This is a genomic window from Nocardia sp. CA-129566, from assembly GCF_050956075.1.
Taxonomy (GTDB): domain Bacteria; phylum Actinomycetota; class Actinomycetes; order Mycobacteriales; family Mycobacteriaceae; genus Nocardia.
This window is the reverse complement of sequence record NZ_CP192085.1, coordinates 7,459,326-7,690,011: the sequence shown is the minus strand read 5'-3', so window position 1 is coordinate 7,690,011 and position 230,686 is coordinate 7,459,326. Positions and strand designations below refer to the sequence as shown.

Annotated in this window: 199 protein-coding genes, 6 tRNA genes and 6 pseudogenes (2 of these 211 only partly in view); 127 read left to right on the top strand and 84 right to left on the bottom strand. The window is 66.0% G+C overall.

Annotation, left to right across the window (positions count from 1 at the left end; genetic code table 11):
- Together ACQP0C_RS34065 and ACQP0C_RS34060 are read left to right on the top strand one after the other, a co-directional pair.
- Positions 1 to 639, top strand: the 3' portion of a protein-coding gene (locus ACQP0C_RS34065; RefSeq protein ID WP_433726732.1) for an alpha/beta fold hydrolase. Its footprint begins 240 nt before the window's first position; only the last 639 of its 879 coding nucleotides appear in the window; its start codon lies off the left edge, out of view; it ends in the stop codon at positions 637 to 639.
- Positions 640 to 692: 53 nt separating this feature from the next.
- On the top strand, positions 693 to 1,736 hold the full coding sequence (locus ACQP0C_RS34060) for a GlxA family transcriptional regulator (RefSeq protein WP_433726730.1): 1,044 nt from the start codon (positions 693 to 695) through the stop codon (positions 1,734 to 1,736).
- Here the strand turns inward: ACQP0C_RS34060 and ACQP0C_RS34055 are convergent.
- On the bottom strand, positions 1,690 to 2,970 hold the full coding sequence (locus ACQP0C_RS34055; RefSeq protein ID WP_433726728.1) for a lipase family protein: 1,281 nt from the start codon (positions 2,968 to 2,970) through the stop codon (positions 1,690 to 1,692). The two genes, ACQP0C_RS34060 and ACQP0C_RS34055, sit on opposite strands and share 47 nt — an antisense overlap.
- Before the next feature lie 248 nt (positions 2,971 to 3,218).
- Here ACQP0C_RS34055 and ACQP0C_RS34050 point away from each other — a divergent pair, with 248 nt between their 5' ends.
- The 4 genes from ACQP0C_RS34050 (at position 3,219) to ACQP0C_RS34035 (ending at position 9,356) form a co-directional block, all read left to right on the top strand.
- The gene (locus ACQP0C_RS34050; RefSeq protein WP_433726726.1) at positions 3,219 to 3,689 is read left to right on the top strand and encodes a MerR family transcriptional regulator; all 471 of its coding nucleotides are present in this window, start codon (positions 3,219 to 3,221) and stop codon (positions 3,687 to 3,689) included.
- Positions 3,686 to 4,918, top strand: a complete 1,233-nt coding sequence (locus ACQP0C_RS34045; RefSeq protein WP_433726724.1) for an alpha-hydroxy acid oxidase — start codon at positions 3,686 to 3,688, stop codon at positions 4,916 to 4,918. The genes ACQP0C_RS34050 and ACQP0C_RS34045 overlap by 4 nt, the downstream gene beginning before the upstream one ends.
- Before the next feature lie 141 nt (positions 4,919 to 5,059).
- Entirely contained in the window at positions 5,060 to 6,616 is a 1,557-nt protein-coding gene (locus ACQP0C_RS34040; RefSeq protein ID WP_433726723.1) for an amino acid permease, read from the top strand.
- Positions 6,617 to 6,923: 307 nt separating this feature from the next.
- Positions 6,924 to 9,356 (top strand): hypothetical protein, encoded by a 2,433-nt coding sequence (locus ACQP0C_RS34035; protein ID WP_433726721.1) that lies wholly within the window; start codon positions 6,924 to 6,926, stop codon positions 9,354 to 9,356.
- Positions 9,357 to 9,786: 430 nt separating this feature from the next.
- Here the strand turns inward: ACQP0C_RS34035 and ACQP0C_RS34030 are convergent, their stop codons facing one another.
- Entirely contained in the window at positions 9,787 to 10,131 is a 345-nt protein-coding gene (locus ACQP0C_RS34030) for a hypothetical protein (protein ID WP_433726719.1), read from the bottom strand.
- Between the two features lie 247 nt (positions 10,132 to 10,378).
- Positions 10,379 to 10,720 (bottom strand): hypothetical protein, encoded by a 342-nt coding sequence (locus ACQP0C_RS34025; protein ID WP_433726717.1) that lies wholly within the window; start codon positions 10,718 to 10,720, stop codon positions 10,379 to 10,381.
- 1,220 nt (positions 10,721 to 11,940) lie between these two features.
- Here ACQP0C_RS34025 and ACQP0C_RS34020 point away from each other — a divergent pair.
- The 3 genes from ACQP0C_RS34020 (at position 11,941) to ACQP0C_RS34010 (ending at position 14,797) form a co-directional block, all read left to right on the top strand.
- A complete protein-coding gene (locus tag ACQP0C_RS34020; RefSeq protein ID WP_433726716.1) occupies positions 11,941 to 13,077 on the top strand; it encodes a hypothetical protein in 1,137 nt (378 codons plus the stop codon).
- 316 nt (positions 13,078 to 13,393) lie between these two features.
- Positions 13,394 to 14,077 (top strand): hypothetical protein, encoded by a 684-nt coding sequence (locus ACQP0C_RS34015; RefSeq protein WP_433726714.1) that lies wholly within the window; start codon positions 13,394 to 13,396, stop codon positions 14,075 to 14,077.
- A gap of 159 nt (positions 14,078 to 14,236) precedes the next feature.
- Complete coding sequence (locus ACQP0C_RS34010) at positions 14,237 to 14,797, top strand: SUKH-4 family immunity protein (RefSeq protein ID WP_433726712.1); 561 nt, start codon at positions 14,237 to 14,239, stop codon at positions 14,795 to 14,797.
- Between the two features lie 133 nt (positions 14,798 to 14,930).
- Here ACQP0C_RS34010 and ACQP0C_RS34005 read toward each other — a convergent pair whose 3' ends face one another.
- Positions 14,931 to 15,227: a DUF6968 family protein gene (locus ACQP0C_RS34005; protein WP_433726710.1), complete on the bottom strand. Its 297-nt coding sequence runs from the start codon at positions 15,225 to 15,227 to the stop codon at positions 14,931 to 14,933.
- A 291-nt stretch (positions 15,228 to 15,518) separates the two neighbouring features.
- Here ACQP0C_RS34005 and ACQP0C_RS34000 point away from each other — a divergent pair, with 291 nt between their 5' ends.
- From ACQP0C_RS34000 to ACQP0C_RS33905, 20 genes are all read left to right on the top strand, one after another.
- Positions 15,519 to 16,754 (top strand): glycosyltransferase, encoded by a 1,236-nt coding sequence (locus ACQP0C_RS34000; protein ID WP_433726708.1) that lies wholly within the window; start codon positions 15,519 to 15,521, stop codon positions 16,752 to 16,754.
- Between the two features lie 38 nt (positions 16,755 to 16,792).
- Entirely contained in the window at positions 16,793 to 18,994 is a 2,202-nt protein-coding gene (gene helR / locus ACQP0C_RS33995; RefSeq protein WP_433726706.1) for an RNA polymerase recycling motor ATPase HelR, read from the top strand.
- Between the two features lie 282 nt (positions 18,995 to 19,276).
- Complete coding sequence (locus tag ACQP0C_RS33990; RefSeq protein ID WP_433726704.1) at positions 19,277 to 20,965, top strand: enoyl-CoA hydratase-related protein; 1,689 nt, start codon at positions 19,277 to 19,279, stop codon at positions 20,963 to 20,965.
- 148 nt (positions 20,966 to 21,113) lie between these two features.
- A complete protein-coding gene (locus ACQP0C_RS33985; protein WP_433726702.1) occupies positions 21,114 to 21,488 on the top strand; it encodes a hydrogenase maturation nickel metallochaperone HypA in 375 nt (124 codons plus the stop codon).
- Positions 21,446 to 22,297 carry a hydrogenase nickel incorporation protein HypB gene (gene hypB, locus ACQP0C_RS33980; RefSeq protein WP_433726700.1) on the top strand — a complete coding sequence of 284 codons (852 nt, stop codon included), beginning with the start codon at positions 21,446 to 21,448 and terminating at the stop codon, positions 22,295 to 22,297. The genes ACQP0C_RS33985 and hypB overlap by 43 nt, the downstream gene beginning before the upstream one ends.
- 91 nt (positions 22,298 to 22,388) lie before the next feature.
- A complete protein-coding gene (locus tag ACQP0C_RS33975; protein WP_354956092.1) occupies positions 22,389 to 23,444 on the top strand; it encodes a hydrogenase expression protein HypE in 1,056 nt (351 codons plus the stop codon).
- 12 nt (positions 23,445 to 23,456) lie between these two features.
- On the top strand, positions 23,457 to 25,253 hold the full coding sequence (locus tag ACQP0C_RS33970) for a nickel-dependent hydrogenase large subunit (RefSeq protein ID WP_433726698.1): 1,797 nt from the start codon (positions 23,457 to 23,459) through the stop codon (positions 25,251 to 25,253).
- A gap of 27 nt (positions 25,254 to 25,280) precedes the next feature.
- Complete coding sequence (locus ACQP0C_RS33965; protein WP_433726697.1) at positions 25,281 to 26,198, top strand: NifU family protein; 918 nt, start codon at positions 25,281 to 25,283, stop codon at positions 26,196 to 26,198.
- Complete coding sequence (locus tag ACQP0C_RS33960) at positions 26,195 to 26,830, top strand: DUF5947 family protein (RefSeq protein ID WP_433726695.1); 636 nt, start codon at positions 26,195 to 26,197, stop codon at positions 26,828 to 26,830. The genes ACQP0C_RS33965 and ACQP0C_RS33960 overlap by 4 nt, the downstream gene beginning before the upstream one ends.
- Complete coding sequence (locus tag ACQP0C_RS33955; RefSeq protein WP_433726693.1) at positions 26,827 to 27,477, top strand: DUF6084 family protein; 651 nt, start codon at positions 26,827 to 26,829, stop codon at positions 27,475 to 27,477. The genes ACQP0C_RS33960 and ACQP0C_RS33955 overlap by 4 nt, the downstream gene beginning before the upstream one ends.
- Entirely contained in the window at positions 27,474 to 28,802 is a 1,329-nt protein-coding gene (locus ACQP0C_RS33950; protein ID WP_433726691.1) for a hypothetical protein, read from the top strand. Before ACQP0C_RS33955 ends, ACQP0C_RS33950 begins: the two co-directional genes overlap by 4 nt.
- A gap of 20 nt (positions 28,803 to 28,822) precedes the next feature.
- Entirely contained in the window at positions 28,823 to 28,942 is a 120-nt protein-coding gene (locus tag ACQP0C_RS33945; RefSeq protein ID WP_433726690.1) for a DUF6893 family small protein, read from the top strand.
- Between the two features lie 62 nt (positions 28,943 to 29,004).
- A complete protein-coding gene (locus tag ACQP0C_RS33940; RefSeq protein WP_433726688.1) occupies positions 29,005 to 29,481 on the top strand; it encodes a hydrogenase maturation protease in 477 nt (158 codons plus the stop codon).
- Between the two features lie 3 nt (positions 29,482 to 29,484).
- Positions 29,485 to 29,727 carry a HypC/HybG/HupF family hydrogenase formation chaperone gene (locus ACQP0C_RS33935; protein ID WP_433726686.1) on the top strand — a complete coding sequence of 81 codons (243 nt, stop codon included), beginning with the start codon at positions 29,485 to 29,487 and terminating at the stop codon, positions 29,725 to 29,727.
- Positions 29,724 to 32,048, top strand: coding sequence for a carbamoyltransferase HypF (gene hypF / locus ACQP0C_RS33930; RefSeq protein WP_433726685.1), 2,325 nt, complete (start codon positions 29,724 to 29,726; stop codon positions 32,046 to 32,048). Before ACQP0C_RS33935 ends, hypF begins: the two co-directional genes overlap by 4 nt.
- 18 nt (positions 32,049 to 32,066) lie before the next feature.
- Positions 32,067 to 32,390, top strand: a complete 324-nt coding sequence (locus ACQP0C_RS33925) for a HypC/HybG/HupF family hydrogenase formation chaperone (RefSeq protein WP_433726683.1) — start codon at positions 32,067 to 32,069, stop codon at positions 32,388 to 32,390.
- On the top strand, positions 32,390 to 33,502 hold the full coding sequence (hypD, locus tag ACQP0C_RS33920; RefSeq protein ID WP_433726681.1) for a hydrogenase formation protein HypD: 1,113 nt from the start codon (positions 32,390 to 32,392) through the stop codon (positions 33,500 to 33,502). Before ACQP0C_RS33925 ends, hypD begins: the two co-directional genes overlap by 1 nt.
- Entirely contained in the window at positions 33,495 to 34,580 is a 1,086-nt protein-coding gene (gene hypE / locus ACQP0C_RS33915; RefSeq protein ID WP_433726679.1) for a hydrogenase expression/formation protein HypE, read from the top strand. Before hypD ends, hypE begins: the two co-directional genes overlap by 8 nt.
- A gap of 44 nt (positions 34,581 to 34,624) precedes the next feature.
- Positions 34,625 to 35,362, top strand: coding sequence for a DUF6390 family protein (locus ACQP0C_RS33910; RefSeq protein ID WP_433734728.1), 738 nt, complete (start codon positions 34,625 to 34,627; stop codon positions 35,360 to 35,362).
- Positions 35,363 to 35,521: 159 nt separating this feature from the next.
- Positions 35,522 to 36,637 (top strand): HoxN/HupN/NixA family nickel/cobalt transporter, encoded by a 1,116-nt coding sequence (locus tag ACQP0C_RS33905; RefSeq protein ID WP_433726677.1) that lies wholly within the window; start codon positions 35,522 to 35,524, stop codon positions 36,635 to 36,637.
- Between the two features lie 49 nt (positions 36,638 to 36,686).
- Here ACQP0C_RS33905 and ACQP0C_RS33900 read toward each other — a convergent pair whose 3' ends face one another.
- Together ACQP0C_RS33900 and ACQP0C_RS33895 are read right to left on the bottom strand one after the other, a co-directional pair.
- Positions 36,687 to 38,054, bottom strand: coding sequence for a cryptochrome/photolyase family protein (locus tag ACQP0C_RS33900; RefSeq protein ID WP_433726675.1), 1,368 nt, complete (start codon positions 38,052 to 38,054; stop codon positions 36,687 to 36,689).
- Complete coding sequence (locus tag ACQP0C_RS33895) at positions 38,051 to 38,671, bottom strand: lipocalin family protein (protein WP_433726673.1); 621 nt, start codon at positions 38,669 to 38,671, stop codon at positions 38,051 to 38,053. Before ACQP0C_RS33895 ends, ACQP0C_RS33900 begins: the two co-directional genes overlap by 4 nt.
- A gap of 228 nt (positions 38,672 to 38,899) precedes the next feature.
- Between ACQP0C_RS33895 and ACQP0C_RS33890 the strand changes: the two genes are divergently transcribed.
- The gene (locus ACQP0C_RS33890; protein WP_433726671.1) at positions 38,900 to 39,763 is read left to right on the top strand and encodes a MerR family transcriptional regulator; all 864 of its coding nucleotides are present in this window, start codon (positions 38,900 to 38,902) and stop codon (positions 39,761 to 39,763) included.
- 271 nt (positions 39,764 to 40,034) lie between these two features.
- Complete coding sequence (locus ACQP0C_RS33885; RefSeq protein WP_433726669.1) at positions 40,035 to 40,856, top strand: alpha/beta fold hydrolase; 822 nt, start codon at positions 40,035 to 40,037, stop codon at positions 40,854 to 40,856.
- Between the two features lie 353 nt (positions 40,857 to 41,209).
- Here the strand turns inward: ACQP0C_RS33885 and ACQP0C_RS33880 are convergent, their stop codons facing one another.
- Positions 41,210 to 41,947, bottom strand: coding sequence for an IPT/TIG domain-containing protein (locus ACQP0C_RS33880; protein WP_433726667.1), 738 nt, complete (start codon positions 41,945 to 41,947; stop codon positions 41,210 to 41,212).
- Between the two features lie 1,188 nt (positions 41,948 to 43,135).
- Here ACQP0C_RS33880 and ACQP0C_RS33875 point away from each other — a divergent pair.
- On the top strand, positions 43,136 to 44,119 hold the full coding sequence (locus tag ACQP0C_RS33875) for a hypothetical protein (RefSeq protein WP_433726665.1): 984 nt from the start codon (positions 43,136 to 43,138) through the stop codon (positions 44,117 to 44,119).
- Between the two features lie 333 nt (positions 44,120 to 44,452).
- Here the strand turns inward: ACQP0C_RS33875 and ACQP0C_RS33870 are convergent, their stop codons facing one another.
- From ACQP0C_RS33870 to ACQP0C_RS33820, 11 genes are all read right to left on the bottom strand, one after another.
- Positions 44,453 to 45,760, bottom strand: a complete 1,308-nt coding sequence (locus ACQP0C_RS33870; protein ID WP_433726663.1) for an FAD-binding oxidoreductase — start codon at positions 45,758 to 45,760, stop codon at positions 44,453 to 44,455.
- A gap of 25 nt (positions 45,761 to 45,785) precedes the next feature.
- The gene (locus tag ACQP0C_RS33865; protein ID WP_433726661.1) at positions 45,786 to 47,249 is read right to left on the bottom strand and encodes an amidase family protein; all 1,464 of its coding nucleotides are present in this window, start codon (positions 47,247 to 47,249) and stop codon (positions 45,786 to 45,788) included.
- On the bottom strand, positions 47,246 to 47,698 hold the full coding sequence (locus tag ACQP0C_RS33860) for a DUF2871 domain-containing protein (protein WP_433726659.1): 453 nt from the start codon (positions 47,696 to 47,698) through the stop codon (positions 47,246 to 47,248). The genes ACQP0C_RS33865 and ACQP0C_RS33860 overlap by 4 nt, the downstream gene beginning before the upstream one ends.
- A gap of 7 nt (positions 47,699 to 47,705) precedes the next feature.
- A complete protein-coding gene (locus ACQP0C_RS33855; RefSeq protein ID WP_433726657.1) occupies positions 47,706 to 48,143 on the bottom strand; it encodes a DUF4267 domain-containing protein in 438 nt (145 codons plus the stop codon).
- 73 nt (positions 48,144 to 48,216) lie between these two features.
- Positions 48,217 to 51,480, bottom strand: coding sequence for an AfsR/SARP family transcriptional regulator (locus ACQP0C_RS33850; RefSeq protein WP_433726655.1), 3,264 nt, complete (start codon positions 51,478 to 51,480; stop codon positions 48,217 to 48,219).
- Between the two features lie 177 nt (positions 51,481 to 51,657).
- On the bottom strand, positions 51,658 to 52,107 hold the full coding sequence (locus ACQP0C_RS33845; RefSeq protein ID WP_433726653.1) for a hypothetical protein: 450 nt from the start codon (positions 52,105 to 52,107) through the stop codon (positions 51,658 to 51,660).
- A gap of 105 nt (positions 52,108 to 52,212) precedes the next feature.
- On the bottom strand, positions 52,213 to 52,797 hold the full coding sequence (locus tag ACQP0C_RS33840; protein WP_433726651.1) for a hypothetical protein: 585 nt from the start codon (positions 52,795 to 52,797) through the stop codon (positions 52,213 to 52,215).
- A 6-nt stretch (positions 52,798 to 52,803) separates the two neighbouring features.
- The gene (locus ACQP0C_RS33835; RefSeq protein ID WP_433726649.1) at positions 52,804 to 55,545 is read right to left on the bottom strand and encodes an ATP-binding protein; all 2,742 of its coding nucleotides are present in this window, start codon (positions 55,543 to 55,545) and stop codon (positions 52,804 to 52,806) included.
- Between the two features lie 266 nt (positions 55,546 to 55,811).
- Positions 55,812 to 56,162, bottom strand: a complete 351-nt coding sequence (locus ACQP0C_RS33830) for a hypothetical protein (protein ID WP_433726648.1) — start codon at positions 56,160 to 56,162, stop codon at positions 55,812 to 55,814.
- Positions 56,163 to 57,465: 1,303 nt separating this feature from the next.
- On the bottom strand, positions 57,466 to 58,818 hold the full coding sequence (locus ACQP0C_RS33825) for a cytochrome P450 (protein WP_433726646.1): 1,353 nt from the start codon (positions 58,816 to 58,818) through the stop codon (positions 57,466 to 57,468).
- On the bottom strand, positions 58,809 to 59,192 hold the full coding sequence (locus ACQP0C_RS33820; RefSeq protein ID WP_063045206.1) for a hypothetical protein: 384 nt from the start codon (positions 59,190 to 59,192) through the stop codon (positions 58,809 to 58,811). Before ACQP0C_RS33820 ends, ACQP0C_RS33825 begins: the two co-directional genes overlap by 10 nt.
- 61 nt (positions 59,193 to 59,253) lie before the next feature.
- Here ACQP0C_RS33820 and ACQP0C_RS33815 point away from each other — a divergent pair, with 61 nt between their 5' ends.
- The 3 genes from ACQP0C_RS33815 to ACQP0C_RS33805 all read left to right on the top strand — a co-directional run bounded on the left by ACQP0C_RS33815 (position 59,254) and on the right by ACQP0C_RS33805 (position 61,635).
- Positions 59,254 to 59,847 carry a TetR/AcrR family transcriptional regulator gene (locus ACQP0C_RS33815; RefSeq protein ID WP_063045208.1) on the top strand — a complete coding sequence of 198 codons (594 nt, stop codon included), beginning with the start codon at positions 59,254 to 59,256 and terminating at the stop codon, positions 59,845 to 59,847.
- Between the two features lie 386 nt (positions 59,848 to 60,233).
- Positions 60,234 to 60,662: a MerR family transcriptional regulator gene (locus tag ACQP0C_RS33810; RefSeq protein WP_433726643.1), complete on the top strand. Its 429-nt coding sequence runs from the start codon at positions 60,234 to 60,236 to the stop codon at positions 60,660 to 60,662.
- On the top strand, positions 60,634 to 61,635 hold the full coding sequence (locus ACQP0C_RS33805) for an alkylmercury lyase family protein (protein WP_433726641.1): 1,002 nt from the start codon (positions 60,634 to 60,636) through the stop codon (positions 61,633 to 61,635). The genes ACQP0C_RS33810 and ACQP0C_RS33805 overlap by 29 nt, the downstream gene beginning before the upstream one ends.
- Positions 61,636 to 62,089: 454 nt before the next feature.
- Here ACQP0C_RS33805 and ACQP0C_RS33800 read toward each other — a convergent pair whose 3' ends face one another.
- Complete coding sequence (locus ACQP0C_RS33800) at positions 62,090 to 62,449, bottom strand: Rv2640c family ArsR-like transcriptional regulator (RefSeq protein WP_063045224.1); 360 nt, start codon at positions 62,447 to 62,449, stop codon at positions 62,090 to 62,092.
- Between the two features lie 96 nt (positions 62,450 to 62,545).
- Between ACQP0C_RS33800 and ACQP0C_RS33795 the strand changes: the two genes are divergently transcribed.
- The 6 genes and pseudogenes from ACQP0C_RS33795 to ACQP0C_RS33770 all read left to right on the top strand — a co-directional run bounded on the left by ACQP0C_RS33795 (position 62,546) and on the right by ACQP0C_RS33770 (position 65,608).
- Positions 62,546 to 63,058, top strand: coding sequence for an ArsI/CadI family heavy metal resistance metalloenzyme (locus tag ACQP0C_RS33795; RefSeq protein ID WP_063045226.1), 513 nt, complete (start codon positions 62,546 to 62,548; stop codon positions 63,056 to 63,058).
- 70 nt (positions 63,059 to 63,128) lie between these two features.
- A complete protein-coding gene (locus ACQP0C_RS33790; protein WP_433726638.1) occupies positions 63,129 to 63,509 on the top strand; it encodes an ArsR/SmtB family transcription factor in 381 nt (126 codons plus the stop codon).
- Positions 63,419 to 64,000: pseudogene (locus ACQP0C_RS33785) on the top strand (aquaporin); the annotation flags it as partial. The gene ACQP0C_RS33790 and the pseudogene ACQP0C_RS33785, both read left to right, overlap by 91 nt.
- A 243-nt stretch (positions 64,001 to 64,243) precedes the next feature.
- Positions 64,244 to 64,666 carry an arsenate reductase ArsC gene (locus ACQP0C_RS33780; protein WP_218024974.1) on the top strand — a complete coding sequence of 141 codons (423 nt, stop codon included), beginning with the start codon at positions 64,244 to 64,246 and terminating at the stop codon, positions 64,664 to 64,666.
- A complete protein-coding gene (locus ACQP0C_RS33775; protein WP_063045232.1) occupies positions 64,663 to 65,166 on the top strand; it encodes a GNAT family N-acetyltransferase in 504 nt (167 codons plus the stop codon). Before ACQP0C_RS33780 ends, ACQP0C_RS33775 begins: the two co-directional genes overlap by 4 nt.
- 64 nt (positions 65,167 to 65,230) lie before the next feature.
- Positions 65,231 to 65,608 carry a hypothetical protein gene (locus ACQP0C_RS33770; RefSeq protein ID WP_157124677.1) on the top strand — a complete coding sequence of 126 codons (378 nt, stop codon included), beginning with the start codon at positions 65,231 to 65,233 and terminating at the stop codon, positions 65,606 to 65,608.
- Between the two features lie 26 nt (positions 65,609 to 65,634).
- On the opposite strand, the gene ACQP0C_RS33765 is transcribed toward ACQP0C_RS33770, so the two are convergent.
- A complete protein-coding gene (locus tag ACQP0C_RS33765) occupies positions 65,635 to 66,258 on the bottom strand; it encodes a class I SAM-dependent methyltransferase (protein WP_433726635.1) in 624 nt (207 codons plus the stop codon).
- Between the two features lie 506 nt (positions 66,259 to 66,764).
- Here ACQP0C_RS33765 and ACQP0C_RS33760 point away from each other — a divergent pair.
- Positions 66,765 to 68,489: an aminotransferase class V-fold PLP-dependent enzyme gene (locus ACQP0C_RS33760; protein ID WP_433726633.1), complete on the top strand. Its 1,725-nt coding sequence runs from the start codon at positions 66,765 to 66,767 to the stop codon at positions 68,487 to 68,489.
- A gap of 306 nt (positions 68,490 to 68,795) precedes the next feature.
- Here the strand turns inward: ACQP0C_RS33760 and ACQP0C_RS33755 are convergent, their stop codons facing one another.
- A complete protein-coding gene (locus tag ACQP0C_RS33755; RefSeq protein ID WP_433726631.1) occupies positions 68,796 to 70,109 on the bottom strand; it encodes an MFS transporter in 1,314 nt (437 codons plus the stop codon).
- The gene (locus ACQP0C_RS33750) at positions 70,106 to 71,476 is read right to left on the bottom strand and encodes an MBL fold metallo-hydrolase (protein WP_433726629.1); all 1,371 of its coding nucleotides are present in this window, start codon (positions 71,474 to 71,476) and stop codon (positions 70,106 to 70,108) included. Before ACQP0C_RS33750 ends, ACQP0C_RS33755 begins: the two co-directional genes overlap by 4 nt.
- Positions 71,477 to 71,679: 203 nt before the next feature.
- Here ACQP0C_RS33750 and ACQP0C_RS33745 point away from each other — a divergent pair, with 203 nt between their 5' ends.
- Positions 71,680 to 72,354: an ArsR/SmtB family transcription factor gene (locus ACQP0C_RS33745; RefSeq protein WP_433726627.1), complete on the top strand. Its 675-nt coding sequence runs from the start codon at positions 71,680 to 71,682 to the stop codon at positions 72,352 to 72,354.
- Entirely contained in the window at positions 72,351 to 73,529 is a 1,179-nt protein-coding gene (locus ACQP0C_RS33740; protein WP_433726625.1) for a cysteine desulfurase family protein, read from the top strand. The genes ACQP0C_RS33745 and ACQP0C_RS33740 overlap by 4 nt, the downstream gene beginning before the upstream one ends.
- A gap of 11 nt (positions 73,530 to 73,540) precedes the next feature.
- Here ACQP0C_RS33740 and ACQP0C_RS33735 read toward each other — a convergent pair whose 3' ends face one another.
- The 3 genes from ACQP0C_RS33735 to ACQP0C_RS33725 are packed head-to-tail and all read right to left on the bottom strand — an operon-like array spanning position 73,541 to position 76,457.
- Entirely contained in the window at positions 73,541 to 73,903 is a 363-nt protein-coding gene (locus tag ACQP0C_RS33735; RefSeq protein ID WP_433726623.1) for a PLP-dependent transferase, read from the bottom strand.
- 9 nt (positions 73,904 to 73,912) lie between these two features.
- Positions 73,913 to 76,081 carry a heavy metal translocating P-type ATPase gene (locus tag ACQP0C_RS33730; protein ID WP_433726621.1) on the bottom strand — a complete coding sequence of 723 codons (2,169 nt, stop codon included), beginning with the start codon at positions 76,079 to 76,081 and terminating at the stop codon, positions 73,913 to 73,915.
- Positions 76,074 to 76,457 carry an ArsR/SmtB family transcription factor gene (locus ACQP0C_RS33725; protein WP_063045240.1) on the bottom strand — a complete coding sequence of 128 codons (384 nt, stop codon included), beginning with the start codon at positions 76,455 to 76,457 and terminating at the stop codon, positions 76,074 to 76,076. Before ACQP0C_RS33725 ends, ACQP0C_RS33730 begins: the two co-directional genes overlap by 8 nt.
- 305 nt (positions 76,458 to 76,762) lie before the next feature.
- Between ACQP0C_RS33725 and ACQP0C_RS33720 the strand changes: the two genes are divergently transcribed.
- Complete coding sequence (locus ACQP0C_RS33720; RefSeq protein WP_063045241.1) at positions 76,763 to 77,125, top strand: hypothetical protein; 363 nt, start codon at positions 76,763 to 76,765, stop codon at positions 77,123 to 77,125.
- Between the two features lie 957 nt (positions 77,126 to 78,082).
- Here the strand turns inward: ACQP0C_RS33720 and ACQP0C_RS33715 are convergent.
- The 5 genes from ACQP0C_RS33715 to ACQP0C_RS33695 form a co-directional block, all read right to left on the bottom strand.
- Positions 78,083 to 79,126: a tyrosine-type recombinase/integrase gene (locus tag ACQP0C_RS33715; protein WP_433726618.1), complete on the bottom strand. Its 1,044-nt coding sequence runs from the start codon at positions 79,124 to 79,126 to the stop codon at positions 78,083 to 78,085.
- Positions 79,127 to 79,129: 3 nt separating this feature from the next.
- Positions 79,130 to 79,558 carry a hypothetical protein gene (locus ACQP0C_RS33710; protein WP_433726616.1) on the bottom strand — a complete coding sequence of 143 codons (429 nt, stop codon included), beginning with the start codon at positions 79,556 to 79,558 and terminating at the stop codon, positions 79,130 to 79,132.
- A gap of 709 nt (positions 79,559 to 80,267) precedes the next feature.
- Positions 80,268 to 80,819 (bottom strand): TerD family protein, encoded by a 552-nt coding sequence (locus ACQP0C_RS33705; RefSeq protein WP_433726614.1) that lies wholly within the window; start codon positions 80,817 to 80,819, stop codon positions 80,268 to 80,270.
- A gap of 17 nt (positions 80,820 to 80,836) precedes the next feature.
- Positions 80,837 to 82,126 (bottom strand): SLC13 family permease, encoded by a 1,290-nt coding sequence (locus ACQP0C_RS33700; RefSeq protein WP_433726612.1) that lies wholly within the window; start codon positions 82,124 to 82,126, stop codon positions 80,837 to 80,839.
- A gap of 28 nt (positions 82,127 to 82,154) precedes the next feature.
- A complete protein-coding gene (locus ACQP0C_RS33695; protein ID WP_433726610.1) occupies positions 82,155 to 82,607 on the bottom strand; it encodes a CBS domain-containing protein in 453 nt (150 codons plus the stop codon).
- A 277-nt stretch (positions 82,608 to 82,884) separates the two neighbouring features.
- Here ACQP0C_RS33695 and ACQP0C_RS33690 point away from each other — a divergent pair.
- A pseudogene (locus ACQP0C_RS33690) lies at positions 82,885 to 83,402 on the top strand (FAD-dependent oxidoreductase); the annotation flags it as partial.
- Positions 83,403 to 83,607: 205 nt separating this feature from the next.
- Here ACQP0C_RS33690 and ACQP0C_RS33685 read toward each other — a convergent pair.
- On the bottom strand, positions 83,608 to 84,603 hold the full coding sequence (locus ACQP0C_RS33685) for a YeiH family protein (protein WP_063047526.1): 996 nt from the start codon (positions 84,601 to 84,603) through the stop codon (positions 83,608 to 83,610).
- Positions 84,604 to 84,721: 118 nt separating this feature from the next.
- On the opposite strand from ACQP0C_RS33685, the gene ACQP0C_RS33680 reads away from it, so the two are divergent.
- The 11 genes from ACQP0C_RS33680 (at position 84,722) to ACQP0C_RS33630 (ending at position 95,576) form a co-directional block, all read left to right on the top strand.
- Complete coding sequence (locus ACQP0C_RS33680) at positions 84,722 to 85,651, top strand: LysR family transcriptional regulator (protein WP_063047515.1); 930 nt, start codon at positions 84,722 to 84,724, stop codon at positions 85,649 to 85,651.
- A 122-nt stretch (positions 85,652 to 85,773) separates the two neighbouring features.
- Positions 85,774 to 86,637 carry a GntR family transcriptional regulator gene (locus ACQP0C_RS33675; protein WP_084509655.1) on the top strand — a complete coding sequence of 288 codons (864 nt, stop codon included), beginning with the start codon at positions 85,774 to 85,776 and terminating at the stop codon, positions 86,635 to 86,637.
- A gap of 12 nt (positions 86,638 to 86,649) precedes the next feature.
- Complete coding sequence (locus ACQP0C_RS33670) at positions 86,650 to 88,413, top strand: fumarate reductase/succinate dehydrogenase flavoprotein subunit (protein ID WP_433734727.1); 1,764 nt, start codon at positions 86,650 to 86,652, stop codon at positions 88,411 to 88,413.
- On the top strand, positions 88,410 to 89,315 hold the full coding sequence (locus ACQP0C_RS33665; protein WP_433726607.1) for a HEAT repeat domain-containing protein: 906 nt from the start codon (positions 88,410 to 88,412) through the stop codon (positions 89,313 to 89,315). The genes ACQP0C_RS33670 and ACQP0C_RS33665 overlap by 4 nt, the downstream gene beginning before the upstream one ends.
- On the top strand, positions 89,315 to 89,542 hold the full coding sequence (locus tag ACQP0C_RS33660) for a 4Fe-4S dicluster domain-containing protein (RefSeq protein ID WP_433726605.1): 228 nt from the start codon (positions 89,315 to 89,317) through the stop codon (positions 89,540 to 89,542). The genes ACQP0C_RS33665 and ACQP0C_RS33660 overlap by 1 nt, the downstream gene beginning before the upstream one ends.
- A gap of 21 nt (positions 89,543 to 89,563) precedes the next feature.
- On the top strand, positions 89,564 to 90,994 hold the full coding sequence (locus ACQP0C_RS33655; protein ID WP_433726603.1) for an ABC transporter substrate-binding protein: 1,431 nt from the start codon (positions 89,564 to 89,566) through the stop codon (positions 90,992 to 90,994).
- A gap of 34 nt (positions 90,995 to 91,028) precedes the next feature.
- Entirely contained in the window at positions 91,029 to 91,901 is an 873-nt protein-coding gene (locus tag ACQP0C_RS33650) for an ABC transporter permease (RefSeq protein ID WP_433726601.1), read from the top strand.
- On the top strand, positions 91,898 to 92,665 hold the full coding sequence (locus ACQP0C_RS33645) for an ABC transporter ATP-binding protein (protein WP_433726599.1): 768 nt from the start codon (positions 91,898 to 91,900) through the stop codon (positions 92,663 to 92,665). The genes ACQP0C_RS33650 and ACQP0C_RS33645 overlap by 4 nt, the downstream gene beginning before the upstream one ends.
- A complete protein-coding gene (gene fdxA / locus ACQP0C_RS33640; protein WP_433726597.1) occupies positions 92,662 to 92,997 on the top strand; it encodes a ferredoxin in 336 nt (111 codons plus the stop codon). Before ACQP0C_RS33645 ends, fdxA begins: the two co-directional genes overlap by 4 nt.
- The gene (locus ACQP0C_RS33635; protein ID WP_433726595.1) at positions 92,994 to 94,376 is read left to right on the top strand and encodes an FAD-dependent oxidoreductase; all 1,383 of its coding nucleotides are present in this window, start codon (positions 92,994 to 92,996) and stop codon (positions 94,374 to 94,376) included. Before fdxA ends, ACQP0C_RS33635 begins: the two co-directional genes overlap by 4 nt.
- 63 nt (positions 94,377 to 94,439) lie before the next feature.
- The gene (locus tag ACQP0C_RS33630; RefSeq protein ID WP_433726593.1) at positions 94,440 to 95,576 is read left to right on the top strand and encodes an Mrp/NBP35 family ATP-binding protein; all 1,137 of its coding nucleotides are present in this window, start codon (positions 94,440 to 94,442) and stop codon (positions 95,574 to 95,576) included.
- 112 nt (positions 95,577 to 95,688) lie between these two features.
- On the opposite strand, the gene ACQP0C_RS33625 is transcribed toward ACQP0C_RS33630, so the two are convergent.
- Positions 95,689 to 96,174 carry a MarR family winged helix-turn-helix transcriptional regulator gene (locus ACQP0C_RS33625; RefSeq protein ID WP_433726591.1) on the bottom strand — a complete coding sequence of 162 codons (486 nt, stop codon included), beginning with the start codon at positions 96,172 to 96,174 and terminating at the stop codon, positions 95,689 to 95,691.
- A 183-nt stretch (positions 96,175 to 96,357) separates the two neighbouring features.
- Here ACQP0C_RS33625 and ACQP0C_RS33620 point away from each other — a divergent pair, with 183 nt between their 5' ends.
- The 3 genes from ACQP0C_RS33620 (at position 96,358) to ACQP0C_RS33610 (ending at position 100,457) form a co-directional block, all read left to right on the top strand.
- On the top strand, positions 96,358 to 98,595 hold the full coding sequence (locus tag ACQP0C_RS33620) for a hypothetical protein (RefSeq protein ID WP_433726589.1): 2,238 nt from the start codon (positions 96,358 to 96,360) through the stop codon (positions 98,593 to 98,595).
- An 85-nt stretch (positions 98,596 to 98,680) separates the two neighbouring features.
- Entirely contained in the window at positions 98,681 to 99,799 is a 1,119-nt protein-coding gene (locus tag ACQP0C_RS33615) for a chloride channel protein (protein ID WP_433726587.1), read from the top strand.
- Entirely contained in the window at positions 99,702 to 100,457 is a 756-nt protein-coding gene (locus ACQP0C_RS33610) for a chloride channel protein (protein WP_433726585.1), read from the top strand. The genes ACQP0C_RS33615 and ACQP0C_RS33610 overlap by 98 nt, the downstream gene beginning before the upstream one ends.
- Before the next feature lie 33 nt (positions 100,458 to 100,490).
- On the opposite strand, the gene ACQP0C_RS33605 is transcribed toward ACQP0C_RS33610, so the two are convergent.
- Complete coding sequence (locus tag ACQP0C_RS33605; RefSeq protein WP_433726583.1) at positions 100,491 to 101,636, bottom strand: alpha/beta hydrolase; 1,146 nt, start codon at positions 101,634 to 101,636, stop codon at positions 100,491 to 100,493.
- A 675-nt stretch (positions 101,637 to 102,311) separates the two neighbouring features.
- On the opposite strand from ACQP0C_RS33605, the gene ACQP0C_RS33600 reads away from it, so the two are divergent.
- From ACQP0C_RS33600 to ACQP0C_RS33585, 4 genes are read left to right on the top strand one after another with little or no spacing between them, the layout of a single operon-like run.
- Positions 102,312 to 102,926 (top strand): TetR/AcrR family transcriptional regulator, encoded by a 615-nt coding sequence (locus ACQP0C_RS33600; RefSeq protein WP_433726581.1) that lies wholly within the window; start codon positions 102,312 to 102,314, stop codon positions 102,924 to 102,926.
- On the top strand, positions 102,901 to 103,641 hold the full coding sequence (locus ACQP0C_RS33595) for an ABC transporter ATP-binding protein (RefSeq protein ID WP_433726579.1): 741 nt from the start codon (positions 102,901 to 102,903) through the stop codon (positions 103,639 to 103,641). The genes ACQP0C_RS33600 and ACQP0C_RS33595 overlap by 26 nt, the downstream gene beginning before the upstream one ends.
- A 5-nt stretch (positions 103,642 to 103,646) precedes the next feature.
- Positions 103,647 to 105,998 carry an ABC transporter permease gene (locus ACQP0C_RS33590; protein ID WP_433726577.1) on the top strand — a complete coding sequence of 784 codons (2,352 nt, stop codon included), beginning with the start codon at positions 103,647 to 103,649 and terminating at the stop codon, positions 105,996 to 105,998.
- Between the two features lie 36 nt (positions 105,999 to 106,034).
- On the top strand, positions 106,035 to 106,499 hold the full coding sequence (locus tag ACQP0C_RS33585; RefSeq protein WP_433726575.1) for a nitroreductase family deazaflavin-dependent oxidoreductase: 465 nt from the start codon (positions 106,035 to 106,037) through the stop codon (positions 106,497 to 106,499).
- Positions 106,500 to 107,002: 503 nt separating this feature from the next.
- Here ACQP0C_RS33585 and ACQP0C_RS33580 read toward each other — a convergent pair.
- A complete protein-coding gene (locus ACQP0C_RS33580; protein WP_063047895.1) occupies positions 107,003 to 107,209 on the bottom strand; it encodes a hypothetical protein in 207 nt (68 codons plus the stop codon).
- Between the two features lie 129 nt (positions 107,210 to 107,338).
- On the opposite strand from ACQP0C_RS33580, the gene ACQP0C_RS33575 reads away from it, so the two are divergent.
- Positions 107,339 to 108,772, top strand: coding sequence for an ATP-binding protein (locus tag ACQP0C_RS33575; RefSeq protein WP_433726573.1), 1,434 nt, complete (start codon positions 107,339 to 107,341; stop codon positions 108,770 to 108,772).
- 373 nt (positions 108,773 to 109,145) lie between these two features.
- Here the strand turns inward: ACQP0C_RS33575 and ACQP0C_RS33570 are convergent.
- Positions 109,146 to 109,227 (bottom strand) — tRNA-Leu (locus ACQP0C_RS33570).
- Positions 109,228 to 109,613: 386 nt separating this feature from the next.
- Here ACQP0C_RS33570 and ACQP0C_RS33565 point away from each other — a divergent pair.
- Positions 109,614 to 118,982: a fatty acid synthase subunit beta domain-containing protein gene (locus ACQP0C_RS33565; RefSeq protein WP_433726571.1), complete on the top strand. Its 9,369-nt coding sequence runs from the start codon at positions 109,614 to 109,616 to the stop codon at positions 118,980 to 118,982.
- Between the two features lie 90 nt (positions 118,983 to 119,072).
- Entirely contained in the window at positions 119,073 to 119,507 is a 435-nt protein-coding gene (acpS, locus tag ACQP0C_RS33560; protein ID WP_433680328.1) for a holo-ACP synthase AcpS, read from the top strand.
- A 44-nt stretch (positions 119,508 to 119,551) separates the two neighbouring features.
- On the opposite strand, the gene ACQP0C_RS33555 is transcribed toward acpS, so the two are convergent.
- Positions 119,552 to 120,172, bottom strand: coding sequence for a TetR family transcriptional regulator (locus tag ACQP0C_RS33555; protein ID WP_433685861.1), 621 nt, complete (start codon positions 120,170 to 120,172; stop codon positions 119,552 to 119,554).
- A gap of 313 nt (positions 120,173 to 120,485) precedes the next feature.
- On the opposite strand from ACQP0C_RS33555, the gene ACQP0C_RS33550 reads away from it, so the two are divergent.
- The gene (locus ACQP0C_RS33550; RefSeq protein WP_433726569.1) at positions 120,486 to 121,754 is read left to right on the top strand and encodes a hypothetical protein; all 1,269 of its coding nucleotides are present in this window, start codon (positions 120,486 to 120,488) and stop codon (positions 121,752 to 121,754) included.
- A gap of 119 nt (positions 121,755 to 121,873) precedes the next feature.
- On the opposite strand, the pseudogene ACQP0C_RS33545 reads toward ACQP0C_RS33550, so the two are convergent.
- A pseudogene (locus ACQP0C_RS33545) lies at positions 121,874 to 121,978 on the bottom strand (ABC transporter permease); the annotation flags it as partial.
- Positions 121,979 to 122,220: 242 nt separating this feature from the next.
- Positions 122,221 to 122,694 (bottom strand): thioredoxin-dependent thiol peroxidase, encoded by a 474-nt coding sequence (bcp, locus tag ACQP0C_RS33540; protein ID WP_433726567.1) that lies wholly within the window; start codon positions 122,692 to 122,694, stop codon positions 122,221 to 122,223.
- A gap of 111 nt (positions 122,695 to 122,805) precedes the next feature.
- On the opposite strand from bcp, the gene ACQP0C_RS33535 reads away from it, so the two are divergent.
- Positions 122,806 to 123,027 carry a DUF3618 domain-containing protein gene (locus ACQP0C_RS33535; RefSeq protein WP_433726565.1) on the top strand — a complete coding sequence of 74 codons (222 nt, stop codon included), beginning with the start codon at positions 122,806 to 122,808 and terminating at the stop codon, positions 123,025 to 123,027.
- A gap of 60 nt (positions 123,028 to 123,087) precedes the next feature.
- Here the strand turns inward: ACQP0C_RS33535 and ACQP0C_RS33530 are convergent, their stop codons facing one another.
- Positions 123,088 to 123,384, bottom strand: a complete 297-nt coding sequence (locus ACQP0C_RS33530) for an excalibur calcium-binding domain-containing protein (protein WP_354961387.1) — start codon at positions 123,382 to 123,384, stop codon at positions 123,088 to 123,090.
- A gap of 136 nt (positions 123,385 to 123,520) precedes the next feature.
- Positions 123,521 to 124,498: a pirin family protein gene (locus tag ACQP0C_RS33525; protein WP_433726563.1), complete on the bottom strand. Its 978-nt coding sequence runs from the start codon at positions 124,496 to 124,498 to the stop codon at positions 123,521 to 123,523.
- 59 nt (positions 124,499 to 124,557) lie between these two features.
- On the opposite strand from ACQP0C_RS33525, the gene ACQP0C_RS33520 reads away from it, so the two are divergent.
- Positions 124,558 to 125,022, top strand: a complete 465-nt coding sequence (locus ACQP0C_RS33520; RefSeq protein ID WP_433726561.1) for a MarR family winged helix-turn-helix transcriptional regulator — start codon at positions 124,558 to 124,560, stop codon at positions 125,020 to 125,022.
- 1 nt (position 125,023) lies between these two features.
- On the opposite strand, the gene ACQP0C_RS33515 is transcribed toward ACQP0C_RS33520, so the two are convergent.
- From ACQP0C_RS33515 to ACQP0C_RS33505, 3 genes are all read right to left on the bottom strand, one after another.
- Positions 125,024 to 125,335 (bottom strand): hypothetical protein, encoded by a 312-nt coding sequence (locus tag ACQP0C_RS33515; RefSeq protein ID WP_433726559.1) that lies wholly within the window; start codon positions 125,333 to 125,335, stop codon positions 125,024 to 125,026.
- Positions 125,336 to 125,430: 95 nt separating this feature from the next.
- On the bottom strand, positions 125,431 to 126,057 hold the full coding sequence (locus ACQP0C_RS33510) for a transglycosylase SLT domain-containing protein (RefSeq protein WP_433726557.1): 627 nt from the start codon (positions 126,055 to 126,057) through the stop codon (positions 125,431 to 125,433).
- Positions 126,058 to 126,594: 537 nt separating this feature from the next.
- The gene (locus ACQP0C_RS33505; RefSeq protein ID WP_433726555.1) at positions 126,595 to 127,065 is read right to left on the bottom strand and encodes a MarR family winged helix-turn-helix transcriptional regulator; all 471 of its coding nucleotides are present in this window, start codon (positions 127,063 to 127,065) and stop codon (positions 126,595 to 126,597) included.
- 76 nt (positions 127,066 to 127,141) lie between these two features.
- On the opposite strand from ACQP0C_RS33505, the gene ACQP0C_RS33500 reads away from it, so the two are divergent.
- Positions 127,142 to 127,516: a cupin domain-containing protein gene (locus tag ACQP0C_RS33500; protein WP_433726553.1), complete on the top strand. Its 375-nt coding sequence runs from the start codon at positions 127,142 to 127,144 to the stop codon at positions 127,514 to 127,516.
- Between the two features lie 124 nt (positions 127,517 to 127,640).
- On the opposite strand, the gene ACQP0C_RS33495 is transcribed toward ACQP0C_RS33500, so the two are convergent.
- Positions 127,641 to 127,716 (bottom strand) — tRNA-Lys (locus ACQP0C_RS33495).
- Positions 127,717 to 128,029: 313 nt separating this feature from the next.
- Here ACQP0C_RS33495 and ACQP0C_RS33490 point away from each other — a divergent pair.
- On the top strand, positions 128,030 to 129,244 hold the full coding sequence (locus tag ACQP0C_RS33490; protein ID WP_433726551.1) for a L,D-transpeptidase: 1,215 nt from the start codon (positions 128,030 to 128,032) through the stop codon (positions 129,242 to 129,244).
- 57 nt (positions 129,245 to 129,301) lie between these two features.
- Here ACQP0C_RS33490 and ACQP0C_RS33485 read toward each other — a convergent pair whose 3' ends face one another.
- The 4 genes from ACQP0C_RS33485 to ACQP0C_RS33470 all read right to left on the bottom strand — a co-directional run bounded on the left by ACQP0C_RS33485 (position 129,302) and on the right by ACQP0C_RS33470 (position 132,367).
- On the bottom strand, positions 129,302 to 129,604 hold the full coding sequence (locus tag ACQP0C_RS33485) for a hypothetical protein (protein WP_433726549.1): 303 nt from the start codon (positions 129,602 to 129,604) through the stop codon (positions 129,302 to 129,304).
- A gap of 173 nt (positions 129,605 to 129,777) precedes the next feature.
- Positions 129,778 to 130,785, bottom strand: a complete 1,008-nt coding sequence (locus tag ACQP0C_RS33480; protein ID WP_433726547.1) for a TauD/TfdA dioxygenase family protein — start codon at positions 130,783 to 130,785, stop codon at positions 129,778 to 129,780.
- Positions 130,786 to 131,256: 471 nt separating this feature from the next.
- Positions 131,257 to 131,652 carry a hypothetical protein gene (locus ACQP0C_RS33475; protein WP_433726545.1) on the bottom strand — a complete coding sequence of 132 codons (396 nt, stop codon included), beginning with the start codon at positions 131,650 to 131,652 and terminating at the stop codon, positions 131,257 to 131,259.
- A gap of 100 nt (positions 131,653 to 131,752) precedes the next feature.
- Positions 131,753 to 132,367 carry a TetR/AcrR family transcriptional regulator gene (locus tag ACQP0C_RS33470; protein ID WP_433726544.1) on the bottom strand — a complete coding sequence of 205 codons (615 nt, stop codon included), beginning with the start codon at positions 132,365 to 132,367 and terminating at the stop codon, positions 131,753 to 131,755.
- A gap of 98 nt (positions 132,368 to 132,465) precedes the next feature.
- On the opposite strand from ACQP0C_RS33470, the gene ACQP0C_RS33465 reads away from it, so the two are divergent.
- From ACQP0C_RS33465 to ACQP0C_RS33430, 8 genes are read left to right on the top strand one after another with little or no spacing between them, the layout of a single operon-like run.
- On the top strand, positions 132,466 to 133,359 hold the full coding sequence (locus ACQP0C_RS33465; protein WP_433726542.1) for a metal-dependent hydrolase: 894 nt from the start codon (positions 132,466 to 132,468) through the stop codon (positions 133,357 to 133,359).
- Positions 133,359 to 134,435, top strand: a complete 1,077-nt coding sequence (locus ACQP0C_RS33460; RefSeq protein WP_433726540.1) for a PDR/VanB family oxidoreductase — start codon at positions 133,359 to 133,361, stop codon at positions 134,433 to 134,435. Before ACQP0C_RS33465 ends, ACQP0C_RS33460 begins: the two co-directional genes overlap by 1 nt.
- 29 nt (positions 134,436 to 134,464) lie before the next feature.
- Positions 134,465 to 134,650, top strand: a complete 186-nt coding sequence (locus ACQP0C_RS33455) for a hypothetical protein (RefSeq protein WP_433726538.1) — start codon at positions 134,465 to 134,467, stop codon at positions 134,648 to 134,650.
- Between the two features lie 2 nt (positions 134,651 to 134,652).
- Positions 134,653 to 136,116, top strand: a complete 1,464-nt coding sequence (locus ACQP0C_RS33450) for a flavin-containing monooxygenase (RefSeq protein WP_433726536.1) — start codon at positions 134,653 to 134,655, stop codon at positions 136,114 to 136,116.
- Positions 136,116 to 137,003 carry a short-chain dehydrogenase/reductase gene (locus ACQP0C_RS33445; protein WP_433726534.1) on the top strand — a complete coding sequence of 296 codons (888 nt, stop codon included), beginning with the start codon at positions 136,116 to 136,118 and terminating at the stop codon, positions 137,001 to 137,003. Before ACQP0C_RS33450 ends, ACQP0C_RS33445 begins: the two co-directional genes overlap by 1 nt.
- Before the next feature lie 50 nt (positions 137,004 to 137,053).
- Positions 137,054 to 137,944 (top strand): alpha/beta hydrolase, encoded by an 891-nt coding sequence (locus ACQP0C_RS33440; RefSeq protein ID WP_433726532.1) that lies wholly within the window; start codon positions 137,054 to 137,056, stop codon positions 137,942 to 137,944.
- A 24-nt stretch (positions 137,945 to 137,968) separates the two neighbouring features.
- Complete coding sequence (locus tag ACQP0C_RS33435; RefSeq protein WP_433726530.1) at positions 137,969 to 138,484, top strand: SRPBCC family protein; 516 nt, start codon at positions 137,969 to 137,971, stop codon at positions 138,482 to 138,484.
- Positions 138,485 to 138,493: 9 nt separating this feature from the next.
- Complete coding sequence (locus ACQP0C_RS33430; protein ID WP_433726528.1) at positions 138,494 to 140,038, top strand: acyl-CoA synthetase; 1,545 nt, start codon at positions 138,494 to 138,496, stop codon at positions 140,036 to 140,038.
- Positions 140,039 to 140,122: 84 nt separating this feature from the next.
- Here the strand turns inward: ACQP0C_RS33430 and ACQP0C_RS33425 are convergent, their stop codons facing one another.
- Both ACQP0C_RS33425 and ACQP0C_RS33420 read right to left on the bottom strand, forming a co-directional pair.
- Positions 140,123 to 140,680 (bottom strand): dihydrofolate reductase family protein, encoded by a 558-nt coding sequence (locus ACQP0C_RS33425; RefSeq protein ID WP_433726526.1) that lies wholly within the window; start codon positions 140,678 to 140,680, stop codon positions 140,123 to 140,125.
- Between the two features lie 63 nt (positions 140,681 to 140,743).
- A complete protein-coding gene (locus tag ACQP0C_RS33420; RefSeq protein WP_433726524.1) occupies positions 140,744 to 141,688 on the bottom strand; it encodes a sigma-70 family RNA polymerase sigma factor in 945 nt (314 codons plus the stop codon).
- A 589-nt stretch (positions 141,689 to 142,277) separates the two neighbouring features.
- Between ACQP0C_RS33420 and ACQP0C_RS33415 the strand changes: the two genes are divergently transcribed.
- Positions 142,278 to 143,684, top strand: coding sequence for an alpha/beta fold hydrolase (locus ACQP0C_RS33415; RefSeq protein WP_433726522.1), 1,407 nt, complete (start codon positions 142,278 to 142,280; stop codon positions 143,682 to 143,684).
- A gap of 192 nt (positions 143,685 to 143,876) precedes the next feature.
- Here the strand turns inward: ACQP0C_RS33415 and ACQP0C_RS33410 are convergent, their stop codons facing one another.
- From ACQP0C_RS33410 to ACQP0C_RS33400, 3 genes are all read right to left on the bottom strand, one after another.
- A complete protein-coding gene (locus ACQP0C_RS33410; protein ID WP_433726520.1) occupies positions 143,877 to 145,061 on the bottom strand; it encodes an alanine--tRNA ligase-related protein in 1,185 nt (394 codons plus the stop codon).
- 707 nt (positions 145,062 to 145,768) lie between these two features.
- Complete coding sequence (locus ACQP0C_RS33405; RefSeq protein WP_433726519.1) at positions 145,769 to 146,881, bottom strand: hypothetical protein; 1,113 nt, start codon at positions 146,879 to 146,881, stop codon at positions 145,769 to 145,771.
- Positions 146,878 to 147,030: a hypothetical protein gene (locus ACQP0C_RS33400; RefSeq protein WP_433726517.1), complete on the bottom strand. Its 153-nt coding sequence runs from the start codon at positions 147,028 to 147,030 to the stop codon at positions 146,878 to 146,880. Before ACQP0C_RS33400 ends, ACQP0C_RS33405 begins: the two co-directional genes overlap by 4 nt.
- A 367-nt stretch (positions 147,031 to 147,397) precedes the next feature.
- Between ACQP0C_RS33400 and ACQP0C_RS33395 the strand changes: the two genes are divergently transcribed.
- Complete coding sequence (locus tag ACQP0C_RS33395; protein WP_433726515.1) at positions 147,398 to 149,704, top strand: tetratricopeptide repeat protein; 2,307 nt, start codon at positions 147,398 to 147,400, stop codon at positions 149,702 to 149,704.
- A 9-nt stretch (positions 149,705 to 149,713) separates the two neighbouring features.
- Here the strand turns inward: ACQP0C_RS33395 and ACQP0C_RS33390 are convergent, their stop codons facing one another.
- The 3 genes from ACQP0C_RS33390 to ACQP0C_RS33380 all read right to left on the bottom strand — a co-directional run bounded on the left by ACQP0C_RS33390 (position 149,714) and on the right by ACQP0C_RS33380 (position 153,555).
- On the bottom strand, positions 149,714 to 150,202 hold the full coding sequence (locus tag ACQP0C_RS33390) for a hypothetical protein (RefSeq protein WP_433726513.1): 489 nt from the start codon (positions 150,200 to 150,202) through the stop codon (positions 149,714 to 149,716).
- Positions 150,189 to 152,561: a tetratricopeptide repeat protein gene (locus ACQP0C_RS33385; protein ID WP_433726511.1), complete on the bottom strand. Its 2,373-nt coding sequence runs from the start codon at positions 152,559 to 152,561 to the stop codon at positions 150,189 to 150,191. Before ACQP0C_RS33385 ends, ACQP0C_RS33390 begins: the two co-directional genes overlap by 14 nt.
- 169 nt (positions 152,562 to 152,730) lie before the next feature.
- On the bottom strand, positions 152,731 to 153,555 hold the full coding sequence (locus ACQP0C_RS33380; protein WP_433726509.1) for a helix-turn-helix domain-containing protein: 825 nt from the start codon (positions 153,553 to 153,555) through the stop codon (positions 152,731 to 152,733).
- A gap of 588 nt (positions 153,556 to 154,143) precedes the next feature.
- Between ACQP0C_RS33380 and ACQP0C_RS33375 the strand changes: the two genes are divergently transcribed.
- Genes ACQP0C_RS33375 through ACQP0C_RS33365 form a run of 3 tightly spaced genes read left to right on the top strand, consistent with a single transcriptional unit; the run spans position 154,144 to position 156,910 of the window.
- Complete coding sequence (locus ACQP0C_RS33375) at positions 154,144 to 154,956, top strand: hypothetical protein (RefSeq protein WP_433726507.1); 813 nt, start codon at positions 154,144 to 154,146, stop codon at positions 154,954 to 154,956.
- A 15-nt stretch (positions 154,957 to 154,971) separates the two neighbouring features.
- Positions 154,972 to 156,081, top strand: a complete 1,110-nt coding sequence (locus ACQP0C_RS33370; protein ID WP_433726505.1) for a TauD/TfdA family dioxygenase — start codon at positions 154,972 to 154,974, stop codon at positions 156,079 to 156,081.
- Positions 156,044 to 156,910, top strand: a complete 867-nt coding sequence (locus tag ACQP0C_RS33365) for an alpha/beta hydrolase (RefSeq protein ID WP_433726503.1) — start codon at positions 156,044 to 156,046, stop codon at positions 156,908 to 156,910. The genes ACQP0C_RS33370 and ACQP0C_RS33365 overlap by 38 nt, the downstream gene beginning before the upstream one ends.
- Before the next feature lie 447 nt (positions 156,911 to 157,357).
- Here the strand turns inward: ACQP0C_RS33365 and ACQP0C_RS33360 are convergent.
- Both ACQP0C_RS33360 and orn read right to left on the bottom strand, forming a co-directional pair.
- A tRNA-His gene (locus tag ACQP0C_RS33360) sits at positions 157,358 to 157,430 on the bottom strand.
- Positions 157,431 to 157,484: 54 nt separating this feature from the next.
- A complete protein-coding gene (gene orn, locus ACQP0C_RS33355) occupies positions 157,485 to 158,135 on the bottom strand; it encodes an oligoribonuclease (protein WP_433726501.1) in 651 nt (216 codons plus the stop codon).
- Between the two features lie 244 nt (positions 158,136 to 158,379).
- On the opposite strand from orn, the gene ACQP0C_RS33350 reads away from it, so the two are divergent.
- Both ACQP0C_RS33350 and ACQP0C_RS33345 read left to right on the top strand, forming a co-directional pair.
- Positions 158,380 to 160,227, top strand: coding sequence for a helicase HerA-like domain-containing protein (locus tag ACQP0C_RS33350; RefSeq protein WP_433726499.1), 1,848 nt, complete (start codon positions 158,380 to 158,382; stop codon positions 160,225 to 160,227).
- Between the two features lie 144 nt (positions 160,228 to 160,371).
- The gene (locus tag ACQP0C_RS33345) at positions 160,372 to 162,015 is read left to right on the top strand and encodes a S8 family peptidase (protein ID WP_433726497.1); all 1,644 of its coding nucleotides are present in this window, start codon (positions 160,372 to 160,374) and stop codon (positions 162,013 to 162,015) included.
- A gap of 106 nt (positions 162,016 to 162,121) precedes the next feature.
- On the opposite strand, the gene lysA is transcribed toward ACQP0C_RS33345, so the two are convergent.
- Positions 162,122 to 163,465 carry a diaminopimelate decarboxylase gene (lysA, locus tag ACQP0C_RS33340; RefSeq protein WP_433726495.1) on the bottom strand — a complete coding sequence of 448 codons (1,344 nt, stop codon included), beginning with the start codon at positions 163,463 to 163,465 and terminating at the stop codon, positions 162,122 to 162,124.
- 414 nt (positions 163,466 to 163,879) lie between these two features.
- On the opposite strand from lysA, the gene ACQP0C_RS33335 reads away from it, so the two are divergent.
- Positions 163,880 to 164,152 carry a hypothetical protein gene (locus tag ACQP0C_RS33335; protein ID WP_433726493.1) on the top strand — a complete coding sequence of 91 codons (273 nt, stop codon included), beginning with the start codon at positions 163,880 to 163,882 and terminating at the stop codon, positions 164,150 to 164,152.
- A gap of 31 nt (positions 164,153 to 164,183) precedes the next feature.
- On the opposite strand, the gene cmrA is transcribed toward ACQP0C_RS33335, so the two are convergent.
- The 3 genes from cmrA to ACQP0C_RS33320 all read right to left on the bottom strand — a co-directional run bounded on the left by cmrA (position 164,184) and on the right by ACQP0C_RS33320 (position 167,795).
- A complete protein-coding gene (gene cmrA, locus ACQP0C_RS33330) occupies positions 164,184 to 164,987 on the bottom strand; it encodes a mycolate reductase (RefSeq protein ID WP_433726491.1) in 804 nt (267 codons plus the stop codon).
- A 199-nt stretch (positions 164,988 to 165,186) separates the two neighbouring features.
- Positions 165,187 to 167,217, bottom strand: a complete 2,031-nt coding sequence (locus tag ACQP0C_RS33325; protein WP_433726489.1) for an FAD-dependent oxidoreductase — start codon at positions 167,215 to 167,217, stop codon at positions 165,187 to 165,189.
- The gene (locus ACQP0C_RS33320; protein WP_433726487.1) at positions 167,214 to 167,795 is read right to left on the bottom strand and encodes a PadR family transcriptional regulator; all 582 of its coding nucleotides are present in this window, start codon (positions 167,793 to 167,795) and stop codon (positions 167,214 to 167,216) included. Before ACQP0C_RS33320 ends, ACQP0C_RS33325 begins: the two co-directional genes overlap by 4 nt.
- Positions 167,796 to 167,943: 148 nt before the next feature.
- On the opposite strand from ACQP0C_RS33320, the gene ACQP0C_RS33315 reads away from it, so the two are divergent.
- On the top strand, positions 167,944 to 169,281 hold the full coding sequence (locus ACQP0C_RS33315; protein ID WP_433726485.1) for an MFS transporter: 1,338 nt from the start codon (positions 167,944 to 167,946) through the stop codon (positions 169,279 to 169,281).
- Here the strand turns inward: ACQP0C_RS33315 and ACQP0C_RS33310 are convergent.
- Positions 169,278 to 169,898 carry a TetR family transcriptional regulator gene (locus ACQP0C_RS33310; RefSeq protein WP_433726483.1) on the bottom strand — a complete coding sequence of 207 codons (621 nt, stop codon included), beginning with the start codon at positions 169,896 to 169,898 and terminating at the stop codon, positions 169,278 to 169,280. The two genes, ACQP0C_RS33315 and ACQP0C_RS33310, sit on opposite strands and share 4 nt — an antisense overlap.
- A 264-nt stretch (positions 169,899 to 170,162) precedes the next feature.
- Between ACQP0C_RS33310 and ACQP0C_RS33305 the strand changes: the two genes are divergently transcribed.
- The 3 genes from ACQP0C_RS33305 to ACQP0C_RS33295 are packed head-to-tail and all read left to right on the top strand — an operon-like array spanning position 170,163 to position 172,728.
- Entirely contained in the window at positions 170,163 to 171,221 is a 1,059-nt protein-coding gene (locus ACQP0C_RS33305; protein ID WP_433726481.1) for a ferredoxin reductase, read from the top strand.
- A 22-nt stretch (positions 171,222 to 171,243) separates the two neighbouring features.
- On the top strand, positions 171,244 to 172,392 hold the full coding sequence (locus tag ACQP0C_RS33300; RefSeq protein ID WP_433726479.1) for a fatty acid desaturase family protein: 1,149 nt from the start codon (positions 171,244 to 171,246) through the stop codon (positions 172,390 to 172,392).
- A gap of 42 nt (positions 172,393 to 172,434) precedes the next feature.
- Entirely contained in the window at positions 172,435 to 172,728 is a 294-nt protein-coding gene (locus ACQP0C_RS33295; protein WP_433726478.1) for a hypothetical protein, read from the top strand.
- A 22-nt stretch (positions 172,729 to 172,750) separates the two neighbouring features.
- On the opposite strand, the gene ACQP0C_RS33290 is transcribed toward ACQP0C_RS33295, so the two are convergent.
- Positions 172,751 to 173,281, bottom strand: coding sequence for a DUF4254 domain-containing protein (locus tag ACQP0C_RS33290; protein ID WP_433726476.1), 531 nt, complete (start codon positions 173,279 to 173,281; stop codon positions 172,751 to 172,753).
- A gap of 439 nt (positions 173,282 to 173,720) precedes the next feature.
- Between ACQP0C_RS33290 and ACQP0C_RS33285 the strand changes: the two genes are divergently transcribed.
- From ACQP0C_RS33285 to ACQP0C_RS33275, 3 genes and pseudogenes are all read left to right on the top strand, one after another.
- Complete coding sequence (locus ACQP0C_RS33285; RefSeq protein ID WP_433726474.1) at positions 173,721 to 173,999, top strand: hypothetical protein; 279 nt, start codon at positions 173,721 to 173,723, stop codon at positions 173,997 to 173,999.
- A 200-nt stretch (positions 174,000 to 174,199) separates the two neighbouring features.
- Positions 174,200 to 174,381 (top strand): annotated as a pseudogene (locus ACQP0C_RS33280) (DUF397 domain-containing protein).
- 226 nt (positions 174,382 to 174,607) lie between these two features.
- The gene (locus ACQP0C_RS33275; protein WP_433726472.1) at positions 174,608 to 175,285 is read left to right on the top strand and encodes a DUF4389 domain-containing protein; all 678 of its coding nucleotides are present in this window, start codon (positions 174,608 to 174,610) and stop codon (positions 175,283 to 175,285) included.
- A gap of 37 nt (positions 175,286 to 175,322) precedes the next feature.
- On the opposite strand, the gene ACQP0C_RS33270 is transcribed toward ACQP0C_RS33275, so the two are convergent.
- From ACQP0C_RS33270 to ACQP0C_RS33260, 3 genes are all read right to left on the bottom strand, one after another.
- Entirely contained in the window at positions 175,323 to 176,186 is an 864-nt protein-coding gene (locus tag ACQP0C_RS33270) for an ABC transporter ATP-binding protein (RefSeq protein WP_433734726.1), read from the bottom strand.
- Positions 176,187 to 176,314: 128 nt separating this feature from the next.
- Positions 176,315 to 177,148, bottom strand: coding sequence for an ABC transporter permease (locus tag ACQP0C_RS33265; protein ID WP_433726470.1), 834 nt, complete (start codon positions 177,146 to 177,148; stop codon positions 176,315 to 176,317).
- Entirely contained in the window at positions 177,141 to 177,995 is an 855-nt protein-coding gene (locus ACQP0C_RS33260; RefSeq protein ID WP_433726468.1) for an ABC transporter permease, read from the bottom strand. The genes ACQP0C_RS33265 and ACQP0C_RS33260 overlap by 8 nt, the downstream gene beginning before the upstream one ends.
- Before the next feature lie 165 nt (positions 177,996 to 178,160).
- On the opposite strand from ACQP0C_RS33260, the gene ectB reads away from it, so the two are divergent.
- Positions 178,161 to 179,417: a diaminobutyrate--2-oxoglutarate transaminase gene (gene ectB, locus ACQP0C_RS33255; RefSeq protein ID WP_433726466.1), complete on the top strand. Its 1,257-nt coding sequence runs from the start codon at positions 178,161 to 178,163 to the stop codon at positions 179,415 to 179,417.
- Here ectB and ACQP0C_RS33250 read toward each other — a convergent pair whose 3' ends face one another.
- Positions 179,418 to 180,083 carry a L,D-transpeptidase family protein gene (locus tag ACQP0C_RS33250; RefSeq protein WP_433726464.1) on the bottom strand — a complete coding sequence of 222 codons (666 nt, stop codon included), beginning with the start codon at positions 180,081 to 180,083 and terminating at the stop codon, positions 179,418 to 179,420.
- Positions 180,084 to 180,298: 215 nt separating this feature from the next.
- Here ACQP0C_RS33250 and ACQP0C_RS33245 point away from each other — a divergent pair, with 215 nt between their 5' ends.
- A complete protein-coding gene (locus tag ACQP0C_RS33245) occupies positions 180,299 to 180,907 on the top strand; it encodes an Rv1733c family protein (protein WP_433726462.1) in 609 nt (202 codons plus the stop codon).
- Between the two features lie 12 nt (positions 180,908 to 180,919).
- Here ACQP0C_RS33245 and ACQP0C_RS33240 read toward each other — a convergent pair whose 3' ends face one another.
- Together ACQP0C_RS33240 and ACQP0C_RS33235 are read right to left on the bottom strand one after the other, a co-directional pair.
- Entirely contained in the window at positions 180,920 to 181,774 is an 855-nt protein-coding gene (locus tag ACQP0C_RS33240) for an alpha/beta fold hydrolase (RefSeq protein WP_433726460.1), read from the bottom strand.
- The gene (locus tag ACQP0C_RS33235; protein WP_433726458.1) at positions 181,771 to 183,390 is read right to left on the bottom strand and encodes a bifunctional 3-(3-hydroxy-phenyl)propionate/3-hydroxycinnamic acid hydroxylase; all 1,620 of its coding nucleotides are present in this window, start codon (positions 183,388 to 183,390) and stop codon (positions 181,771 to 181,773) included. Before ACQP0C_RS33235 ends, ACQP0C_RS33240 begins: the two co-directional genes overlap by 4 nt.
- Before the next feature lie 113 nt (positions 183,391 to 183,503).
- On the opposite strand from ACQP0C_RS33235, the pseudogene ACQP0C_RS33230 reads away from it, so the two are divergent.
- The 5 genes and pseudogenes from ACQP0C_RS33230 to ACQP0C_RS33210 all read left to right on the top strand — a co-directional run bounded on the left by ACQP0C_RS33230 (position 183,504) and on the right by ACQP0C_RS33210 (position 189,115).
- Positions 183,504 to 184,113: pseudogene (locus tag ACQP0C_RS33230) on the top strand (TetR/AcrR family transcriptional regulator).
- A 202-nt stretch (positions 184,114 to 184,315) separates the two neighbouring features.
- Positions 184,316 to 185,344, top strand: a complete 1,029-nt coding sequence (locus ACQP0C_RS33225) for a VOC family protein (RefSeq protein ID WP_433726456.1) — start codon at positions 184,316 to 184,318, stop codon at positions 185,342 to 185,344.
- 16 nt (positions 185,345 to 185,360) lie between these two features.
- Positions 185,361 to 185,675, top strand: a pseudogene (locus ACQP0C_RS33220) (fumarylacetoacetate hydrolase family protein); the annotation flags it as partial.
- Positions 185,676 to 185,911: 236 nt separating this feature from the next.
- Positions 185,912 to 187,048, top strand: coding sequence for an amidohydrolase family protein (locus ACQP0C_RS33215; RefSeq protein WP_433726454.1), 1,137 nt, complete (start codon positions 185,912 to 185,914; stop codon positions 187,046 to 187,048).
- A gap of 513 nt (positions 187,049 to 187,561) precedes the next feature.
- Positions 187,562 to 189,115 carry an FAD-dependent monooxygenase gene (locus tag ACQP0C_RS33210; RefSeq protein ID WP_433726452.1) on the top strand — a complete coding sequence of 518 codons (1,554 nt, stop codon included), beginning with the start codon at positions 187,562 to 187,564 and terminating at the stop codon, positions 189,113 to 189,115.
- A gap of 418 nt (positions 189,116 to 189,533) precedes the next feature.
- Here the strand turns inward: ACQP0C_RS33210 and ACQP0C_RS33205 are convergent, their stop codons facing one another.
- Together ACQP0C_RS33205 and ACQP0C_RS33200 are read right to left on the bottom strand one after the other, a co-directional pair.
- The gene (locus ACQP0C_RS33205) at positions 189,534 to 189,875 is read right to left on the bottom strand and encodes a histone-like nucleoid-structuring protein Lsr2 (protein ID WP_433726450.1); all 342 of its coding nucleotides are present in this window, start codon (positions 189,873 to 189,875) and stop codon (positions 189,534 to 189,536) included.
- 401 nt (positions 189,876 to 190,276) lie between these two features.
- Positions 190,277 to 190,744: a MarR family winged helix-turn-helix transcriptional regulator gene (locus ACQP0C_RS33200; protein WP_433726448.1), complete on the bottom strand. Its 468-nt coding sequence runs from the start codon at positions 190,742 to 190,744 to the stop codon at positions 190,277 to 190,279.
- 134 nt (positions 190,745 to 190,878) lie between these two features.
- Here ACQP0C_RS33200 and ACQP0C_RS33195 point away from each other — a divergent pair, with 134 nt between their 5' ends.
- Both ACQP0C_RS33195 and ACQP0C_RS33190 read left to right on the top strand, forming a co-directional pair.
- Positions 190,879 to 191,778 carry an N-acyl homoserine lactonase family protein gene (locus tag ACQP0C_RS33195; protein WP_433726446.1) on the top strand — a complete coding sequence of 300 codons (900 nt, stop codon included), beginning with the start codon at positions 190,879 to 190,881 and terminating at the stop codon, positions 191,776 to 191,778.
- A 20-nt stretch (positions 191,779 to 191,798) separates the two neighbouring features.
- The gene (locus ACQP0C_RS33190; protein ID WP_433726444.1) at positions 191,799 to 192,212 is read left to right on the top strand and encodes an SRPBCC family protein; all 414 of its coding nucleotides are present in this window, start codon (positions 191,799 to 191,801) and stop codon (positions 192,210 to 192,212) included.
- A 324-nt stretch (positions 192,213 to 192,536) separates the two neighbouring features.
- Here ACQP0C_RS33190 and ACQP0C_RS33185 read toward each other — a convergent pair.
- A tRNA-Arg gene (locus tag ACQP0C_RS33185) sits at positions 192,537 to 192,613 on the bottom strand.
- Between the two features lie 222 nt (positions 192,614 to 192,835).
- On the opposite strand from ACQP0C_RS33185, the gene ACQP0C_RS33180 reads away from it, so the two are divergent.
- The 5 genes from ACQP0C_RS33180 to ettA all read left to right on the top strand — a co-directional run bounded on the left by ACQP0C_RS33180 (position 192,836) and on the right by ettA (position 200,342).
- Complete coding sequence (locus ACQP0C_RS33180; protein WP_433726442.1) at positions 192,836 to 194,875, top strand: cytochrome c oxidase assembly protein; 2,040 nt, start codon at positions 192,836 to 192,838, stop codon at positions 194,873 to 194,875.
- Between the two features lie 19 nt (positions 194,876 to 194,894).
- Complete coding sequence (locus tag ACQP0C_RS33175) at positions 194,895 to 195,863, top strand: threonine/serine dehydratase (protein ID WP_433726440.1); 969 nt, start codon at positions 194,895 to 194,897, stop codon at positions 195,861 to 195,863.
- A 262-nt stretch (positions 195,864 to 196,125) separates the two neighbouring features.
- On the top strand, positions 196,126 to 196,650 hold the full coding sequence (locus ACQP0C_RS33170) for a single-stranded DNA-binding protein (RefSeq protein WP_433726438.1): 525 nt from the start codon (positions 196,126 to 196,128) through the stop codon (positions 196,648 to 196,650).
- Positions 196,651 to 197,273: 623 nt separating this feature from the next.
- Positions 197,274 to 198,407 carry a cytochrome P450 gene (locus ACQP0C_RS33165; RefSeq protein WP_433726436.1) on the top strand — a complete coding sequence of 378 codons (1,134 nt, stop codon included), beginning with the start codon at positions 197,274 to 197,276 and terminating at the stop codon, positions 198,405 to 198,407.
- A 258-nt stretch (positions 198,408 to 198,665) separates the two neighbouring features.
- Positions 198,666 to 200,342: an energy-dependent translational throttle protein EttA gene (ettA, locus tag ACQP0C_RS33160; protein ID WP_354957583.1), complete on the top strand. Its 1,677-nt coding sequence runs from the start codon at positions 198,666 to 198,668 to the stop codon at positions 200,340 to 200,342.
- A 324-nt stretch (positions 200,343 to 200,666) separates the two neighbouring features.
- Here ettA and ACQP0C_RS33155 read toward each other — a convergent pair whose 3' ends face one another.
- Positions 200,667 to 200,969: a hypothetical protein gene (locus tag ACQP0C_RS33155; RefSeq protein WP_433726434.1), complete on the bottom strand. Its 303-nt coding sequence runs from the start codon at positions 200,967 to 200,969 to the stop codon at positions 200,667 to 200,669.
- 672 nt (positions 200,970 to 201,641) lie between these two features.
- Here ACQP0C_RS33155 and ACQP0C_RS33150 point away from each other — a divergent pair.
- From ACQP0C_RS33150 to ACQP0C_RS33140, 3 genes are all read left to right on the top strand, one after another.
- Positions 201,642 to 206,579 (top strand): NAD-glutamate dehydrogenase, encoded by a 4,938-nt coding sequence (locus tag ACQP0C_RS33150; protein WP_433726432.1) that lies wholly within the window; start codon positions 201,642 to 201,644, stop codon positions 206,577 to 206,579.
- Between the two features lie 53 nt (positions 206,580 to 206,632).
- Entirely contained in the window at positions 206,633 to 207,043 is a 411-nt protein-coding gene (locus ACQP0C_RS33145; RefSeq protein WP_433734725.1) for an acyl-CoA thioesterase, read from the top strand.
- A 188-nt stretch (positions 207,044 to 207,231) separates the two neighbouring features.
- Positions 207,232 to 207,897 (top strand): hypothetical protein, encoded by a 666-nt coding sequence (locus ACQP0C_RS33140; RefSeq protein ID WP_433726430.1) that lies wholly within the window; start codon positions 207,232 to 207,234, stop codon positions 207,895 to 207,897.
- 264 nt (positions 207,898 to 208,161) lie between these two features.
- Here the strand turns inward: ACQP0C_RS33140 and ACQP0C_RS33135 are convergent, their stop codons facing one another.
- Both ACQP0C_RS33135 and ACQP0C_RS33130 read right to left on the bottom strand, forming a co-directional pair.
- A complete protein-coding gene (locus tag ACQP0C_RS33135; RefSeq protein WP_433726428.1) occupies positions 208,162 to 208,482 on the bottom strand; it encodes an AzlD domain-containing protein in 321 nt (106 codons plus the stop codon).
- Positions 208,483 to 208,531: 49 nt separating this feature from the next.
- Positions 208,532 to 209,230: an AzlC family ABC transporter permease gene (locus ACQP0C_RS33130; protein WP_433726426.1), complete on the bottom strand. Its 699-nt coding sequence runs from the start codon at positions 209,228 to 209,230 to the stop codon at positions 208,532 to 208,534.
- A 123-nt stretch (positions 209,231 to 209,353) separates the two neighbouring features.
- On the opposite strand from ACQP0C_RS33130, the gene ACQP0C_RS33125 reads away from it, so the two are divergent.
- On the top strand, positions 209,354 to 209,914 hold the full coding sequence (locus ACQP0C_RS33125; RefSeq protein ID WP_433726424.1) for a helix-turn-helix domain-containing protein: 561 nt from the start codon (positions 209,354 to 209,356) through the stop codon (positions 209,912 to 209,914).
- A gap of 136 nt (positions 209,915 to 210,050) precedes the next feature.
- On the opposite strand, the gene ACQP0C_RS33120 is transcribed toward ACQP0C_RS33125, so the two are convergent.
- Positions 210,051 to 210,758: an HNH endonuclease gene (locus ACQP0C_RS33120; RefSeq protein WP_433726422.1), complete on the bottom strand. Its 708-nt coding sequence runs from the start codon at positions 210,756 to 210,758 to the stop codon at positions 210,051 to 210,053.
- Between the two features lie 225 nt (positions 210,759 to 210,983).
- On the opposite strand from ACQP0C_RS33120, the gene ACQP0C_RS33115 reads away from it, so the two are divergent.
- The 4 genes from ACQP0C_RS33115 to ACQP0C_RS33100 all read left to right on the top strand — a co-directional run bounded on the left by ACQP0C_RS33115 (position 210,984) and on the right by ACQP0C_RS33100 (position 213,993).
- Complete coding sequence (locus ACQP0C_RS33115; RefSeq protein WP_355181104.1) at positions 210,984 to 211,388, top strand: globin; 405 nt, start codon at positions 210,984 to 210,986, stop codon at positions 211,386 to 211,388.
- 200 nt (positions 211,389 to 211,588) lie between these two features.
- Positions 211,589 to 213,124, top strand: coding sequence for a glycoside hydrolase family 13 protein (locus ACQP0C_RS33110; protein ID WP_433734724.1), 1,536 nt, complete (start codon positions 211,589 to 211,591; stop codon positions 213,122 to 213,124).
- A 139-nt stretch (positions 213,125 to 213,263) separates the two neighbouring features.
- Entirely contained in the window at positions 213,264 to 213,542 is a 279-nt protein-coding gene (ctaJ, locus tag ACQP0C_RS33105; RefSeq protein WP_433726420.1) for an aa3-type cytochrome oxidase subunit CtaJ, read from the top strand.
- Positions 213,529 to 213,993 carry a DUF5130 domain-containing protein gene (locus ACQP0C_RS33100; protein ID WP_433726418.1) on the top strand — a complete coding sequence of 155 codons (465 nt, stop codon included), beginning with the start codon at positions 213,529 to 213,531 and terminating at the stop codon, positions 213,991 to 213,993. Before ctaJ ends, ACQP0C_RS33100 begins: the two co-directional genes overlap by 14 nt.
- Positions 213,994 to 214,167: 174 nt before the next feature.
- Here the strand turns inward: ACQP0C_RS33100 and pepN are convergent, their stop codons facing one another.
- Positions 214,168 to 216,750: an aminopeptidase N gene (gene pepN, locus ACQP0C_RS33095; protein ID WP_433726416.1), complete on the bottom strand. Its 2,583-nt coding sequence runs from the start codon at positions 216,748 to 216,750 to the stop codon at positions 214,168 to 214,170.
- Positions 216,751 to 216,888: 138 nt separating this feature from the next.
- On the opposite strand from pepN, the gene ACQP0C_RS33090 reads away from it, so the two are divergent.
- A complete protein-coding gene (locus tag ACQP0C_RS33090; protein ID WP_433726414.1) occupies positions 216,889 to 217,725 on the top strand; it encodes a phosphoribosylaminoimidazolesuccinocarboxamide synthase in 837 nt (278 codons plus the stop codon).
- A gap of 177 nt (positions 217,726 to 217,902) precedes the next feature.
- Here ACQP0C_RS33090 and ACQP0C_RS33085 read toward each other — a convergent pair whose 3' ends face one another.
- From ACQP0C_RS33085 to ACQP0C_RS33070, 4 genes are all read right to left on the bottom strand, one after another.
- Positions 217,903 to 218,379, bottom strand: a complete 477-nt coding sequence (locus ACQP0C_RS33085; protein ID WP_433726412.1) for an NUDIX domain-containing protein — start codon at positions 218,377 to 218,379, stop codon at positions 217,903 to 217,905.
- A gap of 256 nt (positions 218,380 to 218,635) precedes the next feature.
- A complete protein-coding gene (locus ACQP0C_RS33080) occupies positions 218,636 to 219,862 on the bottom strand; it encodes an RNA polymerase sigma factor (RefSeq protein WP_433726410.1) in 1,227 nt (408 codons plus the stop codon).
- Between the two features lie 6 nt (positions 219,863 to 219,868).
- Positions 219,869 to 220,270, bottom strand: coding sequence for a YciI family protein (locus ACQP0C_RS33075; RefSeq protein ID WP_433726408.1), 402 nt, complete (start codon positions 220,268 to 220,270; stop codon positions 219,869 to 219,871).
- 106 nt (positions 220,271 to 220,376) lie between these two features.
- Positions 220,377 to 221,600, bottom strand: coding sequence for an NAD(P)/FAD-dependent oxidoreductase (locus tag ACQP0C_RS33070; RefSeq protein ID WP_433726406.1), 1,224 nt, complete (start codon positions 221,598 to 221,600; stop codon positions 220,377 to 220,379).
- 178 nt (positions 221,601 to 221,778) lie between these two features.
- Here ACQP0C_RS33070 and ACQP0C_RS33065 point away from each other — a divergent pair, with 178 nt between their 5' ends.
- A complete protein-coding gene (locus ACQP0C_RS33065; protein WP_433726404.1) occupies positions 221,779 to 222,423 on the top strand; it encodes a mycothiol-dependent nitroreductase Rv2466c family protein in 645 nt (214 codons plus the stop codon).
- Positions 222,424 to 222,433: 10 nt separating this feature from the next.
- On the opposite strand, the gene ACQP0C_RS33060 is transcribed toward ACQP0C_RS33065, so the two are convergent.
- Positions 222,434 to 223,486 carry a M48 family metallopeptidase gene (locus ACQP0C_RS33060; RefSeq protein ID WP_433734723.1) on the bottom strand — a complete coding sequence of 351 codons (1,053 nt, stop codon included), beginning with the start codon at positions 223,484 to 223,486 and terminating at the stop codon, positions 222,434 to 222,436.
- A gap of 338 nt (positions 223,487 to 223,824) precedes the next feature.
- Here ACQP0C_RS33060 and ACQP0C_RS33055 point away from each other — a divergent pair, with 338 nt between their 5' ends.
- The gene (locus tag ACQP0C_RS33055; RefSeq protein ID WP_433726402.1) at positions 223,825 to 224,298 is read left to right on the top strand and encodes a ribose-5-phosphate isomerase; all 474 of its coding nucleotides are present in this window, start codon (positions 223,825 to 223,827) and stop codon (positions 224,296 to 224,298) included.
- Positions 224,299 to 224,378: 80 nt separating this feature from the next.
- The gene (locus tag ACQP0C_RS33050; protein ID WP_433726400.1) at positions 224,379 to 225,194 is read left to right on the top strand and encodes an Fpg/Nei family DNA glycosylase; all 816 of its coding nucleotides are present in this window, start codon (positions 224,379 to 224,381) and stop codon (positions 225,192 to 225,194) included.
- Positions 225,195 to 225,266: 72 nt separating this feature from the next.
- Here ACQP0C_RS33050 and ACQP0C_RS33045 read toward each other — a convergent pair whose 3' ends face one another.
- On the bottom strand, positions 225,267 to 226,220 hold the full coding sequence (locus ACQP0C_RS33045) for a GGDEF domain-containing protein (RefSeq protein ID WP_433726398.1): 954 nt from the start codon (positions 226,218 to 226,220) through the stop codon (positions 225,267 to 225,269).
- A gap of 543 nt (positions 226,221 to 226,763) precedes the next feature.
- On the opposite strand from ACQP0C_RS33045, the gene ACQP0C_RS33040 reads away from it, so the two are divergent.
- From ACQP0C_RS33040 to ACQP0C_RS33015, 6 genes are all read left to right on the top strand, one after another.
- Positions 226,764 to 226,837 (top strand) — tRNA-Gly (locus ACQP0C_RS33040).
- Positions 226,838 to 226,881: 44 nt separating this feature from the next.
- Positions 226,882 to 226,955 (top strand) — tRNA-Pro (locus tag ACQP0C_RS33035).
- Positions 226,956 to 227,063: 108 nt separating this feature from the next.
- On the top strand, positions 227,064 to 227,513 hold the full coding sequence (locus ACQP0C_RS33030) for a hypothetical protein (RefSeq protein ID WP_433726396.1): 450 nt from the start codon (positions 227,064 to 227,066) through the stop codon (positions 227,511 to 227,513).
- A 228-nt stretch (positions 227,514 to 227,741) separates the two neighbouring features.
- Positions 227,742 to 228,455, top strand: a complete 714-nt coding sequence (locus ACQP0C_RS33025; protein ID WP_433726394.1) for a response regulator transcription factor — start codon at positions 227,742 to 227,744, stop codon at positions 228,453 to 228,455.
- On the top strand, positions 228,452 to 229,948 hold the full coding sequence (locus ACQP0C_RS33020) for a sensor histidine kinase (protein ID WP_433726392.1): 1,497 nt from the start codon (positions 228,452 to 228,454) through the stop codon (positions 229,946 to 229,948). Before ACQP0C_RS33025 ends, ACQP0C_RS33020 begins: the two co-directional genes overlap by 4 nt.
- A 245-nt stretch (positions 229,949 to 230,193) precedes the next feature.
- Positions 230,194 to 230,686 carry the 5' portion of an FAD-dependent oxidoreductase gene (locus ACQP0C_RS33015; protein WP_433726390.1) on the top strand. Its footprint extends 1,460 nt past the window's final position, so 493 of the gene's 1,953 nt are visible here — the first part of the coding sequence; it begins with the start codon at positions 230,194 to 230,196; the stop codon falls past the right edge of the window.

Below are 230,686 nucleotides of genomic sequence, written 5' to 3'. Positions count from 1 at the left end.
GGTGACCTGCTCAGCGTGATCCGGTACTTCGGCGGACCCGCGGCGATCGTCGGGCACTCGCTGTCCGGCGGCGCGGCGACCATCGCCGCAGCCGAGGCGCCGGAACTGGTCGCGGCCATCATCGAGATCAACCCGTTCACCAAGACCCAGCACCTGGACATGGGTGCCCTGTTCACCGTGCCGCGGTATCGCCGTGGGCTGATGCGATTGATGGGCACGCTGCTGCTCGGGTCGCCGAGACTGTGGCGCAGATACCTCGACTTCGCCTATCCGACCAAGCCGGACGATTTCACCGATTATCTCGATGACCTGATGCGGACCCTGCGCAAACCCGGCCGGTGGGCCGAATTCATGAAGACCGGCAGGACCACTCCGGCCGACGCCGAGGCCGCGCTGTCCGGCGTCCACCGTCCTGCGCTGGTCATCATGGGCGCCGCGGATCCGGATTACCCGGATCCGAAGGCCGAAGGGATGGCGATCGTGTCGGCGATGCCCATGGGTATCGGGAAGGTCGCGGTCGTCGACGGCGGCGGGCACTATCCGCACGCCCAGTTCGGCGACCGAGTCGCTGAACTGATCATTCCGTTCCTGCGCCAGTACGCCGCCGGTCTGCTAGAGCCGGCCTGGCACGCGGGGTGATCGGCTGGCACATTGCCGTGACAGCCATGGGTGCATGCGGTGATGATAGGGAAGTGTCGACGTCGCGAACGGTTGTCCTCGTGGTCTACGACGGGATCCAGCTGATCGAATTGGCCGGTCCCATGGACATTTTCGGTGCCGCGAACGCCGTTACCGGATCGCCGGTCTACCGGTTGGTGACGGCGGCGCCGCGCGCCGGCACCATCGCGGTGGAGGGCGGTGTGACGATGAATGTCGAACATTCCCTGGCGGAGATCGCCGCGGGTGACGACGAGATCGACACGATGATCGTCATCGGGGGCAACGGCGCCTTCGCGCCAACGGTATCGGCCGAGGTCGTGCGCGATCTTCCGGCCATTGCCCGGCGGTCGCGACGGGTCGCAGCGGTGTGCGCCGGTTCGCTGCTGCTGGCCGCGGGCGGGCTGCTCGACGGCTATCACGCGACAACCCATTGGGGTGCCTGCGCCATGATGGCCGAGCGCTATCCTCGGGTGACCGTCGAGCCGGACCGCATCTATGTCAACGACGGCAACCGGTGGACCTCGGCGGGGGTCACCGCCAGCATCGATCTCGCGCTGGCCCTGGTCGAGGCGGATCACGGCACCGAGGTGGCGCAGCTGATCGCCCGGTGGTTCGTCGTCTTCGCCCGGCGGCCGGGCGGCCAAGCGCAATTCAGCGCCCAGCTGCGTGTGCAACCGGCGCGCACCCCGGCCATCCGAGCCGTACAGCAGTGGTTGCCCGACCATTTGGACGAGGACCTGAGCGTGGCCGCGCTGGCATCGCGGGCAGGGCTGAGCGAGCGCGCCTTCGCTCGTGCCTTCCGCACCGAAACCGGAAGCACCCCAGCCGCTTTCGTGGAGAACCTGCGGGTGGAGGCGGCCCGCGGACTACTGGAGACGACCGATCTGACCGTATCCGCCATTGCCAAAGCGGTCGGCTACAAACACGGTGAAACGCTGCACCGGGTCTTCTCCCGGCAGCTGGCCACCACGCCCGATCGCTACCGGCAGCATTTCTCGATCACCCATTCGGTCACGGGCACAAACCATTTCAGCTCCCGGGAAAGCCCGGCGGCAGCGGCTGGAAATCGGCCTTGAACTTCGGTCCCGGCGCCAGGCCGCGCAGCACGGCGCTGGTCCAGGCGACCGCCGGCGGCCAGCCGGTGACCGCGTTGACGATGTGTTCGGGTACGGGAACGGTGTAGAAGCGCAGATCCGCGCCGCGCTCCCAATAGGTTTGGACGGTCGGCAACACCACCGAGGCAGGGATGAGTTCGTCCCACAGGCCGTGCCACCACAGGATCGGCGTATCCGGAATGTATTTGCCGAGGCTGTTGTCCTGCAGGACCTGCAGTACGCCCGGGGCGGACTCGAGTGATCTGCCGGGTTGGAAGTAGGCGCTGATGGGGCGGTAGACACCGGTGAGCGCAATGGTTGCGTAGCAACGACTTTGGATGTCCGCGACGATCTGCTGACCCGCCGCGGTCAGCAGATCGGCCGGATCGAAGATATCCGGATACTCGCGGGCGAGGCTCGCGAAGCCGAGCCACATGGTGAAGTTGCTGGTACCGGTCAGTCCGGGCTCCGGCTCGATCGCATAACGGGCCACCGCCGCCAGGTCGCCGGGTGTGCCGCCGATGGTGGTGCCGAGCAGCCGCACATCGGGTGCGTAGGACGCGCGCAACTCGGCCGCTCGAATGGAACCCGAACCGCCGCCGGAATATCCGTACAGCGCGATACCGGAATCGGCGAGTCCCAGGGCCGGATCGCTCTTCATCGCACGCAGACTGTCGAGGACCATCTTGCCCTCGGCGTAGGTGTTGAAGGTATTGAACTTTCCGTCGAAGTCCGGCACGTTGATCGCGAAACCCTGTGCCAGCCAATAGATCACCAGCGCCGACTCCTTCATGGTGCCGGTCTGCAAGGTGTGCGAGGGATTGCACGCCGAATCGGTGGAGTCGATCGCCTCCTGAAACGAAAGCACCGGCCGCGGGCTGCCCTGCCACGGAATACCCGGCACGACAACGGTTGTCGCGGTCACGATCGGGTTGTCGTGCACATCGTTCGACCGGAACAGCAACTGTTCGGTATAGACCGGGAAGGGGATGCCGAGCACGCGTGTCTGCACTTCCCGACTGCGCACGATCTGTCCGGGCCGATAGGACGCGAGATCCGCGGGATCGTCGTACCACGGGTCCTGATCCGGTGCGGGGATCGGCAATAGGTCGTAGATCTGCGGCTCGGTGGGCAGTTGCGGCAGCTGATTCTGATCCGGTGGGAAATTCGGCGGGAACGCCGGACCGGCCGCCGCGATACCGGTACTCACTGCCATCCACGCCGACACTGCCAGCACCGTGAGTCGCCGCCGAGATCGCCTCATCACATCCTCCGAATCTCCGTTGATCCGCCAGTCGATCATGCGGTTCCGCTTGCTGGATTCAGCTCACCGCAATCGGCGATCCTGGACCATCGGCAGGATGCAGAGTCTGGACCTCGGACTTTGTGCACATGCACAGCAGCAGTGGTCCGGGGCGCGGTGGTAGCGCCGAGCAGGAGCATTTCGACGCTACGCTTTAGAGCGTGCTCGAAGTCGAACCGCAGCCGGTATCCGAGTCCGCACGCTCCGAAGCCGTGGCGGGCGTGACCATCGCCGAAGCCGCTCGGCGCACCGGGGTCAGCGCACACACCCTGCGCTACTACGAACGCGCGGGCTTGGTCATCACCTCCGTCGAGCGCACCAATGGCGGGCGCAGGCGCTATCGGCCGGCGGACCTGACCTGGATCACCGTCTGCACCAGACTGCGAGCCACCGGCATGCCCATCAAAACCATCCGGCGCTATGCCCAACTGGTCTGCGCCGGGCACGGCAACGAGCAGGAACGGCTTGCCCTCATGGTGGCCCACCGCGCCGATGTGGCCGCCAAAATGGCTGAGCTGCAGGACAATCTGGAACTCATCGACCACAAGATCGATGTCTACCGCGGCCGACTCGACGCCGGTGACGCCGACGAATGGTGGGCGCCGCACGGCGTCCATTCCGGCCCGCGATGACCGCGCGCAGGCTGCCGCGCCCGCGCGAGTTCGCGCCGCTGGTGAAGTTCGAGCGACCGTTCGGCGGTAGGGCGCGCAGACTCGAACGTGCCCAGACGATTTGGGATCTGCGTGCGATGGCCCGTAAGCGCACGCCCAAGGTCGCCTTCGACTACACCGATGGTGCGGCCGATGCCGAAATCAGCCTGAACCGAGCCCGAGAAGCGTTCTCCGATATCGAGTTCCGCCCCGCGATCCTGCGCGATGTGGCCGCGACCGACACCACCGCGACCGTGCTCGGCAAGTCCGTCCAACTGCCGTTCGGCATCGCGCCCACCGGATTCACCAGGATGATGCACACCGCGGGGGAGTCGGCCGGAGCCCGCGCGGCCGAACGGGCGGGCATACCGTTCACGCTCTCGACCATGGGCACCACCGCCATCGAAGATGTCGCGGCGGTCACCGGGCCCGATGCGCGCAATTGGTTTCAGCTCTACATGATGACCGATCGCGACCGATCCCTCGCCCTCGTGGAACGCGCCGCGACAGCCGGATTCGACACCCTCGTGGTCACCGTCGACGTCCCCGTCTCCGGCGCCCGGCTGCGCGATATCCGCAATGGCATGACCGTTCCGCCCTCGATCACCTTCGGCGGCGCCATCGACGCCCTGCGCAAACCCGCGTGGTGGTGGGACTTCCTGACCACCGAACCGCTGGCCTTCGCCTCCCTCGACCGCTGGTCCGGCACGGTGGCCGAACTGCTCGATGCCATGTTCGACCCCACCGTCGGATTCGACGATCTGGCCGTGATCCGCCAGCACTGGCCCGGTCGGATGCTGGTGAAGGGAGTGCAGACCGTCGAGGATGCGCGACGGCTGGCCACACTCGGCACCGATGGCATCGTGCTGTCGAATCATGGTGGGCGCCAGCTGGATCGAGCCCCGGTGCCACTGCAGCTGTTGCCCTCGGTCGTGCGCGAAGTCGGCGCGGATATCGAAATCCACCTTGACACCGGCATCATGCACGGCGCCGACATAGTCGCCGCGCTGGCTATCGGCGCGCGTTTCACACTCATCGGCCGCGCCTACCTCTACGGCCTGATGGCCGGTGGCGAACCCGGTGTGGATCGGGCCATCGACATCCTGCGCGCCCAGATCGTTCGAACCATGAAGCTGCTCGGCGTCCGCAGCATCGACGAACTCGAACCGCGGCACGTGCAGCTACTCGGGCGCTATCGACCGATCGACTGAGACTCGTTGGATTCCAACCGATTTCACAGAGGCAGCAGTCTAGAGTACCCAGTGAAACCAGATATGAAACGTTGTTGAATGTGCCGTTAAATAACGGTACATTGCTTCGCGACATGACATCCCGCACTGGAAGGCTGGGTCATGATCGCAGGTCGAGGACCAGTAGAACTCTCGACGTTCGCCGATGCGCTGCATGCCGAAGATGTCGGTTATCGCAGAGCGTTGCGCGCGCGCCAAGTACAGATGATCGCGATCGGTGGGGTTATCGGGACCGGGTTATTTCTCGGGGCAGGCGGGCGCCTGGCCAGTGCCGGTCCCGGATTGTTCCTGGTGTACGCGGTATGCGGGGTATTCGTATTCTTCATCTTGCGCGCGCTCGGCGAACTGGTGCTGCATCGGCCCTCCGCCGGATCGTTCGTGTCCTACGCCCGCGAGTTCTACGGGGAGAAGCTGGCATTCGCCGTCGGGTGGACCTACTTCTTCCACTGGTGCATGACCGGGATCGTCGATATCACCGCCATCGCCACCTATGTCCGCTACTGGGGCGCGTTCGAAGTCGTCCCGCAGTGGGTGATCGCGCTCATCGCCCTGGTCGTGGTCGTCTGTACCAACCTGATCTCGGTGCGCTGGTTCGGTGAACTCGAGTTCTGGGTCGCATTGATCAAAGTCGTTGCGCTGGCGGGGTTTCTGATCGTCGGCACGGTTTTCCTCGCCGGTCGCTTCACGATTCGGGGCGCGCCGACCGGTGTCGGCGTGATCGCGCAGCACGGTGGATTGTTCCCGACCGGCTTGCTGCCGCTGGTCACCGTCACCATCGGCGCCGTATTCGCCTATGCCGCAGTCGAACTGGTCGGCATCGCGGCGGGTGAGGCGGAGCGTCCGGAGACGATCATGCCGCGGGCGATCAACTCCGTCATCTCGCGCATCGCCGTGTTCTACGTCGGCTCGCTGATCCTGCTCGGACTGCTATTGCCCTACACACTATTCCGTGCCGGTGAGAGTCCGTTCGTCACGTTCTTCGCTAGAATCGGTGTGCCGGCGGCCGGTTCGGTCATGAACCTGATCGTGCTCACCGCCGCCTTCTCCAGTCTCAATGCCGGGCTGTACTCGACCGGCCGGATTCTGCGGTCGATGTCGATGAACGGCAGCGCACCCGCCGCGGCCGCGCGAATGTCGCCGACGGGTGTGCCGTATGTCGGCATCCTGGCCACCGGTGCCATCGCATTGGTCGGGGTCGGTCTCGACGCGGTGGTGCCGGAGCGGGCATTCGAGATCGTCTTGAACGTATCGGCGCTGGGCACCATCGTGTCGTGGACCGCGGTACTACTCTGTCATCTGCGCCTGTGGCAGCAGTGGCGCCTCGGACTGGCATGGCGTCCGCACTCCCGGCTGCCCGGCACGCCCTATACGACGGTGGCGACGCTGCTGTTCCTGGCAACCGTGGTCATCCTGATGGCCTGTACCGGCGATATGGTCCAACGCGCCGCGGTGCTCGCCATGCTGGTCGGACTGGCTCCCGCCCTGGTCGGCGGTTGGTTCCTGGCTCGCCGAAAAGTCTTGCGAATAGCAGAGATTCGCCAATATCACAGCGCGCAATTTCCGGTGGTGGCCGAACGTCCGCACCCGGGCCCGCCCACCGAACCGATCGTGATCGTCGAGCAGTCGACGACTCGGTACCCGGACGCTGGGAATTCCTGACACCACCGCGAACTCGAAACGGCCCATTTCCGTGCGGCCGAATTCGCCACACCCGCCGCAGAAGCAGGGACACGCGAACAAACGGTGAACTCCCGTGGTCGCGGTAGAGACGAAAAGTCAACGCGCTCTTAGTATTTCGCAGTGCGTTGTTCACTGACCCGAGGGTGGTCGTTCACACCGCGACGTTAACGTTCATAGGTCGCTTCCGGGGACTGTTGAGCAGCCCTGATGATTGTCCGCTTCGACGCTCATCCTCCCGTTGCCGCGCCCGCGCTTCGGGTGCGCGGAAACGAATCAGGTTGTGGTGGTGAACATCTGGAGTTCGGATCACTTGGATCCGGTGCGCTGGCAGTTGCCTGCGGTGTTACGGCGCTGCCATACCTGGGTCCGCGCGACACGGCGACGGCGCTGGACAGCAACGGTGCTGGTCGGCGTCTTCGTCCTCTTCATCTGCCCGGGTCTGCTCGGCACGGCGGCCGCGGCGGCTGCCGAATCCGGTACCCGCAGCGCCGGATCGTCGGTGGGCAGTGCGCTCGGCTGGACCCATATCACGGATTCGTCGGGGGTCGAGGCCGCCAGCTACGTATTCGCCACCGATCACGGCGGCGTACTGAATCCGGGTGATACCGCGATCTCGCTGGTGCTCGGTCTGGAGTTCGCGGGCTGGAAAATCATTGTGATCACTGCGATCTGGCTCATCGGCTACGCCTTGAGCTTCGAGTGGCTGAATATCTTCGCCAAGGCGCTGCTGGGCGTGGCACACAGCCTGACCGGGCAGATCGCGACGCCGATAATGCTGGTGACCGCGGCGACGATCGGCGCGTTCTGTGTCGCCTGGTTCGTCATCCGCGGGTTCCACGCCAAGGCCACCATGCAAGCGGTGACCATGCTGATGGTCGCGGTGCTCGGGCCGGTATTCCTGGCCGAGCCACTGGCCGATGTGCTGTCGTCGAACGGTTTGCTGGCGCAGGGCCGCGATCTCGGCATTTCGGTCGCGGCCGGGCTGAACGGCGACAACGGCGTCGATCCGGCCAAGACCGTGGCGAGCATGCAGGGCACTCTGACCGACAATTTCGCCCGCCGCCCACTGCAGGTGTGGAACTTCGGGCATGTGATCGACGATCAGGCGGCATGCCGTGCCGCATGGTCCTCGGGTGTCGCCGCCCGCAGCGAGGACCGGGTGAAACGGGGCGTCGGCGGTTGCGGCGACAGCGCGGCCAAGGAGTCGATGGACAGTCCGAATTTCGAGCAGGTCGGGACCGGCCTATTGCTGCTGCTGGCCGGTTCGATCTTGCTCATCTTCGGTGCCGTGCTCGCCATCAAGGTGATGCGGGCCGCACTCGACACGATCTACCACGGATTGATGTCGATCTTCGGCTTCGCCGCCGGCGGATTCGTGTACGGACCGACGCAGACCTTTTTGATCCGCAATATTGTCGACGGCTTCGTGGCCGCCGCGCGAATGACCGCCTACACCATCTTTCTCGGTGTGTACGTGCTGATTCTGCGAGATCTGTTCACGCTCGCTCGCGATCAGGTCATGGTGGTGTTCATCATCGGTGCGCTGGTGGAGATCGTGGCGATCTTCCAGCTCAAACGGCTCAGCGCCGGACTGGACCGTGGCAATGAGTGGATCGCGAATCGGTTCGCGCTGGCTGCTCAGGGCAACACCGCACGCGGTTCGGGCAGTGCGACCGCGCTCGGGATGGGATCGGCCGGGGTGGGTCATTCCATGCCGAAGAAGAGTCTGCTGCCCGCGCTCGCCGCTGTCAGTACGGTCAGCAATTCGCCGGTGACCGAATGGCTGTGGGGTCGGACCCGGTCACCGCTGCGGCCGTTCTCCCGCACGGAGCGTGCGGCCCAGTTGGGGCAGTGGGGATTCTGGGGCGCGCCGGGGGTCGGTGGCGCCGAGGGTTTCTACGCGCAGTCCTATATGAACCGTCGGATGTTCGCGATGGCCGCCACCCGTGCCGCCAATGCGGCCGGTGGTGTCGACACCGTGCGGGGTGCGGCCGCGGCGCTGCAGGGCCTACACGACGTCGGCGGCAAGGTGCCCGATGCGTGGGCGGCCCTCACCGGGGCCGGATTCACCGACGAGGCAATCATGTTCAACGCCATTCGCTCGTGGGGCATTGTCGAGGCGAACGCCTCCGGCTGGACCTTGGCCGATAAGCATCTCGGCCACGTGGTCGCCGCGGTACAGCGCGCCCAGGACTCGTCATTGCGTCTCATCAGCGGTGACAGCGATGCCGAGGAGGTGGCCGCGGATCTGGCCACATTGCAGGCGGCCGCATTCCGGTATCAGCGCACCAACCCCGGTGGCGTCACCCTCGACGGTGGGGCCGACACCGGACCACAGCGCGATTTCGTCACCGATTACATGGCAATGCCGACCGAGGCGAAGATCAAACAGCTGCAACGGTTGACAAACGGCGACCTCACCGCCGCTACCGGCACACTGGCCGGAATCGACCAGGTCGACGCCGCGCGCATGATGCAGTGGATCGGCAACGCGCACGCGCGACGAACCCTGAACGCCGTCAACCATGTGCTTGCCAACCCCGCCGATCCCCAGCAGCTCCGCGATGCCAGGCGGGTCATCTCCGCCGCCACCGATACCGACCAGTGGGCGGCCGGAGCCAAGCGCACACCGTCGAATTCGCTTGCCCCGCCGGGAAATAACCCGGTACGCCCGGACTGGCAGTCGGCTATGGCCGGGGTCGGCGGCCGGTTGAACTAGATCGGCGGCGCGGACGGGCCCGCATGCGGAGGTCGCGTGGATGTAGCGCCGCGCCAATGCCGGGTTCGGTCCGCTGGCCAGCGATATCGTCCAATGGCCAACTGATCGCCCATGGCGACCCTCAGGTTGAAACCGCGCGGACGTGAGTCGGGAAGTCGGCCGCAAACTATGCGCCCTTCCCAATCTCGGGAGTTTTGCGACCTGAGCGAAAATTGAGTATGCCACCGTCCGGCTGCGGTCCAGTGGCAGCGAAACGTGGTTACAGGTCAGCACACCCGCCATCACCTGACCGCGCGATGACGAGCAGGAGAGCGCGGTGAGCCAGCGATCGCGGATCGACCTCAGCGAACTCCGCGCGATGGTCACAAGCCTGGAACACCTCATCACCGAAGCCACCCGCGCCGTCACCGACCTGAAAGCCGCCATCGCATCAGCGGAAGCCGATTCCGCGACCTCCCCGACCCCCGCCCCCACCGATCCGGTCACGGTCGCATCCGATAGCGCCCCCGCACAAGCCGCGCAACGGGCCAAAGTCGAGCAACCCGAGCAAATCCCGCAACCCGCGCAACCCGCGCAACCCGCGCAACCCGCGCAACCCGCGCAACCCGCGCAACCCGCGCAACCCGCGCAACCCGCGCAACCCGCGCAACCCGCGCAACCCGCGCAACCCGCGCAACCCGCGCAACCCGCGCAACCCGCGCAACCCGCGCAACCCGCGCAACCCGCGCAACCCGCGCAACCCGCGCAACCCGCGCAACCTCAGCCCTCTGCCCACGCCCGCAAGCCGCAGCCAACCCCATGGTCTCGTCGAAAAACGGAGACACCATGGACACAACGCACCGTCCGCCTGCGCCCACAACCTGCCACCGCCGCCACCCGAGTGCCCACACCCGTTGCAGCCGAAGCGAATCCACTCGTGGCAGCACGATCGTCGGCAATCCACCAGCCCCCATCACTGCGCCCCACCGTGACCCCCGTGGGGCGCGAAGCTACTGGCCCAGCGGCGGCTTCGGTGGGAGATGTCAGCGGATCAGCGGGTCGCCCGCTGGTCGATGTTGCGGGATCCGCAGCGGCTCGCCCGTCGGGTTCGGGTTCTGCGGGGGTTCTTCCGTCGGGTTCGGGTTCTGCGGAGGTTCTTCCGTCGGGTTCGGGATCCGCAGCGGCTCGCCCGTCGGGTTCGGGTTCTGCGGGGGTTCTTCCGTCGGGTTCGGGATCAGCAGCATCTCCTCCGCCGAGCGCGGGATCAGCAGCGCCTCCTCCGCTGAACTTGGGACGGGCAGCAGCTCATCCGCTGGCTGATGCTCAGGGCCCCTTGGTGAGTCGTCCGATAGACGATATTGCGGCACCAGGATTGGTTCGTCCACAGATCGACGTATCGGGCCCCACCTCGCTCGGTCCGAACTCCGACACCGCACCGCGCGAGGAGCTGCGATCACAGTCTCCGAGTTCCGCTGCCGAACCCACTTCGGTCCCCATGAGTGCCGACGCCACTGAACCGGCAGCGGCTCGTTCGCCGGGTGATGTGACGGAATCAGAGGCGGGTTGTTCGGTGGGTGGTGTGACGGAATCAGAGGCGGGTTGTTCGGTGGGTGGTGTGGCGGTGCCGCTTTCGGCTCGTCCACAGGTTGATGTACCGGGATCCACCGCTGTCCGCGGGGACCCCGAGAGGGCAAGGCGAGAGGCGGTCCAGTCCCCGGCCTCCGCCGCGGAATCCACTGTGATCGGCGCGGGTGACGATGCCACCGGACCGGGAATGGTGCATCCGGGCGGTGTCGCAGGGCCAGAGTCGGTTCGTCCGCAGGCCGATGGACCGAGACCGAACGCGGCCCATCCGGACACTGACAGTGTGCGGCGAGGCGCGCAATCCCTTACCCCCACACCAGAACCCAGCCTGGGTGGGAATGTTGCCGGACCGGCGGGCGATACCGCGGAACCAGAGGCGGCGCGACCGCTGGTTGATGTACCGGAACCAGCGCCGGTAGACCGGGACCCTGACGGTGCAGGGCAGGAGGCGCTGCGGTTGGAGTCCCGCGCTCCCGCCGCGGAATCCACTGTGATCGGCGCAGGTGACGATGCAACCGGGCCAGCGATGGCTCCTGCGCTGGGTGATGTCACCGAGCTGGGATCGGTTCGCCCACAGGCCGATGTACAAGGACCAGAGGCTGTCGTTCCGGGCCCCGACAGCGCGGGACGAATGACGCGGTCACTCGAGTCGGAGCCCAATATGGTCCGAACGGGCGGCGACACCACTGGACCGGCTGTGAGTCGTGCGCTGGGCGCGGGCCCAGGGTTGGTTCGTCCACAGGTTGAAGTGTCGGGACCGGAGCCGGTCGGTCCGGACACGGACTGCGCACCGCGAGAGGCGCTGCGGTCGCAGTCCTTCGAACCCGCTGCGGAAACCAGTGTGACTCGCGCAGGTGGCGACGCTGCTGGACCAGGAGTGGGTCGTCCGCCGGGCGATGTCATGGGATCCGGGGCAGGTCGTCAGCTGGTCGATGTTGGGGGGCCGGGGGAGGGGCGTCCGCTGACCGAGGCGGAGGGAGCAGGGGGAGTCGGTCCGCGGGTTGATGGATCGGGACCAGACATGGTCGGTCGGGACCCCGCCAGCGCACCGTTCGAGGGCTCGCGGTCGCAGTCCCTGCCCGATGCTGCGGAAGCCGGTTCGATCGGCGCGGGTGGCGGCGCTACTGGAGCGGTGGCGGGTCGCCCGCTGGACGATGTCAGCGGGCCAGGGGTGGTTCGTCCACCGGCGCCGATCGAACCGGGATTTGCGGAGGTCGGGCCGGACGCTGACCGTGCGCGGATCGAGGCCCTGCGGTCGCAATCCCTCACCTCCGCTGCGGAATCCAGTGTGATCGGGGCCGCCGACGACGTTGCTGGACCGGCAGGTCGGGATCCTGTCAGCGCGCGGCGGGAGGTGCGTCGGTCGCGGTCCCTCGACTCGGCTGCGGGTGTACCGCGTCCGCAGGTCGATGGTCGCGAGTCCGCGGTGGTGCAGGGACAGCGGCAGGGCGACATGGCCGTCGTCGCGGTCGACGCCGGCGCGGACCCGCCGATCCGCGGGTCGGCGGCCGACATGGTGGTGCGCCCGCGGAATTACGCCGTGACCGAGCCTCCGGTGCACCAGATTGCGGTGGAGATGGCGGCTCGGCATGAGTTGGAGATCAGTGGATTTCATGCGGCGCGGGTCGACATCTATGCGGTACGGGAGATCGCCGCGGCGATCGATGACATGCTCGGGAAGTATCCGATTACGTTGCGGGGCATTGCGATCACCGATCCGGACGATGGTGTGGGTGCGGTGCGTGGGGGCTCGTTGGAGACGCCGCGATCGGCGTCGCGGGCGATCTGGATGGTTCTGCATGGACCCACTTTGGCGACGCTGGTCCCGCCGGCCGGCGGTGCGCCGCCGCGAAGGTGGCTGCGCAGACGGCGTGCCGCCGACCGGCCGGTGTACGCCGCGGTCGTTCGCGAATTCGGTTGTGCCCTCGAAGTCGCCGGCGACTTCCGTGCGCGCCAGGAAGCGCAGCGCAGATTGGTCACCGAGTCTTTGCGCGGCAGTAGTGATCTCGCTTACAGCCCACTGGATCCGGGACCCGCACTGGTCGATGCGTTCACCGAGGTCGCGCTGCACGGCGATCGTGCGGGGAAGTTGGCGAAGGAACTGCACGACATGCTGGTGAAGATGGCGGGAGCCGAGACCACCGATCTTTCGGCATAACCGCGTCGATGTCCCGCCCGCGGACCGGCCGACCTCGCCCGACCGCTACACTCATCGAACTCACACAACACTTGCCGTCGAACCGTGTCCTACAACGCATTTCGCGTGTTGGAGGCGACACTGGATGGTTGCCGCGACCGTTGAGTCCCCCGGAGATCTACAACGACCGGCGCAAGCCCCCAGCGTCACGTGAGATCCTGGTGCAGCGGATTCGGGTGGAAGTCGGCCGAACGCGATCGAGTGGTCGAGGCGGTCGCCGAGATCCTGCCGGACCCCGAATCCCCGTGACAGGTGCACAGCTCCGGGAGCCAACCGCATGTACGACCCCGATGAGGACATCAATCGGTTTCTCGCCCAGCAGGTGGGCTGGTCGTGGTTCGACGACCACCTGCTGTACACGTGCGGGGTAGTGGAGCTGCTGAGAACCGGACGATTGAAGCAATTGCCGCCGCGGCCGACCAGGGTCAGGTTGGAGCGAGGTGAGCTACCGCTGGCCGAAGGACCTGCGGTGTGGTGGGAATGGCGCGCCATCGGCGACGGCAGCTGGGACCACAACCGGATCGCCGCCACCGGGTCACTGGGCTTCGTGGCCGCGGCACATCTCGGCAATGCCGCGCTCAATCACGCACGACGACGCCGAGCCGAGCAGGCCATGCAACCGCGATGGGTCGCGGATCCGCCCGCCACAGCGCTCATTTCGGATCAGCGGATGTATTTCATCAACCCGCGGCAGTCCTGGTCGATGCACTGGTCGGGCTTGGATCAGCTCGATCTGCTCGGACCCGACCGCGTCGGCTTCAAGTATGTCCTCGACGACGGCACCCAGGCCATGGTGCAGGTGCAATGCCCGTGGGCCGCACTGGTATTCACCATTGCGGCACATGGACACTTCCCACACCACCCGACATTGCTGTCGGGCGCCTGGCTGCCCGAGGGCTTCGAGGAGAAATGTCACCTCGCCGGCAAATCATGTCCGAAGGTGCGCCATCCACCGCGATAGCGACCCGCCCCGTCATCCAAATGCGCTAGGTCATGCGCGCTGGAGGCATGTTCAGCTCTCGGTGGTGGTCTGCGATTCTGGTTTTGTAGATGTCGGTCGAAGTAAAGTCGTGCTCGGGAATGGGGGACTGGGAAGTTCACGTGGAGGGAATCGGCGAGGATGACAGGCGACAACGCCCGGGGCTGGGTCGGCAACGTCACTGCGGAGGAGGTCCGTCGCGTCTGGGGAGATCAACTTCAACCGATCCCGTCAGAACTGGTCAGCCCACGGCTGTCGGTGCCGACCCGCGAATTCCTGTCGACCGTCGGCCTGCCCGACGTCGAGACGGTTGAGTCGGCGGGCCTCATTCCCGTCCGGGACCTACGGCTTTCCCGTCAGCTGGAAGACGGCGAGTACGTCGTCGTGGCCGAGGATATCGACCCCGGATGCGGCGTAGCTGTGGAGGCAGCCACCGATCAGGTGCTCTTCCTGTGGGAGGAGGACCCGTATGACCGACGGCTGGTCAATTCCAATATCGCCCTGTTCGTGTTGTTCCTGGGAACTTTCCAGAGCACCGCGCGGGAGTTGGCCGAGGTGGACCCTGGCATCGGTGCGGGCCTCCTGTCGGCCCGTTGGCACCAGTTGACGATCAACGACCCCGTGGCGATGAACGACGACCGCAACTACTGGGTCGGGATGTGGCAAAATCTCGCCGACGATTTCGCGGGTGGAACTCCGTAGCAACGGCTGCCGAGACCTAAGGCTGCTCATCGACAGACAGTCTGGTCAATGCCTGCGGCAGTTCGGCGTATGCGACGGTCCCGACCGCGCGGTGGGGCCCCGGCTCCGCGTCGGGGCCCCGAGGGCACTCGTACTAGGCGTGAAGTGGCGTGAGGTCGCCGCCGATATGGGCATCGGATAGGAAATCGGGGAGGGTGACCGACAGCCTCGAGCTGACTTCGCCCAATCCGGACAGCAATGCTTGCACCGGTTGGTTGCCGGTGGCTCTGATCATCATCGGTCCGGGCTGCAATCCCTCGATACGTAGTCGGCACACGTAGCTGGCATCGGTCGATGAAAATGGCTGTGGCACACCGACAGTAACGAGCACCGATCGGCCGCGGCGCTGAATCTTCCTGGTAACCAGCACTTTCCCAACCCCAGTGGTCATAGCGAAATCGTATGGCCTGTGCTGGGTTTCACCATCGGCGCATCGGCGTGTTCGGAATCCCGGCGTGTCGCAACGGTGCCATCCGCCGCCACCCGGTCGGTGGCGGGTATGCGGCAATGCGCATGCGGCTTTGCGAGGAGGTTGCCCGTGCACGGCGACGATCAAGCGAAAGGAGCGCTCCGCCTCCTTTCCATCTCCAACATATAGCGCACCCGGGGGCTTGCGGCAAGACCCGGGTCATGCCGCAGAATCGCTGGCCGAGTCCAGAACCGGCGGATATGGGAGTACCGAATGCGCGTGTTGTTGTCGACATATGGGTCGCGCGGGGACGTCGAACCGATGGTGGCACTCGCGGTTCGGTTGCGGGCACTCGGCGCGCAGGTGCGGGTGTGCGCGCCGCCGGACTTCGCGGAGCGGCTGGCCGAAGTCGGCGTCCCGATGGTGCCGAGCGGCCCGTCGATGCGCGAGGTAGCGAGCGGGCCGAAGAAATGGAAACCCGCGGATCTGCCGCAGCGGGCGGCCGAGCTGGTCGCCGCGCAGTTCGACGCGCTCGTCGCTGCGGCAGCGGACTGTGACGCGGTGGTGGCGACCGGCCTGTTCCCGGCCGTGGCCGCCGCGCGGGCCGTGGCCGAGAAGTTGGACATCCACTTCCGGTACGTGAGCTTCTTCGCGACCATGCTGCCCTCGCCGCACCACCCACCGCACCAATGGCCGGGTCGGCCATTGCCGTCGGATGTCACCGACAACCGGGTGCTGTGGGATCTGAACGCCGAGCACATGAACGAGCTGTTCGGCCCGGTGGTCAACGCCCACCGCGCGTCGATCGGCCTGCCACCGGTGGACAATGTCCGCGACCATGTCTTCACCGACCGCCCGTGGCTGGCAACCGACCCGGCCCTCGGCCCGTGGCAGCAGACCTCGGACCTCGACGTGGTGCAGACCGGTGCGTGGATCCTGCCGGACGAACGCCCGCTCCCGGTCGAATTGGTGGAGTTCCTGGACGCGGGCACACCACCGGTCTATGTGGGCTTCGGCAGCATGCCCATGCAAGCCGCGAATGACATCGCCCGGGTGGCCATCGAGGCGGTCCGCGCGCGGGGTCGCCGCGTACTCATCTCTCGCGGCTGGGCCGACCTGGCCCTGATCGACGACCAGGACGACTGCTTCGTCGTCGGCGAGGTCAACCAGCAGGCGCTGTTCGGCCGGGTGGCCGCCGTCGTGCACCACGGCGGCGCGGGCACCACGACAACGGCCACCAGGGCGGGCGCACCTCAGGTGGTGGTGCCTCAGCTGGTGGACCAGCCGTACTGGGCTGCCCGGGTAGCCGACCTTGGCATCGGGGTGGCACATGACGGTCCGATTCCGACCACCGAGTCCCTGTCGGCCGCGCTCGCGACGGCCCTCACCACCGAGACCCGCGCACGAGCGGCCACCGTGGCCGACACGATCGGCGCCGACGGCGCGACGATGGCCGCGGAACTGCTGATCGACGTGATCGACCGAGAAAGACCGCCGGTGTCCGCGTGAACCACACGACGTTGTCGAGCCAGGGAAAGGGAGGGCACTTGTCAACTCAGGGATATGAAGACGAATTGCGGTCCGAGCGTAGCTATGTGGGCGAGCTCTACATGCGGCTCGACGCCGAGCGCACGCGGGCGAAGGGCCGGTACGCCGCGGCGTTGCGGAGCAACGGCCGAGCACTGGTGGAACGCGATGCCGAGGTGCGTGCGCTGGCCCGGGAGGTGAAGCGGCTGGACGTGGCGGACAACGGGCTGTGTTTCGGGCGGCTGGACAGCGTGTCGGGCGAACCCTCCTACATCGGCCGGATCGGTCTCTACGACGAGGACAACGAGTACGAACCGTTGCTGCTCGATTGGCGGGCGCCAGCGTCGCGCGCGTTCTACGTCGCCACCGCCGCGAGCCCGGAGAACATGCGTCGGCGCCGCCAGTTCCACACCCGCGGGCGGCGCCTGGTCGATTTCACCGATGAGGTGCTCGGCCGCCCCGGTGTCGACGAGCGCGGGGACGCGGCCCTGCTCGCGGCGGTCAACGCACCGCGCGGTGCGGGGATGCGCGACATCGTGGCGACGATCCAGGCCGAACAGGACCGGATCATCCGGCTCGATCACCCCGGGGTGCTGGTGATCGAGGGTGGCCCGGGCACCGGCAAGACCGTGGTGGCGCTGCACCGCGTCGCGTATCTGCTCTACACCCAGCGCGAGCGGATGGAGCGTCACGGTGTGCTCGTGGTCGGACCCAACCCGGCGTTCCTGACCCACATCGGCCGCGTGCTGCCGTCGCTGGGCGAGTCCAATGTGGTGTTCATGACCACCGGCGACCTCGTGCCCGGTCTGCGCGTCACCGCCGAGGACACACCGGAGGCCGCGCGGCTCAAGGGCTCGCTGAAGATCCTGGACGTGCTCGCGGCGGCGGTCGCCGATCGGCAGCGCCTGCCGGAACATCCGCTGCCGATCGCAATGGCGGACGTCACGATGCGGATCGACGCCGAGACCGCGCAGTGGGCCAGGGAGGAGGCGCGTGCGAGCGGCCTGCCGCACAACGAGGCCCGCGCCGTGTTCCGCGAGATCATCACCTACGTGCTCACCGAACGGGCGATAGCCCGGATCGGCAAGGGCTGGCTGACCCGCTCGGATCGCGAAGCATGGGAGCAGCTACGGACGGACTTGGTCGAGGAGCTCGCCGACAACGCCGAGTTCACCGCCGCGCTCGACCAACTCTGGCCGATACTGACGCCGGAAACCCTATTGGCACAGCTGTTTTCGTCGCCCGAGCGGCTGCGAGCGGCGGGTGCCGACGGGGCGCTGTTGCGTGCCGACGGCACCGCCTGGACGGTGTCGGACGTGCCGCTGCTCGACGAACTGTTCGACCTGCTCGGCCCCGACAAACCGGCCGACCGGACCGCCGAGCGGGAGCAACAGGCCCAGGCCGAGTACGCGGCCGGGGTGCTGGACCTCATGATCAGCCGCGAGGACCACATGGACGACGAGGACCACCTGTTCGCCCAGGACCTGCTCTACGCCGAGGATCTGGCCGATCGCTTCCTCGAACGCGACACCCGTGAACTCGTCGAACGCGCCGCCGCGGACCGGGATTGGACCTACCGGCACATCGTGGTCGACGAGGCCCAGGAACTGTCCGAAATGGATTGGCGAGTGTTGATGCGGCGCTGCCCGAGCCGATCCTGCACGGTGGTCGGCGATCTCGCCCAGCGCCGGTCGGCTGCTGGCGCGACCTCCTGGGACACCATGCTCGAGCCGTATGTACCCGGTCGCTGGGTCTACCGGTCGCTGTCGGTGAACTACCGCACCCCGGCGGAGATCATGACCGTCGCCGCCGCGCTGCTCGCCGAGTTCGCACCCGGGGTCCAGCCACCGGAATCGGTCCGCGCCTGCGGCGTCCAGCCGTGGTCGCGGCGGGTCACCGAGGACGAACTAGCCACTGCAATAGCGGAATTCGTACGAGACGAAGCCGGTCGGGATGGCACCAGCGTTGTGATCGGCCCACCGGGTGTGCCGGGCACGGTGCCGGCGTCGGAGACCAAGGGCCTCGAGTTCGACGCCGTCCTCGTCGTCGAACCGGAACGAATCCTCGCCGACGGCCCACGCGGCGCGGCCGAACTCTACGTCGCCCTCACCCGCGCCACCCAGCGCCTCGGCGTCCTGCACCAGGGCTCACTACCGCAGGCTTTGACGGGACTCGCCGAATACGGAACACCCGCTCCGGCCGTGACCCAACGGTCAGCGTAGCGATTCGGACGCAGCCGCCCCGCTGACCGGAAACGACCGAGAGACAAACAGGACCGCCACCTCGGCGGTCCTGTTCTCGCTGTGCGTTCCGGTGTCCGTGTCCACGAGCGCAGGAGTCGTTTTCATTCCGTTGCGGGCGGCTATCGGATGGACGGTGTGTGCGTGTCGATGCCAGGGAGTCATCGATAGCGAGTACAGTCCCGATCCGCATGGGTTTTGCAAGCCGTCTCGTCACCACTATGGATCGTCGTGTACCGGAGGCTGTGCAGGAGGGCTCACGCAATGTCTCAGCGGATTTTGCTGCTCAGCAGCGCCGAGAACGGGCTTACCCGCCGCGCGGCCGCCGCGCTGCGCAGGGCGGGACGGGTGGTGCGAACCGAAGTTGTCGCCGGTACCGGTGAGATGGATGCCGCGGTCGCTCCCGCGGATTTCGATCTCATCATCTGCCCATATCTCAAATCGGCCGTCCCCGAGCACATCACCCGCCGCTGGACAACTCTGACCATCCATCCCGGTCCGGTCGGCGACCGTGGTCCGCACTCGCTGGATTGGGCGATAACGAATGCCGAACCGAGGTGGGGTGTTACGGCGCTCACCGCCGTTGCCGAGTTGGACGCGGGCCCGGTCTGGGCATTTCGCACTTTCCCGCTGCCCGGCGGCTGTACCAAGAGCGCTATATATAACACTGTCGTCGCCGACGCTGCGGTGGAATGCATTCTCGAAGCCGCCGATAAGGCATCCGATCCCCGCTACGCGCCGGTTGATCAAGCGGACGCGCCGCGCGAAATTCGCGACGCACGCCCAAGACCGGCAATGCGGCAATCCGACCGGGCCATCGACTGGGCCGATGACCCCCATACGATCGCGCGCCGGATCAACGCAGCGGACGGCTTCCCAGGTGTGCGCACCACGCTGCACACTCATCCCGTCTACGTGTACGACGCCCATCCCGGGAAACGTGTCGGCCATATCGGCCAACCCGGAACCATCGTCGGTCGCGCGCACCACCGCATCGAAATAGCCTGCGGTACGGACACACTCTGGATCGGCCACCTGCGCGCGCAATCCGCCTCGGACGGCTGCAAAGGCCCCGCGACCAATGTGCTGCACCGGATCGGCTACCCGATCCTGACGGTTCCGCGAAACACCGCGGCCACGGTCGGTGACATCCACTACCACCGCGAAGGTTGCAGCCCGATCGCGACCATCACCATCGACGCCTACAACGGCGCATTCGACACCGGCTTCTGCCTGCGTCTCGCCGACGCGATCCGGCACGCGGGCCGGGAAGGCACCGACGTGCTCATCGTGCGTGGAACCGACAACCCGCACTGGTGCAACGGGATCCACCTCGGAGCCATCGAACATGCGGTCGACCCGGCCCACGAGGCCTGGGCGAATATCACCGCGATCAATGCCGTGTGCCGTGCGTTGCTGGAGTGCACCTCGCAGGTCACCATTGCCGCACTCACCGGCTCGGCGGGTGCCGGTGGGGTGATGCTCGCCCTGGCCGCCGATGTTGTCGTGGCCCGGCAGCGCGTCTTGCTGAATCCGCACTACGCGACGCTCGGGCTGACGGGTTCCGAGCTGCATACCTTTACCCTGCCCCATCGGGTGGGGCCCGATCGTGCCCGTGAGCTGCTCACCGATTGTCCGAGCCTGGATACCGTCGAGGCGCACCGTTGGAATCTCATCGATCGTGTCGGTCCGGACCACGAATTCGATTGCTGGCTCGACGACCTCGCCCGGGAGTATTGCCGCCCGACCGTGCGGGCTGCCGCCGTGCGGGCCAAATGGGCCAGGCTGAATGTCGATCTGCCTGCTGGCCGAATCGAGGCGATCCTGACCGAGGAACTAGCGCAGATGTCGGCTGATCTGTTCGGCGACCGCTACGGATTCGCCGCGCGCCGCCATGCCTTCCTCCGCAAGATCGCGCAACCCGCCCCGGCCCGGGTGCCCCGCGAGGTCTGATGCCCAGGACCGCCACTGGATGCTGTCGGGTTGCCATTGAACCGGCAATGTCGGCCCGGTCGTCGGCAATTTCGTCGATTTACCCCGCAATATCGATTTGCTTCGGAGTAGCCTCGGAAGAGTTCTTCTCGACGAGAGATGAGCCGCGATGCATGAGATGGCGATAACCCAAAGTGTCATCGATGTGGTGAGTGAGCATGCGGCGGGCCGAATGGTGCACAGTGTCACCGTCGAGGTCGGTGCATTGTGCGCCGTCGTGCCCGACGCGATGCAGTTTTGTTTCGAACTGGCAGCTGAGGGCACCCCCGCCGAGGGGGCGCGCCTCGATATCCGCACCGTCCCGGGCAGTGCGCGTTGCCGGGCCTGCGGTGCCGATTTCACGCTGCCCGATCTCATCTTGTTGTGCGAATGCGGCAGTGCCGATGTCGAGATCAAGTCCGGAATGGAGTTACGAATACGATCCATGGAGGTGAGTGACGCATGTGCGCAACCTGTGGATGCGGCGAACACACAGCCGGCGTGATCACCATCCCGCGCGAGCATCCGCATCAGCATTCGCACGGTGACGAACACGAGCACGAGCATGAGCACGAACACGTGCACGAGCACGACGTTCGACACGGCGGTGATCATGTACATCTCCCGGTCACCGACACGGTGACCCTCGAACAGAAGGTGCTTGCCAAGAACGACCAACTCGCACAGCAGAATCGAATACGCATCCAGGAGCGCGACATCTTGGCGCTCAACATGACCAGCTCGCCAGGGGCTGGAAAGACCACGCTGCTGGTGCGCACGGTCACCGAACTGCGCGAGATGCCGATGGCGGTGATCGAGGGCGATCAGGAGACATTGCTGGATGCCGAACGGATCGCCGCGGCCGGATGCCGCGCCGTGCAGATCAACACCGGCGCCGGTTGTCATCTGGACGCGGAGATGGTGCGGCACGCGCTCGATGTCCTCGACCCGGATCCGGGGAGCGTGTTGTTCGTCGAGAATGTCGGAAACCTGGTCTGTCCGGCCTTGTTCGACCTCGGTGAGCACGGCAAGGTGGTAGTGATCTCGGTGACCGAGGGTTCCGATAAGCCGCTGAAGTATCCGCACATGTTCGCCGCCGCGAACCTGGTGATCGTCAACAAGATAGACCTGCTGCCGTTCGTCGATTTCGATCTCGACCAGTGCCGCGAATATGCGCATCGAGTCAATCCAGGGCTCGAGTTCATAACGCTCTCGGCAGCCACGGGCGAAGGCGTTTCGCGATGGTACGAATGGCTTTCCGAACGCCGCCGGACCGTGTCGAGCCCTATTGAGGGCACTGTGCGTCAAGCCTAGACTGACGTGATCAGAATCACATTGGAGGTCGGTTCTTTGTAGAGCCAAAGGACGCGACCACGTGTTGTTCGCTTCAGAAGGGTGGCTGACAATGCCGACTCAGGAAGCAGTCAAAGCCGAAGATACGTTGATCCATGTTCTCTGGATCAACGCTGGCCTAAGTTGTGACGGTGATTCGGTGGCGCTGACTGCCGCCACCCAACCCAGCGTCGAGGAGATCGCACTCGGAGCGCTTCCGGGCCTGCCGAAAGTTGCCGTCCATTGGCCACTGATCGACTACGAATGCGGCCCGACCGGGGGCGCCGATGACTTCCTCGAATGGTTCTTCAAGGCCGATCGCGGCGAAATAGAACCGTTCGTCCTGGTCGTCGAGGGGTCGATCCCGAATGAGCGACTCCACACCGAGGGTTACTGGTGCGGGTTCGGTAATAACCCCGAGACGAACCAGCCGATGACGACCAGCGAATGGATCGACCGCCTGGCCCCGAAGGCCACCGCTGTCGTAGCCGCAGGGACCTGCGCCACCTACGGTGGCATCCATGCGATGGCGGGCAACCCGACCGGCGCGATGGGTGTGCCGGACTATCTCGGCTGGGAGTGGAAGAGCAAGGCCGGAATCCCGATCGTCTGTGTGCCGGGCTGCCCGATTCAACCGGACAACTTGTCGGAGACGTTGACCTATCTGCTCTATATGGCGACCGGTCAGGCGCCGATGATCCCGCTGGACGAGTCGCTGCGGCCCAAGTGGTTGTTCGGCGCGACCGTCCACGAGGGTTGCGACCGCGCGGGCTATTACGAGCAGGGCGATTTCGCCACCGAGTACGGATCTCCGAAGTGCATCGTGAAATTGGGTTGCTGGGGTCCGGTCGTGAAATGCAATGTGCCCAAGCGCGGTTGGATAAACGGCGTGGGCGGCTGCCCGAATGTGGGCGGTATCTGCATCGGCTGCACAATGCCCGGATTCCCGGACAAATTCATGCCGTTCATGGACGAACCACCCGGTGGCAAATTGTCGTCCGCCGCATCGGGGCTGTACGGCTCCGTCATACGCAGCCTGCGACACATGACCGCTCGCACGGTCGACAAGGAGCCGGGCTGGCGGCACAAGGGCGACAAGCTGGTATCCGGCGCGACTCGGACCTGGTAGGAGGACCTTACGATGACCGAGATCATCCCGCAGCCCTCACATCGCAAGACCGATCCGAACGCCCTCGTCGAGATGGCGTGGGATCCGATCACCCGAATCGTGGGCAGTCTGGGCATCTACACCAAGATCGACTTCGAGAATCGCGAGGTGGTCGAGTGCCACAGCACGTCCTCGATCTTCCGTGGCTATTCGATCTTCATGCGCGGCAAGGACCCTCGCGACGCCCACTTCATCACCAGCCGCATCTGCGGCATCTGCGGTGACAATCACGCCACGTGTTCGTGCTACACGCAGAACATGGCCTACGGCGTCAAGCCGCCCAACCTCGGCGAGTGGATCGTCAACATGGGTGAGGCCGCCGAATATATGTTCGACCACAATATCTTCCAGGAGAACCTGGTCGGTGTGGACTTCTGCGAGAAGATGGTTTCCGAGACCAACCCCGGGGTGTTGACGAAGGCGGAGCGGGCGGAGGCGCCGCACGCGCAGGACCACGGATATCGCACCATCGCCGACATCATGCGGGCGCTCAATCCGTTCACCGGTGAGTTCTATCGGGAGGCCCTGCAGGTCAGCCGCTATACCCGCGAGATGTTCTGCCTGATGGAGGGCAGACATGTGCATCCGTCCACGCTGTACCCCGGCGGGGTCGGGACAACGGCGACGATCCAGTTGATGACCGACTACATGTCCCGGCTGATGCGCTATGTCGAGTTCATGAAGAAGGTCGTGCCGATGCACGACGATCTGTTCGACTTCTTCTACGAGGCGCTACCCGGGTACGACCAGGTGGGGCTGCGCCGCACCCTGCTCGGCTGCTGGGGCTCGTTCCAGGATCCGGAGTTCTGCAACTTCTCCTATAAGGATATGGAGCAGTGGGGCCGGAAGATGTTCGTGAGCCCGGGAGTAGTGGTCGACGGAAAGCTGCTCACCACCTCCCTGCTCGACATCAATCTGGGTCTGCGAATCCTGTTGGGCAGCTCGTATTACGAGGACTGGACCGATCAGGACATGTTCGTCAAGAACGACCCACTGGGTAATCCGGTGGACCGGCGCCATCCGTGGAATCAGCACACCAACCCGAGGCCGCAGAAGCGCGATCTGGAGGACAAGTACAGCTGGGTGATGTCGCCGCGCTGGTTCGACGGCAAGGACCATCTGGCACTCGATACCGGTGGCGGACCGCTGGCCCGGCTGTGGACCACCGCGCTGGCCGGGTTGGTCGATATCGGCTACGTGAAATCCACCGGCCACAGTGTGCAGATCAACCTGCCGAAGACGGCGCTCAAGGGTCCGGTCGAATTGGAGTGGAAGATTCCGACATACGGCAGCAATACGATCGAACGCAACCGGGCGCGCACCTACTTCCAGGCCTATGCCGCGGCGTGCGCGGTGCATTTCGCGGAGCAGGCCCTCGCGGAGATCAGGGCGGGTCGCACCAAGACCTGGGAAACGTTCGAGGTTCCGGACGAGGGCATCGGCTGCGGGTTCACCGAGGCCGTGCGCGGCGTGCTGTCGCACCACATGGTGATCAAGGACGGCAAGATCGCCAATTACCACCCCTATCCGCCGACACCGTGGAATGCCAGCCCGCGCGACAGTTTCGGCACGCCGGGCCCGTACGAGGATGCGGTGCAGGGTCAGCCGATCTTCGAAGAGAACGACCGGGAGAACTTCAAGGGCATCGACATCATGCGCACCGTGCGCAGTTTCGATCCGTGCCTGCCATGCGGCGTGCACATGTATCTGGGCAATGGAAAGACACTGGAAAAGCTGCATTCCCCGACCCAGGCATTCACGCCGGAGTAATTCGAATCGAATCGGGAGGCACGCACTGTGAACGACCGCTCCGAAGTCCGGGACGACCCGGCCGTCGACGAGGATCGCTGGCGCGCCGCAGGCGATCGGATAGACACGTTGCTCGACGCCACCTCGGCCGGTGGCGCCGCGGCCCGGGAACGCGCCGAGCAACTGGTCCGGGAGGTTGTCGACCTGTACGGCGCCGGGCTGCAACGGGTCCTGCGGCTGCTCGACGACGATGCGATCGAACGACTGGTCGGCGACGAGCTGATCGCGAGTCTGCTGCTCGTGCACGGACTTCATCCCCACGATGTCGTCACTCGGGTGCAGGCCGCACTGGACAGTGTGCGGCCCTACCTGGGATCGCATGGTGGCGATGTCACCCTGCTCGGCGTCGCGGACGGCGTGGTCCAGCTGGAGCTCACCGGGAGCTGCCGCACCTGCCCATCCTCGTCGGTGACGCTCGAGCTGGCGGTCGAGGATGCGGTGCGCGCGGCGGCGCCGGAGATCGACTCCATCGAAGTGGTTGCGGCTCAGTCGGATTCGACCCCCGGCGTGTTCCCGGCCGAATCGCTGATGACGCATATACATCCGCGCGGGCAGCACGCCGGCAGCTGGATCGGCGTGCCCGAACTCGCCGCGTTGGGTCCCGGTGAGGTCGGCGGATTCACCCTCGCCGGACTGGCGGTGCTCGCCTGCCGGGTCGGTGACGGGCTGTACGTCTATCGCGATTGCTGTGCGGCGTGCGGGAATTCGCTGGCCGGGGCGGTACTGCACCGCCGGATGGGGTTCGCATCGGATGAAGCCGTGCTGCGCTGCCCGGTATGCCGGTCACACTTCGATGTGGTGCACGCCGGTGTCCGCATCGACGGCGACGGTCATCTCGAGCCGCTTCCGGTACTGGTCCGCGACGGTGAGCCGTCGGTCGCGCTGCCGGCGGAGGTGGTCGGGTGAATCCATCGTTCCCGGTGCTGCGGCGTATCGCGGCGGCGCGACCGGCGACCACGCCGGTCGGGGAGCGGTGCGAAATGTGCGCGGACCCGATCGAAGAAACTCACCAGCACGTGGTGAATGTCGAAGGCAGACAGCTGATGTGCGTATGCCGCGGCTGCTATCTGCTGTTCACCGACAGTTCGGCGTCGCTGCGCTACCGGGCGGTGCCCGATCGGTATCTGGTATTCCCGAATGTCACTGTCGGTCAAGGGGAATGGGATGCGCTGGAGATTCCGGTCGGCTTGGCATTCTTCTTCCGCAACTCCACACTCGGCCGCACCGTCGCGTTCTATCCCGGACCGGCCGGTGCCACCGAATCCGAACTGCCGCTCGACCTGTGGAGCGTCATTCTGGAACGGCATCCGGAGATCGATGTTCTGGCCGACGATACCGAGGCGCTGCTGATTCGGATGCCGGATCGCGGCGCCACGTCGGGCTGCCTATTGCTGCCCATCGACGCCTGCTACGAATTCGTCGGACGCGTGCGAATGCTGTGGCGCGGGTTCGACGGCGGACGGGATGTGCACCGCTACATCGACGAGTTCTTCTCGGAGATGGCGGGACGCGCGCGAGTCGCCGGGGGACCTCGATGAGCCCGGCGTACTCGATCACCTTCGCCGTACTGGATATCCGGCCGGAGTTGTACGCGGCGGCGCCAGCGCTGTCCGCCAGGGTCGGTATCGCGGCGCTGGCCGACGAGCCGGTCCACGCCATCGCGCTACGGGCGCAGGTGCGTATCGAACCGAATCGCCGCTCCTACACCGACGAGGAATCCGCGGGTCTGGTGGATCTGTTCGGTCCCCGCGAACGGTGGCACGACACCCAGCGCTCGTTCCTGTGGATGCACTGCGCCACCATGGTTCCCGGATTCAGCGGCGGCGCCGAGGTGGATATGCCGCTGCCGGTGACCTACGACTTCGAGGTCGCCGGATCGAAGTATCTGCACGCGCTGCGGGCGGGCACGGTGCCGCTGATCTTTCTGTTCAGTGGCACGGTATTCATCAAGGGCGCCAATGGTTTCGCGATCCAGCAGGTGCCATGGGATCGCGACGACAGATTCGATATGCCGGTATCGGTGTGGCATGACCTGATGGGCGCGTACTTCCCGAATTCGGGGTGGCTGCGGCTGTCGCGGGAGACTCTCGACGACCTGTCGGCCTATAAATCCGGCCGTGGCCTGCTCGGCTACGACGATGCGGTCCGTGAACTGCTGGCCGCCGACGCGCGGGAGGCACGATGAAACCGGATGAGGCGGGCGGGTCCGCCCGGGGCCGAGCGCGCGCTGTGGCCGACTCGGTGCTCTACGAGGGGTATCTGCTCTACCCCTATCGGGCGAATGCCCGAAAGAACCAGTCCCGCTGGCAATTCGGCGTGCTCGGGCCGGTGGATGCGGCGGAATCGGGGTTGGGTGAGCAAGCGTGGCTGTCGGCTCAGTGTCCGGTCGACGCCGCCGATGGTGCCACGATCGGCGTCACCGTCCGGTTCCTGCAGTTGCAGCGGCGCATCGTCGAGGATGAACTCGGCGCGTCGGTGCCCGAACTGCGGGTCGGCTCGCGGTCGTGGCTCAGCTGGGACGAGGCCGTCGAACAGGAGCTCGATTTCGGGCCGTTTCCCTTGGCCGACCGCACTTTCCGGCTCGCGGTCGAGGGTGGCACCGACATCGAGGAGATCGACGACGGAGCCGGAAATATCGTCGGCCGATTGGTTCGTACGCGGTGTCCGCTCGTCGGGGAACTGACGGTGACGGTGCACCGTGCGGGCGGGTTACACGAACTGACGATCGCGGTTCGCAATCTGGGTTCGCCCGCCTCCGATAAGGACGACGCCATCGACCGCTCGTTTATCGGCGCGCATGTCCTCGCCGAAATCGAAGGCGGCGATTTCGTCTCGCTGCTGGACCCGCCTGCGGAGGCGGCGGACGCGGTGCGGCGCTGCTCGCACCACCGGTGCTTCCCGGTGCTGGCCGGGCCACCCGAAGATCGGAGCCTGCTGCTGATCTCACCGATCATCCTCTACGACCACCCGCAGGTCGCCGATCAGAGTCCGGGTCCGCTGTTCGACTCCACCGAGATCGACGAGATCCTGGCCCTGCGGGTGATGACCCTGACCGATGAAGAGAAGCAACAGGCTCGCGCCACCGATGCGCGGGCCGCGGAGATCATCGACCGCTGCGACAGCATGACACCGGACCAACTGCAACAGCTGCACGGGATGGTCCGCGACTTGCGACAGCCACGAGTGCTGCCCGCGATCCCCGACGGTGTCGACTGGTGGGATCCCTTGGCGGACAACGCCGTAAGCCCCGAGTCCGATGCCGTCGTCGTGGCCGGAGTGCTGGTGAGCAAGGGCAGCCGGGTGGTGCTGCGTCCGTCGCGCCGCGCCGACGCTCACGACGTGTTCTACGACAGCATGGTCGCGCGAGTCACGTTGGTCCACGAGGACGTGGACGGCGGCGTGCACATCGGGGTTGTCGTCGAAGACGATCCCGCGGCCGAGCTGCACGAGTGGTACGGGCGCTACCTGTACTTCGCTCCCGACGAGATCGAGCCGATCGAGGGCTCATAGAGATGAAAGGAAGGGTCGATATGGAAACGATCGGAGTGATCGCGACCGTCGTCGTCGCTGTGGTCGTGGCTGGATGCGCGGTCGTCGGGCTGCGGTCCATACCGGACCTGCGGCGGTATCTCCGGATTCGCCATATGTGAGGCGGGTGTCGACCGATGTGAAATGCCGGTGACGCACTGTCGCCGGCCGACAGACAGGGGTGATGGGCACGGCACAAGTACTGGTCGCGGGTGTAGGCAATATCTTTCTCGGCGACGACGGGTTCGGGCCCGCCGTGGTTCGACAGCTGTCGTCCGGCGGTGGGAACGGCGTGCATTTCATCGACTACGGCATCCGCGGCGTGCATCTGGCCTATGACCTGCTCAACGGATGGGACGCGTTGGTGCTCGTGGACGCGATTCCGGATCGGGGTGCGCCCGGCCGGATCGAGGTGTTCCACATCGAGCCGGACGAGGGCGCGAGCACGCACTTCGACGGGCACGCGATGAATCCCGAAGCCGTCTTCGAGACGGTCCTGGCGCTGGGCGGCACCATGCCGCCCACCGTCGTGGTGGGCTGTCAGGTCGAATCCGTTGCCGAGGGGATCGGATTGACCGCCGCGGTAGCGGCGGCCGTACCCCACGCGATCATCGCGATCGACACCGTGGTGGCGGACCTGCTCGATCGACAGGAGGTGTGAGCCATGTGCCTCGGGATCCCCGGTCGGGTCATCGAGATCGTCGACGGCTACCACGATCAGATCGCGCTCGTGGATGTGTCGGGTGCGCACAGACAGGTGAATGTCGGGATACTGCAGGACGATCCGGCGCGCCCCGGCGACTGGGTGATCATCCATATGGGCTTCGCGGTGGAGAAGACCGACGAAGCGGGGGCGGCCGCGGCGCTGGACGGGCTGCGGCTGCTCGGGCACGGGGACCTGGCATGAACCGACGTATTCGGTGGCAGGTGGAAGTCCGAGGTGTGGTCCAGGGCGTCGGATTCCGGCCCTTCGTGTACACCACCGCCGCCGAATTGTCCTTGACCGGTCGGGTGTCCAACGACAGCGGCGGGGTGATCATCGAAATCGAAGGCAGGCCGGCGGATCTGGACGAATTCGTGAGCCGGATTCGTCTCCGGCCGCCGCCGCTCGCGGTGATCGAATCCGTCGAGCACACCGAGATCCCGGTGCGCGGCGGGACCGGTTTCCATATCGCCGACACCACAATTCGCGGCGGCAGCCGGACACTGGCCTCGCCCGACGTCGCGATCTGCGCGGACTGTGCGGCCGAGCTGCGCGATCCGGGCAATCGGCGGTACCGCCATCCGTTTGTCAATTGCACCAACTGCGGTCCGCGGTTCACGATTATCGCCAGCCTGCCCTACGACCGCGAGCGAACCTCGATGGCCGAGTTCGCGATGTGCGAGCGCTGTGCCCGCGAATACCGCGATCCCCGTGACCGGCGCTTCCATGCGCAGCCGATCGCCTGTCCGGATTGCGGTCCGACCCTGTCCTATACCGGTCCGGGTGCTGGTGATCCGCTGGTTGCGGCGCGTGATCTGTTGCGCTCCGGCGGAATTCTCGCGGTGAAAGGGATCGGCGGCTACCACCTCGCGTGCGACGCGGGGAACGAGGCCGCCGTCGCCGAGCTGCGTCGCCGGAAGCGGCGCGGCGATAAGCCTTTCGCCGTCATGGTGCCCGATCTGCCGACCGCGCGGTCGATCGTGGAGGTGCGCGAGACGGCCGCCGCGCTGTTGACCAGCCCCGCTCGGCCGATTGTGCTGTTGCCACGCCGCCGTGGTGCGCGGGACGAGATACCTTGTGCGCCTGAATTCGCAACTCCAGCGGAATCGGTGGCACCGCGCAACCCGGACCTCGGTGTCATGCTCGCCTACACACCACTGCATCTGCTGCTGTTCGGATTGCCCGGCGACGCGCCCGGCCCCCAGGTGCTGGTGATGACATCGGGAAATCTGGGTGGTGAACCGATCTGCTACGACGACGGCGACGCGCTGGCGCGGCTCGCGGGTCTGGCCGATGGGTGGCTCTCGCACAACCGTCGCATCCTGGTGCCCTGCGACGATTCGGTGGTGCGGCTGGTCGATGACGGTGAGCTGCCCGTCCGGCGATCCCGCGGCTACGCGCCGCTGCCGCTGGCGTTGCCCATGCCGGTGCCGCCGACACTCGCGGTCGGCGCCGATCTGAAGAACACCTGTGCGGTTGCGGACGGACGTTATGCCTGGTTGAGCCAGCACATCGGCGATATGGACGACCTGGCCACCCTGCGGGCGTTCACCGATGCCGAGCGCCATCTCGAGGAGCTGACCGGAGTGCGTCCCGGCCAATTGGCGGCGGACGCGCACCCGCGCTACCGGTCGACCGCCTGGGCCGAACAGCATGCCGCCGGGCGTCCGGTGCGGACGGTACAGCATCATCACGCCCATATCGCGGCGGTGATGGGCGAGCACGGGCTGGATCCGGCCGCCGCCGTCCTCGGAATAGCCTTCGACGGTACGGGATTCGGGCCGGACGGTGCGATCTGGGGAGGTGAAGTCCTCGCCGCGGGCTACAAGGGCTATCGCCGACTTGCACATCTGCGATATGTGCCGCTGGCGGGTGGGGATATCAGTGTGCGCCGACCGTATCGCATGGCACTTTCGCATCTGCGGGCCGCGGGTATCGAGTGGGCCGAGGACATCCCGGCGGTGCGAGCGTGCCCAGTTGCCGAACGGGGGGTGCTCGCGCATCAGTTCGACACGGGATTCGGCTGTGTGCCGACTTCGAGCATGGGGCGATTGTTCGACGCGGTGTCCTCGCTGGTCGGCGTGCGCCACGAGGTGGACTACGAGGCGCAGGCCGCGATCGAACTGGAGGCGATCGCGCGTGGCGTGGATCCCGGTACGGTCCGGTACCGGTTCGCGATCCCGTCACCCGGTGCCGCGGATTCGACCTCCGATATCGCCTCGATCGATGCGGCATCGGTGATCGCCGCGGTGATCACCGATGTGCGAGAGGGTGTTCCGGCGGGTGTGATCGCAGCGCGCTTTCATGCCGCCGTCGCTCACCTGGTGCTGGAACTGGCCACCGCATTCGCCGCGTCGTCGGTGCCGGTCGCGCTGTCCGGTGGCGTGTTCCAGAACGCCGATTTGCTCTCTCGCACTCGGATACTACTGCGGGACAACGGATTTCATGTCATAAGCCATCGCAGACTGCCACCCAACGACGGCGGTCTCGCGTTCGGTCAGCTACTCGCCATCGGCGCGGGTTGAGCGGAAGGAGAGGCGATCATGTGCTTGGCGGTCCCGGGAAAGGTGCTCAGCCTGCACGAGCGTGATGGCACGTTGATGTCGGTGGTCGACTTCGGCGGTGTCCACAAGGATGTGTGCCTGCAATACATCCCCGACGCGGCGGTGGGTGACTATGTCGTCGTCCACGTCGGCTTCGCGATCCAGCGGCTCGATGAGCAGTCGGCGCTGCAGACCCTGTCCGAATTCGAACGGCTCGGGGTGCTGAAGGAGGAGTTCGGCGATGGATTCGCCATCGCCGCGGCGCAGGCCGGTCTCGAGAATCCGGAAGCCACCGAACAGCAACGCGACCCGGAGGTGACATAGTGAAATACCTTGATGAATTCAGCAATCCAGAACTCGCGAAGGTCCTGCTCGACCGCATCCGGGCGGTGACAACCAGGCGCTGGGCGATTATGGAAGTGTGTGGCGGGCAAACACATTCGATCATTCGCCACGGTATCGACCAGCTTCTGCCCGATCAGATCGAGATGATCCACGGTCCCGGCTGCCCGGTGTGCGTCACACCGCTCGATGTGATCGATAAGGCGCTCGAGATCGCCGCCCGGCCCGGGGTGATCTTCTGCTCCTTCGGCGATATGCTGCGCGTTCCCGGCAGCACGAAGGATCTGTTCCGCGTCAAGAGCGAGGGCGGCGACGTCCGGGTGGTCTATTCACCCCTGGACGCGCTGGAGTTGGCGCGGGCGAATCCCGACCGCCAGGTGGTGTTCTTCGGCATCGGTTTCGAGACCACCGCACCCGCCAATGCGATGACCGTGTACCAGGCGAAACGACTCGGTGTGCAGAATTTTTCGCTGCTGGTCTCCCATGTGCTGGTACCGCCAGCCATCGCCGCGATCATGGAATCGCCGACCTGCCGGGTACAGGCATTCCTCGCCGCGGGGCACGTGTGCACCGTGATGGGAACCGGCGAGTACCCACCGTTGGCCGAGAAGTACCGGGTTCCGGTGGTGGTCACCGGATTCGAGCCGCTCGATATTCTCGAGGGCATCCGGCGCACCGTGATCCAGCTGGAGGCCGGGCGTCACGAGGTGGAGAACGCCTATCCGCGTGCCGTCGCCGCCGCCGGTAACCCGGCGGCCAAGGCGATGCTGGAGGACGTTTTCGAGGTCACCGACCGGGGCTGGCGAGGGATCGGCGTCATCCCGCGCAGCGGCTGGCGGCTCTCGGAGCGTTACCGCGACTACGACGCGGAGCAACGGTTCGCAGTCGGCCACATGAGTACCGCGGAATCCTCGATCTGCCGATCCGGCGAGGTATTGCAGGGCCTCATCAAACCGCACGAATGCGCCGCATTCGGCAAGCAGTGCACGCCGCGAAACCCGCTGGGCGCCACCATGGTGTCCTCGGAGGGCGCCTGCGCGGCCTACTACCTCTACCGGCGGCTGGACCTGCCCGCGGAGGTCGCTCATGCATGAGGAGGCCGAAGTGTCGGCGACACCGCCGGTCATCGACATGGACGGCTGGGTCTGCCCGATGCCGCTGCGGGATTCACCGAATATCGTGATGGGCCACGGCGGCGGTGGGGCGATGTCGGGCGAACTCATCGAGCACCTGTTCCTGCCCGCATTCGGTGCGGCGTCGGAGACCGGGCTCGCAGATTCCGCCGTGATCACCGTCGGCGCAACCAAGTTGGCCTTCACCACCGATTCGTTCGTGGTGAAACCTATGGTATTTCCGGGCGGTTCGATCGGTGAGCTCGCCGTCAACGGCACGGTCAACGATCTGGCCATGGTGGGCGCGCGCCCGGCAGCGCTGTCGACAGCATTCATTCTCGAAGAAGGCACCGCTCTGGTCGATATCGCCCGCATCGCGGCGGCGATGGGCACCGCCGCATTGGGCGCCGATGTGAAACTGGTGACCGGTGACACCAAGGTGGTCGATGCGGGCCACGGTGACGGGGTCTATATCAATACGGCCGGAATCGGCGTGGTCGACGACGGCGTGGATATCCGTCCGGAGCGGGCTCGGCCCGGTGACGTGGTGATCGTCAGCGGAGAGATCGGTCTGCACGGTGTTGCCGTGTTGAGCTGCCGCGAAGGACTCGAATTCGGAACCACTGTGTTCAGCGACACCGCCCCCCTCAATGGACTGGTCGCCGCGATGATCGCCACCGGAGCGGATGTGCACGTGCTGCGCGACCCCACGCGCGGCGGCGTGGCGGCCACCCTGAACGAGATCGCACGAGTCGCGAAAGTCGGTGTCGCACTGGATGAGCGGACGATCCCGGTACCCGCCGAGGTCCGCGACGCCTGCGCACTGCTCGGCCTCGACCCGATGTATGTCGCCAATGAGGGCAAGTTGATCGCGTTCGTGCCGCAACAGGATGCCGATCGGGTGCTCGCCGTGATGCGCGAGCATCCACTCGGTGCCCGCAGCGCCGCGATCGGGGTCTGCGTCGAAGAGCATCCCGGCATGGTCGTCGCCAGGACGGCACTGGGCGGCACGCGCGTGGTCGATCTGCCAGCGGGTGAACAGCTACCGCGAATCTGTTGAAGACGGGCAATTCCCCGTGAGGCGGAGGTACTGGCATCGTTGATATCGAGTCGACGCGTGTCGACGGCACCGATATGTTCGTCCGCTACGCCAACGCGCCCAATGCGCTCGGGTTCTGTGGTCCAGCGGATGCGGAGCTGCGCGGCGGGGCGCGGCAGGCTGTGCGCGCGGCGGCGCAGAAGTTCTCCGGCGCGTGGCCGTATCTGCAGGTGATGTCCAAACTGACCGGAATCGACGATCCATTGGACGGTCGTCTCGTCGAGTCGTATTGGCTGGGCGGCGGTGTCGGCGCCGACTTGGACGCGGCGGAGTTCGCCGCCGAACTCTTGGCCGTCATCGGCCCGGTCGCCGGGCACTATTGGGCGCACCTGACTCCCGACCTGGCCGGCGAGGCGGCGGCCAATCACTGTTTCCACGTCTTCGGTGTCTACCCGTGGAGCCGATTGCTCGGTAAGGGTAACGACGAACACCCCGTGTATGTCCTCGACAGCTGCCGCATCACCTGGGGAAAGGTGCTCGCCGCAGCGGATTCCGAGGTCGTGGTCCGCTGTCGCCATCTCAGCTGGGACGGCACCCGGCTCGCGCTGTCGGCTCCGGCGCCGCGACGGGTCGCCGTGTGGCACAACGGCTATTCGGCGATGCCGGACGTGGCCGTCGGCGACATCGTCGCGCTGCATTGGGATCAGCTGTGCGGCCGCCTGCGCCCGCAACAGGTCCGTCACCTGGCCGCGACCACAATCCGCCAGTTGCGTGTCACAAATGAACGACTGGGCCGACGCTGAGACGCGACAGCGAACGCGCTCGCCCCGGCGGGCCCGACACCTGGTATCGGCGCACGCGATGGCTACGAACTCGATAAATTTCTTGCCTATCGCACCGCATGTGTCGGCCACCGGGCTATCGTCGAATTCGCTGGGTTCGTGTGGGAGAGGACAGAATTCATGGTGATCACTCTCTCCGATCGAGTAGTTTCGCGTTACCGCCTCGTCCGGGACGCGTTGACCCCGCAAGAGTGGTTTCGGGCCGCGGCGATGGTCGGCGTGATCGTTGCTCTGCATCTTGTCGGCTGGATCACCTTGGTCGTCTTCGTCGCCCCACAGCACTTCGGCGTCGGCGGGCAGACACTGGGTATCGGGGTCGGATTGACCGCATACACCCTCGGACTGCGCCATGCCTTCGACGCCGATCATATTTCCGCCATCGACAACACCACCCGCAAATTGATGAGTGACGGGCAGCGGCCGCTGTCGGTGGGCTTCTTCTTCTCCCTCGGCCACTCCACCGTTGTCTTCGGACTCGCGTTGTTGCTATCGATCGGCGTCAAGGCGATCGTGGGGCCGGTCGAAGACGATTCCTCTGCGTTGCACCATTACACCGGACTGATCGGAACATCGGTCTCCGGTACGTTTCTCTATCTCATCGCGTTCATCAACATCGTCGTTCTCGTGGGCATTCTTCGCGTATTCCGGAGTATGCGGACCGGTGAATACGATGAGGCCGCTCTCGAGCACCAACTCGCCAATAGGGGTTTCCTGAACCGCTTCTTCGGCGGTGCGATGAAGTCCATCACCGAGCCGTGGCAGATATATCCGATCGGTGTCCTGTTCGGCCTGGGATTCGATACCGCCACCGAGGTCGCCCTCCTCGTGCTCGCGGGCACCGGTGCGGCCGCGGGGTTGCCGTGGTACGCGATCCTTTGCCTGCCGATCCTGTTCGCCGCCGGAATGAGCCTGCTCGACACTCTCGACGGATCGTTCATGAATTTCGCCTATGGGTGGGCTTTAGCGAAACCGGTTCGCAAGGTCTACTACAACCTCACGGTCACCGCGCTATCGGTGGCGGTGGCAGTGATCGTCGGCACCATCGAACTGCTCGGCCTGCTGGCCGAACAGATGGACTGGAGCGGCGGCATCTGGGATGTCGTCGGCGGCGTGGACCTCAATATCGTCGGCTTCGCGATCGTTGCGCTTTTTGCCCTGACCTGGGCGATCGCATTGCTGGTCTGGCGCTTCGGTCGGATCGAGGAGAAGTGGGTGGCGCCACCGAGCCAGCTCTAGGACCCTCGCTCAACCCGGCGCTTCGTCGGGTGTTGCCGGTTCCTGTGCCTCACATGCCCGCGAATTCGCAGATCGGCGCGGGATATGTTGCGTTGTCGATGTGCTGGCGCCACGGCCGGTGGATCGACGCGCCGGGCAGTGCGGCGAGTTCGGGCACCCAACGACGCACATACTCGCCCTCGGGATCGAATCGGATGGCCTGCCGCAGGGGATTGAGGGTGCGGTTGGGTCGGGTATCGGTGCCGGTCCCCGCGACCCACTGCCAGTTGAGCTGATTGTTGGCGAGGTCGGCGTCGACCAGCCAGCGGAGGAAGTGACGGGCACCCACCCGCCAGTCGATGCCCAATGACTTCGTCAGGAAGCTCGCGGCGATCAGCCGGGCGCGACCGGGCATCCACCCCTGGGCGAGCAGTTGGCGCATTCCGGCGTCGACTACGGGGATTCCGGTGCGACCCTGCTGCCATGCCGTGACCGCATCCGGATCCGCGCGCCAGACCACAGCCCGCGATCGATAGTCGTGCCAGGCGGCGCGCGGCCTGGCCGCCAGTAACTGGTGATGAAAGTCCCGCCACGCCAATTGTCTGGCGAACGCGAGGCCGCCGACCGTCGACAGGTCTGTCGCTTCCAGAACCTGCACCGGCGACAGACAGCCGAAATGCAGATACGGCGACAGGTGGGATGTGGCATCGGCGTCGAGCGCGTCACCGCGGCGGTCGTAGTCGCTGATCGATGTGGAAACCCACTCGCGCAACAGTTTCCGTCCCGTCGTCGCACCACCGACCGAAAGCAGCGGGGACGTGGGCCCGGGGCATAGGTCATCGGCGACGGGCAGCCGATCGCCGGCCACCGGCGGGGTACTGAGCAGCCGGGGTCGGGGCAGCGTATCGCGGCGATATTCGTCGACCCAGCGCCGGAAGTACGGTGTGAAGACCGCGAAGTGGTCACGTTCACCGGCCGGGCGCAGGGCCCCGGGAGCGGCGGCGGTGATCGAGGTGTCGTAGGTATGCACAGCGCAGTCGCGGCGCGCGAGCCGGGTCCGCAATCGCTCGGTGCGGCGGACACTGTAGGCGCTGACGTCTGCGGCCACATGGACGCTGTCCGCGTCTATCTCGTCGGCGACGCGATCGGTTTCGGTCACCGTATCGCCCCGCCTGATCACCAGATGGCCACCGAGAGAGCGTAATTCGGTATCCAGCTCGGATAGCGCCGCGGCCAGGAAGCGCGCGCGGTTCGGGGCGCCGAAGCGCGCAAGGATGTGCTCGTCGACAACGAACAACGGGACCACCGCGGCACCCGCGCGCCGGGCGGCGATCAGGACCGGATTGTCGTCGACCCGCAGGTCACGGGTGAACACCGCGATGGCAGTCCCGGCTCGGGTGGACGAGGTCGCGTCGAAGGTGCCCCGGCGCTGGGTCATCGGGTACACAGTGGCGCGATGTCGCTGAGCCCGCCCGTCGTAGGCGAGGTCAGGTACAGACACGGACTTTGACCCATCGCGGTGATAGCGGCGCGCACGTGATTCCACGTCTCGGGATCGAACGCCACCTCCCGGGACAGCACGAATCCGGACGCCCGGGTCGGGTCGGTCACCAGGGCCCACGAATAGTCGGGACCCAGTGCGGTGACGATGTAATTGGTCGGACCGTACCGCTGGTCCTGACCGGGTACGGCGGGGAAGCCGACATGGAGCTGCGCGCCGGTTTGCCGGTCGTTGACCGTTGCCGTGCCGTGGATTTCATTCAACCCGCCGTTCCAGGTCACGCACGAGTTGTGCACGGCGACGTCCCCGCGTTCGTCCAAGTGATACTCGGCCACGGTGTCGCGCGCACAGGCGAGGTTGAACACCTGCGGAACGGCGGCCAATTGATGCCAGATGCCCAGGTAGCGCCCGAGATCCAGCTGCGGCACCGGAGTCGGGTCGGGACTCGCCGTGGCAACACCCGACGTCGACACCGCTGCCGCCGCGGCGACCAACCCGGCTGCCATGAAGGCGGTGCGCCGGGGCCCTATTGTCCGGGCGGTGCGTGAGGTCATGCCGAAACTCCTCGCATCTCGGCCCCCGAACTTCACCGTACCATCATTCGATGCATAATTGATGCAATCCAGAGCGACTCCTTTCTTGCAATCGGAGAGGACACGTGACACCGAGCGACGCACTACACGCGCACGATGCAGTGATGCGCACCGTTCTTCCGGGGCGCTCGCGAGCATTGGCGGAGGATGTCCCGGGTTCTGGGGTCGCGGACAGGCACAATTAGGCCCATGTCCGCCGGTCCCGTTCCCATGCCCGATGCGGCCGGATATACGGTCCGCACGGTGGCCGACCGCCTTGGGATTCCGACTGCCACGCTGCGCAGCTGGAACCGCCGCTACCAGATCGGCCCGATCCGGCATCAGCCCGGTAGGCATCGCCTCTACCGTGAATCCGATATCGCCGTACTCGAACAGATGCTCGCCCTCATCCGCACCGGCCTGAGCCCGGCCGGCGCGGCCGCCGCGGTGACCGGGCGGCAGCACGCACCCGCGCGCGGCGACTGGGAACCACTGGTCGAGGCCGCATTCACGCTGGATACGCCGACGCTGTCGGCCATGCTCACCGCGCATCTGGACGCCTATGGGGTCATCGACACCTGGGAACTGTTGTGTCGCCCGGCCTTCGCCGCGATCGTCGCCCGCCAACTCGGCGGTGAGGGTTGCGTCGACGTCGAGCATCTGCTGTCCTGGTCGATCACGGCGGTGCTGCACAGACACGCCACGCCCGCCACCCCGGCGAATGCGCGGGCCGTTGTCCTGGCGTGTACGAGCGGCGAGACCCACGCACTTCCTCTCGAAGCCCTCCGCGCGGCGCTGGCCGAACGCGGAGTCACCGCTCGGATGCTCGGCGCCAACGTGCCCGCCGACGCCATCGCCGACACACTCGCCCGCACGGGTCTCCCCGCCGACGTAGTGCTGTGGTCCCAACAGGAATCCACCGCGCTGACTTCCGCGATCCGCGCCTGCGAAGCCGCCGACGCGCGGGTATTCGTCGGCGGCCCCGGCTGGGACGCGGTCATCCTGCCGATCGCCGCCATCCGAATTGCCGGACTCGCCGAAGCCGCTGACCGGATCGCCACGCCACCAGCCTGACGGCTGTATCGCCATCCACGCAGCGATGTCCATCACCACAAACGATGCAGAATCGGTGCATCCATAGTTGGCGTCAATTTTTGAACTCAGGAGCGCCACGCGCGATGTCGCGGGGTGCCGAAGCATGCGTGCAGTGTGTGCTCTGATTGCGGCCGATCAGCGTCCTGCGCTACCGCGAATTACCTCTGAAGTAATCGATTTCGATACCCGGCGGCCATAGCGTGGGCTAACGGAACACACGCTCACGCAGCCAGCAGGAAGTCGGAATACCATGCCGCACATCACCGTCAGCGACAATGTCGATCTGTACTACCGCGATTGGGGTGCGGGCGCGCCGGTACTGTTCACGCACACCTGGGCACTGAGCTCGGCTATGTGGCAATACCAGGCGACGCAGCTGGCCGGACAGGGGCTGCGGTGCATCACCTACGATCGCCGCGGTCACGGTCGCTCTGATCAGCCTTGGGACGGATACGATCTCGATACCCTCGCCGACGATCTCGCCACCGTGATCGAACGCCTCGACCTGCACGAGGTCACCCTCGTCGGGCATTCGACCGGAACCGCGGAGGTCGTGCGTTACCTCGCGCGACACGGTTCGCACCGTGTCGCCAAGATCGCATTGGTCTCCTCGGCGCTGCCGTTCATGCTGCAGACGCCGGACAACCCGGACGGAATTCCCATGGCCGCGTGGGAGGAAATGCGGGCACAGTGGCGCGTCGATTTCCCGGCCTGGGTTCATGAGGTGGCCGACCCGCTGTTCGCGGTCGATTCGCCGGAGAACTCGATCTCCCGGGCACTTGTCGAATGGTCCGTAGCCGACAGCAACGCGGTGTCGGTCAAGGCCATGCTGGACCTCAGCCACGCGGTGGCAGAGACGGACCACCGAGCAGACCTACGCCGCATCGACGTTCCAGCACTGGTGATCCACGGCGGAGCAGACGGATTCAACCCGGTGCAACTGTGCGGAGAGGCCACCGCCGATCTCATCCCCGACAGCCGCTTGAAGGTATACGAAAACGCGCCACACGGTCTGTACCTCACCCACATGGACCAACTCACCGCCGACCTGCTCGAGTTCATCAAGAGCTGAGCCGCACAGCCGATCTCGTGCCAGTGCGAACAACGACACGTTCGAGTGCGAGCCACCGCTCGATGCACTGATCCACTGACGATGCGTTGAGCGCAACCACATCGGTAACCACAGCAAGATCTGAGCGTGATCGGAACCGAACTGCACGAGGTCCAGCTGCCGGGCCTTCGGGCAATCGACTCGATCCGATCGGAGGAGATGACGGCGTACCGGTCTCGACTACGGAGCGAGCGAAAGCATCGAACCTCCTACACCGCAACGCCATCCATGATGGCGGCGGGCTGCGGTTCGATCGCGAGGCGGCTGGGTCGCCGACAGGCAAGGGCCCACCGACGGCCCAGCCGCATTCGCTGTCAGACGTAGGTGTAGGCGACGCCGTTGCTGGTTCCCCCCGAGCCGGTGACGGTCACCTGCACCGTTCCGGCCGAATGGGCCGGGGCGATGGCGGTGATCTGGGTGGCGGAGTTCACGGTGAACGTCGTTGCGGTCGTACCGAACCGGACGGTCAGCGGGCCGGTGAATCCGGTGCCGGTGATCGTCACGTTGTTCCCGCCCGCAGTGGGTCCGGCGGTCGGGGAGATGGAGGTGATGGTCGGAACGACGACATAGGTGTAGGTAACCGGGTTGCTGGTCCCACCCGGTCCGGTGACGGTGACCGACACGATCCCGGTGCCCGCGGGGGCGACGGCAGTGATCTGCGTGTCGGAATCGACCGTGAACGAGGTCGCGGGTGTGCTACCGAAATTCACCGCGGTGACTCCCGTGAGGCCCGACCCGGTGAGCGTCACCGTCGTGCCGCCAGCGGTCGACCCCTGGCTGGGACTGATGCTGCTCAGCGCGGGAACCGCGACATAGGTGTAGGGCACCCCATTGCTGGTGCCCGCCGAGGTGGTAACGGTGACCTGCACCGTACCGACTGAGCCGGCGGGGGCGACGGCCGTGATCTGCGTCGGTGAATCCAGGGTGAAAGTCGTTGCGGTAGTACCGAATCGCACGGTAGTCGGACCGGTGAACCCCGTACCGGTGATCGTGACGTTGGTTCCCCCCGTCGTGGGTCCCGAGGTCGGGGAGAGAGACGTGATGGTAGGCACGAGCTTGCCTCCTTGCTGCTGTGTATTCCTCTGGTGCACCCGGGCGGTTGCCCGAGTTGCTGTGGCGGCCCGCAACTTCCATTAACGTCCCTGAAACTCACCACGGACCGGCCTGACGGGTTCGTTTTCGTCCGTTATCGGATTCCCGCCTCCTGTCGAAGATCTGGAGACTTCCGGTCGGGTCGGCAACCTCTACCGGCCTTGCGTCCGATCGCCGTGATGACGAGCACCATCGCAGCCGTTGGATATAACGCCGTCGGTAACCTCGAGACTTGCGCCGCAACGGGTTTCGTCACCGATGCGACCACTCGCCGGCGGCGCTCTGCTGCGGACATCGTCCTCGACCACGGAGGGGCTGTTCGCTGTCGACATTCGCGGGTGGCACGGTGCTGATGCCTGCGATCGAAGGTTGGACGGGGTATCGAGGGCGTGGGCGATGAGTGACCACGATCGGGCTGGTTCGTCGGCAAGGTCCAAGCGTGAAAACGGACGAAAACGGATCGGAGATCCATTGCTCTGCAACAGGGGCAGGGGGCTTACTGGTAGCAACCACCCGGCGCAGTCGAGGAATCACCATCGCGGCAAAGGAGGCAGTGTCTTGCCTACCATCACCTCCCGCTCCCCGACCTCGTGGCCCACATCGGGAGACGCGAACGTTCTGTGGTGGGTACCGGCTTCGCCGATCCTTTGATCGTGCGACTCGGTACTGCCGCGACCACCTGCACCATCGACTCGGATACGCAGGTCACGGCGTTCGCGCCGGTAGGTCACTGCCACCCCTCGGAGGGACCAAGTAAAAGTGTCTGTTACGTTGCGATACCTGCCTTGAACAGCGCCGGTCCCATCCAAGGACCTGCCGCAGGCGGCGCTACGGACCAGCCTCACCGGGAGGTCGCCCGCCACTGCGATCGCTTTCGTCGGCAGCATTGCGGCTATCTCGTTGACCATCGACCCGGATATGCAGCTTTGCGCTCGCCCCGGCCGGGAGGGGACGGTACAGCTCACCGTGGCCACGGTGGGTGGGACCGGTAACAGAAGTCTCCTACGCCTATATCCGAGCGCTACTGCCTCCGGGCGGTCACCGGACAGCGTTGATGGCCCGTGCGAGCTGCGGTTGTACATCGAGTCGCCGCCATGTGGGCGGTGGTTTTCAGGGGTAAGGGGGTTTTATTGGCTACCGTTCTGAAGATGCTGCTGGCCGAGCAGCATCTCAAGAGCTATTCGGATTTCCTGGCCGCGTACGATAGGTGCGCCGCGCAACTCGATCCTCCTATCCCTCCTGGTTACGGGCCCGCGAAGACGCAGTTCTACCAGTGGCTTTCGGGCAAGATGGTCGGACTTCCCCGCGACTACCATTGCCGGGTGTTGGTCAGGATGTTCCCTGGCTTGACGATCGAGAGATTGTTTCAGATGGCCGATGCCGCACCGGTCGCCGCTCACGCGCACGAGTCGGATCCTCCCGGAACCGATATCGAGCTCGGGGCATTTCTCGGGGCTGAGATGATCACCAGCGGGATCACTCTCGTGTACCCGACCTTCGAGCTACCACTGCGGCCTGTGCAAGCACTCGGTGCGGCCGAGGCCCTGTCTCGGTGCGCATTCGGGAAGGTCCGCGCATTTGCGGCTGATCATCGCGCGGATGTGCTGGCTGCCTTACCGGAGAAGGAAGTTCGCGGACTGCTGTATGTGTTTTCTGCGCTGCAGCGCCACACTGGTCTTTTGACTGACATCCGAAGCGATCGGGACGTCGTTGCGCACAGCGACCGCCCCTATATCAGCTTTGGACTGACTTGCAACGACTGCACACGTATGTACCTCGAAAGCGCCGATCGTCCGCTTTTCACTCTCAATGGCAGTGGTGCTGACGGCGATTCCCGTTTCGAGCAGTTGGAGTTGACGGACGGTAGCCGGTACGGCTCGAGCGCAGATCACAGTATCGGCGTGATCGCGCGGGTGCGACCGAGCCCGGATCTGCACCCCGACCGATTCTGGATATTCTGCGCGGGCTTAGGCCCGCGTGGCACCACCGGGGCGAGCTGGTATCTCGCCAACTCCTGGAGTCCCTTGCAGCGCCGTGCCGGTGATCGCGAGTTCGTCGCAGTCGTCGGTGTCGATAGAGACTCCGACGATACGGCCCGCTTGGAGCATCTGCTGATCGAATCGGCATCATAACAGGCAACCCCCATCGCCGTTGTGCTTCACCCGGTTTCCCGCGACTGCATATCGGCGCAGGTCAGAGCATGGAATCACTGGTCATCCTCCGTGTGCGCGAGTGCACTCGAACGCACGGCACCGAGGAATGACAGATTGTTGCGAATCTGTTCGCGCGAGGGGACTTGAACCTGTTCGGGGATTACCCCCGTCGCCGAGTCGCGAACTGCAGCAACAGGATTCGACCTCGGCGGGGTTGCGATAGCTGATCGCAGGCGCAGCGCTGCCCACCGATTACGATCGGCGGGGCAGCGCTGTGCGGAGGTGTCCGACCTCGGGCTCGAAACCGAAGGTTCAGTGCGCAATCGGGAAGTTGGCGCGGAATACGCCGTGTGGGTCGCGGGCCTGCTTGAGCTTGCGCAGCCGATCCAAGGTGCCGGTGTCGAAAACCTCTGCGACACTGTCGCCGGGGGACAGGACGGTGTACGGTTTGCGGCCGCTGACTCGCGCGCCCAGATCGGCGATGATGCGCTTCTGAGTGGCGTGTACCGCGGCAACAGTGTCGGGGTCCGAGCCGGTGGCCTGCAGATACAGTGCGTAGGGCTCCGCGAACGGCGCAACCGCGCCTCGGGTGGGCTCGGCGAGCGCACCTCCCAACTGCCGGAGCTGGATGCCCATCAGCGGATCGATCGGTGCGCGCAGCAGAATCTCGGCGGCGGTCTCGTCCAGTGCGGTCAGCAGTTCGGTTCGCAGCAGGCCGGGGCCCGGGGCGGTGGGCTCGTTGACGATGGCGCCCAACTCGGCCGGGGACAATTCCCGGCGCGTGTCCGCGAGGATGCCGTCGATCGTGTCCAACCGTCGCAGCAGTTCCCGCCCGCGCGCCGGTTCGCCCAGGTAAGCGGCGGCGATCGCGATCATCGGGGGTGCCTGCGGCAGTTCCAGCCGATTGAGCCAGACCGTGAGCTCGGCCGGTGCGTGATCGGCGATGTCCTGGAAGGCATCACGGACCGCCTCGGTCTGCTCGGCCGGCCAGGCGATCAGGCCGCCGAACAGGGTCGCAGCCGCGAACAGATCGAACTCCACCGCCGTCACCAGTGCGAAATCGCCGCCGCCGCCACGCAATGCCCAGAACAGCTCCGGGTCGGATTCCGCAGTGACCCGGGCCTGATGACCGTCGGCATCGACGATGTCGAAAGTCCGGACGCTGTCGGCCGCCCAACCGTATTTGCGGCCGAACCACGACAATCCGCCACCGAGGGTATAGCCGACAACGCTGACCACCGGGGAGCTTCCCGCCAGCCCGGTCAAGCCGTGCGGGGCGGCCGCCGCAAGCACCTGGCCCCAATTGGTTCCCGCGCCGACGCGGGCACGTCGCCGCGCCGGATCCACCTCGACCCGATCGAGTCGGCGCGTGCGCACCAGGATGGTACCGGCGGTAGCACCGGAAGCGCCGTGGCCGTTGGGCTGAGCGGTCACCGATAGACCCGCGTCGCGCGCGTAGCCGACCACGGCGGCCATATCGTCCGCGTCTTCGACGTGCACGACCGCCGCGACCGGCTGGTCGATATTCAGATTCCACGGCGTCCGTGCGGTATCGAACTCTTCGTCGCCCGGCAGTAGTACTCGTCCGCGCACGGCAGAACGTAATGTGTTGTGTGACATCTGAATTCCCTTCGCTGAGAAGCATTCACCGCGTCGTGTCCGAGCCACTGGACGGAGCCTGGCTCGGGGCAGGGCGCCGCGTGGTCGGGTCGGTTGCCGGCCAGATGGGTGTGGGCATCGGAAAGGCCACCTCGATATGGGCGGCGGCAGTCAGCGCGCGGCCCTCGGCGAATGGGGCGGTGATCAACTGGACCCCGATGGGAAGACCCTCGACCGAGACGCCCGCGGGGACCGTGACCGCGGGCAGGGCCAGGTAGTTGGCGGCGATCGTGAGGCGGTGCGCCGCATACATGGTCGCGACCTGTGCGGTGCCGCCGAGGTCGTAGCCGACCGGCCAGGGCAGTTCGGTCGAGACCGGGCCGAGCACGATCGGGTGCTCGGCGAGGAAACGGGACCAGGCCGCGCGGCGGGTGAGGCGCTCACCCAGCGCGGTCATGTAGCCCGCCAGATCCAGCGGCGGGAACAGGTCGATCGCGGCGTCGATGAAGGTGTTCAGTCCGGCGCTGCCGAATCGCCGCATGGCTTCGCGGCGCTGGACCACCACCTCGGTGGAGACCAATCGGCCGTAGTCCGCCGCCACCTCGCCCAAGTTCGGCGGATCCAGTTCGGCTACCGGATATCCCGCGCGTTCGAGGGCGTCGGCGCAGCCGAGCACCGCGGCCCGCACCTGCGGATCGATATCGTCACCGAGCGTGACGGCGACCGCGGGCGCAGTGGTGTCGGTCGCCTCACGCACCGGAATCCATCCGGGATCGCGCACGTCAGCGCTGTTGCTGAGGACCTTGAAGGCGGTCGTCAGATCGCGCACGGTGCGCGCCAACGGTCCTGGCGCCGCGAACAATTGGTTTGTCGGTGCAGGCGCGGCCCCGGGCAGGCTCGAGGCCACCGCCACCCGGCCGGGCGTGGTGCGCAGGGAGGCGACTCCACAGAACGCGGCGGGTATCCGCAGTGAACCGCCGAAGTCTGTGCCCAGGCCGAGGGGTGTCATGCCCGCGGCTACCGCGGCGGCGTCACCGCCGCTGGAACCGCCCGGGCTGCGGGTCGGGTACCACGGATTCACCGTCGGGCCCGCCGCGTCATTGTCGGTGTGCCAGCGAGTGGCGAAGTCCGGCATGTTCGTTCGCCCGATGACAATCGCCCCGGCTCGCCGTAATGCGGACACCGCGGGTGCATCCGCTGTCGCGACGGCCTGTCCGAAGGCCGCCACGCCCCAGGTGGTCGGGCTGCCCGCGACATCGAGGTTGTTCTTGACGGTGACCGGAACCCCGTGCAGCGGTCCGGTCGGCGCCCTGCGGTCGGCCGCGGCCGCCTCCGCACGCGCGGCCTCGGCGAATACCGTGGTGAGCGCGCCGATTTCGGAATCGACCTGCTCGATGCGCTCGAGATGCGCCTCGACGACCCGGGCCGCGGTGACCGCGCCCTCGGCGATCAGCGCCGCGAGCGAGACCGCGTCCCGCGTCCACAGCGCGCTGTCCTGGCCGGTGTTCACGATGCCTCCTGTTCGGCGAATACCGCTGCGGTGCGCGGTGTTCGGTTGTCGTCGATGGATTTGCCGAGGGTGATGAAGAAGAGGATCAGCCCGGCGGTCAGCAGGATGTGGCCCACACCCGCGCCGAGCGCGATCGCCGCACCACTGCTCTTGTCCAGCACGGTGAGGGTGCCGTGCAGCGTCATGGCCGCGACGGTGATGGCCAGGCCGACGTTGTACAGCCAGAAGAACCAGCCGTACAGGCTTTTCCGGGCGCTGAGCGTGAAATGCTTCTCCAAGGCCAGCACGATGAGGAAGAACAGCATGCCCAGCGCCAGCACGTGGGTGTGCACGACACCGAGCTGCGACTGCCCGGTGAAATGTTCGATCTTGGTGATCTCGCGGTAGTAGAACCCGGAGATCAGGCCGATGATCATGTAGATGTGAGCGGTATTGACCAGTGTCTTCATCGGGCGCTCAACGGTTTTCGCGGCGCAGCAGCAGCGCGCCGGTGGCGGCCACCAGGCTGGCGGTGAAGCCGTGCACCCGCAAGGCGGTGGCGGTGGAGCCTCGGCGCACCAGGATGGTGAGCATGTCGCCGGTCGGGATGAGGGCGATGGTGAGCAGGCTGACGCCGGCGGCGCGGCGCTGCCCGGCCGCGAGCAGGGCGAGCACGATCAGGCCGGTGACCACATCGCGGACGCCTTTGACATTCAGGAAGCCGACGGCCTCGCCGCGCGGCCAGTCGGTGAGGCCGAACTCCGGGGCCATTCGCTGTGGGGTGAGCAGATAACCGCCGCCGACGTACATGATGAACCCGGCGCCCAGTACGGCACCGGCCGTGCCGATACGTTCGCCTAGTCGGCGGGAACCACGCACGGAAACAACTGATTCCGTGTTCGGGGGAACGGACATGGACACTCCTGGATCGGTGGGATATGTGTCCCGAGCATCCAGTGCGGCCCCTACCGTTCGCTGACAGTCGTTGTCAGCGAACGGTACGCAGCAGTTCGAGCACCGCCTCGTCCGAAAGCCGGGCGCCCGCGAGGAATTCCGTGCCCAGGCGCACGGGCCCGAGCGCCGCTTCCGCCTGGTCGAGCGCCCGCCGCCGGAACGGGCCGATGCGGCTCACCCCGGCCCTCCGGTTGATCCGGTCGGTGGCGCCGAGAATGCGGGCCGCGCGCCCCGGGGCGCCTTTCGCCAGGGCGACCAGGGCGTAACCGATACCGACCTCGGCCAGCAGCGCCGCCGAGGTCTGGGCGGCCAGATCGCGGGGCACGGCCAGCTCCCGCAGCGCGTCGTCCGGCCGCCCCGCCGCGACCAGGGTCGCCACATGCGCGGTGCTCACGAAGACCAGGTTCACGAAGCGGACGGTGTCGTGGCGTCCGGCGGGTGGCGGGGCGGCGGGGAGCGGCTGCTCGGACATGCGTCGGTACAGTTTCATCGCGCGGTCGTTGTCGCCGCGCAGGTGGGCCAGGTGCGCGTGCGTCGCCGCCAGGAAGCGCCCGGGCGCGGGAATGATGTGCGGGGTGAGCAGGGCCTCGGCCCGGTCGAGATAGGTTGCCGCGCTGTCGGTATCGCCGCCGACCAGGTGCATCTCCGCCGCGAAGAGCAGCACGCCCATGCGCTCACCGGCGCCCAGGTCGGCGCTGAGCAGTTCCAGTGCGCTCGCGATCAGCGGGCGGGCGCTGTCCAGGCCGAGCATCCGGGTCCGGTAGCTGGCCAGGGAGATCAGGGCGCGGCTGTGTGACCGCGCGTCACCGTGCGCGCTCAGGCAGGTCAGCGCCGCCTCCAAGGTGGGCAGGGCGCGGGCCGGATGGTCGCCGCCCAGTTCATCGAAACCTTGTGCTATCAGCGCATTTCCGCGTAGCCATGGATCGTCGGAGGTGGTGCACGCGGTCAACAGGCCCTCGTCGTCGCCGAGCAGGTCCCGCAGCGCCAGGATGAGCACGAACATCGGGTGCGGGGGCCGATCCTCGGTGAGGGCCGCGCGGGTCAGCCGCTCGAATTGCCCCGTGTTCTCCTGGATTTGGCCCCACCAGATGTTGGTGAAGTACGCGGGCAGCTCCTCGCCGTACCGGCAGGCCAGATAGGCCCCGGTGCACCCCGGCGGCGGTGTGTCGCAGAGCAGGGCGAGGACCTCGCGGCGGCGTTCGGAGATGTCGCGGTGCAACCCGCGCAGCAGCCAATACCAGACGAGATTCGCGTACAGGCGAACCGCACGCTGACCGTCGCCCGCGTCCAGCGCCCACCGCAGCGCGGTTTCGCAATTGCCGTGTTCGGCGATCAGCCGCGCGAGCCAATCGGGGTGTGCGGCAGTGCGTAATCCGTGGGCGGCGGCGTCGGTGAACTCCAGGAAGCAGTCGGCATGGATGCGGGCGACCTCGTCCGCCTCGCCGGCCGCGGTCAATTCCGCGGTCGCATAGGCTCGGATGGTCTCGGCCATTCGATAGCGCTGTCCGTCGAAGTCCACCAACGACTTCGTCACCAGTGAGGTGACCGTGTCGATGGCGTCCGGACCGCACACCCGGATGATGGCGTCCAAGGTCGCGCCGCCCGCGAAAATCGAAAAACGCCGGGCTGCGGCGGCTTCCGCATCGGTGAGCAGTTCCCAGCTCCAGGCGACGGCCGCGTGCAAGGTCCGATGGCGCGCGACCGCGTGGCGAGTGCTGTTGGTGAGCAGCCGGAAGCGATCGGCGAGCCGCGCACTGAGGTCCGGCAGCGGCAGGCTCCGCAGGCGGGCGGCGGCCAGTTCGATGGCCAGCGGCATGCCGTCCAGGCTGCGCACGATGGCGCGGATATCCGCGGAATTGCTCTCGGACAGAGCGAAATTCGGGAGTGCCGCGGTGGCGCGGTCGATGAACAGCCGGACCGCGGGCGATGCGGTGACCGTCAGGAAATCCGCGTCGGCTTCGGGCAGGTCCAAGGTCCGTACCGGATACAGTCGCTCGCCGTCCACGCCGATCGGCTCCCGGCTCGTGGTGAGCACCCGCAGTAGGGGCAGCCGCTGCAACAGATCGTCGATCAGGCGCGCGGTCGCCTCCACGACATGCTCGCAGTTGTCGAGTACCAACAGCATTCGGCGGCCGGACAGCGTCCGCTCCAGTACTTCGGCCCACTCCGTGGATAGTTCGTCGGGTCGCTCGAACTGTGCGAGCGCGTTCGCTATCGCCACTCCGACCGCGGTCATGGCCGGCCGGTCGGCTCGTTCCCGCTCGAGTGCGGCGAGTTCGACGAAGGCGTAACCGTCCGCCCAGTCCATGGCGTGCACCCCGACCGTCTCGGCGGCCAGCCGGGTCTTCCCCACGCCCCCGGTACCCGACAGTGTCACCAGTCGGGCCTCGCGCAATGCCTGCCGCACCCCTTCCACGTCGTGTCCGCGTCCGACGAAGCTGGTGAACCGTCTGGGCAGCAACGGCACGGACACCTTTGATGTCCCGCTGGTCCGGGATGCTGCCGTAACTCCCGTTCGACCCGATTCGGGCGTCGTCTCGATGGCAGGTCCGTCGACTGCGGGACTATGGGGTGCGTTCGTGTGAATGTCGGCCAGGGCCGAGCGCAGCACCTCGGCGGGTGTCGTGCCGAGCTCGTCCAGTAACAGGGCCTCGGTGCGTTGAAACTCTTGTATCGCCTCGGATGTTCGTCCCGCTGCCGCCAACGCCCGCACCAGTCGTGCGGCCAGCGTCTCCCGGAACGGATGTGCCGCTGCTTCCGTGCGGAGCTCACGCAATACCTCGCCGCCTCGGCCCAGGGCTCGAAAGGCGTCCGCTCGCAGTTCGACCGCATCGAGCCGCTGTTCGGTCAATCGCAGTGCCGCGGCGCGCAATTCCTCCGATTCCCCCGCATCGATCAACGGCTCCCCGCGCCACAACGCGAGCGCGGCATCGAAGCACGCGATGGCTCGTTCGGCCTCCCCGGCCGCGAGCAATGCCCGCCCCGCCTCGACCTCACGCGTGAACCGATGCACATCGACGTCCTCGGGCGCCAGTTCGAGCACATACCCGCCCCCGTCATTGCGCACCACCCCCGGCGCCGCCGCGCGCAACCGACTCGCCAAGGTCTGCAACGCATTCCCGGTCCCCGCCGGCGGATCCTCCCCCCACACCCCGTCGACCAGTCGCGCCGCCGGCACTACTCGCCCAGCTTCGAGCGCCAACAACCCCAGCAATGCCCGCACCCGCGGCCCCCCGACGGACGCCTTCGTCCCGTCCGCGGCCTCCACCATCACCGGACCCAATAGCCTTACCAGCATGAATCGTCCATCTCACGACCGATCCTGCGTGGCGCCCGGCCCTCTCGTCAACCCGGGCGAACCGGGGACCTCGTCAGAGGTGATATCCCACCGGACCATTCCCGACTGCTTCCTGGCCCGCGCCGGCCTCGGTGTACCCAGACCAGGTCGAGTTGGCCCGGGAATCTGATCGAACGCTCAGCGGGCACGGCAGGTGAATTCGACGCCCACGCCGCCGCGGCCGGTGCTGTTCGGGGCGATCACCCAGATCCAGAACTTTTTTGCGGGGGCCGCGACCGATCCCCGCACTCGCACCACAGTGCTCTGGCCGGGTCCGAGCAGCCCGGCGGCGGGTGTCACGACCACCGCGGGCAGCAGGCCGCGGCGCAGGTCCTGGGCGGCGAAACTGATGTCGATGTCGTGCGCCGTCGCGGCCCAATCGATAGTCCCTGAACTCGGCGACACTTTGAACTCGGTATTGATGTCGGAGCAGGCCACGTCGTAACTGCCGTGGGTGCCGCGCAGTGTCACCGAGACGGTCCCCTCGGGCGATCGGGCGGGCGCGGCGGAGGCCGTGCCGCCGAGGCTGCTCACACAGCCGGTGATCAGGGTGGCGGTGGCGACGGCCACCAGGAACTGACGTTTCATCGGTGCTCCCGAGGTGGATGTGCGGCGGTGAATGCCGTGCGTCCGACGCTACGGGGGCGGTCACGGGGGCGAAATGGACTGAAGTACTTATCGACTGCTCATCGGCTACTCACCACAGACGACAACGCGAGCGTCGTAGGCCACAACGGTGACGTCCGGGTCGGGGATGACGCCCGCGCGTTCGAACGCGGGGTAGAGCCGGCCGGTCAGGAACGGCGGCACGGCGGTGTGGTCGCGCCAAAAATCCACGACGTACAGTGCGCCCGCGGTGACGCCGACCAGATGGCCCAGATGGCCGGGCGCCGGCTCGGGGCCGACCGCGCGGTCGACCTTCCCGTATTCGGCGAGGCCGAGGCCGGGGATTCGTGCGATCTGTGTGTGGACGGTCGCGGGCAGCGCCGCCGGTAGCGTCATACGGCCGTCGAACTCGACGGCGGTGACGTTGGGGTCAGGGATGTTGCCCGTGCGTTCGAACGCGGGGAAGAGCCGATCGGCGGCGAATCGTTCGGCGGAGGCCGGAGTGTCCCATACGTCGATCGAGTACATGGCGCCGTCCATGAATCCGGCAACGCTCAGCAGGATTCCGCCGATGCGGTCGCCGCCGATGGCGGATTGCACTGATTCGTATTGGGCGACACTGATTCCGGGGGTCGTGATGAGCTGGACGAAAACCGGTGCGGGGGAACGCATTCCTCGTCACTTTCGTGCGGCCCACGCCGCGATCTGGCTGCGTCGGGTGTAGCCGAGTTTGATCAGGATGTGCTGGACGTGATTCTGTGCGGTGCGTTCGGAGATCACCAGCGTACGGGCGATCTCGCGGTTGCTGTGACCGGCCGCGACAAGCGCGGCGACCTCTTGTTCGCGGGGTGAAAGCGGTTGTGCACCTGTAGTTTCCAAGAGTTGTTCGAGGCGCGCGATCCAGGGTGTCATGGACAGGACCCTCGCCTTGGGCAGGACGTTCCCGGCGATGGCACGGGCGGCCGCGGCATCGCCGCGCCGCAGCCCCAGCAACGCCCGCTCGGCCTCGGCTTCCACTGCGAATGCCGGAGCCCCGATTGCGGTCGAGATCCGGGAAGCCGCGACGAGATCTGTCTCCGCGTCCTCCCACAGCGAGAGGGCGGCAGCGGTTTTGCCCAACACCAGTTCGACGGGGCCGAAATACTTCGAGCCCCCGGTGCCGCTGGCGATGTGGTGGTCGCGCCAGGACACGAGTCGCCGGTGGAAGTATTCGATGTCCTCCGTCGCGTTCAATGCGACGGCGAGGTGGGCGCCCACCGCGAGCGCATCGAGAGTGAAATACGGTGGCACAACCCAATTCGGCGGGGCACCGGCCCGCCGGTACAGCTGCTCGGCCTCAGCGGTCCGGCCCTGGCCCAGCATGGCGAAGGCAGGTCCGATCAAGCCGAACAACTCGTTGCGGACATCGTCGAGCCGATCCGACGGCAGCCGCGGCACAGGGGCGTGTGCGTACCCGTAGTGGTGGCCGATCGTGCCGAGCAGGGAGGAGTAGGTGCCATATGCGGCCGGGTGCTCCAAGCGCGCGAGCAGGGCGTATGCCTCACCGCCGAGCCGTAGTGCGGTCTCGAAATCGGCGCGGGCCTGCGCGCACGCGGCCTGCGCGACGAGCAGATGCCAGCGTGCAACCGGTCCGCCGACGCGTTCAACGCACCAGGCCAGCGCGGCGACGGTGCGGTCGGCCTCGTCGAGTCGCCCACACTGCCAATGGGTGTCGGCCGCCCACAGCCGGCCGCGCAGCTCGATGCCGGGATTGCGGGACTGTAGACCCACTTCGATCATGCGCGCGGCGAGCGTCTCCCGCTCTTTCACGTATTCCGGTCCGCCGCACGCCAATTGGCGGGCATTGAGGGCGGCGGCAAAGGCATCGCGGTCTCCGGAGACGAAGGCGTGTCGCAGTGCGGTGGCGGAGGTGTTCCGCACTTCAGCGTATTCGCCCAGGTATAGCAGGGTTTCAGCCTTGCGTGCCAGCACGCGGGCGCAACGGGCCGACTGGGTGTCGGTGAGGTGGGCCAGCGCCTCGTCGCATCGATCGCGCAGATCGCGATCCCAGCGGCGTTCGCCGATCGGCTCCAGCACGAGCGCGGCCTCGGCCATCAGCGTCGCGTCCTGCAGGCGGCGTGCTAGGCCGAAGGCTTCGACGCACACTGAGCCGGCCTCGGCCAGTCGCCCGGACCGCACGGCGGCGAGGGATTTCGCGAGCAGCAGCCGCGCCCGGTCCGGCGAGTCGGCTGCGGGACTGTATTCGAGCGCGAGTCCGTAGAGCCGGTCGGCTTCCTCGTGCGCGAGACCCGCTGCGGCGTGATCGGCGGCTCGCCGCGCCCACCGCGCCGCGGGCTCGCGGTCACCGGTGATGGCGACTTCACCCCAATGCCGCGCCAATTCGGCGAGATGCTCGGCGATATCGTCGGCGAACAGTTCCTCGATCGCATGAGCCGCGCGGATATGCAGTTCAACGCGTCTTTCCAGCGGCAGTTCGGCGGCGAGTGCGGCGCGCACGATGCCGTGGGTGAAAGCGACCCGGCCCGCCGCGCTGTTCGTGGTGAGGACTCCGGCACGTATCGCCTCGTCCACCGCGGGCAGGCACTGCAGCACAGTACGTTCGACCAAGCGGGCCGCCACGACAAGTGAGAACTCCTCGCCGAGAATCGATGTCGACACCAGCAGCTCCCGCGTGGCGGGGGAAAGCGCCTCGATCCGCGCGTGCACGACATCGACCAACCGCGGCGGCAGGACAGGCGAGGTGGCGCCGGGCACCGACGGCACGCACCGGCCGAGTTCACGAATGTAGAACGGATTGCCGCCGGTCAGGTTGCGAACCGTGCGGGCGAACGGCGTGTCGATCTCCCGGCCCGCGACGATTGTGAGATAGCGCTCCGTCTCCTCGAGCGAAAGACCCTGCATGGCCATGCTTTCCACGGCTCCTTCGGACAACAGGCGCGGCTTCACCGCCCGCCATCCCGGCGATTCCCGGTGCGGTCGCTCCGCCGCGCAGATGAGCAGCCGCCGCCCACGCAGCGAGCGCACCACATGCAACAGCGCCACCAGAGACGGCTCATCGGCCCACTGGATGTCGTCCACCACCAGCAGCCCGCCGGTCGCATCGGTGGCTTGCGCCAACCTCTCGACGATGCCTTCGAACAACTCCGCCCGATCGACGGACCCGCCTGCACTCTCGGACACCTGCCGCCACAGCCAGTACGGCGGCGCGTCCGCCAATTCCAACGACCGCGCCCACAACACCGCCAGCCCTCGCTGCTCCGCCTCCCGCGCCACCTCTGTGAACAATCGCGTCTTGCCGATCCCCGCCTCCCCCGAGCACACCACCATGTGCGGGCGTCCCGCGACCGCCTCGTCCAACGCCGTTCGCAGCGCCCGCAGTTCGGTCTCTCGCCCCACCAGCGCCGCCCCGCCCCGCTCCATATCAGCAGCCTAAGCCCGCCCACCCGCCTCCGCTGTCCGATTCCGGCGGTGCAGCGTGCCGCCTACCCGGCGGGGATGGCCAGGGTCGCGCTCCACGCGATCGCGACCCGCGACCCGTCACCGCGGCCTCAGCTCGCGGCTGCGGCCCCTGTACTACGTCATCTTCGCGACGCGGCACATCGACGTGTAGCAGGCGTGCGGCGGCGATGGTGTCGCTCGTAGCGACTGCCGGATTCGGAACGACCTGGGTCAGCGGTCCAGCAATATCAGGCGGGCGGCCAGGAGCCTGCCCAGCGCGGAGGGGGATGGACCAGGAACTGTTCGCGGCTGCGGCGGCCGGTCAGCAGGACACGCTGGCCGATGAGGAGGCCGACTCGGCGTCGTTGCCGGAACGAGATGCGGAAATAGCCGTCGCCGGTGACGCGGACCGAACCGTCGGGAGACGGGCCGACAAGCAGAACGTCGTCGATAGGCTGTATCTGCAGCTTCGTTCCCGGCGACCAGTCGAGTGCTGCCATGACATACCGGTCGAGGACTCTCCCGGCCTCGCCGAGAGTTGATTCGCCGCACAGGATGTCTTCGTCGGGGATGGACGCCGGTTCCGGCGGGCCCGGCAAGCGGACCGCGGATCCTCTCTGTTCCAGTGGTGCCTGCGGGGGAACGAGCGGGGGAATCATCGGCGGCCCCAATCGTGCCCCGTGCCCCCATCGATAGTCGATCCTGGCGGATCTGTCAGAAGTTTTCGCAGGTGGGTGCGCATTTTCCCTGGTCACCTCCGTGTGTTCGAGTGCGCTCGAACACACGGCACGCAAATCCGGCAGATCTGCCGGGAATCTGTGCGCGAGAGGGGACTTGATCACGCGGAGGCAACAATATTGGTGCAGATGTGTGCACGAGTACTTCTATTGTGCGTCGCTAGAACGTAGCACAGAATCTGCGATCATGCTGTGAGAATTGTATTCTATTTAGCTGCAACGGTTTTCGACACGTCAGTGGAAATAGCTGAGTGACAGGCCGGCGTCGGGTTCGGTCGGTTGGTTCGGCTTCGGTTCGTTGTCTGCTTCAAACGTGTTGTGGCATGGGCGAATTTGTTGGCCGGACGGCGCGGTCGTGGATGCGTCCGGCGGCACCGGCCGTGCACATGCTGTTGACGATGCGGTCGTGGATGGGTCTCGGGACCGGGCGTGGGGCGGTGCGTATCGCCTGGATCAGTTCGTGCAGGGGTGTTTGTGGTCGGATGACTGGCGCGATCACCTCGCAGGCCACCACCTATTGGCAGCGCCGAAGCGTTGGGCTTGGCGATGCCGGATTGCGTTGTGGGTCAAGGGGCACCTCCGTGACCGACGCGTTCGAGTGGACGGCTAGGGTGCGGTTGGCCGCACCGCCGGGCGCGTGAACGATTTCCGGGAGCTCCAGGCTTCTGTAGGGTTCACGCCGGGAGGGGACTTGACCACTACGCACACACGCTTCACCAACGGAAATCGCTGGTTTGGGGGAGCAGCCGCGAATTTCTCCACGCGTTGTGCCCGCCGCTCAGCCGATTGCTGGGGCGAACGGTCCGTCCGGATTGGCGGGCGGCGTTAGTGGCCGCATCAAACTGACCCTGTTCTGCACCTCTTTGTCGAACCCGGGCCGGGGCGTTCTCATCGGTCTGGTAGTGCGTGTGGGGCATGTAGACGCACGGCGGACAGTAGCTCACGCAGACTCGGGTTCACCATGGGGTGTCCGGCCACGCTGACCGTGGGGACCGTTTCGTTGCCGTCGGCGACAGACCGGACGTAGGCGGCGGCGTCGGGGTCGCGCTAGATGTTTCGTTGGATGTACCGCAGCCTGGTCAGTCGTAGCTGCAGCAGAAGTTTCATCGAGAAGGGGCAACCGGGTCGCGTGTAGACGACGACTTCGTCGCTGGGGCCGGTGATGTCACTGGTTTCTCCGTGATTCGAGCGGGGTGAGACGTAGCACCGCGTTATGTTTGGGGACAGTGGTGATATTTCGAACGTAGGGCTGTTCGCGGTCTCGGGTGGTGGTCAGCTCCCAGCGGGTGAGGATCTCGGACAGGATGATCGTTCCTTCGGTGAGTGCGAAACCCGCGCCGAGGCAGCGACGGACTCCGCCTCCGAACGGTAGCCAGGTATTGGGGGCGGGATTGGCGCCGAGGAACCGATCGGGACGGAATTCCTCTGGTTGCGGGTGATTGCGGGGGTCGTTGTGCGCCAACAGGATCGAGGTGTTGACGACGGTTCCCTCTGGCAGCCGGTGCCCAGCGATCACCGTGGGTTGGGTGAGTTTGCGGGCGGTCGAGACGATGACCGTGTGGCGGCGCATACCCTCCTTCAGGACGGCCTCCAGATACTTCTCGTCGCCGTCGAGCGCGGCCGCGCGTGCTGTGGCCTGCAGTTCGGCATTGCGCGCCAGCTCCCACAGCGTCCAGGCGAGGGCAGCGGCGGTGGTCTCGTGCCCGGCCAGCAGCAGCGAGATCAACTGGTCGCGTAATTCTGCGTCGGTCAGCGGCTCGTCGGTGTCGGCTTCGACGCGAATCAGGCGTGAGAGCACGTCGGTGCGATCGTGAAGGTCGGTGGCCGCGCGCCGGGACCGGATCTCGCGATACAGGATCGCGTCGATGCGCGCCTGATTGTCGGCGAACCCCTTCCATGGTGGAATCCGCTGCAGCCGGGGAAATATGAACCCGATGAAGATCGCGGGCGGGATGTTGATGATGGCGTCGAGCCGACGCACGAGTTCGGCCTTCGTCTCCGGATCGGTCACGCCGAACACGACGGTGATGATGATGTCGAGAGTGAGCCGGTTCATCGCCTGGAGAATGCTGGTGTCGTGTCCAGGCTTCCAGGACGCGGCTTCGGCGTGTGCGAGTTCGGTGATCATCGACCGGTACCCCCGCAGGGCGGCGCCGTTGAATGCGGGCATGAGCAGCCCACGTACGCGCCGGTGGGCGTCTTCGTCGGCCAGCAGCACCGAATGCTCGCCCATGACGAAGCCGAGAATCTGATTGCCCTCTCCCGCATGGAGTTTGCTTGGATGGGCGCGGAAGATCTCGCCGATCGCGTTGGGTGCGGCGAACACCACCAGATCATCGGCGTAGGGCGGGACACGCAGGCTGAACACGTCGCCGAAGCTCCGCGCGAGGCTGGGTAGGAACCATTCCCGGTATTTCAGATACAGGACGCTCTGCACATAGGTCGGCAGCCGCGGCCCTGGCGGGTAGGTCTGGGAGCCACGTCCGGTGAGCGTCGCGATCATCGATGTCAGGCCCATCGCAGCCCCGCTTCGGTGACGCGCTTCCGCAGCACGCGCACGAACTCGGCCGCTTCACCGTCGACTCCCGCGAAGTCCGCGGGCCCCATGATCAGGTGGTGTCCATCGTCGGTGGCGGCGACGAGCGCCGGTGTGGCCTCCGCGGTCAGCTGCGCGATCTCGGCCGAACGTTCGTCGCGGTGCACCAACTCGAACGGCACCGCCAGCTTGCACATCACGTCCTTCCACTGGGGATTGGTGCGAATTCCCCGGTGGGTGATGTCGCACAGGGCGCATTCGGCTGTCCCGCGAAGCTTGCCCAGCGCATACGCCAGCTCGCCCCGGATCCCTCCGTCACCGTTGAAAATCCCGACCAGACCACGCACGACCGTCATGAGCACCTCCGTGTAAACGAACGTTTAGATTAAACGTATGTTTACATGCTAGGTTGAGCCCATGCAATACGGCGGCAATCGGGACAAGCTCCTTCTCGGCGCGCTCGAGTGCATTCGGACACTCGGCTACGGCGCTACGACCTCCCGCGACATCGCCCGTGCGTCCGGCGCGAATGTCGCGTCGATCAGCTATCACTTCGGCAGCAAGGAGCAGCTGCTCGAACAGGCCCTCACCCAATGCTTCTACGGCTGGACCGATCGCCTCGAAGCCGCCCTCGCGGCCGGCAGCGCGGCCACGAGTCTGCGCGAACAGCTGGTGAGCATCTTCCGCGCGACCGTCGACAGCTTCGCCGACACCCGGCCCGAGGTGCACGCCTGCGTCGAATCTTTCGCTCCCGCATTGCGATCCGACACCGTGCGTGCCGCACTCGCCGACGGTTACCAACGGGTTCGTGAGCGCGCGCAGGAACTCACCCGCCAAGCCATCGCACCCTACGGAATCGACAACTCCCTCGACTTGCGCGCCACGACCTCCGTCGTGCTCGCCATCATCGATGGCTTGATGATTCAGTGGATCGCCGATCCCGACACAACGCCGAACGCTGAAGAGGTGGCCAACGCGCTGGCAGCGCTCGGTGCCATCGCGGCCACATAGAACCGCTATGGCACGGCGGGCGGAGCGGGCCTCTTACCTCACAGCCGCGCTCGCCAGCGCTGCGGTGGCCTTCTCGATGTCGTGGGGTGTGGTCCAACCCCCAGCGCTGGCCGAACTGCCGCCATCGCCCGCTGCTCGGGCAGCCCCATCGCGGCGAGCACGGGCGAGGGGTATGGGTGCCGGTATGGCAGACGGAACCGGTGGATGCGGCGATTTCCGATGCGGCAGTGAGGATTTCGTGTCCGAGGCGCCCATCGATGCTGATGTTGATGTCATTGGGCAAGCGTTGCCATGGCCAGCCGCCTGGCGGCCGAGTTCGATTCCTGCGATCGTCGCGCAAATCGGCTCTTGACTCGGTACTTGGGTACAGGGTTGAGAATGGCGGTATGCGGAGCAGGGAGCTGGCTACCCGTGCCGGGGTGAGTGTGCAGACACTGCGGTACTACGAACGCCGGGGTCTGCTCGCACCGCCGCCGAGGTTGCCGTCGGGGTATCGGGCGTATCCGGCCGACGCGGTGGCGGCAGTCCGGTTCGTCAAACGAGCACAGCAGCACGGGTTCACACTCGAGGAGATCGGTGAGCTTCTCGATCTTGCCGACGGCGGACCCGATGACTGCAATGCCGCTCGTGAATTAGCGGAACGCCGGATGACCCAGCTCGCGCAGCGGATCGCTGATCTGCAACGGATGCAGCTGTCGCTGGCCGAGCTCGTCACGACATGTGAACTACCACGTCGCGACCGGCGCTGCCCGCTGTTGCATATCCTGCACGAGGAAGGTGTCACCGATGAAACTGGAAATTCTGCAGGTCCCTGACTGTCCCAACGCTGCGGTGCTGGAGGAACGGATCCGGCAGGCGCTGACCGGCGAACTGGTCGACATCGAGGTCATCCATCGAGTGCTCGACACTACGGCCGACGCTGCGGCGGCGGGCATGACTGGTTCACCGACTCTGCTCGTCGACGGCAGCGATCCCTTCGCAGTACCTGGTCAGGAGCCGAGCCTGTCGTGTCGCCTGTACCCCTCGGACACAGGCGGCCTCGGTGGCGCGCCGTCGATCGCTGCACTGCGCCGGGCGCTGGACGTGGACACGTCCCAGGCGCCGCCCGCCCCGGCTGTTGCCGCTGACTGCTGTGCTCCCGCATCGGGAACGGATTCAGCGGCATGGATGCCGGAAGCGCCGCGAGAGGCGGCGCGGCCCTCCGACCCGGCCGAACGCGCGCTGCACTACGCCATTCTGCAGACCTTCGCCACCCAGGGCCGGGCACCGGTCACCAGCGATCTGACCGGGGTCGCCGCCGAATATCATGGCGATGTCGATGAGGTCCTGGGCCGTCTGCACGACGCCGATGTGATCCGCCTCGACTCGTCCGGCAACATCGCAGCGGCATACCCGTTCTCTGCCTCACCCACCCCGCATCGGGTCCGTATCACAGGCGGGGCAACGGTTTACGCGATGTGTGCTATCGACGCGCTGGGCATTCCCGCCATGCTCGACACCGACGTCGTGATCGAGTCGGTCGACCCGTCGAACGACCGAGCGATCACGGTAACCGTCCAAGATTCGGTCGCGGCCGCACAGCCGCAAACCACGGTCGTGTTCGTCGGGGCGCAGGCGGCGCAAGGGCCGTCCGCGGATACCTGCTGCAACTATCTGAACTTCTTCACCGATCGCCAGACCGCGCAGGCATGGATGGCCGCGCACCCGCATATCGGTGGCGTCATCCTGGATCTCACCGAGGCGCAGCACCTCGGCACCCAAATCTTCGGGAACCAGTTCCACACCTGACATCCGAACCGTCATCCGCAGTTCGATGACCAGATCTGAACGACGCGGACGCGCAGCGCCACGCAATGGTCGGCGCACCGCTGCTCAGCAGTCCGCCGCTGGCCAACAAGGCCGGAACGGACGCTGCGGGTTCCCGGGGCGAACCGGACGCCCGGATGCCGTGCATGTTCACGTGCGAGGCCGTCGACCGCCTCACAGCAGGTCCTCGACATCGACTGCTGCACAAACGAACTCATAGTCCAGCCTCAATCTGTGCCGCGGGATCGGTTCTGTCCACCAGTAACTACCACAGTTTGCTCCTCGCTCGCCCGTATGCGAGGCCAATAGCACTATCGGAGACGGCTCGGGCCGGGCTGCTCTTCGCGATGAGGGAATCCGGATTTGATGCTGTACAGACCCATTCCAGACTGCACGCCTCCAAGGCCTGAGCATCGGCAAGTCCCCGTCGCCGGTCTCAGGTGCAGCAGTTCGGATCCAGGACCAGACACAGCGCGGCGAGTGCGTCACGGCGCGCGCGGTGGAAGATGTTCATTCCTCGTCGTTCGGATTCGACCAGTCCGGCCTTGCGCAGCTGGCCGAGGTGGTGGCTGACCGTGGATTCCGACAACCCGACACGGGTGGCGAGATCGCCACCGTTCTCTTCGCCGTTAGGGCTGGTCAGCAGCAGTGACATCAACTGCACGCGGACCGGGTCGGCGATCGCTTTGAGCCGCAACGCCACTTCGAGCGCGGCGGCCTCCTCGATCGGGGCGGCAGCGACGGGAGCGCAGCACACCGGTGCGGACATGTCGATCACAGGTAGCGCCTTGGGCATGACATCAACTCTACCGAGTTTATTGACATATGTCGAAAAGGTGGCAGACTCGACATCGTTAGCTTTTCGACATATGTCTCACAACTGGAGGTAGTCATGTCCCGTGTCCAGCTCGCTCTCAATGTCGATGATCTCGACCAAGCGGTGCGGTTCTACTCGGCCCTGTTCCAGGCCGAACCCGCCAAACTGAAGCCGGGCTACGCCAATTTCGCGATCGCCGAGCCACCGTTGAAGCTGGTGTTGATCGAGAACCCCGGTCAAGGCGGCAGTGTGAATCACCTCGGCGTGGAGGTCGAGTCCTCCGAGCAGGTGCACGCCGAGATCGCCCGCCTGTCGGAGGCGGGCATGTTCACCGAGGAGCAGATCGCGACCACGTGTTGTTTCGCCACCCAGGACAAGGTGTGGGTGACCGGCCCGAACGCCGAGCGGTGGGAGGTGTACACGGTGCTGGCTGATAGCGAAACCTTCGGCACCGCACCCGAACTCGCCGACGCCGAGGCCGTTGAGGTGTGCTGCGGCACCGCCGAAGACGCCGCCGCCGAAGATGCGTGCTGCAGCGCGACGGCGAAGAAGGAAGCCGTCGCTTCGGGCGCTGGCTGCTGCGGCTGAGCATCCGGTTGCGGGTTGTTCACCGGGTGTTCGTTTGCCTTCTGGATTAGATGTACATCAATATCGGTGCGTGTCTAAGTCGGAGTTGCCGTTGACGAGCGTGACCTCGCCGTCGTGTGAGGTCACGCCCCTGGTGGGCAAGCCGTTGTCAGCCGAGGCGGCCGTGGAGATGGCCGCGGTGTTCAAGGCATTGTCGGATCCGGTGCGGTTGCGGTTGTTGAGCGCGGTGGCCAGCCACGCCGGTCAGGAAGCGTGCGTGTGTGACGTGTCGGCGGGGTTCGACGTCACCCAGCCCACCATCTCCCACCATTTGAAGGTGCTGCGCGAGGCCGGGCTCCTATCGAGTGAGCGGCGCGGTTCGTGGGTGTACTACCGGGTCGAACCCACAGCGTTGCACCAGCTTTCACAACTATTGGACATCACGGCTCCTGCCGATGCGGGGTCGCGGTGAGCACGCTGGCGCGGCGGGTGCTGGCCGAATTCGTCGGCACGGCGGCGCTGGTATGTGTGGTGGTCGGCTCCGGGATCGCCGCCCAGCAGCTATCCGCCCACGATGTCGGCTTGCAGTTGCTGGAGAACTCGACCGCAACCGTGTTCGGTCTCGGAATATTGATCCTGGTGTTCGGGCCGGTCTCGGGGGCGCATTTCAACCCGGTGGTGTCGCTCGCGGATTGGTGGCTGGGCCGTCGCACCATTGGCGGCCTGTCCGGTATCGATCTCGCGGCGTATGTCCTCGCGCAGGTGATCGGTGCAGGTGTGGGCGCGGTGCTGGCGAACGTCATGTTCGACCTGGACCCGATCCAGATCTCTCGCCACGACCGCATCACCACAGGTCATCTGGTCGGGGAGGTCGTCGCGACCGCCGGACTCGTCGCGGTCGTCTTCGCCTTGGCCCGCAGTGGCCGTGCTGCATTGTCTGCGGCGGCGGTCGGTGCCTATATCGGGGCCGCCTACTGGTTCACCAGCTCCACCTCCTTCGCCAACCCGGCCGTCACCTTCGGCCGCGTCTGGTCCGATACCTTCGCCGGAATCGCCCCGGCCTCGGTGCCCGGCTTCCTCGCCGCCCAACTCCTCGGCGGCGCACTCGGCCTGGCATTGATCGGCGTTCTATACCCCGACCTGTCGGCCGTCGCCGACGACGTTGTCGTCCACCACGCCCAGGAACCTGAAAGGCCCGCACCACCTATGGTTTCCGAGGATTCCAAGCCCAGTGTGCTGTTCGTGTGCCTCCACAACGCCGGACGCTCCCAAATGGCCGCCGCCTACCTCACCCACCTCGCAGGCGACCGGGTCGAGGTCCGCTCCGCAGGCTCCCAGCCCGCCGAGCAGGTGAATCCCGTTGCCGTACAAGCGATGCGGGAAATCGGCATCGACATCTCCACCGAAACACCGAAGATCCTCACCGCCGACGCCGTACAGGCATCCGACGTGGTGATCACCATGGGCTGCGGCGATGCCTGCCCGTTCTTCCCCGGAACCCGGTATCTGGACTGGAAACTCGACGACCCCGCCGGACAAGACATCGACGCGGTCCGCCCCATCCGCGACCAGATCGAAACCCGCATCCGTGGCCTACTCGACGAACTCGGCATACCGTCGCCCGCATGACCACCACCGGAGTACGCATCACACCGATGCGACCCGAACACGCCGAGGAAGTACTCACCATCTACCAACTCGGCATCGACGAAGGCAACGCCACCTTCGAAACCACCGCACCCACCTGGGAAGTGTTCGACAACAGCAAACTACCCGACCACCGACTCGTCGCTCTCGACACCAACGACCGTGTACTCGGCTGGGCCGCAGTGGTTCCCGTCTCCGACCGCTGCGCCTACGCCGGAGTCGTCGAACACTCCGTCTACGTCCACCCCGACGCCCGCAGCCGAGGCGTCGGCCTCGCGCTACTCACCGAAATCCTCACCTCCACCGAAGCCGCAGGCATCTGGACCGTCCAATCCGGCATCTTCCCCGAAAACACCGCCAGCCTCGCCATCCACACCAAAGCCGGATTCCGCACCATCGGCACCCGTGAACGCATCGGCCGCCACCACGGACACTGGCGCGACGTCACCCTCATCGAACGCCGAAGCCCCGCCATCCGATAACACCGGTGCGACAATGATCGTGCTGGCAAAAGCGATGGTCTGCACACATCACATCGAGGCGCCCATGACCGCATCGAACGTCGACCGCGCCGCAATATCCGCCGACCTCGAACGCGTCCGCCAGGACTTCCACCACCTGCTGCACACCGTCCGCGACGACGAATGGGACAAGCCCACCACCGAAACCCGCTGGACCAACGAGCAACTGCTGTTTCACATGGTCTTCGGCTACATGATCGCCCAACGCCTACTCATCCTCGCGCGAATGTTCGACCGGCTACCCGACTCGGCCAGCCGCACCTTCGCTCGCCTGCTCAACGCCGCCACCACCGCATTCCACGCGATCAACTACCACGGCTCCTGCCTCGCCGCCCGCGTCTACAACCGCCACCGCATGGGCGGGCGAGGAAGCCGCGCCCCGAGCTCGCAGATGTCGACGTGAACCGAGCCCGCGTATTGGGCGGGGTGTCAGTGCTTGCGGGCGGTGAGGCGCTCGACGATGCCGAGGTTGAACCGTTCGACGCGTTCGATCTCGAGTCCGGTGGCGCGGATCTTGTCGAGGGGGCGGCGCATGAAGTGTTCGGCGGCCAGTGGGGCGGTGACGGTTTCGAGGAGGCGCTGGATGCCGCGGACGATGCGGTTGGAGCTGGGGATGTGGTCGACGAGGATGAGTTTTCCTTCGGGGCGCAGCACCCGGATCATTTCGGCGATGGCGGCGTCGATGTCGGGGATGGCGCACAATCCGAATGTGCAAATGACGGTGTCGAATTCGGCGGCGTCGAAGGGCAGGGCGTGGGCGTCACCTTGTTGCAGGGTGGCTTTGCGGTCGAGGTCGGCGGCGCGGTGGCGAGCGATGTCGAGCATCGGTTCGCTGATGTCCAGGCCGGTCAGGGTGATGTCGTCGGGGTAGGCGGGCAGGTTCAGTCCGGTGCCGACGGCGACTTCGAGGACCTGTCCGGTTGCTTGTCCGCACGCCCAGGTGCGGGAGTCGCCGAACAGGTGTCGGTCCCAGAATCCCATTTCGCGGTCGTAGGAGCGGGATTTCTTGTCCCAGTATCGGTGCCATCGGTCCAACTGTTTGTTTGTGGCCATCGCGGTTGTGCCTTCCCTGTGCTGCTTCCACGAGCTCAGCATCGAGTCAACACCTCGTGGTGGACTTGTACATCGGTGATCTCCCTGAATCTGCCGAGGGCACGAGCGGGCGGGTGTTGTCTGGACGGCGGGATTCTTCCCAGCGGTATCCCGGCGGTCTGTGTGGGCGCGGCCGGTGGGCATTGGAAGTTTCAGGACGACCCATGGCAGTGGCACAGCTATGACCATGACGAATGAGGGGTCGGTTACCTCCACGGCTGAGAGGTACCTACCCAGTTGGTGGTGGATCTCCTCGAGCGGCGGGCGGTAGCGGCCCGCATTTGAGGGCGCCCAGGGCCCTCGATGAGATCGTTAGGGCGGCGAATCCGTCGGGAGCCTTCCCGGCGCTGGGCCGCTTCCCCGGCTCGCCACTTCTAACAGACCAATGGCCCTGGCGCGGCGCATGGCCCAGGGGCACGCTGGCTGTATCCGGGGTGCTGGCTAGCCGCGGTGGAAGGAGGGACTGCATGGATACGGTGACCGGGAGTGCGGATGTTCGGGCGGCGTCGGTCCCCACCTCGGCCTTGCTCGAGCGGGTTCGGCAAGGGGTTATCGGTGAAGGCGAGGTCTTGGACGGACCCTATGGCCGGCGCCGGATCACCTACGCCGACTACACCGCTTCAGGGCGGTCGCTAGATTTTCTCGAGGACTTCATCCGCAGGCAAGTGTTACCGCGATACGCCAACACCCACACCGAAAGCTCCGGTACCGGATTGCAGACCTCACTGCTGCGGCAGGACGCACGCCAGATCATTCACGACGCGGTTGGCGGCACCGAGAATGACCTGGTGATCTTTTGCGGGTCCGGGGCAACGGCGGCGGTGAACAAATTGGTTGGCATTCTCGAGCTCCGCGTACCGTCCGGGCTGACCGCCCGTGGGCGGGTCCCCGATTCGCAGCGGCCGGTGGTGTTCATCGGCCCCTACGAACACCACTCCAACGAGTTGCCATGGCGGGAGTCCATCGCCGACCTGGTGGTGATCGACGAAGACGCTGGCGGTCACATCGACCAGCGACAACTCGCGCACCGGCTGATCCACTACGCGGACCGACCTCTGCGTATCGGTAGCTTCTCTGCCGCCTCCAACGTCACCGGCGTCTTATCGGACACCGATCGGATCGCCACCCTGCTTCATGAGCACGGCGCGTTGTCCTTCTGGGACTTCGCTGCTGCCGGTCCCTATGTTCCGATCCGGGTGCGGGAGAGCGCTCCTGGTCGTGGCGACCATAAGGATGCGATCTTTCTCTCTCCGCACAAGTTCGTCGGCGGGCCCCAGACGCCTGGCGTCCTCGTGGTCCGTCGTGAGTTGGTGCGCAACGCCGTGCCCACCGTGCCGGGAGGGGGCACGGTGGCATTCGTGGACCCAATCGGTCACCGATACCTCGATGATCCTGTTGCCCGGGAAGAGGGCGGAACCCCGGCGATCATCGAGTCGATCCGGGCCGGGCTGGTCTTCGCGCTCAAAGACGCCGTCGGGACCGACCTCATCGAGCAACGAGAACAACGGCTGTGGCGTCATGCCTTTGCCCGGTGGCGCGATCACCCGAACATCGAAATCCTGGGCCACCCTCATGCCCGACGACTGTCCATCGTGTCCTTCCGAGTCCGGTCAGGCGGGGATCGCTACCTGCACCACAACTATGTCGTAGCCCTGCTCAACGACTTGTTCGGCATCCAAGCTCGCGGCGGCTGCTCCTGCGCAGGCCCGTACGGGCATCGGCTCCTGGCCATTGATCCGCAGAATTCGCGCGCCTACCGCGACGAAATCGCTTTGGGTTGCGAGGGCATCAAACCCGGCTGGACACGGATCAACTTCAACTACTTCATTTCCGACACCGTGCGCGACTATCTGATCGAGGCCGTGGAGTTACTGGCCTCATTCGGCCACCGTCTCCTCACCGACTACACCTTCAGCCCGGACACCGGCCTGTGGCGCCACCGTGGGGGGACACACCAGCCCCCGTTGCGCCTGACAGATCTCTTCTACGACAGTGCCGGCACTCTGCACTACCCGACCGACCACGAGACCCTCGACGAGGCCGCGTTGGCCGAACACTTACACGAAGCCCGCACCCTTCTCGAGGCCCGCCCCGAGACGGTCCCGGATGGTCCCACCAGCCTCCCATCGCACTTCGAAGCGCTGCGCTGGTTCCCGCTACCCCCGCAATGCCTGACGCCCGATCCTCGATGAGGTGGCGCGGCTGCATCGTGCACCGTGTCGAGGTCGCCGACACCCGCTGGCTTCACCCGCGCCAACGCCGGCCGGGAACTGCTCGGTGTCTCCGAAGACGATGCTGTTCAACGGGTTTCGTGCGATCTCTGTAGCGGCAGGTGGCGGGTGATCGTGCCGCCGATCGGCGGAGTAGCACCGACGAGCTGGACCTCATGGACGCCTGTCCGTGCTGGAGATGCTGTGTCGGATGTGCGGATGGGCGTTTGCCCGGTGGGGCAGCGGGTCAGACAGCCCATGTGGTTCGACGTGCCCGACCTGGCGGGGTCAGGCGCAGTCGATATCGCGGGGCTGCGCCGGGGCCGGTAGGGATTGCGGGTGGTGGGTTTCATACATTCGGACCGCGACCAGCAGGGCGGCGGCGGCACTGACGGCTGCGGCCACCCACACCGCGGCGTGCAGGCCCATGAGGTCGGCGACGATGCCGCCGAGGATCGCGCCCACGGCGTAGCCGAGGTCGCGCCAGACTCGGTAGACGCCGACCGCGCGGCCGCGCCACAACGGATGCGCGACATCGCCGATCACTGCCAGCAGTGTCGGATAGACCATGGCCGTGCCGATGCCGAGTGCGATGGTGCCGATGGCCCATCCGGCGAATCCGCTGGAGTAGGCGATCACCGCGAGTGCGGCGGCCTGGATCGTCATGCCCCCGGTGATCAGGTGTTTGCGCCCGATGCGGTCGGACAGGCCGCCGGTGATCAACTGTCCCGCGCCCCATACGCCCGGGTATAGGGCGAACAGCAGTCCGATCTGGCCGACCGGGAGGTCGGCGGTGGCGAACAGCAGCGGGAACAATCCCCACGACAAGCCGAAGTTCAGGTTGTTGACCAGCCCGGCGTGGCTGGCCGAGGCCAGGGCGGGTTCTTTGAGGCTGGTCTGGATGGCGATCTGCCGGTCGGTCAGGTCGGCGTGTAGGTGGTCGTGTAAACCGTCGGCGCGGGGTGTGTGCCGGGTGGCTTCGAGGTGGGCGTGATCGCGGGTCTCGCGTACGAAGGCCCCGGACAGCAGCAGCGCCAGCGCCGCGTAGGCCAGGCCGAGCAGGAACGGGGCCGGGCGTAGTCCGTAGTGCTCGGCGAGGTAGCCCGCGAGCAGGGAACTGACCGCTACGGCGCCGTAGCCTGCGGCCTCGTTCAATCCCATTGCCAGGCCGCGGCGGGTGGGTCCGACGAGGTCGATCTTCATTACTACGGTGGTCGACCAGGTCAAGCCTTGGTTGATGCCCAGCAGCACGTTGGCTGCTACGACCCACCACCAGTTCGGTGCGGCGATGAGCATCAGCGGGACGGGCAGCGCGAATAGCCAGCCCGCGAGCAGGACGGGTTTGCGGCCGTAGCGGTCGGAGAAGGTGCCAGCGAAGTAGTTGGCGATCGCCTTGGTGATCCCGAAGGCGGCGACGTAGGTGAAGATGAAGGTGTAGCCGGTGAGGCCGAAGTCGGATTCGGCCAGCAGCGGCAGTACGGTCTGCTGCTGGCCGACCATGCCGCCGACGAGCGCGTTGATCGTGACCAGCAGGGTGAACTGGGCCGCGTTCTCCCGCAGTCCCAAGACCGGCGCGGGCGGGCTCGGGCGCAGTACTTTCATGATTCGGCCTGCCATTGCTTGCCGAGCGCGCGGGTGTAATCGGCGGGATGTCCGGCCAGTACCCGCACGTCGGTGCGGCCGGCGGCTTCGAGGATGCTCGCGGCGCTCATCGCGCGTTCACCGTGCCCGCACATCACCGCCACCGGCCCGTCCGGCAGCTCGAGCAGGTTCTGAGCGAGTGCACCGAGTTCGATGTTGCGCGCGCCTAGTGCGTGCCCGGCGGCGAATTCACCGGCCTGTCGGATGTCGAGCACAGTCACCGGCGCGTCGGTGGCGAGTCGCTCGGCGTCGAGTAGTTCCACCGTGCCGGCCTCGACCGGCCCGGTCCAGGCCGCCATGCCACCGCGCAGTTCCCCTGCCACGGTGTCGAATCCGACTTTCGCTGCTTCCCAAGCGATGTCGGTGGCGTTCTGGTCGTCGGCGCGGACGATGACCAGTGGCCGGTTCGGGTCGGTCAGCCAGCCCAGCCAGGTGGCGAATACCGGCCGCAGGGTGATCGACAGTGCTCCGGGGATGTGCCCGGCGGCGAAGGCGGCGGGCTGCCGCGCGTCGACCACCTGGGCGCCGTCGGCGAGCAGGTCCCCAACTGCCGCGGATGTCAGCGCGGGGAGCGCGAGGGTGGCACCGAGGACGGCGGGGCCCTTGTGGTTGACCTCGCCTAGCCGCAGGAAGTAGTCGGGGAAGGATCCCAAGGAGCCGAGCAGTGCGTCGACGAATGCGTCCTCCCCGTCGACCTGCAGCAGCGGGTTGGTGGCCCGTTCCTTGCCGATGGTGCTCACCCGCTCAGTGCCAACGGCCGAGGAGCAGAACGAGCCCGCGCCGTGAGTGGGCCATACCGGGGTGTCGTCGGGCAGTTCCATCAGCCGCTGCAGCGAGTGGTATTGCGCCCGTGCCAGCGGAACGGTTTGGTCGGGGCTGACCAGGTCGGTGCGTCCGGCGGTGCCGACCATCAACGATCCGCCGGTGAACACACCCAGCAGCTGAGCGTCTTCGTGCAGCAGGTAGGACAGGTGCTCAGGGGAGTGTCCCGGTGTGGCCAGTGCCTGCAGTGTGAACGGTCCCAGCGCGACGGTGTCTCCGTCGCTCATGCCGGTCACTTCGAATCCGCGTGCGCCGACTTCGGGAGCCAGCACGGTCGCGCCGTCGGACTCGGCGAGTTCGCGGACCCCGGAGATGAAGTCCGCGTGCATATGGGTTTCGACCGCGTAGGCGATGCGCAGGCCGCGGCGGCGGGCTTCGGTGCGCACTTGGCGCACATCTCGCTCGGGATCCAGGACCATCGCCCGGCCGTCGCCGAGGTCGAGTAGATAGGTCGAATTGCCCAGCCCCTCGTCGATGACGGGAACGAGCACGAAATCGGACGGCATACAGAACTCCTGTGTCATTGCCGAAGCACCAGTCCTTATTCCAATAAACCATGGAAGATTGGTAGTAGAATATTCCAAGGTCCGCGGACGAGCAACCCTCGATCGGACACCGTCGGTATCAGCGGCCACGTAGGCGACATGGCTCACGGCGCTGACCTGGCCGCCGAGCGGGATACCCTATTCCAAGGATGAATGGAGCAAGGATGAGCGAGGTCAAGACGGCCGCGAAAGCAGCCCTCTACGACGCGTTCGCGGCCAGCGGTAAAGCGCTCGCGAGCGGTAAGCGCCTGGAACTGCTGGATCTGCTGGCCCAGGGGGAGCGGACCGTGGAAGCACTCGCAGCCGCGGCCGGCTTGAACCTGACCACCGCCTCAGCGCACCTGCAGACGCTCAAGCAGGCCGGTTTCGTCGCCACCCGCCGCGACGGAGTGCGCATCCACTACCGGCTCGCCGGACCGGACGTGGCGCAGTTGTTCGCGTTGCTGCGCAAGGTCGCTCGAGCTCATCAGCCCGCGGTCTCGCCCGCTCTCGATACCTACCTCGGCTCCGGCGGTGGGCAGGCGATGACCCGCGCGGAACTGCTCGCCCGCGCCGAGAGCGGCGATATCGTCGTCGTCGACGTCCGGCCGGTGCACGAATACCAGGCCGGGCATATCCCCGGCGCGGTGTGTATCCCGGTCGAGCAGTTGGCCGAGCGGATCGGTGAGCTGCCCGTCGACGCCGAGATCGTGGTCTACTGCCGCGGCGAATACTGTGTGCTGGCCTACGACGCGGTGCGGTTGCTCAACGACCAGGGCCGTCGCGGGATCCGCCTGCACGACGGGATGCTCGAATGGCGGCTGGCCGAGCTGCCCGTCGATGCCGCGGACACGGCGTGAGTCGAACCGATCGGCCGCAGGTGAGCGAGCCGGTTTACCTGGACTACAACGCCACCACCCCGGTCGACCCCCGTGTCGTCACCGCGATGCTGCCCTACCTGACCGAGTCGTTCGGCAACCCGTCCAGCAGCCACGTCTACGGTGCACGCCCGGCCGCCGCACTCGCGCAGGCCCGCACCCAGCTCGCCGACCTCATCGGTGCGCAGGCCGAGGAGATCGTGTTCACCGGTTCCGGTTCCGAAGCCAACCTCCTGGCACTGCGGGGCGCCGCGCTGGCCGCCGACCGGCCCCGCACACACCTGATCACCCAGGCCACCGAACATCCCGCCGTGCTGCAGACCTGCCAGGCCTTGGCGCGATTGCACGGGCTGTGGGTCACCGTGTTACCTGTCGAACCTGACGGTCGAGTAGATCCGGCTCGCCTGGCCGCCGCGCTCGACGCGCAACCGACGCTGGTGTCGGTGATGGCCGCCAACAATGAAACCGGTGTGCTGCAACCGATCCAGGAACTTGCCGAGCTCACCCACCGCTACGGCGGGCTGTTGCACTGCGATGCCGCACAAGCCGTGGGCAAGATCGACCTCGACGTCAACGCGCTCGGCGTGGACCTGCTCACCGTGGTCGGGCACAAGATGTACGCGCCCAAAGGAATCGGCGCGCTCTACATCCGCGACGGCATCGACCTCGAACCCGTGATCTACGGCGGCGGCCAAGAACACGGCCTGCGTGCGGGCACCGAAAACGTCGCGCTCGCCGCCGGGTTCGGTGCCGCCGCCGAGCTGGCTGCCGCCGACCTCGCCGCAGGCGCGGGACAGCGTCTGGCACGGCTGCGTGATCAGCTCCACCAGAGGCTAGCCGAGGCGCTACCCGGCCGAGTCCACCTCAACGGCGCCCCCGAGCATCGGCTGCCCAACACCCTCAACGTCAGCATCGACGGCATCCGCGGGCACGATCTGTTGGCCGCCGCGCCAGGCATCGCCGCGTCCACGGGATTGGCGTGCCACTCCGGAATCCACAGTCCCTCACCAGTTTTGACCGCGATGGGTATCGACACCGATCGTGCGCTCGGTGCGTTGCGGTTGTCGCTGGGACGCTTCAGCTCCGCCGCCGATATCGACAGCGCCGTGCGCGCTCTACTGGACGCGATCGGCCACCTCACGCGGCCCCACGAGTGACGCGGGAGTGCTCATCGGTGCCGCGAGCGAGTGAGGTCGGCGATCAAGTCGTCGGTGTCCTCGAGCCCTATCGAGAGTCGGATCATCGAATCTGTGATGCCGCGGCGGGCGCGTTCGGCAGCGTCGAGGCCGTGGTGGGTGGTGGTCACCGGCTGGGTGGCCAGGCTCTCCGCGCCCCCCAGGCTCGGGGCCAGGGAGAACAACCGCAGCCGGTCGGCGACGCCGATGGTGGTCTCGGCGTCGGCGGCGACCTCGATGGTCAGGATGCCGCCGAAGCCGTGCATCTGCTTTTCTGCCAGGGCGTGACCGGCGAACGACGCCAACCCCGGGTAGTAGACGTGTGCGATGCGCGGATCGGCCGCGTGCCTGCGCAAGCCCGGCGGTCAGTGCCGGTTCGGTCGCAGTTCGATGATGGGAAGTGTTGGGGTCTGCGGCTTTTCGAGCATCAGGGGTGTTGTGGTTGTTGCGCAGCAATCGCAGTCGGTGCTGGTGGGGGCATCGAGGGTGATGGGCACTGCCGGGAGATCCGCTGGGGTGGATGGTTTCGCCGCGGATACCGGTGCGCAGCAGGCGTCGCCCGCAGTCGATTCGGCGGGTGCGATGTGGGGGTGTAGGGGTGCGTTCGGTGCGATCGTTGTGGTTGTGAGGCCGGGTAGTGGGCGGGTGCGGGCGGCGCGGATGGCGTTGCCGATGACGAGGACTTCGGCGAATTCGTGTACGAAAACCACGGTGGCCAGGCCGAGTACGCCGGTGGCGGCGAGGGGGATGAGCACGCTGATGATGGTCAGTGACAGTGCGATGTTCTGCAGCATGATGCGGCGTGCGCGGCGGGCGTGCGCGAGTAGTTGCGGTAGGTGGCGCAGGTCTTCGCCCATGAGGGCGACGTCGGCGGTTTCGATGGCGATGTCGGTTCCCATGGCGCCCATGGCGATTCCGATATCGGCGGTGGCCAGTGCGGGGGCATCGTTGATGCCGTCGCCGACCATGGCGACGCGGTGCCGGTGGCCGAGTTCGGTGACCAGCCTGGCCTTGTCCTCGGGAAGCAGTTCGGCGTGCACGGTGGTGATTCCGGCCGCGGCGGCGAGGGATTCGGCCGTGCGGCGGTTGTCGCCGGTGAGCATCGCGACATCGATGCCGAGATCGCGCAGCAGTCGCACGGATTCGGTTGCCTCGCAGCGGAGTTCGTCGCGCACCGCGATCGCGGCGGTCACCGTCTCGTCCTGCTCGAGCAGCACGACGGTGGCGCCATCGGCCTGCAGGCGGGAGACATCGTCGGTGAATGCGTCGGCGTCGATCCATCCGGGCTTGCCGAGCCGCACCCGCGTAGCCCCGATCATGCCGACCAACCCGTGGCCTGCGACAGCGGAAACATCCTCGGCGGCAGCAATATTCGTGCCCGCAGCGGTGAGAATGGCTCGGGCGAGTGGATGTTCGCTGCGGGCCTCGACGGCCGCTGCGGCGGCCAGCGCATCGGCTTCGGTCATCCCCGCGCGGGTGACCACGGCGGTGACCTGCGGCGTGTTGCGGGTGAGCGTCCCGGTCTTGTCGAGGGCGACCATGCGGATTCGCCCGAGTTCCTCGACCGCGGCTCCGCCCTTGACGAGTGCGCCTTGGCGGCTGGCGGCGCCGATGGCGGCGACGACGGTGAGCGGGATGGCGATGGCCAGCGCGCAGGGAGAAGCGGCGACCAGCACGACGAGGGCGCGTTCGAGCCACAGCAGCGGGTCGCCGAACAGTGCGCCGAGTCCGGCGACCGCGACGGCGAGCACCATGATCGCGGGTACCAGCGGGCGGGCGATACGGTCGGCCAGCCGCTGCCCGGCGCCCTTGCGTTCCTGGGCTTGTTCGACGAGGTGCACGATGCGGGCCAGTGAGCTGTCCGCGGCGGGTGTGGTCGCGGTGACCTCGATCGCGCCGCCACCATTGATGGCACCCGCGTGCACGATAGCGCCGGGTCCGGCTTCCACCGGTACCGACTCGCCGGTGATGGCCGACAGGTCGAGGCTGGTCCGTCCCGATCGGATGATTCCGTCGGTCGCGGCGCGCGTACCCGGGCGCAGGATCATTACCTCGCCGATGGCCAATTCGTCCGGCGTTATATCGGTTTCGCGTCCGTTACGCAGGACGGAGACGGTCGCTGGTACCAATGCCAGCAGTGCGCGCAGGCCGCGGCGGGTGCGGGTGATCGCGTAGTGCTCGAGCCCTTCGGCGATGGAGAACAGGATGCCGAGCATCGCGGCCTCGGTGAACTGGCCCAGCGCGATCGCGCCGATCGCCGCGATCGTCATCAAGGTGCCGACCCCGATGCGGCGGTGCCGCAGATTGCGAATCGCGGTGGGCGCGAAGGTCATCGCCCCGGTAAGCGCGGCGAGCAATGCCGAGATCGAGGCGACGCGTTCGGCGTCGGCCGGACCGAATAGCCAGCTCGCACCGAGCAGGACTGCGGCCGCCGCCGCGAAACGCAGCTCACGAACCTGCCACAGCTGCTCCGGGCCGTGCTCGGGTTCGGTTGCCGCCGTGGTGGATTCGGTTGCGCAGCAGGCCTCAGACATGGTCCGCCTCCGCCGCGGTCGCCGAGGACAGCAGTGCGACGGCGGCGACGAGATCGCGGCCGCGCTCGGTCAGGCTGTACATGACCAGCCGTCCTTGCCTGCGCGAGCTGACCAGTCCGGCGGTTTTGAGTTGGCGCAGGTGATGCGACACCAGGTTCTGTGCCTGGCCGACGACCCAGGCCAGATCGCACACGCACAGCGCATCGCCGGTGTGCAGGGCGGTGGCGATGGTCAACCGGGTCGGATCTCCGAGCGCCCGCGCCGCCTGTGCGGCCGGTTCGATCTGCACCGGCTGCGGCAGGCTCGCGCGGATCCGTTCGGCGTGCGGCAGGTCCAGGCACAACAGATCGCATGAATCGACTGGCTCGATGCTCATATCAACATCCTAACAGGCGTTGATATATTGATACCGTCAGCTGTCCGTCGCTTCTGTGCAGTCAGAAGGATCAAGAAGATATCCGGGTAATTGAACTTCAGAGTTAGCTGCCTCACTTCCCCGTGAAGAAGGTGGATCGACCCGGCTGCGCGCCGTCCGGAGAGCAGTGATGTCGACTCGTCGTCGGTTCTTGGTGGGGGCGCGGCCGCGGGTCCGGCGGGTTCGGCGTTGAGCGCCGCTAGGCGGTCGGGTCCCCGGCTCGGGCCGAGCAGGGTGGCGCGCACGGTGTTTCGCATGGCGGCGGGGTGGAGGGGCCGACCTTCCGGCTCGGGTCCATGGTCGCCCCGCGACGCAACGGTTTCGATCCCTCGACTGTGCTGCGGGACTTCGATCGCGGGAAGGCGTCCACACTCGCGGACGGCCGCACATTGCGCGAATGGGAGATCGCCAGCACAGACAAGGAACTGGAGATCGCCCCGGGCGTGCACTATCCCGCGTGGACGTTCAACGGGTGGACCACCTTGCGCGGACCCGCCGGGCTGGGTGAGCGGTTGCGGGAAGTGAATTTCGACCATCTGATCGCACGGGCCAACCAGCAGCGCGCGATGCTCGAACCGTGGCGAGTACAGGCCGGAGCGCAGGCATTCGGTACAGCGCCGGCTGAATAGCCAGGCGCCGTTGATTTCATACGGTGCCCGAGCGTCAGGCTTCTTCGATTTGGGCTCACTCGTGGACGGTTAGCGGCAAATGGGCAGAACCGGCTGCGGATGGTGGGTGGGCCGATCGGCAGCGTATCGGGTTCGGTGATCAACTCCGCCGCCAAGGCACGCAGTTTGATGTTGATTTCCTGCGATCACCACTGCTCGTTCTCCTGCTCCGCGGCGGTCTTCGCTGGTTCGGCCCGGTTTGCTTGGCGGACAGGACATTCAACGCACCCACATCCCGCGCGCGGGTGCAGTCGATCAAATCCGGCTGCGTGATCGAGGAGTCTCGATCAGAAGGGTAGGAGGGTCCTCGACGCCCGCCCAGCAAACATTCCGTGGGGTTCACGTGCGCAATTCCGGTGTCGGCGGGGTGTGCGAGGGATCGCTCGTGCACGCGTCCGTCTCAGTTGTGCCGTTGCCGAGTGTCAGAGGGGCGAGCGAACTTCTACTCGCGCACGCGGAGGTGTCACCGGTGACGGAACTGTGTGCCGCGAGCGGTCTCGCTGTCGCTTCTGGGCCACGTCCGACGGCTCGAGCGCGGGGGAACGTGCGCGAGGAGGTGTTCGAGCACCGATTCGCGTCATATCTGACGCAAATCGGTGCTCGAGTAATGCGCGAGAGGGGAATCGATCACCGATCCGCAACAATATTGGTGCAGATGTGTGCACGAGTACGTCTATTGTGCGTCGCTGGAGCGTAGCGCAGAACCTGCAATTGTATTGTGATTGTCTCAATTCTATTGAGCCGCAATAGTTTTTGGCAATTCAACGTTGGTAGCTCAGTTGGGGGCCGGTGTCGGGTTCTGTCGGTTGTTTCGGCTTCGGTTTGTTTTGCTGCTTCAAAGGTGTTGTGACGTGGGCGAAATTGTTGGTTGGTGGGTGGCGCCGGTCGCTTGTTGTTGGGCGACCGGCACCGTGGTTGTTAGTGGGTGATGGGGTGGGGTTGGTTGGTGAGTAGTGGGTGGGGTTCTTGGGTGAGTGCTGTGAGTGCTGCGGCGATTTCGTAGAGGTCGGCTTTGACGTAGGTGGCGGTGGTGCCGTGGGTTTTTCGGGTGTGGTGGCCTGCGTATGTGCGGGCGGCGGCGTAGCCGAAGGTGCGTTCGACCCAGGTGAGGGTGGTGTGGCGTAGCCAGTGGGTGGTGATGTGTTGGGTGGCGACCCAGGGGAGGTGTTCACCAATGCGGGCCCAGAGGTGGTCGTATCGGCGAGCGGTGATGGGTTTGGTGTTGCGGTAGCGCAGCAGCTGCCCTTGGGGTGGGCTGCCGCGTTGTTCGGCGTGGCGCAGGAGGTGGCGCATGAGGGTGGGTGAGACGGGTTGCCAGCGGTCGATGCCTTCTTTTTCGCGGAGCAGGATTAGGCATTGGTGTGGGTCGAGGTCGCAGGGGCGTAGGCGCAGGGCGCCGCTGCGGCGGCATGCGGTTTCGATGTGCAGGCGCAGGATGAGGGTGTCGAGTTCGGGGTCGTTGCCGGTAAGGGAGGTGACGTGGCAGATCTCGGTGAGTTGGGGTGAGGAGATCGCTTGGCGTTGTGATGGGGGTCGGGCGGGTATTGCTAGGTGGCGGGCGGGGTTTCGGGTGGGGTGGATCCAGTTGTTGTCTTCGGCGTAGCGGTAGAGGCAGCGTGCGGTGCTGATGAAGTGTTCTCGTGCGCTGGTTCCGTTGCGTGCGCCGGGTTTGGCGCTGCTGGTGGTTTGTATGGTGTGGGCTCGGTGGTCGAGATCAGCTTTGGAGATTTGGTCCAATGGGTGGTTGTGCCAGGTGGTTTCGAGCCAGTTGAGGTGGGTGTTGTAGGTGCGCAGGGTGCCAGGGGTGAGGGTGGCCCGCAGGCTCGGGATGGCTTGGCCGAAGGTGGGTACTGCCCGAGTGTCGGTGAGGAGGTCGGTGGCGGTGATGCCTATCTGCGACAGCAGGATTCGGGTGGCGTCGATGGCTGTCGGGTCGGCGACGGTGCGGACGTCTGTTGTCATCGGCTATGACTCCAGTGACCGCAGGTAGTTGCCGAACAGCGCGTTCAGCATCGGTGGTGGGTAGATCGCGAGTTGCTGTTGATCCGGGTGGGCGGCGAGCAGGACTTTGTCGCCGATGTCCAGGTGTGCTTGGCGTCGTTGCCGGAAGGGGATGCGAAAGTAGGCGCCGGTGACGTGTGCGGTGCCGAGATCGGTGTGGTGGACGAGCAGGATGCCGTCGTAGGCGCATCGGATTGCGAGGCGGGTGCCGCTGCTCCAGTCGAGGGCGTCCAGTACTGCGCGGTCGTGGATGCGTCCGGCGGTGCCGATGGTGCACATGCTGTAGACGATGCCGGGGTCGATGGGTGTGGCGACCTGTCGTGGTGCGGTGCGTATGGCGTGGATGAGTTCGTGCACGGGTGTTTGTGGTGGGATGACCGGTGCGATCAGCACGACAGCCACCACCTTCCGGCGGCACCGGGATGTTCCGGTTGTGTTTGCTCAATACCAGTGTGGACCAAGTCATTACCTCCATGCTCGAGGCACTCGACCGCGCGGCCCAGGTCGCGGTCAGCCACACCGTCGGGTGCGTGAACGATTCGGGGGTATTCGATCACGGTCACGCGCGAGCACGCTGCAGAGTTTGGCGTGTGTCTGCCTCCGAGGCAGGCGTGGCGCCCACGGCGAGGCAGCCTACCTCGACGATGCGAATCCATCTTCGTCGTGGCGATGTTCTGCGCGCCCGGATAGCCGATGCTGGTTCCGATAAGCGCCGACGAACTCGAACAGCCGTTGGATCGGTTAATCTCGGGAGCGTTTTTTGGTTCGTATCAGCAGTGCGAGACCAACGAATGTCCCAATCAGCGCCATTGCGGCGATCTCGGCCATGACGAGTGCTCCTTCGTGGCAGCGGCGCGATATTCGTAACAATGTTCGAGTTACTGGCGATTCGGCCACGCCCAACGGGAGAGTACCCACTCGCGACACTTGCCTCGCGGGGAAATCTGTCGAGTCCGGTTTTTCCCGGCTCTTCTCCTGATCTCGGGAATCACCGCCCAGCACACTGAGCAACCGTCGGCGGCGCAACGCTGATGCTCCCCGAATCTTCGGTGTGTCGGACTGTTCTTGCAGGCCATGTCGGTCGTGCGCTGGACCGTCGCGACTAGGTCAAGAACGCCCGCAGTTGGGGGATGGCTTCGACGGGATGTTGTGCGCGGATGGCTTCGCCGATCGGGGCGAACTGCCACACCTCGTTCGTGCGGAACAGTTTGCCCATGACCAGCCCGGTGTGCGGTCCACCGCCGGTCAGGTCGTAGCGGGCGATTTCGGTGTCGGAGATGCCGTCGACCAGGCGGCAGAACGCGTTCTCGATCTGGTCGAAGGTCTGGCCGGAGTAGGAGGTGACGATGAAGACGATGGTGGTGGCCTCCGGTGGTAGTCGGGTCAGGTCGACGGCGATTATTTCGTTGTCGCCCTTGCCTTCTCCGGTTGTGCTGTCGCCGAGGTGCCGTACCGATCCGTCGCGGGAGCTGAGTTGTTCGTGGTAGACGACATCGACGATCTGGTTGGCGGCGAACAACAGCGCCGCCGCGTTCAGGTCGATGTCGACCGACCGTGAGCGCAACCAGCGGCTGGTGCGGACGGGATCCCAGCCCAGCGCCATGGTGACGTGGTTGAGCTCCGCTCCGCTTTGATCGCGCAGCGTTACGAACAATGGTTTCTCCCTTGTTGTCAGGCAAATACGAAGTAGCGCAACCACAGGTACGGCGCGGCGACCGCGATGGTGAGGGCGGTGACGACCGCGCCCTTGCGGGTGAATTCCCAGAACGAGATCGGTGCCCCGGCGCGGGCGGCGATGCCGAGCATCACCACATTCGCGCTGGCGCCGACCGCGGTCAGATTCCCACCGAAATCCGAGCCCAGGGTCAGCGACCACCACAGGGCGTCGGTGTGCCCGGGGCTGTCGATTCCGGCCGCGAGGTCGGCGACTAGCGGGCTCATCGTGGCCACGTACGGGATGTTGTCGATGATCCCGGACAGCAGCGCCGACACCACCAGGATCACCATCACCGCCACCAGCGCGTTACCACCGGTGGCGTCGGTGGCCCAGCCTGCCATCGTCTCCACCACACCGGTCTTGACCAGTGCGCCGACCATCACGAACAGTCCGGCGAAGAACAGCAACGTCTCCCATTCGACCCCGGACAGATAGTCGGTGGGCTCGGTGCCGGAGATCAGCACCAGCACTCCGGCGCCGAGCAACGCGACGACCGAGGGATCAACATGTAGCACCGAGTGACCCACGAATCCGGTGAACACTGCGAGCAGTACGAGGCCGCATTCGATCAGGAGTCGGTGGTCGCGGATGGCTTCGCGTTCGTCCAGTGCCATCACATCGGTGATCCGTTCGGGGTCGGCGTCGAAGGAGCCGCGGAACAGTCTCGGAAGCACCAGGGTGAACACCACCAGTTCCAGCACCACGATCGGCGTCATATGCACCAGGAAAGCGTTGAACGACAACCCGCTTCGGCTGGCGATGATGATGTTGGGTGGGTCACCGATCAAGGTGGCAGCGCCACCGATGTTCGAGGCGAACACTTCGGCGATCAGGAACGGTGCGGCGCGGATTCCGAGTCGGTCGCACACGAGCAGGGTGACCGGGGCGATCAACAGCACGGTGGTGACATTGTCCAGAAACGCCGAAGCGACAGCGGTGATCAGAGTCAGCAGGATAAGCACGCGCACCGGGGATCCCTTGGCGCGCTTGGCCGCCCAGATCGCGGTGTATTCGAAGACACCGGTTTGGCGCAGTACCCCGACGATGATCATCATCCCGAACAGCAGCAGGATGACATCCCAGTCGACTCCGGTGTCGTGGGAGAAGAACGCCTCCCCGGAGTCGAGCACCCCGAGCGCGAGAATCACCGCCGCGCCACCGAGGGCGGCTTTGGTTTTGTGGATGCGCTCGGTGGCGATGAGCAGATACGCCACTGCGAATGCGGTGACCGCGATGGCGGTCATCGTCGGCTACTCCCGCGCGGGCGGCCGTTCACGTGGCGGCGAGTGCCACCTGCAGTAACCGTGATGCGGTGATCACGCCGATCATTCGTGTTCCGTCGACCACCGCGATCAGCGGGCATCGGCAGCGGGCCATCAGCGCGGCGACTTCGATCACGGTGTCGTCGGCGTGGGCCACCGGCAGGACGGGTTTGGGTTTCGATTCCGGGAGCAGTTGCCCAACGGTCTTGCCGCGCAATGCTTCCGCGACCCGATCGGCCGCCGATTCCGACAACACCCCGGCTAGTGACGGATCGTCCTGGACATACCCCGGCACCAGGAACCGCACCACCTGCGACGCCGGCAGTACAGCCTGGGGCACTCGCTCGCGGTCGGTGACCACGATGCCCGGCAGCCGATGCTCGGCCAGCAGCTTCGCCGCGGCCAACGCGTCGGAATCCTTGGTCACCGACGGGTAGTCCTCGGCCATTTGACTTGCGTGCACACCAGCACGATACGACCGTCCGAGCCGCCACCGACACATATCCGTTGTCGACATCGCCACGATCAACCGTCGCCGCACAGCACACCCGCGCGAGCCTCACGAATCACCCCTTCGCCGGACCACCCGACCCGCCGACCGGGCCGGGTTGCCGACCAGACTTCCCGGCGCACCACCCGTAAAGATGCCGTAAAAACGCCAGCTGGGCAAACCGTGGGCGCGGAAGGTAGCGCTCGATTCGGTCCGAGACTGGTTGAGGAGGTGCCAGATCGCATCTGGGCTGCCGCGGGGAGCCTATGAGTTCGATGACCGAGGTGCACCGACGCGCAGTCTGATTTCCGAGGCCGGCATCGCCGGACTCGCGCTCGACTACTGGCTCAACCGGTACGGATTCGACGTCACTGTTATCGAACGCGCGACGGCGCCGCGCAAGACAGGCGGCCACGCTATAGATCTTTTCCGACCGGCCACGCAGATCGCGGAGCGGATGGGGGTAGCCGATGAAATCCGAGCGAGGCCACTGGGACGGATGCGCTGGTGATCCATCGGCCTGCCGCGAGTCCGTAACCGCTCGATCTGTGCAAGGTGTTCACTGCTGTCTCCGACAACCATGTGGAGATCATGCGCGACGATTTGAGCGAAATCTTATACAAAGCAACATATTCCGATGTCGACTACATCTTCGCCGACTCGATCTCCGCGATTGGCGACGACGGCGATTTCGCCTTCGAGCGCAGCCCGGCACAGCGCTTCGACGTGATCATCGGGGCCGACAGGCGGCACTCGATCGGTCGACGATGCCCGCCGGATCCTCTTCGCTGCCGCGGCTGTTGGGTGAAGGAGGTGAAGGAGTCGGCGATGAACAGGGCGTCGAAGTCGAATACCACAATCCGCTGCGCCAGCTGCCGAGACTAGGCGACGTCATCACCCGGGGACCGAGCCGGGCGCGCACGAAGCGGCGGTTTCCTCGGTGCGTAGGCCGTGTGAAGGTTGATCGGCGGGATCAACGCCAGCCGGTGGCGGTCAGGAGTGCGAGACTGCTGACCGCCAGTATCACGGCGAGGGTGCCGCCGAACAGTAGTGGTCGTGCGCCGGCGGTGCGGAGCTGTCGCCAGGTGAGGGAGGTGCCGATTGCGGCGAGGACGGCGGCGACGAGCCAGGCGCTGAGCTGCCCGAGTGCTGCGGTCCAGGAGCGAGGCACGATGCCGAGGCCGGAGATGACCGATGCGGCGAGGAACAGCACCACGAAGAGCGGGAAGCTCTGCAGGAGTGGGGTTTTCGCGCTGCCTGAGCTGCGGCGGGTGAGATGCAGGCCCAAGCACATCGGGACGATCATGAGACTGCGGACGAGTTTGACGATCACCGCGAAATGCGCTGCCGCTGAGCCGAATATCACGCCTGCCGCCAATACCGACGAGGTGTCGTTGATGGCGGTACCCGCCCAGAGACCGAACGCCTCTTGGGACAATCCGAGCAACCGCCCGAGAGGCGGATACATGAGTACCGCAACGATATTGAAGATGAAGATCGTGCCGAGCGCGTATGCGACCCGCTCTTTGTCCGGCTTGATGACCGCGGTGGCTGCGGCGATCGCGGACGCGCCGCAGATCGTCGTCCCGACTGCGACCAGCGTCGCCGAGTCGCGGTCCAGCGCAAGCATTCTGCCGACGACGAGTGCGGCGACCGCTCCGACGATCAGTGTGCCGATCAACACCGTGGCGGTCTGCCGTCCCACGGTGAGCACCGACCCCACGGGCAACCCGAGACCGAGCAGCACGATCGCGATGCCGAGCAATCGTTGACGTATCAGTGCGAGACCGGGCGCGAACATCCCGGTGTCCATCACCGATCGACGTCGGAGGGCACCGATCACGGCTCCGCCGAACAAGGCGATGATCGGCGCGCCCACCATCGGTAACACCCGGCCCGACCCCGTGGCGGCACCGGCGACCGCGGCGCCGAGCAGGATCCCGGGAAGATTTCGGCGTAACCAGGTCATATTTCTCACGATCACGGCCCGGTTGCTCCGCCGGTAGACCACGATCCGCAAGCAGCTCATCAGCGATGCTGATGGGTCTGGACATGCCGCGACCCGATGATCCGCCCATAATCGGGCAATGACCTTGCCGCCGGGAACGCCCGATCTGGACGTGCTCGACCTGCTGGTCTCCGTTGCGGAGCTGGGCAGTCTCGGGGCGGCCGCACGACGCCACGGCATCACCCAACCTGCCGCGAGTATGCGGATCAGCGCGCTGGAACGTCGCGCGCGGGTGCGATTGCTCGACCGCGGTCCGACCGGTTCGGTACTGACCGACGCGGGCCGAGTGGTCGTCGGTCACGCCCTGCCGGTGCTTGCTGCTGCCCGGTCTCTGGTCGCGGGTATGGCCGCGTTGCAGGCCATCGATGTTCCGCGGCTGCGCGTCGCGGCTTCGAAGACGATCGCCGATCATCGGATTCCGCAGTGGCTCAATGCGTTGCGTGCCGCCTGTCCGGATGTGCTGGTGGCGCTGGAAGTGGAGAACACCCGGCAGGTCGTGACACTGGTCCGCGATGGCGAGGCGGACCTCGGCTTCGTGGAGGGGCCGCATCCGCCGCACGGTCTCGGCAATCGGGTGCTCGGAGCGGATGACTTGGTCGTGGTCGTCGCGCCGAAACATCCGTGGGCGCTGCGCCGCGAACCGGTGACCCTGAGTGAGCTAGCCGGCACGGCGCTGCTGTGGCGTGAACAGGGATCGGGGACCAGGGAGACCGTCTGGGAGATACTCAGCACGGCGGGTCAGCCGGCGGCGCCGGCGGCGGAACTCGGCTCCGCGGTGGCGATCACCGCGGCCGCGTGCAGTGGTGTCGCGCCTGCGGTGCTGAGCCGGTTGATCGCCGCGCCCGCCTTGTCGACGGGTGCGCTCGTGGAGGTCCAGCTGGCGCCCCCGGTGATCTTGACCCGCAAGTTCCGCGCCATCTGGCGCCGCCGGACCCCGCCCACCGGCCCGGCCGAGATCCTGGTCGAATATGCCATGCGGATGGGATCGGTCACCTCGACCGGCTGGTGATACACCGAGCTCGGCCAGCATTTGCGCAGGTGACAGGCTTGCATCGCGGATCCTAACTGGCGTAACCATCTGGTAATCGCGGGGAGCGTCGCGCGTAATCATCGGTTTCCAGCATTTGCGGCATGACAGGCAGAACGTACTCGGGACATCAGACCCAGACGGGCATCCCGGATCGGCGCATCGCCGGCGGTGATTCGTCGGTCACGCGGGTCACGCGTTACAGCGCTGGTAGGCGTTCGGCACCGGCGCGCCGCATCAGCGACATTCTGCGGGCGCGCATCCGCAGCGGTGTCTACGGCAATCGTCCGTTACCGGCGGAGGCGCAGTTGGCCGCGGACTTCGCTACCAGCCGCAATATCGTGCGCGACGCGTTGGCGTTGCTGCGCGATGAGGGTTTGGTCGACCGGGTTCCGGGCGCGGGCACCTTCGTCGTCTCGGATAAGGCGGTGCAGGGGCTGGACCGGTTGCGCGGCTTGGCCGAGACGTTCGAAACCGGCAGCGATCGCGTCGTCAACCGGGTACTGCTCGCCGAGGTCGTGCCCGCGACGCCGATCGTGGCCGAGCGGCTGGAGCTCGAACCGGCGACACCGGTGGTGGCGCTGGAGCGGATCCGCTACCTCGACGGCGCCCCACTCTCCCTGGACGCCTCGTATCTGACCGCCGATGTCGGTGCGCCGCTGCTGGATCTGGACCTGACCGGATGTGACGTATTCGGTTTGCTGGAGGCCGAACTCGGGCTGCCGCTCGGCTCCGCGGCGGTCTCCATCGAAGCCGTCGCGGCCGATCCGACCGTCGCCGAGCTGCTCGAGGTCCGGCCCGGCTCGCCGCTGTTGTTCCTGGAACGGCTCACCTACACCGACTCCGGTCGGCCCATCGACCTCGAATACGTCCGCTATCGCGGTGACCGCTTCTCGCTGTCGGGCCGACTGCACCGCATCCCGGTCACACCGAATCGCGGTGTGACCGAACCGAACGAAAGGGGTTGATCTCCGATGTCCATGGATATCCCACCTGTCGCGCAGCGCCGGGAGTTGAGCTGCGATGTCCTCGTTGTCGGCGGCGGCACCGCAGGCACGATGGCCGCACTCACCGCGGCCGAACAGGGCGCGAATGTTCTGCTGCTGGAGAAGGCGCATGTGCGGCACTCCGGCGCGCTGGCCATGGGGATGGACGGCGTGAACAACGCCGTGGTCCCCGGCAAGGCCAGCCCCGAGGACTATGTCGCCGACATCACCGTCGCGAACGACGGAATTGTCAACCAGCGCACCGTCTATCAGACCGCCACGCGCGGCTTCGAGATGGTGCAGCGGCTGGAGGGCTATGGAGTCAAGTTCGAGAAGGACGAGCACGGTGAATACGCCGTGCGCAAGGTACATCGCTCCGGCAGCTATGTGCTGCCGATGCCGGAGGGGCGCGATGTGAAGAAGGTGCTCTATCGCACCCTGCGCGCCCGCGACGTGCGCGCCAAGGTGACGATCAGCAATCGAGTGATGCCGGTCCGGGTGCTCACCGTCGGCGGGCGCGCGGTCGGTGCGGTCGGATTCGATACCCGCACCGGTGAATTCGTCACGATCTCGGCGGGCTCGGTTATCCTCGCCACCGGCGCCTGCGGCAGGCTCGGCCTGCCCGCGAGCGGCTATTTATACGGCACCTACGAGAATCCGACCAACGCCGGCGACGGCTACGCGATGGCCTATCACGCGGGTGCGGAACTGTCCGGTATCGAATGTTTCCAGATCAATCCGCTGATCAAGGATTACAACGGCCCGGCCTGCGCGTACGTCGCGAATCCCTTCGGCGGCTATCAGGTCAACGCCGAGGGCAACCGTTTCGTGGATTGCGACTATTGGTCCGGGCAGATGATGGCGGAGGTCAAACGGGAACTCGACAGTGCGCGCGGGCCCATCTATCTGAAGCTCAGCCATCTGCCGGATGCCACGATCCAGCAGATCGAGGGCATCCTGCACACCACCGAGCGCCCGACTCGAGGCACCTTCCACGCCGGGCGCGGCACCGACTATCGGACCAGCGATATCGAGATGCACATTTCCGAGATCGGCTTGTGCAGTGGACATTCCGCGTCCGGGGTGTGGGTGGACGAGTATGCCGCGACGACGGTGCCCGGGCTGTACGCGGCGGGGGATATGGCGCTGGTCCCGCACAACTACATGATCGGGGCCTTTGTCTACGGCGATATCGCGGGGCAGAGTGCGAGCGAATACGCCAGGGGCGCAATGCGTCCGGAGTTGCCCGAGGATCAGATCGAGGCCGCGCACGCGCTCATCTACCGGCCGCTGAGCAATCCGGACGGGCCGCCGCAACAGCAGGTCGAATACAAGCTGCGTCGCTTCGTGAACGACTATCTGCAACCGCCCAAGGCACAGTCGTATCTGACCCTCGGCCTGGAGTCGTTCGAGCGCATGCACGGCGATATCGCGCAGATGGGCGCGCACACACCGCACGAGTTGATGCGCTGTGCGGAGGTGACGTTCATCCGCGATTGCGCCGAGATGGCCGCGCGTGCCTCGCTGCGGCGCACCGAAAGCCGATGGGGGCTCTACCATCAGCGCGCCGACTGGCCGCAGCGCGATGACGCCGAATGGTTCTGCCATCTCAACTTGTTCCGTGGCGAGTCCGGCGCGATGGAGTTCACCACCCGGCCCGTCGCGCCGTACATCGTGCCGGTGCCGGGTTTCATCCGCCCGGATGGTGTCGCCGATGTCGCCGCTCCGGTACTGGTCGGCGCGTGGGGTGCCAGATGAGTACCCGACTGTTGCGGCTGATGGACATGGCCGAGCAGTGGCCCGAACTCGAAGAGCTGCAACCCTTTCTCACCGACCCGGATCCAGAGGTCAGGCGTACCGCGCTCTCGGTGCTCAGTGAGACCACCGAGGAGTGGGAGCAGGCCTCACCGTTGATCGCGGCCGGGTTGTCCGATTCCGACGTGACCGTACGTCACGCCGCCATCGGCTTGCTGACCGAACTGCTCGAGGTACTCGTTCCCGGCGCGGAATTCGATGCGGCACTGCGTGATTGCGTATTCGCGGCCGAACCCGCGGTGCGGTCGGCGGCGATCGAGGCGCTGTGGCGGCACCGTCGCAGCGACGCGGGCGAACTGTTCGGGTGGTTCGCTGATCCGAATGCCGAGGTGCGCCGGACCGTCGTCGGCGGACTGACCTCGGTGGACGCATTGCGTGAACTCGACGCGGCCGCCGCAGACCCGGCCCAGCCGGTCCGCATCGCGGTCGCTAAAGGTATAGCGGCAGTGGGAGATCCACGAGGCGCTGCCACTCTGATCGGGTTGGCCCGCGATGCCGACCCATTGGTCCGCGCCGCCGCTCTGACCGGATTGGCGCAAACCGGCTGCGGTGACGAGGCGGCGGCCATCGCCGCCGCGGGCCTCGGCGATCCGGCCTGGCAGGTCCGCCAGGGCGCGGCGATCGCACTCGCCGTCGCCGATCCGGAAATCGCCGTACCGCACCTGATCTCGGTGGTGACCGACGACAACCTCGATGTCCGCAAGGCGGCGGTGCGCGCGCTCGCCGAGCGGATCGCTCAACGGCCCGAGGTCGCCACCGCGCTGCGCTCGGCCATGCAAGACCCGGACGCCGACGTCCGCGCTTTCGCCCGCATCGGCATTGCCAACTCTGGAAAGGAAATCTGATGGCCCAGGTCAACACTCGAATCGACGTGCCCGTCACCGTCGATGAAGTCAAATGTATCGACGGCTGCACGCTGTGCGTCGATATGTGCCCGCTGGATTCACTCGCGATCCACCCCGACACCGGCAAGGCGTACATGCACGTCGACGAATGCTGGTACTGCGGCCCGTGCGCGGCGCGCTGCCCGGTCAGGGCCGTGACCGTCAACATCCCCTATTTGCTGCGCTGACCGCAGGCGAAGGACATCACGATGAGGACACCACGCGGGAAGATCCGGCGTTCGGTCACACTGTTGCTCGGCGTCGCGACCGCCGCGACAGTCGTCGCGGGCTGTGGCTCGCCGAATGACGGCAAGACCGTCACGGTCAGTATCGGTTACCAGTCCAAGACGATCAATACCGTCACCGCGGGCACGCTGCTGCGCGATCGGGGCACCTTCGAAGCGAAGCTGGCCGAACTCGGGAAGCCGAAAGGGGTGACCTACAAGGTCGAATGGAAGGACTTCGCCGCCGGACCGCCGCTGACCGCGCAGATGCTCGCCGGTCAAGTGGATATCGGCTCGATGGGTGATGCACCCATCCTCGTCAACGGATCGAAGACCCGCGGCCACGACGACGTCAGGTCCGAGCTGATCGCGGTGACCGGCTACAACCTGCGTGGTTCGCTGAATCAGATTGTCGTGCCATTGAATTCACCCGCCGCCACCCTGGCCGATCTGCGCGGCAAGGTCGTCTCGACCAGCGTCGGTTCGGCCGCGCACGGCATGCTCGCCACCGGTCTGTCCGGTGCGGGCCTGACCTTGGACGATGTGAAGCTGCTCGGCCAGGACCCCGCGGTCGGAGCGTCGGCACTGCAGGGCGACCAGGTATCGGCGTTGGCGCAATTCGTGCCCTGGCCGCAGAAGCTCGTCTTCGACGGCAAGGCGCGACTGCTCTATGACGGCGGCAGCGCGAAAATCCCGACCTTCCACGCGGTGGTCGCGAACAAACGCTTCGACACGAACAATCCGGATATCGTCAACGCCTTCCTGGCGGCCCAGCGCGAAACCTCCGACTACCTCAACCGCAATCCGCTGGCCGCCGCGCAGCGCGTCGCCGAGATCACCGGGATACCTGCGGAGGTGGTCTACCTCTACAACGGTCCCAACGGGCTGGTGAGTTTCGACCCCACCATCAAGTCACAAGAGGTCGACGCGCTCGCCACGCTGCTGCCGTTCCTGAAGGGACTCGGCGCCCTCGCCGATCTGGATCTCGGCGAGTTCGTCAACGACACCTATGTGCGGGCGCTGTACGGGGCGGACTATGACGCCCAGCGCGCTTCGACGACCGCACCGAGCCCGCTGATCGGTACCGACACCGTCTGCGGCGGTGCCGTCGACAACCCGGCGACCGCCTCGGAGGTGTGGTTCAAGGGCGAGCAGACCACCGCGGTCGCCAAGACCCCGGCCTGCCTGCTCCGCCTGATCGCCCAGCGTGGCAACGAAACCCGCGCCGCCTACGTGCCCGACACCGCATCGGGCGTCCGCATCTTCGCGGCCACCGCCACCTGGGTGCGCGATCCGGCGGCCGGGCCAGATGAACAGCTGCGGCCATTCGCGATCGAGGCCGATGCCAAGTCCTATGCCAACGCCCATCCCGGTAGTGCCGTCATCGACTACCAGGCGGCGTTGCTCGCTCGATAGCAGCGAGCTCGAACACGAGATCAGGAGGCTCGACATGACGGTATCCGCGGAACCGATATCCCTAATCCCGACGACACCTTCCGACATCACCATCGCATCGCGGTCCCGCCGCTGGTACGGCCACGGTCGGCTCCCGGAGCGGCTGCGAACGGCAGCGCTGACCATGGCGCCGTTGGCCGCGCTGGTACTGCTGTGGTATCTGCTCACTGCGAATCACGTGGTGTTCTGGCTACGCTTCGATAAGATCCCCACCCCGGCAGAGGTTTACGACTCCTTCCGGATCCAGCTCGGCACCCGGTCCTACTACAGCAACATCATTTCCAGCATGCGCCGGATCCTGATCGGATTCGGACTCGCGACCGCGGCCGGCGTGCTGATCGGTATGGCGATCGGTCGTTCGCGGTTGGTCAATGCGTTGATCCGGCCGGTGTTGGAGGTATTCCGGCCGATTCCGGCGATCGCGCTGGTGCCGTTGGCGATTCTGCTGTTCCCGACGGGGGAGCAGGGGATCGTGTTCATCACCTTCTTCGCGGCGTTCTTCCCGGTGGCGGTCAGCACGATCCACGCGATGCACGCGCTGCCGAAAGTATGGGAGGAAGCCGCGCATACCCTCGGCGCGGGTCGGTGGGAGATCCTGTTCCGAATCGCCCTACCCGGTGCGCTACCCGGCATCTTCTCCGGTTTGTCGGTGGCGATGGGCGTCGCGTGGATCTGTGTGATCAGCGCCGAAATGATTTCCGGACAGTTCGGTATCGGCTACTTCACCTGGCAGTCCTACGGCCTGCTCGACTATCCGGGAGTGGTGGTCGGCATGCTGTCGATCGGACTGCTCGGCTGGGCCACGGCGTGGCTGGTCGAACTGACCGGGCACCGGGTCAACCGTTGGCTGCCCAGGGCGGCGCGATGAACGCGGGCGCGGCGGTGCGCATGCGCGGACTGCGCATCGCCTACGACGAAATACTCACCGCCGAAGTGGATCTCGACATAGACGGCGGCGAGATCGTGGTGCTGCTCGGGCCGTCGGGGTGTGGCAAATCCACCATCCTGCGGGCCATGGCCGGATTATTGGATCCGGTCGGCGGCGCCGCGGAGGTGGACGGCGGCAGTGGTGAACAATGCGCGATGGTCTTTCAGGAGGACGCACTGTTGCCGTGGCGTACCGCTCGCAAGAACGTCGAATTCGCCTTGAAGCTGCGCGGGGTGAAGCGCAGCCGACGACCCGCCGAAGCACTCGAATTACTGGACCAGGTGGGCCTCGATGGTTTCGGCGACCACCTGCCCGGCGCGTTGTCCGGCGGCATGCGCCAGCGGGTTCAATTGGCCCGCACCCTGGCCACCCAGCCACGGGTACTGCTCATGGACGAACCCTTCGGGGCATTGGACGCGCAGACCCGAGCCGATATGCAGCGGCTGCTTATTTCGGTGTGGCAGCGGCACCGCACCACTGTCCTGTTCGTCACCCACGACGTGGACGAGGCATTGCTGCTCGCCGACCGGATCGTGCTGCTGACCCCGCGCCCCGCGCGGATCCAACGGATCGTCACGATCGACAACCCGCGCGCACCCGGCGCGCGATTCGAACCCGAATTCGCCCGCAGGCGCTACGAAATCCTGGCGGCACTCGGCGAAGACGCCGAACTGGCCACCGCGAATACCGAGGAGGCATCATGACTTTCGTCATCGGCGCGGCCTGCGTCGACGTGATGGATCGGGCGTGCGTGGAGGAATGCCCAGTCGACTGCATCTACACCGGCGAGCGCATGGCCTATATCCAACCCACCGAATGCGTGGATTGCGGTGCGTGCGAACCAGTTTGCCCCGTCGAGGCGATCTATCTCGAAGCCGACATACCCGTCGAGCAGCGGCCCTTCATCGCCGAGAACGCCAGGTTCTTCGATGAGCCGCTGCCGGGCCGCGCCGCCGCGCTGGGATCGCCTGGCAGCGCGGCGAAACTCGGCACCGTGGGCATCGACACTACATTCGTGCAGGCATATCAGCCATGAGCGGTTCGAACCGACCACTGCGCGTGGCGATTGTGGGCGCGGGACCGGCCGGTATCTATGCCGCCGATGCGTTGATGAAGTCGGCGTCGGATACGGACGTCTCGATCGACCTGTTCGAACGCATGCCCGCACCGTTCGGGCTGATCCGCTACGGCGTCGCACCGGACCACCCCCGGATCAAGGGCATCATCACCGCGCTGCACAGGGTGCTCGACAAACCGCAGGTTCGACTGTTCGGCAATGTCGACTACGGCATCGACGTCACCCTCGATGACCTCCGGATCTTCTACGACGCCGTGATCTTCGCGACCGGGGCCGACACCGACCGCGCGCCGGAACTTCCCGGTATCGATCTGAACGGCTCCTACGGTGCGGCGGAGTTCGTGTCGTGGTACGACGGACATCCGGATGTGCCGCGGGATTGGCCGCTGCAGGCCGAGAAGGTCGCCGTCCTCGGCGTCGGCAATGTGGCGCTGGACGTGGCGCGCATACTTGCCAAGACGGCCGACGAACTGCTGCCGACCGAAATCCCGCCGAACGTCTACCACGGGTTGCAGGCCAACAAGGCCGTCGAGGTGCATGTGTTCGGACGCCGTGGACCGGCCCAGGCCAAGTTCACACCCCTGGAACTGCGTGAACTCGACCATTCCCCGACCATCGAGGTCATCGTCGATCCCGAGGACATCGACTACGACGCGGGTTCCGAGATTGCGCGGCGGCAGTCGAAACAGGTGGACATGGTGGCGAATACGCTGGAGCAGTGGGCAATCCGCGATATCGGTGACCGGCCGCACAGGCTGTTTCTGCACTTCTTCGAATCGCCCACCGAGATCCTCGGGGCGGACGGCAAGGTCGTCGGCCTGCGCACCGAGCGCACCCGGCTCGACGGCACCGGAAATGTCGAAGGCACAGGCGTATTCAAGGAATGGTACGTCCAGGCCGTTTACCGTGCGGTCGGCTACCTCTCGCAGAGCATCCCCGAGTTGCCGTTCGACGACCGGGCGGGCGTGGTGCCGAACGAGGGCGGGCGCGTGCTGATCAACCAGGATGCCAACGAAACCACGCGCCATCTACCCGGCGTGTATGTCACTGGTTGGATCAAGCGCGGCCCGATCGGTCTGATCGGCCACACCAAAGGTGACGCCAACGAGACCGTGGCGTGCCTGCTCGACGATCGCGAGAACCTCTCGGGAGCAACCGATCCCGATCCCTCATCGGTCGTCGAGTTCCTCCGGTCCAAGTCGATCAGCTTCACCACATGGCAGGGCTGGTACCGGCTCGACGCGCATGAGCGCGCCCTCGGCGAGCTCGAGGGGCGCGAGCGCGTCAAGGTTGTGGAGCGCGCCGACATGCTCCACGTCGGTCTCGGACGCCGCTGAACCGCTCCAGCGCCGAAGTGTCCCGCTGCCGAATTGTGTTCCTTATGAAAGCCAGGTCGCGCTATGCCGTCCGCATCTATCCAGCCACTGACCACCGAGCGAATCCTGCAGGCGTTGAGCTTGGTCGAGGATCCCGAAATCCACCGCCCCATCACCGAACTCGACATGGTCGGCAATCTCACCATCGACACCGACAACCGGGTGACCGTCGAGGTCCGGCTCACCGTCGCGGCCTGCCCGCTGCGTGACCGGATATCGCGCGAGGTCCGAGATGCCGTGCTCGACATTCCGGGCGCCGCCGCGGTCGCCGTCGAATTCGGTGTCATGACCGACGAGCAGCGAACCATGTTGCGCAAGAAGGTGCGCGGCGACGGACCGACGATTCCCTTTGCTCGGCCCGGTTCGCTCACCCGCGTCTATTGCGTCATATCGGGCAAGGGTGGCGTCGGAAAATCCAGTGTCACCGTCAATCTCGCTGCCGCCATGGCCGACCGCGGCCTCCGCGTCGGCGTCCTCGACGCGGATATCCACGGCCACTCCATTCCCGCCATGCTCGGCTTGGCGGCTCGTCCCACCCAGGTGGATCGAATGCTGATGCCACCCGTCGCGAATGGGGTGAAGGTGATATCGATCGGTATGTTCGTCGAAGGCAACGAGCCCGTCGTCTGGCGCGGCCCGATGCTGCACCGCGCACTGCAGCAGTTCCTGGCCGACGTCTACTGGGGTGATCTCGACATCCTGCTGGTCGACCTGCCACCCGGGACAGGCGATATCGCGATCTCGCTCGCCCAACTCCTGCCCACCGCGGAACTGGTGGTCGTCACGACACCTCAGCAGACGGCGGCCCGGATCGCCGAACGAGCGGGCGCGGTAGCGGCGCAGACCAGACAACGGGTCGTCGGCGTCGTGGAGAATATGTCCTGGTTCGACGCGCCGGATGGCGCACGCCTGGCGCTGTTCGGCACGGGCGGTGGGGCGATGGTCGCCGAACGGCTCACCGAGATCCTCGGCGCAAGCTGTCCTCTGCTCGGCCAGATCCCGTTCGATCCGGCAGTGTGCACCACCGGCGACCGCGGCACTCCGATCGTGCAAGCCGATCCGAATACCGACGCGGCGAATGCTTTTCGCACGATAGCGATGTCGTTGGCCTACAGACCCCGCGATATTGTCGGTTTACGGCTGGCCGTAGCGCCCGGCTGACAACACCAGGGGGCCAGCCGGTGGTCCCAGCGCGCCCGCTATGAGACGCCCGCCAATTCGCGCTCCGGCCCATAGGTATGGCGCCGCTCGTCGTCGGATCGGATGCTCTCGATCAGAGTTGATAACTGTCGATGTCGAACCCGACCTGGGGTTCGCCGCCCGCATCGGTGAACGCGGTGAGCGCGCGCACCAGCCCGGATCGGTCCCGCTCGGACATCCGTTCCACGACGGTGGCGATCTCGCTCCGTCGATGGGCGGTGACCCGGTCGACGACGCGATGCCCGAGCGTGGTCAACTCGATGATCAGCTCGCGGCGCGAATCGGGATTCGGTTTGCGATTCACCAGCCCCGCGGTGACCAGTCGGTCGACCATGCGGGCTGCGGTCGACGGCTGAACGTTGAGCGATTGAGCGAGCGTGACGACTTTCGACGGTCCTCGGGTCGACAGGATCACCAGTGTCCGGAACTGTGGGATGGTGATGGATTCGTCGACGAGTGCGATCGAGCGTGCGGACAGGGCGACGAGCAATCGGGACGCGGCCAGCAGCGCATCGGTGATCTCGTCGGCCGACTCTCCGACCACTGCTTCTTTCGCCATCGCGACCGCCTCCGCCGACTCTGTGTGCACCTATCTTTCTATCGTGCCGCGCGCACCCTGTTCGCGGGTATCCGTATCGCGGTCGCGCCGGGACAGAACTCAGGCAACTCGCAACTGTTGCATACTGCCTTTATCGGGTAGGGTCCACGACTCGTGGTAGTTCGCACATCGCCCGGGGCTCGAATGGACGTGTGCCGGTGGGGACTTGTCACCGTCGTCGGCGTGGTCGCGGGGTATGCGTCGGTGCTGTTGGCCAATCCGCGCCACTTCTATACCGACGACACCGAATCGCAATACGGGCCCATGTGGGTCATGCTGGGACGGCACCTGCATCAGGGGCGGTTCCCCGCATTGGTGCCGTGGGAGTGGATGTCGGGCAACTACTCCATGGAGGAGGCAGGGCTCTACAACCCGCCGCAGTTGCTGGTGGACTGGTTCGCGCCGGAAGTGGACAACCTGGCGCTGTATGTGACGGTCGTGAAGCTGATCTTCTCGATCATTGCCGCGTTGGGCGTATTTCGGGTGTGCCTGGCCTATGGGGCGCGCACGCCGTGGGCCGCGGTGGCGGGCGTGGCTTTCCCGCTGTCGGGATGGTTCCTGTTCTTCGACGAATCCAGTTGGGCCACTTCGCTCACCGGTACCGCGTGGATGTTGCACGCATGGGCCTCGGCGGTGCGGTACGTGCGTGTCGAGCCGGACGCCAGCCGCTGGTGGAACGGGCCGATTCCGGTCTTCGTGTTCCTGTACCTGGCGATCTCGGTCCAATACGTTTTTCCTGCGGTCGAGGCCGCGCTGATGATCGTGGCGGTGGTTGTCGGGGAGGTGGTGTACCGGCGTGCATGGGGGCCTTCGCTGCGGCTGCTGGCGGTGGCGGCCTGTGCGGGATTGGCGGGATTGGAAACCTATCTGCCGGGGATGCTTTCCTCGTCGGTGACGTGGCGCGGCAATGAGCGTGTCCTCAACGACGATTTCTTGAACGTGGGTTGGTCGGAATCGCTGAATGCCAGTCTGCCCAGCACGGTTCCGGCTTTCACCGGCTGGTGGGGATATGTGCAGCCGATCCCGATGGTCTACATCGCCTGGTTCCTGATTCCCTTGCTGGCTTTCATCGATTGGGCCGCAGTACGGCGGTCGTGGCGCGAGTTCGCCGGGGCGGCCCTGTTCGCGCTCATGTTCCTGATGTGGACCGCCGGTCCCGGCCGTATCGGGCCGTTGCGCTGGCCCGCCCGAGTGCTGCCCATGCTGGCGGTCGGCCTGCTGGTGCTGGTGTGTGTATTGCTGTCGCGGTACGGCAGTTTCGCCGACTGGCGACGCCGCGGCATCGCGGCCGCAGTGCTGATCGGGTTGCTGTTCGTCCGATCCTTCAGCGCGGCACCACATCTGGTGCTGCGGCATCTGGGCGCGGTCGTGGTTGTGGCCGTGCTCACCGCGGCCCTGGTATGGCTGGCGCGCACCCGCGGCGTGGCCGCGGCCTGCGTGCTGGCCATAGCGGCCATGTTCCCTATCGCCTACTACCAGGTCACCACACAAGCGCCCACGCCGCTGTCGTATCACTTCCCGCAGCGGCGTTCGGACATGCGCGCCGCGTTCCCGCATTTCTACGGCGTCACATTACAACTCGGCGACCGTGCCCTGGTGCCGCCCGCCGAACAGAACCTCGACCGGGCCTGGGGTTCGCTGGCGTTCGGCAACTACGCCAAGAACATGGGGCTGCAATACGTCAACGCCTACACCCCGATCGGCTACCGGAAGTTCAGCAAGCTGTTGTGCATGGGCTGGGACGGCAGCACCTGCCCGGCCGCGTTCGGCGCGGCCTTCTCGGTCGAACCGTCCACCGGGCGAACCTATATCGACCTGATGAAGGTGGATCGTGTGGTGCTGCAACGCGCCCAGTACCCCGACATCGGCAACCATCCCGCCCCGCCGGGGTGGAAATGGGTCGGCTACCCGGGGCACGAACGCGACATCTGGGTGCTCGAACGCGAGGGCGGCCCGATCTCCACCAGTGCGGGTCCCGCCGACGCGCAGGGTGTCACCTTCACCCAGGTCGGCCGCGACAGTGTCAGCAGCCACTTGCGAGTCGACTCGGCCGAAGGTGGGCGGCTGGTATTCGCCCGCCTGGCCTGGCCTGGCTATCGCGTCACGCTCGACGGGCACGACATCGGCTTCGGCACCGTCGCGAATACCTTTGTCGCCGTGGACATTCCGCCGGGCACCCGCGATGCCGACCTGATCGTGGCCTGGCGGCCGCCGGGCTGGAAGATCGGCATCGCCACCGCCCTGGCCGGACTGTTGGGTCTGGGCTTGCTGCAGTGGTCACACCGTCGCGACAGCCGTCGGGGCGGCCGCATCGACGCCGACACCGCCGTGAACAAGCTCGGTCCGGAGACCGAGCCCTCGACGACCCCGGTACTCGTCTGATCAACCGACCTCGGGTGGGGTGTCGTCGGTCACGGATGCCGCGACCCAGGCTTCATGTACATGACAACTATTGCATACTGCATGCATGTTGTTGCTCGACGGGGCCAAGCAGAGCAGGCTCCGAATCTCTCTCGGCTCGCGCCGGACGTTTCTCGGCTGGCTGCGGGAGAGTTCGTCGGGCGTGATCGTCATGGCGGTTGGCGTCGGCGCGGTGACAGGCGTCGCGGCGGTGGCGTTCCGGTTCCTGATCACCGCGGCCACCCGCCTGTTCACTGGTTACGACGACTACTCCGGGCTCGGCCGGATCGCCTCGGCCCATTGGCCCGGACTCGGCTGCTGGTTCCTGCTGCTGGCCCCGGTCGTGGCCGGTGCGATCTATGGGCCGATCGTGTACCGGTTCGCGCCGGAAACGCGCGGGCATGGTGTGCCCGAGGTGATGTATGCGGTGGCCGAACGTGGCGGACGCATCGCGCCGCAGGTGGTCGTGCTCAAGGCGATGGCTTCGGCGCTGTGTATCGGCGGGGGCGGCTCGGTGGGCCGGGAAGGGCCGATCGTGCAGATCGGATCGGCTGCCGGATCGACCATCGCACAGGTAATTCGGCTCGATACGCAGCGTATGCGACTGCTGGTGGCCTGCGGCGCCGCGGGCGGTATCGCCGCGACCTTCAACGCACCGCTGGCCGGGCCGTTTTTCGCCATGGAACTGATCCTGCGCGACTTCGCCGCCGAATCTTTCGGCGCGATCGTGCTGTCCAGCGTAACCGCGAGCGTGGTGGGCCGGGCCGTTCTCGGCGACCAGGCGTTTCTGACCCTGCCGGTCTTCGCGGTCCGCAATCCTGTCGAATACCCGCTGTACCTGCTGCTCGGCTTGGCGGTGGGGATCGTGGGCGTGTGCTTCTCGAAGGTGCTGTACATGATCGAGGATCTGTGCGACTGGGCGTGGCGCGGTCCGGAATGGGCGCGTCCTGCCGTGGGCGGACTGCTGCTGGGCGGGCTGCTCATCGCCATGCCGCAGATGTACGGGGTCGGATATCCCGTGCTGGAAAACGCGGTCGAGGGCAAGTACCTGCTCGGTATGCTGGCTGGCGCTGCTACTGGCCGGGAAGATGGTGGCCACCGGCCTCACGATCGGCATCGGCGGCTCCGGGGGAGTCTTCGCGCCCACATTGTTCATCGGCGCGATGGCCGGTACCGCATTCGGTGATATCGCGCACCAAATCCTGCCCGGCGCAACGGAATCCCCCGGTGCGTATGGTTTGGTCGGGATGGCCGCTGCGCTCGGCGGCGCGACCCGTGCTCCCATCACGGCGGTCATCATCCTGTTCGAGCTCACCGGTGAGTACCGCATAATTCTGCCCCTGATGGCCGCCGTCGCAATGGCCGCAGCGGTGTCGCGGCTATTGTCGAAAGACACCATCTACACCCGAAAACTGCGGCGTTGCGGCGTCGATATCGATCGCCCCCGGCATCCGTTCGCGACGGTGACGGCGGCCGACCTCGCCCGCCCCATCCTGCAACCCCTGTGGCAGACAAGCGATCTCGCAACGGCCGCGACGGCGCTCGAGCGCAACCCCGGCGGGATTCTTCCGGTTCTCGACGAGACCGGGCGCTATCGCGGTTGTGTGTCCGCGCGCGAGGTCGCCGAATCCCTCGACGCGCCCGAACCTCCGGCCACCCTGGCCCCGCTGGTACAGGAGTTGTCGCCGATCGCCGCCGACACTTGTTTCCACGACATCGTCATCGCCCTCGCGGGTCATGGTGGCACCGGACTTCCCGTGGTCGATACCGACCACACCGCCGTGATCGGCTGGGTGAACCACGAAGACCTGCTCTCGGTCCTGCACGCAGAACCGGGACGGTGACGCTCATCCGGATCGACTGCGGCAGTGCAGATTTCAATGCTGAGAACATGTCGACGGACAGGGCTGCCGCTGTTGCGGCGGCTCGGTGGTTCCGCGTCGGGGGATGGACAGGGCGCCCGGCGCGGCCGGCTTTTGCGGTGGACTCAGATGAGTGTTGAGCCAGCCGAACGCTTTCGGATACATCGCCCGCCAGGTCCCCCAATTGTGCCCGCCGTCATCGACGATCAGCGGCGGCGCGACCTGCGTCGGCGCTTTCGCGGCGGCGACCAGCGCTCGGGCATTGGCGGGCGTGCTGGACGGGTCGCGGCGGCTTGTCGCGACCAGCAGCGCAACCGGCGCTCCGGTGCCGGCCAAGCGAATCGGGTCGTTGAGCCGACGGAGCGTCCGGCTGGGCACGACATCGGGATCGCCGCGAAAGTCGTCGGGGCTGAATGCGAGTCCGGTGGCGAACTGTGCCGGATACCGCAGTGGCAACGTGATCGCGCAGAACCCGCCGGTCGAGTCCCCGGCCATCGCCCACCCGGAGGCTTCGCCGATCGCCCGGAAATGGCTGATGATCAGATTGCGCACGTCCTGGGACAGCCATGTCGCGGTCTGCGCGCCGCGGGGGATGTCGGCACAGTCGGTATTTCCGCCGGGATCGACCCGCGGCATGACCAGAATCGCTGGCGCCAGTTGACCTTTGCGCATCATCTCCGCTAGCTCGGTGGTGACGCGGCCGCCCTTGATCCATGCCTGCGGCGTTCCGGGAACTCCGTGCAACAGCATGATCACCGGGAAACGCTCGCCGCGGTACTCGGGTTGGTCGTATTGCGGTGGCGTCCAGACCAGCACCCGTCCCCGAAGGCGCGACCGCGGGCCGCGGTATTCAGCGGTGCTGACCCTGTCGCCGAGGTCGTGGAAGACGGCGGTGCCGGTTGCCCCGTCCGGTGTGGTGTCGTCGGCGGCCGGTTCGCCGAGTAGGTCGTTCCACGAGCTGTAGAGAGCAAAGTTGTCGTTGACCCACAGGCCCAGTACCGCGACCGCGGTCGCCTGGCACATGCCGATCATCAGCAGTCGTGTCAGCCAGCGCACCGGGCGCGGGCCGCGCACCGAATTCCAGGCCGACAAAGTGACCATAACCGCGGCGAGGGCTGCGGCGATCACGGTGTAGAAAAGCCAATCGCTGGTCAGGCTCATCGAATCGAGGTGGGACGGCCTTCATCCGCCATCGTATCCCGTTGCGTCACGGCGATTCTGCGATCGGAAAGAGGCATCGAGCGCAGGGAACGTCGTGCCGGAGCGTCGTGCGTCACGGATTCGGAGGCTACCGGATGGACTCCTACTGCAATAGTTGCAATATGCCACCTTTTGCGTGGCTGGTGCCTCCGACCTCCGTGCCGACAACCATTGCCACACCGTGCGCCCGGCGACACGCCGGGCTTTCGCCGCCAGCCGGATGGTCGCTGCGTGGCCAGCCTGCTCCGGCAGCTGAGCCAACCGGTCGGCCGGCGGCTAGCCCGCAACGGCGGCCACAGTGGGGCGCGATGCGGGTTCATCGGACAGCGGGCGGGAGAACAGGGAGGTCTGCGACAAGATCTCGCTTCATGTGTCCAGATCTTGGACCAGGTTTATGGGCGGGTGCCCACCAACAGGTCGACCAAGTAGGTCTCCTCGATGGTGCCATCCGGGAAAGCAGTGCTCAGCAACTTGTGTTCGTCGGTAAGGAGGGCACGCCGTCGGCTTTCGTCGAGAACGATCGTTGTGCTGGAGGGGCTCCGTCATCAGATGCGAGCGGTCGGCAACTATTGCATAGTGCAATTGATGGTGATAGCTTGGGCATACGCCCAAGGTGATCGTCCAATCGGAGGTCCAGTGGTAACCGCAGCCGAACAAGGTCGAGAAACCCGCGCCCGCCTGATGACGGCGGCGATCGAACTCGTCGCCGAACACGGCTGGGGTGCGGTGAGCACCCGCATGGTGGCCGAGCGCGCCGGAGTACGTCCCGGGGTGGTGCACTATCACTTCCACTCGGTAACCGACCTATTGATCGATGCGTCGGTGTCCGCCGCGCGGCGGGAGTACGAGTCGGTGATGGCCGGTGTGTTGGCGCTTCCCGGCCCGGAGGCGATGCGCGGGATGCTCACCGCCATCACCTCCTACACAGCCGCCGATCCGGTCACGGTGGCGATGACGGAGATGATGCTGGCGGCCACGCGACACGAACGGCTGCGTATCGAACTCGGCAGGTTGCTGGCCGAGGCGCGGGCGGCGATGGCGAATTGGTTCCGCGCCAACGGTGCGGTGACCGATCCCGAAGCGACCGCCGCGGTGGTCGCGGCGCTGCTGGACGGACTCATCCTGCACCGCCTGATCGATCCGAGTCTGGGCGCGGTGGATATGACGGGCCCGCTGCTTCGCGCGGCGGGGTTGACCGAAAACCAAGCGAGCGAGGGGAAGTCGGATGGATCGGACAGACACCAGCGGTGATGCTCGCCGCCGCGGCGGCATAACACTGCGAGCAGTGAACAAGACCTACGGCACAGGCGAGGCCGCGGTCCACGCGTTGACCGACGTCGACCTCGACATCCGACCGGGCGAGCTGGTCGCGGTCCTGGGGGCGAGCGGTTCGGGAAAGACCACACTGCTCAATGTCATCGGTGGCATCGAAGCGGCCGACTCCGGATCGATCGTTGTCGCGGGACAAGACATCTCGGGCCGGAACCCGGCCACCCTGGGGGAATTCCGGCGCGATCACGTGGGATTCGTATTCCAGTTCTTCAACCTGATCCCGACCCTGACCGCGCGCGAGAACGTCGAGGTCATTGTCGAGTTGACCGGCCGTGGCGATCGCCGCCGCGTGCGGACGCTGCTGGGCGCGGTCGGACTCGCCGACCGCGCCGATCACTTCCCATCGCAACTGTCGGGTGGTCAGCAGCAACGTGTCTCGATCGCGCGGGCGCTGGCGACTGATCCGGGCCTGCTGCTGGCCGATGAGCCGACCGGCGCGCTGGATGTGGCCACGGGGCGGGGCGTGCTCGAACTTCTGCAGCAGACCAGCCGGGCCGGTCGCGGTGTTGTCATGGTCACCCACAACGAGGTGGCAGCGAGCATCGCCGATCGGGTGATCCACATGCGCGACGGTCGTGTCGTCGCCGACGAGGTGAACGCGAATCCAGTTGCCGCCGCGACCATTCGGTGGTGAGTGCGATGTTCATGGTATCGAACCGGGTGCTCGCGACGAAGATCCTGCGCGATCTGCGCCGCCGTACCACGCAGGTCGCGGCGGTCGCGGTCACCGTGCTGCTCGGCGTGCTGCTGTTCGTGGCCACCTACGACTCCTTCCGCAATCTCGAAACCTCCTACCAGCAGACCTACGCTCGCCTGCACTTCGCCGACTTCACCGCCACCGGCGGAAATCCGGCGCGGATCGCCGATGCTCTACGAGGGGCACCCGGTGTGGCGCGCGTCGCCGTGCGCACCCAAGCCGATACGGCGATGTCGATCGGCGGCACGAAACTGCTGGGCAGGATCGTGGGCCTGACCGGGCCCGCGGGCGTGAACGAGATCAGCCTGGCCGCGGGGAGATTGCCCGATCCGGCCCATCCGGACGAGGTGGTGGTCGAGCATCACGCGGCGCAGACATTCGGCCTGCACGTGGGCAGCCAGGTGCGCACCTTCGACGGCACGAGCTGGCATACCGTCACGGTGTCGGGCATCGCCTGGTCATCGGAGTACCTGTGGCCGGCCCGCAGCCGCCAGGAAGTGCTCGGCGACCCGCACGGCTTCGCGGTCGTGTTCGCGCCCCAGCCCGAGGTGACGCGCTTGTCCGGACGTGCCGGCCCCGATCAGACCCTCGTCGAAATGAATTCCGGGGCAACGGCATCCGAGCGTGACCAGGTCACCCGGCTGCTGCGCGACGCCGGGGCCCTCGACGTGCAGACCAGGGCCGATCAGCCGTCCAACGCGGCCCTGCACGAGGATCTCAGCGGCTTCTCCGAACTCGCGGTTGCCTTCCCCGCGCTGTTCCTCGTCGCGGCGGGTGTGGCGGAATACGTGTTGATCACCAGGCTCGTGCTCGCCGAGCGGCCGATCATCGGGACGCTGCTGGCAATGGGCGCACGCCGGCGCACGGTCGTCGGCCATTACGTCGGCTACGGGTTGGGAATGGTGCTCGCGGGCACGGTGTTCGGTGTGCTCGGCGGGTTCCTGGCCACTTCGGCGGTGACCGCCGCCTACACCGAAGCGGTCGGGATTCCCGACACCGTCGTCGAGCACCGGGCGTCGACCGCGATCGTCGCCGTGCTGCTCGGCCTGCTCACCGGGGTCGCGGCGGGCCTGGCCCCGGCGGTGGCCGCGGCGCGCATCGCGCCCGCCGCGGCAATGCGCGGCGACGGCGTGCGCCCGACGCGGGCGGGGCGATGGTCCCGGTCGAGCGCACGCTGGCACCGGGTACCCGTGGTCGCGCGAATGACGGTGCGCTCCTTGGCGCGCGGCCGCCGCCGCACGGTGGCGACGATGACCGGGACCGTGCTCGCGTTGGTCCTGATCCTGGCCTCGGTCGGCATGCTCACGAGCATGCGCTCGGCACTGCACATCCAATTCGACGAGATCGAACGCGAGGACGCCACGGTGATCACCTCGAGTCCGTCGAACGAGCTTGCCGCCCAACTGCGTTCGATATCCGGCGTCACCGCCGTCGAGCCCACCGGTCTCACGCCGGTCACGTTGTCCGCCGGTGGGCGGTCGTATTCGACGACGCTGACCGGATTGGTGCCCGACACCACGATGCACGGTTTGCGCGCACCCGGTGGCGGCGCCGTGGCGTTGCCCGACACGGGCATCCTCGCCGGGGCCGCGGTGGCGAAACAGCTCGGTGTCTCGGTCGGCGATACTCTCACCGTCACCCCTGCGGCCGGTAGGCCGAAAGCCGAGCAGTTGACGGGCCTGGTCGATGAGCCGCTGGGAACCTACGCCTACGCCACCGACGCGACCGTCACCGATATCGGCGGCAGCGGACTGCGCGGCTACCTGCTGCGTTTCACCGCGGACGCCGATCGAGACGCCTTGCGCGCCACGGTAACCGAGCTGCCCGGCGTCATCGCCTACAGCGACTCCCACGCCATGCAGGACCAGCTCGACCGGTTCCTCGGGCTGTTCTGGGCGTTCATCGCAGCGATGCTGATCTTCGGCACGGTGCTCGCCTTCACGGTCATCTACGTGACCATGACGGTGAACCTCGCTGAACGCACCACCGAACTGGCCACCCTGCGCGCGGCGGGCGTGCCCGTGCGCAGGCTCACCGCGTCGCTGGCCGCGGAAAACCTCACCGCGACTCTGCTGGCCGTCCCGCTCGGGCTGGCCGCCGGATATTTCGCGGCCTGGGCATTGCTGCGTTCGTTCACCAGCGACATGTTCACCTTCGGACTCGCCTTCGGCGTCGCCGCGCCCGTGCTCGCCGTCGTGGCGGTGCTGGCCGCCGCCGGACTGTCACAGCTGCCGGCGGCGCGCCTGGTCCAACGCATCGACATCGCCCACGTCGTGCGCGAACGAGCCCAATGACACCCGACCGACATCATCACCGAAGGAGCATGAGCAATGGTCCCTCCCAGCCGAACCGAAAGATTCGGCGCTCGCGCGCTGCGAACCCGATGGGTGGTCCGAGCACCGATAGTCCTCTACCGAGTCGGCCTCGGATCCCTGTTCGGATCGCGGCTGCTGATGTTGGAGCACACAGGACGACGGACCGGCGTTCGCCGATACGTCACCTTGGAGGTGGTCGATCATCCCGAATCCGCAACGTACGTCGTGGTCTCCGGATTCGGCGTCGGCGCCCAGTGGTACCGCAATATCACCGCGAACCCGCACGTGCGGATCTCCACCGGATTCCGCCGCAAGGTCGCCGCGATCGCGACACCGATGACAACCGACGAATCCGCGCTGGCGCTCGAACGCTACATCGACCACCATCCCAAGGCGTGGACCAGGTTGCGCGGCACCATCGAAGCGGCCACGGGCACACCGGTGAATACCCTTCCGATGGTTCGACTGGTCACCGGATAGCTTGTGTCCTCAGCCAGGGCATCGGCGTGCCGGGCATTCGAGATCACCTGCTTCAGAATGCGCGACCGAACCGCTCGAGCTCGTCGCGTCCCCACCCTACCGTCGGGAGTGCGTCAGCAAATCGGTACCGGTTGCGCCGCATCAGGTTTCGGTCGGGCGACGACTACCCAGTCTGCCGAGAAAACCTCGCATTCGCTCGGTCGGCAAGTTGTCACTGAAGACGATCCGCCACTACGACCAGGTCGGCCTGGCGCAGCCGTCCGTGCGTTCGACCGGCGGCTACCGGCTCGATACCGACACCGACACCGACGTCGGGATTGATCGAGACCGGTCCGAATCCGTCATCGCTCTGGCAGGAAGCTCGTCAGCTGGGGCACGGCTTCGGCCGGATGCTGGGCATGTGTTCCCACACCGATGGTCTCGAACTGCCAGTCGCCATTGGTGCGGGATATTCTGCCCGTCACCAGGCCGGTAGCGGGTTCCATTGTCCGCCGCGTGTGGGCTCAGGCCACGGTCACAGTGTTCGATCTATCCGTCCCGGCGGGAAGGGCGTGCCGGAACCTCCGGCCGGGTAGCGCGACCAGGCCTGCGGCGGCGTAGCAGAGTGCGGCGACTACGACGCAGGCCACGGAGAGGCCGGACAGGAACGAGTCCTGCGCGGCGGTGAGCAGGCTCGGATGGCGTGCGGCGATCCCGAATGCGACCGGCACCGAGCCCGTCGCGCAGGAAGTTGCCCCTCGGGGTCTGGGGCGAGTTGTCGGCAAGTTACATAGATTAGATCTAACTTAGATTGAGTCTATGTAAGATGCGTACTATATTTTGGACCGGGAGGTACTCGAGTGGAGTTCAAGGGGCGTGTAGCGGACATCGACCTGCTGGGGCGACAGCTGCAGCAGGTGATAGATGGAACCGCTGCGACGCGGGGGCGTGCCGTGATCATGACCGGTCGGCGACGGGTCGGGAAGTCACGTCTGGTTCAGGAGTTCTGTGATCGCTCCGGTGTTCCGTACGTGGTATTCCAGGCGACACGAGGGCGCAATCCGGTCACTGAACGCGAGGACTTCATCGCCGCCTTGGTGCACTCGGCGCTGCGTGGTGCGGAACTCGTGACGGGGATATCGGCGGTCGACTGGAACCAGGCGTTGCGGACCTTGGCCATCGCCTTGCCGGATGACGTTGCGAGCATTGTCGTGATCGACGAGGTGCCTTGGCTGGTGGAGCAGGACTCCGAGTTCGAAGGGGCGCTGCAGACAGTGTGGGATCGGCACCTGTCGGCCAAGCCCGTGCTGTTGGTGCTGGTGGGCAGCGATATCTCGGTGATGGAGGCGTTGCAGTCACATGGTCGCCCCTTCTTCGGGCGGGCTACGAAGATGACCGTGCAGCCTTTGCATCTGGCGGATGTGCAGGTCATGACCGAGCTGTCGGCGGCCGAGGCGGTGGACGCGTTATTGATCACCGGTGGATTTCCGGAGATCGTCCAGTCCTGGCGACCGGGCATGAGCCGCAAGGATTTTCTGCGCGATGCCACGACGAATCCGCTGTCACCGCTTTTGGTGGCGGGAGAGTTGTCGTTGCTCGGTGAGTTCCCCGAGGCGTCGCGTTCCCGGGCGGTGCTGGAGGCGATCGGCAGCGGTGAACGCACCTACAGCGCCATCGCCGCCGCATCGGGCGGCACCGGCGCGTTGGCGGCCGGAACCCTGACGCCCTTGCTGAATACCTTGCAGGGCAAGCGGATTGTGGCGGCGGATCTGCCGCTGTCCACGAAGCCGGACAGCAAGAACAAGCGCTACCGTATCGCCGACTCCTATCTGCGGTTCTGGCTGGCTTTCCTGGAGCGCGGGATTCCGCTCATCGAACGGGGCCGGGGGGATTTGGCATTGGAGCGGATCGAGCGTTCGTGGACGACCTGGCGTGGCCGCGCGGTGGAGCCGGTGATCCGGGAATCGCTGCTGCGTTTGTTACCCAACGACCGATGGCCCGATACCGATGCGGTGGGTGGATGGTGGAACCGGCAAAACAATCCGGAGCTCGATCTGATCGGTGCTGACCGCGAACCCGTGGCGGGTGCAGTGCATTTCGTCGGTTCGATCAAATGGCTCGAGGATCGTCGGTTCGACCGCCATGACTACGACGCCCTCGCCCGCGGCGTGCTCTCTGTTCCCGGCACGCAGTTCGATACCCCGTTGGTGGCGGTTTCGCGGTCCGGGGTAGACGGTGATTTGCCGATCTCCGCCTGTTGGGGACCGGATGATCTGCTGCGCGCGTGGCAGTGAGGTCAGCAGTGACGACGCACCCGTTCTCGCTACAAGTGTGACCGCTGTTCCGGGGCAAGGCACTCGAGTCCTCGCCGCTGTCCAGCAAACACTCCCTATGGCTCAACTGCGCAATACCCGATTGTCGGAGGGGTGCGCGAGGGATCGCTCGTGCACGCGTCCGTCTCAGTTGTGTCGTTTCCGTGTGTCACGGGGGGTGAGCGAACTTCTACTCGCGCACACAGAGGTGTCACCGGTGACAGAAATGTGTGCTGCGAGCGGCTTCGCTGTCGCATCTGGGCCAGGTCTGACGGCTCGAGCGAGGGGAACGTGTGCGAGGAGGTGATCGAGCACGCATTTGCATCAAATTTGATGCAAATGCGTGCTCGAGTAATGCGCGAGAGGGGACTTGAACCCCTACGTCCGTGGACACCAGAACCTAAATCTGGCGCGTCTGCCAATTTCGCCACTCGCGCTTGATGGTACGACCGTCCAAACTCTACCGGGCTTGACCGTCATCGCGAAGCTCGCCCCGGGCGTGTCGTACTCGCCGGTAACCCCACCTGGGATTATAACGATTTAGTAACGTCCAACATGAGGAGTACTCATGTTTCGTACGCGTTAGTAACCCAGTAGACCAGCGGCTTTGAACATGAGGGAGGGTCATGTTTCTGGGCATTCTGGTACGGAAGTACTTGAATACTCGACGGTAAGGCGGGTGCGAGAGGGCAAACGTGAGGATTTCCTCATGATTTTCTGGAATCCTGGCAACCATCAGGGCTCATTGGTGAGGAACACCTGCGCACCGGAGGGAGCGGCGTGTCTCGACGGCATGTCGCCAGGAGAAGGAAGTCGAAGCGTCTTGACGATCAATGAGAGCACTGCGGCCGGAACCGGACAGAGCCCGAAAGCGGTTGGGGCGCCACAGCAGGGGGGATCTAGGGCCCCGCTGCTGGATCGACTGCTGGGTGCAACGCCCTATGCGCTTGCCTTCGGTGGGCAGGGTGCCCGCTGGCTCGGTGAGTTGGAGGAAATCGGGCGTGATGCCGCGCTGGAGCCTGAGCTGACCGCATTGGTCAATGAGGCCGCCGCGCTGCTGGAACCCGTTGCGGCACAACTGCTCGTGGTGCGTCCGGTGGGCTTCGACCCGATCGGCTGGATGCTCGAGAATGAGCTCGCCGAGGGTGATGAGGCCGAGGTTTCGAGCGCGCCGTCGGAACAGGTGCTGCGATCGGCCGCGGTGTCGATGCCGGGTGTATTCCTGACGCAGGTGGCCGCCGTGCGCGCACTGCGACTGCAAGGTCTGGACGCGAGCGAGCACGCGCCGGTCGCCATCGTCGGACATTCCCAGGGCCGGCTGGCCGCGACCTCGGTGGAGGCCGGCGGGCAGCGCGATGCCGAACTCCTCGCCATCGCCCAAATGATCGGTGCGGCAGCGAGTTTGGTGGCACGTCGGCGCGGTCTGATGCCGGTGGGTGAGCGCTCGTCGATGGTCGCGGTATCGAATGTCGATCCCGAACACCTGAGCACGGTGGTGACCGAGGTATCCGCGGGTGTGGATCCGGCTGCGGCCGCGGTGGTTTCGATTCGCAACGGTCGTCGGCGCGTTGTGCTGTCCGGTACGCCGACCCAGCTGGAGCGCGTGCGTCAGCGGTGCGCTCAGATCCATGACGAGCAGACCCGTGAGCGGGATGCGAAGACCCGTGGTGGCGCGGTGTTCGCTCCGGTCTTCGAGGATCTGGCCGTCGATGTGGCATTCCATCACCCCGCGCTCGCCGACACCGTCGAGATCGTGAGCGGCTGGGCGGCCCAGTGCGGTGTGGACGCCGCGCTGGCGGGCACACTGGCCCGGGAGATCCTGGTCGACCCGGTCGACTGGGTCGAGGAGGTCGACGGCGTCGTCGCCGCGGGCGCGCAGTGGATTCTCGATATGGGGCCCGGTGATCTGCTCAGCAGGCTCACCAGCGGCTCGCTGAAGGGCACCGGCGTCGGCATCGTCGCGGCCGCGACCCGCGCGGGCCAGCGCAGCCTGCTGACCCCGGGCGCCGCGCCCGAGGTGGCCCAGCCGTGGACGGCCTTCGCGCCGCGTCCGGTGCGCCTGCCCAACGGACGCGTCGTGGTGGAGACCGCGTTCACCAAGCTGACGGGTCGCTCGCCGATCCTGCTCGCGGGCATGACCCCGACCACCGTCGACGCGAAAATCGTTGCGGCGGCGGCGAATGCGGGCCACTGGGCGGAGCTGGCCGGTGGCGGCCAGGTGACCGAGCAGATCTTTGCCGACCGGGTGGCGGAGCTGAAGACGCTGTTGCACCCGGGTCGCGCGGTGCAGTTCAACTCGCTGTTCCTCGACCCCTACCTGTGGAAGCTGCAGCTGGGCGGTAAGCGCCTGGTGCAGAAGGCCCGCGCGGCGGGTGCGCCGTTCGACGGCGTCATCGTCACCGCGGGCATTCCAGAACTCGAAGAGGCCGTCGCGCTGATCGAGGAGCTGACCGAGGTCGGCATTACCCACGTGGCGTTCAAGCCGGGCACCGTGGCCCAGATCCGCGCGGTGCTGCGCATCGCCGACGAGATGCCGGACTACCCGGTGATCATGCACATCGAGGGCGGTCGGGCCGGTGGCCACCACTCCTGGGAGGACCTCGACGACCTGCTGCTCGAGACCTACGCCGAACTGCGCAATCGCGCCAATGTGGTGGTCTGCGTCGGCGGCGGCATCGGCACCCCGGAACGCGGCACCGAATACCTGACCGGTGAGTGGGCGGTGCCGCACGGCTATCCGGTGATGCCGCTGGACGGCGTGCTGGTCGGCACGGCTGCCATGGCCACGCTGGAGGCCACCACCGCACCCGAGGTCAAGCAACTGCTCGTCGACACCCCCGGCACCCAGGACTGGGTCGGCGCGGGCACCGCGACCAGCGGAATGGCTTCCGGCCGTAGCCAATTGGGTGCCGATATCCACGAGATCGACAATGCCGCCTCACGCACCGGCCGTCTGCTCGACGAGGTCGCCGGTGACGCCGACGCGGTCGCCGAGCGGCGCGAGGAGATCATCGCCGCGCTGAACGTCACGGCCAAGCCGTATTTCGGCGATCTGGCCAGCATGACCTACCTCGAGTGGCTGGAGCGCTACGTCGAGCTGGCCGTCGGCCTGGATCGTCGCAAGGATTTCGACTGCGGCAGCGATCTCGGTGACGCCTTCCTCGATGCCACCCGCTCGGTCTGGCTCGACATCACCTGGCGCGACCGGTTCGCGGAAATGATGCGCCGCACCGAATCCCGGCTGCATCCGGCCGACCGCGGTGAGATCCCCACGCTGTTCGAATCCGACGCGGCCTTCGAGAATCCGGTCAACGCGCTGTGCACGCTGAAGCAGCAGTACCCGGCCGCGGAGCAGACCCTGCTGCATCCGGCGGATGTGCCGTTCTTCGTCAGCCTCTGCAAGATCCCGGGTAAGCCGGTCAATTTCGTCCCTGTCGTCGACGGCGATGTGCGCCGCTGGTGGCGCTCGGATTCGCTGTGGCAGGCCCATGATCCGCGCTACACGGCCGATCAGGTGTGCATCATCCCCGGCACGGTGTCGGTCGCCGGCATCACCCGCGTGGACGAGCCGGTCGGCGAACTGCTGGACCGCTTCGAGCAGGACACGGCGTTCTCGCTGGTTCGTGCGGGCGTGGCGCCGGTCGCCGTCAACGCACGCCGCAGCGCGGGCGTGATCACCGGTCCGATCGACGCGGTGCTGGCCGCGCCGGATGTCGAATGGTCCGGCCGCACCACCATCAACCCGATCCACCGCCTCGGCGATCTGGCCGAGTGGAAGGTCGACGGCGAGGGCGCGATCCATCCGCCGACCGGTGCGACGATCACCGAGACCACCGGGCCGGATGTCGATCACTCCTATGTCGAGTTCACCGTTCCGCTGTCCGGACGCGACGCCGTGCGCATCCGGATTCGCATCACTGTGCCGTCCTCGCTCTACAACGGCGGCGCTCCGGTCATCACCGAAACCGATGCCGACACCGCCATGTCCGCGCTGCTCGCGGTCGCCGCGGGCCAAGCGCTGCCGGAGGTGAAGGGCCGGGTCGCGCACGTCAATCTGGCGTGGACCCCGGATCTCATCGCCGATCACGCGGGCGTCACCAGCTCGGGTCTGCCCGCATCGTTGAGCACCCTCGGCCGTACCGTGCCCGACGTCCTGGTCGGCGCGTGCTGGCCCACCGTTTTCGCGGTGCTCGGTGCCTCGCGCACCGAGAGTGCCGATTCGGTGATCGAGGGCATGCTGGATCTGGTGCATCTCGATCATCAGATTGAGCTGCTGCGCGAATTGCCGCACACCACAAGCATTCTCGTTGTCCGCGCGGAGTCGAAGTCGGTGCTCGACACCGATCTGGGCCGCGTGGTCGAGGTCGAGGTCACCGTTGGCGAGATGCGCGATCAGGGTCTGGACGTGGTGCCGCTGGCCCGTCTCACCGAACGCTTCGCCATCCGCGGCCGCAATGGTGCGGGCGAGCTGACCGATCCGCCGCGCGCGGCCGGTGCGGTTTCCGATGCGGCCACCGATACCCCGCGGCGTCGCCGCCGCGACGTCACCATGGTCGCGCCGCGCGCCATGAACGCCTTCGCCGAGGTCTCCGGTGACCACAACCCGATCCACACCAGCGATTCCGCCGCCAAACTGGCCGGGCTCGGCAGCCCGATCGTGCACGGCATGTGGCTTTCGGCCGCGGCGCAGCACGCGGTCTGCGCCGTGGATCCCGAAAGCTCCACTCCGGCACGGACGCTGACTGCGTGGACCACCCGATTCCTGGGCATGGTCCGCCCCGGCGCCGAGATCGATGTGCGCGTCGAGCGGATCGCGGTCGACGCCGGCAGCGAAATCGTCGAGGTCTCCTGCCGGACCGACGGTGAGCTGGTGATGACCGCGACCGGTCGCACCGCCGCACCGAAGACGGTCTACGCCTTCCCGGGTCAGGGCATTCAGCGCAAGGGCATGGGCCTGGACGCGCGCGCCCGCTCGAAGGCCGCCAAGGAGATCTGGGAGCGCGCCGATAAGCACACCCGTGCCGCACTCGGCTTCTCCATCCTGGCCGTGGTCCGGGACAACCCGACCTACCTCAAGGCACGCGGTGTCGAGCACCGGCACCCGGACGGTGTACTGCACCTGACCCAGTTCACCCAGGTCGCCATGGCGGTGCTCGGTGTCGCCCAGGTCGCCGAACTGCGTGAGGCCGGTGCTTTCGTCGAGGGCGCCCTGCTGGCCGGACATTCGGTCGGTGAGTACAACGCGCTCGCCGCGGTCGCCGGTGTGCTGCCGCTGGAGGCGGTGCTGGAGGTCGTGTTCCAGCGCGGTTCGGCCATGCACGAGCTGGTGCCCCGGGATGCGCAGGGCCGCAGCGACTATCGGATGGCCGCCATCCGGCCGTCGCAGATCGGGCTGCCCGATGACGAGGTCGTCGGCTTCGTCTCCGGTATCGGCGAGAGCGTCGGGGAATTCCTCGAGGTCGTCAACCTGAACCTGCGCGGTTCGCAGTACGCGATCGCGGGCACGGTCAAGGGGCTCGACGCGCTCGAGGCCGAAATCGACCGCCGCCGTGCCGAATTCGGCGGCAAGCGGGCATTCATCCTGGTCCCCGGCATCGATGTGCCGTTCCACTCCACCGTGCTGCGCGAGGGTGTTCCGGAGTTCCGGCAGAAGCTCGAACAGCTGCTGCCCGCGGATCTGCACCCGGAAGTCCTGATCGGGCACTACATCCCGAACCTGGTGCCCAAGCCCTTCTCACTGGAGCGCTCCTTCATCCAGGAGATCGCCGATCTGGTGCCCTCGGAGCCGCTGGCCGCCGTGCTCGCCGACTTCGACAGCTGGGCCGCGCGTCCGACCGACCTGTGCCGGGTGGTGCTGATCGAACTGCTCGCCTGGCAGTTCGCCAGCCCGGTCCGCTGGATCGAGACCCAGGACCTGCTGTTCACCGATCCCGCGCACGGCGGACTCGGGGTGCAGCGGTTCGTCGAAATCGGTTTGGGTGCAACCCCGACCGTGGCGAACCTGGCCAGCCAGACGCTGAAGCTGCCCGCCTTCGGCACGGTCACCGTCGAGGTGCTGAACATCGAGCGCGAGGCCGCGGTCGTCTACTCGACCGATACCGATCCCGCACCGGCAGACGAACCCGCCGACGAGCCGGTCGAAACCGCTTCGGCCGCGGCGCCGGTCGCCGCGGCGCCGGTCGCCGCGGCGCCGGTCGCCGCCCCGGTGGCGAGCTCGGGTGGTCCGCGCCCGGACGACATCGCGTTCACCGCCGCCGACGCCACCCGCGTGCTCATCGCACTGTGGACCAAGCTGCGGCTGGATCAGATCGGCCCGGTCGACACCATCGAGGGGCTCTGCGACGGCGTTTCGTCCCGCCGCAACCAGCTGCTCGTCGACCTCGGCTCGGAGCTGTCGCTCGGTGCCATCGACGGTGCGGCCGATGCCGATATGGGCGCGCTCTCCGCCACGGTCGAGCGACTCGCCCGCACCTACAAGCCCTTCGGCTCGGTGCTCTCCGATGCCATCGGCGACCACCTGCGCAAGATCTTCGGCCCGTCCGGCAAGCGGCCCGCCGCGATCGCCGAGCGCGTCAAGAAGGTCTGGGAACTCGGCGACGGCTGGGCCGACCACGTCACCGCCGAGGTGTCCCTCGGCACCCGCGAGGGTGTCAGCGTGCGCGGCGGTGATCTCGGCGGACTGGTCGCGGGTGTCAGCGATGCCGCTTCGGTAGACGCGGCCATCGACGCCGCGGTTCAGGCGGTCGCGGCCCGGCGCGGTGTCGCGGTGTCGATGCCGAGCGCGGGCGGCGGTGGCGGTGCCACCGTGGACGCCGCGGCACTCGGCGAGTTCACCGAGCAGATCACCGGTCGCAACGGTGTGCTCGCCACGGCCGCCCGTGTCGTGCTCGAACAGCTCGGCCTGGCCGAGCAGGCATCGGCGCCGGAGGCCACCGCGGACTCCCTGGTCGATCTGGTCGCGGCCGAATTGGGTTCGGACTGGCCGCGTTTGGTCGCACCCGCCTTCGACGCCCGCAAGGCGGTGCTGATCGACGACCGCTGGGCCACCGCGCGCGAAGATCTGGCCAAGCTGTGGTTGCTCGATGACATCGGCTCCGGCGAAGGTTCGGTGGACGGCTTCCTCGGTGCCGGTGAAGCCGTTGCGGCGCAGGCCAACTGGTGGCGCGAGAAGGCCAAGCACGAGGCCCGCTCGGTGCTCGCCGGGCTGTACGAGCGCATCGCCGAGGCCGCGCTCAGCACCGAAGAGCCCGGCCAGTGGTCCTCGGATATCGCCGTGATCACCGGTGCCAGTAAGGGGTCCATCGCGGCGGCGTCGGCCGGTCGACTGCTCGGTGGCGGCGCCACGGTCGTGGTCACCACCTCGAGCCTCAATGACGAGCGGCTCGGCTTCTACCGCAAGCTCTACCGCGAGAACGCGCGCCACGGTGCGGCGCTCTGGGTCGTCCCGGCGAATATGGCGTCCTACCAGGATGTCGACGCGCTGATCGACTGGGTCGGCACCGAACAGGTCGACAATGCGGGCGGCGCGAAGGTCAAGACCAAGGACGCGATGACCCCGACGCTGCTGCTGCCGTTCGCGGCGCCGCGGGTCGCCGGTGATCTCGCCGATGCGGGCGCCCGCGCCGAAATGGAGATGCGGGTTCTGCTCTGGTCGGTCGAGCGGCTCATCGGTGGGCTGTCCAAGATCGGCGCCGACCATGACGTCGACGCCAAACTGCATGTGGTGCTTCCGGGTTCGCCCAACCGCGGCATGTTCGGCGGCGACGGCGCCTACGGTGAGTCCAAGGCCGCGCTCGATGCCGTGGTCGGCAAGTGGCGGGCCGAGAAGTCGTGGTCCAGCCGAGTCACCCTGGTACACGCCCTGATCGGCTGGGTGCGCGGCACCGGGCTGATGGGCCACAACGATCCGATGGTGGCCGCGGTCGAAAAGGCCGGTGTGCATACCTGGTCCACCGCCGAGATGGCCGATGAGCTGCTCAAGTGGTGCACCTCGCGGGCCCGTCAGGTGACCGTCGCCGGACCGCAGCAGATCGACCTCACCGGCGGACTGGCCCGGGTCAAGCTGGACTTGCCCGCGCTGGCCAAGCAGGCCCAGGAGGCCGCCGCGGCCGAAACCGAGGAAGCCGCAGCGGCGGCGACGATTTCGGCGCTGCCCGCACCGCCGACCATGAGTTCGGTGCTGCCGGTGCCCGAATGGGGCACGGTCACCGCCGATCTCGCCGATATGGTCGTGATCGTCGGCGCCGGTGAGCTCGGCCCTTACGGATCGGCGCGCACCCGGTTCGAGATGGAGGTCGAAGACCGGCTCTCGGCCGCGGGCGTACTGGAACTCGCCTGGAGCACCGGCTTGGTGACCTGGGAGAACGACCCCAAGCCCGGTTGGTACGACACCGAATCCGGCGACTTCGTGCCCGAACACGAGCTGGCCGAGAAGTACCACGACGCGGTCGTCGCCCGCTGCGGTGTGCGCCGCTACGAGGACGACGGCGCCATGATCGACAATGCCGCCCCGCTGATGACCTCGGTCTTCCTCGACCAGGATCTGACCTTCACGGTCGGCAGCGAGGCCGAGGCGCGCGCCTTCTACGCCTCGGATCCGGAGCACACGGTGATCACGCCGGTCGCGGATGCGAGTGACTGGCAGGTGATCCGCAAGGCGGGCACCGAGATTCGGGTACCGCGCAAGGCCAAGCTGTCGCGCACCGTCGGCGGCCAGATCCCGACCGGTTGGGATCCCACCATCTGGGGCATCTCCGCCGATATGGCCGCCTCGGTGGACCGGGTGGCGCTGTGGAACATCGTCTGCACCGTGGACGCGTTCATCAGCTCCGGTTTCAGCCCGGCCGAGCTGATGAGCTGGGTGCACCCGAGCCTGGTCGCCAACACCCAGGGCACCGGTATGGGCGGCATGTCCTCGATGCGCTCGCTCTACATCGACAACCTGCTCGGTGAGTCGCGTCCGAACGACATCCTGCAGGAGGCGCTGCCGAACGTCGCGCTCGCGCATGTGGTGCAGTCCTACGTCGGCAGCTACGGCGCGATGGTGCATCCGGTGGCGGCCTGTGCGACGGCCGCGGTGTCGGTGGAAGAGGGCGTCGACAAGATCCGTTTGGGCAAGGCCGATTTGGTGGTCGCCGGTGGCTTCGACGATCTCGGTATCGAGGGCATCGTCGGCTTCGGTGACATGTCCGCCACCGCGGATTCGGCGGCCATGAGCGCCAAGGGCATCAGCGACCGCTACTTCTCCCGCGCCAACGACCGCCGCCGCGGTGGATTCGTGGAATCGCAGGGTGGTGGCACCGTACTGCTCGCCCGTGGCGATGTGGCGGTGGAGATGGGCCTGCCGGTACTCGGTGTGGTCGCCTTCGCGCAGTCCTTCGCCGACGGCGTGCACACCTCCATTCCGGCGCCCGGACTCGGCGCGCTCGGTGCGGGCCGGGGCGGCCGTGAATCCAAGTTCGCCGCCGAACTGCGCAAACTCGGTGTGGCGCCGGACGATATCGCGGTCATCTCCAAGCACGACACCTCGACCGCGGCCAACGATCCGAACGAATCCGAACTGCACGAGCGGTTGGCCACGGCCATCGGACGTTCGGAAGGCGCACCGCTGTTCGTGATTTCGCAGAAGAGCCTGACCGGACACGCCAAGGGTGGTGCGGCCGCGTTCCAGCTGATCGGTCTGTGCCAGGTGCTGGAAAACGGTGTGGTACCACCGAATCGGAGCCTGGACTGCGTCGATGACAAGATGCGTGCTTACCCGCATCTGGTGTGGGCGCGTGAACCGCTGCGCTTCGGTGAGCGGTTGCCGCTCAAGGCGGGTCTGCTGACCTCGCTCGGCTTCGGGCACGTCTCGGGTCTGCTCGCGGTGGTGCATCCGGAGGCGTTCATCCAGGCGATCGAGCCGGGGCGGCGCGAGGAGTACCAGCGTCGGGCGCAGCAGCGTCAGCTCGCCGGACGGCAGCGGTTCACCGAGGCCATGTGCGGCGGCGCTGCGCTGTACGAGCGGCCGGCCGACCGCCGCCTCGGTGGTGATGGCGCACCGTCGGCGCAGAAGCGGCAGCTGGAGGCCGACGTGCTGCTCTCGCCCGAGGCACGGCTGTCCGGTAGCGGCATCTACCGGGCCGATGGCGCCGGTTGCGGTACCGGGGCAGTGATTTTGGGGCAACTCGACGCCGGTGGGTCTATGGGATAGCGGCTGCGGCCACTACCGTGCAGAGTGCGGTCGCTTCGGCGGCCGCACTCTGACTTTCATTGAGCTAGCGGGCTGAGGAGCGGCGACGCATTGACCATCCTGGGGATCGGCTTGGACTTGGTGACCATTTCCGAGTTCGCCGAACAGTTGCAAAGATCCGGAACCACCATGCTCCGGGAGAGTTTCACCGCCGGTGAGCGGCGCTACTGTCAGAGCAAGGGCACCGATCCGGCACGCAGTTATGCCGCACGCTGGGCGGCGAAGGAAGCGGTGCTGAAGGCTTGGGCGTCATCGCGTTTCGCGCGTCGCCCGCAGATCGGCGACAACCCGTACCCCCTCATCGAGGTCGTCAATGACGCCTGGGGTCGGCCGAGCATCAAACTGCACGGCCTCGCCGCCGAATTCCTGCCGCGCGCAAGGGTTCATCTCTCGCTGACCCATGACGGGGATACCGCCGCCGCCATGGTTGTCCTGGAAGATCCGGGCGAGCTGGCCGACCTCATCGAGGGCCGCGAGGCGACATAACCGCGAACCCCGCACGCCGGGCGCTCGTACCCGGAGTGCCCGGTTCAGCGCTGGCTGGCGGTGCGGGATTCCTTCTCCGCGACCATGAGGTAGGCGACCATGAGGCGCTTGAGTTCGGAAACGGCCTCGGTGCTGGTCTGATCGTCCTGGACGGAGAAGTTCAGCATCGAGTAGACGACGTGGACCAGGACCTCGGCCATCATGGTGCGCCGCGCGCGGGGGGTGCGCGGGGTCAGCGGGCGCAGCATCTGCGAGACGACCTCGGCGAACTCCTTTTCGTGGATCGCGCCGGTGGCCCGGGTGGACGGGGTCGACTGCATCGCCAGCCAGACCTCGCGCCGGGACGGGTCGGTCATCCACAGATTCGCCAGATGGTCGACGAACTGATTCATATGCCGCAACCAGTCCAATGACGGGATCTCGCCGTGGAAGTCGGCGAGTTCCTGGGAAACGGCAACGAGGTCTTGACGATTCAGCTCACAGACAATGACGTACTTGTTGGCGAAGAACTGATACAGCGTGCCGATCGGCACCTCGGCCCGTGCCGCGACCTCTTCACAGGTGAATGATTCGAACCCGACCTCGACGAGCAATTCCCGGGATGCCTGCAACAGGGCATCGAACTTGCGTTTGCTGCGTTCCTGAGTGGGCCTGCGCCGGGGCATGAGCTCCTGGGGGTCGTCCTGCAGGTCCAACGCAGGGTCCAGACGTCGCTGCTTCGACCTGGCCTCCGTGCGTACATCCACGTATCAAGGCTAGCGGTATCGACACGCGTGCGACACGCGCACGGTATCTGCGTGTTAAGGACTGTCACATTTCATCACCCATCCAAGTCGGATATGGCCTCGAAGACATAACCGAGCGTGCGTGCATCACAAAGCACGTTCAGGCCGGGGAATCCAAGGGGCTCAGGGGTTTCGGCAAGCTCGTGAGCTCGGAAAATACACTGGGAAGGCGTGATCAGTGGGAGCTCGATCTGTGGTAACACTTGGCGTTTCCACCGAACGCGGCGCCGTTCACGCGGTAGCCCTCGCCGACGGCGGCGAGAAGCTATCCGAGCGTGTGCTGCATCAGCGGGTGGTGAAGACTCGGGGCGAATCCAAGGCGGACCTGGCGGTCGCGGTCGAGACGGCGATGGACTCCCTCGCCGCCGAGTTCGGGCCGGATCAGGAGATCTGCGGCACGGCGGTCGCCTACCGCGATGCCGCCGAGCGCCGCGCGATCGTCACCAGGTTGGCGTCCGGGCCGTGGCATGCCGCCTCGCTGGTTTCGGCGAAGGCCGCACACCTGAGCGTGGCCGGCGTCATGACCTGGCTCGATGAATTCGACGACCTGCTCATTTGCGAAGTCGTCCCGGGGTATCAGGCCTTCACACTGGTCGATCATCGGCGCAGCCGGGTGCTGGCCGCGACGAGCCAGTCGGGCCGCGCCACCGCCACGGCGCTCGACGCCGCGGTGGCAGCGGCGTGGGATGAGTTCGAGGCGGCCGCTGTTCGTCCGTCCGCGGTCGTGCTGATCGGCTCGGGTGCGGGTGCGGCGATGGTGGCAACGGCGATGGACGGATTCGGTGCGCCGGTTATTCCGTGCAAGATCGCGACATCCGCGACCGCGGTCGGTGCGGCGCTGTTCGCCATGTCCGATGTGGAAGGTCCGGTCGAGCCGGTCGAGCCGGTCCGGAGTACGCGAGGCACCGGGGTGCTGGTAGCCGCGGCCGGTGTACTGGCAGGCGGTCTGGTCGCGGGCGGGCTGTACGTGGCGAACACCTCGTCGCACGGCACCGCATCGGCCACCGCGCAAGCGCGGGTCGCCGCGGACGCGCGCGTGGTCGACGGCACCGGATCGGCCAGCGGCTCCACTGCCGGCTCTTCGGTTCAGCCGAATCCCTACCCCTTCGACCGACCGGATGCCCGGCAACCCATCGCGGCCGGACCCACCTCCGATGCGACGGCGGCGTTCGACCGGGGCGGATCCCCGCTGTACTCCGGGCAGCACTGGGGCGGCCCGCCGCTGGCCCTGGCCCCCTTCGATGTGCACGAGCACGAAAACGAGGCGGCGGTATCGCCGCAGCAGGTCCCCGGGGCGGGCATACCCGGACCGACCATCAAGGTCGGCGCCCCCAACGGTGCCATGCTGTTCCCCGGTGAATCTCCGCCTCCGCCGGATTTCACCCCCGAGTCCTATCGCTGGTGGGACAACCACCTCCGCTTGGTTCTGCAATGGGCGGCCCAGCAGATAGTGCCCACCTAGCGATAACGCACGAAAGGTCCGGTGCGCAAGCGGCACCGGACCTTTCGCGATTCGGGGCTCAATTCGCCGTTGATGCCGGAACAGTGCGCCCGCCGCGATATATCCGAGCACCGCGACTCCGCACACCACCCCAGGGCCAGTAGCACACTGTCGATCCGTGTGCCCATCAACAACCCGCGCATGGTTTCGGTCACCGGGGTGACCGGCTGATTCTCGGCGAACCAAGATCAGGGAAGGATCGGCGCCGATGGAGACGCCGGACGCCAGCTCGGCACCCAAGGCCTTCGCATTGATGTGGGGTCTGGACGAGGGCGGCAGTCGGCGGGCCGAAACGCGGGCGCATCGGCCCTTCGTAGCAGGCCTTCGACCTGGACGAAACGAACTGGGCCGAGGGCGATCTGCGGTTCGGTCTGGATCGGCTGCTCGATGGCTACGCACAGCTCGTGTGCTCGTTCGAGACGTAGCTCTACACCGACAGGTCGCGGCGGAGTTTGGCGACGTGGCCGGTGGCGCGCACGTTGTATTGGGCGACCTCGATCCGGCCCTTTTCGTCGACCAGGAAGGTGGAGCGGATGACGCCGGTGACGGTTTTGCCGTACATGGTCTTCTCGCCGAATGCGCCCCACGCGGTGAGTACGGACTTATCCGGATCCGACAGCAGTGGGAAGGTGAGTTTCTCGGCGTCGCGGAATTTGGCCAGCTTGGCCGGCTTGTCCGGGGAGATGCCGATGACCTCGATGCCCGCGCCCTCGAGGTCGGCGAGGTTATCGCGGAAATCGCAGGCCTGCTTGGTGCAGCCGGGGGTGCTCGCGGCCGGGTAGAAATAGACGATCACTTTGCGGCCGCGGTAATCGGACAGCGACACGTTCTTGCCGTCGGCGTCGGGCAGGGCGAAATCGGGGGCGGGATCGCCGGGGGAGAGTCGTTGGTTGTCGGTCACGCCTTGCACGGTAATCGAACGTCCCGACAATGGAGCCCGCGCCGACTCGGTGCGGCTGGCTAGACTCGTCGGCGAGCGCGTTCGCGGCACATCTGACACAGGAGGACACACGTGGCTAGGGATACCGAGCGGATCGAGCAGGATATCGAGGCCGCGCGGACACGGCTCGCGAGCACGCTCGACGAAATCGCCGTGCGGGCCGATCCGCAGCGCATCGCCGATGACACCAAGCACATGGTGCTGGCGAAGCTGAACGAGCCGAAGGTGAAGTACAGCCTGATCGGTGCTGCCGCGGTCGTCGTCGGGCTGGTCCTGCTCAAGATTTTCCGCTGAGCCGAAAACGACAACACCCGGTGTGGCCAGCCACACCGGGTGTTCTGCGTTTCTGGGCTATCAGACCGTCGGGCAGGCGAAGCCGTCGCCGTCCGGATCCAAATGCGGGCCGTAGCCCGGTTCCCCGCGGAACAGCGGCGCCCGACCGGCCGCGCGGGCCTCATCGCAGTTGGCGAATGCGCCACCGGCCGAGCCGGTCTGGGACATGCCCGCCGAGCCGGTGGCGGCCGAGCCGGTATCGATTGCGGATGAACCCGTTCCTGCGGAACCGGAGGGGACGTCGGCCAGGGCTGCGGGCGCCGCTAGAAAGGTCAGTCCCGCGGCGGCAACGCTGACGGTGAGCCGGCGAACGTTCATATATTCCTCTGTTTGTTTGCTGCGGTGGATGTGCGTCCAGGGGGAGACGCCGCATCCACTGTTGTGACGGGCCGCTCCGTTGTCAACCGCGCAGCTGGACAATAGGGGGATTAGGGGAAGATCACCGCTACCGCCGTCACTCGCCCAGGCGCTTGCCCGCCGAATGTTCGGCTGGAATATTTCCCATTCGTCCGGCCTGGTAGTCCGCCATTGCCTGAATGATCTCGGCGCGGGTGTTCATGACGAACGGACCGTATTGCACGACAGGCTCTTTGATCGGCTGGCCGCCGAGCAGCAGCACCTCCAGCTCGCCGGTTCGGTTGTGCTGCATCGGATCCGCGGTAAGGGTGAGCGAGTCGCCCGGGCCGAAGACGGCGAGTTGTCCTTCGCTGACCGGTCGGCGTTCGGCGCCCACCGTTCCGCTGCCGGACAACACATATGCCATCGCGGTGAACCGTTGCGGCCATGGGGTTTCCAGTTGCCCGCCCGGTGTGATGGAGGCGTGCGCGTAGGCGATCGGGGTGTAGGTCGAGCCGGGGCCCTCGAAGCCGCCGATCTCGCCCGCGATGATGCGCACCAGCGCGCCACCGTCGTGCGAGCTGACCAGCGTCAGTTCGGAGCCGCGCAGATCCTGATAGCGCGGGGTGGCCATCTTCTGCGCGCGCGGCAGATTGACCCACAGCTGGATGCCGTGGAACCAGCCGCCCGCGATGACCAGATCCTCGGCGGGCAGTTCGTCGTGCAGGATGCCGGATCCGGCCGTCATCCACTGGGTGTCGCCTTCGCTGATGACGCCACCGCCGCCGTTCGAGTCGTGGTGCACCATGGTGCCGTCCATGACATAGGTGACCGTCTCGAATCCGCGATGCGGATGCCACGGTGCGCCCTTGGCCTCGTACGGCTCGTAGGCGACCGGGCCCATCTGGTCGAGCAGGATGAACGGATCGGCCGAGCGCAGATCCATGCTCGGGAACGGGCGACGCACTTCGAAGCCCGCACCTTCGCGCTGCTTATGGGCGGTGGTGATACTGCCGACCTTGCGCTCACGTATGGCGTCGGTGGGACGGGGCAGTCGCGGCAGCACCATGATGTCGGGGACGGTAATGGCTGGCATGGGCACCTCCTGAGTTTGTTGGTGTCCATGTCAACCAAAGGTTGGCTAGGATCATTCCCGTGGTCCGATGGCTGAACGATGACGAGCAGGAGACCTGGCAGGCCTTTATCCGGCTGCGCCAGCGGCTGGACGCGGCGCTCGCGGCCGGGCTGGCCCAGGACGGCCTGTCCACCGCCGACTATGAACTGCTGGTGCCGCTGTCGGCCGCCCCCGGCGGCTGCATGCGCGCCAAGGAGTTGGCCGCCGAGGTCTGCTGGGAGAAGAGCAGGCTCTCGAAACACTTGGCGCGCATGGCTTCTCGCGGACTCGTCGACCGTCGCCCGGCCGCCGACGATGCCAGGGGGATTCTCGTCGAACTCACCCCGCAAGGACGCAAGGTGCTCGAAAAGGCGGCGCCGAACCATGTCGAACTGGTGCGCCGGATCTTCGTCGATTCCATGACGCCCGCGGAGGCGCGGGCATTGCGGTCGCTGGCCGATAAGGTGGTCGCCGAGGCGCAGGGCGGTACCGAACTCGGTTACTGAATCACCACGGTGTGATCGGCGGCTTCACCCACAGCAGCTTCTCATCGGTGTGATCGCGTTGTGCCGCAGGATGATTCGGATGGCGAGCGGCCCAGGTGTCCTTCTCGTCGAGCAGCTGGGCCACACTCGTCCAGGTTTCGCCGGTGCTCGGCGGATTCGTCTCGGCGGCGCGCGCCAACTTTCGTAGGATCGCCGCGGGCATGTCCAGCAGTTCGGCCCCGGTGATGCCGCGATCCCAGATATAGGCCGCGAGGCGGCGCGCCTTCTCGGCGCGGCTCTTCGACGCGTGGTCGGAATGGGCGTAATCGGTCATGGCGCAGTCCACATCGATGGTGGTCGGTCTGCGTCGACCCTACGACAACGCCTCCCCGCGGTCGGGCGGGGAGGCGTTGTCGAGGCGGTCTTGGATCAGTACGCCGAGTTGACGTTGTCCATCGAGCCGTAGCGGTGCGCTGCGTAGTTGCAGGCGGCGGTGATGTTGGCGACCGGCTCCCAGATGTCCCAGGCAGTGCCCTCGACGTGGTAGGAGTTGAAGGTGGGGTCGATCACCTGGAGCAGGCCCTTGGAGGGGATGCCGGCGGCGGCGTTGGAGTCCCACAGGTTGATGGCCTGGGGGTTGCCGCCGGATTCGCGCATGATGTTGCGGTAGATGCCGTTGTAGCTGCCCGGGATGCCCTGTGCGGCCATGATGTCGAGGGCGTGGTGGATCCAGCCGTCGAGGTTGTCCTCGTAGACCGGGGCCGGGGGCGGCGGCGGGGCGATGCCGGGGACCGGCGGCAGTTCCGGCAGTGCGGGCAGCGCGGGAAGTTCGGGCAGGGCGGGAATGCCCGGAGCATCGACCGGCGCGGCCGCGGGGGTGGCCGCGGGGGCGGGCTGCTGCTCGGCGACCATGGCGATGCGCGACGGAACGCTGTCGTCGGCCAGCGCGACTACGGAGGAGGTGCCGACGGCGATGATGCCGGCCGCGGCGACAGCGAGGGTGACACTGTCACGGAGCGACAGGCGGCGGAAAGCGGAGAGGCGTTTGTCGAGCATTTCGAAATCAGTTCCTTGATCGTGTCCAGAGAGGCGATCCGGCCCGGTTGAGGCAGTGCGGATCTCCGACGGGGCCCCCGGGTGGGAACCCGCCTGAATCGGTTCATATGCTGTTTTCGGGTTTTGTTTTGAAGGCCAGGCAAAGCCCTGGCGCGCGACGCGGTGAGAGCCACCCGGGGTCGGTTCCCGGCGGGTGCCGCTGTCGAGCGGGGAGAATGCGGTCACGGCTGTGGTGCCGCTGATATCTCCGGCGACCGCGGCGGGTGAAACCCATCTGCCGTGTGCGGTCGTTTTCCGACTGTGTGTGGATTGCTCCACGGTGTAACCAAACTGTGGTCTGTTTCGGACCTGGTCTCAGCTTGGTCACGGTCGGTTAATGCAAGGTAAACGAATAGTGAACGAACGGGGTTGCCGATCTTGGAAAGCCCTGGTCGTGCTCCTGGAAACCGCTTCTATGCGGGGAGTTTGCTGCTAAACGTAGTGTGATGCAGGTCACGAATTTTCACCTGTAACGCAGGCCACTTTGTCTCAATTTGGTCACCACGAGGCAGGACGGACCCGTCCGGGGGGCACCACGCGAGTCAAATTGTTACGCAATTCGGCCACCGCGGAATCGCCCAAAACGGACGCCCACTGGTCGGCGAAGTTCGCCGCCGCGGCATCCGCCGCGCGCGTGCAGGCCCATCCCTTATCGGTGAGGGTGATCAGTCGCGCGCGGGCGTCGTCGGGATGTGCGTTGCGTTCGGCGTAGCCCTTGCGCACGAGTTCATCCACCAACTGACTGGCGGCCTGCTTGGTCACCCCCAGATGCTCGGCCAACTCGCCGACCGTCGCACCGCTGGGCGCCAATCGAACGAAGGCGAACCCGTGGGTCGGCCGAATGTCGGCGAATCCGGCGGCGACCACTCCCGCGTGGATGGCGTCGGTCGCGGCCGCTCCGGCGGCCAGCAGGAGCAGCGCGAGATCCTGTCCAGGCCGCAGGGTCGAGGCGGGTTTCAGATCCGACATGACTGACATCTTGACACAGATGGGCAAGTTGCTTGACTATATAGTCAAGTTGCTTGACCAAGTGAAGGAGTAAGACATGCCTGTGACCCGTGCCGCCGAGGCCGAAACCCACGAAATGCACGGCACCCGATTCACCTCCTACATCCGCCCCGGCACGGGCAGTGTCGAACTGTGCGTCTGGCAGACCCAGGTGCCCGCGGGCTTGAAGGGTATGCCGCACAAGGTTTTACGAGAGGAGGCGTTCGTGATCATCGCGGGCGTGGTGACGCTGACCATCGACGGTCAGCCGGAGGAATTGCGAGCGGGCGATGCCGCCCTCGCTCCGGCGGGCTCGACCATCAACCTGGAGAACAACGGAACAGAAACCGCCACCCTCGTGGTGACCGTTCCGGTCGGCTTCCAAGGTGAACTGCTCGACGGAACTGTCATCAACCCGCCATGGGTCAGCTGATCGGCGCCGACCGGGCACGTGTCCAACGACACACCCGGCGTTATCGCTTCGATGGCGGTGCGTTACCGCATTGATCGAACAAAAAATCCCCCCGTCGGCAGGTGGCCGGTGGGGGGATTTTTGCTGGTGCGCCATCAGGGACTCGAACCCCGAACCCGCTGATTAAGAGTCAGCTGCTCTGCCAATTGAGCTAATGGCGCGTATCTCGCTGTGCTCCGTGTTCCGGTGCGGGACAAAGATTAACAGGCGGAGTGCCCATAAGTGAAATCGGTTTCTGACCGGGGCGGATGGGGAGTTCGCGGCCGGTGTTAACGCGGCGCGGGATGGAAGTGATCTAACCGATGAACTCGCCAGCGTCGGAATGGTTTCACGTTGGATCATGCCTTCCGACCTGGCAGAATGGCAGTGCGTGATCTTGACCGAACACCATCGGCGTTGCGGGAGGAGCGTGTGTCGGTTGGATCCGAAGCCATCGGTGCGTTGGCGGCACCGAGACTTGAAACGGGGTTGAATATGAGCGTTGGTCAGGGTCGACATCGGTTGATGAGAAAGATCACCGGACCTGCAGTCGTTTTCGCGGTGTTCGCGCTGGTCCTGACGGCATGCTCGTCATCCAACGCCGCCGACGCCACATCGGTCGCCATCGACCGCAATCCGATCACCGAACTGATGAAGCCCAAGCTGTTATCGCCGGTCAAGGACGGTGATGTTGGTGTTTCTCCCGGCATGCCGATGACGTTCAAGGTCGATGACGGCAAGTTCACCACTGTGACATTGACCAACCCGCAGGGCGCCCCGGTCGGCGGCAAGCTCGCCGCCGACGGGCGGAGCTGGGAGACCACCGAGGTGCTCGGCTACGGCAAGTCCTACAAGCTCAAGGCCGACGCGATCGGTCTCGGCGGCGCGAACTCCACCGTGCTCAGCTTCACCACCAGCTCGCCGGACAGTCAGACCAAGCCGTTTCTGCTGCCCGGCGAGGGCGAGGTGGTCGGCATCGGCCAGCCGGTCGCCGTGCAGTTCGACGAGAACATCCCGGACCGCAAGGCCGCGCAGAATGCGATCAAGGTCACCACTGAGCCGCCGGTAGAGGGTGCCTTCTACTGGGTGAACAACCGTGAGGTCCGGTGGCGGCCGGAGCATTTCTGGGCGCCGGGCACCAAGGTCACCATCGATGTGAACGTCTACGGCCGCAATCTCGGCAATGGACTGTTCGGCCAGGACAACATCCACTCCTTCTTCACCATCGGCGATCCGACCGTCTTCACCGCGGACGACAACACCAAGCAGGTGACGGTGGAGATGAACGGTCAGGTGGTGCGGACCATGCCGACCTCGATGGGCAAGGACAGCACGCCCACCGATAACGGCATCTACATCGTCGGCGACCGTTTCGATCGCATCATCATGGATTCCTCGACCTATGGCGTGGCGGTGAGTTCGCCGAACGGCTACAAGACGCCGGTCGACTATGCGACCCGACTGTCCTACTCCGGCATCTTCTTCCACTCCGCGCCGTGGTCAGTTGGTGCGCAGGGCTATTCGAACACCAGCCACGGCTGCCTGAACCTCAGTCCGGCGAACGCGCTGTGGGTGCTGCAGAACGCCAAGCGCGGTGATATCACCATCGTCAAGAACACGGTGGGTGGCACGTTATCGGGCGTGGACGGTCTCGGTGACTGGAACATTCCGTGGCCGGAATGGAAGGCGGGTAACGCCGACAATCGCTGACTGCTCGGATAGCGAAAAGGCCCCCGGCGCTCGCCGGGGGCCTTTTCACATATCGGATCAGGGGATGACCGGGCCTGCCGTGCCCGCGCAACTGAGCGTTCCGCCGACCGCGCTCCCGAGGGCGGCGCACAGCAGCGGCCCGCCGAAGAGCAGGCTCTCGAAGCCTTTCATGGCGGCCCCGGCTGATCCGGTCCCGGAGGAGCCGGTGGTGGTGGCTCCACCGGCCGATCCGGTGGTGAGCGTGCCCGAGCCGGAACTGGATCCGGTGCCCGGCTCGACCGCGATATCCGCGGTTGCGGTACCGGTGGAGCCTGCGAGCAGGGTTGCGCCGACGAAAGCTGCGATTACCGCGGAACGCATCACGAACTTGGTGTCTTTCTGATCAACCGGAGTGGCGTCCGTGCGACACCTCCCTCGTGCCCGCAGTCTACGGAGTGAAAAGGAGATCTGTCACATAATCGGCCGAGTTGGTCCGAGCCCGGGACGCAGGGGCTTGACATCCGTGAAATCGGCTGCGCCGCACTCGTTTCCGGTCAGGCGACCTGGACGTTGGCGGTTGCGCGGAATTCCTCGCCCTCGACGATCTCCGAGGTGTAACCGGTGGGGCCCACCGGCCGGTCGCCGATCAGGGTCACCCGGTGCAGCACTCGCTCGACATCGAGGTGGTCGAGGTCCTGCGGACCCAGATGTGCGGTGGCACGGTTGTCCCAGAACGCCACACTGCCCGGCTCCCACTTGAATCGGACGGTGTATTCCGGGCGAGTGAGGTGCTCGTACAGCAGTTCCAGCAGCTTGCGGCTCTCGACCGCGGACAGGTCGAGGATCCGGGTCGTGAAACCGGGATTGACGAACAGCGCCTTCTCGCCCGTTTCGGGGTGGACCCGGACGACCGGGTGGTGGGAGACGAGCAGATTCGCCTTGATCCGGCGCGACAGTTCGTCGTTCTCGTCGCCGCGCTCCTGACCGGCCAGGAACCGGTGCTCGGCGCGCAGCCCGTCGACCAGGTTCCGCAGCGGCTCGGAAAGTCCCGCGTAGGCAGCGGCCTGGTTGGTCCAGGTCGTATCGCCCCCGAAGTCCGGCACCGTTTCCGCGCGCAGCAGCGAGGCGGCGGGCGGGTTCACCGCGGCGGTGACATCGGTGTGCCAGCCCGAGTAGTAGGTGTACTGGCGCTTCGCGTACTGGTCGCGGAAGTTCTTGCCGTACTTCTGCTCGTAGCGTTTCGGGTCGATCGTCAGGATCTCGGGAAATTCCGCAGGCGGCGCGTCCTCGTGCGGATGCGCGTGGGTCAGCTCGCCGAACAGCCGCGCGAAGGCGATCTGCTCGGCGTGGCCGATCTGCTGGTCGCGGAAGAACACGACCTTGTACTTCAGCAGCTTTCGGCGGATCTTGGCGACGACGGCGTCATCGAGTGGTTGGGACAGGTCGACACCCTTGATTTCCGCGCCGATATGCCCGGCGACGGGGCGTACGGAGATTTCCGGCGTGCTCGACTCGGCGGCGGCCACATTCTCCTGAACGGAATCGCTGATGACGTTGGTCATGATCCGACCTTTCTTTTCGGTTATTCGCCGACATATTTCGGGCACGGCGAATGAAGACATTCGAACCGGAACGGATTCAGGTTCTGGGCAGTGCGTTGGTGCGTGCGATGCCGCCCGCCAAACAGGCAGTTGGCGGGCCCGATGGCGCGTCGAACTGCGCCGGAGCCAGGTCAGCGGTGACAGATTCCGTGCGGCAAGCGCATCAGGTCGACAGTGCGCCGCCGAGTGAAGAGCTTCATGGTTGACATCTCCGTATGCCTTCGCCGTGCGCAAAGGCGTCGTGCCGATGGTGTGTCAATAATGTGGCGGCCGAACCGCTCGGCACAATACGGATTTCACGATATGGAAATCAGCATGAATGCAATTCGCAAACGACTCACGGAAGATCTCCCGTCGCAAGCGTTCGGTCCGGGCCGACTCTCGTGATGCCGCGCTGGGGCGGGTGGACCAGAGTTGGCAGACCCCGGCGTATCAGCTGTCGAGGTGCAGCGGTTCCCACTGCAGCAGGTCTCTCAGCTCGGGGTCTTCGGCTCGCCAGGCGCGAAATACCTTGTGTAGGAGATCCATTCCGGTGAAGCCGTACATTCCGGTGATCCTGGCGCGGTAGTGCTCGTCCGGGCCGCCGTCGCGGAACTCGACGTCGTAGTCGACGTCGACTTCCTCGTCGGCGTCGGGATTCTGGTCTCCGACGTAGTCGAGGTGGATCTGGAAGTAGAACTGATTCGTCGGCTCACGATCGAGCCTTTCGACGATCGCGAACATCCAGCGTGCGTTCAGGCTCGCGAATAGATCGTGCACCTCGGCGTCGGTTGGATCGTCCAGCGTCCGTCCGCTCGCATCGATTGCTCGAAGTTTCGGTGCAGTCACATGAGCGATCGTAGCGTCACGGCCAATTCGGTTGCGGTGCAGACGGACACGCCACCTCCGGTGGCGATGTGCCCAATGGGGCGCAATGCGTGCGCCCCTGTTATCCGGTGATGATCGGCACCAGATATTTTCGCGCGAAGGCCTCGAGGTCGTCCTCGGATTCGAGTGTGATCGTTCCGTGCGGCTGCAGGATGAACGAGTGCACGATGCGGCAGACGATTTCGGCGCGGGTATCCAGGTCGGCGGCATCGGGTAGCAGCCCGTTTTCGACAGCGCTGCGAAGTGTGGTGGCCGTTGCCGCCACCGACATCGTGAAGATGGGTCCGCCATCGGTGGTGAGTTGCGGCAGCACGCGGTCCGGTTCCAGTGCCAGCATCCGATTGACGAGCGGGTGCGTGCGCCACCGGGTGATCACCGTGACGAAGATGTCGGCGACGAGGGTGTCGACATTGTCGTTGCGCGCGGATATCGCGCCGAGTTCGGCGAGAAACGACTCCACTTCGCGGGTCATGACCGCCCGCACCACATCGTCGCGGGAGCCGATGCGCCGATAGACGGTGACTCGATCGACATCGGCTTGTCGCGCGATGTCCTCGATCGTCGTCTTCTTGACGCCCACCTTTTCGAACTGGATGAGGGCGGCATCGAGGATGCGAGCCGCCACCGAATCGTCGATCTCGGGCTTGTTCGTCGAGGTCGCAGTCGTGGGGCTCACGTCGATGAGGATAGCAAGAAACGGACGCTGTGCAACATTCTTGAACTATTTGTTGCTGCCACATTGCCATAGAAAATGTTGCAATGTACTGTCGGTGCATGGCTGAGACTGCCGGTGCAGCGAAGCACCACTACAGCGATGAAGCGCACGCGATCAATGCTCGGGACGTCCATTTCGACTTCGAATCCGTTCCGATGCACTACATCCCGGGCGAGGTGCTGGCCACGCACATCGTCAATGTCATGCACCTTGTCCTGCCCGAGGGTGAGCGGGCGATGGCCAATTGTCTGGCCGAGGCATTGCCGCTGATCCAGGACGAGCGGCTGCGTGAGGAGGTTGCGGGGTTCATCGGCCAAGAGTCGATGCACGCCAGCAGTCACGAAGCTGCCCGTCGCCACCTGCAATCGATCGGACTCGACGTCGAGTCGTATGTGCGAAAGATCGCCTGGCTGGTCGACCGGATTCTGGGCGATCACGGACTGACCGGTCGCGCGAAGCGGGAGTGGCTCGAGGAGCGTCTCGGCCTGTTCGCCGGTATGGAGCACTACACCGCCGTCCTCGGTGAATGGCTGCTCGAGGCGGAGGTCCTCGAGCAAAAGGGCATGCATCCGACGATGTTGGACCTGGTCCGCTGGCATGGCGCCGAAGAGGTCGAGCATCGCAGCGTCGTCTACGACGCGTACATGTATGTGGACGGTGGCTATGCCCGCAAGGCGCGCACCGCGGTCCTCGCCAGTGCGACTCTGTTGCCGCTGTTCATTCTTTCGACGGCGTATCTGTACCGGAAGGACCCCGAGCCGAACAAGGGACGGCTGTGGCCGCTGCAGTTCGTGAATGCCACGGTCCGCGGTGTCATCCCGAGCTTCACGGTGTTCTTCACCGAACTGCCGCGCTATCTGCGTCCGGGCTTCCATCCGTCGCAGCTCTGCCCGATGGACACCGCGCTGCGCTACCTCGCGCAATCTCCCGCGGCGCGCGCCGCGGGCCACTGATGGGAACTGATACGGTGGCACCGGAATTCACGCCGCCCGCCAGCCTGCGTGTCCTCGGCGCGATGATGGATGCCTATCTGCGCGTGTTCGTCGCCGGTTCCGCCGCAACCGTGTTATCGCCTTCGAATCCGGTGCGTCGCACGGGATTCGAACTGGATCTCGTCGTCGAGGCGGTGCGCATCGAGGCCGAGGACGTCGTGAGTCTGACGTTCGAAGCAGCGAACGGCGGGCCGCTGCCCGCTTGGAGGCCGGGGTCGCACCTCGATGTGTTGCTGCCCTCGGGCCGTCAGCGGCAGTACTCGCTCTGCGGCAACCCGAGCGATCGTTTCCGCTACCGGATCGCCGTCCGGCGCATTGCCGACGGTGGCGGCGGGTCCCGCGAGGTGCATGATGTGTTGCGCCCTGGCGACGCGGTCCGGGTGCGCGGACCGCGCAATGCGTTCACGTTCATCGACGCGCCGTCGTATTTCTTTGTGGCGGGCGGTATCGGGATCACCCCGATCCTGCCGATGGTCAAGGCGGCCGACGCCGCCGGAGCCCGCTGGAAGATGGTGTACCTCGGTCGATCGCGGGCGAGGATGCCATTCCTCGGCGAGTTGGCGCGGCTGCGGGGTGGCGAGTTCGACATTCGGCCAGACAGCGAATTCGGCATCCCGGATGTAGCCGAACTGATCACTCGGGCGCAGGCCGGTGCAGCGGTATACGTGTGCGGTCCGCCGCCGGTGCTGGCTGCCGCGCAGCAGACGATGTTCACCGTCAATCCGACGGGTTCGCTGCACACGGAACGTTTTTCGGCGATCCCGGTCGTGGATGGCAAGGAATTCGATATCGAGCTGGCACGCACCGGCGCGACCGTTCGGGTGGGAGCCGAGGAGAGCGCACTCGCCGCGATCCGGCGCGAGCTTCCCGGCGTCGTCTACTCCTGCCAGCAAGGCTTCTGCGGCACCTGCAAGGTCGCGGTGCTCGCCGGCGCGGTGGACCACCGCGACCGAACGCTGACCGAGAGTGAGCGCGACACCCACATGCTCAGCTGCGTATCACGCGCGGCAGGCGATCGACTCGTCCTCGACCTCTGATCGTGGCGCGGAAAGGACGGCGAAGTCCGTTGACGACAACCATCAAAATGATTGCGGGCCAGCAGTTTTCGACCTTCGAGGTCGGTGATCCCGCTACCGGACGTGCGGCGGGTAGCTACCCGCCGCCGCTCGCGCTCACAACCTTCGCCCGCGGCGCGGCCATCGACACCGTTGACGACCGGCTCGTTGCGGTGCTGCACGGAAGGACCCGCTGACCATGGCCACCGAGACCGAACATCGCCACATCGTGATCGTCGGGGCCGGCTTCGCCGGAATCGGTCTGGCGATAAAGCTGCGCGAAGCCGGATTCGACGATCTCGTCATTCTGGAACGTGCCGATGACCTCGGCGGCACCTGGCGCGCGAACACCTATCCGGGCTGTGCGTGCGATGTGCCATCGCATCTGTACAGCTACTCCTTCGCCCCGAATCCGAACTGGTCGCGCACCTACGGTCGACAGGAAGAGATCCTGGCCTACCTCCGATCGGTGGCGCAACGACACGATGTGGTGCGCCATATCCGCTACAACGCGGAGATGCTCGATGCCCGCTGGGACGATACCGAATCGCTGTGGCGCGTCAGCACCGTGAGCGCAGAGTTCACCGCGGATTTCGTGATCTCCGCGACCGGGGTTTTCAGCGAGGCGAAATACCCGTCGCTGCCCGGGTTGGAGACCTTCCAGGGCACGGCATTTCATTCGTTGCACTGGGATCATGAGCACGATCTGACGGGAGAGCGGGTCGCGGTGATCGGCACGGGCGCCTCGGCCGTCCAGTTCGTGCCGGAGATCCAGCCCAAGGTCGGCGCGCTCACCCTGTTCCAGCGCTCGGCGCCGTGGATCGTGCCGCGCATGGACCGCAGGACCCTCGGCCTGGAGCGGCAGCTGCTACGCCGACTGCCATTGGCGGGCAAGGCAATTCGAGGTGGCTTTTATACGCTGATCGAAGGTTTCGGGCTGATCGGGTTCGTGGACAACCGATTCCGCCACCCGTACGAACTGCTCGGCAAGTGGCAGCTGCGCCGTCAGGTCCGCGATCCGCGGTTGCGCAAGGTGCTGACTCCGGACTACATGATCGGCTGTAAACGCGCGATCTTCTCCGACGCCTACCTGCCCGCACTCGATCGCGACAATGTCGAGGTCGTCACCGATGGCATCGCCGAAGTGCGCGCGCACTCGATCGTGACACGGGGCGGTGTCGAGATTCCGGTCGACACCATTATCTACGGCACCGGATTCCAGCCTGTCTCGGCGGCTTTCGGGCGATTCACCGGGCGCGACGGCCTGACCATTGCCGAACTGTACGAGAAGCGTCCGCAAAGTTATCTCGGCAGTGCCCTGTCGGGCTTCCCGAACTTCTTCTTCACCCTCGGGCCCTTCGGAGCGGCCGGGAACCAATCGGCGATCTACATGATCGAGTCGCAGATCGCCTACATCGTGGACGCGGTGAAAACGATGCGGGCCGAAGGCGCACGCCGCGTCGAGGTACTGCCGCAGGCGCAGGAGGCGTTCCTCGACGAGATGGCCGAACGCAGCCGCTCGACGGTGTGGCTCACCGGCGGATGTCACAGCTACTACCGGACACCGGACGGCCACAATGCGGGCCTCTACCCGAACTGGAGTTTCGAATACCGCAGCCGCACAAGCCGATTCGATGCTGACGCCTATGAGGTGAGGGCCTGATGGATATCGGAGGGCTCAACCCCCTGCGCTGGATCGGCGGCCCGACATATGACGTGCGCGGCAAGGCGGTGCTGATCACGGGTGCCGGGCAGGGCATCGGCCTGGAACTGGCGAAGATCCTGTACGCCCGTGGGGCCTCGGTCGCGTTGGTGGACATCGATGCGAGGGCCGCCCGCGCTGCGGCGCAAGCACTGGGTGCTCGGGCGTGCGCGATCGCGGCCGACGTCGCGGATCGTGAGTCGATGGACAAGGCCACCGCGGCGGCGGTGGCCGGGTTCGGCCGCCTCGACGTGGTGGTCGCGAATGCGGGTGTGGTCCCGCGTCCGGCGACATTGCGGACCATCGACGGCAGCGATTTCGACCGTGTCATCGGCATCAATCTCACCGGTGTGTTCAATACGGTGCATCCCGCTCTCGACCATGTCATCGCCGCGAAAGGTCATGTGGTGGTGGTCTCGTCGGCGGCCGCCTTTGCGCCCGGTATGGGCGGTGCGCCGTACATGATCAGCAAGGCGGGCGTCGAGCAACTCGGGCGTGCGCTGCGGGTCGAACTGGCCGCGGTCGGTGCCACGGCGGGAGTGGCCTACTTCGGCGTTGTGGAGACGGCCATGACGCATGGCACCCTCGACGAGGACGAGTTGGGGCGCGCACTCGGGAACATGCTGCCCTGGCCGCTCAATGTGCGTATTACCGCTGCCGAGGCCGCCGAGACCATTGCCGACGGCATCGGTCGGCGGGCCGCGCGGACCATCGCCCCCAGCGGCTGGGAGCCGTATGCCCTGCTGCGCGGCGCGGTGAATGTGGTGCTGGACAACCGACTTGCCCGCGATGCCGGGGTGCAGGCGCTGGTCCGGGCGGTCGAGCAGCGCAACGGTCGGGCTTCATGAGCGCCGCTCGAGGATCGGTTCGCTCCCGGATATCTCGTCGGCTGGCGGGTATGACCGTTCGTCCCGCTACCGGTATCGCTCCGGTCGATCAGTACGGAGTTCGGGTTGCACGGCAACTGCTTTCCCACGCGCTGCAGGTGCTGTGCCCGCCATTGCGCGCAACGCTCGTCGAGCAGGTGCGCAACGTAGCGGTGCGGGGCGAGTGGGTGCGCGGGCCCAAGGCCACCCGCACCGACGCGGTGATCTTCTACATCCACGGCGGCGGGTTCTTCGCGGGCTCGCCCCGAACCCACCGCGGAGTGACTTCACGACTGTCCACTGCCACTCGACTGCCGGTGTTCAGCGTCAGCTATCGGTTGGCACCCGAATACCGGTTCCCGGCCGCGCCGGACGATGTGGCGAACGGGTACCGGTGGTTGATCGAGCAGGGCTACTCGCCGGACCGGATCGTCATCGCGGGTGATTCGGCGGGCGGGTTCCTGGCCATGGATCTGGTCATCGAGAACGCGCGTACCGATGCGCCGCAACCGGCGGCGGCTGTGTTGATTTCGCCGATGAACGATCTGAGCCTGGTGATCGCGGAAGAACACGAGCGGACCAGGCGAGATGCCTTCGTATCGGTTATGCGGGCGCGGTCGCTGGTCGAGTTGTACACCGGCGGTTGCGCCGATCCACGCCTGGAATTGCGTCCGGTGCGGGGAATGTCGTTGCCGCCGACGTTGATTCAGGTCGGCGACGCCGAGTTACTGACCGCGGACTCGATCGACCTCGCCGACCGGCTCGATAGCGCGGGCGCCCACTGCGAGTTGCAGGTGTGGCCGGATCAGATGCACGTATTCCATGCCCTGGCGGCCCTGGTTCCCGAGTCGCGCTCGGCATACCGCGCCGCCGCCCGGTTCATCACCACCAACCTCGACCCCGCCGACACTATCGCGGTCTGAGGCCGCCGAAAAAGGACGATAGCTATGGCGCGCAAGTACGCCCTCGACGAATCCGATGACACATTTCTCGCTACGGCCAGCCGCCGATACGTCCATGACGTCGATCTCTCGGCCCCGCCGGGGCGGGTGTGGAAAGCACTGTGCGCCGATGACGCTCTCGTGTCGTGGTCGCAGGTGATCACCCGAGTCGAGTGGACCTCCCCGCGCCCCTTCGGCGTGGACACCACGCGGGTGGTGACATTGGCGGGCGCGGTTCGGCTCGAGGAGCGGTTCTATCGCTGGAATGTCGATGAGCGCATGACATTTACCGTCGACGCGGCCTCCGTACCGGGGCTGCGCCGCTTCGCCGAGGACATCGCCCTCGAAAAGACCACTGGCGGTACGAGATTGACGTGGACATTCGCCTTGGAAGGTGAGCCGGTTCTCCGGCCGTTGCTGTGGCTGCTCGATCCGGCCAATCGCATCCTCACCTCGGGTATCGCGCGTGGCATCGGCCGACGTGTCGGGGAAAGCCCGGTCCCGCGCGAAGCCAGGAAGTAAGGAGGCGAAATGTATCTCACACAAGGCCTGCATCGAGCCTTCCGGCAGCACCCGGACGATGTCATGCTCATCTGTGGCGAGCGGACCACGACGTTTCGGCAGGTACACGATCGGGTGGCGCGATTGGCCGGTGCACTGCGCGGACTCGGTGTGGCAGACGGGGATCGGGTGGCGATCCTGGGGCTGAACTCCGACCGCTATGGCGAATATCTGCTCGCGGTGCCATGGGCGAATGCCGTTTTGAACCCGGTCAACATCCGATGGAGCCCCGCCGAGATCATCTACTCATTGGCGGACTCGCAGACCGCCGTGCTGTTCATCGACGATGCCTTCGCGCCGATGCTGCCAGCTCTGAAAGCTGGCCACCCGGAGCTGAAGACGGTGATCCATTACGGCGATGGTTCGACACCCGAGGGCGCGCTGTCCTATGAGGAACTCGTGGCGGCCACCGACCCTGTCGAGGACGCCCGCCGCGGCGGTGACGAACTGGCAGGGCTGTTCTATACCGGCGGGACCACCGGGTTCCCCAAGGGCGTCATGCTCAGCCACGCCAATCTGATCAATTCGACACTCGGTGCTCTCGCGACCGGATATCTGCCGCACCCGGGCGCGCGGTTCCTGCACGCCGCCCCGATGTTCCATCTCGCGGACCTCGCGGGCTGGACGGCGCAGGTAATGCTCGGCGGCGCGCACATCATCATTCCGATGTTCGAACCGGAGGCCGTATTGCAGGCCATCTCCGACCATCGGGCGACCGACACCCTGCTGGTACCGGTAATGATCCAGCTCGTCGTCGACCATCCCGCGCGCGTCGACTACGACCTGACCAGCATGGAACACATCCTCTACGGCGCCTCACCGATCTCGGAGACGGTGCTCGACCGCGCGATGAAGGCATTCTCGAGCGCTGGCTTCACCCAGTGCTACGGCATGACCGAGCTGGCTCCGGTGGCGACTCTGCTGGGTCCGCGGGATCACGAGAAGGGCCTGCTCCGTGCCGCCGGTCGAGCCGCACCGCATGTCGAGGTCCGCATTGTCGATGATCTCGGCAGTGAGGTGCCGCCTGGCACGGTCGGTGAGATCGTCGTGCGCGGCGCGAATGTCATGCTCGGCTACTGGAATCGTCCCGAGGACACCGCCGCGGCGGTTCGCGACGGTTGGATGCACACCGGTGACGGCGGATATATGGACGAGGACGGCTACGTATTCGTGGTCGACCGGATCAAGGACATGATCGTCAGCGGCGGCGAGAACGTCTATTCCGCCGAGGTGGAGAACGCGATCGCGACACATCCCGCCGTCGCCTCCTGCGCGGTCGTCGGTGTGCCCGACCCCGAATGGGGCGAGCGGGTGCACGCGGTGGTGATCTGCCAGCCGGGTGTCGAGGTCACCTTCGACGAGATCCGTGACCACACAAAGGCTCTCATCGCAGGCTACAAAGCGCCGCGCAGTCTCGAGCTCGTCACCGAGATGCCGATCTCGGGTGCGGGCAAGATCCTCAAACGCGAGCTGCGCAAGAAGTATTGGGGCGAGGATGCGCGCCAGGTGAACTGATCTCGAGCAGGAGATCGACCGGGCCGGACAGCGATGTGCGGCCCGGTCGATGGCGTGGTCGCTATAGGCGTGAATGTTCGGCGGTCACTGAGCCGACCTTCCGTACCGTGCGAGGATTGCGGCGCCGATCAGTTCGGCCGACCGGCACTCGAGATACCGCGGCGGCCGGTTGGCGGGGAAGAGTTGATCGCCTGCGCCGAGCACCGTCGGGAAGATCAACAGCCGGTACTCGTCGACGAGATCGTGGTCCATCAGCGACCCGACGATGCTGAGGCTGCCGGTGATGATCACGTCGCGCCGCTGGCTCTTGACAGCCGCGATCGGGTCGCCGTCGATGATCTGCGAATTCGACCACGCCGAGACATCGGTTCGGGTGCGTGAGGCGACCAGCTTCGGAATGGCGTTCATTCGGGCCGAAAACGGGTCGTCGCGTTCGGGCCAAATGTGTGAAAACAACTCCCATGTCCGGCGGCCCAGCAGCATCACGCCGTCGTCCATGATCTGCCCGAGCTGAAACTTATCGCCCGCGGCGGTCTGCGGGCCGTGCCGGAATGCCCAACCGCCGGTGGGTGTTCCCCCGCGTCCGTCCGGGTCGGTGACTCTTCCGTCGAGCGTCATGAACTCGATGACGATCACGCTCATGGTGACTGGTCCTTTCGAAGCGATCGATGTCTCACCGGTATGTACCGGCGACACCGGGCCAACTCATCGCGGCTGGCGCAGATCGCCCGCGGAAATCGTTTCCGGCAACCCGAACAGCGCGAACACTTCTCGATCGGCGAATACGACGTTGCGTGCTATGCGGCCACCGGTGACCGTGAAGACCTGCAGCGTGTGCAGGACATGACCGCCGCTCGGCTCCGGTGCGTAGGCGGCGAGCGCAGGTTGCCCGTTGGCAGACAGCTGCCGCATCCGCCAGTCGGTGCCGCGCATATCGAAGACGCGGCGCATGAACCGCCCGTAATCCTCGCTGCCGCGGTACCACAACGGCACCGGGGGCATCTCCAGCACCGCGTCGCGGGTCAACAGCCCAACCAACGCCGCGACGTCGGCGGCCTCGAAGGCGCGCAGGTACCGGTGAATCGCCGCCTGCACCTCGGGGTCGTCGGGTTCGGTGATCTCGTCGATGTCGGCCACATCAGCCAATGCCGTGCGAGCTCGCTGCAGGGCGCTGTTGACCGCGGCGACGGTCGTGCCCAGTTGTTCGGCGACCTCGGCGGCGGTGAATTCCAGCACCTCGCGCAGCACCAGCACGGCTCGTTGCCGCGGCGGCAGCACCTGCATCGCCGCCACCAGCGCCAACCGCAGATCCGACCGCGACCCCACGTCGAACCGCGCATCGGGAAACGGCTGTAACCAGGGGATATCCGCTGCCGGTGTGAGCGGCGCGCCGGGGTCGTCGGACGGCGCGTGCAACCCGGAAGGCAACGGCCGACGAGCCCGACCCTCGAGGGCGTTCAAGCATGCGTTCGTCGCGATCCGGTACAGCCAGGTCCGCACCGACGCCCGCGCACTGTCGTACCGGTCACGAGCCCGCCACGCGCGCAGCATCGTCTCCTGCACCAGATCTTCGGCCTCATGAACCGAACCCAACATCCGATAGCAATACGCCACCAGCTCACCCCGGTAAGGCTCCAACTCCACGCCCACATCCTTCACCGCGCGACCCGCTCAGGCGACGGCTATGTGGCCGTGCCTTTGTCCTGCCGGGCTGCCTTGCCATCGGAGGATTTCGAAGAAGACCCTGGCCTGTTGCTGGGCAAGCGCGTCACCGCCGCCTTCGTCAATGACGTTGATCTGCAGCTCTGTGCCCAACTCGTTGGTTCGCCGTTGCTGTCGGTGGAATTCGGCTCGGCTGGCCTGGTCCGGCAGCTAGAACAACCGCCACCCCGTGATCGGACGCTACACTCGCTCCGCCAATCCACTACCGCGAAATCTGCGGCCGAGGTGCAAAACACCGTGCTTTCCCGAAATCGCCTGGGTTTGTGGCTGACCCGGAATGATTTCTGCTCGGCTGGTGGTTGGCGGTGGCTCCCTGTGCGATTCGGTCTCGACTTGCTGAAAGGGTCTGGTCCTCGTGGGTGTTGGCGATCGGTACTTGGTCACGTCCCCTGAGCGTTGTCGTCCTCGTGGTTTGCTGCGGGATGTCGGGGATGTTGTCGCGACGGTGATCGTTGCCGTTCTCGCGGTTACGGTGGCCTCCGCTTCCGGTATTGCGGTCGCTGAACCAGCAGACCCCTTGACACGCTTTCATCAGCAACATCTCGACTGGCGTACGTGCGAGGATGCGGCCCTGGTTGCGGAGGGCGCGGCCTGTACGGATGTCGAGGTGCCACTCGATTACGGCAGGCCGGACGGGCCGAGCATCGCGATTGCGGTCTCGCGGATCCTGGCACGCGACACAGCACACCGTCGCGGTGTGCTGCTGACCAACTCGGGCGGACCGGGTACGCCGGGGATCGATGCATTCGATCTCGTCGGTGATGTTCTCGAACCGGATGTGCTGAGCCGCTATGACCTGATCGGATTCGACCCGCGTGGAGTCGCCAGCTCCGGGCGGCACCAGCGATGCGGATGGCCGGTCGCCACCCCGATCCGCTCGGCAGGTGTCGGGTTACCCGGATTCGTCACCGAAACAGTCCTGCAAGCACGGCTGGCCGCCGATTGCCTGGTGGGTGATCGGAACTGGATGCGGCAGCTCAGCACCCGCAACACCGCCCGCGACATGGACGTGATCCGTGCAGCACTGAGCGAGGACCGCATCAACTATTACGGCGTGTCCTACGGAACGTACCTGGGTGCGGTCTACTCCCAGTTGTTCCCCGGCCGATCTGATCGCATGGTGCTCGATAGTGCCATCGATCCGCAGCGCTACTGGCTTGGGCTGCAACAGGACTGGGGTCCGGCAGTGGAATCGGCCTTCGACGACTGGGCCGGCTGGGTCGCTGTTCGTGACCAGCAGTACCACCTCGGCGACTCCGCGCCCGAGGTACGTCGTGGAGTCGAGGACCTGATCGAGCGCGCATCGCTGTCGCCGATCGTGGTCGAGGGCTTCGGCTTCGATGATCATCTCCTGCCGAACGTGCTGTGGACGATGTTGCGTGACGCGCGATTGAACGAGGCCCTTGCGGCATCGGTACGGGCCATCGCCGACGCGGCCGAGGGACGCGCACCGCAGGTGCCCGAGCAGCTGCACCAGCAGATCGAGGCCGACAAGCAGGACGAAGATTCGGTCATGGTGCAGATCTGGTGTGCGGACGCACCGATGCCCGCCGACCCCGCCTGGTACTGGAACGCGATCGAGGCGGCCCGTCCGACCCAGCCGATCTTCGCCGCACTGGCCAACAACATTCAACCCTGTGCATTCTGGCCACCGCCCGTGGAACCACCCACTGTGGTCGACAACGCCGTGCCCGCACTGATCCTGCAGGCCACCGGCGACAACCGGACACCCTACCCACAAGCTATGGCACTGCATCAGCAAATGTCGGGGTCGCGCTTGATCACCTTGACCGACACCAGGATCCATATGGTGCTGCGTCCGGGTTTGAGCACCTGCATCCTCGACACCACCAACCACTACTTCGGCAACGGAACCTTCCCGGCACACGACCGCACCTGCTTGCCCACCACACCGATCGAGTAGGCCCGGATATCCGGGTCATGCAGCGTGATTCGTGCTGGTCGTCATCCTCACTCCAGATCGAGGCGCCGCGCCGACATGCCGGCTCCTCGGACATCAACAAGTAGGCCGTGTCGCCTTGGGCAAAGTCATAACTCCTCGTGCACGCTTACGGCGCTGATCGGATCGGCCACGGCCTGACACAGCCCTGACATGTCAACTGACACCGGCTTCGGTGTTCAGATACATCACGAGATCGCGGGGCAGGCCGTGGGTGTCGTGCAGATAGTGGTAGTCGTCGTCGGTCAAGGGTCCGGTGAAACGGCTGTGGGACAAGACCTTTCGTCCGCGCTGGAGCAGCAGGTCGAATTTGCGTTCCTCATCGAGCAGGATGGTGCGCACCTGGTGGGAGTGAACAGATTGCCGGAAGCGCCCGAGGGTGTGTTCCACAAGCTCGATCGGCAGGTCCGACAGGGTGCGGGTCGGATCGTCGTGCCACAGCGTGGTCAGCGTGCGGCGGATCAAACGGCGGAGTACATGACCGCGACCGGACGGGGATGGGGTGACCCGGTCGCCGAGGACAACGATGCTGGATCGCAGATGGTCCGACAGCAGTCGCAGCGACCGTTCGTCCAGCGGGCCCCAGATTCGAGGCAGGGTGGTCAGCCAGGGCTGGAATACGTCGATCTCGAAGACGGACTGCGTGTTCCGCAGGATTCGCACCAGCCGTTCCAAACCCAGGCCGGTGTCGATGCCGGGCCGGCGCATCGGTTCGAGGCTGCCGTCGGGATGCCGCACGTATCGCATCATGACGTGATTCCACACCTCCACCCACCGGTCATCGGATGTCGGCGTGCCCTGCGGCATGTCGTCTCCCGTCCAGACGAAGATCTCCGAATCGGGTCCGCAGAGTCCGGTGGGGCCGTTGGACCACCAGTTCTCGTCAGTGGTCGGTTCGACCGGTAAGCCCAGCTCATCCCACGTGCGCCACGACTCGTGGTCAGGCTCGACCAGTTCGTCACCGCCGAACACCGTGACGTATATCCGGCCGGGGTCGATGCCGAAGCCGTCGCGTAGCAGTTCAAATCCCCAACGCAGGCTCTGCGGGCCGCCGTAGTCGCCGAGTGACCAGGACCCGAGCATTTCGAACACGGTGAGGTGGGTGTCGTCACCGACCTCCTCGAGATCGGTGGTGCGCAGGCAGCGCTGCAGGCTGGTGAGTCGCTGGCCCAGCGGGTGGGGTCGGCCCATCAGATATGGGGTCAACGGGTGCATCCCGGAGGTGGTGAACAGCACCGGATCCCCCGGTGAGGGAATGAGCGATCCGCCCGTCGTGAGTTCATGCCCGCGTTCGCGGAAGAAGTCGAGGAAGGTCTGAATGGTCTGGTCTGTGGTGATCACGGTGGTTGCTCCATCGATGTGAAATCGACCGGAAGCGACCGCACATGGCAGGTCCGGCAACAAGACCGACGCACACCAGCGGACCGTTTCCGGTCGCCGGCATGGGAGAAGAGGTCAGGCGGCAGCGACCGGCGAGCTGAGAGCTCGTGCGGCCGCGGCAGCGATTCGTGAATTGACCTTCATGGCTGCACGGTAGCAACCAGGCCGTGCCAAGACGACCGATTTATCGGCTCTTCGACCGTCAGCGGGTTCGGGTTGTGGAGCGTTGGGCCCACCAACAGCGCGTGCAGTCGCGGTGCCGAGCGAGCAGGGAGATCAGCGCGTCCGGCAACTCACCCTGCTGGCGCGCCCTCACTCAACTACCACCTCTGCTGTCGCATCGAGCTGTGTCCCAGCGCACATCTACTTCGGCTGCGGAGTCCGATGGGATGGGAGCGGGCTGCGGTTGTTCCAATGGGTTCGTACGCCTCGTTCGGGGAAGCTCACGTCTCGCTGTACGAACCGGGCGATCCTGCCGTTCTACCTGCGGAAATGAGGAAGGTGCGAACCGAATATCTCAGGATTCGGTTCGCACCCTCACATCGGGGTCCCGGATGTCCCGGCATACGAACCGGGAAATCCTGGTCGAGGGGCAACAGATCGTGATCCGGCAGGTCGGGACTGTTGTGCGGTAAGTGCTGCGATCCGATGGGCGTTCACCGCAATTCTCAGGTGCGTAGGACGAATGCGTCGAGGAGGGTGTGGAGGCGGTTGTCGCAGGACGGATCGTCGTTTATCCACGCACGGATTTGATCCACAAAATCGTCGCTGCGCCTGGTGAGGTCCGCGTACCAAGTCGAGTTCCGGATCTTATCCGACCGATTCGCGACCGCGGTGGCACGGTCGGCGAGTGCGGAGGCCTGACGGCATATGGCGATGATCAGAATGCTCCGGATACCCTCGCGCAGTAGGGGATCGGCGTAGGGCGAAGCGATGGCGGCCCGATCGATATTTTCGAGTGGGCGGGGATCGTGGCGAGCGCGTGGCGCGTGGGGCTTGCCGTTCGGGCCGAATTCATCGGGGCTGCGGTGGCTGCCCTGTATCAGCCGCTCGACGGCGAGGATTGCCGTGCGGTGCAGGAAGGTCAGTTTCTTGTCCGCGGGCAGCGCGCCGCGCATGGCGTTGCCATCTGGTCCATTCGCGGCATCGAGATGCACAACGTAGCCGCGTTTGCTGCCCGGGTGCGGATCCGCCGCGGCGGCCGCATGAAAGGCTAGATGTCCGATGAAGGTGGTCTGCGGGTAGGCGGCGGCCAGCATCTCCTGGATGCTGCCTTTGAAGCCGGTGTCGACAAGATGGACTACGGAGCCGGGTGCGCCGATCGGTATGCCGTTGTCCAGGAAGTAGGTGGTGAGCCGATGCCAAGCCGCACTGGGATCGCCACCGCCGCCCGCCCGCCGGCGAAATGGCTCGATGCCCAGGAATCTCGCGTTGGTCCGGTGCTCGAGCGCGCACAGTGCACTGTGGACCAGCGACCGCGACAGGTACATCGGGACACAATGGGCCGCATAGAGTTCGGGTGCGAGTGCGGCGAACACGTGCCCGAAGGCAAAGCCGTCACGCCCCTGGAATACGACCGCCGCGCCGGGGTCGACCCGAGTCGCCGCAATGATTTCCGGCAACATATCGACCGCGACCTTGGTGATGAACGGCGCAAGGTACCGCTGTGCGACCGCGGCGGCATCGTGGAAGACGCGTGTGCGCTCGGGCGAGTCCAGGTCGAAAGCAGCGGCAAAGATGTTGTATGTCAACGGATCCAGTCCGAGCGGGGTGGTGTTCATCGCGTTACCAGCAGGCTCGTCGCCTCGGCGATCCTGGTTACCAGGATATGGATCGCGGCTGTTGTCTCCGGTGCGGCCGTACGGTTCTGCTCGATGGTTTCGATCAACTCGGCGAGCGCTTCGTGCACGACGTCGAGCGCGGCACTCATCAATCGAATGTTGATGTCCGGACGGTCGGGTCGCGGTGGTCTCGTAGCGAAAGGGCTCAGCGGTGATGCCGGGGTAGTAGGCCGGTAATTCGTGGGGGCCTGGTGGATCGGCGGTCGGTAGGAACCCGGAGCAATCGGAGGGGAACTGGGACGAGTCTGGTCGGGGGCGGGGACTCGTGTGTCGGAGCCCGGCGGGGGCGTTGCGCTGACCATGTGTTTCGGCATGGACGTAGAGTCGGTTCGATGGCTGATGTCCGGCAATCGTGTCCGGCGACCGCCTGCGCCGGACCGAATGCCCGGCGCCGGGTGAGCCGCGGTGATGTCCGGCGGTTTCGTCCGGCGCTGGCCGGTTGTTTCGGAGGTGGGTGTGACTCGTTCGGGAGGCGGCGCCCGGGCCCGCTTTCACGCGGCGGTCGATCGCGCCGTGCGCCACCTCGGGGGCGACCGGAGCGCCGCAGATCTCAGTGGAATCAGCAAAAGCGTGTGGTACGACGCCAAACGGGGGCGGGCGATTCCGGATCGGTCGACCACATGGCCCGCGATGCGTGCTGTCCTGGCCGGTATACCCGCAGCGGTCACCAAGGTGGAGGACTGGGACGAGCTGTACATGAGGGTTCTCACCGACAGCGGTCGTCCAGTGACCGCGCCGGTGAAGGACCGCCGCGAGCGGGCGTCGGCGGCGCCGCGCCAGTTGCCGCCCGGGGTGCGGGGATTCGTCGGGCGCGCCGACCAGCTTCGTCTCTTGGACGAGTTGCTGGCCGAGCCCGACGATGCCGGAATTGCGATGGCGGTGGTCACCGGGCGACCCGGTGTGGGGAAGACGGCGCTGGCTCTGCGCTGGGCAAGTCTGCGCGCCGGCAGGTTTTCCGATGGAATTCTCTACGCCGATCTTCGAGGGTGGAGTGTCGGTGGACCGGCGCGACCCGAGGAGGTCCTGCCCGGATGGCTGCGCGCCTTCGGCGTGGACCCGGCCACGGTCCCCGATGACCTGCACAGTCGTTCGGCATTCCTGCGGACTTTGTTGGATGGCAGGCAGGTTCTGATTGTGCTGGACAATGTCCGCGACGAAGACCAGGTGCGGCCGCTGTTGCCCGCCGCGTCGTCCTGTGCGGTGCTGGTGACGAGTCGGCGCGAGCTGACCGGGTTGGCGGTCCGCCACGGCGCCGAGGTCGTGCGTGTTCCGTGTCTGTCCGACGACGAGTCGCTGACCCTGCTGCGCGATTCACTCGGCGACCGGGTCACCTCGGGTGAGGAAAACACATCGACGTTGATCGCGAAATGCGCGGGGCTGCCGTTGACGCTTCGCATCGTCGCCGAGACGGTGAAGGCGCGGCCCGCGGTGCCGCTGGCCTCGTTCGTGGCCGACTTGGCCGACGATCGCCGACGACTCAGCGTTTTGGAGAACGAGGATCCTGGCTCCGATCCACGCACCGTCGTCTCGTGGTCGCACCACAAGTTGCGCGAAGATGTGGCAACGACTTTCGAACGGCTCGGTGTCGTCCCGGGCACCGGTGTCCATATCGATGCGGTCGCCGCAGTCGCGGGCGTGGACAGGGAGACCGCTGTCCGGCATCTGCGTGTACTAGACCGCGCGCACCTGGTCTCCCTGACCGACGACCGCCGGATCGAACTGCACGATCTCGTGCACCGGTATGCCGCCGAGGTCGCCGAGAGCCCAGCTCACGAAATGCCGACGGGCGTGGCGCGGCAACGGCTGTTCGAGTACTACCTGCACACGACCTCCCTGGCCGATGAACTCATCGAGCCGCTGCGCTACCGCCTCGAATTGCCCACGAGCACAGTCGAAGTGACATCGTTGGGCACATCGGAGGAGGCGTTGTCGTGGCTGGATACCGAACTGTCGACGATGGTCGCCCTGTGCGCGCAGGACTATCCGGCGCTCGATGCGGCTCGTTGGCAGCTGGCATTTCTGCTGCGCGGCTACTTCTTTCGCGTCAAGCGGCTGTACGAATGGGTCGGCAGCCATGAACACGCGGTGCGGGCCGCGGTCCGATCCGGTGACCAGCTGGGCGAGGCGATGACGCGCGCCAATCTCGGTGTGGCGTGGCACAAACGCGGCGACGACGACGCGGCTATGGCGCAATACCGTATCGCGCGTGGACTTTTCGAAAAACTCGGTGATATTCACGGGTTCGCGGGCACATTGGCGCACGAGGCGGCCGTGTGTCGTCGCCGCGGCGAGTTCGCCGAGGCGATACGACTGGACCTGGCGGCGCTCGAGATCTATCGCCAGGTCGGGACCCGTCGTAACATCGCGATAACCCTGCGCGGACTGGGGATGTCGGAATCGTCCCTGGGACATGCCGACTCCGCCGCCGAACATCTCGAGCAGTCGCGCGATCTGTCGCGTGAGTTGGGCATGCATATGGATGCGGCCCGGGCGGCGAACGGGCTCGGGTGGCTGTATCTGCGCGTTGGGCAAGCCAGGACGGCCGAGGAGGCGTTCGCCGACGCGATCGAATCCGACGCCCGATCCGGCGGCCGGTACGAGACGGCGATGGCGCTGCACGGGTTGGGCGCCGTCGCGCGATCACAGGGCCTGGGCGAGCAGGCCGCGCGGCACTGGACGCGGGCGTTGGCGATGCTGGAGGATATGGGCTCACCGCGCGCCGCCGAGGTGCGTGCCGATCTGGCCGGCCTGTCACCCGCATGAGGGGATCGCTCAGTCGGACTCCGCGAGACGCTGGGTGATCCATTCGTAGATCAGGTTCGCGATCCGCACATCGTGCGGCCCAGCGTCGCCGGTCTCGGCCGCATCGGCCAATCCCTCGTAAGCGTCCTGGGCGAGCGCCGCGGCCGCCTCGAGCTGCCCGTCGAGGTGATCGGCGAATGCCAGCGCGTAGGCCAGATAGCCACGCCCCACCAGGGTGCGCGGGTCTTCGTCACCGTAGGCGTCGGCGCGCTGCGCGTGCAGCGCCATTGCCGCTTCGATCAATTCGATCTCGTCGTCCACGCCGTCACCATCGAGGCGGACCCCATCGACACCGGTTGTCTCCGGCAGGTCGGCAGACTCGCGATCGGCGGCGGTGATACCGCGCGAGCGCCCCCGTATGAGGTTCGTCACCGTTCTTTTGGTGTCAGGGTGATCGGGGCCTTGATGCCGGAGACGCCGCAACAGCAGCGATTCGAAGGTGTCATTACCGTCGCTCATCGATCTCCTCTCGCAGGATCAGCAAGTTCTCCATGGCGTCCAGGGTCTCGGGATGTTCGGGCCCGAGCGTCTGTTCGCGCTGCCGGTAGACGGTGATGATCAGCGGCAAGGCCGACTCGTGGTCGCCCAGCGCCCGATAGCTCAGCCCGAGGCCTTGCAGCGCGTCCAAAGCGTCTCGGTCGTCGGGGCGGGCGATGCGACGCCAACGGTCACAGGCAAGAATCCACAGCCGGTGTGCGACCCTTCGATGGAAGTGCTTCTGCTGCGGTGAATCGCCGAGGTGGCCGCGCAAGACCGCGAGATTGTTCCAGGCGACTACCGTTTGACGGTGCGTGGGCCCGAGCTTCCGGTGGCGTCGCCGACCTCGGAAGACCCGCACCTGGGAATTGTATGCCTCGTCGTGGCGCCCCATTATGTGTTGCAGGACAGCGAGATTGTTGAGTGCGATCAATGTTTCGGATGCTTCTTCGCCGCATTCCGCGCTCAGCAGGTCGACCAGGCGACGTTTGAGGGTCGCCGCTGTCGTGTGCGCACCGGCGAACTCGTGGGCTACCGCCAGCCCGTTGAGTGCGACACAGTGGGTGTACACACCGACCACATCTATCGGGCAGGCGTCGTAGAGCAATTGGTAGATCTCCAGCGCTCGGCGGTCGAAGTCGATGAGGACCCGACCTGCCTCATTGAGCAGGTAGCGTTCGTCCTCGCCCACCAGCCAGCGATCGCCCGCCAGGCCGAATCCGGCGATGGTGCGAACGTGCGGAAGATACCTGCGGACCTGCGGGTGCCGTTCGCTCTCGTGGGTGTTCTCCACGGCCGCGGTGAGTTCGGTCAGGGCCGCGTCCCGGAACTGTTTGCGTCGGGTCGGTTGAACCAGCAGGCGGATCGCGCGTGTCACGAGTGCGTGCATCCGGTATTCCGAGCCGTCCGGTTCGAGCAGGGCGCGCGCGGTGGCGGTCGCGATGCCCGCGGTGAGATGCTGCTCGCCGGCGTCGCTCACCGAGGCAACGGTCGTGGCGAGCAAGGCGCGCGGGATCGGCGCCGCGGCGAATATGCCTGCCGCGCTCACCACATCCGAGCCGGCGCGGTCGAGCGATCGGAAGGACCGCGCCAGGGTGCGGCTGAACGGAACTGCGCAGCCGGCGGGCAGACCCGTTGCCCACTGCGCCCTTTCGAGTTCATCGGGTTCGGTGGAGGACAATTGCGTGAGCAGACCCGCGTACCCGGTGAAATCCTCGGTGGTGGTCAGTCCCGAGGCGATGGTCAGGCCGAGGGGATGCTCGCCCAACATCGACACGATCTCGCGGACCGCACCCGCCTCCGTCGGTTCGGCGCGCCGATAGGCGGTCAGCAGATCCGCACCGGAGCCGGGATCGAGCGGCCCCAACGCGACGGTCGCCGAGGCGAAACGTTCGGGATTGCGTGTGGTGACCAGTGTTCGGCCTGCCGCGGTGGGCGCGCACATCGCGAGAACGTCTTCCGGGTCCGCTGTTGTGGGGATGTCGTCGAGAATCCACAGATAGGGTTGCCCCAGCTGTTCGAGTCTCCCGACGACCTCCTGCGGTCCCGCGACCTCCAGCTTCTCGGCGATCGCGGCGAGGTGTTCCCGGTAGCGGCTCCACAGCGCGTACTGCGATTCGGAGACCGTGCTGTCGTAGCTGCCACCGAAGTCGAGTACGAAAACACCACCGGGATGGTCTCGCCCGAACACGCGCGCATAGTGCAGGCACACCGAGGTCTTCCCCTGTCCGCCCGCACCGGTCACCGACACCACGGGCAGTCCGCGATCCCGGTTGCGCTGTCGCGCGCGCAATCCGGAGTGGATGTCCCACAGCTCGGCGTATCGCCCACGGAAGAATCGCTCGGTCGGGCGTTCGCTTGGATACCAGGCCAACTTCGGCATCTGCGTCGGGGCATCCCCGAACACGCCGGTGTGGTCGCGTACGTTGGCGACGATCTTCTCCACCAGGACGGCGGGTGGCAGGCCCCCGAAGGGCAGCCGGTGGACGGTGAGTTGCTTGGGCCGCACATCATCGGGCGAGATGCCACGCGCGATCGTCATCACCCGCGAGGTGTCCCCATCATCGAGGTAGTCCGCGGCCAGCAACGCGACGTGCAATTCCTCGCGACAGTGTGGGCTGCGCGGGAAATTCTCGGTCATCAATGCGACCAGCGTGCGTGAGTGTGCCAGCGCGTCGGCGATCGAGGTCGACAGCGGCGCCCAGTCCTCGCCGGTGATGACATCCAGGAAGACCCGCATTCCACGTTTCACGAGTTCGGAGCGGAGATCGTCGGCGAAGCGGAAGTCTTCGAACTTGTAGCACAGGAATACGTGATAGAAATCGGGTGCGGGGTTGGTCATCGGACACGTGTGATGGGTGATAACGAACGACTTCGTGTGAGCGAGTTGATCCCGAGACGGCGCGGCACCGGGCAACTGTAAACCGCACCGATGTCTCGAGCCGCCCCGATCAGCATCACCCGATTCCGAGAATCAGGAAATCGTTGTGGAGAACGCCCAGTCGGTGATATCAATCGAGCAGGTGCACGACGGTAGCGATGGCGCCGACGAATGCGATGCCCAGATGCGCTACCACCCACAGATGTTCGAGCCTGATCCGGGAAAGCACCTTGTAATTGTTCTCGTGCTGCCTTCGGCTGGCCGACCAGTCCTCCTCTAGGCGCAGTGCGGGGTACAGGTCATCCAGTCTGCGCCGCAGGGCCTGCGCACCGTCCATATGCATCTTGAACCGCTCGAAGTACTTGGCGCAGATGACGGCGCCGAACAAACCGAGCAGGCATACCGCGAACGCGGCACTCGCCGTGACGTACCGATTGCCGTGCCCCACAGCCACATAGGTCATGCCGCCGACCGCGCCGATCACCACGACAATCGTCATGATCGCCCGGTGGTTCTCCGACTGCCTGCCTTGCGTGCGCTGCTCATGCCACATGCGCAGCAGAACCTCGGCGCCTGCCGCCGTGTCCGCGCCCAGATGGCTCGCCGATGAACCGTTGTCTTCGGCGACACGGGCATCGACGGCGGTTTTGTTGGTCGGATTCGCCGGCGTGGGCGCGATCCCCCACGGGGACATCTGCTCCTGTACCCGTTCCCATCTGAGCCGCCACGTGCCGATGTCGGCGCCGCACGCCTTGACGAAGGCTTCGGTCGTCTCCCAGGTCGGGAGGTGATCGCCACCGGCGGCCTCCGAGAGCGCCGTCCGCGATCGACCCGTCATACGGGCCATTTGCAGGTATTTCGGATCACCTGCCCCGGCGCGTAACTTGCGCAGCTCGGCGGCGAATGCCTGAACAGGTCCAGCCGAGGGGTCGAGCGGACGCTCCGGGCGCGGCATGCGCGATCCTCCAGGTGCCTGAGGGGTGTACCTCGAATTCTATCCCGCCCTGCCCGACGAGGATTCCGCCGTGGACCTCGCGCCATCGCGGTCGATCCCCGCCGAATTGTCCGTCGCGGGAGTCGGTTGTCCGCCGCCGCTGCTCGGACAACGTGCGCCTCGGTACACATGGAGCGGACAGCCCCATGCCGGGTCCCGGTCGGCGCCCACGAGGCCTCCGTATCCGAATCCTCATGGCGGACGGGCTGTACCGGAATCTATGTCAGGAGGGGCGCGAGGATGACACCACGTGCAAGACTGCTCAGTTGTTTCGAAATCCCGCCGAAAGGCCCGAGTCGGGAACGGGCCGCCAGCGATGTCGGTACGGAATCTCGTCCCCTGGGGTCGCTGAGCGATTTCATCCACGATGAAATCGGCGCGTACAACGACGCGATTCACAGCGGCAACCTCTCCGCGGAAGCTCTCTGGGACACGGTGACGGCTCACTTCACTCGGGATGCCGAAAAGGCTTGTCAGAGCTACCTCGATCCCACCTCGAGGGTGCCGCGACGGATAGCCTCCCTGGATTTGGCCTGGGCGGAAAGATCATTGAATATCGCATTCCAGGGAAGCGCCGAATACAAATCGCGACGAGATGGCAGCCGTTTCTTCCGCCGGGCGATCGAGTTGGCATCCATCGAAGGACGGCATCCCTTTCTGGCCTGGTCGGACATCGCGAGCCAGCACCCGATCGATGATCCTCGGACGTTTCTGGCCGCTGGGGAGGATCGCGACCAGGAGATACTCATGTACCGGATTCAGAACGGCATAGAAGCGGTATTCGAGCATATTCTGGGCTCGGTGCCCCGGCGCGGCGCGCCTGCCCGCGAGGTGCTCGGCTGGCTGGACAGCTGCGTCGGCGACCTCGACGCGGTGGTCGCTTCGATGATTCACCTCAGCCGAGTCCGGCGCATCGGCCAGTTCTACCGCCTCGACCGGTTTCTGAGCCCGCACGGGGAAGTGCGCGGTCACGGGACCGGCGCCTTCTCGATCTGGACGTTCGTCCTCGGGGTCTTTCTCTGCGAGAACACCAATCTGACGCAACGGATCACGGACCCGCGCAACTGGCCTGCATTCGACAGGGACGCCGACGTGTACGCGGCGCAGATCGCCGACGGCGCCTTGCGGACACTGCCGGCGATCGTCGCCCAGTACAGCGGAACGGGTCATGCCATCGAGATCGGTTTCTTCGCTGATCAGGTGCAGAAGAAGTTCACGCAGTTCTTGCAGAGCCATCGCGGGGCGATGCGCAAGCATTCGCCCACATCTTTCGCCTACCCGGCGCCTTCGGTTCCGCACGTGACGAATGCGCACGCGATCGATTCAGCCATCGATGACTGCCGACATGCCCGAGTCACCTAACCGAGAGGCAGCGGTATGAGGTTGCGGAATCTCTACCCCGGCATTGTGTCGGTGTCGATGGATCGCCATGAGAAGGCCGTCTTGCAGGATGTGAGCCGCGAGATAGAACCGGTGCTGCCGACTCTGGGCGAGGCGGAATTCTTGGATCTGATGGCAGTGGTCGGCATGTCACGGAGGGGAGATCTGCCGGCCATGTCCGACCTGTTGGCGCACCTGTCGGAACATCGGGGCGCAGCGGTCGTGGTATTCGAACTCGGCGCAGACACCACGGCTGCGGTCGGACCCACGCCCGACCACTATCACGGTGGGGGGATTCACAACCTCTACGCCGCCGATATCCTGCGCGGACTGATCGTCGGACTCGCCGGTTGGTACGGCTATGGGTACTCGACACAACAGCACGGCGTGGTGCACAACGACGTGATCCCCGTGAAAGAAATGGCCGATATACCGGAGGTCAGCGCTGCGGTCACCGAACTCGGATTGCATGTGGAGGATGCCTCGTTCAATCTGGGCGACGGACTCGATATCAGCCCCGACTTTCTGACATTGCATTTCTTCCGCAACGACGATCTGGTTCCGACGATACTGTCGATCCCCGATTGGTCCGACCTGGCGCCGCGCACGATGGACCTCTTACGCAAAGAGTGGTTCTTCAATCGCACCAACCCGGGACAGGGCGGCGCGGCCAACGATCCGTCCGTGTCGGTGGCGATCTGCTACGGGCCGAGCGGCAACCCTTGGATCCGGCTGAATACGGGGAATGTCGAGGTCGCGGCATATGAACCCAGGCATGCCACGGCTCTGCTGGAACTGGTCGAGAACATCAGGCGAAACAGGGTCGCGCTGCCGTTTCGGCCCGGTCAGGTGGTAGTGATCGACAATCGCCGCGTCCTGCACGGTAGGCGGGCATATCGAGTCGGCGCGGGACCGCGCTATGACGGCACGGACCGCTGGCAGCGTCGGCTCGCCTGCTGTCGAGACCCGGCGCGCCTGCGGCAATTCGAAATCCGTCCACGAGTCGTGGACCCCCGCATCCTGCTGGAAAGTGCGGCCGACAATTCGAGGCGAGGAGTAATTCGAACCGATGAGCGACACGCGGGATTTCCGGACCGCCACACGTAGCGAGCCGCGTCACAAAGACCTGTTGATCTCCTACGACCCGGCCGTCGAAGCGTCATATTTCGAGCACGACTTCGGGCTTTTCGTCCTAGAGGGCAGGATCGTCCAGGGGGAACCGAATGCCCACCCCTGGATCCTTTCGGTCCACGGCGCACGCGCCGATTACACCAAGGCTGATTTCGTAACCCTGGGCCTGCGTGACCGTGGCTATTCCACCCTCGGCATTAGCCTGTCCGGGCACAGCGCCGCGAGCGGGGTTCCGCTGCGCGAGACAACACTCGGGAGCAACATCGCCGAGGCCGAGGCGTTCTACTCCTATCTCGACACCACGCGAAAACGGAAGATAATCGCCTACAGCCTCGGTGGCACGCCCGCCGTAAAGGTGCTGGGCGCCCACTCCGACGAGGTGGACCGGATCGTGCTGTTCGGCCCGGGCATGTATGACACCCGGGCATACCTGGCGCCGTTCGGCAGGCCCTTCGGCAGTGTGATCCGAAGGCCCTTCAGCTATCTCGACAATGATCTGCTCCCGATTCTCCGGAAATACCGGGGCAGGCTGTTGCTCATCATGGGCGAATACGACGGCCTCGAGCCGACCGAGTTCGGGCTTCCGGCCGGCGGTGCGGTCGGGGAGATGACCATCGACGGGGTGAAACGGTATAGCCCCATCCCCCGAGAGGTCATCGACCTGATATACACCGCGGTTTCCCCGGCGAGACGCGGCATGATCGTGGTACCCGGCGCCGATCACGCGGTCGTGCCGTGGTTGCGCGGCCACCCCGAACAGGGCGCCGCCCTCCTGGACGAGATAGCCGACTTCCTCCGGGACTGATGGCCGGACGCGGCCTGTGCTCGGCTCGCGCGGTCGGTGGCTGTTCGTACCCGCGGGGTCGAGCCGGCGGAACGAGTTACGTCGTTTCGCGAGCCAGTCGGCGTGCTCGACGATCGCGTCCGCCTCCTCCCGGTCGGCCAGGAGATTGGCCACAGCTCGAGCCTTCGGACGGAGTCCGCGTCGTGAGCCGGTGGGGAGCATGTCGGTCAGCAGCGATTCGAGTGCGCTGCTCAATCGGCGCCGAGAAATCTTCGACTAATTCTCGCTGGATCACTCAATGAAACGAAGGCACTGATCGAGGAGTTGGCAGTGTGGGTAACGGTCACTGCCTCGAACTGGCTGGTGCCGGTCTTCCAGATCCCGATGGACGACAGGATCGACGGCGAAGAGTCGTTTGGTCATAGTGTGCGAACCACCCCAGGGGGTGGTTCGCACACTATGACATCGGGTGGCTGACGGGACTCGAACCCGCGACACCCAGGATCACAACCTGGTGCTCTACCAGCTGAACTACAGCCACCATGCTGGTTATGTACCAGCGCGGTAGATATTAGCGTGTTACCCCCGCCAGTCCCTAATCGGTTTCTGACGTGCCGTTTTGTGCGGCCGCGTCGGCGCCCTTCGCGGTACCGCTCAGTTCGTTCGCGATGGCGGCGATCTCGCCCGTCGACGGACCGGGGGTGGGGACGAAGGCGGTGCGTCGGTAGTACTCCAACTCGCGGATGGATTCCTTGATATCGGCGAGGGCGCGGTGGGTGAGCCCCTTCTCCGGCTGGCCGAAGTAGATGCGCGGGTACCAGCGGCGGCACAGCTCCTTGATCGAACTCACATCGATCATCCGGTAGTGCAGATGCGAATCGAGCGCGGGCATATCGCGGGCGATGAAGCCACGGTCGGTTGCGATCGAATTGCCCGCCAGCGGGACCGTGCCCGCGGTCGGGGCGTATTCGCGGATGTAGTCGAGTACCTGCTTCTCGGCGTCGGCGAGGGTGACGGTGGAGCGGCGCACCTCATCGGTGAGGCCGGAGCGCGCATGCATATCGGCGACCACCTGCGGCATGGCGGCTAGGGCCTCGTCATCGGCGTGGATGACGATATCCACGCCCTCACCGAGAATATTGAGGTCGCTGTCGGTCACGAGCGCGGCCACCTCGATCAGCTTGTCGCTGTCCAGGCGCAGGCCGGTCATCTCGCAATCCATCCACACCACGTATTTATCGGACACCCGAGCAACCTTAGCTGTGTTTATTGGTGCTGCCTTCGGCATCGGCGAATGCTCGCTCTCGCTTCGCGCGAAACCGGCGGTTGTGCCGGTGCCTTCTGCGTAAGAAGTGCACGTCACCAGCGGGTTGGTCCTGCTCGACCGCAGGGTCGGCGATAGAGTTTGCGAGAGATCGGCGTAGGCGTTTTCGGCACGACAGCTAACACTGCGGAAGCGGTGCGGAGTCAGACCAGACGGAGGACGCGCCATGAATACAGGGTCGCGGAGCGATTCGATCGGGGGCGGTGGTCGGGAGACGGGCGGGCCGACCCCTCAGGAGAAGGCGGCCGCGGCCAGGAAGGCAGCCGAGGAGGCGGCGCGCGTCGCGGCGGAGGCGGCCGCGGCGGCCGAAGCCGCCGAGCGCGAGTTGGCGGAACAGGAGGCGGCGGCCGCGACCGCCGATCCGAATGCGGCGCATGCGGTGGCGCAGGCCGGTGCCGTACAGTCGAGGGTCGCCGCGACGGCCGAGACCGCCGCCGCCAGTGCCGCGGCGGCCGCAACCGCGAACGCGGCCGCAGACGAAACCGCCAGGGCCGCCGAGCAATCCGTGGCCCAGCAGATCGCCGCCGGGTACGCGTTCGACGGAGTCGCGCTGGAGCTGGGCACCATTGTCGTCGACGGTGCCGTCGATTCGACTGCGCGCGTGCGGATTCCGATGCGCACCATGAACCGGCACGGCCTGGTCGCCGGTGCGACCGGTACCGGTAAGACGAAGACGTTGCAGGGTATCGCCGAACAGCTCTCCCGGGCCGGTGTGCCGGTGGTGCTCGCCGATATCAAGGGCGACCTGTCGGGGCTCGCGCAGCCGGGTCAGGCGAACGACAAGCTCAGCGCCAGGGCGGCCGAAACCGGTGCGGCGGACTGGGCGCCGGCCGGATTTCCGACCGAATTCGTCTCGCTGGGCACCGGCGGAGTCGGGGTGCCGATTCGCGCGACCATCACCGCATTCGGGCCGGTGTTGCTCAGTAAGGTGCTCGGCCTCAACGAGACCCAGGAATCCACGCTCGGGCTGATCTTCCACTGGGCCGATAAGGCGGGGCTGGGCCTATTGGATCTGAAGGATCTGCGTGCGGTTATCACCCATCTCACCAGTCCGGAGGGCAAGGAAGATCTCAAGGGCATCGGCGGGGTTTCGGCGGCGACCGCGGGTGTCATCCTGCGCGCGCTGGTGAATCTGGAAGCCGACGGCGGCGATACGTTCTTCGGCGAGCCGGAACTGGATCCGGCGGATCTGCTGCGCACCGCGGGCGGACAGGGTGTGATCACGCTGTTCGAACTCGGCGCCCAGGCGGCCCGGCCGGTGATGTTCTCCACCTTCCTGATGTGGGTGCTCGCCGATCTGTTCCAGACCCTGCCCGAGGTCGGCGACATCGAAAAGCCCAAGCTGGTCTTCATTTTCGATGAGGCGCATCTGTTGTTCGCGGATGCCTCCAAGGCATTCCTGGAGCAGGTGGAGCAGACGGTCAAGCTGATCCGGTCCAAGGGCGTGGGCGTATTCTTCTGCACCCAACTGCCCACCGATATCCCGAATCCGGTGCTCTCCCAATTGGGCGCGCGCATTCAGCACGCACTGCGCGCCTTCACCCCCGACGATCAGAAGGCGCTGTCCAAGACGGTGCGCACCTACCCGAAGACCGGGGTCTACGACCTGGAGAAGGCGCTCACCTCGCTGGGCACCGGTGAGGCGATCGTGACGGTGCTCTCGGAGCAGGGCGCCCCGACTCCCGTGGCCTGGGCCAGGATCGCGCCGCCGCGCTCACTGATGAACACCATCGGTGACGACCAGATCACATCACGAGCGCTGTCGAGCGCGCTGTCCGCCAAATACGGCCGGACCATCGACCGCGAATCGGCCTACGAGATCCTGGCCGCGAAAGTTGCTGCGGCACAACAAGAGATCGAGCCGGTTCCGGCACCCGGCCGCGCCCCGAAAGCGGAGGAGTCGGCGGCCGAGCGCATCATGAGGAATCCGGCGGTGAAGAGCTTCCTGCGTTCGGCCGCCACCGCCGCGGGGCGCGAGATCAGCCGCAGCATCTTCGGCACCCGTAAGCGTTGAGGGGCACCACCCGAATGAAAATCCGGACCCGCTGATCTGCCGTAGGCGGGTCCAGTCATTTTCGAGTAGCAGGTACTCGATACATCGTCGCTGGTCAGCGCTACTTTCACGGTGGTGTTCGGGCGGTGACAGTAAGGAGTCGTCATGCCTACCGCAAACTTCGGGACCAAAAACGATCCCGGTTTCGAATTGCAACAAAGTCCGGACCTGATCGCGGTCCGAACCCAGAACAAGCGCCCGATTCCACGCTCCATCGGGTCGGTCCGCACGCCGCTGAGCGGTGAACTCGATGACGCGGCACTGGTGGTGTCCTATCCCGAGGCGGGCGTGCAGGTCTATCGGGTGCCGCCGGATTCGCGGTCGGTCGCCGCGCGCAAGTCGGTGCTGGCCGCCGCGCCGGAGGTGCGTTTCGCCGGTCATGTGCTCGTGGATCCGGTGAGCGACGAGCCGGTGCTGTACACCGAGAACATCTTCGTGAAGTTCACCGACGACGCGAAGCCCGAGCAGTGTCGCAGGGTGCTCGACGAGGCGGGGCTGCGGATCAAGGAAACCGTGACCTATGCGACCAACGCGTATTTCACCAGCGCGGTCGAGGGGACCGGGCAGCAGGTGTTCGATATCGCGAACGGGCTGCTGAGCCGTGATGATGTCGTCTATTGCCATCCCGAGTTGATTCGGCGGCGCTCCCGCAAGACGATCTTCCCGCAGCAGTGGCATCTGAAGCCGACCACCATCGGCGGCACAGCGGTGAACGCGCACGCGAATGTGGAAGCGGCCCATGCGATTACGCGCGGCGAAGGCGTGACTGTCGCGCTCATCGACGACGGTGTCGATATCGACCACCCGGAATTCGCCGGTGCGGGCAAGGTGGTCGCACCGCGCGACGCGACCTTGCAGACCAGCAATCCGCGCCCGCGCGATTCGAACGGGACCGGACCCCGGGACGGCGATAATCACGGCACCGCATGCGCCGGTGTCGCCTGCGCCAACGGCACGCTCGGCGCCTCCGGTGTGGCCCCCGACGCCCGGCTGATGCCGATTCGGCTCGCCTCCCAACTCGGCTCCCAGGCGGAGGCGCGCGCCTTCGTGTGGGCGGCCGACCACGGCGCCGACGTCATCTCCTGCAGTTGGGGCCCCGCCGACGGCGTGTGGTTCCGACCGAACGACCCGGCGCACAATCAGGTGGTGCCGCTACCGGCCAGCACACGCTTGGCGATCGAGCATGCGGTGACCAACGGTCGCAATGGCAAGGGATGCGTCGTGCTGTTCGCCGCGGGCAATGGCAACGAGTCCGTCGACAATGACGGCTACGCGAGCTTCCCGAAGGTGATCGCCGTCGCGGCCTGCAACGACACCGGAAAACGCAGTGTCTACAGCGATTTCGGCAAAGCGGTCTGGTGCGCGTTCCCGAGCAGCGACTTCGGGCATCCGCCGTTGCATCATCCCGACGCCCTGACGCCCGGCATCTGGACCGTCGACCGGCGCGGTGCCGCCGGATACAACGTCGGCACCACCGATGACGGCGATACCGCCGGAAACTTCACCAATAGCTTCGGTGGTACCTCCAGCGCATGCCCCGGTGCGGCCGGTGTCGTGGCATTGGTGCTGTCGGTGCACCCGGATCTCGAGTCGAATGAGGTCAAGGACCTGTTGAGGCAGTCATGCGACATGATCGATACGCAACACGGCGGGTACGGCGCGGACGGGCACAGCGCCAAGTACGGTTTCGGCCGCCTCAATGCGCTCACCGCGGTGCAGACCGCCAGGAAGCTGCGTGGGCCGAACTGAGTATCAGGTCGCGCTGTGCAGGGAGGGTTGCGTTGCCGTTCCCCGCCCCGCTGACACGTTCCCGTCCGGCGCGGTTCGTTCCTGCATGACCGGCGGAATCGTGCGGTCAGTTGCCGATATCGCGGGCGAGAAGATCGGCAATCGTTTCGCGGCGGACCAGTTGGCGGGCGCGCCCATTGTGCACCGCGATGATCGGTGGACGGCCGACGCTGTTGTAGGACGAGGCGAGGCTGTGGTGGTATGCGCCGGTACACGGCACTGCCAGCACCTCGCCGGGACGTAGGTCGGCGGGCAGGCGGATATCGGTGGCGAGCACATCGCCTGCCTCGCAGTAGCGACCGGCCACCGTCGCGACCATCTGCGGGCCGCACGGATGCCGATTGGCAACGACCACTTCGTAATTCGCGCCGTAGAGCGCAACGCGCGCGTTATCGCCCATGCCGCCGTCGACGGTGACGTAGGTCCGTCCGCCGTCGATATGCTTGACCGACAGCACCCGATACAGCGTGACCCCGGCGCGCGCCACGATGGCGCGGCCCGGTTCCATGGCGATATTCGGGCGCGGGAAGTGGTGTCGCGCGCAGCCTGCGTCGAGGGCGTCGTCGATGATGTCGGCGAGTTCGGCCAGATTCATCTCGGCGTCGCCGCTGCGATAGGCGACCGCATGTCCGCCGCCCAGGTCGAGGTCGGTCAGAATGCGGCCGTAATCCGCACGGACCCTTGCCATTTCGCCGATCATCCGCCGCACCGCCTCGCCGTAGTGATCCGGATCGTAGATCTGGGAGCCGAGGTGGCAGTGGAAGCCGATCAACTCGAGGTTCGGCTGGCGCAGCACGCGTTCGATCGCTTCGGTGGCCATCTCGCTGCCGATCGGGAAACCGAATTTCTGGTCCAGCACACCGGTTTTCACCGCCGGATGCCCGTGCACATCGATGCCGGGGGACAGTCGGAGCAGTACCCGCTGCGGCCGGGTGGCCAGCGCGGAGAGCAGGGTGATCTCGGTCAGCGAGTCGACCACGATCCGGCCGACGCCGCTGCGAACGGCGGCATCGAGTTCGTCATAGGATTTTCCATTGCCGTGCAGCACGATTCGCTTCGGATCGGCACCGGCCGCGAGTGCGATGGCGAGCTCGCCCGCCGAGCATACGTCCACCGAAAGTCCTTCTTGGGTAACCCATTCCGCGACCGCGCGAATCATCAGCGCCTTGCCCGCATAGATGATCTCGGCCTCCGGAAAGGCCTTCTTGTAGGCGCGGCAGCGGGCGCGCACCTCCTGCTCGTCGAGTACGTAGGTGGCGGTGCCGTACTGGTCGGCGATATCGGCGAGGGCCACCCCGCCGAGGGTGATTCTGCCGTCGCCGTCGTAGTGGGTATCCCGCGGCCAAACCGCGGAGTCGAGGCGCGAAGGCATTCCCGATCGTAGCGACGGGAAAATTTCGAGCAGCGTCACGTGGGGTCTCTCCTCGGTGCGCCCCCGCTTTCTCTACATGCGGGGCCGATTTCAGGACTACGCCGCTTCCTATCGAGCATGGGAAACGCTGACGGATCCTTGACGCTGCCGAAGCGGTTCCTGACGGGTTGCTGACCGATAGGGCAGTGCGCTCTGATCTGGCTCGTGCTCGCGCTGAGCCGGACCTGATCCGGTATTGCCGTTGGCGCATGGTTCGGCCTCCTGCCGTCCGACAGCCGCTGTTGGACGCCATGCGCGCGGAATTGATCCGGCCAGGGTGGACCTGACGTCCGCGGTGGCTCGCGCGGATGTCGACCGGTGGTGTGTATGACCATTTAGGGTCGAAAGTGGGTTTGCTGGCAGCCGTCCATCGCGTGTTCTATGAGGGCCCCGAGCAGTCGGTGGCGGACCGGCATGCGGAGGGGGCCGCGTCCGACGATCGACGAGGGCACCGATCAGATCCGGCACCTCGTCGCAACGACGCTGGAACTCGGACCCCAGGGGCGTGCGGTCCGGCCGAGGGTGGTCACGATGACGGTTGATGCGTGCGGTCGGCGGGCCGAGACAGCAAAGGACGCACCGGCCCCGAGCGGCGCAGAACAGTGGGTGCGCCACGTCTCCGCCGACCGGATCATCGAGCTATGGGCGGTGTGTGAGGTCGTTCCCGCGGACTCGTCGAGGTGGTGACCGGTCGAGAGGGCTCGGCCCCTCGAGATCTTCAGCCGCCGAGCTTCTTGTAGAACGCCCCGGCGATCGGGGCGGTGAAGGCGCGGGGGCCGTATTGGCCTGCGACGCTCATGCCCTTGCTGATCAGGCCGGGGACTACGCGCATTTTGTTGCGGGCCAAGGCGTCGATGGAGATCTTGGCGGTGTATTCGGAAGTGACCCACATGAAGTCGGGCACCATGCGGTCGACGATGGAGGCTTCGGCCGGATCCGGGATTTCGGTGCGCACCGGGCCGGGGGCGAGCAGCGTGACGTGCACGCCGGAGCCCTTCAATTCGCCGCGCAGCGATTCGGAGAAGGTATTGGCGAAGGCCTTGCTCGCCGCATAGGTCGCATTGTTCGGAATCGGCATATTGCCCGCCGCCGAGCCGCTGATCAGGATGCCGCCCCCACCCCTGGCGATCATCCCGGGCAGCACGGCCAACGTGAGATCGTGCACCGCAACGGCGTTGAGCTCCATCTGGTCGCGCTCATAGGCCGGATCGAGTTCGGCAACCGCGCCGAACGTGGCAATGCCGGCGTTGTTGCAGAGGATCGAGATATTGCGCGCGGCCAACTCCTCGACCAGCGGCGCCCGTGCGCTCCGGTCGGACAAATCCACCGCGCGCACCTCAGCGGTAATGCCGTGCGCCAACGTCAGCCGCTGCGCAAGCTCGTTCAATACCTCCCCGCGCCGCGCAACCAGGATCAACGAATACCCGCGAGCAGCAAGCTCAGCGGCCAACGCAGTACCGATACCAGACGAGGCACCAGTAACGACCGCGCGATTCTCAGAGGTAGGGGAGGGCAAGCTCACGAGTGGAGCCTAGGGGATAGGTCCAGAACCTGATCCCAGCGCCCATACCTGCCTCGGATCGGCGAGGCCCCGCCGGATTCCAGACCGGGCACTCGGCCCAGATCCGCCCCACGGCCGAACTCAACTGGTGATCGCCGACCGCACAATGGTCTCGAATGTATCGACGGCCTGCTCGACGAGGGGTGATAGGAGTCGGCTGCTAGATCCGGGCGGCCAGACGGGTGCCCTGATCGATTGCGCGCTTGGCGTCGAGTTCGGACGCCAGATCGGCGCCGCCGATGAGGTGGACAGTGGCACCGGCTGCGCGGAGGGGTTCTTCGAGTTCGCGTACGGATTCCTGGCCGGCGCAGATGATGACGTTGTCGACCGGGATCAGTTGGGGGCGTTGGCGTTTTTCGCCGAAGCTGATGTGCAGGCCGTTGTCATCGATGCGCTCGTAGTTGACGCCGCCGACGTGTTCGACGCCCTTGGCTTTGAGTGCGGCGCGGTGCACCCAGCCGGAGGTCTTGCCGAGGTCCTTGCCGAAGGGGGTCGATTTGCGTTGCAGCAGTACGACTTCGCGGGCGGCGGGGGCGGGTTTGGGCTCGGTGAGCTGGCCGCGGACCTGCTCGTCCGCGGAGTCGACGCCCCATTCTTCCTTCCACTCGTCCAGCTTGAGCGTGGGATGTCCTTCGACAGTCAGGAATTCGCTCACGTCGTAGCCGATGCCGCCCGCGCCGATGACCGCGACGCGCTTGCCGACGGGCCGTTCCTCGCGCACCAGTTCGGCATAGGACAGCACCATCGGGTGGTCGATGCCCGGGATATTCGGAATGCGCGGGCGCACACCGGTGGCCAGCACGATTTCGTCGTAGCGCGCCTCGATCAGCTCGGCCGCGGTGATCCGCTGGTTCAGGTGCACGTGCACGCCGGTGACCTCGAGCATCCTGGTGTAATAGCGGATCGATTCGTCGAACTCTTCCTTGCCCGGAATGCGGCGGGCGATATCGAATTGCCCGCCGATCTTGTCGTCGGCCTCGAAAAGGTCGACCCGGTGCCCGCGTTCGGCGAGATTGACCGCGGCCGAAAGTCCGGCCGGGCCGGCGCCGACGACCGCGACACGCTTGCTGCGCCGGGTCGGCAGCAGTTTCAGTTCGGTTTCGTGACCCGCGCGCGGGTTCAGCAGGCAGGACACGGTTTTGCGCTGGAAGGCATGGTCCAGGCAGGCCTGGTTGCAGGCGATACAGGTATTGATCTCGTCGACCCGGTCGGCGGCGGCCTTATTGACCCATTCCGGATCGGTGAGGAACGGCCGCGCCAGCGAAACCAGTTGTGCGTCACCGCGAGTGAGGATTTCCTCGGCGATCTCGGGCATATTGATCCGGTTGGAGGCGCAGACCGGAATATGCACCTGCTCGGTGATCTTCGCGGTGAATTCGACGAAGGCCGCGCGCGGCACCGAGGTGACGATGGTCGGGACGCGCGCCTCGTGCCAGCCGATATCGGTATTCAGAATGCTGGCGCCCGCGGCTTCGAGTTCCTTTGCCAGCGCGACGATTTCGTCGAAGGTCTGGCCCTTTTCGACCAACTCGGCCATGGACAGCCGGAATACGATGATGAAGTTCGGCCCCACTGCGGCACGGGTGCGGCGCACGATCTCCACCGCGATCCGGCGCCGGTTCTCCGCCGATCCGCCCCACTTGTCGGTGCGCTTATTGGTGCGCGGTGCGAGAAACTGGTTGATGAAATAGCCTTCACCGCCCATGATTTCGCAGCCGTCATAGCCGGCGAACTGGGCCAGCTTCGCACAGCGGGCGTAGTCATCGATGGTCTGCTCGATGCCGCGTGCGGAGAGCTTGCGCGGGCGGAACGGGTTGATGGGGGCCTTGATCGAGGACGCCGAAACACTGCCCGGCATATAGGAATAGCGGCCCGCGTGCAGGATCTGGATCGCGATCTTGCCGCCCTCCTTGTGCACGGCCTTGGTGATCACCCGGTGCCGATACGCCTCGGTCTTATTGGTGAGTTTGGCGCCGAACGGCAGCAGCCAGCCGGTGCGGTTCGGGGCGTAACCGCCGGTAATGATGAGACCGACACCGCCGCGCGCGCGTTCGGCGAAATAGGCGGCGAGCCGGTTGGTATCCCAGGCGCGATCCTCCAGGCCGGTATGCATCGATCCCATGATCACGCGATTGCGCAGTGTGGTGAAGCCGAGATCGAGGGGCTCGAAAAGATGGGGGAACGAACTCATCGCTGAGTCTCACCTTTCTTCGGGTCCGCGTGCGGGGCTGTTGCACGGGGTTGCAGGGCTTGCAGTACTTCGTCGCACCACTCGACGAATCCGGACTCCACCCGAATGCCCGCGCGCAGCACGAGGTACTGGTGCAGTGGGGTACCGGAGAGCTGATCCGGCGCCGGGAAGTCACGCTTTTCGATGAGCCGGAACAGTTCCAGCCGCTGGTGGTGCTGATCGCGATGCCGGGCGACCTCAGCGCAGAGCGCGTCGATATCGCCGTGTTCGGCGGCGCGGATCTTCACGCCGAGTTCGTTGCGCGGCATGGAGGTATCGGTCGGCGCGGCGATCCAGCGCGCCAATTCGGCGCGGCCCGCCTCGTTCACCGAATAGACCTTCTTATCGGGGCGCCCCTCCTGGGCCACTGCCTCACTGCTCAGCCACCCGGATTCCTCCATGCGCTTGAGCACCCGATAGATCTGCTGATGGGTCGCGCTCCAGAAGAAGCCGATGGACTTGTCGAAGCGGCGCGCCAGTTCATAACCCGAACCGGCGCGCTCGGTCAGCGATACCAGCAGCGCGTGTTCGAGGGCCATAGCGCAAGGTTATCGTTACACCCAGTACTATGCAACTGGGTGCATAGTCTGCCGGTATCGTGGGTTGGCCCGCCTGTCTCCGGAATCCGCATTAGGCTGCGCCCATGAGGGCGGTATCGCGCGGCGATTCGAATGGGCTGGTGGTCGCGTGACGGGCGGGCCCGAGGTGGACCCGCGGGCGATAGTCGGGCAGGCCGCCGGGCGCGGGCACGTAGTGGCGTGGGGATTGTGGGATTGGGGGTCCTCGGCGTTCAACGCCGTGATCCTCACCTTCGTCTTCTCGGTGTATCTGACCGATAAGGTCGGCGACGATCTGCCGGGCGGGGTGTCACCGAGCGCCTGGCTCGGTTGGGCGCTGGGCCTCGCGGGTTTGGTGGTCGCGCTCACCGCGCCGATCAGTGGGCAGCGCTTCGACGCGAGCGCGAAACGCAAAGGCTCCCTTGGGGCGTTGACCACGCTGACCATCCTGTCGATGGTGCTGATGTTCTTCGTCCACGACGACTATCGGTACTTCTGGTTCGGTCTGGTCCTGCTCGGCTTCGGCTCGGCATTCTTCGAATTGGCGGGTGTGCCCTACAACGCGATGCTGCGCCAGGTCTCCACTCCAGAGGATGTCGGACGGGTTTCCGGATTCGGCTGGGCCATGGGCTATTTCGGCGGCATCTTCATCCTGCTGATCAGCTATTTCGGCTTCATATCCGGCCACGGTGACAACCGAGGGCTGCTCGGCGTGCCCGTGGACGACGGGACGAATATCCGATTGGTCGCCATGCTCGCGGCCGTCTGGTTCGCGGCCTTCGCGCTGCCGGTATTGCTCGTCGTGCCCGAACTACCACGCACCAATGCCGATCCGGGCGCGGCGAAGGCCGGATTCTTCGGCTCCTATCGGGTGCTGTGGCGGGATCTGCGCGAACTCTGGTCCGTTGATCGGCGCACCGTCGGCTTCCTGGTCGCCAGTGCGATCTTCCGGGATGGCCTGGCCGGGGTGTTCACCTTCGGTGCGATCCTGGCCGTGCGGGTCTATGGCATCGCCGATTCCGATGTCCTGCTCTTCGGCATCGCCGCGAATGTCGTCGCCGCCCTCGGTGCGATCACCGCGGGCCGTTTCGACGACCGGGTCGGCCCGAAGATCGTGATCGTCGTCTCGCTGACCGCCATGGTGATCTGCGGCATCGCATTGTTGATCGTGTCCGGTCCGGTGATGTTCTGGGTCTTCGGCCTACTCCTCACGATCTTTGTCGGCCCCGCCCAGTCCGCCGCCCGCTCCTTCCTCACCCGGCTGGCCCCGCCCGGGCGCGAGGGCCAGATGTTCGGCCTCTACACCACCACCGGCCGCGCCGTATCGTTCCTCGCCCCAGCCCTTTTCGGCTTCTTCGTCTGGGCCTTCGATGCCGATCGCGCGGGCATTGTCGGCATCCTGGCAGTCCTCGCCCTCGGTTTGGCGGCGCTGCTGCCGGTGCGCGGTCCGGAACGGAACGCGGCCTAACGGTCCTTCGCGGGCCGCCAGGCGGCCATGCCGAGGGCGATGAGGCGGACCTGGCGGACGGTGCGGTCGATGATGGCGGGTTGGTCGCGTGGCACGGCGGCCACGTAGTCGGCGATGCAGTCGGCGACCGTCGAGACGATCAGGTCGGCGGCCAGCTCGAGGTCTTCCGGGGACCAGGAGTCCAGGTCCGGAATGCGCGACAGGTCGACGACCAGTTCGCGGACGATCAATTGCAGTTCGAGCGCGATGGCGTGCTGCAGGGCGGCCGAACCGCCACGGCGTTCCCGGGTGATGAAGCCGAAGAGTTCGCGCTTGGTGGCGACCTGTTCGAAGACGAACCGCACGGTCTGCGAAAGTCGGGCATCGGGTGTGCGGCGCAGTTGGCGCAGGGCCAGGCGCAGCGCCCGGATGCCCTCGTCGACCAGGGCCGCGCCGAGATCGTCGAGTGAGGCGAAATGGCGGTAGAACGCGGTCGGCACAATGCCCGCGGAACGGGCGATCTCGCGCAGGCTCAGCGCACCGAAGCCACGCTCGGCGGCCAGCGCGAGCGTGCCATCGAGCAGGGCCTGCCTGGTGCGCTCCTTGCGTTCTATCCGGCTAGCTGCGGGCTCGCTCATCACAGTGAGCATACATCCGTTCACCATTCGTCCATTCCAAGGATGTAGTTCGGGTCACATCAATTGCTGGTTGACACCGGACCCGGTCCATCGGTCACACTTGTTGAGTGTACAGGCGTGCACTGAAATCTTCGCCGAAGAAGTTCTGGAGCACGCCGCAGCCCGACAAGTAGAGGCACCCGCGGCATTGGCCGAGGGTCCGCCAGGCGGCAGCTTGCGCGACCACCGAGAACCCCGCCCGCCGCACATTGAACGGAGAACCACATGGTCGGACTTCTCGACCTGGTACAAACCCTGACCACACCGCATCCACTCGACCGCTACCTGGAGCTCGTCCATCCGACGCTGACAGCTCGGGAGCTCCGGGCACAGATCACCCACGTCCGCCGCTCGGCGCCGGGTTCGGTGACGCTGACCCTGCGTCCCACTCGGCAGTGGCGCGGCCACGCCGCCGGGCAATATGTGCAGATCGGCGTCGTCATCGACGGTATCCGGCACACCCGGTGCTACTCACCGGTGAATCCGGAGGCCCGGCGCGACCGACACATCGAACTGACCGTCAAGGCGCATCCGGGCGGTCTGGTTTCGCAATACCTGTACCGCAACGCCGTTCCGGGCATGGTCGTCAGCCTCGAACCCGCCGACGGCGTCTTCCGGCTACCCGAACCGCGCCCCGAGCGAGTGCTGCTGATCAGCGGCGGCAGCGGCATTACACCGGTGCTGTCCATGCTGCGCACCCTGGCGGATGAGGGCTACCCGGGCGAACTCGCCTTCCTGCACTATGCGAAGTCGCCGGAAGCGGTGCCGCATCGCGCGGAGCTGGAGGCGATCGCGCAGGCGAACAGCAATTTCCGCATCGAGGTGCGTCATCCCGGTGACGGCTCCGGCTATTTCGACTACGACCAGCTCGAACGCATCGCGCCGTGGTTCGCCGATGGCGAGACCTATGTCTGCGGCCCGCAGGGCCTGATGGATGCGGTGCGCAAGATCTTCGAGGCCGAACGGTTGGACCACCGGCTGCACGCCGAGGAGTTCATCCTGTCCACCACCCCCGTCGACGCGGACGAGGCCTTCGGCACGGTCAGCTTCACGGCCAGTGGCAAGACCGCCGAGAACAACGGCGCGGTCCTGCTGGAGCAGGCCGAGGCCGCCGGCCTGAACCCGGAGTACGGCTGCCGGATGGGTATCTGTTTCTCCTGCACCGCGGTTCGGCGCACCGGCTGCACCCGCAATGTACGCACCGGCGAAACCGACAGCGATCCGGATCAGCCCATCCAGCTCTGCATCAACGCGCCCGTCGGCGACGTCGAGATCGATATCTGAAACAACAAGGGGAGCGATACCAATGACAATTTTGACCGAAACGAAAGACGGCCCGCTGGTACTGAGCCCGGAGCAGGTCGAGGAACTCGGCCAGGCCCTGGACGACCTGCGCGCCCGCACCGTCGCAGACCTCGGCGACCGCGACCGCGAATACATCTACTCGATCATCAAGGCGCAGCGCGGTTTCGAGATCGCCGGTCGCGGCCTGATGTATCTGGGCTTCCTGCCGCCGTTCTGGCTGGCCGCGGTTGCCGCGCTGAGTGTGTCGAAGATCCTGGACAATATGGAGATCGGCCACAATGTCATGCACGGCCAGTACGACTGGATGCGTGAACGCGGCCTGAATTCCCGTGAGTTCGAATGGGATACCGTTTGCCCGGCGGATCAATGGAAGCATTCGCACAACTACATGCACCACACCTACACCAATATCCACGGCATGGACCGCGATATCGGCTACGGCATCCTGCGCATGGATGCGGCGCAGCGGTGGAATGTTCTGCGACTCGGTCAGCCGCTGTACGCCTTCGCGCTGATGGTGGCGTTCGAGTGGGGCGTGATGGGCCACGACCTCGAGGTGGAGAACATCCTGCGCGGCAAGAAGAGCTGGGCGGAGGTCAAGCGATTGCTGAAGGGGCAGTGGCGCAAGGCCGGTCGGCAGGTGCTCAAGGACTATGTCGTCTTCCCGGCGCTGACCGGTCCGCTGTTCCTCAGCACGCTCGCCGGAAATGCCGCCGCGAATCTGGTACGCAACCTGTGGGCCTTCTCCATCATCTTCTGCGGCCACTTCCCCACGGGCGTACAGACGTTCACCGAAGCGGAGACCGCCGAGGAGACCCGCGGCGAGTGGTACGTCCGGCAGATGCTCGGCTCGGCCAACATCACCGGCGGCAAGCTGTTCCACATCATGTCCGGTAATTTGTCACATCAGATCGAACACCATCTGTTCCCGGATCTGCCCGCGAACCGCTATCCGGAGATGGCGCCCGAGGTTCGGGAACTGTGCGCGAAGTATGGATTGCCGTACAACACCGGTTCGCTCGGAAAGCAAGTCGGATCGGTCTGGCTGAAGATTCTCGAGCTGGCGCTGCCGCCGTTCTTGGTCGGGAAGGAGTCCACGCCCGGTGTTATTGTGATGCGACAGCGGAACACAACCGAAGTGGGCGTCTGAATGATCGGGAAATTCGAAAGTAACAAGGATCTAATTCAGGAATTGACTTCCTCGGGCGCGCGACATGTCGGAAATATCGCCAACATCATCACCGGCACCGTCGCGGAGGTCACCAGGGAGATCGGTGAGTGGATCACCGATGCCATCGAGATGAACGAGGCCGCGGCCGCCGCGCGTAAAGACGCGGCGGCTCAACAGGGCGACGAACTCGTCGACGACGACGATTTCGCGGGCGCTGCGGTCCAGGACCCGGCCGATGTGTCCTATGACGCGGAGGTCGAGCCGACTACCTCGTTCGTCGAGGCCGAGGTGGTTGAGCCCGACAACGATCGCTAGGGGGCTCGAAGACTCTAGATGATCACCACACCGGCAGCCGGCGCCGGTGTTCGGACACGTCGGTGATCAGATCCTTGTATCCGTCGGCCAGTTCGGCCAACCGGCTCCACTGCAGTTGGGCGTCGTCGTCCAACTGCAGTGGGTGCGGGTCGGCGGGTGACATACCCAATGCGTGTTGTGCCGCAACCCATTTCGCCGCCATCCGATCGATGACGGCACCGAGGGTCTCGGTGTGCAGTGACGCGCCGGTGCGGTGCTGCACATGGGTGGCGACCCAATTATCGATGCGGCCCACAAGTTCGGTTCGGTGCGCGTCGGTGTGGTCGACGAGCTGCAGGCTCCTCGCGACGCAGCCGCTCGACGCGTCTGGAGCATGCGCCGCCAACAGGGCGTTGTACCTGCATTCATGGCATTCGACCAACTCGTGTGCCACGGCGAGCACCCGGTGCCGGTGCCGACTCGGATCGTCGGGTTCGCGAAATGCGCGCAGTAGCGCCACTGGCGATGGCAGCTCGACGGCTCCGATTCGACCTGCGGCATATTCGGTAGGCATGATGCACGCCCCTGCGGTAACGATTGATGTGTCTGGATGCGCCAGGGCCGAGGAGGATTTCGGGGAGGGGCACCCCTCGGCTCCGGCGCAGCCCCGCAGCCCGGACGCCCCCCATACAGTCCACCAGCACGGCAAAGAAACCGGGAAATCCGCGACGATGCGATGAGGAAGACGGCCCGAGATAATCGGGACCTTTTCAGGAAAGCGCGATAGTCGAATCGGCGCAATAGTATGGTGTAAAAACAGATGAGCTGCCTGGAAATCGTTATGATCCGTTACGGATCGGTCACATACGCGCCAACATTCACGCACTACTGGAATCGCTGAGCGCATGGGCAGCAATCACTTCTGGCGAGGCGTACCCACGATGTCGTTCGATAGACTAACCTCGACGTTTGTGCCCGCATATGTGTCTTCGCCCGAGTTGACATTCGGGTTCATGTTCGCGCTGGAAGACCCCGAGCGAATCGCCGAGGTCGTGCGCACGCTCATCCTCCGCAAGACGGTATCGGTGTTTCGCCTCGCACGCCTGTCCGACGACGACGGCCCCCCCGAACGCTATGTCGTGAACTGGGCAGTGATTCCACAGATTTCGATCACCACCACCGCCCCCGACCCAGACGAACTAGAGGCAAGCCAGATCATGCTCGTCAACGCCTTCCTGGGCGAAGACGGCGAAGTAAGCCTCTACTCAGCCCAGGGCCAGACCCCCACCTGACCCTCTGGACTTCACGCATACCTTCGCGTTGGTTGCACGGCGCGTCGTGCGGTGAGTCGGTATGCGAGGTGTGTGAAAGGTGTGCGAGGAGGTCGGCATCGCCGTTCGGACCTCGGCGATGAGGGCGGTCAATTCCTTTGCCGTCGTGGTTTTTCCGGCATCGGAGGTACGGTTCAGCCAGGTGATCGTGGGCCGAGCGCATGTTCGCGGCACGAGATGTCAAGCGGGCTCATGGGTCCTGTGTGGAAGTCGCCTTCCTGGATGACGGTCAGGTCGTCGTGCGGGACTCGAAGAACCCGACCGGTCCCGCGCTGGTCTTCACACCCGGTGAATGGGATGCCTCACGGCTGGCGTGGTGGACGGAGAGTTCAAGCGTCCGTAAGGGTTTCGCCCGAAAGCCCGAGCCGCCCCCAGCATCGCTGGGCCGCTTTGTGTTCGAGGGACATTCGGGACGCGCTGTGGGAGACGCGATTCGCCGCACCTACCGGGCACCTTTTCGTTGGCGTGTCGGTATCGGAACGTGGCGTGAGCGAATGTCCAGTACGGGACAATCAGGACATTCCTCACTCGTTGTCGAGGCATCGAAGCACCTGGAAGGAGCATCGATCATGGAGCCCGAGAACACCGCCAAAGCCGTGAGCCCGGTCAATCCGGTTCGTGTCCGAGGAGATCTCGATCCCGCGCTATCGCGGTGGATGTGGCTGGTCAAGTGGATTCTGGCCATCCCGCACGCCATTATTCTGATTTTTCTGTACATCGCGTATCTGATCGTTTCGGTGGTCGCATTCTTCGCGATCCTGTTCACCGGGCAGTATCCGCGCGCGCTGTTCGACTTCAACGTCGGTGTGATGCGTTGGGGCTGGCGGGTCGGCTTCTACGCCTACTCGGTGCTCGGCACCGATAAGTACCCGCCGTTCAGTCTGCAGTCCGATCCCGACTATCCGGCGGATCTGGAGATCGACTACCCGGAGCAGCTGAGTCGTGGTCTGGTGCTGGTGAAGTGGTGGCTGCTGGCCATTCCGCACTATCTGATCCTCGGCGCGGTCTTCAGTGCCGGTGTGGGCGGCGGCGAGAACGGTTGGGGCGGATTCACCCTCGCCAATGTGCTGCTGCTGGTCGCTGTGGTGGCACTGCTTTTCACCGCGGTGTATCCCAAGGGCCTGTTCGACTTCCTGCTCGGCGTGCATCGCTGGTCCATCCGGGTCGGTGCCTATGCCTCGCTGATGCGTGACGAATACCCGCCGTTCCGGCTCGACCAGGGCGCGCGCGAACCCGAAAGTGACTGAATAGCACCAGAATCGGGAGCCGGACAGCCAGGCGCGGTCACCATGCGGATTCATAGATCCGCCGGACCACATCCTCGATGTCCGGCTCTTCTATGGACAGATCGCGCACCTCGGCGCGATCGGAGACGGCGGCGAGAACCTGTGCGGCCGTGGTCGCTTCGGCATCGAAGGCCAAACGCTGCCGCATCCCGTTGCCCTCGCTGGCCAGGAGTTCGGTTCTCGGCAGATCGTCGAGATTGCGGGTGGGTTCGACCAGATCGACGACCAGCACCCGTCGAGCGCCCACCCGCACCCCGAGTCCGGTCAGTGAACCGTCGTACACCAGACTGCCGCGGTCGACGACGAGCACCCGCTCGCAGAGCCGTTCGATATCGCCCATATCGTGGGTGGTGAGCAGCAGCGTGGTGCCGCGTTCGGTGCGTTCGGCGCGCAGGAATTCGCGCAGTCGCTGTTTCGACAGCACATCCAGACCGATGGTCGGCTCATCGAGGATGACCAGTTCGGGGGAGTGCAGCAGTGCCGCGGCGACCTCGGCCCGCATGCGCTGGCCCAGTGAGAGCTGGCGCACGGGGGTGTCCAGCGTCTCGGCCATCTCCAACTGTTCGACCAGCTCGTAGGTGCGTTTCTGCGCGACATCGGATTCCAGCCGATGGATGGCGGCCAGTATCGAAAACGATTCGCGCAGTGGCAGATCCCACCACAGTTGGGAGCGCTGGCCGAAGACCACCCCGATCCGGGCGGCGAGTTCGCGCCGCTGGCGTACCGGGTCCAGACCGCAGGTGCGCACGGTGCCCGCGGTCGGGACCAGGATGCCGGTCAGCATTTTGATCGTGGTGGATTTGCCCGCGCCGTTCGCCCCGATATAGCCCACCGCCGAGCCCCGTTCGATCCGGAACGTCATCCGGTCGACCGCGGTGAGCGTCTCGCGGCGGCGTCGCCAGCGGTGCCCGTTCTTGCGGTGCAGAATGAATTCTCTTGTCAGATTCTCGATGTCGATGATCGAGTCCAGTAGCGCGCTCTCCGCCACGCTTATCCGCCCCCTCCTTGATAGTGCCGAGTGCCCAGTCGCCACAAGCCCAATGCGAGCAGCCACACCCACAGCGCCGCCAATGGTGTCAACCAGGCCAGCCAGGACGGCATCAGCGGCGGGCCGGGTAAGTGCAGGAGTGCGATGGTCGGTAGGTACGCCGTGAACGCGACCGGAATGGCAAAGCCGAACACCAGCTTCAGCGATGTCGGGAACACCGAAGCGGGTTGCATGGCGGCGAACGAGCCCCCATAGGTGAAGCTATTGGTCAGTTCCGAGCCGTCGATCAGGTAGAACTGTGCGCCCGCGGCGCAGACGAACAGGCCGCCGAACAGGGCGACACCACCTAGCAGGGTAGTCGTCAACAGTACGAAAGTCTCGGGCCCCCAATCGATATCGTTGCGAATCAGTCCCAATCCGAGCACGATGATCGCCACCGAGGCGCGCGCCAACCGGCGCAGTGAAATATCGCTGGTGATGAGCTGCAGCAGTAGTGGTTGGGGGCGTAGGTGGTAGGCGTCGAGCATACCGAGCCGGATGAGCGTCGGCAGCGAATCGAGGTGGCCGAACAGGACTTGGGCCAGTGCGAATCCGGTATTGCTGAGGCCGAACAGCAGTAGTGCGCCGTTCAGGTCGAGCCCGCCGAGCACATGAACGTTGTGGTAGATGACCCACACCTCGGCGAATTCGACAACGCCGATGAGGAATGCGCTGAATACCTCGCTGGCGAAGGACAATCGGTAGGTGCGTTGGGCCCGTATCCGGGATCGCAACACGGCCGCGTATGGGGTGAACCAGGTTCCGGCCGGTACGGGCGTATACGGAGGCTCAGCCACCCTGCACCTCCAGCCTGCGCCGTCCGGCCGCCAACAGCATGCGGCCGATCGCGCCGACCGCGAGCACCCAGAACACCTGTGTGGCAACGATTGTCACGGCAGTCATCCCGATGACCCGACCCGACAGGATGTCGATCGGCGACTGCAGGATCGACGGAAACGGGGTGGCGTGCGCGACGGTGCGCAGCCATGCCGGGAACATGTGCACCGGCACGAACAGCCCGGCCAGGAACGTGCCGCAAATCTGGTATAGCACCCGAAGGCCGCGTGTTTCCACCACCCAGAATCCGATCAATCCGACGGCGAAAAGGCATAGAAACGACAACGCTACGGCCAGAACCACACTGACCAGTCCGAGTAGGTAGGGGCCCGGTGTGCCGGGCATGGCGAGTCCGAAGGTGAACACGCCTACCAGCACGCTCGGCACGCCGCGCGGCAGGATCGTGCAGGCCGCACGGCCGAGATCGGTAGCGAGATAACTGAATTGGACATCGACGGGACGCAGGAAGTCGATCGCGATATCGCCGTTCTTGACCCGGTCCACCAATTCCAGTGGTGGACCCATGAATTGGGTCGCGCCGAGCAGGCCCTGTGACAGCCAGACATAGGCGCCGATCGATCCCGCGTCGTAACCACCGAACCCGCCGGAGGCGCGCACCGCGGCCATCATGACCGCGGCGCGGACGAACCCGAAGACGCAGTTGGTGAAGAGTCCGGCGAACATGGCGAGTTTGTACTGGGATTGGCGTCGGAATCCGGCCCGGGCGAGATAGAGATACAACCGTGCGGTTCGCAACGCGGGCCCTGCCGCGGGCAGCAATCTGTCGCCCTCCACTCTGCCGCGCACAAACGGTTAACTCTACGGCGAGCGGGCGGACGCGCGGTAGGTGTGCGCGCGATTTTTGGAAAAGTGCTACAAACCCGGTGCGCCGATGTTAGAAACACAGTCACTTCAGATTTGCCGTCGCATCGAGTGGGCGGAGTCGCTCGCGCACGACAGGAAGGATCGTCGATGACTGTCGTCCCGATGACCGTTTTCGAGTCACTCGAGTCCAACGTGCGCGGGTACTGCCGAGCCTGGCCCGCCGTCTTCGATACCGGCAGCGGCGCCTGGCTGCGCGATGAGAACGGCAAGGACTATCTGGACTTCTTCGCGGGCGCCGGCGCACTCAACTACGGCCACAACAACCCGATCCTCAAGCGGGCGCTGATCGACTACATCGTCGGTGACGGGATCACCCACAGCCTCGATATGTCGACCGTCGCCAAGCGGGGACTGCTGCAGGCCCTGCGCGACCGGATCTTCGCACCGCGCGGACTGGACTACAAGGTGCAGTTTCCCGGTCCGACCGGCGCGAATGCCGTTGAGGCCGCGCTGAAGCTGGCCCGGAAGGTCACCGGCCGCCAGACCGTTGTCAGCTTCACCAACGCCTTCCACGGCATGTCGCTTGGCGCGCTGTCGGTGACCGGCAATGCCGCCAAACGGGCCGGAGCGGGTGTGCCGCTGGCGCATGTGACGCCCATGCCCTACGACGGATTCCTCGACGAGCACGACGATCTGCGGTGGCTGCGGCGCGCGCTGGACGATTCGTCCTCCGGCCTGGACAAGCCCGCCGCGGTGATAGTCGAGACGGTGCAGGGCGAGGGTGGGGTGAATGTCGCACGCGCGCAATGGCTGCGGCAGTTGGCCGAATTGTGCGCGGCACGCGGCATTGTGCTGATCGTCGACGATGTGCAGATGGGTTGCGGACGGACCGGTGGGTTCTTCTCGTTCGAACTGGCCGGTATCACGCCCGATATTGTGACGCTGTCCAAATCGATCGGCGGCTACGGATTGCCCATGGCACTGGTGCTGTTCAAGCCCGAACTCGATCAGTGGGCGCCCGGCGAGCACAATGGCACCTTCCGCGGCAACAACGCGGCATTCGTCACCGCGCGGGTGGCGCTCGAGCACTACTGGTCCGATAGCGCGCTGGAGTTCGCGACGCTGGCCAAGGGCGAGCTCGTGGCGCGCGCGCTCACCGACATCGCGGCGGCGTTCCCCGGTGTGTCGACCCGTGGGCGTGGGCTGGTGCACGGGCTCGTCTTCGAGGACGCCTCGCGTGCGGGCAAGGTATGTCAACTCGCCTTCGAACGCGGGCTGCTGGTCGAGACCTCGGGCTCGGCCGACGAAGTGGTAAAGCTGTTGCCGCCGTTGACCATTACCGAAGACGAGCTGAACCGTGGGCTGGCACTGCTCGCCGGTGCGGTCGAGGTCATCTGCGGATAGTCACCGGCGCGCCAGTCCGATATCGATCACCGGATGGGTGCTCGGGTCCAGCCATCGCATGACCGCGCGCAGATCGGCGGCCGTGATCGCGACGCACCCCGCGGTCGGGCGTCCGGTCTCGATATGCAGGAAGAACGCCGATCCCGCGCCCACGACGACCGGCTGGCGGTTGTAGTCGATCACCACGGCGTGGTCGTAGGCCGCACCCGCCGCGCCGAGGTTCTCGCTGGCGTGTTCGTCGAAAGCGCACGTGCCCGTGGCGCAATGCGCGTAGTGGTTGTAGTTCGGCGCGCCGGTGTCGGAGACCCACCAATCCGAATCGCCGACCTGCCGATAGGGGAGTCTGGTCCCGTCGTTCGGCGCGATCCCGAATGCCTCGCTCAGCGTCCACACACCGGCGGGCGTGTGTGCCGAGTCCTCGCTCGCGCGGCCGATGCCGTCGCGCCCGACGTAGGCCGGCAGTGGCCCGATCTCGGCCCGCCACCCACCCGGAAAGCGCTGCCACGCAGTCAGTGTCGCCGTTGTCGCGGTGGCGTCTTCGGCGACGACGGTGAGCAGTTGCGTGGCGTCGCCGTGGTACGGCAGCGGCAGATCCGAGGTCGGGGCGCTGCTGCACGCGGCGACTCCGGCCAGCAGCACGATGATCAGCGCTACCCGTATCGACAACTGGTACCTCCCGAAGTAGCAGCCCCAGGAATGTCGACCCTACTGCGCGTTCAACCGTTGCCCAGCGCTGGCGAGGCGTGGTGTTCCGGCTGTCGATACGAACGTCATTGTTTTGTCGGCTTTCGGGGGTGCATCAACTGGTGATGTAGGGGAATGCTCGTACTAGGGGTCGCGGTTGCGCGGGGGCCGTGGCTCCGTCCTAGGAGGTGATGATCGTGTCGGAGTCGCCAACGCTGCCGGTGCGCCTCTGGCGTGTGCAGCCCTGGAATCCCAGTCCACTGATGCGGGTATCGGATCGTGTGCAGGGGCTCATGCGGATTCTGGCCGTCCTGATCGTGCTGGTCGCGGTGCCGATCGCGGCGGCGGCAGGTACCGCCGCTTACGGCACGGCCTCGGCGCGGATCCGCACCGAGAACGCATCGAAAGTCGCTGTGACCGCCACCATCACCGGCAATCCCGTGCGGGTCGCGGCACCGGTCGCGGACCGGAACGGCTCGATGGTCGAGCATTACCAGGCACAGGTGTCCTGGACCCGCGACGGAAAGTCCGCGACCGTGATAGTCGGCGTCCCCGATAGCGCAACGCCGGGTCAGCCAACCCCTGTCTGGCTCGGCCCGGACGGACTCCCGACCACCGCCCCGCTGCGCTCCAGCACCGCCGCCGTCCACGGCATCAGTGTCGGCGCGGCCGTGCTGCTCGAAATCTGGCTCGGCGCGGCAGCCCTGCTCTGCGCCACCGCCTGGGCCCTCGACCGTCAGCGCCACATCCACTGGGATCGCGAGTGGCGCCAGATCACCCACCCGACCGGCCAGGGCAGCCAATGAGCTGGTCCGGGCTCAGACCGTCAGGAAGGTGTGGGTTACCTGGTTGAAGTAGTCGGCGCGTTCCCACTGCACCCAGTGCCCGGCGTTGGCGGCGAGCAGTAGATCGCAGTTGGGCATGATGTCCGCCAACATCTTTGCGCCGCTGGGGCGGTTGACCTTGTCGGCGCTGCCCCAGATCACCAGGGTCGGAGTGGCCAACTGGGCCAACCGGCTGTCGCGGGTGAAATCCATCCGCCACAGAGTGCGCAGCGCGGTCGGTCCGGACGGGCGGCGCAGCGGCGGATTCGCGACGACCTCGGGGTCGATACTCGACTGGTAGCGGGTGTCGATGACCTCGGCGGGCACCGCAGTGCCGTCGAAGACGAGGTCCTCGCGGATGAAGGTTTCCAGCTTGTCGCGGGAGGGACCGGAGCCGCCGTAGTACGCGAGGAGATGTTGCAGCCCAGTGGTCGGCAGCGCGCGGGTGGTGCCGATTCCGCCGGGGCCCATCAAGACCATGCGGTCGACACGATCGGGAGTGTCCAGCGCCAGTCGCAGTGCGCAGGCGCCGCCGTAGGAGTTGCCGACCATATGCGCCCTGCGGATGTCGAGTCGGTCGAGCAGGCCGCGAATGGAGTCGGCCAGATAGCCGAACGGGTCGTTCTGGTCGACACCCTTGCTGGACCGTCCGTAGCCGGGCAGATCCGGCACGATCACCCGGAAGCTCTTGGCCAATTCGGCGATATTGCGCGAGTAGTTGGAGACCCCGGAGGCACCGGGGCCGCCCCCGTGCAGGAGCAATACGGCCGGGCCTTCGCCGGTCTCGGCGCAGAAGATCTTCTTGCCGCGTACGTCGACCGTCTTTTCGATCATCGTCGGTGTGCTCATTTTCGCTGTCCCTTATCGGTGCACCGTGCTGTTGGGCTGGATATTTCGGCTGCCACCGTGAGTCCCTTCGGCGGTGACGGCAATGTCTCGTTCGCATCGGCGGCGGCGTAGACGAACCCATCGGGCCGCATCGCCAGGACTGTCGCGTCGTGCTGGTGCATCCAGTCGACGAGGGTGTTGTCGATATCGACGGCGGCTCCTTGCGATATAGCCGTCCCCGCTGGTTGGAGCCGCATCATGGGCACTCCTGCGGCCGTCCACTCGGGCCAGGCGCGTGCCGGTCCGAGATGGATCAGCCGCCACCGCGCCCCGATCACATCGTCGAGTCGCTCGCGCTCGCCGACCTCGTCGAGCACCCAGGGCTGTGGTGGCAGATGTCCCACCGCCGCGTGCTTCGACGGGGAAAGCAAACCCTTCGGGTAGTGGGCCGCCGGAAACCATTTGGCGCTGCGCAGGTAGTCGCCGACGAACGGAAGTCGCATGACTGTGCGGCAGGCGATATTTCGCGCGGCGGTGACCGGTGGCCGCCGCTCGGTGATGACGCGACCGAAAAAGACTGCGGCCTTGGTCACTTCACGGACATGCGGTTGACGCTCCACCTCATAGCTGTCGAGCACGCTCTCGGGCAGCGATCCGGTGACCACTGCGGCGAGCTTCCAACACAGATTCGCCACATCGCGGACCCCCGCGGCCATGCCCTGGCCGATCCACGGCGGCATGACATGTGCGGCGTCACCGGCCAGAAAGATGCGCCCGACCCGCCACCGATCGGCGAACCGGACATGATGGCTGTAAACGACCGCACGAAGAATTTTGACTTCACTGTCGGTAATGCCCTGGGCATTGAGCAGACGCCACACGGCGGCATCGGAGACGAGTTCTTTTTCGTCTTCACCGGGCAGTACCGGGAACTCCCAGCGGTGATGACCGAGCGGGGTCGGGCAATCCACGGCGGGCCGTGACGGATTGCAATGGAACCGCAGCCGATCGTGGGTCGGCCATTCGTTGATGACCTCGGTATCGATGACGACCCAGCGGTCCTCGTAGGTTCGCCCCTCGAAACCGACGCCGAGCAGCCCGCGGGTCGGGCTCGAGCCACCGTCGGCGGCGATCACATAGGACGCGCGAATGCGCTCGAAGGTGTCCGCGCGCAGATCGGCGACCAGCAATTCGACGCCGTCGTCGTCTTGCCGGGTGCGCATACATTCGTGTTGCAGAAGGACTTTCACGTTCGGATACCGGTCCACACCGTCGCGGAGCACCTGCTCGAGCGCGGGCTGGTAGATGAACACCTGCGTGGGGTGGCCGTTGCCGCGCGATGCCGGAACGAAGTTCAGGAACGAGCGTCCAGCGTCGTCGACGAATTCGAGCGGCCTATCCGCCAGCATGTCCTGTTTGAGGCGTTCGGCCAGGTCGAGCCGCTGCCAGATGCGGATGACCTCCTCGTCGGTCGCGATCGCCCTGGCCCGGCTGTAGATGGACTCGTCTCGTTCGATGACGACGACCTCGAGGCCGAGTCGGCCGAGGAAGTTCGCGGCTGTCACACCGGACGGGCCGTAGCCGACGATCGCGACATCGTAGGAGTGCTGGACGGTCACGTCGAGACCTCTCGTCATTGGGGGGCTTTCGACCCGAAGAACCACATCCGGGGATTGTTCCCGTAGCGGCCACCACATTATGATGATTTCATCAGAAAGTCAATGAATCATCAGAAGTGTGGAGAGGGTCAATGGATGACCTGCTGAAACCCCGGCGTCGCCGGGCGAACGGCGAACAGTCGCGCAGCAAGATCCTCGACGCCGCCGTGACGGTCGCGGGCGAGCGCGGCTATGACGGCACCTCCATCGCGCTGGTCAGCGCCAAATGCGGCCTACCGGCCAGTTCCATCTACTGGCACTTCAAGGACAAGGACGATCTGATCGCCGCCGTCATCGAGCGCAGCTTCGAAACCTGGCTCGACGCGATTTCCATGCCCGAGGGCGGCGCATCGCGGGAACGAGCGGCCGCAATGGCGCGCTGAGGCACTGCTCGAGACACCGGATTTCCTGCGGCTCGGTCTGATGTTGACCCTCGAGCGTCGGCCCGATGAGTTGCGCGCCCGCACCATATTTCTCGGCGTTCGCGACGTGACACTGAGCCGCATTGCCGATGTGATGCGCGCGCTGGTTCCCGAACTCGACGACGGGTCGGTCCAACTGCTCACCACCTACACGCTGGCCGCGGCCGACGGGCTGTTCATTGCCAAAGAGGTCGGCGGCGACGGCGTCGATCTGTTCCGACTATTCGAACTGCACGCCCATCTCGTCGTGGACGCGGCGATGCGTCTGACCGACCCCTGAGGTGTGCTTCTGATGAAATCATCAGATTTGCTTGACAGGGCGTTGGATCGTAACTGATGATTTGATCAATAGAGGTTGTGGAGGTAGCTGTGACGAGCATCGACGAAGGTGTCGGCATCGGACGGACGGTGCGGTTCGGCGGATACGAAATCTGCGGTGCGGCCGGATCCGCTCCGGCGGTACCGAATCGGAAGGCGCGGTCATGAGCGGCTTTCTGCGCCCGAATATCGACGGTTCGGTGTTCGGTGCCGTTCATCTGGGTTACGTTGTCGTGCAATCGAATCGGCTCGCCGACTGGCGGCGGTTCGGTGCCGACGCGATCGGGATGCACGTCGACGAGACCGGCGCGGACGCACTGCGTTTGCGTCTGGACGATCGCTGCTGCCGCTTCCTGGTCCAGCGCGGCCCGGCCGAGGACGTCATGGCCTTGGGCTGGGAGGTCGACGATCACGAGACCTTCGACCGCATCGTCGCCCGGGTGGCCGATCGTGGAGTCCCCATCGCCGAGGGCACATCGGAGGAGGCGGCCCTGCGCGGAGTGGAGCGGTTATGGCGCTTCGCCGGCCCGAAAGGTATGACGCAGGAGATCTTCACGGTTGCGTTGACCACACCGGAACCGCTGCGCATGCTCAGCTCGGGATGGGTGACCGGAGAGGCCGGAATGGGACATGTCGCGATCATTTCCCGCGAACCGGAGGCGATGCGCGGTTACTACCACACCGTTTTCGACTCCCGACTGAGCGACTACATCGACGAGAACGTCTCCGGGCTGAAGATGAAGATCCGGTTCCTGCGGGTCAACGAGCGTCACCACTCGATCGCGATCGCCAACCTGCGCGGGGTGAAGATCGATCCGATTCGAACTCGGGTGCAGCACATCAATATTCAGTCCGCGACCCTGGATGACATGATTGCGTCCTTCCAGCGCGTCGAGGATCTGGGCTTCCGCATGGCGTGGTCGGTTGGGCAGCACACCAACGACCGCGAACTGTCGTACTACTGCGTGACTCCGTCCGGATTCGAACTCGAGGTCGGCTGGAACCCGATCGTGATCGGCCCGGAACTCGAATCCACCTGGGAGCCGACGACTTATCAGGGCATCAGTATCTGGGGTCACTCGACGGTCGGGGAGACGGTGCTGGACAAGTTCGCTCAGTTCCGCCAAGCCCTGCGCACGATCAACACGCCGGAGATCACGGTTCCCGAACTCACGGGCGCAGCCGCGCGATGAATACGACAATGCCTCGAGTGGCTGGTTCGGGCTCGGCGGGCAGCGCCTGTCGCTCGATGATTTCGAGCCGCGCGAGATCGCGATGAATATGACGATCGACGGTGAGATCGTTTCCACCGGAACAGGTTCCGCGTGTCCGGGCGATCCGCTCAATGCGCTCGCCTGGCTGGCTCGGACCGCCCCGGAGTTCGGCGACCCGCTGCGTGCGGGCGAGATCATCCTGTCCGGTGCGCTCGGTCCGATAGCCGCTCCAGTGCCCCAGGTGCGCTCGGAAATCTTCAGCGGCGCAACCACACTCGGAACCGTAGAGTTCACGTTCTCCGACAGCTGAGCCGAGTGAGGGGTAGGACCGGGCGGTTGCCGCGGCCACGATCGCCGTGCTCGGGTCCATCGGCTCGAACCCGCCCCCCTGCACGGCGACGGTGTCGCGGCGCCAGACCCTCCGTGTGCCATGGCATCGACTCCGGAGTTCGGCAGCATCCGCACCATCTCCGGTACCCCGTCGTCGTCGCGTCGGCGGACTTCCCTGCACCAGTTGCTATTCCCGACTCGGAAAGTGAGAATTCCGTGCCCGATTTCCGCCCGCAATCGAACCCGAAGCTGAGCCGTCGCCGCGCGATCGGCGGTGCGGTGGCAGGTACGCTCGGTGCCGCCGCGGCCGCGTCGCTGCCGCGCGCGCAGGCCGCCCCGGCGCGTGCCCAGCAGTCCGCGCCGTCGGGCACCTACCGCATCGACCTGCACGCGCACTTCCTGCCGCCGGACTATCGCGCGGCGCTGCTCGAACACGGTCACCTCACCATCGGTGGCTATCCGACGCCCGACTGGTCACCCGAGCAGGCACTGGCGTTCATGGACTACTACGGAATCCAGGCACAGGCACTGTCGGTCTCCGATCCCGGCGTATCGTTCCTGAGCGGCAAGGAAGCCGCCGATATGGCCCGCTACTGCAATACCTATGCGGCGCAACTGTTCCGGACCCATCCGACGCGCTTCGGCGCATTCGCGGTGCTGCCGATGCCCGACCTCGTCGCCTCGATCGCCGAGGCGACCTACGCTCTGGACGAATTGCACCTCGACGGGGTCATTCTGCTGTCGGCCTATAACGGCGTCTATCTCGGTGATCCGCGATTCGAACCACTGATGGTCGCGCTCAACCAGCGCAATGCCTACGTCTTCGTGCACCCCGCCGCCATCCCCGTCAATGCCGAGCCGAAGCTGCCGCTGCCGGACTTCTTGGCGGAGTTCACCTTCGACACCACCCGTGCGGCCACCATGATGATGGTGACCGGCATGACCCAGCGCTACCCCAATATCCGCTTCCAACTCGCCCACGCCGGTGGCACGCTGCCGTTCCTGTCGCACCGGGTCAGCGTCGCCTCGCAGACGGTACTCGGCGACCTGTGGCCGCAGGATCTGCCCAAACCATCCATCCTCGATACCAAGCGACAGATCGGGAACTTCTACTACGACACCGCCCTGAGCGGATCGGTCGCGGCCATGGCCGCCACCCTCGCCGTCACCGAACGCAACCACATCGTCTTCGGCTCCGACTGGCCCTTCAGCGCCCTCACCCTGCCCCGATCCGGCTCCCACGACCCGGCCCCCGGCCTCAGCGATATCTTCGACGCCGACCAACGCATGGAGGTCGAACGCCACAACCCGCTGCGCCAACTTCCCCGCCTGGCCGAAGCAGTCAACGCGTAATCAATCGGTCGGACCGCACTCGCGCTACCGCCCTCGGACAATCATCGAAGCGGTCGAGCTCGGCTGGGATCACATGGGACCGGTTCCGCAGCGGTGGACTTCGCTGGGCATTGCGGCGCCGCGTGCGCTGTACTTCTGGTGCGGTTAGGTCGGGCTACCCGATCGACACCCAATTCTGCTGGTGCGGTCGATGACTCGGGTCGGAGGCTTGGAGGTAGCGCACGGTGAGACCGGCGAGGGCATGTTCGGGCGGCAAATTCCGCTGGCAGCCAACGGGTTCCGGTGGATCGGCGCCTGATCGAGCGCAATTCACCACCGCAATTCGCGCGATGGATGGGGTTCGACGGAAGCGCTCCCTTCCGTTCTCAACATATAGCGCACCCGGGGGCTTGCGGCAAGACCCGGGTGGTGCTGCAGAATCGCAGACCGAGTTCAGAACCTGCGGAAATGGAGTGCCGAATGCGTGTTGTCGACGAGCCGGGACGCGACGAAACAGTTCGAGGGGAGCGGCGAGTGACCGACACCGACGTGATCATCGTGGGCGCTGGCCCGACCGGGTTGATGCTGGCCGCTGAGCTGCGCTTGGCCGGAGTGCGAGCGCTGATACTGGAGCGGCAGCCGCAGCCGCGAGACACCCCGAAGGCCAGCGGTATCGGCGGGCGGATCCTGGACTTGCTGCGCTACCGAGGCATTCTGGACCGATTCGAGGCAGCAAGCAGCGATCCCAACGTGGCTCCCCGATTTCCATTCGGCAATGTGTACTTGGATCTCACACAACTGGCAGATCCACCAATGCGGGCGCTGCCGCTCCCACAGTGGGAAATCGAGCGACTGCTCGATGAACGCGCAGGTGAACTCGGCGCCGACATCCGTCGTGGACACGAGGTGGTCGGGGTGAGCCAGGACGATGCCACGGTGAGCGCGGACGTGCGCGGGCCGGACGGGCCTTACCAGGTGAGCGCCCGATACCTTGTCGGCTGCGACGGCGGACGCAGCCGGGTCCGCGACATGGCAGGCTTCGCGTTCCCTGGCACCACATATCCGGAGGTCAACAGGCTGGGGCAGGTCACCGTACCCGATTCGCTGACCGTGCTCGACAACGGCGATATCGACGTCCCCGGGCTGGGCAGGATCCGTTCGGGTTTCACACGAACCGATCGCGGTGTGTTCGCGTTCGCGATCATGTCCGGGGTTCTGTCCCTGCAGACCACCGAAGACGAGTCCACCGAATACGACGACGATGAGCCGCTGACCCTGACCGAACTCGCGGACAGCGCTCGCCGCGTGCTCGGCGCGGATCTCCCCTTGGGAGAGCCGATTCGGTTGTCGCGTTACACCTTCAAGGATCGGCAGGCCGAACAATATCGCGATGGGCGGATCCTGCTGGCTGGCGATGCGGCCCACCTGCTCCCCGCCACCGGCACGGCGCTCAATGTCGGCATGCTCGACACGGTCAACCTTGCCTGGAAGCTCGCCGCCGACATCCACGGCTGGGCGCCGGTCGGGCTGCTGGACACATATCACGACGAACGCCACTTCGCGGGTGCACGCGCACGGTTACAGACCCGAGCCCAGGTGGCGCTGCGGCGCGGCCACGACCCAGCCGCCGATGCACTGCGGGAAGTCTTCCAGGAACTGCTCGTCGACGAGTCGGCATTGCGCCGGATGGGAGCCCTTGTCGGCCACGCCGACATCCGCTATCCGATGCCTGGCTCCAACCACCACGCCTTGGCCGGCGCCTTCGCACCCGACCTCACCCTGCACACCGACCAGGGCACAACCACCGTCGCGGTACTCATGCACACCGCACGGCCGATCCTGCTCGACCTCGCCGATCGCCCGGAACTCCGTGAGATCGCCCGAGACTGGCAGCATCGGATAGATATTCGCACCGCAAAGACCGATGATCGACCAGCCGATGCGCTACTGATCCGCCCGGACGCCCATATCGCCTGGGCCGCATCGATCGACGAACCTGCCGACACCGCCGCGCTCGCGCTGCGAGAAGCGCTCTCGAGCTGGTTCGGCGCACCCCTGGAAGCGGCTGTGCCGATCACCCCCGCCTGATCGGCCCTCGAGCACTGCCAGGAGAACAGCCGCAGTTCGTACAGCTCTCTGTGCCTGCCCAGCCGGAGCGTTCGGTAATCGGTACAGCGGCTGTTCTCGGGCGTGCCGGTGGGGCAACTTTCCGTCGGGTCCAATTCGTTCGCCAGGGCAATAGGGATTGCCGCACCGCAAATCGGAAACGCCGAAGGCGATAGATTCGGCGCAATATGCGCATCGCATCTATATCAGCAGATCAAGATCGACAGGCCGGTCGAATGGGAGCTACCGGGAATGCCGTGCTGGTGTGCGTGGTGCCTTCGGGCAGCGTTCATTCGCCGCTCGAAGAATCTATCGATATACGAGGGCGGACGTTGGCACCTTTGTCGGCGCCCGCGATCGGCTTCCTCGGTATCGACAACACCAGTGATGTGGGGATTTGCTACTTCTGTGCGCTGTTGTAGGCGGCTACCACGTCGGCGGAGATTCGGCCGCGGGCCGATACCTTGCGGCCGTTCTTGCGGGCCCATTCACGGATCGCCAGCGATTGGTCCCGGTCGACCGTCGAGCCCAAGCCCTTGCCCACGCCACGCGACTTGGCCACCCGACCGGTGCGACGAGCGTTTTCCGTCCACGGCTCCAGGGTGGCACGCAACTTGCCCGCGTTCTTGGTCGACAGATCGATCTCGTAGATCACGTTGTCGAGGGAAAAGCGAATGGTCTCATCCGCCTTCGATGTGCCGTCGTAGTCATCGACCACCGTGACGGTTACTTTCTTGGCCATGAGCCATCCTTAGCGTAGATGCGGATAATTTCTTCGAATGCTAATTCGGATAGTCTATGCCGCCGAATCCCATTCAAGCCAGTTTACTATGGCCGCACATGCATTTCGCGATGGTCGAGAATTCTGTCGACTCGTGTGTCGGTCCGGCCGTGCGCTCGGTTGCCTGTGTTGGATTCCGCCGAGTGCGCGCGGGCATTCGATGCCCTGTTGGTGCAACGGTTTCCGGCGCATGTCTGTCCACGCGGGAATTGGCCGCCGGACCGGTGCGGAAAGTGTCGCGATCCGGCATTCAAATCGAAATCAGCCGGAATCCGAGCCGTCCTGGCGGCCCGGCGCCGCGCCTGTGGTGGACGCCCTTCGACCGGCTCGACATGTCTTCCTCGGGACCGGAGCCCCGGGACTCATTTCGGTGTGGCTGCCTCGCGGCGTCGGGCGAGCGCCTCGCCTGCGGATGACCCGTCGGCGAGCCCGCGCAATACGCGCAGGGTCGGTTCTATGGGCTGCCCGGCGGTCAGCTGATCCAGCTGTTCGTACAGCGCACTCTCGACGGCAGCGATCTGGCGTGCGACCCGGCGTCCGTCCGGGGTGAGGGTGAGCGAGACGAATCTCCGGTCGCCGGGGCTCACCTCGCGCTGCACCAGTCCCTGGGCCGTCAGCCGGTCGACCAGCCTGCTCGGGCTCGTCGTGGTTTCGCACACGAGCAGCTCCCCGAGGCCGACCAGTGTCAGCGGTCCGAAGTCATCGAGTACGCGCAGCACTTCCGCCTGAGATGGAGTCACACCCAGCGGTCGCAACTGCGCTGCCAGCTGTCGGTTGCCCTCTCGCTGGATCGCCAGAATCAGGTACCGCAACTCTTCCGCGGTCCTCACCGCGCCCGCCTCGTCCGCACCACTGCTCCTGCTCCCACGTAGAACGCTGCCTGAAATGTTACACGACACCTATTGCTCGGCAGTAGATGTCGTGTAATCTAGTGACACGACATCTACTGCAAAGGAGTTACGCCATGAACACCGTCTCGGACCCCATCTCACGCGTGTCGGTCATCAGCACCGGCACGGTCGCCATCCGCCCCGAACATGTCGGACCGACGCGAAAGAACACCTATGTTTGGCTGTTCACCTCACGCCGATGGACCGACCCGAGGCCGATCAATGTCTTCGTCATCGAGCATCGAGATGGACTGGTCCTGTTCGACACCGGCCAGGACCGAGCTTCGGTCACCGACCCCGATTACTTCCCCGGTGGGCTGAACGGGAAGGTCTACTCCCGGCTCGCCAAGTTCGATATCGAACCGGCGCAGACGCTTTCGGCGGGAATCCGCCGCCTCGGGCACACGCTCGGCGACGTCCATACCGCTGTGCTGTCGCATCTGCATCAGGACCACATCGGCGGGCTTCCCGAACTCGGTCGCTCGGACATCGTGATCGACCGGATCGAGTGGGACTCCCTACGCAAACCTCTGCCCGAGGCCCGAGGGCTGATGCCGACCCACATCGACCTGCCCGGCCTGCGCTGGAAGCAAGTGGAACCGGAAGGTCTGGCCGATCCCGCCATCCGCCCCTTCGAGCGCGGACACGATCTGTTCGGTGACGGCACTCTGGTGCTGCTGCGCACTCCCGGCCACACCCCGGGATCGCTGTCGATGCTGGTGCGCCGCCCCGGGCAGCATCCGCTGCTGATGGTCGGTGACCTCACCTACGACGACCGTCTGCTCGCCGAAGGCCACCTGCCGGGAGTCGGCGACAAGCGGCAGATGCGAACCTCGGCAGACCTGGTGAACGAACTCCGCGCGGCACTGCCCGGACTCGTCATCCTGCCTGCCCACGATCCGGGCGTGAGCGCGCGACTGGCGCGCGCTTTGTCGAATCCGCCGGTCGCCACCCGGACGCAGGCGACATCATGAGCAGCGAACAATCCGCGCGAATGCGTGTCACAGCGACTCCGGACCAGGTGCGAGCCGTGCTCCTCGACCCGCTGTCACTGCCCGAATGGAACGCGGCCTTTCTTCGAATAGACGGCCGACCGGAGGCGATGACCGGCGAACCCTATCGGTTGACCGTTCGCCCAGGACTCTCCGGAACCTTCGACTACGTCCGCATCGAACCCGGGCGAATCGACACCCGCTGGAGCGTGCCGGGATTCACCGAGCTCGGCAGCTGGCACATCCAACCCTACGGTGCCGCAACAGAAGTCGAGCACGCATTCGGTCACGAAGGTCCGCTCGCCGCGGTACTCGCTCCGGCCTACCGCTCGGTCGCACGAATACGGCTCACCCGGCTCGCCGCAAGACTCGGCGACACCGCGCCGTCGTCGTCGCATTCCGCTGGGCCGCAATGAGAGCGCCCGACAGCGCGCGCGGATTCGGAGTCCGCGGCAGGTGGTAGTTGGGGCGACGTCCCCATAGCCCCGAGGGTGGTGGGGCCGGAAGATCTCGGGGAGCCGAGCGCATTGTCGACGGCTCGCGCGGCGGTGTGGATCAACGATCGTGACGGCCGGAACAGGACTCTGAGCGGCACCGCAACATCCTGGGCAACTTCTCACGATCGCCCCTCACGTCCGAGGGGCGAACCAGATCTCGAATCCGGCGTTTACGGAGCCAACCGCGTGGATACTCACAGCACGGAACTGCGCCCCCGCTGGTCAGCGGGTCGCAGTGCGGTGTGGTGCCCCCGGCAGGAATCGAACCTGCGACCTAGGGATTAGAAGGCCCTTGCTCTATCCAACTGAGCTACGGAGGCAGTGGGTTCCACGATGGCCGACATTGGCCGTGCTGTCCAGCAGGGCAAGTATAGCGACCGTCCAGATGGCTAGGTTCTTAGCGTTAGCAACATTTCAGCCACCTGCGGCGCATGGGCCGAGCGAGTCGCGGGATGATCGACATCGCACCTCCGATCCGTTAGCCACCATATCGGCCCAAACCCCACCGGGCCACGCATTAACGGCCGACTACGCTCAGTCCCATGTCGTCACCGCAGGACCCGTCCGTCGCACCTGATCTCGAAACGGGTAAATCGGGCTCTGCGGCGACCTTCGCGACCATCACGGTGCTGGCCGGTGCGATCGCGGCAGTGGTCGCCGCGATGATCGTCGGACTGTCGGCGGCGCAGGCGTTGACCCTGCTCGGCATTCCGGATCCCGGACCGCTGACCACCTATGGCCTGCCGGCGCTGCGGGCGCTCGCCGATCTGTCCGCCGCATTGACCGTCGGCTCGCTGCTGTTCGCCGCGTTCCTGGTACCGGCGCAGGCGAACGGACTGCTCGATGTCGACGGGTATCGCGCGGTTCGGCGCGCCTCGAACTTCGCCGTGAGCTGGGCCTGTTGTGCGGCGCTGCTGATACCGCTCACGGTGTCGGATACCACCGGGCAGCCGGTGAGTCAGATCTGGCGGCCGGAGCAGTTGTGGCGCGCGATCGGTCAAGTGGATCTGGCCCAGGCGTGGCGCACGACGGTGGTCTTCGCGCTGATCGTCGCGGTGGGTTGCCGACTCGCGCTGCGCTGGGGGTGGACCCCGGTGCTGTTCGGCGGTGCCGTCGTCACGATGATGCCGCTGGCGCTGACCGGGCATTCGTCCGCGGGCGGTGCGCACGACCTGGCGACCAACAGCCTCATCCTGCACCTGGTTTCCGCCGCGGTCTGGGTCGGTGGATTGTTCGCGGTGCTCGCCTACGCGATGCGCGGCGGCGGGCACACCGATATCGCGGCCCGGCGATTCTCGCTGACCGCCACCATCGCCTTCGTCGTGATCGGCGTCAGCGGCGTGATCAACTCCTGGGTGCGGGTGCCATGGAGCGATCTGTTCACCACCACCTATGGCCGACTGGTGATCGCCAAGGCGTGCGCGCTCGCGGTGCTCGGCGGGGTCGGATATCTGCAGCGTCGCGCCAGTCTGCCCGCACTCGCCGCGAACCCGCGCGACCGCGCCGCGCTCATCCGATTCGGTGGTGTGGAAGCGCTGATCTTCGCGGCCACCATGGGGCTGGCCGTCGGGTTGGGGCGAACGCCGCCGCCACCGCCGACCAGCGTGCCGACCCCCACCGAGGTCGAACTCGGCTACAACCTGAACGGTCCGCCATCGGTATCGCGACTGCTGTTCGACTGGCGCTTCGACTTGATCTTCGGCACGCTGGCCATCGTGCTTGCGGTGCTGTACCTGATGGGGGTGCGGCGGTTGCGTGCGCGCGGAGACGCCTGGCCGATCGGACGGACCATTGCCTGGTTGTCGGCCTGCGCGATCCTGCTCTTCGCCACCTCGTCGGGGGTCGGGCGGTATGCGCCGGCGGTCTTCAGCGTGCACATGGGACAGCACATGGCGTTATCGATGCTGGCGCCGATCCTGTTCGCGCTCGGTGGTGCGGTCACCTTGGCGCTGCGGGCCCTGCCAGCGGCCGGGCGTAACGGCATACCCGGTCCTCGGGAATGGATTCTGGCCGCCGTGCACAACCCGGTCTCGCGCTTTCTGACCCATCCGATCGTCGCGTCGGTGATCTTCGTCGGCGGCTTCTATGCGCTGTACATGGGCGGCATCTACGACTCGTTCGTCGATTCCCATGCCGCGCATCTGATGATGAACCTGCACTTCCTGCTCAGCGGCTATCTGTTCTATTGGGTGGTGATCGGCATCGACCCGAAGCCGCGTCAGGTGCAGCCGCTGACCAAGCTCGGCATGGTATTCGGCTCGCTGCCCTTCCATGCCTTCTTCGGTATCGCGCTGATGAGCATGACCACGGTGATGGGCGGGTGGTTCTTCCGCAGCCTCGCCCTCGGCTGGAACAACGACCTACTCGGTGACCAGCGCACCGGCGGTAGCCTCGCGTGGGCCAGCGGTGAGGTGCCGTTGGTTGTGGTGATGCTGGCACTGCTCATCCAGTGGTCGCGCAGCGACGCCAAACTCGCGAAGCGGACCGATCGGGCCGCCGACCGCGACCATGACGCGGAGTTGGCCGCCCACAATGCCATGTTCGCCGAATTGGCCAAGCGTGATCGAGGAATACGTCATTGAGTTCCATCGAGGTGCAAGCGTGAGTGAGCGGGGTGCCGCGGTGGTGGAGAACAGGCACGCCCGACGGGTGTATCGATCCGATGTGCGCGCGGCGCGCAGACGGCTGGCCGGACAGGTGCGCAAGACGCCGGTATTCCATACCTCGATCGTGGGACCGAACGGGCCCGTCCCGGTCACGCTGAAGCTCGAGTACCTGCAGCATGGCGGGACATTCAAGGTGCGCGGCAGCTTCAACGCGCTGTTGGAGTCGGCCGAACAGGTCGATCAGGTGGTCATCGCCTCGGGCGGGAACGCCGGGATCGCGGCCGCGCTGGCCTCCGCTCGCCTCAGCAAGCTGTGCACCGTGGTGGTCCCGGAGTCGGCGCCGCATACCAAGGTGGCCGCGATGTGGTCCTACGGTGCCGAGGTGCTCTGGCACGGAACGACTTACGCCGAGGCCTACCGCTACGCGACCGAGCTCGCGAACGAGCGGGGCGCCCTGCAATTGCACGCCTACGACCTGCCCGCGGTGGTCGCCGGTGCGGGTGTGGTGGGGCTGGAGCTGGAGGAGCAGGTGCGTGGGCGGCCGCCGGTGCTGGTCGCGGTCGGCGGCGGCGGGCTGGTGGCCGGGATCGCGGCGGCGCTCGGGCGTCGGCAGCAGGTGGTCGGGGTAGAACCCGAGGGAATTGCGACGCTGAACGCCGCATTGCACGCACAGCGGCCGGTGGATGTGAATGTCACCAGCATTGCCGCGGAGTCCTTTGGGGCCAATCGGATCGGGGATATCGCGTTGGATATCGCGCGTCGCTATGACGTGCGGTCGCTATTGGTGACCGATGACGCGATTGCGACGGCTCGTGAATATCTGTGGCGGGAGTTTCGGATCGTCGTGGAACTGACCGGGGCGACCGCGCTGGCCGCCGTGCAGAGCGGTGCGTATGTGCCCGCCGAGGGGGAGCGGCCCGTGATCGTGCTGTGTGGTGCAAATACCGACCTGTCGGTCTTGTAGCTCGCGCCGGTTTCGGCAATGGACACGGCGTCATCGCTCGTCGATCTCACCATCGGGTGATCGGGACCCGGTCGAAGCCGCTCGCCCTCCGTCGATCGCGCCGTATGAAGTGACGACTGTCCACATGTTTCGAAGTTGTCCACATTCGGGAATCGGGGCGGCCGAATGGGGTCCGGAGACGTCAGGCTGAAGGGGTCCTCATATGCGAGGACGGAACACCTGAAGCGATACGTGACGGATCGAAATATAAAGGGGCGCAACGATGTACGAAGCGATGGTGACAGTGATCGGCACGGTCGTGACCCATCCGATCAAGCGCGATCTGACCAATGGGGAGCAGGTCGTGACCTTTCGGATGGCGAGCAATTCCCGGCGGTTCAATCCCGAGACCGGGGAGTGGGTGGACAACGGAACGCTGTATCTCACCGTCAGCTGCTGGCGCCGGCTGGTACTCGGTGTCGACGCCTCCCTACGCCGCGGCGATCCGATCATCGCGCACGGCCAGCTGCGCTCACACGAGTATCGGGGCCGGGACGGCGCGGAACGCCGCGATGTCGAGATGCGCGCCACCACGATCGGCCCTGACCTGTCCCGCTGCACCGCGCAGGTGGTCCGGCGCGCGGTTTCGGGCGTGGCGTCCGGACCCAGTACCTTGGCACGGAATGGTTGTGACCGATCCAGTCCTGATGATCGTGCACGCGTCGACGGCCAGGAGCCGGGGGAGGGCGCGACGTCTCTGTCTTCCGCACCGCCCGAGCTCGCTGATCCCGAGCGCGTCGACGCTTGACCGCGCGGCCGGATACTCGCGGCGACAGTGGTGGCTCTGTTGATATCTGGCGAGGGATGCATCTGACTCTGCTCGTCGATGCACAGCACCACCGCCCGCTCGGGCGAATTATGGTACAGGCCAACAACATCCACCACTTTCTCCACGAATAGCGGGTCTGTTCCAGCGTCAATGCCACCACCTGCTGCACTCGCCGCCGACGAATCCCCCAATTACACAACGAATTTCAGGCGCGGAACACTAGGTGACCTCGGCCTGCAGACGGCCTGAAGGTTCTTGATCTTTGCGCCCTGCGCGATTGGTCGCCTATCCGCCACCAGCAGACGGCTCGCTGCTCGCCTTCGCTCTTGTACTTCGCCGCCCACGCGAACGGCAACGTCGGTATATTCCCGTCCTGATGATCACTGCGCTCGATGCGCGGCGCATTTGTGTACAGCCACTGAGTCGCTCGTGAAGTTCCCGCTTCATCGTCTGGAGTCACGTACTTGACCACCACACTGCCCCCCGACCAGCCAGAGACCCCGTCTGTGGCCTACGACGCATCACCCGGCGCCGCCGATGGACCTCGCGTCCCGCTGTACTCCCCGGAGTTCTCCTCCGATCCGCACCGCGTCTATCGCGACATGCGCGAGCGCTACGGGTCGTTGGTGCCAGTGGACCTGGCTCCAGGAGTTCCCGCGACGCTGGTGATCGGCTACAACCTGGCGGTGACGATACTCAATGACCCCGAACGCTTCCCGGCCGATCCACGCATCTGGGAGAAGAACATTCCCAGCGACTGCCCCGTCCTGCCCATGCTGCAATACCGGCCGACCTCGGTACACAGCGCCGGAGCCGAGCACACACGGTATCGACAGGCGGTTACCGCAGGCCTTGCGGGGGTCGACTTGCACGCCGTGCACACCACTGCGGAACGGATCGCGGTATCGCTGATCAACACCTTCTGCGAAGCGGGTACGGCGGATCTGATCAGCCAGTACGCATTTCCGCTTTCTTCAGCCGTGGTCAACGAGATGCTGGGCTGTCCGGCGCAGATCGGGCAGCGCGTCGCGGCCGGCATGGCGGCGGTCTTCGAGGGCGTCGAAGCGCAGCAAGGCATGCAGATGTTCAGTGAGGCGATCGTCGAGCTGATTGCCCTCAAACGCGCTCAACCCGGCGACGACATCACCACACGGATGCTGAACCATCCGGCCGAGCTCGACGACATGGAGATGGTTCACCAAATGGCCAACCTCTACGGAGGTGGCATCGAACCGCAACAGAACCTGATCATCAACACCCTGCTGCTGATCCTCACCGACGACCGGTTCGCCGGTGGTGTCTTGGGCGGCGGCCTGGCAACCCGCGACGCCCTCGATGAGGTGTTGTTCAACGACCCGCCATTCGCCAACCACTGCCCCAGCTACCCGCGGCAGCCGAGCCTGGTCGACGGCGTCTGGCTGCCCGCTCACCAGCCGGTCATCATCAGCATGGCCGGCTGCAACAATGATCCAGCGGTAAACATCGGCGAGTACAGCGGCAACCGCTCACACCTGGCGTGGGGCGCAGGTCCGCACGCCTGCCCGGCCCGCTCTGTCGCCTACTTGATCGCCCAGGATGCCATCGACCAGCTTCTCGACGCCCTACCCGATATCGAACTTGCCGTGCCCACCGACCAATTGACCTGGCGGCCCGGGCCATTCCACCGATCCTTGGCGTCCTTGCCGGTTATCTTCCCGAAATCCCCTCCACTGAATGTGGTGACAGGGCAATCGTGACACCGGGTCTCGTCGGGGGATTTTCTTCCCCCTCGAGCCGGTCATGGTGACGTTATCGGGGCGGCCTCCCGATGGTCGGCCCGAAACGGTTCCAGTCCGCCACGGCCCAGATACGGCCTGATCAAGCTGTCGACCTGGACGCGGACGGGGCGGGGAATCCTCGGGATCTGGTGCTGGTTGAATGAAACCGGCCCGTGAGCTGCAAGGCGGGGCAGTAGGGGCGTAATCATCTTTCCTCGTACCGATAGGCTTTCCTCCATGGCTGAGTTCATCTACCAAATGAAGAAGGTTCGCAAGGCGCACGGCGATAAGGTCGTGCTCGACGATGTCACCTTGAACTTCCTTCCCGGCGCGAAGATCGGCGTCGTCGGCCCCAATGGCGCGGGTAAATCCAGCGTGCTGAAGATCATGGCCGCACTGGACCAGCCGAATAATGGCGAGGCCTTCCTGGCCCCGGGTGCCACGGTCGGCATCCTGCAGCAGGAGCCGCCGCTGAACGAGGAGAAGACCGTTCGCGGCAATGTCGAGGAGGGCCTCGGCGAGGTCAAGGTGAAGCTGGATCGCTTCAACGAGATCGCCGAACTCATGGCCACCGACTACTCCGACGAGCTCATGGACGAAATGGGCAAACTGCAGGAGTACCTGGACCATGCCGATGCCTGGGATATCGATTCCCAGCTCGAGCAGGCCATGGACGCGCTGCGCTGCCCGCCGCCGGACGAGTCGGTCACCAACCTCTCCGGTGGTGAGCGCCGCCGCGTCGCACTGTGCAAGCTGCTGCTGAGCAAGCCCGATCTGCTGCTGCTCGACGAGCCGACCAACCACCTCGATGCCGAGAGTGTGCTCTGGCTGGAGCAGCATCTGGCCTCGTACGCCGGTGCCGTGCTGGCCGTCACCCACGACCGGTACTTCCTCGACAATGTCGCCGAGTGGATCCTCGAACTCGACCGCGGTCGTGCCTACCCCTACGAGGGCAACTACTCCACCTATCTGGAGAAGAAGGCCCAGCGTCTCGAGGTCCAGGGCAAGAAGGACCAGAAGCTGCAGAAGCGCCTCAAGGAGGAGCTGGCCTGGGTGCGGTCCGGTGCGAAGGCCCGCCAGGCCAAGAACAAGGCTCGCCTGGGGCGGTACGAGGAGATGGCGGCCGAGGCCGAGCGGCACCGGAAGTTGGACTTCGAGGAGATCCAGATCCCGGCGGGTCCCCGTCTGGGCAGTGTGGTCGTCGAGGTCGAACATCTGGACAAAGGTTTCGGCGACCGCCAGCTCATCAAGGATCTGTCGTTCACCTTGCCGCGCAACGGCATTGTCGGCGTCATCGGCCCGAACGGTGTCGGTAAGACCACGCTGTTCAAGACGATCGTCGGGCTGGAGTCGCCCGATAGCGGTGAGGTGAAGGTCGGTGAGACGGTCAAGCTGAGCTACGTCGACCAGAACCGCGCGGGCATCGACCCGAAGAAGAATGTCTGGCAGGTCGTCTCCGACGGTCTGGACTTCATCGAGGTCGGCAACCAGGAGATGCCCTCGCGCGCCTATGTCAGCGCCTTCGGCTTCAAGGGCCCGGACCAGCAGAAGCCCGCCGGGGTGCTCTCCGGTGGTGAGCGCAACCGGTTGAACCTCGCGCTCACCCTCAAGCAGGGCGGCAACCTGATCCTGCTCGACGAGCCGACCAACGACCTCGACGTGGAAACGCTGAGTTCGCTGGAGAACGCGCTCGAACAGTTCCCGGGCTGCGCCGTTGTCATCTCCCACGACCGCTGGTTCCTCGACCGGACCTGCACCCACATCCTGGCGTGGGAGGGCGATAGCGATAACGACGCCAAGTGGTTCTGGTTCGAGGGCAACTTCGAGGCGTACGAGGCCAATAAGATCGAGCGTCTCGGCATCGAAGCCGCCCGGCCGCACCGGGTGACGCACCGCAAGCTCACCCGCGACTGAGCTCGGCACTCGGCGAGGCGGTCGGTGTACCGCCTCGTCGGGTGGCCTTTCGCCGCCGCGGCGGCCGGTCGCATGTTCTTGCTGCATCGCACCGATGCCGACCGGTGCGGCGGACATTCCCGGTGCTGCGAATCGGCAGCTCCGGGTAGCTCAGTCGAGACGCCACTCCATGTTTCCACCGGGGTCGGGGTCGAAGCGGCAGGGCAGCACACCCGATGCGTCGAAAACGACCACCTACAGTGCATTTCCGGTCGGTCGCAGATGCATCACGGTGGCGGCATCCGGTCGGGGCGGTTGCGCAGGCAGTGCTGAGGCATAGAGCCATCAGGTCGCGCCGAGTCGGATATAGGCATCGCGCGCGGTGCTCAGCCAGCTCGCGGCTCGATCGTTTCCGAGGCGATCCGCGGCCCGGTGCAGTACATCGGCGACTACACCGTGGAAGGTCGCGGCACCCGTATTGACGATGCCGTGGCCGGAATACGGTGCCAGCAGCTCGATTCCGTCGCACAGTGCGTCGCGTCGGTCGGTCGCCAGCGCGACGTTGCGAAGAATCGCACCTTGCGGTGCACCGATTCGCTCCAGCAGCGCCATTACCTGCCCCAACTGCGCCGTCGGGCGGAACTTCACGATCTCGGTGCGATCGGTGTGTGCGGTGCCTGGTAGGTGTCGCCGGTGATCTGGACCGGCGCGTTTGCTTGCTCATGCATGGCATTGCATTCACTACCTTCCCTGGATCCCGTCACGACAAGGCGTGGGGTCCGGCGTCACGATGTGACGTGCGCATGAATCACAGCGAAACCCGAGCTCGACAGGGGCGATGGCGTGCACGTGTCGGCGCAGTCCGAGCAATCACGATCCGCACCGCCGAACGGCATTCGGAACCGATCCGCCTCGTCGGCTGGCCGCCCGCCGTCGAGGCGGTAGCATCCGCGCATGACGACGTCGAACGGTCGTTCTGCCGAAGGAATTGCGGGGAAAACGCACCGGGTGGCGTCTGCATCGAAGGAAATACAGTCGACGCACATCCGGCCAAAGATCTGACTATGGTTGGAAACGTGCATGCGCAGGCGCAGTCCGGGCATTGGGTCGTTACCACCGCGATCGCGTCTACCTGACGTTGCCGGTCCGATCGGGTGCTGTGCCGGGATCATCGACCTCGGCAACCAAGCAGCGAACGCTGCGGTATCGGTGAACACCCTGCATTTAGAAGGGAATTCACCCCCGCGTCTGCAAGGCACAGCTACTCTCGGACCGGCGTCACTTTGTTGCGGAACCGAATCCGAGGAGTTGGCGAAAAAAATGACTGTCTCGTCCGAATTGTCCAGCGCGGCGTGGGCCGCGGGGTTGCCGCAGTCGCTGCGCGGCGAACTCGCGACACTCGAGGAGGCGTATTTCCGCCACGTCGACGCGGGCGATGTGGACTGCGCGATCACCGGGATCACCCAGATCTTCCGGCGGCATATGGAGCTCGCGATGACCCGCACGGCCGGGCGGGCGCTAGTGCGGGTGTACCACCCGGACGACGGCTCCGGGCTGGGTGCCGCGGTGCAGCTGGTCACCGACGATATGGCGCTGCTAGTCGAGTCGATCACCTCGTCGCTGAGCCGGATGGGCGTCAGCGTGAGCGAGGTGATCCACCCGATCTTCGAGGTGACGCGCGATGCGGACGGACGGCTGACCAGCGCCGCGCCACACGAGGTCGACAGCAACGGCAGCACCGCTCTGCGCGAATCCTGGATGCACCTGCAGTTGCATCCCTCGACCAGTCGCGCCCTACTGGACCGGATCGAACAGTCGATGCCGGATGTGGTCGCCGACGTGCGTCAGGTCATCGGCGACACCGAGGCCATCAAACAAGTGCAGAGCAATCTGGCCGATGAACTCGAGCTGGCCGCCAAATCCGGCCACGCGCCGTTCTCCGATGCCGATCTGGTCGATACCGCGAATCTGTTGCGCTGGTTGGACAGTGGCAATTTCACCGTGCTCGGCTATGCCCGCTACCGGCTCGGCGGCGACGAGGGGCAGACGATCTCGAATCCGTTGCCCGGAACCTGCCTCGGCGTGCTGCGCCCGGATGTCGGCACCGACTTCCGGGTGCCGGTCAACGCGGGCGACCGGCCGCTGCTGATGCTCACCCAAGGCCTGGTGCCCGCCACCGTGCATCGCTCGGTGTACCCCTATTTCATCGGTGTCGCGGACTTCGACGAATCCGGCGCGATCGTCGGCGAGCACCTGTTCATCGGTGTGTTCACCGTGACTGCGGTGCACGAGAACGTCCTCGACATTCCGGTCATCGAGCGCCGGGTGCGCTCGGTGATCGAGCAGAGCGGTTTCGATATGGACTCGTTCTCCGGCCAGGCCATGCTCGAGGTCATCCAGTCGTTCCCGCGCACCGAACTGTTCTCCTCCGACGCCGAGACCATGCGCCGCACCGCCACCGCAGTCCTGAATGTCGGTCTGCGCAGGCAGGTTCGGCTGTTCCTGCGTTCGGACGGTTTCGGCCGATTCGTCGCATGCCTGGTTTATCTGCCTCGCGATCGCTACACCACTCGGGTGCGCCTGGAGATGCAAGAAATCCTGGTCCGCGAACTGGGTGGCGTTTCCATCGACTACTCGGCGCGGGTCAGCGAAAGCGAACTGGCCAGTGTGTATTTCACGGTGCGCATGCCGGAGACGGAGGTCGGGGTGCTGCGTGAGGGGGTCACCGTCGCCGACACCTCCGAGGCCAATCGGCTGCGCATCCAGAATCTGCTCGCCGAGGCGACGCACACCTGGGATGACCGCCTCAACGATGCGGTGAGCACCTCCACCGTGCTGGATCCCGGCGTCGTGCAGCGCTACGCCGAGGCGTTTCCGGAGGCGTACAAACAGGATTTCGCCTCCGACCGCGCACTGGCCGATGTCGTGCGGCTGGAGCGGCTGACCGAGGGCTCGATCGACCAATACCTGTACCGCCATGCGGATTCGGTACCGGGCTCGTGGCGGTTCACCCTCTACATCGGCGGCACCGGCATCTCACTGAGCCAGGTGCTGCCGGTGCTGCAGAGCCTCGGCGTCGAAGTTGTCGATGAGCGGCCGTACCAGATCCTGTTGGATCCGGTGCCCGGCGATGAGGGCGGGGAACGCTGGATCTACGACTTCGGCCTGCTGGCCCGGCCGGAATTGCTGCGCAGCTCGCTGGATAAGGATCTGGACGCCGAACTGCTGGAGTCCTCGGCCCGGGCCGACGCGCTGGCGACGGCGGAGCAGGGGCTGCACGATCGGTTCACCGCGGCCTTCGAGGCGGTCTGGTACGACCGAGCCGAGGCGGATGCGCTCAATGAACTCGTGCTGCGCGCCCGGCTGCCGTGGCGCGCGGTGTCGATCCTGCGGATGTACGCGAAGTACCTGCAGCAGGCCGATTTTCCGTACAGCCAGGCGAATATCGCCAGGGTCCTGCTCGCGTATCCGGATATCGCGAAGCTGTTCGTCGACCTGTTCGCGGCACGGTTCGATCCGGATACCGAATCGGCCGAGCACGCCGCCGAGTTGGAGACCCGGGTGCGCGGCCGCATCGACGACGTCGTCAGCCTGGACGCCGACCGCATCCTGCGCGCGATCCTGTCGCTGGTCAAGGCGACATTGCGGACCAACTACTACGTGACCGACGCCGCGGGCAATTCGCGCGGGTACGTCTCGGTGAAGGTCGATCCGCATGCCATCACCGAATTGCCCAGGCCGCGACCGCAATTCGAGATCTTTGTGTACTCGCCGCGGGTCGAGGGTGTGCATCTGCGCTTCGGTCCGGTGGCGCGCGGCGGGTTGCGCTGGTCGGACCGGCTGGAGGATTTCCGGACCGAGATCCTGGGTCTGGTGAAGGCGCAGGCGGTGAAGAACGCGGTGATCGTCCCGGTCGGCGCCAAGGGCGGATTCGTGGTCAAGCAGCCGCCGGCGGCCACGGGTGATCCGACCGCGGATCGGCAGGCGCTGGGCGCGGAGGGCGTCGAATGCTACCGGACATTCATCTCCGGTTTGCTGGATGTCACCGACAATGTGGACCGGGCGACCGGCGCCGTCCTGCCGCCCGCGCGGGTGATCCGCCGCGACGGCGATGACACCTACCTGGTCGTTGCCGCCGATAAGGGCACCGCGACATTCTCCGATATCGCCAACGATGTGGCGCAGCGCTATGGATTCTGGCTCGGTGACGCATTCGCCTCCGGTGGTTCGGCGGGCTACGACCACAAGGCGATGGGCATTACCGCCAAGGGGGCCTGGGAGAGCGTGAAGCGCCACTTCCAGGAGATGGATATCGACACCCAGACCGAGGATTTCACCGTGGTCGGTGTCGGCGATATGAGCGGTGACGTCTTCGGCAACGGCATGCTGCTCTCCGAGCACATCCGGTTGGTCGCCGCATTCGACCATCGGCACATCTTCCTGGATCCCGATCCCGATGCGGCCACCTCGTTCCGGGAGCGGCAGCGGATGTTCGCGCTGCCGCGCTCGTCCTGGGCGGACTACGACACCTCGCTGATCAGCGCCGGCGGTGGCGTCTGGGATCGCACCGTGAAGTCGGTGCCGATCAGCCCGCAGTCGCGAAAGGCGTTGGGGCTGGCCGATGATGTGGTCGCGCTCTCGCCGCCGGAACTGGTGCGGGCGATCCTGCTCTCGCCGGTGCAGCTGCTGTGGAACGGCGGTATCGGCACCTACATCAAGGCGAGCACCGAGACCAATGCCGAGGTCGGCGACAAGTCCAATGACACGGTGCGGGTCAATGGAAATCAGCTGCGGGTCAAGGTGATCGGTGAGGGCGGCAATTTGGGCGCGACCGCGCTCGGCCGCATCGAGTTCTGCCGCAATGGCGGCAAGATGAACACCGACGCGCTGGACAACTCGGCCGGTGTGGACTGCTCCGACCACGAGGTCAATATCAAGGTGCTGCTCGACGGTGTGGTCAGCGCGGGCGGACTGCCCGAGGCCGAACGCAATCCGCTGCTCGCCTCGATGACCGATGAGGTCGCTCAGCTGGTGTTGCAGGACAACGTCTCCCAGAATTTCCTGATGGGCATCTCGCGGGCCGAGGCGCCCCGGATGCTGAATGTGCACCAGCGGCTCATCGAGGATCTCGAGGCGCGTCGCGGGGTGGACCGCGAGCTCGAGGCGCTGCCCTCGCAGGTGGAGATCAAGCGCAGGCTCGAGGAGGGCACCGGTCTGGCCTCGCCCGAGCTGTCCAATCTCATGGCGCACGTGAAGCTTTCGCTCAAGGCCGATCTGCTCGAGACCGATCTGCCGGATATCTCGTACTTCGCCAGCAGGCTGCCGCAGTACTTCCCGACACCGTTGCGGGCTCGGTTCGGCACCGCCATCAAGCGGCACCGGCTGCGTCGGGAGATCACCACCACGATGGTGGTCAACGAGATGGTCGACTACGGCGGCATTACCTACGCCCACCGGCTGAACGAGGAAATCGGTGCCAGCACGACCGATGCGGTGCGCGCGTTCGCGGCGGCCAGCGAGATCTTCGACCTGCACGATATGTGGGCCCGGATCCGAGCCACCGACGCCGCGGTGTCGGTGCGCGACGAACTCGAGCTGGAGACCAAGCGGGCGCTGGACCGCGCCTCACGCTGGCTGTTGAGCAACCGCCCGCAGCCGATCGCGGTCGGCGCGGAGATCAACCGGTACAGCCGGGGTGTGCGGGAGCTGGCACCGAAGGTGCCCGGCTGGCTGCGCGGACATCACGTCTCGACGCTGACCGATCAGTCCGCCGAAGTGATCGCCCGTGGCGCGCCCACCGACCTCGCCACCGAGGTCTTCGCGCTGCTGAATCTGTTCCCGCTGCTCGATGTGTTGGATATCGCAGATATCACCGACCGCAGCGGTGAGGAGGTCGGCTCGCTGTACTACGCGCTCAACGATCACCTCAAGATCGATTGGCTGTTACAGGCGGTCAGCCACCTGGAACGCGGCGATCGCTGGCATGCGTTGGCCCGGCTCGCATTGCGCGACGATATGTACGGTTCGCTGCGCTCGCTGACCCTCGACGTGCTCTCCGGCGGTGACCCGGAGGAGACAGCGGACGAGAAGATTGCATACTGGGAGTCGAAAAACCAGTCCCGGCTCGGACGCGCTCGGGCAGCGCTGTCGGAGTTGTTCGAGTCCGGAACCCACGATCTCGCCACGCTGTCGGTTGCGGCGCGGCAAGTGCGAAGCATGGTGAGCGGGGTGGGCGCCCAATCGGAGGTACCTCGTTGACGAGTTCGTTGAGCGGCAGCGGAAAGTCGCAGGGCGGCAGCCGACTACTGCCCATGCGCTTCCACGCCAAGGTAGACGTCAGGTGGTCGGATATGGATGTCTTCCAGCACGTCAACCACGCCCGCATGGTGACGCTGCTGGAGGAGGCGCGGATTCCGTGGCTGTTCGAGGACGGGCGTCCGACCGCGTCGCTGCGTACCGGCTGTGTGCTGGCGGACCTTCGGGTCCGCTACCGCGGTCAGCTGCGGCACGAGGACACTCCGCTGGATATCGCGATGTGGATCGAGCAGCTGCGGACGGTTGATTTCACCATCGGTTACGAGGTGCGCGCCAATGGCGCGGCCCCGGACTCGCCGCCCGCGGTGCTCGCCTCCACCCAGATCGCGGCCTTCGATATGCGGTCGCAGCGCCTGCGCCGGCTCACCGATACCGAACGTGACTACCTCGCCGAGTGGAAAGAGTGAGCGATTTGCCCGGTTCGTTCGGGTGGTGGATTCGGGTCGCTGGGCAGTGATGGCTGGCTTCGGCCGGGCAGCAGCGGCCGTCGGCATCGGCGGCCGTATGGTGATGGCTGAATCCGGTTGCGCAGCGGTGGTGGCGGACTGCGGTCGTCGTGCGGTGGCGGCCGCGATGTGGTGATGTGGGAGCACTGATGTCGGGACAGCGCGTCCTGGAGGTTTCCGATCCGGCCGAGCGAGAGAATCTGGCGACATTTCTGAGCCGGGCCGTTCGGTTGGATCCCGCGGCGGTGGTGCGTTTGCGCCGTCGTGGTGAACGGTATGTATCCGCGTGGGTGGCAACGGGTTTCGAGGCGCTCGCGGTGCGCACCGTGGTCGCCGAGCTCGGCGCCGACGATGTCACCGTCGGTGCCGATCTGGTGCTGGCCGGTTTGTCGTCCGGCAGTCCGATCGATCTCGGCTACTCGATGGATTCGGCCTGGCGTGGTGCGCTGCCGCCGGATGTCGGCTTCGAACATGTCGACGATGTGCCCGCGCGCACCCTCGTCGAACTCGCCGAACGGGGCGCGGCACTGGCCAAGGAACACGGCAGCAGCCATGGCCCGCCCGCGTCCCTGCTCGACCAGACGGTGCTCACCGTCTCCGGGGCGCTGGCCCAGGTCCAGGTCCCGATGCGCGTCGTATTCGCCCTCACCGCAATGGATTTCATCCCGCACTCCGGTGACAAGGCCGACCCCCGCCGCATCCCGCCCGCCGAAATCGTCCGGGTCCGCGCCACCAAGACCTGGTTGCGTCTCGACGCCCGCTATGGCTCCGTCGCCCGCCGTCAGGGTGGCGGCATCCCGCTAACCCCGAGCTAGCCTCCACTCCCACACCTTTCTAAGGCCTGGTGCCTGCTGAGGCTTGGTGCCTGCTGGGGTTTGGTGCCTGCTGGGGTTTGGTGCCTGCTGGGGTTTGGTGCCTGCTGGGGTTTGGTGCCTGCTGGGGTTTGGTGCCTGCTGGGGTTTGGTGCCTGCTGGGGTTTGGTGCCCGTTGGGGCTTGGTGCCCGTTGAGGCTTGGTGCCCGTTGTGAGTGCGTGCAAGGAGTGCGGACGATCGGATCCAGTTCGACCGTGGAATGGGAGTCAGGACAACCCGAGCAGGCGCAGGAGGGCGGTGCTGGTCGCGGCGGCCAGGATTACCACCAGCATGGGTTGGTGGCGCCAGGCCAGTAGCCCACCGACGAGAACGCCTGCGGGGAGGGCGAATCCGAGGTGGCCGGAGCCGGTGGGCAGGGTGGTGATGGCGACCATCGCGGCCAACAGTATGACCGCGCCGATCTCCAGGAGCCTTGTCGCTCGATCCGGGAACCGGATGCGGTTGCGCAGAGCAGGACCCGACGAACGGAAGGCATAGGTTCCGGCGGACAAGGCGCCCATGGCCGCCAGCAAGATCGGTGTACTCATACCTGCTCCTCGTCGGTGCTCGGCCGCGCCATGTTGTCGTCTCGCTCGCTCACGATGCCTGCGCCTCGCCTGTCGCTTCGCTGTCCCGCTTCGAGATTGCGAAGAACAGCCCCGAAAGCGCAACCAGCACAGGCATTCCCGCGGGCAGGAACGGCGCACTGGCCACGGCCGCGATCGCCCCGATCAGGGCCGCGCGCAGCGTGCCGCGTGCTCGCAAGGCGGGCATGATCAGCGATAACAGCACCGCGGGGAACACCGCGTCCAACCCGATCGCACCGGTATCGGGCACTATCGTGCCGATCAGCGCGCCGATCGCCGCACCGCTGGGCCAGGCGATGAGCACACCCAACCCGCTCACCCAATACGCCGCTCGCCGACGCGCGATATCCGGCTGGGCCAGGGCCAGTGCGACGGATTCGTCGTTCATCACATGGACGCCGATCCGCCGCCGCCATCCGGTGCCGACCACATCGGGCACCGAAAGCCCGTACGGCAGATGCCGGGCATTGACCAGTAGCCCGGCCAGTACGGCCGCGATCGGGCTGCCGCCCGCCGCCATGATCCCGATGAACAGGAACTCCGCACCGCCCGCGAGCACGACGACCCCGAGCACAATCGGAACCCACAGTGGAAAACCGGAGGTGACGGCGGTAGCGCCGTAGGAAATACCGATCAGCCCGACCGCGAGCAATACCGCCGCGATCCCGGTGAGCGTGTCCCGATCGAGTGTTCGCCATATCGAACGCATGTAGTTTATGGTGAACATGGCGGGGCGATTCGTCAATATGGTTCTCTGTTGGGCGGTCAACTGTATTCACCCACCCCGGCCGGCTCCGCCGGCCTGCCATCCGCCTAGTCGACGGGAGCGCGCATGGAGCAGGATCCGACGACGCCGCAGGCAGTGATCGCCGCTGCGCTGCGCCGGGAGCGCCTGCGCGCCAGGCTGTCGCTCACCGAGGTTGCCAACCGTGCGGGCGTCGCGAAATCCACACTGTCCCAACTGGAATCGGGGACCGGCAATCCGAGCCTGGAGACCTTGTGGGCACTGTGCGTCGCCCTGGATATGCCCTTCTCACGGCTGCTCGACCCGCCGCGCCCGACCGTTCAGGTGATTCGCGCGGGAGAGGGCCCGGTACTGGCCGCCGCGGAATCCGATTACCGCGCCACCCTGTTGGCGGCCGGACCGGCCAATGCTCGCCGTGATTTCTTCCGGATCACCGCCGAACCCGGCCACGCCCGCAGATCCGACCCGCACATTCCAGGTGTGATCGAACATGTGCTGCTGGCCAGCGGCCGCGCCCTCATCGGCCCCATCGACGCACCCGTCGAACTCGCACCGGGCGACTACATCTCCTACCCGGGCGATGCCCCGCACGTCTTCGAAGCCCTGGCTCCCAACACCTGGGCGGCATTCGTCGTCGAATACACCTAGCCGCAAATGGCTGCGGCGCACCCGCTGGTGTCCAGTGCGTCGATCGACACCGCGGATGAGCGCGGTGACCAAGAACACGTGCGGCGAAATGACTGCGAGACCGGCCCCACGGAACCGATCCGGTCAGGAGCTAGCGCTAGGCGGCACCCTCGCCGAGATACTGCAACCACACCGGATCCAGCTCCGCGGTGGTCGACAACAGCCGCCAGTGCGGTCCCTTCGGTGAGACCAGTGGCGAACGCAACGTCCAGCCCAACTCGCTGAGCAGTTTGTCCGCCTTGCGGTGATTGCACGGGGCACAACTCGCGACGCAGTTCTCCCAGGAATGCTCGCCGCCGCGGCTGCGCGGGATGACGTGATCGATGGTCTCTGCCTTGCCACCGCAATACCCGCATCGGTAGCGGTCGCGATGCATGAGGGCGGCGCGGGTCATCGGGACGCGTGCGCGATAGGGCACATGAACGTAGCTGCGCAGCCGGATAACAGATGGAATCGTGACGGCGGATTCCGCGGAATGCACCACCGATCCCTGCGGGTCGTGGTGGACGGTATCGGCTTTATCGCAGATCAGGAGCACCACGGCGCGGCGTGCGGACAGCGCGGTGAGCGGCTCGTAGGTGGCATTGAGAAGCAACACCCGGCGCTTCAACCAGTTGGCGGTCTCGTTCTGGACCGGCGTGAGGTGCGGATTGTGGTGAGCAGGCTCACCGGTGCGATGTGCACCCGGATAGTGATCGGACAAGATGTGCAGCGGAGTAGCCCCCGACCCACGATTGTGGACGTCGGCGGGCTGGAGTTGTCGGTGCGTCCTGGCCTCGTGTGATCGGCCGTGCCGCTGCTTCATGGGGACCCCGGTTTCATAGTTATCAAGATCATGTGGTATCTCGGCAGAGACTGCCACCCAGTTGACCATGGAATGCGCACTATTGCACGGTGATTTCGCACAATGTCGGATGAACTGTGGTTGAAGGGCCGCCCGTTCGTGACGCGGGCACAATGGAGTGCGGCCGCCCGTAGCGATCGCTTGCGGGTCGCTCGAAACGATCAGCGGACCGATCGAAAGGACCTGATGACTTCCGGCGAGCAGACAGCGACGTCGTTCTACGACGCGATCGGCGGGGCGGCGACGTTCCACCGGATCATCGCGGCGTTCTATCGAGAGGTGGCGGCCGACGAGGTGTTGCGCCCGCTGTACCCGGAGCAGGACCTCGGACCGGCGGAGCGGCGGCTGCGCATGTTCCTCGAGCAGTACTGGGGTGGCCCGCGCACGTACTCCGATGAGCGTGGGCATCCGCGGCTGCGAATGCGGCATATGCCGTTCAAGATCGGTCCGGTGGAGCGCGATGCGTGGCTGCGCTGTATGCGGATCGGCGTGGCGGAGATCGAACCGGAGATTCTGGACGATGAGCATCGCAAGGCATTACTCGATTACCTGGAGATGGCGGCGAATTCGCTGGTGAACGCCGCTTGGTGAGATCGTTTCTGTTGAGCTCCCGCGTAGTCCCGAGGTTTTGAACCCGCATATCGAATGCTGAATATTTGCCAGATATCTTCGAGCATGGCTGAGCGTGTGCGAATTTGCCGAAAATCTTTGGCACTATTACGGATGTGACTGATACACCTGCCGTCCCGGCGCCGGTGGATCGCACCGCCCAACCTTGGTGGCGGTCGGCCATGTTCTACCAGGTCTATCCGAGATCCTTCGCGGACTCCGACGGCGATGGGATCGGCGATCTCCGCGGGATTCGCGACAAACTCGGCTACCTGGAACTGCTCGGGGTCGACGCGCTCTGGATCTGCCCGGTGATGCGCTCTCCCATGGCCGACGGCGGTTACGACGTCGCCGATCCGCGCGATATCGACCCGCTCTTCGGCGGTATGGCGGCAATGGACGAGCTGATCGCCGAGGCGCACGACCGCCGTCTCAAGGTGACCATGGATCTGGTGCCGAACCACACCAGCGATCGGCATCCGTGGTTCGCGGCGGCGCTGGCCGCGGCACCGGGCAGTCGGGAACGCGAGCGCTACATCTTCCGCGACGGCCGCGGACCCGACGGCGCGATACCGCCGAACAACTGGCCGAGCATCTTCGGCGGGCCCGCCTGGACCCGCGTCATCGAGCCCGACGGGCGGCCCGGCCAGTGGTACCTGCACATCTTCGCGTCCGAGCAACCGGATCTGAACTGGGCAAATCCCGAGATCGCCGCCGATTTCGAACAGACGCTGCGCTTCTGGCTGGATCGGGGCGTCGACGGGTTCCGCCTGGATGTCGCGCACGGTATGGCCAAACCGGACGGCCTGCCCGATATGGAGCGCGTCGAAACCAAGATGTTGGTGCATGACGATGACGATCCGCGCTTCAACAATCCCGCCGTGCACGAGATCCACCGCCGCATCCGCAAGGTGCTCGACGAATATCCGAACGCGGTCTCGATCGGCGAGGTCTGGGTGGACGACAACACCCGCTTCGGCGAGTACGTCCGGCCGGACGAACTGCACCTGGCCTTCAATTTCCGCCTCGCCGAGGCCCCATTCGATGCCGACGCGGTGCGTGCGGCCATCGACAACTCGCTCGCGGCCGTCGCGCCGGTGGGCGCGGTCCCCACTTGGACGCTGTCCAATCACGACATCGCACGTGAGGTCACCCGGTACGGCGGCGGTCCCGTCGGAGTTGCGCGGGCCCGCGCGATGATGATGGTGGAGCTGGCACTGCCCGGCGCGGTCTTCATCTACAACGGCGCCGAACTCGGGCTGCCCAATGTCGACGATCTGCCCGAGGCGGCGCTGCGAGATCCGGTCTGGGAACGCTCCGGACATACCGAGCGCGGACGCGACGGCTGCCGGGTGCCGATTCCGTGGGAGGGCGTGGCACCGCCGTTCGGATTCACCACGGGCGAGTCCTGGTTGCCCATGCCGCCGGAATGGACGGCATCGACGGTCGAAGCGCAATTGGAGGCGTTGGGCTCCACTCTGTCGCTGTATCGGATGGCGATCGAATTGCGTGGTGTCCGACCGGAATTCGCGGGTCCGCGGATCGAGTGGTACGGCAGCCCGGCCGGTTGCCTGGCCTTCCGTCGGCCCGGTGGACTGGTCTGTGTGCTGAACGCCTCGCCCGTGCCGATCTCCTTGCCGCCCGGTGACGTACTACTCGCCAGCGCCCCGTCGGAGAACGGTCAGCTGGCCGCGAATGCCGCCGCCTGGCTGGTGTGACCGCACAACACGAGCTCGACCAGAACGCGAACTACTACAGGGCATCGTCTACCGTAAGGCTCGTGAGTGAGCGAAGCGAGCGAACCATGTGCCAGCGCGCCATGCGGATGACGGAGCCGAGCGCCAGCGAGGCGCAGTCATGAGCATTCTCGAGACAGTGCTGATCTTCCTCGGCATCCCGCTGGTGATCTACGGCGCGATCGCCGGATTGTCGTTTCTCGGCAAGCCACTGCCCGGCGAGAAGCCGGTCCACTTCGACCTCGGTCAGAAGTGGACCCAGCCTGCCGTGCTGTGGAGTGCTACCGACGAGGTGACCGGATCGGGCCACCACACTGCTGAGTCGTCGCATGAGCACCATGCGGCGATCGAATCCACCGACGTGGAGCTGATCGGAGGCCGGGCAAGTGGCAAGTTCTAATTGGCCCGCGGTAGTCGAATCCGAACTGCCGCACGGTTCGGTGGTCACCAGCAGCGGCCGCGTCTCCGGTGTGCACGAGGCCGGTGCGGTGTTCAAGGAAGCCCCGTTCAGCGATGACGAGCGGCTGGCCATGGACAATGCGCTCACCGAGGTGACCCGCGCGACCAAGGTGCGCTTCAATGTCTACATCGGCGATCTGGGTGCGGATCCGGCCGCCGGTGCGGACGCGGTCTTCGCCGCGACCCCCGAGGCGGCGCGTTCGGTGCTCATCGCCGTCTCGCCCAACGACAAGGCCGTAGAGGTCCGTTCCGGCAGCGAGATCGCCGACCGGGCCAACGACCGAGTCTGCCAGCTCGGCGTCTCGGCTGCCCTGAGCTCCTTCCGTAAGGGCCAGCTCATCGACGGCCTGATCTCCGCGGTCCAGGTCATGGCCGCCAACATCGGTCGCTGATCCACTGGTTCGCCGCGGCGCGTTCACCTGCGATGGTGGACGCGCCGTTTGCGTTGACGCATGGAAACATCGGCCTGCGGTGCCTCTGGAGATGCGAAACGGGGCGTGCCCATCACGATGATGACCACGCCCCGTTCGATCGGGCTGGGGTAGCCCTCAGCGCCGCAAGCCCGTTCAGCCCCTGGCGTCGAAGGCGCGGGCGCGCAGTGAGCGTTCGATGCCCGCCTTGCCCTCGGTCACCAGGCGGCGCAGGGCGGGCGGATGATCACCGGCGAGGAACTTGTCCGCCGTCGCCACGGCATCCTCGCTGATCGCCCAGGCGGGGTAGAGGCCGACGACGACGGTTTGCGCGACCTCGCTGGAGCGGCGCTCCCAGACGCCGGGCACATCGGCGAAATAGCGGTCGACATAGGGTGCGAGCAGCTCGCCCTGGCCTGCCGGTGCGAAGCCGCCGACGATCGAGCGAGCGGTGATATTCGGCACCGAATCGTCGGACATCACCGTATTCCAGGCCTGCTCCTTCACCTCGGCGATCGGCCGCGCCGTCGCCGCCGCCGCGGCCTGGCGCTTACCGGCCGCGGTGGGGTCGTTGGCCAATTCCTGGTCGATGAACGGAGTGTCGAGGCCCTCGGTATCGATCTCGCCCGCCGCCGCCAGCGCGGTGACCAGCCGCCAGCGCAGATCGGTGTCCACCGCCAGACCGGGCAGACCGACGTTGGCCGGATCACCGTCGAGCAGTTCGCGCAGCACCTCGGTGTGCCAGGCCTGCAGCCGCGCGCCGGTGAGCGCGTTGACGAAGGCGAGCTGATGATCCGAGCCCGCCGCGGCCTCGCGGGCCAGTTCCAGCAGCCGGTTGGCGTATTCGGTCCAGCCGGTGGCATTCGCCCACTCCGGATCGGCGTAGCTGCCGATCGCGGTATTGGCCTGCATCAGAAGTCGCTGCACCACACCGATTTCGGTCTCGGTGCCGATTCCACGTTGCACCAGGGCGACGAAGTCGCGTGCGCGCATCTCGGCCTGCCTGGTCATCTCCCAGGCAGCCGACCAGCACAGCGTGCGCGGCAGCGGTTCGACGATCTCGTGGATGCGGTGCAGCACCACATCGAGCGAATCGGGATCGAGGCGCACCGAGCAGTAGGTGAGATCGTCGTCGTTGATCAGCACCAGCTGGCCGCGTTCCACGCCGACGAGTTCGGGCACCTCGGTGCGCTCGGCCGCGTCGAGGTCGAGTTCGATGCGGTTGGTGCGGACCAGCTTTCCGTCCCGTTCGCCGTACACGCCGACCGCGAGGCGATGCACGCGACGCTCACCAGCGCCCGGTTCCGCACCCTCCTGGACGACCGCGAACCTGGTGAAACGGCCGCCGGGATCGACCTCGAAGTCCGGACGCAGGATATTCAGTCCGGTGGTCTTGAGCCACTGTGCGCCCCAGTCGGACAGATCGCGGCCGGAGGACTTCTCCAGCGCCGAGAGCAGATCGTCGAAAGTGGCATTGCCGTAGGCGTGTTCGGTGAAGTAGTCGCGCAGACCGGCGAGGAACGCTTCCAGCCCGACATAGGCCACCAGCTGCTTGAGCACGGAAGCGCCCTTGGCGTAGGTGATTCCGTCGAAGTTGACCTCGACCGCGTGCAGATCCGGAATATCGGCGGCGATCGGATGTGTGGACGGCAGCTGATCCTGGCGGTACGCCCAGGACTTCTCCACATTCGCGAAAGTGGTCCAGGCACTGGTGTATTCGGTCGCCTCGGATTGGCACAGCACCGAGGCGAAGGTCGCGAACGACTCGTTCAACCACAGGTCGTCCCACCACTTCATGGTGACCAGATCGCCGAACCACATATGCGCCATCTCGTGCAGCACCGTCTCGGCCCGCCGCTCATAGGCCGCGCGGGTCACCTTGGACCGGAAGACGTAGTCCTCCAGGAAGGTGACGGCACCGGCGTTCTCCATCGCGCCCGCGTTGAATTCCGGGACGAACAGCTGGTCGTACTTGCCGAACGCGTAGGGCACACCGAAGTTCTTGTGATAGAAGCCGAAGCCCTGTTTGGTCTCGGTGAACAGCCGGTCGGCATCCATGTGCTCGGCGAGCGAGGAGCGGCAGTAGATGCCGAGCGGGATGGTGCCATGGTCGTCGGTGTAGGCGTCGGTCCATTCCGCGTACGGGCCCGCGATGAGCGCGACCAGGTAGGTGCTCATCGTCGGGGTGGTGCGGAACAGGTGCTTGCCGGGATCGGCGAGCAGCGTATCGACCGCGGCTGCGTTGGAGATGACCTTCCAGTTCGGCGCGGCGGTCACGCTGATATCGAAGGTGGCCTTGAGGTCCGGCTGGTCGAAGCAGGCGAACATGCGCTTGGCGTCGGCGGTTTCGAACTGCGAGTACAGGTAGACCGCGTCATCGGTGGGATCGATGAAGCGGTGCAGGCCCTCACCGGTATTGGAGTATTCGCAGTCGGCCTCGACAACTAGCTCGTTGCGCTCGGCCAGACCGGTGAGTGTGATGCCCTTGGACTCGTCGTAGTCGGCGATATCGATCGCGGTGCCGTTGAGCACGGCCGAGCGGACCCCACGGGCGACGATATCGATGAAGGTGCTCGCGCCCGCGGTCGCGGTGAAGGTGACCGTGCTGCGGGAGAAGAAGGTCTGCTCGCCCGGCTTCCCGGCCCCGTCGGTCAGGTCGAGGTCGATGCGATAGTTCTCGACCTGCACTGTCGAGGCGCGTTCGATCGCCTGGTCGCGAGTCAGGTTCGGTGCGGACATGGGACTCCTTCGTTGGTCGAAGAACATGCGCGGGCGGGCCGCCCGGCGGGCACAGCACTCACCACAATGCCACCTCGGTAAGGTTGCCCGCGCGGAAGTTTTTCCCATAAACCCTATCGACCAGGATCGGAGCGCGACGTGCAGCACATCCACGCCGGAAAGGTGCGCGACCTCTACGAGGACGGCGACACGCTGCTGCTCGTGGCATCGGACCGGGTGTCGGTTTATGACGTGGTGCTGCCGACACCGATCCCGGACAAGGGCGCGCTGCTGACCCAGCTGTCGAACTGGTGGTTCGAGTACTTCACCGACGTGCCCAACCACGTGGTCTCGGCGACCGATGTGCCCGCGGAATTCGCCGGTCGCGGCATTCGGGTCAAGCCGCTGAAGATGCTGCAGGTCGAATGCATCGCGCGCGGCTACCTGACCGGATCGGGGCTCAAGGAGTACGAGCAAACCGGCACCGTCTCCGGTATCGCATTGCCGCCGGGGCTGCGCGATGGCGACAAACTGCCCGAACCGATTTTCACCCCGTCCAGCAAGGCATCCGAGGGGCACGACGAGCCCATCACCTTCGCGGATGTGGTGAACCAGGAGGGGCGCGAGGTCGCCGAGCAATTGCGCGATCTGACCTTGCGGATCTACGCCCGAGGTGCCGCGCACGCCGCCGAGCGCGGTGTCATCGTCGCCGACACCAAGGTCGAATTCGGTTGGGACGGTGACACTCTCACCCTGGGCGACGAGGTGCTGACCTCGGATTCCTCGCGCTTCTGGCCCGCCGCCGAATGGGAGCCCGGCCGCCCCCAGCGCTCCTTCGACAAGCAGTTCGTCCGCGACTGGTCCACCTCCACCGGCTGGAACAAGGAGTACCCGGGCCCGGAGATCCCCGCGGACATCGTCGAAGCCACCCGCCAGAAGTACATGGAAGCCTACGAACTGATTACCGGGCAGACCTGGGGCGGCGCGCCGCGCTGAGGTTCGGCGTGCCTGTGCTGACCCGCCGGGCCGCGTATTCGCTAGCCACCGGGGACCCCGTCTCGGGACCGAGCAACCTTGTGCGCGGTGCCTAATTGCCGCACAGGGGGGTCCTGAGCGTCGGGAGACCCGGCGCTGGGCGCAGGTGCCAGGCAGGCACTCGGTGCACAGGACCGGTCAGGTGAGGTGTTCAGCTAACCGGTCGAGGTAGGGGCGTTGGCCGTTTCCGAGCTTTTCGTGGGCGGTGGGCAGGTCGAACCAGGCGGCGCGGTCGATTTCCGGGAAGGTGGCCATGCGGCCGGATTTGGGCGGCCACTCCATATCGAAGGTGCCGGGCACCACCTCGGCCGGATCCAGGTCGGCCTCGACGGCCCAGACGGTGAGGTTCTTGGTGGATTTGCCACTGCCGTAACGAACCTCGCCGAGCGGCACCCGCTCGCCCTCGGGCACCGGTAGGCCGAGTTCCTCGGTGAACTCGCGGGCGGCGGCATCCTCTGGGCTCTCCTGTTCCGGCTCGTATTCGCCCTTCGGAATCGACCAGGCGCCCGCATCCTTACGCGCCCAGAACGGTCCACCCATATGCCCGATCAGGACCTCGACTCCACCGGAACTCCGACGGAACAACAGAATCCCAGCACTGAATTTCCCTGCCACACCAAGCAGTCTGCCGCCTACCGCGACCGGGCGCGCACCCGACACGGTCGCACAACCCGGTCGCCGCTGAATCCAGTCGCGGCCGTTATGCGCGCCGCGCTAGGTCGACAAGTGGCTGATGTCGATTCCGCCTTCGCCCACGGCGTCTGTGCGCGTCGCGTTGGCTCGCTGCTCGAACTTCGGCATCGCGTCACACATCTCGGCCGCCGCTCGACCGCTGATCGAGGTGATGGCGAAGAGGGCGGGGGTGGTGGCGTCAGGGCTGATGATGGTGGAGGTGGGCGGCGCGGAGGGTCAGGTAGTCGCGTTCGGGGGTGCTGGTGGTGCGGTGGGCGGCCGCGGTGTAGTGGGTGATGGCGGCGGAGAAATCGCCTGCCATTTCGTGTAGGTGGCCGCGGACGGCGTCGAGGCGGTGGTTGTCCGATAGTTGGTCTTCGAGGGTGTCGGCGAGTTCGAGGCCTGCGGCGGGGCCGTGGACCATGGCGGTGGCGACGGCGCGGTTGAGGGTCACCATCGGGTTCTTCGAGATGCGCTCGATCATGTTGTACAGCGACAGGATTCGTGTCCAGTCGGTGTCCTCGGCACGCCGGGCCTGTGCGTGCAGCACCGCGATCGCGGCTTGGATTTGGTAGGGGCCGGTGAGGCCCGATGCGAGGGTGCCGGTCGTCAGCGTGGTGCCCTCGGTGATCAGCGCGCGATCCCACAGCGCGCGGTTCTGCTCGGCGAGCGGAATCAGCTCACCGTGCGGCCCGGTGCGCGCGGCCCGGCGGGAGTCGGTGAGCAGCATGAGCGCGAGCAGCCCGGTCACCTCGGTGTCGTCGGGCAGCAGCCGGTGCACGGATCTGGTCAGACGGATCGCCTCGCCGGACAGATCCGTCCGTTGCAGGTCGGGCCCCGAGGTGCTGGTGTGCCCCTCGTTGAAGATCAGATACAGCACGTGCAGTACCGAACCCAGCCGCTCGTGCCATTGCGCGTCACCGGGCCGGGCGAACGGCCGGTCGAGGGTGGCCAGCTTCTTCTTGGCACGCGTGATCCGCTGCGCCATGGTCGCTTCCGGTAGCAGGAAGGCGTTGGCGATCTCCGCCGTGCCGAGTCCGCCGACCGCGCGCAATGTCAGCGCGATGGCACTCGCGGACGACAGTGCCGGATGGCAGCAGAGGAAGAACATGGCCAGCGTGTCATCCCGATCGATGGCCTCGGCGTCGGGCACATCGCGTTCGAAAACCGTTGTCTCCCTGCGTCGCCTAGCCACTTCGGCGCGCACCGTATCGGCCATCCGGCGTTGTGCGACCTGGATCAGCCACCCGCGCGGATTGTCCGGCAGACCGTCGGCGGGCCATTGGGTCGTCGCCGCGAGCATGGCTTCCTGCAGCGCATCCTCGGCGGTGTCGAAATCACCGAACCGGCGCACCAAGGTGCCGAGGACCTGCGGCGCGAGTTCGCGCAACAGGTCCTCGATGCCCGCGGGCAATGTCGTACTCATCGCGGACTATTGGTCGGTCGCCGGAACACCCATCACCGCGCGCACCTCGATGCGCTCACCGATCGGCTGCCCGCCCGGCCCCGGCGCCGCCGACGCCTGCGCCGCGATCTGCAGCGCGCGCTCCGGACTGTCCACATCGACGATCCAATATCCGGCGAGGAATTCCTTGGTCTCCGGAAACGGCCCGTCGGTGATCACCGGCGCCGACCGCCCGTCCGAACTGACCAACCGCGCGTCTTCCGGTCCGGCCAGTCCCTGGGCGTCGACCAGCTCACCGTTCTTGGCCAGCTCCGCACCCAGCGCCCGCTGGAAATCCAGATGTGCCTGGATCTCTTCCGGGGTCCACTCGGTGATCGGGGTGTCACAGTTGGCGGCGGGTCCGTAGGTCTTGAGCAGCATGTACTTCATATCCGGTCTCCATGGCGTTGGGTGCGCCCATCCGACGCGTTCGCGATGAGGTCGGAGCCCGTCGCGTCGAGTCGACACATTCTCGAATAGCTCGCCGTGATCCGCATCACAAGGGCGTCGCGGGATCGGCGAGCCGGTCCGGATCGACCTGCTGGCCGATCAGCTCCTTGATCCGGTCGGTGACATCCCAGATGTTCACGTTCATTCCCGCCAGTACCCGGTTGTCGGCGTCGAGCCAGAACGCGACGAACTCGCGCTCGGCCTCATCACCGCGCACCACCACCCGCGCGTACTCGCCGGGCGCGGCGTAGCCGGTGTACTCCATGCCCAGGTCGTATTGGTCGGTGAAGAAGTAGGGCAGCCGCTCGTAGGACGCGGACTTGCCGAGCATGGTCCGAGCCGCGACGGCGGGCTGGTTGAGCGCATTGGCCCAGTGCTCCACTCGAATCGGGCGGCCGAGCACCGGATGCTGCTCCTCGGCGATATCGCCGACCGCGACGATATCCGGGTCGCTGGTGGCCAGGCCGGCATCGACGAGCACGCCGCCGTTGGTCGCGAGCCCGGCGTCCGCGGCCAGCTCGATATTTGGACGTGCGCCGATCGCGACCAGCACCGCGTCCCCCTCGATGACGGTGCCATCGGCGAGCCGGACGCCGGTCGCCAGATCCGTCTCCGCGTCACGAGTGGTGATCTCGCTGACCTGCGCGCCGAATCGGAAGTCGACGCCGTGGTCGCGATGCAGCTGCGCGAAGACCCGGGCCATTTCCGGCCCGAGCGCCGCCAGCAGCGGCAATTCGGCGGACTCGACAATGGTGACCTCGACCTGGGCGGCGCGCGCGGCCGAGGCCACCTCGAGCCCGATCCAGCCCGCCCCGATGATGACGAGGCGGTGCGCGGTGCCGAACAGCTCGATCAGGGTGTCGGAATCGCCGATGGTGCGCAGGGTGTAGACGCCGCGGGCGTCCATACCGGGAATCGGCAGCCGACGTGGTGTCGAACCGGTCGCGAGCGCGAGCTTGTCGTAGCCGAGCGTCGAACCATCCGGCAGCGTCACGGTTTTCGCGGTCCGATCGATCGCGCCGACCTCCGTGCCCAACCGCACGTCGATGTGGTGATCGCGGTACCACTGGCCCGGATCCACGGTGAATTCCTCGAGCGATTTCTTGCCCGCCAGATGTTCCTTGGACAGCGGTGGACGCTCGTAGGGCAGATAGTCCTCTGCGCTGATCAGCGTCACGGCTCCGGCGAAATCGTTGTCGCGCAGTGCCTCTGCCAGTTTGGCCGCGGCCAGACCGCCACCGACGATGACGAAACGCTGATCAGAGGTCATTGCGGACTCCTTGTCGGGAGGGAACCGGATGCCTGTGTGTCAACCCTACTGGGACCCGACGCCGCCTTTCGGGAAATCGGTGACCGGCGGGAACGAATCACGCGGTTTCGTGGTTGGCCACGGGTAGCGGTGTGCCGAGCCCACCGCGCTAACTGCATGCGATGGAGAGGAACAGGTCATGAGCGAGACGACCACCAAGAATGTCGCCGATTTCTGGTTCGACCCACTGTGCCCATGGTGTTGGATCACCTCCCGCTGGATCCTGGAGGTCGAGCAGGTCCGCGATATCGAGGCCCGCTTCCACGTGATGAGCCTGTCGGTGCTCAACGAGGGCAAGGAGGGGCTGCCACCGCAGTACGAGGAGCTGCTCGCCACCGGCTGGGGTCCGGTCCGGGTCGCGATCGCCGCCGCGCAGGCGCACGGTGACAAGGTGTTGTCGCCGCTGTACACGGCCATGGGCACCCGCATCCACAACCGGCGCGAGGAGTACACGCGCGATTCCCGCAAGGAGACCCTCGCCGCGGTGATCGCGGATGCGCTCGCCGAGGTCGGCCTGCCCGCCGAACTCGCCGCGGCCGCCGAGAGCACCGAATACGACGAGGCGCTGCGCAAGAGCCATCACCAGGGCATGGACAAGGTCGGACCCGATGTCGGCACGCCGACCATCCACATCAACGGCACGGCGTTCTTCGGTCCGGTGCTGTCGCGGATCCCGCGCGGCGAGGAGGCCGGGAAGCTGTGGGATGCCGCGGTCACCCTGGCCGACTACCCGCATTTCTTCGAGCTGAAGCGGACCAGGACCGAGGATCCCGCCTTCGACTGAGTGCGCTGCGCTACGGCACGGGTTTCGGCGGCAGCGCCGGAACCTCGCCGTAGCTGCTCGGATATGGACCGGCCGGGGGCGCACCGGCCGGTCGGTTCGGCCGCCAGAACAGACGGCCGTGCCTGCTGCGGTCGCGCAGTGCCCACATCCGCCAGGTCAGCACCGGATGCGAGGCCATGGCATTGATGACCCAGACGAAGAAGCCCTTCTCGGCCGCGGCCCGGTCGGCCATCTCGTCGAAGCCGACCAGTTTGTTCAGGTATTTGCCGGCGGCCAGGGTGCCCATGGCGGCCGGTGCACCCACGTGCCGGTTGCAGTAGCCATGGTTGTCGGCGGTGTACTCCTGGGACCGGATCAGCGAGCTGCCGATGATCGGCAGCGACGGCGCGACGAACATGCCGAGCTGACGCCAGTACGAGGTATGCCCGGCCGCGATATGCCCGACCTCGTGACCGATGATGAAGGCGAGCGCGTCGGGTTCGCGTGCGGCGCCGCCGATTTCGAACAGATCGCTGTAGACCGCGACGTAGCGCCGGAACCCGTGCCCGGAGGCGAAGGCATTGATCTGGCCATTGCCGAGCACCACGTAGGCGTCGGGGACCTTGGCCAACCCGAAGCGCGCCGCCGCATCGACCACCAGCTGATAGCCCTCCGGGAACTGCGTCGGTGACATCTTGACGCCGTTGACCCGCTGGGCCGCATAACCCATACCGCGCAGGAACCAGACCACGATCGGCGCGAAGACCAGGATCGCCACGTACGGACTCGGCAGCTTCCCATCCAGGATGAGGTCGACGAACACCAGCACTGCCAGCAGCAACGCGATCGTGGTGATCACGCATACGACCACGAGCAGCGGAATCTCCCACGGATGCCGCGCGGGCATCCCGTACGGCGACAGACCGCGCGGCTGACGCTGGGGCGGTGTCCCGGGCGGTACCGGGACCACTCCGTGGGGACCTTGGGTGTACGGCGCCGGACCGTAGTGGGGGGTCGGGTACGGCAACCCGGGGTAGGGCTGGGGTGTCGATTGGTATTGGGGCGTTGACGGGTATTGAGGCATCGACGGGTACTGGGGCGAATCCTGCTGGGCGGAAACATGCCCGTTCGATGTGGCGGTCGCGTCCTGAGCCTGCGCCCACCCGCCCAATGCGGGATAGGGGTCGGCGGGTCGGCCCGCCTGCTGGGGCGGCGTGGATTCGGGCGGCTGCATACGGAGAACTCTATTCATTTGCCGGAGACGACGTTCGAAGCCGTTGTCGCGCGGTCGGTGCCGGTGGCCGCGAACACGGGTGGCATACCTGTCGATTCGCCGGGGCCGCTACCGGTGTTGATCCCGCTGGCGCGGCGACGCGTGTCCCCCTCGCGGCACGGTCGAACACGCCTGACACAATCGCAGCCATGCGCGTATACCTGGGTGCCGACCATGCCGGTTTCGAACTGAAGAATCACGTCAAGGCCCATCTGGAGCAGGCGGGCCACGAGGTCGTCGACTGCGGCGCCCTCGAGTACGACGCGCTCGACGACTACCCCGCCTTCTGCATCGAGGCGGCCCGCCGCACCGTCGCCGATCCGGGCAGCCTCGGCCTGGTCTTCGGCGGCAGCGGCAATGGCGAGCAGATCGCCGCGAACAAGGTGCCCGGCGCCCGCTGCGCCCTGGCCTGGAGCGTAGAGACCGCCCAGCTGGCCCGTGAGCACAACAATGCCCAGCTGATCGGCATCGGCGGCCGCATGCATTCCACCGAGGAGGCGCTGGCGATCGTGGACGCGTTCATCGCGACCAAGTGGTCCGAGGAACCGCGCCACCAGCGCCGCATCGACATCCTGGCCGAGTACGAGAAGACCGGTGTGCCCCCGGCTGTGCCGGCCTACTGAGCGCGTAATCCGCCGTCTCGCAAGGCGACCCGGTGTCCCGGGTCGTCGCGGCGGCGGAACAGAGAGGATGCCGGGCTCGGATGCCTGAGGGTCATACGCTGCACCGACTGGCGCGACTGCATCAACGGCGCTTCGCCGGGGGAGTGGTGCGCGTGTCCAGTCCACAGGGCAAGTTCGCCGCCGGTGCCGCCCGGGTCGACGGGCAGGTGCTCATGCGAGCCGAGGCGTACGGCAAACATCTACTGCATCACTACGAGTCGGGTTTGATCGTGCACGTGCACCTCGGCCTGTACGGGGTGTTCACCGAGGTGCCGTTGCCGATGGGGGAACCGGTCGGGCAGGTGCGGATGCGGATCGTCGGCGACGCGTCGGCCGATGATCGCCTGTACGGCACCGATCTACGCGGCCCGACCGCCTGTGAGGTGTACACCCGCGCGGAACTGACGGCGCTGACCGATCGGCTCGGCCCGGACCCGCTGCGGCGCGGCGCCGATCCCGAACGGGCGTGGCGGCGCATTCACCGCTCGCGCCGGCCGATCGGCGCACTGCTGATGGACCAGCAGGTGCTCGCCGGTGTCGGCAATGTGTACCGCGCGGAACTGCTGTTCCGGCACGGCATTTCGCCGCACCGTCCGGGCACGTCGCTGAGCGCCGGGGAGTGGGACGCGATGTGGACCGATCTGGTCGCGCTGATGCGGGTGGGGGTGCGGGTCGGCAAGATGGTCGTCGTCCGCCCCGAACACGACCACGGCGAACCGTCCTATGCGGCCGATCGTCCACGCACCTACGTCTACCGCCGCCCCGGCGCCCCGTGCCGCATCTGCGGCACCCCCATCGCCCACAGCGTGCTGGAGGGCCGAAACCTGTTCTGGTGCCCCAGCTGCCAAGCCAGCTGATCGACTACAAGGCCCGCTGGTCACCTCATCGGTGACCAGCGGGCCTCTGTGAGCGAGCCGCGTAATAGCGGATCAGCCGGCGACTGCTTTGATTTCGGGTTTATCGGTTTCGGCAAGGGCGAAGCGGCGACCGCCAGCGGTCTTCGCCGCATACATCGCGCGATCGGCCTTCCGTAGCAGATCGGTGAAATCGCAGGATTCGCCCGCCGGCGAGTAGGCGGTGCCGACACTGGCCGAGACCGGTACCGGACCGGCCGTCGACCACACCGGATCACGCAGCGCGGCCACGATGCGGTGCGCGATATCGCCGAGGGTGTTGTGGTTCGGGTTGGTGGCGAGGACGAATTCGTCACCGCCATAACGGCAGATGACGGTCTCCGGCGGACAGATCTCGCGCAGCCTGCGGGCCAGTTCGACGAGCACCTCGTCGCCGACGGCATGGCCGTAGTTGTCGTTGATCTGCTTGAACCGGTCCAGATCGATCAGCAGCAGGCCGACGCCGCGGTTCGGGTCGGCCGCCATCAGCCGCACCTTGTCCTGTAGCAGCGTGCGGTTGGCGAGGTCGGTGAGCGCGTCGTGGGTGGCCTCGTGCCGCAGCCGATGCTGCAATGCGGCGATCTCCTGCACCCGTAGCGACACCGCCGCCGAAATGTGCTGTTCCTGTTGGGCCAGTGCCCGTTCCTGCAGCGCCTGGGCATAGCTGTCGATGGCCTGGCTGGCGACCAGCGGCCAGCGCGTGGCGACCAGCGACCCGGGCGCCCCCGCCGGGAAGCCGAGCAGCCAGCGGGTGGCCTGGGCCAGCATTCTGGTCCGCTCGAACGGCGCCTCGACCAGCCGCGCCCCCAACATCCGTGCCTCGGGCACCGGAAAGGGCTCGGATCTGGCCAGTTTCAATAGCCGCTCGATGATCTCGGCTAGAACCGGTTGCAACTGTTCTGGTGACGCGTGTGATCCCGGTTCCGCGCAGACCGCACGCGCCCACGCGCTGGCCATCTGCGCTACGGGTGGTTCGATATCCGCGGACATCGCACTCACCCGCCACGGGTGATGTCGGTACCTGCCGGGTGCCCTGTTCCCACGCAGGTGCCGGTTTCACCCCGATCGTTCCCACTGCTACGCGGTTGTGTCCACCTCGCTCGGTGCACGCTCACCGCCCCCTTTCCAGATACCCCCGTCCGGCAAAAAGGATCCTAGCAAGCCACTCGGCACCGAAAAATGCTGTTTTACAACGAGTTCTCGGTCCCTCGCGAATGGCGATCGGGTATGTCATCGTTGTCGCGCCTCCGGTGTTACACATGAATTCTGTTCGCCGGAAAGTCGCGGACCGACACGCCGACGGCGCGCCGGAGTGGGTGAGGCTACCGGCCCGTTCGTGTCTCGGCGAGAACGTTTCAGGGGTCCGAAGCGCTCGGCAATAGCGATGGGCTATTGTCGATGTCCGGGTCGTGGCCCCTTGCCCGGCAACTGTTCACAGTGGTTCGGTGGGGGCGGATTAGCGTTTCCGGCGCCGTATTCGGTACAGTCGGTGCGCACACGACATCGTGGCGATCCCATCGATGTCGTATGCCTGCGGGTGTAGTTCAATGGTAGAACCTCAGCCTTCCAAGCTGATGGTGCGGGTTCGATTCCCGTCACCCGCTCCACACAGGATTCATCCTCGTCGGCGCCCTCTTACGCCGCGAGGTCACGGGGTGTAGCGCAGCTTGGTAGCGCATCCGCTTTGGGAGCGGAGGGTCGCAGGTTCAAATCCTGTCACCCCGACTGAAACGACAGGGAGGGTCGGGGCGGGATAGGGTGGGCCTGAATTCACCCGGTTCTCTTGCTTCGAGCATCATCGCCGGTTCGAAGTTGTTCGAGAGGGGAGCTCACATGCCAGCGCCGTTGGAGGACCGGGTTACCAACCTGGAGACGCTCGTGGCTGCATTGACGATCCAGCAGGCAGAAGCGAAGGCGAAGGCTGGTTCGCCGACCGACCTCGCCGCGTTGGGTGCGAAGGTGGCGCGCAACCATGACGCGGTTATCGAGGAGATCGGCAGTCTCAGGGCTGAAATCAATGACCGGTTCGCTGCCGTTGACGATCGGTTCTCTGCTGTTGATGACCGGTTCTCTGCTGTTGATGATCGGCTGTCTGCTGTTGATGATCGGCTGTCTGCTGTTGATGATCGGCTGTCTGCTGTTGACGACCGGCTCTCGGTAATCGATGATCGACTGTCTGCTGTCGATGACCGGCTCTCTGCAATGGATGACCAGTTCTCTGATGTCGGTGGGAAGTTGGATCGCATCCTGGCGGCCCTGGGTGTCGATCAGCACGGTGCGTAACCGTCCGCACGATCTGCCCGGCAGCATCGAAGCGTTGGTCGGTGGCCGCGGAAGTGTTGCCGGATAGCCTGCTGTGGTGATGCGGCGCGGTAGCTGAGGTCGGCGGGATCGGGCCGGAAGGTTCAGATCGTTGCCCAGCTGTGGTGAATCTGTCGGCTTGCTGTGAGTCACCGGTCCCGGCCGAATCTGTGCGGCATCGGAGCATGGGGTGCGGCATATTGTGTAGCCGTGCCCGACCGCGACGCGTCACCGGCCGCGAGCGTGCTGGTCGTCGACGATGAGCCGAATATTCTCGACCTGCTCTCCGCCGCGCTGCGGATGAGCGGATTCGACGTGCACACCGCGGCCAGCGGGCTCGAGGCACTGGCCGCGGCGGCGCAGCGGCCACCGGACATCGTGGTGCTGGATGTGATGCTGCCGGATCTGGACGGCTATGCGGTGGCACGGCGGCTGCGGGAGTCCGGCAATCAGGTGCCGGTGCTGTTCTTGACGTCGCGAGATGCGGTCGAGGACCGGATCGCCGGACTGACCGCCGGTGGCGACGACTATGTGAGCAAACCGTTCAGTCTCGAGGAGGTCGTGCTGCGGTTGCGTGCGATTCTGCGTCGCACCCAGGGCGAGGAGTCCGACGGCCGGGTGCTCAGATACGCGGATCTGGAGCTGGATGTCGATGCGCATACCGCACACCGTGCGGGCGAAGAGATCTGGTTGTCGGCCACCGAATTCAGCTTGCTGCGGTATCTGGTCGTCAATGCGGAGAAGGTGGTCAGCAAGCAGCAGATCATCGATCGGGTGTGGAGTGCGGACAGCGGGCGCGACAGCCGGGTCGTCGAGACCTTCATCAGCCAGCTCCGGCGCAAGGTCGATGCCCGGAATCCGCCGCTGATCCACACGATTCGCGGTGTCGGCTACACCGTGCGGCTGGGCGGCGCGCGCTCGTGAGGGCCGGTCGGATCCGGGATCGGCGGCGCCTGACATTGCGCACTCGGCTGCTGCTGGTCCTGGTCGCGATCGCCGGGATCGGGATGGCGGCGTTCGGGCTGCTCAGCATCGCGATGTTGGATCGTGCGCTACTCGATCGGGTGGACGAGCAGCTGAATCATGTTGCCAGCGATATGACCTCGACCAAGCGACCACCACCGCCGCCACCGTCGGGCGCGCCGGAGTTCGAGCAGTTGCCCTCGGACTTTCGGCTCATGTTCTTCGATGTCGCGGGGCAGCCGATCGGCAGGCTCGGTGCGCCGGTCGAGTTGAGCACGGTACCGGCATTGCCGTCGATGGACGCGGCCTCGGTGCGCGCCAGAGCGAATACCGCTTTCACGGTCGGCGACCAGAACAGCGATATCCGGTGGCGGGTGCGCACGGTCGTGCAGCCAGCGACCGAATGGCAGCCCAACGGCGGCACCGTCGCGATCGCGATGTCGCTGGCGACCACCGAGGCGACCACCGGCAAACTCCGCACCATCGAACTGGTGGCGGGCGCGACGCTGCTGATCGCCATCTCGGTTATCGCGGCGGTGCTGGTCCGGCTCGGCCTGCGGCCGCTGACCAGGATCGAGCACACGGCCGAGGCGATCGCGGCCGGAGATCTGGATCGCCGTGTCGCACAGACCGATCCGCATACCGAGGTGGGCCGACTCGGCGGCGCATTCAATGTAATGGTCACCCGGTTGTCCTCGGCGCTGCGCCAACTCGCCGATTCCGAGCGGCGGATGCGGGCCTTCGTCGCCGATGCCTCCCATGAACTGCGCACCCCACTCACTTCGGTGCGCGGGTACGCCGAGCTGTATCGGCGCGGCGGCGCGCAGGACGAGGCGGGTGTGCGGGAGATGATGCGCCGCATCGAGGGCGAGGCGATCCGGATGGGCCTGCTCGTCGACGATCTGCTGCTGCTCGCCAAGTTCGATCAGGAACGCGCATTGGATCTGGCGGAGGTCGACCTGGCAGCGCTCGCGGCGGATGTGGTGCGCGATGCGGCAACGCGGGCGCCGGACCGGGATATCGGACTCGAGAGTCCGGATGCGCCGGTTCGGGTGGTCGGTGACGAGCACCGATTGCGGCAGGTCGTGACGAATCTGGTCAATAATGCGTTGGTACACACGCCAGCCGAGGCCTCGGTCACCGTGACCGTCGGGATCCGAGCCGCGAATGCGCTGGTCGATCCGGTGGCCGCCGAGGCGGGCGCGGCACCGCCCGAGACATCCGAATTCGCCGTGCTCGATGTCCATGACGACGGCCCCGGCATTGCACCGGAGAACGCGCCGCGCATCTTCGACCGCTTCTACCGCGCGGCCGAATCGCGTTCGCGCACGGGTGGTTCGGGGCTCGGACTCGCCATCGCCGACGCGATCCTCGGTGCGCACGGTGCCCGGATCCAGCTGCTGCGCACGCCCGGCGCGGGCACCACGTTCCGAATCCTCTTCGGTGCCATCTGAATCGTCGTGGACATGCCCATCCGTTCCCTGCGACAGTGGGAGATCGGGGCTCGATCGCCCGAGGAAAAGAGGGCTGCCATGGGCAGCGCAGATTTCGTCGAAACCGTGCTCGTCATCGGCCGGGCGTTGGATATGTTGCAAAAGGTGCTGTGGCTGATCATTCTGCGCAGATGAGGCCCGTCGGTGGAGCGGCGCGGGTAGGTTAAGTTAATGACCGTTCTGGAGCTGTGTCCCGGAGGAGACTCATGTCCTTGACCCTCGCCCAGCGCGCGACGCTCAGCCTGATCTGCGATACCTTCGCGCCGGGGGACGGGGCGGAGCTGCCGTCCGCATCACGGCTCGGCGCCGTCGACGCGGTCGAGCAGTTGCTGGCCCGCAATCCGAGTGCGGCGCAGCGCCGCGCCTTCGAAACCCTGCTGCGCGTGTGGAATTCCCGGACGTTCGGGGTATTGATCGGGGCCGGGCCGCGCAGGTTCGGCGATCTCACGCAGGCCGACCGCGAGCAGGCATTGCGGCGGCTCGGGAGTTCTCGGTTGGCCCGCAAGCGCGCGGTCTTCCAGGCACTCAAAGGTGCGGCCTTGACGGCGTACTACGCGACGCCCGGGGCGACGGGTACCAATCCGGCGTGGCAGCAGATGGGATTTCCGGGTCCGTTCGGCGCGCTGCCCGATGCGCCCCGGCCCGCCTTGACTCCGCTGCGTCCGATCGGCGAGACGTCGCTCGACTGCGATGTGGTGG

Bases quoted from the DNA above. Each gene is read 5' to 3' on its own strand.
- ACQP0C_RS33770 (WP_157124677.1), top strand. From the start codon at position 65,231: ATGACCGCATCGAACGTCGACCGCGCCGCAATATCCGCCGACCTCGAA.
- ACQP0C_RS33885 (WP_433726669.1), top strand. From the start codon at position 40,035: ATGCCGCACATCACCGTCAGCGACAATGTCGATCTGTACTACCGCGAT.
- ACQP0C_RS33945 (WP_433726690.1), top strand. From the start codon at position 28,823: ATGGAAACGATCGGAGTGATCGCGACCGTCGTCGTCGCTGTGGTCGTG.
- ACQP0C_RS33435 (WP_433726530.1), top strand. From the start codon at position 137,969: ATGGCGCGCAAGTACGCCCTCGACGAATCCGATGACACATTTCTCGCT.
- ACQP0C_RS33125 (WP_433726424.1), top strand. From the start codon at position 209,354: ATGGAGCAGGATCCGACGACGCCGCAGGCAGTGATCGCCGCTGCGCTG.
- ACQP0C_RS33485 (WP_433726549.1), bottom strand. From the start codon at position 129,604: ATGCGTTCCGCGGTAATCGCAGCTTTCGTCGGCGCAACCCTGCTCGCA.
- ACQP0C_RS33440 (WP_433726532.1), top strand. From the start codon at position 137,054: ATGACCGTTCGTCCCGCTACCGGTATCGCTCCGGTCGATCAGTACGGA.
- ACQP0C_RS33385 (WP_433726511.1), bottom strand. From the start codon at position 152,561: ATGACCAACCCCGCACCCGATTTCTATCACGTATTCCTGTGCTACAAG.
- ACQP0C_RS33515 (WP_433726559.1), bottom strand. From the start codon at position 125,335: ATGACCGATTACGCCCATTCCGACCACGCGTCGAAGAGCCGCGCCGAG.
- ACQP0C_RS33450 (WP_433726536.1), top strand. From the start codon at position 134,653: ATGGCCACCGAGACCGAACATCGCCACATCGTGATCGTCGGGGCCGGC.
- ACQP0C_RS33745 (WP_433726627.1), top strand. From the start codon at position 71,680: ATGAGCGAGGTCAAGACGGCCGCGAAAGCAGCCCTCTACGACGCGTTC.
- ACQP0C_RS33345 (WP_433726497.1), top strand. From the start codon at position 160,372: ATGCCTACCGCAAACTTCGGGACCAAAAACGATCCCGGTTTCGAATTG.
- ACQP0C_RS33390 (WP_433726513.1), bottom strand. From the start codon at position 150,202: ATGAGCGACGGTAATGACACCTTCGAATCGCTGCTGTTGCGGCGTCTC.
- ACQP0C_RS34055 (WP_433726728.1), bottom strand. From the start codon at position 2,970: ATGGCAGTGAGTACCGGTATCGCGGCGGCCGGTCCGGCGTTCCCGCCG.
- ACQP0C_RS33525 (WP_433726563.1), bottom strand. From the start codon at position 124,498: ATGCCAGCCATTACCGTCCCCGACATCATGGTGCTGCCGCGACTGCCC.
- ACQP0C_RS33645 (WP_433726599.1), top strand. From the start codon at position 91,898: ATGAACGCGGGCGCGGCGGTGCGCATGCGCGGACTGCGCATCGCCTAC.
- ACQP0C_RS33165 (WP_433726436.1), top strand. From the start codon at position 197,274: ATGCGCGAGCGCTACGGGTCGTTGGTGCCAGTGGACCTGGCTCCAGGA.
- ACQP0C_RS34040 (WP_433726723.1), top strand. From the start codon at position 5,060: ATGATCGCAGGTCGAGGACCAGTAGAACTCTCGACGTTCGCCGATGCG.
- ACQP0C_RS33205 (WP_433726450.1), bottom strand. From the start codon at position 189,875: ATGGCCAAGAAAGTAACCGTCACGGTGGTCGATGACTACGACGGCACA.
- ACQP0C_RS33190 (WP_433726444.1), top strand. From the start codon at position 191,799: ATGCGTGTCACAGCGACTCCGGACCAGGTGCGAGCCGTGCTCCTCGAC.
- ACQP0C_RS33530 (WP_354961387.1), bottom strand. From the start codon at position 123,384: ATGAACGTTCGCCGGCTCACCGTCAGCGTTGCCGCCGCGGGACTGACC.
- ettA (WP_354957583.1), top strand. From the start codon at position 198,666: ATGGCTGAGTTCATCTACCAAATGAAGAAGGTTCGCAAGGCGCACGGC.
- ACQP0C_RS33620 (WP_433726589.1), top strand. From the start codon at position 96,358: ATGGACGTGTGCCGGTGGGGACTTGTCACCGTCGTCGGCGTGGTCGCG.
- ACQP0C_RS33725 (WP_063045240.1), bottom strand. From the start codon at position 76,457: ATGAGCATCGAGCCAGTCGATTCATGCGATCTGTTGTGCCTGGACCTG.
- ACQP0C_RS33590 (WP_433726577.1), top strand. From the start codon at position 103,647: ATGTTCATGGTATCGAACCGGGTGCTCGCGACGAAGATCCTGCGCGAT.
- ACQP0C_RS33405 (WP_433726519.1), bottom strand. From the start codon at position 146,881: ATGAACACCACCCCGCTCGGACTGGATCCGTTGACATACAACATCTTT.
- ACQP0C_RS33240 (WP_433726460.1), bottom strand. From the start codon at position 181,774: ATGAGCACACCGACGATGATCGAAAAGACGGTCGACGTACGCGGCAAG.
- ACQP0C_RS34015 (WP_433726714.1), top strand. From the start codon at position 13,394: ATGTACGACCCCGATGAGGACATCAATCGGTTTCTCGCCCAGCAGGTG.
- ACQP0C_RS33180 (WP_433726442.1), top strand. From the start codon at position 192,836: ATGTCGTCACCGCAGGACCCGTCCGTCGCACCTGATCTCGAAACGGGT.
- ACQP0C_RS33225 (WP_433726456.1), top strand. From the start codon at position 184,316: ATGAGCGGCTTTCTGCGCCCGAATATCGACGGTTCGGTGTTCGGTGCC.
- ACQP0C_RS33665 (WP_433726607.1), top strand. From the start codon at position 88,410: ATGAGTACCCGACTGTTGCGGCTGATGGACATGGCCGAGCAGTGGCCC.
- ACQP0C_RS33975 (WP_354956092.1), top strand. From the start codon at position 22,389: ATGCCGACTCAGGAAGCAGTCAAAGCCGAAGATACGTTGATCCATGTT.
- ACQP0C_RS33065 (WP_433726404.1), top strand. From the start codon at position 221,779: ATGAGCGAGACGACCACCAAGAATGTCGCCGATTTCTGGTTCGACCCA.
- ACQP0C_RS33970 (WP_433726698.1), top strand. From the start codon at position 23,457: ATGACCGAGATCATCCCGCAGCCCTCACATCGCAAGACCGATCCGAAC.
- ACQP0C_RS33660 (WP_433726605.1), top strand. From the start codon at position 89,315: ATGGCCCAGGTCAACACTCGAATCGACGTGCCCGTCACCGTCGATGAA.
- ACQP0C_RS33500 (WP_433726553.1), top strand. From the start codon at position 127,142: ATGCCTGTGACCCGTGCCGCCGAGGCCGAAACCCACGAAATGCACGGC.
- ACQP0C_RS33755 (WP_433726631.1), bottom strand. From the start codon at position 70,109: ATGAAAGTACTGCGCCCGAGCCCGCCCGCGCCGGTCTTGGGACTGCGG.
- pepN (WP_433726416.1), bottom strand. From the start codon at position 216,750: ATGTCCGCACCGAACCTGACTCGCGACCAGGCGATCGAACGCGCCTCG.
- ACQP0C_RS33400 (WP_433726517.1), bottom strand. From the start codon at position 147,030: ATGAGTGCCGCGCTCGACGTCGTGCACGAAGCGCTCGCCGAGTTGATC.
- ACQP0C_RS33300 (WP_433726479.1), top strand. From the start codon at position 171,244: ATGACAATTTTGACCGAAACGAAAGACGGCCCGCTGGTACTGAGCCCG.
- ACQP0C_RS33480 (WP_433726547.1), bottom strand. From the start codon at position 130,785: ATGACCAACGTCATCAGCGATTCCGTTCAGGAGAATGTGGCCGCCGCC.
- ACQP0C_RS33430 (WP_433726528.1), top strand. From the start codon at position 138,494: ATGTATCTCACACAAGGCCTGCATCGAGCCTTCCGGCAGCACCCGGAC.
- ACQP0C_RS33890 (WP_433726671.1), top strand. From the start codon at position 38,900: ATGTCCGCCGGTCCCGTTCCCATGCCCGATGCGGCCGGATATACGGTC.
- ACQP0C_RS33905 (WP_433726677.1), top strand. From the start codon at position 35,522: ATGGTGATCACTCTCTCCGATCGAGTAGTTTCGCGTTACCGCCTCGTC.
- ectB (WP_433726466.1), top strand. From the start codon at position 178,161: ATGACTGTCGTCCCGATGACCGTTTTCGAGTCACTCGAGTCCAACGTG.
- ACQP0C_RS33075 (WP_433726408.1), bottom strand. From the start codon at position 220,270: ATGAAGTACATGCTGCTCAAGACCTACGGACCCGCCGCCAACTGTGAC.
- ACQP0C_RS33925 (WP_433726683.1), top strand. From the start codon at position 32,067: ATGTGCTTGGCGGTCCCGGGAAAGGTGCTCAGCCTGCACGAGCGTGAT.
- ACQP0C_RS33900 (WP_433726675.1), bottom strand. From the start codon at position 38,054: ATGACCCAGCGCCGGGGCACCTTCGACGCGACCTCGTCCACCCGAGCC.
- ACQP0C_RS33505 (WP_433726555.1), bottom strand. From the start codon at position 127,065: ATGTCGGATCTGAAACCCGCCTCGACCCTGCGGCCTGGACAGGATCTC.
- ACQP0C_RS33060 (WP_433734723.1), bottom strand. From the start codon at position 223,486: ATGCCTCAATACCCGTCAACGCCCCAATACCAATCGACACCCCAGCCC.
- ACQP0C_RS33800 (WP_063045224.1), bottom strand. From the start codon at position 62,449: ATGCCCAAGGCGCTACCTGTGATCGACATGTCCGCACCGGTGTGCTGC.
- ACQP0C_RS33615 (WP_433726587.1), top strand. From the start codon at position 98,681: ATGTTGTTGCTCGACGGGGCCAAGCAGAGCAGGCTCCGAATCTCTCTC.
- ACQP0C_RS33825 (WP_433726646.1), bottom strand. From the start codon at position 58,818: ATGGGCCTGACATCGATGATCGCGACGCTCACCGGACGTGGCTCCCAG.
- ACQP0C_RS33145 (WP_433734725.1), top strand. From the start codon at position 206,633: ATGCGCTTCCACGCCAAGGTAGACGTCAGGTGGTCGGATATGGATGTC.
- ACQP0C_RS34005 (WP_433726710.1), bottom strand. From the start codon at position 15,227: ATGACCACTGGGGTTGGGAAAGTGCTGGTTACCAGGAAGATTCAGCGC.
- ACQP0C_RS33270 (WP_433734726.1), bottom strand. From the start codon at position 176,186: ATGACGTTCCGGATCGAACGGGGCTCGGCGGTGGGCTATATCGGGGCG.
- ACQP0C_RS33985 (WP_433726702.1), top strand. From the start codon at position 21,114: ATGCATGAGATGGCGATAACCCAAAGTGTCATCGATGTGGTGAGTGAG.
- ACQP0C_RS33195 (WP_433726446.1), top strand. From the start codon at position 190,879: ATGAACACCGTCTCGGACCCCATCTCACGCGTGTCGGTCATCAGCACC.
- ACQP0C_RS33460 (WP_433726540.1), top strand. From the start codon at position 133,359: ATGGGAACTGATACGGTGGCACCGGAATTCACGCCGCCCGCCAGCCTG.
- ACQP0C_RS33275 (WP_433726472.1), top strand. From the start codon at position 174,608: ATGGAGCCCGAGAACACCGCCAAAGCCGTGAGCCCGGTCAATCCGGTT.
- ACQP0C_RS33030 (WP_433726396.1), top strand. From the start codon at position 227,064: ATGCCAGCGCCGTTGGAGGACCGGGTTACCAACCTGGAGACGCTCGTG.
- ACQP0C_RS33350 (WP_433726499.1), top strand. From the start codon at position 158,380: ATGAATACAGGGTCGCGGAGCGATTCGATCGGGGGCGGTGGTCGGGAG.
- ACQP0C_RS33445 (WP_433726534.1), top strand. From the start codon at position 136,116: ATGGATATCGGAGGGCTCAACCCCCTGCGCTGGATCGGCGGCCCGACA.
- ACQP0C_RS33555 (WP_433685861.1), bottom strand. From the start codon at position 120,172: ATGCCCCGGCGCAGGCCCACTCAGGAACGCAGCAAACGCAAGTTCGAT.
- ACQP0C_RS33730 (WP_433726621.1), bottom strand. From the start codon at position 76,081: ATGTCTGAGGCCTGCTGCGCAACCGAATCCACCACGGCGGCAACCGAA.
- ACQP0C_RS33380 (WP_433726509.1), bottom strand. From the start codon at position 153,555: ATGCCGCGCCCGGAGCGTCCGCTCGACCCCTCGGCTGGACCTGTTCAG.
- ACQP0C_RS33490 (WP_433726551.1), top strand. From the start codon at position 128,030: ATGAGCGTTGGTCAGGGTCGACATCGGTTGATGAGAAAGATCACCGGA.
- ACQP0C_RS33870 (WP_433726663.1), bottom strand. From the start codon at position 45,760: ATGTCACACAACACATTACGTTCTGCCGTGCGCGGACGAGTACTACTG.
- ACQP0C_RS33675 (WP_084509655.1), top strand. From the start codon at position 85,774: ATGACAGGCAGAACGTACTCGGGACATCAGACCCAGACGGGCATCCCG.
- ACQP0C_RS33135 (WP_433726428.1), bottom strand. From the start codon at position 208,482: ATGAGTACACCGATCTTGCTGGCGGCCATGGGCGCCTTGTCCGCCGGA.
- ACQP0C_RS33940 (WP_433726688.1), top strand. From the start codon at position 29,005: ATGGGCACGGCACAAGTACTGGTCGCGGGTGTAGGCAATATCTTTCTC.
- ACQP0C_RS33170 (WP_433726438.1), top strand. From the start codon at position 196,126: ATGTACGAAGCGATGGTGACAGTGATCGGCACGGTCGTGACCCATCCG.
- ACQP0C_RS33955 (WP_433726693.1), top strand. From the start codon at position 26,827: ATGAGCCCGGCGTACTCGATCACCTTCGCCGTACTGGATATCCGGCCG.
- ACQP0C_RS33680 (WP_063047515.1), top strand. From the start codon at position 84,722: ATGACCTTGCCGCCGGGAACGCCCGATCTGGACGTGCTCGACCTGCTG.
- ACQP0C_RS34010 (WP_433726712.1), top strand. From the start codon at position 14,237: ATGACAGGCGACAACGCCCGGGGCTGGGTCGGCAACGTCACTGCGGAG.
- ACQP0C_RS33650 (WP_433726601.1), top strand. From the start codon at position 91,029: ATGACGGTATCCGCGGAACCGATATCCCTAATCCCGACGACACCTTCC.
- ACQP0C_RS34045 (WP_433726724.1), top strand. From the start codon at position 3,686: ATGACCGCGCGCAGGCTGCCGCGCCCGCGCGAGTTCGCGCCGCTGGTG.
- ACQP0C_RS33750 (WP_433726629.1), bottom strand. From the start codon at position 71,476: ATGCCGTCCGATTTCGTGCTCGTTCCCGTCATCGACGAGGGGCTGGGC.
- ACQP0C_RS33835 (WP_433726649.1), bottom strand. From the start codon at position 55,545: ATGGAGCGGGGCGGGGCGGCGCTGGTGGGGCGAGAGACCGAACTGCGG.
- ACQP0C_RS33715 (WP_433726618.1), bottom strand. From the start codon at position 79,126: ATGACAACAGACGTCCGCACCGTCGCCGACCCGACAGCCATCGACGCC.
- ACQP0C_RS34020 (WP_433726716.1), top strand. From the start codon at position 11,941: ATGGTCGGTCGGGACCCCGCCAGCGCACCGTTCGAGGGCTCGCGGTCG.
- ACQP0C_RS33850 (WP_433726655.1), bottom strand. From the start codon at position 51,480: ATGCTGGTAAGGCTATTGGGTCCGGTGATGGTGGAGGCCGCGGACGGG.
- hypF (WP_433726685.1), top strand. From the start codon at position 29,724: ATGAACCGACGTATTCGGTGGCAGGTGGAAGTCCGAGGTGTGGTCCAG.
- ACQP0C_RS33465 (WP_433726542.1), top strand. From the start codon at position 132,466: ATGGCTGAGACTGCCGGTGCAGCGAAGCACCACTACAGCGATGAAGCG.
- ACQP0C_RS33370 (WP_433726505.1), top strand. From the start codon at position 154,972: ATGAGGTTGCGGAATCTCTACCCCGGCATTGTGTCGGTGTCGATGGAT.
- ACQP0C_RS33810 (WP_433726643.1), top strand. From the start codon at position 60,234: ATGCGGAGCAGGGAGCTGGCTACCCGTGCCGGGGTGAGTGTGCAGACA.
- fdxA (WP_433726597.1), top strand. From the start codon at position 92,662: ATGACTTTCGTCATCGGCGCGGCCTGCGTCGACGTGATGGATCGGGCG.
- ACQP0C_RS33055 (WP_433726402.1), top strand. From the start codon at position 223,825: ATGCGCGTATACCTGGGTGCCGACCATGCCGGTTTCGAACTGAAGAAT.
- ACQP0C_RS33815 (WP_063045208.1), top strand. From the start codon at position 59,254: ATGCAATACGGCGGCAATCGGGACAAGCTCCTTCTCGGCGCGCTCGAG.
- ctaJ (WP_433726420.1), top strand. From the start codon at position 213,264: ATGAGCATTCTCGAGACAGTGCTGATCTTCCTCGGCATCCCGCTGGTG.
- ACQP0C_RS33605 (WP_433726583.1), bottom strand. From the start codon at position 101,636: ATGAGCCTGACCAGCGATTGGCTTTTCTACACCGTGATCGCCGCAGCC.
- ACQP0C_RS33895 (WP_433726673.1), bottom strand. From the start codon at position 38,671: ATGACCTCACGCACCGCCCGGACAATAGGGCCCCGGCGCACCGCCTTC.
- ACQP0C_RS33820 (WP_063045206.1), bottom strand. From the start codon at position 59,192: ATGACGGTCGTGCGTGGTCTGGTCGGGATTTTCAACGGTGACGGAGGG.
- ACQP0C_RS33130 (WP_433726426.1), bottom strand. From the start codon at position 209,230: ATGCGTTCGATATGGCGAACACTCGATCGGGACACGCTCACCGGGATC.
- ACQP0C_RS33070 (WP_433726406.1), bottom strand. From the start codon at position 221,600: ATGACCTCTGATCAGCGTTTCGTCATCGTCGGTGGCGGTCTGGCCGCG.
- ACQP0C_RS33585 (WP_433726575.1), top strand. From the start codon at position 106,035: ATGGTCCCTCCCAGCCGAACCGAAAGATTCGGCGCTCGCGCGCTGCGA.
- ACQP0C_RS33305 (WP_433726481.1), top strand. From the start codon at position 170,163: ATGGTCGGACTTCTCGACCTGGTACAAACCCTGACCACACCGCATCCA.
- ACQP0C_RS33290 (WP_433726476.1), bottom strand. From the start codon at position 173,281: ATGCCTACCGAATATGCCGCAGGTCGAATCGGAGCCGTCGAGCTGCCA.
- ACQP0C_RS33235 (WP_433726458.1), bottom strand. From the start codon at position 183,390: ATGACGAGAGGTCTCGACGTGACCGTCCAGCACTCCTACGATGTCGCG.
- hypE (WP_433726679.1), top strand. From the start codon at position 33,495: ATGCATGAGGAGGCCGAAGTGTCGGCGACACCGCCGGTCATCGACATG.
- ACQP0C_RS33685 (WP_063047526.1), bottom strand. From the start codon at position 84,603: ATGACCTGGTTACGCCGAAATCTTCCCGGGATCCTGCTCGGCGCCGCG.
- ACQP0C_RS33990 (WP_433726704.1), top strand. From the start codon at position 19,277: ATGTCTCAGCGGATTTTGCTGCTCAGCAGCGCCGAGAACGGGCTTACC.
- ACQP0C_RS33310 (WP_433726483.1), bottom strand. From the start codon at position 169,898: ATGAGCGAGCCCGCAGCTAGCCGGATAGAACGCAAGGAGCGCACCAGG.
- ACQP0C_RS33115 (WP_355181104.1), top strand. From the start codon at position 210,984: ATGACTTCCGGCGAGCAGACAGCGACGTCGTTCTACGACGCGATCGGC.
- ACQP0C_RS33775 (WP_063045232.1), top strand. From the start codon at position 64,663: ATGACCACCACCGGAGTACGCATCACACCGATGCGACCCGAACACGCC.
- ACQP0C_RS33120 (WP_433726422.1), bottom strand. From the start codon at position 210,758: ATGAAGCAGCGGCACGGCCGATCACACGAGGCCAGGACGCACCGACAA.
- ACQP0C_RS33630 (WP_433726593.1), top strand. From the start codon at position 94,440: ATGCCGTCCGCATCTATCCAGCCACTGACCACCGAGCGAATCCTGCAG.
- ACQP0C_RS33335 (WP_433726493.1), top strand. From the start codon at position 163,880: ATGCGGAGGGGGCCGCGTCCGACGATCGACGAGGGCACCGATCAGATC.
- ACQP0C_RS33780 (WP_218024974.1), top strand. From the start codon at position 64,244: ATGGTTTCCGAGGATTCCAAGCCCAGTGTGCTGTTCGTGTGCCTCCAC.
- ACQP0C_RS33050 (WP_433726400.1), top strand. From the start codon at position 224,379: ATGCCTGAGGGTCATACGCTGCACCGACTGGCGCGACTGCATCAACGG.
- ACQP0C_RS33700 (WP_433726612.1), bottom strand. From the start codon at position 82,126: ATGACCGCCATCGCGGTCACCGCATTCGCAGTGGCGTATCTGCTCATC.
- ACQP0C_RS33795 (WP_063045226.1), top strand. From the start codon at position 62,546: ATGTCCCGTGTCCAGCTCGCTCTCAATGTCGATGATCTCGACCAAGCG.
- ACQP0C_RS33840 (WP_433726651.1), bottom strand. From the start codon at position 52,797: ATGCGTTCCCCCGCACCGGTTTTCGTCCAGCTCATCACGACCCCCGGA.
- ACQP0C_RS33935 (WP_433726686.1), top strand. From the start codon at position 29,485: ATGTGCCTCGGGATCCCCGGTCGGGTCATCGAGATCGTCGACGGCTAC.
- ACQP0C_RS33860 (WP_433726659.1), bottom strand. From the start codon at position 47,698: ATGAAGACACTGGTCAATACCGCTCACATCTACATGATCATCGGCCTG.
- ACQP0C_RS33765 (WP_433726635.1), bottom strand. From the start codon at position 66,258: ATGGCCACAAACAAACAGTTGGACCGATGGCACCGATACTGGGACAAG.
- ACQP0C_RS33140 (WP_433726430.1), top strand. From the start codon at position 207,232: ATGTCGGGACAGCGCGTCCTGGAGGTTTCCGATCCGGCCGAGCGAGAG.
- ACQP0C_RS33635 (WP_433726595.1), top strand. From the start codon at position 92,994: ATGAGCGGTTCGAACCGACCACTGCGCGTGGCGATTGTGGGCGCGGGA.
- ACQP0C_RS33320 (WP_433726487.1), bottom strand. From the start codon at position 167,795: ATGGCCCTCGAACACGCGCTGCTGGTATCGCTGACCGAGCGCGCCGGT.
- ACQP0C_RS33670 (WP_433734727.1), top strand. From the start codon at position 86,650: ATGGATATCCCACCTGTCGCGCAGCGCCGGGAGTTGAGCTGCGATGTC.
- ACQP0C_RS34000 (WP_433726708.1), top strand. From the start codon at position 15,519: ATGCGCGTGTTGTTGTCGACATATGGGTCGCGCGGGGACGTCGAACCG.
- hypB (WP_433726700.1), top strand. From the start codon at position 21,446: ATGTGCGCAACCTGTGGATGCGGCGAACACACAGCCGGCGTGATCACC.
- ACQP0C_RS33425 (WP_433726526.1), bottom strand. From the start codon at position 140,680: ATGAGCGTGATCGTCATCGAGTTCATGACGCTCGACGGAAGAGTCACC.
- ACQP0C_RS33365 (WP_433726503.1), top strand. From the start codon at position 156,044: ATGAGCGACACGCGGGATTTCCGGACCGCCACACGTAGCGAGCCGCGT.
- ACQP0C_RS33805 (WP_433726641.1), top strand. From the start codon at position 60,634: ATGAAACTGGAAATTCTGCAGGTCCCTGACTGTCCCAACGCTGCGGTG.
- ACQP0C_RS33760 (WP_433726633.1), top strand. From the start codon at position 66,765: ATGGATACGGTGACCGGGAGTGCGGATGTTCGGGCGGCGTCGGTCCCC.
- ACQP0C_RS33045 (WP_433726398.1), bottom strand. From the start codon at position 226,220: ATGTCCGCGGATATCGAACCACCCGTAGCGCAGATGGCCAGCGCGTGG.
- ACQP0C_RS33855 (WP_433726657.1), bottom strand. From the start codon at position 48,143: ATGTCCGTTCCCCCGAACACGGAATCAGTTGTTTCCGTGCGTGGTTCC.
- ACQP0C_RS33875 (WP_433726665.1), top strand. From the start codon at position 43,136: ATGCTGCTGGCCGAGCAGCATCTCAAGAGCTATTCGGATTTCCTGGCC.
- ACQP0C_RS33595 (WP_433726579.1), top strand. From the start codon at position 102,901: ATGGATCGGACAGACACCAGCGGTGATGCTCGCCGCCGCGGCGGCATA.
- ACQP0C_RS33610 (WP_433726585.1), top strand. From the start codon at position 99,702: ATGGTGGCCACCGGCCTCACGATCGGCATCGGCGGCTCCGGGGGAGTC.
- ACQP0C_RS33950 (WP_433726691.1), top strand. From the start codon at position 27,474: ATGAAACCGGATGAGGCGGGCGGGTCCGCCCGGGGCCGAGCGCGCGCT.
- ACQP0C_RS33510 (WP_433726557.1), bottom strand. From the start codon at position 126,057: ATGCTCGACAAACGCCTCTCCGCTTTCCGCCGCCTGTCGCTCCGTGAC.
- ACQP0C_RS33150 (WP_433726432.1), top strand. From the start codon at position 201,642: ATGACTGTCTCGTCCGAATTGTCCAGCGCGGCGTGGGCCGCGGGGTTG.
- ACQP0C_RS33325 (WP_433726489.1), bottom strand. From the start codon at position 167,217: ATGAGTTCGTTCCCCCATCTTTTCGAGCCCCTCGATCTCGGCTTCACC.
- ACQP0C_RS33845 (WP_433726653.1), bottom strand. From the start codon at position 52,107: ATGAAACGTCAGTTCCTGGTGGCCGTCGCCACCGCCACCCTGATCACC.
- ACQP0C_RS33110 (WP_433734724.1), top strand. From the start codon at position 211,589: ATGTTCTACCAGGTCTATCCGAGATCCTTCGCGGACTCCGACGGCGAT.
- ACQP0C_RS33625 (WP_433726591.1), bottom strand. From the start codon at position 96,174: ATGGCGAAAGAAGCAGTGGTCGGAGAGTCGGCCGACGAGATCACCGAT.
- ACQP0C_RS33080 (WP_433726410.1), bottom strand. From the start codon at position 219,862: ATGAGTACGACATTGCCCGCGGGCATCGAGGACCTGTTGCGCGAACTC.
- ACQP0C_RS33285 (WP_433726474.1), top strand. From the start codon at position 173,721: ATGTTCGCGCTGGAAGACCCCGAGCGAATCGCCGAGGTCGTGCGCACG.
- ACQP0C_RS33655 (WP_433726603.1), top strand. From the start codon at position 89,564: ATGAGGACACCACGCGGGAAGATCCGGCGTTCGGTCACACTGTTGCTC.